This window comes from Paraburkholderia megapolitana (assembly GCF_007556815.1).
Classification (GTDB): Bacteria; Pseudomonadota; Gammaproteobacteria; order Burkholderiales; family Burkholderiaceae; genus Paraburkholderia; species Paraburkholderia megapolitana.
Genome location: NZ_CP041743.1, coordinates 57672 through 288357, shown reverse-complemented (window position 1 = coordinate 288357; position 230686 = coordinate 57672). Strand labels below are relative to the sequence as shown.

At 62.8% G+C, this 230686-nt stretch carries 184 protein-coding genes and 4 pseudogenes (2 of these 188 only partly in view); 106 read left to right on the top strand and 82 right to left on the bottom strand.

Translation table 11 applies throughout. The features are described 5' to 3' along the window. The 4 genes from FNZ07_RS01195 to FNZ07_RS01180 form a co-directional block, all read left to right on the top strand. Positions 1–397 carry the 3' end of an isovaleryl-CoA dehydrogenase gene (locus tag FNZ07_RS01195; RefSeq protein WP_091007306.1) on the top strand. Its footprint begins 785 nt before the window's first position, so 397 of the gene's 1182 nt are visible here — the last part of the coding sequence; the start codon falls outside the window, past its left edge; it ends in the stop codon at positions 395–397. 73 nt (positions 398–470) lie between these two features. Further along, a complete protein-coding gene (locus FNZ07_RS01190; RefSeq protein ID WP_091007303.1) occupies positions 471–2078 on the top strand; it encodes a carboxyl transferase domain-containing protein in 1608 nt (535 codons plus the stop codon). Between the two features lie 37 nt (positions 2079–2115). Then, the gene (locus FNZ07_RS01185; protein ID WP_091007300.1) at positions 2116–2922 is read left to right on the top strand and encodes an enoyl-CoA hydratase/isomerase family protein; all 807 of its coding nucleotides are present in this window, start codon (positions 2116–2118) and stop codon (positions 2920–2922) included. 52 nt (positions 2923–2974) lie between these two features. Beyond that, entirely contained in the window at positions 2975–4993 is a 2019-nt protein-coding gene (locus FNZ07_RS01180; protein ID WP_091007297.1) for an acetyl/propionyl/methylcrotonyl-CoA carboxylase subunit alpha, read from the top strand. A 16-nt stretch (positions 4994–5009) separates the two neighbouring features. Here FNZ07_RS01180 and FNZ07_RS01175 read toward each other — a convergent pair whose 3' ends face one another. Further along, complete coding sequence (locus tag FNZ07_RS01175; protein ID WP_091007294.1) at positions 5010–5801, bottom strand: phosphate/phosphite/phosphonate ABC transporter substrate-binding protein; 792 nt, start codon at positions 5799–5801, stop codon at positions 5010–5012. A gap of 269 nt (positions 5802–6070) precedes the next feature. Between FNZ07_RS01175 and poxB the strand changes: the two genes are divergently transcribed. The 11 genes from poxB (at position 6071) to FNZ07_RS01120 (ending at position 21525) form a co-directional block, all read left to right on the top strand. After that, positions 6071–7792 (top strand): ubiquinone-dependent pyruvate dehydrogenase, encoded by a 1722-nt coding sequence (gene poxB / locus FNZ07_RS01170; RefSeq protein ID WP_091007291.1) that lies wholly within the window; start codon positions 6071–6073, stop codon positions 7790–7792. Positions 7793–7818: 26 nt separating this feature from the next. Then, positions 7819–8169 carry a YtcA family lipoprotein gene (locus tag FNZ07_RS01165; protein ID WP_091007288.1) on the top strand — a complete coding sequence of 117 codons (351 nt, stop codon included), beginning with the start codon at positions 7819–7821 and terminating at the stop codon, positions 8167–8169. Positions 8170–8183: 14 nt separating this feature from the next. After that, entirely contained in the window at positions 8184–9278 is a 1095-nt protein-coding gene (gene mdtN, locus FNZ07_RS01160; protein WP_091008811.1) for a multidrug transporter subunit MdtN, read from the top strand. Next, a complete protein-coding gene (locus tag FNZ07_RS01155) occupies positions 9275–11392 on the top strand; it encodes an FUSC family protein (protein WP_091007285.1) in 2118 nt (705 codons plus the stop codon). Before mdtN ends, FNZ07_RS01155 begins: the two co-directional genes overlap by 4 nt. Then, positions 11392–12885 (top strand): MdtP family multidrug efflux transporter outer membrane subunit, encoded by a 1494-nt coding sequence (locus tag FNZ07_RS01150; protein ID WP_091007281.1) that lies wholly within the window; start codon positions 11392–11394, stop codon positions 12883–12885. Before FNZ07_RS01155 ends, FNZ07_RS01150 begins: the two co-directional genes overlap by 1 nt. Next, positions 12886–14361, top strand: coding sequence for a mechanosensitive ion channel domain-containing protein (locus FNZ07_RS01145; RefSeq protein WP_091007277.1), 1476 nt, complete (start codon positions 12886–12888; stop codon positions 14359–14361). Positions 14362–14535: 174 nt separating this feature from the next. Beyond that, positions 14536–14949 carry a Ros/MucR family transcriptional regulator gene (locus FNZ07_RS01140; protein ID WP_091007274.1) on the top strand — a complete coding sequence of 138 codons (414 nt, stop codon included), beginning with the start codon at positions 14536–14538 and terminating at the stop codon, positions 14947–14949. A 389-nt stretch (positions 14950–15338) separates the two neighbouring features. Continuing rightward, positions 15339–16160, top strand: coding sequence for a helix-turn-helix domain-containing protein (locus FNZ07_RS01135; protein ID WP_144269452.1), 822 nt, complete (start codon positions 15339–15341; stop codon positions 16158–16160). Beyond that, the gene (locus FNZ07_RS01130; RefSeq protein ID WP_091007268.1) at positions 16157–16573 is read left to right on the top strand and encodes a DUF3331 domain-containing protein; all 417 of its coding nucleotides are present in this window, start codon (positions 16157–16159) and stop codon (positions 16571–16573) included. The genes FNZ07_RS01135 and FNZ07_RS01130 overlap by 4 nt, the downstream gene beginning before the upstream one ends. Positions 16574–16705: 132 nt before the next feature. Beyond that, positions 16706–18415 (top strand): helix-turn-helix transcriptional regulator, encoded by a 1710-nt coding sequence (locus FNZ07_RS01125; RefSeq protein WP_091007265.1) that lies wholly within the window; start codon positions 16706–16708, stop codon positions 18413–18415. Then, positions 18412–21525, top strand: coding sequence for an ATP-binding protein (locus FNZ07_RS01120; protein WP_170275647.1), 3114 nt, complete (start codon positions 18412–18414; stop codon positions 21523–21525). Before FNZ07_RS01125 ends, FNZ07_RS01120 begins: the two co-directional genes overlap by 4 nt. On the opposite strand, the gene FNZ07_RS01115 is transcribed toward FNZ07_RS01120, so the two are convergent. Continuing rightward, entirely contained in the window at positions 21522–24578 is a 3057-nt protein-coding gene (locus FNZ07_RS01115; RefSeq protein ID WP_143098014.1) for an AAA family ATPase, read from the bottom strand. The genes FNZ07_RS01120 and FNZ07_RS01115 overlap by 4 nt on opposite strands. Positions 24579–24814: 236 nt before the next feature. Between FNZ07_RS01115 and FNZ07_RS01110 the strand changes: the two genes are divergently transcribed. The 3 genes from FNZ07_RS01110 (at position 24815) to FNZ07_RS01100 (ending at position 27064) form a co-directional block, all read left to right on the top strand. Further along, positions 24815–25615, top strand: coding sequence for an acetoacetate decarboxylase family protein (locus tag FNZ07_RS01110; protein WP_091007258.1), 801 nt, complete (start codon positions 24815–24817; stop codon positions 25613–25615). A gap of 23 nt (positions 25616–25638) precedes the next feature. After that, entirely contained in the window at positions 25639–26013 is a 375-nt protein-coding gene (locus FNZ07_RS01105; protein ID WP_143098013.1) for a tautomerase family protein, read from the top strand. Positions 26014–26467: 454 nt separating this feature from the next. Beyond that, on the top strand, positions 26468–27064 hold the full coding sequence (locus FNZ07_RS01100) for a hypothetical protein (protein WP_143098012.1): 597 nt from the start codon (positions 26468–26470) through the stop codon (positions 27062–27064). Here the strand turns inward: FNZ07_RS01100 and FNZ07_RS01095 are convergent. The 5 genes from FNZ07_RS01095 to FNZ07_RS01075 all read right to left on the bottom strand — a co-directional run bounded on the left by FNZ07_RS01095 (position 27061) and on the right by FNZ07_RS01075 (position 32060). Continuing rightward, complete coding sequence (locus tag FNZ07_RS01095; protein ID WP_091007249.1) at positions 27061–28008, bottom strand: fatty acid desaturase; 948 nt, start codon at positions 28006–28008, stop codon at positions 27061–27063. The two genes, FNZ07_RS01100 and FNZ07_RS01095, sit on opposite strands and share 4 nt — an antisense overlap. 231 nt (positions 28009–28239) lie before the next feature. Beyond that, the gene (locus FNZ07_RS01090; RefSeq protein WP_245811332.1) at positions 28240–29025 is read right to left on the bottom strand and encodes a CDP-diacylglycerol diphosphatase; all 786 of its coding nucleotides are present in this window, start codon (positions 29023–29025) and stop codon (positions 28240–28242) included. Between the two features lie 9 nt (positions 29026–29034). After that, entirely contained in the window at positions 29035–30489 is a 1455-nt protein-coding gene (gene iaaH, locus FNZ07_RS01085) for an indoleacetamide hydrolase (protein WP_091007243.1), read from the bottom strand. Between the two features lie 296 nt (positions 30490–30785). Beyond that, entirely contained in the window at positions 30786–31001 is a 216-nt protein-coding gene (locus FNZ07_RS01080) for an HlyU family transcriptional regulator (protein WP_091007240.1), read from the bottom strand. Between the two features lie 399 nt (positions 31002–31400). After that, on the bottom strand, positions 31401–32060 hold the full coding sequence (locus FNZ07_RS01075; protein WP_091007237.1) for an NADPH-dependent FMN reductase: 660 nt from the start codon (positions 32058–32060) through the stop codon (positions 31401–31403). 528 nt (positions 32061–32588) lie between these two features. Between FNZ07_RS01075 and FNZ07_RS01070 the strand changes: the two genes are divergently transcribed. The 4 genes from FNZ07_RS01070 to FNZ07_RS01055 all read left to right on the top strand — a co-directional run bounded on the left by FNZ07_RS01070 (position 32589) and on the right by FNZ07_RS01055 (position 40948). After that, positions 32589–34280, top strand: coding sequence for a ShlB/FhaC/HecB family hemolysin secretion/activation protein (locus FNZ07_RS01070; RefSeq protein WP_091007234.1), 1692 nt, complete (start codon positions 32589–32591; stop codon positions 34278–34280). 167 nt (positions 34281–34447) lie between these two features. Next, positions 34448–37621: a two-partner secretion domain-containing protein gene (locus FNZ07_RS01065; RefSeq protein WP_091007228.1), complete on the top strand. Its 3174-nt coding sequence runs from the start codon at positions 34448–34450 to the stop codon at positions 37619–37621. A 575-nt stretch (positions 37622–38196) separates the two neighbouring features. Beyond that, a complete protein-coding gene (locus FNZ07_RS01060; RefSeq protein ID WP_091007225.1) occupies positions 38197–39375 on the top strand; it encodes a serine hydrolase domain-containing protein in 1179 nt (392 codons plus the stop codon). Positions 39376–39583: 208 nt separating this feature from the next. Further along, positions 39584–40948 (top strand): reverse transcriptase family protein, encoded by a 1365-nt coding sequence (locus FNZ07_RS01055; protein WP_091007222.1) that lies wholly within the window; start codon positions 39584–39586, stop codon positions 40946–40948. A gap of 118 nt (positions 40949–41066) precedes the next feature. Here the strand turns inward: FNZ07_RS01055 and FNZ07_RS01050 are convergent, their stop codons facing one another. Next, positions 41067–41642 (bottom strand): NnrU family protein, encoded by a 576-nt coding sequence (locus tag FNZ07_RS01050; protein WP_091007220.1) that lies wholly within the window; start codon positions 41640–41642, stop codon positions 41067–41069. A 108-nt stretch (positions 41643–41750) separates the two neighbouring features. Here FNZ07_RS01050 and FNZ07_RS01045 point away from each other — a divergent pair, with 108 nt between their 5' ends. The 5 genes and pseudogenes from FNZ07_RS01045 to FNZ07_RS01025 all read left to right on the top strand — a co-directional run bounded on the left by FNZ07_RS01045 (position 41751) and on the right by FNZ07_RS01025 (position 46895). Beyond that, on the top strand, positions 41751–42440 hold the full coding sequence (locus FNZ07_RS01045) for a TetR/AcrR family transcriptional regulator (RefSeq protein ID WP_211367845.1): 690 nt from the start codon (positions 41751–41753) through the stop codon (positions 42438–42440). A 206-nt stretch (positions 42441–42646) separates the two neighbouring features. Further along, positions 42647–43935, top strand: a pseudogene (locus FNZ07_RS01040) (quaternary amine ABC transporter ATP-binding protein); the annotation flags it as partial. Then, complete coding sequence (choW, locus tag FNZ07_RS01035; protein ID WP_091007211.1) at positions 43928–44830, top strand: choline ABC transporter permease subunit; 903 nt, start codon at positions 43928–43930, stop codon at positions 44828–44830. The pseudogene FNZ07_RS01040 and the gene choW, both read left to right, overlap by 8 nt. A gap of 95 nt (positions 44831–44925) precedes the next feature. Then, positions 44926–45915 (top strand): GlxA family transcriptional regulator, encoded by a 990-nt coding sequence (locus FNZ07_RS01030; protein WP_091007208.1) that lies wholly within the window; start codon positions 44926–44928, stop codon positions 45913–45915. 26 nt (positions 45916–45941) lie between these two features. Next, on the top strand, positions 45942–46895 hold the full coding sequence (locus FNZ07_RS01025; protein ID WP_091007205.1) for a choline ABC transporter substrate-binding protein: 954 nt from the start codon (positions 45942–45944) through the stop codon (positions 46893–46895). Between the two features lie 77 nt (positions 46896–46972). On the opposite strand, the gene FNZ07_RS01020 is transcribed toward FNZ07_RS01025, so the two are convergent. The 4 genes from FNZ07_RS01020 to FNZ07_RS01005 form a co-directional block, all read right to left on the bottom strand. After that, positions 46973–48040 (bottom strand): porin, encoded by a 1068-nt coding sequence (locus tag FNZ07_RS01020; protein ID WP_091007203.1) that lies wholly within the window; start codon positions 48038–48040, stop codon positions 46973–46975. 459 nt (positions 48041–48499) lie between these two features. Then, on the bottom strand, positions 48500–49336 hold the full coding sequence (locus FNZ07_RS01015) for an EamA family transporter (protein WP_091007201.1): 837 nt from the start codon (positions 49334–49336) through the stop codon (positions 48500–48502). A 94-nt stretch (positions 49337–49430) separates the two neighbouring features. Continuing rightward, positions 49431–50063 carry a LysE family translocator gene (locus FNZ07_RS01010; RefSeq protein WP_091007198.1) on the bottom strand — a complete coding sequence of 211 codons (633 nt, stop codon included), beginning with the start codon at positions 50061–50063 and terminating at the stop codon, positions 49431–49433. 39 nt (positions 50064–50102) lie between these two features. Next, the gene (locus FNZ07_RS01005; RefSeq protein WP_091007196.1) at positions 50103–50918 is read right to left on the bottom strand and encodes a DinB family protein; all 816 of its coding nucleotides are present in this window, start codon (positions 50916–50918) and stop codon (positions 50103–50105) included. A 148-nt stretch (positions 50919–51066) separates the two neighbouring features. Here FNZ07_RS01005 and FNZ07_RS01000 point away from each other — a divergent pair, with 148 nt between their 5' ends. From FNZ07_RS01000 to FNZ07_RS00990, 3 genes are all read left to right on the top strand, one after another. Further along, a complete protein-coding gene (locus tag FNZ07_RS01000; RefSeq protein WP_245811331.1) occupies positions 51067–52068 on the top strand; it encodes an AraC family transcriptional regulator in 1002 nt (333 codons plus the stop codon). A 421-nt stretch (positions 52069–52489) separates the two neighbouring features. Continuing rightward, the gene (locus FNZ07_RS00995) at positions 52490–54124 is read left to right on the top strand and encodes an AMP-binding protein (RefSeq protein ID WP_091008803.1); all 1635 of its coding nucleotides are present in this window, start codon (positions 52490–52492) and stop codon (positions 54122–54124) included. Positions 54125–54381: 257 nt separating this feature from the next. Continuing rightward, positions 54382–55962, top strand: coding sequence for a CocE/NonD family hydrolase (locus tag FNZ07_RS00990; protein ID WP_091007194.1), 1581 nt, complete (start codon positions 54382–54384; stop codon positions 55960–55962). Between the two features lie 118 nt (positions 55963–56080). On the opposite strand, the gene FNZ07_RS00985 is transcribed toward FNZ07_RS00990, so the two are convergent. Then, complete coding sequence (locus FNZ07_RS00985) at positions 56081–57424, bottom strand: hypothetical protein (RefSeq protein ID WP_091007193.1); 1344 nt, start codon at positions 57422–57424, stop codon at positions 56081–56083. A gap of 342 nt (positions 57425–57766) precedes the next feature. Between FNZ07_RS00985 and FNZ07_RS00980 the strand changes: the two genes are divergently transcribed. Next, positions 57767–58621 (top strand): oxidoreductase, encoded by an 855-nt coding sequence (locus tag FNZ07_RS00980; RefSeq protein WP_091007191.1) that lies wholly within the window; start codon positions 57767–57769, stop codon positions 58619–58621. A 93-nt stretch (positions 58622–58714) separates the two neighbouring features. On the opposite strand, the gene FNZ07_RS00975 is transcribed toward FNZ07_RS00980, so the two are convergent. The 4 genes from FNZ07_RS00975 to FNZ07_RS00960 all read right to left on the bottom strand — a co-directional run bounded on the left by FNZ07_RS00975 (position 58715) and on the right by FNZ07_RS00960 (position 65860). Continuing rightward, a complete protein-coding gene (locus FNZ07_RS00975; RefSeq protein WP_091007189.1) occupies positions 58715–60208 on the bottom strand; it encodes an efflux transporter outer membrane subunit in 1494 nt (497 codons plus the stop codon). Further along, entirely contained in the window at positions 60201–61388 is a 1188-nt protein-coding gene (locus FNZ07_RS00970; RefSeq protein ID WP_091007187.1) for an efflux RND transporter periplasmic adaptor subunit, read from the bottom strand. Before FNZ07_RS00970 ends, FNZ07_RS00975 begins: the two co-directional genes overlap by 8 nt. Beyond that, entirely contained in the window at positions 61378–64572 is a 3195-nt protein-coding gene (locus FNZ07_RS00965) for an efflux RND transporter permease subunit (protein ID WP_091007184.1), read from the bottom strand. The genes FNZ07_RS00970 and FNZ07_RS00965 overlap by 11 nt, the downstream gene beginning before the upstream one ends. Positions 64573–65026: 454 nt before the next feature. Continuing rightward, a complete protein-coding gene (locus tag FNZ07_RS00960; protein WP_091008800.1) occupies positions 65027–65860 on the bottom strand; it encodes a class I SAM-dependent methyltransferase in 834 nt (277 codons plus the stop codon). A gap of 4 nt (positions 65861–65864) precedes the next feature. On the opposite strand from FNZ07_RS00960, the gene FNZ07_RS00955 reads away from it, so the two are divergent. Further along, positions 65865–66128, top strand: coding sequence for a hypothetical protein (locus FNZ07_RS00955; protein WP_091007182.1), 264 nt, complete (start codon positions 65865–65867; stop codon positions 66126–66128). Positions 66129–66272: 144 nt separating this feature from the next. Here FNZ07_RS00955 and FNZ07_RS00950 read toward each other — a convergent pair whose 3' ends face one another. Further along, positions 66273–67196 (bottom strand): CPBP family intramembrane glutamic endopeptidase, encoded by a 924-nt coding sequence (locus FNZ07_RS00950; RefSeq protein WP_091007180.1) that lies wholly within the window; start codon positions 67194–67196, stop codon positions 66273–66275. Between the two features lie 196 nt (positions 67197–67392). Beyond that, positions 67393–68289: a fructose bisphosphate aldolase gene (locus FNZ07_RS00945; RefSeq protein ID WP_091007178.1), complete on the bottom strand. Its 897-nt coding sequence runs from the start codon at positions 68287–68289 to the stop codon at positions 67393–67395. Between the two features lie 238 nt (positions 68290–68527). On the opposite strand from FNZ07_RS00945, the gene FNZ07_RS00940 reads away from it, so the two are divergent. Next, positions 68528–69151, top strand: a complete 624-nt coding sequence (locus tag FNZ07_RS00940; protein ID WP_091007176.1) for a histidine phosphatase family protein — start codon at positions 68528–68530, stop codon at positions 69149–69151. Between the two features lie 55 nt (positions 69152–69206). On the opposite strand, the gene FNZ07_RS00935 is transcribed toward FNZ07_RS00940, so the two are convergent. The 8 genes from FNZ07_RS00935 to FNZ07_RS00900 all read right to left on the bottom strand — a co-directional run bounded on the left by FNZ07_RS00935 (position 69207) and on the right by FNZ07_RS00900 (position 78275). Beyond that, complete coding sequence (locus FNZ07_RS00935) at positions 69207–70358, bottom strand: CmpA/NrtA family ABC transporter substrate-binding protein (RefSeq protein WP_091007175.1); 1152 nt, start codon at positions 70356–70358, stop codon at positions 69207–69209. A 10-nt stretch (positions 70359–70368) separates the two neighbouring features. After that, positions 70369–70944 (bottom strand): ANTAR domain-containing response regulator, encoded by a 576-nt coding sequence (locus tag FNZ07_RS00930; RefSeq protein WP_091007173.1) that lies wholly within the window; start codon positions 70942–70944, stop codon positions 70369–70371. A gap of 27 nt (positions 70945–70971) precedes the next feature. Beyond that, on the bottom strand, positions 70972–73662 hold the full coding sequence (locus tag FNZ07_RS00925) for a nitrate reductase (protein WP_091007171.1): 2691 nt from the start codon (positions 73660–73662) through the stop codon (positions 70972–70974). A gap of 59 nt (positions 73663–73721) precedes the next feature. Further along, positions 73722–74045, bottom strand: coding sequence for a nitrite reductase small subunit NirD (gene nirD, locus FNZ07_RS00920; protein WP_091008796.1), 324 nt, complete (start codon positions 74043–74045; stop codon positions 73722–73724). A 17-nt stretch (positions 74046–74062) separates the two neighbouring features. Continuing rightward, positions 74063–76495, bottom strand: coding sequence for a nitrite reductase large subunit NirB (nirB, locus tag FNZ07_RS00915; protein WP_091007169.1), 2433 nt, complete (start codon positions 76493–76495; stop codon positions 74063–74065). Positions 76496–76994: 499 nt separating this feature from the next. Further along, a complete protein-coding gene (gene infA, locus FNZ07_RS00910; protein ID WP_091007167.1) occupies positions 76995–77282 on the bottom strand; it encodes a translation initiation factor IF-1 in 288 nt (95 codons plus the stop codon). Positions 77283–77303: 21 nt separating this feature from the next. Continuing rightward, complete coding sequence (locus tag FNZ07_RS00905) at positions 77304–77585, bottom strand: hypothetical protein (RefSeq protein ID WP_091008793.1); 282 nt, start codon at positions 77583–77585, stop codon at positions 77304–77306. A 474-nt stretch (positions 77586–78059) separates the two neighbouring features. After that, complete coding sequence (locus FNZ07_RS00900) at positions 78060–78275, bottom strand: hypothetical protein (protein ID WP_091007165.1); 216 nt, start codon at positions 78273–78275, stop codon at positions 78060–78062. Between the two features lie 204 nt (positions 78276–78479). Between FNZ07_RS00900 and FNZ07_RS00895 the strand changes: the two genes are divergently transcribed. From FNZ07_RS00895 to FNZ07_RS00875, 5 genes are all read left to right on the top strand, one after another. Beyond that, positions 78480–79187, top strand: coding sequence for a helix-turn-helix transcriptional regulator (locus FNZ07_RS00895; RefSeq protein WP_281250528.1), 708 nt, complete (start codon positions 78480–78482; stop codon positions 79185–79187). 71 nt (positions 79188–79258) lie between these two features. Next, entirely contained in the window at positions 79259–79450 is a 192-nt protein-coding gene (locus FNZ07_RS00890) for a DUF1653 domain-containing protein (RefSeq protein ID WP_245811385.1), read from the top strand. A gap of 153 nt (positions 79451–79603) precedes the next feature. Further along, positions 79604–79885, top strand: a complete 282-nt coding sequence (locus tag FNZ07_RS00885; protein WP_091007158.1) for a type II toxin-antitoxin system HigB family toxin — start codon at positions 79604–79606, stop codon at positions 79883–79885. After that, positions 79873–80298 carry a helix-turn-helix domain-containing protein gene (locus FNZ07_RS00880; RefSeq protein WP_091007156.1) on the top strand — a complete coding sequence of 142 codons (426 nt, stop codon included), beginning with the start codon at positions 79873–79875 and terminating at the stop codon, positions 80296–80298. Before FNZ07_RS00885 ends, FNZ07_RS00880 begins: the two co-directional genes overlap by 13 nt. A gap of 283 nt (positions 80299–80581) precedes the next feature. Further along, positions 80582–81046, top strand: a complete 465-nt coding sequence (locus FNZ07_RS00875) for a hypothetical protein (RefSeq protein WP_144269451.1) — start codon at positions 80582–80584, stop codon at positions 81044–81046. Between the two features lie 118 nt (positions 81047–81164). On the opposite strand, the gene FNZ07_RS00870 is transcribed toward FNZ07_RS00875, so the two are convergent. The 3 genes from FNZ07_RS00870 to FNZ07_RS00860 form a co-directional block, all read right to left on the bottom strand. Beyond that, complete coding sequence (locus tag FNZ07_RS00870) at positions 81165–81458, bottom strand: 2Fe-2S iron-sulfur cluster-binding protein (RefSeq protein WP_091007151.1); 294 nt, start codon at positions 81456–81458, stop codon at positions 81165–81167. 7 nt (positions 81459–81465) lie between these two features. Then, positions 81466–82596 (bottom strand): VIT1/CCC1 transporter family protein, encoded by a 1131-nt coding sequence (locus FNZ07_RS00865; protein ID WP_091007149.1) that lies wholly within the window; start codon positions 82594–82596, stop codon positions 81466–81468. 136 nt (positions 82597–82732) lie between these two features. Beyond that, positions 82733–84703 (bottom strand): sigma-54-dependent Fis family transcriptional regulator, encoded by a 1971-nt coding sequence (locus FNZ07_RS00860; protein WP_091007148.1) that lies wholly within the window; start codon positions 84701–84703, stop codon positions 82733–82735. Between the two features lie 359 nt (positions 84704–85062). Here FNZ07_RS00860 and FNZ07_RS00855 point away from each other — a divergent pair, with 359 nt between their 5' ends. After that, on the top strand, positions 85063–85353 hold the full coding sequence (locus FNZ07_RS00855; RefSeq protein WP_091007147.1) for a DUF1488 family protein: 291 nt from the start codon (positions 85063–85065) through the stop codon (positions 85351–85353). An 82-nt stretch (positions 85354–85435) separates the two neighbouring features. Here the strand turns inward: FNZ07_RS00855 and FNZ07_RS00850 are convergent, their stop codons facing one another. The 3 genes from FNZ07_RS00850 to FNZ07_RS00840 form a co-directional block, all read right to left on the bottom strand. Beyond that, a complete protein-coding gene (locus FNZ07_RS00850; protein ID WP_091007145.1) occupies positions 85436–85966 on the bottom strand; it encodes a cytochrome b in 531 nt (176 codons plus the stop codon). Positions 85967–86019: 53 nt separating this feature from the next. Next, positions 86020–87321, bottom strand: coding sequence for an NCS2 family permease (locus tag FNZ07_RS00845; protein WP_091007143.1), 1302 nt, complete (start codon positions 87319–87321; stop codon positions 86020–86022). Between the two features lie 113 nt (positions 87322–87434). Continuing rightward, positions 87435–88484 carry an AraC family transcriptional regulator gene (locus FNZ07_RS00840; protein WP_091007141.1) on the bottom strand — a complete coding sequence of 350 codons (1050 nt, stop codon included), beginning with the start codon at positions 88482–88484 and terminating at the stop codon, positions 87435–87437. A 261-nt stretch (positions 88485–88745) separates the two neighbouring features. Between FNZ07_RS00840 and FNZ07_RS00835 the strand changes: the two genes are divergently transcribed. Together FNZ07_RS00835 and FNZ07_RS00830 are read left to right on the top strand one after the other, a co-directional pair. Next, the gene (locus FNZ07_RS00835; RefSeq protein WP_091007140.1) at positions 88746–89879 is read left to right on the top strand and encodes an acyl-CoA dehydrogenase family protein; all 1134 of its coding nucleotides are present in this window, start codon (positions 88746–88748) and stop codon (positions 89877–89879) included. A 50-nt stretch (positions 89880–89929) separates the two neighbouring features. Continuing rightward, positions 89930–91663, top strand: a complete 1734-nt coding sequence (locus FNZ07_RS00830) for an AMP-binding protein (RefSeq protein ID WP_091007138.1) — start codon at positions 89930–89932, stop codon at positions 91661–91663. A 77-nt stretch (positions 91664–91740) separates the two neighbouring features. Here FNZ07_RS00830 and FNZ07_RS00825 read toward each other — a convergent pair whose 3' ends face one another. The 3 genes from FNZ07_RS00825 to FNZ07_RS00815 form a co-directional block, all read right to left on the bottom strand. Then, positions 91741–92997: an MFS transporter gene (locus FNZ07_RS00825; RefSeq protein ID WP_091007137.1), complete on the bottom strand. Its 1257-nt coding sequence runs from the start codon at positions 92995–92997 to the stop codon at positions 91741–91743. A gap of 52 nt (positions 92998–93049) precedes the next feature. After that, positions 93050–93862, bottom strand: a complete 813-nt coding sequence (locus FNZ07_RS00820) for a siderophore-interacting protein (protein WP_091007136.1) — start codon at positions 93860–93862, stop codon at positions 93050–93052. A 79-nt stretch (positions 93863–93941) separates the two neighbouring features. Continuing rightward, positions 93942–94730 (bottom strand): PadR family transcriptional regulator, encoded by a 789-nt coding sequence (locus FNZ07_RS00815; protein WP_091007134.1) that lies wholly within the window; start codon positions 94728–94730, stop codon positions 93942–93944. 208 nt (positions 94731–94938) lie between these two features. Between FNZ07_RS00815 and FNZ07_RS00810 the strand changes: the two are divergent. Further along, positions 94939–95133, top strand: a pseudogene (locus FNZ07_RS00810) (helix-turn-helix domain-containing protein); the annotation flags it as partial. A gap of 69 nt (positions 95134–95202) precedes the next feature. On the opposite strand, the gene FNZ07_RS00805 reads toward FNZ07_RS00810, so the two are convergent. Continuing rightward, the gene (locus FNZ07_RS00805) at positions 95203–96117 is read right to left on the bottom strand and encodes a glutaminase (protein ID WP_091007133.1); all 915 of its coding nucleotides are present in this window, start codon (positions 96115–96117) and stop codon (positions 95203–95205) included. A 178-nt stretch (positions 96118–96295) separates the two neighbouring features. Here FNZ07_RS00805 and FNZ07_RS00800 point away from each other — a divergent pair, with 178 nt between their 5' ends. Beyond that, positions 96296–97066 carry an AraC family transcriptional regulator gene (locus tag FNZ07_RS00800; protein ID WP_091007131.1) on the top strand — a complete coding sequence of 257 codons (771 nt, stop codon included), beginning with the start codon at positions 96296–96298 and terminating at the stop codon, positions 97064–97066. A gap of 168 nt (positions 97067–97234) precedes the next feature. Here FNZ07_RS00800 and FNZ07_RS00795 read toward each other — a convergent pair whose 3' ends face one another. Continuing rightward, the gene (locus FNZ07_RS00795; RefSeq protein ID WP_091008791.1) at positions 97235–98740 is read right to left on the bottom strand and encodes a DHA2 family efflux MFS transporter permease subunit; all 1506 of its coding nucleotides are present in this window, start codon (positions 98738–98740) and stop codon (positions 97235–97237) included. A gap of 259 nt (positions 98741–98999) precedes the next feature. Between FNZ07_RS00795 and FNZ07_RS00790 the strand changes: the two genes are divergently transcribed. From FNZ07_RS00790 to FNZ07_RS00780, 3 genes are all read left to right on the top strand, one after another. Continuing rightward, positions 99000–99644 carry an alpha/beta hydrolase gene (locus tag FNZ07_RS00790; RefSeq protein WP_091007129.1) on the top strand — a complete coding sequence of 215 codons (645 nt, stop codon included), beginning with the start codon at positions 99000–99002 and terminating at the stop codon, positions 99642–99644. Between the two features lie 224 nt (positions 99645–99868). After that, the gene (mreB, locus tag FNZ07_RS00785) at positions 99869–100939 is read left to right on the top strand and encodes a rod shape-determining protein (RefSeq protein ID WP_091007128.1); all 1071 of its coding nucleotides are present in this window, start codon (positions 99869–99871) and stop codon (positions 100937–100939) included. A 178-nt stretch (positions 100940–101117) separates the two neighbouring features. After that, entirely contained in the window at positions 101118–101930 is an 813-nt protein-coding gene (locus FNZ07_RS00780; protein WP_091007126.1) for an alpha/beta fold hydrolase, read from the top strand. A gap of 42 nt (positions 101931–101972) precedes the next feature. Here FNZ07_RS00780 and FNZ07_RS00775 read toward each other — a convergent pair whose 3' ends face one another. Further along, positions 101973–102374, bottom strand: coding sequence for a hypothetical protein (locus FNZ07_RS00775; RefSeq protein WP_091007124.1), 402 nt, complete (start codon positions 102372–102374; stop codon positions 101973–101975). Between the two features lie 443 nt (positions 102375–102817). Between FNZ07_RS00775 and gltA the strand changes: the two genes are divergently transcribed. From gltA to FNZ07_RS00750, 5 genes are all read left to right on the top strand, one after another. Next, on the top strand, positions 102818–104119 hold the full coding sequence (gene gltA, locus FNZ07_RS00770) for a citrate synthase (protein WP_091007123.1): 1302 nt from the start codon (positions 102818–102820) through the stop codon (positions 104117–104119). Positions 104120–104293: 174 nt separating this feature from the next. After that, positions 104294–106576, top strand: coding sequence for an amylo-alpha-1,6-glucosidase (locus FNZ07_RS00765; protein ID WP_091007121.1), 2283 nt, complete (start codon positions 104294–104296; stop codon positions 106574–106576). Positions 106577–106699: 123 nt separating this feature from the next. Further along, positions 106700–107560, top strand: coding sequence for a MurR/RpiR family transcriptional regulator (locus tag FNZ07_RS00760; protein WP_091007119.1), 861 nt, complete (start codon positions 106700–106702; stop codon positions 107558–107560). Positions 107561–107669: 109 nt separating this feature from the next. Continuing rightward, the gene (locus tag FNZ07_RS00755; protein WP_091007117.1) at positions 107670–108998 is read left to right on the top strand and encodes an aspartate aminotransferase family protein; all 1329 of its coding nucleotides are present in this window, start codon (positions 107670–107672) and stop codon (positions 108996–108998) included. Between the two features lie 21 nt (positions 108999–109019). Beyond that, a complete protein-coding gene (locus FNZ07_RS00750) occupies positions 109020–109574 on the top strand; it encodes a carboxymuconolactone decarboxylase family protein (protein WP_091007115.1) in 555 nt (184 codons plus the stop codon). 10 nt (positions 109575–109584) lie between these two features. Here FNZ07_RS00750 and FNZ07_RS00745 read toward each other — a convergent pair whose 3' ends face one another. Next, positions 109585–110895, bottom strand: coding sequence for a carbohydrate porin (locus FNZ07_RS00745; protein ID WP_091007113.1), 1311 nt, complete (start codon positions 110893–110895; stop codon positions 109585–109587). 127 nt (positions 110896–111022) lie between these two features. Then, positions 111023–112228 (bottom strand): MFS transporter, encoded by a 1206-nt coding sequence (locus tag FNZ07_RS00740; RefSeq protein ID WP_091007110.1) that lies wholly within the window; start codon positions 112226–112228, stop codon positions 111023–111025. Positions 112229–112582: 354 nt separating this feature from the next. Between FNZ07_RS00740 and FNZ07_RS00735 the strand changes: the two genes are divergently transcribed. Then, complete coding sequence (locus tag FNZ07_RS00735) at positions 112583–113551, top strand: substrate-binding domain-containing protein (RefSeq protein ID WP_170275645.1); 969 nt, start codon at positions 112583–112585, stop codon at positions 113549–113551. Between the two features lie 4 nt (positions 113552–113555). Here FNZ07_RS00735 and FNZ07_RS00730 read toward each other — a convergent pair whose 3' ends face one another. Continuing rightward, a complete protein-coding gene (locus FNZ07_RS00730) occupies positions 113556–114485 on the bottom strand; it encodes an alpha/beta hydrolase (protein WP_170275644.1) in 930 nt (309 codons plus the stop codon). A 245-nt stretch (positions 114486–114730) separates the two neighbouring features. On the opposite strand from FNZ07_RS00730, the gene FNZ07_RS00725 reads away from it, so the two are divergent. From FNZ07_RS00725 to FNZ07_RS00715, 3 genes are read left to right on the top strand one after another with little or no spacing between them, the layout of a single operon-like run. Further along, complete coding sequence (locus FNZ07_RS00725) at positions 114731–115279, top strand: alpha/beta hydrolase (protein WP_144269450.1); 549 nt, start codon at positions 114731–114733, stop codon at positions 115277–115279. Beyond that, on the top strand, positions 115246–115635 hold the full coding sequence (locus FNZ07_RS34245) for an alpha/beta hydrolase fold domain-containing protein (protein WP_144269449.1): 390 nt from the start codon (positions 115246–115248) through the stop codon (positions 115633–115635). Before FNZ07_RS00725 ends, FNZ07_RS34245 begins: the two co-directional genes overlap by 34 nt. A gap of 36 nt (positions 115636–115671) precedes the next feature. Further along, a complete protein-coding gene (locus tag FNZ07_RS00715; protein WP_091007100.1) occupies positions 115672–117504 on the top strand; it encodes a glycoside hydrolase family 15 protein in 1833 nt (610 codons plus the stop codon). 146 nt (positions 117505–117650) lie between these two features. On the opposite strand, the pseudogene FNZ07_RS34410 reads toward FNZ07_RS00715, so the two are convergent. Then, positions 117651–117961 (bottom strand): annotated as a pseudogene (locus tag FNZ07_RS34410) (DUF4148 domain-containing protein). 341 nt (positions 117962–118302) lie between these two features. Between FNZ07_RS34410 and FNZ07_RS00705 the strand changes: the two are divergent. The 5 genes from FNZ07_RS00705 (at position 118303) to FNZ07_RS00685 (ending at position 122703) form a co-directional block, all read left to right on the top strand. After that, positions 118303–118728, top strand: coding sequence for an OsmC family protein (locus FNZ07_RS00705; RefSeq protein ID WP_091007096.1), 426 nt, complete (start codon positions 118303–118305; stop codon positions 118726–118728). A 116-nt stretch (positions 118729–118844) separates the two neighbouring features. After that, positions 118845–119690 carry an isocitrate lyase/PEP mutase family protein gene (locus FNZ07_RS00700; RefSeq protein ID WP_091007094.1) on the top strand — a complete coding sequence of 282 codons (846 nt, stop codon included), beginning with the start codon at positions 118845–118847 and terminating at the stop codon, positions 119688–119690. A gap of 111 nt (positions 119691–119801) precedes the next feature. Beyond that, positions 119802–120428: a TetR/AcrR family transcriptional regulator gene (locus FNZ07_RS00695; RefSeq protein WP_091007092.1), complete on the top strand. Its 627-nt coding sequence runs from the start codon at positions 119802–119804 to the stop codon at positions 120426–120428. Positions 120429–120459: 31 nt separating this feature from the next. Next, positions 120460–121950, top strand: a complete 1491-nt coding sequence (locus tag FNZ07_RS00690) for an MFS transporter (RefSeq protein WP_091007090.1) — start codon at positions 120460–120462, stop codon at positions 121948–121950. Between the two features lie 453 nt (positions 121951–122403). Continuing rightward, entirely contained in the window at positions 122404–122703 is a 300-nt protein-coding gene (locus tag FNZ07_RS00685; protein ID WP_091007087.1) for a YodC family protein, read from the top strand. On the opposite strand, the gene FNZ07_RS00680 is transcribed toward FNZ07_RS00685, so the two are convergent. After that, positions 122666–123232: a helix-turn-helix domain-containing protein gene (locus FNZ07_RS00680; RefSeq protein WP_091007082.1), complete on the bottom strand. Its 567-nt coding sequence runs from the start codon at positions 123230–123232 to the stop codon at positions 122666–122668. The two genes, FNZ07_RS00685 and FNZ07_RS00680, sit on opposite strands and share 38 nt — an antisense overlap. Positions 123233–123271: 39 nt before the next feature. Next, positions 123272–123796: a lipocalin-like domain-containing protein gene (locus FNZ07_RS00675; RefSeq protein WP_091007079.1), complete on the bottom strand. Its 525-nt coding sequence runs from the start codon at positions 123794–123796 to the stop codon at positions 123272–123274. Between the two features lie 113 nt (positions 123797–123909). Here FNZ07_RS00675 and FNZ07_RS00670 point away from each other — a divergent pair, with 113 nt between their 5' ends. Next, positions 123910–124803: a LysR substrate-binding domain-containing protein gene (locus tag FNZ07_RS00670; RefSeq protein WP_091007076.1), complete on the top strand. Its 894-nt coding sequence runs from the start codon at positions 123910–123912 to the stop codon at positions 124801–124803. 41 nt (positions 124804–124844) lie between these two features. Here FNZ07_RS00670 and FNZ07_RS00665 read toward each other — a convergent pair whose 3' ends face one another. Next, on the bottom strand, positions 124845–126002 hold the full coding sequence (locus FNZ07_RS00665; protein ID WP_091007075.1) for an epoxide hydrolase family protein: 1158 nt from the start codon (positions 126000–126002) through the stop codon (positions 124845–124847). 38 nt (positions 126003–126040) lie between these two features. After that, a complete protein-coding gene (locus FNZ07_RS00660) occupies positions 126041–126349 on the bottom strand; it encodes a superinfection immunity protein (RefSeq protein WP_091007073.1) in 309 nt (102 codons plus the stop codon). 231 nt (positions 126350–126580) lie between these two features. Here FNZ07_RS00660 and FNZ07_RS00655 point away from each other — a divergent pair, with 231 nt between their 5' ends. Together FNZ07_RS00655 and FNZ07_RS00650 are read left to right on the top strand one after the other, a co-directional pair. Then, positions 126581–128044: a M20 family metallopeptidase gene (locus tag FNZ07_RS00655; protein WP_091007071.1), complete on the top strand. Its 1464-nt coding sequence runs from the start codon at positions 126581–126583 to the stop codon at positions 128042–128044. Between the two features lie 38 nt (positions 128045–128082). After that, positions 128083–129201, top strand: coding sequence for a malate/lactate/ureidoglycolate dehydrogenase (locus FNZ07_RS00650; protein WP_091007069.1), 1119 nt, complete (start codon positions 128083–128085; stop codon positions 129199–129201). A 146-nt stretch (positions 129202–129347) separates the two neighbouring features. Here FNZ07_RS00650 and FNZ07_RS00645 read toward each other — a convergent pair whose 3' ends face one another. The 5 genes from FNZ07_RS00645 to FNZ07_RS00625 all read right to left on the bottom strand — a co-directional run bounded on the left by FNZ07_RS00645 (position 129348) and on the right by FNZ07_RS00625 (position 135147). Then, complete coding sequence (locus FNZ07_RS00645; protein WP_091007067.1) at positions 129348–131531, bottom strand: winged helix-turn-helix domain-containing protein; 2184 nt, start codon at positions 131529–131531, stop codon at positions 129348–129350. A gap of 340 nt (positions 131532–131871) precedes the next feature. Next, complete coding sequence (locus FNZ07_RS00640) at positions 131872–132483, bottom strand: ankyrin repeat domain-containing protein (protein WP_091007065.1); 612 nt, start codon at positions 132481–132483, stop codon at positions 131872–131874. A 105-nt stretch (positions 132484–132588) separates the two neighbouring features. Next, on the bottom strand, positions 132589–134121 hold the full coding sequence (locus FNZ07_RS00635; protein ID WP_091007063.1) for a catalase: 1533 nt from the start codon (positions 134119–134121) through the stop codon (positions 132589–132591). Positions 134122–134425: 304 nt separating this feature from the next. Further along, on the bottom strand, positions 134426–134815 hold the full coding sequence (locus FNZ07_RS00630) for an HrpB1 family type III secretion system apparatus protein (protein ID WP_091007060.1): 390 nt from the start codon (positions 134813–134815) through the stop codon (positions 134426–134428). Between the two features lie 8 nt (positions 134816–134823). Then, positions 134824–135147 carry a hypothetical protein gene (locus tag FNZ07_RS00625; RefSeq protein ID WP_091007058.1) on the bottom strand — a complete coding sequence of 108 codons (324 nt, stop codon included), beginning with the start codon at positions 135145–135147 and terminating at the stop codon, positions 134824–134826. A gap of 315 nt (positions 135148–135462) precedes the next feature. Between FNZ07_RS00625 and FNZ07_RS00620 the strand changes: the two genes are divergently transcribed. From FNZ07_RS00620 to FNZ07_RS00590, 7 genes are all read left to right on the top strand, one after another. Further along, positions 135463–136587 carry a hypothetical protein gene (locus FNZ07_RS00620; protein ID WP_143098010.1) on the top strand — a complete coding sequence of 375 codons (1125 nt, stop codon included), beginning with the start codon at positions 135463–135465 and terminating at the stop codon, positions 136585–136587. Positions 136588–137119: 532 nt separating this feature from the next. Continuing rightward, positions 137120–138163 (top strand): toxin co-regulated pilus biosynthesis Q family protein, encoded by a 1044-nt coding sequence (locus FNZ07_RS34405; RefSeq protein WP_091007054.1) that lies wholly within the window; start codon positions 137120–137122, stop codon positions 138161–138163. Further along, complete coding sequence (gene pilN, locus FNZ07_RS00610) at positions 138163–139917, top strand: PilN family type IVB pilus formation outer membrane protein (protein ID WP_091007052.1); 1755 nt, start codon at positions 138163–138165, stop codon at positions 139915–139917. Before FNZ07_RS34405 ends, pilN begins: the two co-directional genes overlap by 1 nt. A 25-nt stretch (positions 139918–139942) precedes the next feature. Further along, positions 139943–141217 (top strand): type 4b pilus protein PilO2, encoded by a 1275-nt coding sequence (gene pilO2 / locus FNZ07_RS00605; RefSeq protein WP_091007050.1) that lies wholly within the window; start codon positions 139943–139945, stop codon positions 141215–141217. A gap of 608 nt (positions 141218–141825) precedes the next feature. Further along, positions 141826–143655 (top strand): GspE/PulE family protein, encoded by a 1830-nt coding sequence (locus FNZ07_RS00600; RefSeq protein WP_091007045.1) that lies wholly within the window; start codon positions 141826–141828, stop codon positions 143653–143655. Next, the gene (locus tag FNZ07_RS00595; protein WP_091007042.1) at positions 143645–144721 is read left to right on the top strand and encodes a type II secretion system F family protein; all 1077 of its coding nucleotides are present in this window, start codon (positions 143645–143647) and stop codon (positions 144719–144721) included. The genes FNZ07_RS00600 and FNZ07_RS00595 overlap by 11 nt, the downstream gene beginning before the upstream one ends. A gap of 97 nt (positions 144722–144818) precedes the next feature. Beyond that, positions 144819–145388: a type 4 pilus major pilin gene (locus tag FNZ07_RS00590; protein WP_245811327.1), complete on the top strand. Its 570-nt coding sequence runs from the start codon at positions 144819–144821 to the stop codon at positions 145386–145388. 180 nt (positions 145389–145568) lie between these two features. Here the strand turns inward: FNZ07_RS00590 and FNZ07_RS00585 are convergent, their stop codons facing one another. Then, entirely contained in the window at positions 145569–146669 is a 1101-nt protein-coding gene (locus tag FNZ07_RS00585; protein WP_091007040.1) for a type IV pilus twitching motility protein PilT, read from the bottom strand. Between the two features lie 116 nt (positions 146670–146785). On the opposite strand from FNZ07_RS00585, the pseudogene sctC (FNZ07_RS00580) reads away from it, so the two are divergent. The 6 genes and pseudogenes from sctC (FNZ07_RS00580) to pilV all read left to right on the top strand — a co-directional run bounded on the left by sctC (FNZ07_RS00580) (position 146786) and on the right by pilV (position 153995). Next, positions 146786–148563 (top strand): annotated as a pseudogene (gene sctC, locus FNZ07_RS00580) (type III secretion system outer membrane ring subunit SctC). Positions 148564–148580: 17 nt separating this feature from the next. Beyond that, the gene (locus tag FNZ07_RS00575; protein ID WP_245811325.1) at positions 148581–149672 is read left to right on the top strand and encodes an ATP-binding protein; all 1092 of its coding nucleotides are present in this window, start codon (positions 148581–148583) and stop codon (positions 149670–149672) included. Positions 149673–149705: 33 nt separating this feature from the next. Next, positions 149706–150464, top strand: coding sequence for a response regulator transcription factor (locus tag FNZ07_RS00570; protein ID WP_091007036.1), 759 nt, complete (start codon positions 149706–149708; stop codon positions 150462–150464). Between the two features lie 3 nt (positions 150465–150467). After that, positions 150468–151838 (top strand): hypothetical protein, encoded by a 1371-nt coding sequence (locus FNZ07_RS00565; RefSeq protein WP_091007034.1) that lies wholly within the window; start codon positions 150468–150470, stop codon positions 151836–151838. Between the two features lie 43 nt (positions 151839–151881). Further along, positions 151882–152352 (top strand): type IV pilus biogenesis protein PilM, encoded by a 471-nt coding sequence (gene pilM / locus FNZ07_RS00560; RefSeq protein WP_091007031.1) that lies wholly within the window; start codon positions 151882–151884, stop codon positions 152350–152352. Further along, positions 152331–153995, top strand: coding sequence for a shufflon system plasmid conjugative transfer pilus tip adhesin PilV (gene pilV / locus FNZ07_RS00555; protein WP_091007027.1), 1665 nt, complete (start codon positions 152331–152333; stop codon positions 153993–153995). Before pilM ends, pilV begins: the two co-directional genes overlap by 22 nt. A gap of 18 nt (positions 153996–154013) precedes the next feature. Here pilV and FNZ07_RS00550 read toward each other — a convergent pair whose 3' ends face one another. From FNZ07_RS00550 to FNZ07_RS00500, 11 genes are all read right to left on the bottom strand, one after another. Beyond that, positions 154014–154469 carry a CesT family type III secretion system chaperone gene (locus FNZ07_RS00550; protein ID WP_091007024.1) on the bottom strand — a complete coding sequence of 152 codons (456 nt, stop codon included), beginning with the start codon at positions 154467–154469 and terminating at the stop codon, positions 154014–154016. A gap of 112 nt (positions 154470–154581) precedes the next feature. Further along, a complete protein-coding gene (locus tag FNZ07_RS00545; RefSeq protein WP_091007021.1) occupies positions 154582–154791 on the bottom strand; it encodes a hypothetical protein in 210 nt (69 codons plus the stop codon). 123 nt (positions 154792–154914) lie between these two features. Continuing rightward, positions 154915–155196, bottom strand: coding sequence for a type III secretion system protein (locus FNZ07_RS00540; RefSeq protein ID WP_245811318.1), 282 nt, complete (start codon positions 155194–155196; stop codon positions 154915–154917). After that, positions 155193–156203 carry an HrpD5 family protein gene (gene hrpD5 / locus FNZ07_RS00535; RefSeq protein WP_091007017.1) on the bottom strand — a complete coding sequence of 337 codons (1011 nt, stop codon included), beginning with the start codon at positions 156201–156203 and terminating at the stop codon, positions 155193–155195. Before hrpD5 ends, FNZ07_RS00540 begins: the two co-directional genes overlap by 4 nt. 45 nt (positions 156204–156248) lie before the next feature. Next, positions 156249–157406, bottom strand: a complete 1158-nt coding sequence (locus tag FNZ07_RS00530; protein ID WP_091007015.1) for a hypothetical protein — start codon at positions 157404–157406, stop codon at positions 156249–156251. Continuing rightward, positions 157403–157666, bottom strand: a complete 264-nt coding sequence (gene sctS / locus FNZ07_RS00525) for a type III secretion system export apparatus subunit SctS (protein ID WP_091007013.1) — start codon at positions 157664–157666, stop codon at positions 157403–157405. The genes FNZ07_RS00530 and sctS (FNZ07_RS00525) overlap by 4 nt, the downstream gene beginning before the upstream one ends. A gap of 22 nt (positions 157667–157688) precedes the next feature. Next, on the bottom strand, positions 157689–158342 hold the full coding sequence (gene sctR, locus FNZ07_RS00520) for a type III secretion system export apparatus subunit SctR (protein WP_091007011.1): 654 nt from the start codon (positions 158340–158342) through the stop codon (positions 157689–157691). A gap of 3 nt (positions 158343–158345) precedes the next feature. Beyond that, on the bottom strand, positions 158346–159482 hold the full coding sequence (gene sctQ, locus FNZ07_RS00515; protein WP_245811317.1) for a type III secretion system cytoplasmic ring protein SctQ: 1137 nt from the start codon (positions 159480–159482) through the stop codon (positions 158346–158348). 27 nt (positions 159483–159509) lie between these two features. Further along, on the bottom strand, positions 159510–160454 hold the full coding sequence (sctP, locus tag FNZ07_RS00510; protein WP_143098009.1) for a type III secretion system protein SctP: 945 nt from the start codon (positions 160452–160454) through the stop codon (positions 159510–159512). A gap of 16 nt (positions 160455–160470) precedes the next feature. Then, a complete protein-coding gene (gene sctV, locus FNZ07_RS00505; protein WP_091007007.1) occupies positions 160471–162516 on the bottom strand; it encodes a type III secretion system export apparatus subunit SctV in 2046 nt (681 codons plus the stop codon). 5 nt (positions 162517–162521) lie between these two features. After that, positions 162522–163580 (bottom strand): EscU/YscU/HrcU family type III secretion system export apparatus switch protein, encoded by a 1059-nt coding sequence (locus FNZ07_RS00500; RefSeq protein WP_091007005.1) that lies wholly within the window; start codon positions 163578–163580, stop codon positions 162522–162524. A 364-nt stretch (positions 163581–163944) separates the two neighbouring features. On the opposite strand from FNZ07_RS00500, the gene FNZ07_RS00495 reads away from it, so the two are divergent. The 9 genes from FNZ07_RS00495 (at position 163945) to FNZ07_RS00455 (ending at position 170886) form a co-directional block, all read left to right on the top strand. Then, complete coding sequence (locus FNZ07_RS00495) at positions 163945–164523, top strand: HrpB1 family type III secretion system apparatus protein (protein ID WP_091007003.1); 579 nt, start codon at positions 163945–163947, stop codon at positions 164521–164523. Between the two features lie 62 nt (positions 164524–164585). Continuing rightward, entirely contained in the window at positions 164586–164975 is a 390-nt protein-coding gene (locus tag FNZ07_RS00490) for a serine kinase (RefSeq protein WP_091007001.1), read from the top strand. 1 nt (position 164976) lies between these two features. After that, positions 164977–165780: a type III secretion system inner membrane ring lipoprotein SctJ gene (gene sctJ / locus FNZ07_RS00485; RefSeq protein ID WP_091006999.1), complete on the top strand. Its 804-nt coding sequence runs from the start codon at positions 164977–164979 to the stop codon at positions 165778–165780. Between the two features lie 44 nt (positions 165781–165824). Beyond that, positions 165825–166640: a type III secretion protein HrpB4 gene (locus FNZ07_RS00480; RefSeq protein WP_091006998.1), complete on the top strand. Its 816-nt coding sequence runs from the start codon at positions 165825–165827 to the stop codon at positions 166638–166640. Next, the gene (gene sctL, locus FNZ07_RS00475; protein WP_091006996.1) at positions 166634–167635 is read left to right on the top strand and encodes a type III secretion system stator protein SctL; all 1002 of its coding nucleotides are present in this window, start codon (positions 166634–166636) and stop codon (positions 167633–167635) included. The genes FNZ07_RS00480 and sctL (FNZ07_RS00475) overlap by 7 nt, the downstream gene beginning before the upstream one ends. Before the next feature lie 102 nt (positions 167636–167737). After that, positions 167738–169042, top strand: a complete 1305-nt coding sequence (gene sctN / locus FNZ07_RS00470; RefSeq protein WP_245811383.1) for a type III secretion system ATPase SctN — start codon at positions 167738–167740, stop codon at positions 169040–169042. 16 nt (positions 169043–169058) lie between these two features. After that, positions 169059–169544, top strand: coding sequence for a hypothetical protein (locus FNZ07_RS00465; RefSeq protein WP_091006992.1), 486 nt, complete (start codon positions 169059–169061; stop codon positions 169542–169544). Positions 169545–169580: 36 nt separating this feature from the next. After that, positions 169581–170387: a type III secretion system export apparatus subunit SctT gene (gene sctT, locus FNZ07_RS00460; RefSeq protein ID WP_091006989.1), complete on the top strand. Its 807-nt coding sequence runs from the start codon at positions 169581–169583 to the stop codon at positions 170385–170387. An 82-nt stretch (positions 170388–170469) separates the two neighbouring features. After that, a complete protein-coding gene (locus FNZ07_RS00455; protein WP_245811316.1) occupies positions 170470–170886 on the top strand; it encodes an HrpB1 family type III secretion system apparatus protein in 417 nt (138 codons plus the stop codon). A gap of 58 nt (positions 170887–170944) precedes the next feature. Here FNZ07_RS00455 and FNZ07_RS00450 read toward each other — a convergent pair whose 3' ends face one another. Further along, positions 170945–174079 carry a hypothetical protein gene (locus FNZ07_RS00450; protein WP_143098008.1) on the bottom strand — a complete coding sequence of 1045 codons (3135 nt, stop codon included), beginning with the start codon at positions 174077–174079 and terminating at the stop codon, positions 170945–170947. Here FNZ07_RS00450 and FNZ07_RS00445 point away from each other — a divergent pair. Continuing rightward, positions 174029–174919: a hypothetical protein gene (locus tag FNZ07_RS00445; RefSeq protein ID WP_143098007.1), complete on the top strand. Its 891-nt coding sequence runs from the start codon at positions 174029–174031 to the stop codon at positions 174917–174919. The two genes, FNZ07_RS00450 and FNZ07_RS00445, sit on opposite strands and share 51 nt — an antisense overlap. 525 nt (positions 174920–175444) lie before the next feature. On the opposite strand, the gene FNZ07_RS33925 is transcribed toward FNZ07_RS00445, so the two are convergent. The 12 genes from FNZ07_RS33925 to FNZ07_RS00385 all read right to left on the bottom strand — a co-directional run bounded on the left by FNZ07_RS33925 (position 175445) and on the right by FNZ07_RS00385 (position 190155). Further along, positions 175445–176077 carry a hypothetical protein gene (locus tag FNZ07_RS33925; protein WP_245811315.1) on the bottom strand — a complete coding sequence of 211 codons (633 nt, stop codon included), beginning with the start codon at positions 176075–176077 and terminating at the stop codon, positions 175445–175447. 85 nt (positions 176078–176162) lie between these two features. Next, the gene (locus FNZ07_RS00435; RefSeq protein WP_322789490.1) at positions 176163–176660 is read right to left on the bottom strand and encodes a phage tail tip lysozyme; all 498 of its coding nucleotides are present in this window, start codon (positions 176658–176660) and stop codon (positions 176163–176165) included. 822 nt (positions 176661–177482) lie between these two features. Beyond that, complete coding sequence (locus tag FNZ07_RS00430) at positions 177483–178070, bottom strand: hypothetical protein (protein WP_143098006.1); 588 nt, start codon at positions 178068–178070, stop codon at positions 177483–177485. 134 nt (positions 178071–178204) lie between these two features. Beyond that, positions 178205–179059 (bottom strand): methionyl-tRNA formyltransferase, encoded by an 855-nt coding sequence (locus FNZ07_RS00425; protein WP_091006983.1) that lies wholly within the window; start codon positions 179057–179059, stop codon positions 178205–178207. Positions 179060–179360: 301 nt separating this feature from the next. Next, complete coding sequence (locus tag FNZ07_RS00420) at positions 179361–179951, bottom strand: hypothetical protein (RefSeq protein WP_143098005.1); 591 nt, start codon at positions 179949–179951, stop codon at positions 179361–179363. A gap of 195 nt (positions 179952–180146) precedes the next feature. Further along, a complete protein-coding gene (locus FNZ07_RS00415; protein ID WP_091008769.1) occupies positions 180147–180665 on the bottom strand; it encodes an HrpB1 family type III secretion system apparatus protein in 519 nt (172 codons plus the stop codon). Positions 180666–180862: 197 nt separating this feature from the next. Beyond that, positions 180863–181375, bottom strand: a complete 513-nt coding sequence (locus FNZ07_RS00410; protein ID WP_091006979.1) for a lytic transglycosylase domain-containing protein — start codon at positions 181373–181375, stop codon at positions 180863–180865. 39 nt (positions 181376–181414) lie between these two features. Then, the gene (locus tag FNZ07_RS00405) at positions 181415–182839 is read right to left on the bottom strand and encodes a helix-turn-helix transcriptional regulator (RefSeq protein ID WP_091006977.1); all 1425 of its coding nucleotides are present in this window, start codon (positions 182837–182839) and stop codon (positions 181415–181417) included. Positions 182840–183002: 163 nt separating this feature from the next. Then, a complete protein-coding gene (locus FNZ07_RS00400) occupies positions 183003–183719 on the bottom strand; it encodes a hypothetical protein (protein ID WP_091006975.1) in 717 nt (238 codons plus the stop codon). Between the two features lie 400 nt (positions 183720–184119). Continuing rightward, the gene (locus tag FNZ07_RS00395) at positions 184120–185007 is read right to left on the bottom strand and encodes a response regulator transcription factor (protein ID WP_245811313.1); all 888 of its coding nucleotides are present in this window, start codon (positions 185005–185007) and stop codon (positions 184120–184122) included. A gap of 551 nt (positions 185008–185558) precedes the next feature. After that, positions 185559–189971 (bottom strand): DEAD/DEAH box helicase, encoded by a 4413-nt coding sequence (locus FNZ07_RS00390; protein ID WP_091006972.1) that lies wholly within the window; start codon positions 189969–189971, stop codon positions 185559–185561. 49 nt (positions 189972–190020) lie between these two features. Then, entirely contained in the window at positions 190021–190155 is a 135-nt protein-coding gene (locus FNZ07_RS00385) for an entericidin A/B family lipoprotein (RefSeq protein ID WP_091006970.1), read from the bottom strand. Positions 190156–190334: 179 nt separating this feature from the next. Here FNZ07_RS00385 and FNZ07_RS00380 point away from each other — a divergent pair, with 179 nt between their 5' ends. Beyond that, positions 190335–192374: a M3 family metallopeptidase gene (locus tag FNZ07_RS00380; RefSeq protein ID WP_091006968.1), complete on the top strand. Its 2040-nt coding sequence runs from the start codon at positions 190335–190337 to the stop codon at positions 192372–192374. An 86-nt stretch (positions 192375–192460) separates the two neighbouring features. Here FNZ07_RS00380 and FNZ07_RS00375 read toward each other — a convergent pair whose 3' ends face one another. Continuing rightward, positions 192461–193369: a helix-turn-helix transcriptional regulator gene (locus FNZ07_RS00375; RefSeq protein ID WP_091006966.1), complete on the bottom strand. Its 909-nt coding sequence runs from the start codon at positions 193367–193369 to the stop codon at positions 192461–192463. Positions 193370–193669: 300 nt separating this feature from the next. On the opposite strand from FNZ07_RS00375, the gene FNZ07_RS00370 reads away from it, so the two are divergent. From FNZ07_RS00370 to FNZ07_RS00305, 14 genes are all read left to right on the top strand, one after another. Then, positions 193670–194524 (top strand): helix-turn-helix transcriptional regulator, encoded by an 855-nt coding sequence (locus FNZ07_RS00370; RefSeq protein ID WP_091006962.1) that lies wholly within the window; start codon positions 193670–193672, stop codon positions 194522–194524. Positions 194525–194965: 441 nt separating this feature from the next. Beyond that, positions 194966–197167, top strand: coding sequence for a type III secretion system export apparatus subunit SctV (sctV, locus tag FNZ07_RS00365; protein ID WP_091006960.1), 2202 nt, complete (start codon positions 194966–194968; stop codon positions 197165–197167). Beyond that, positions 197164–197442: a type III secretion system export apparatus subunit SctS gene (gene sctS / locus FNZ07_RS00360; protein WP_091006959.1), complete on the top strand. Its 279-nt coding sequence runs from the start codon at positions 197164–197166 to the stop codon at positions 197440–197442. The genes sctV (FNZ07_RS00365) and sctS (FNZ07_RS00360) overlap by 4 nt, the downstream gene beginning before the upstream one ends. Then, on the top strand, positions 197442–199520 hold the full coding sequence (sctC, locus tag FNZ07_RS00355) for a type III secretion system outer membrane ring subunit SctC (protein WP_091006956.1): 2079 nt from the start codon (positions 197442–197444) through the stop codon (positions 199518–199520). The genes sctS (FNZ07_RS00360) and sctC (FNZ07_RS00355) overlap by 1 nt, the downstream gene beginning before the upstream one ends. After that, a complete protein-coding gene (sctD, locus tag FNZ07_RS00350; protein WP_091006955.1) occupies positions 199501–200940 on the top strand; it encodes a type III secretion system inner membrane ring subunit SctD in 1440 nt (479 codons plus the stop codon). Before sctC (FNZ07_RS00355) ends, sctD begins: the two co-directional genes overlap by 20 nt. 175 nt (positions 200941–201115) lie before the next feature. Continuing rightward, positions 201116–201334 carry a hypothetical protein gene (locus FNZ07_RS00345; protein ID WP_091006954.1) on the top strand — a complete coding sequence of 73 codons (219 nt, stop codon included), beginning with the start codon at positions 201116–201118 and terminating at the stop codon, positions 201332–201334. A gap of 171 nt (positions 201335–201505) precedes the next feature. Next, positions 201506–202018, top strand: a complete 513-nt coding sequence (locus tag FNZ07_RS00340; protein ID WP_091006952.1) for a hypothetical protein — start codon at positions 201506–201508, stop codon at positions 202016–202018. Next, positions 202015–202899, top strand: a complete 885-nt coding sequence (gene sctJ, locus FNZ07_RS00335; RefSeq protein ID WP_091006950.1) for a type III secretion system inner membrane ring lipoprotein SctJ — start codon at positions 202015–202017, stop codon at positions 202897–202899. Before FNZ07_RS00340 ends, sctJ (FNZ07_RS00335) begins: the two co-directional genes overlap by 4 nt. Positions 202900–202935: 36 nt before the next feature. Then, entirely contained in the window at positions 202936–203649 is a 714-nt protein-coding gene (locus tag FNZ07_RS00330; protein WP_091006948.1) for a SctK family type III secretion system sorting platform protein, read from the top strand. Continuing rightward, the gene (gene sctL, locus FNZ07_RS00325) at positions 203631–204260 is read left to right on the top strand and encodes a type III secretion system stator protein SctL (protein ID WP_091006946.1); all 630 of its coding nucleotides are present in this window, start codon (positions 203631–203633) and stop codon (positions 204258–204260) included. The genes FNZ07_RS00330 and sctL (FNZ07_RS00325) overlap by 19 nt, the downstream gene beginning before the upstream one ends. After that, the gene (gene sctN / locus FNZ07_RS00320) at positions 204257–205627 is read left to right on the top strand and encodes a type III secretion system ATPase SctN (protein WP_091006944.1); all 1371 of its coding nucleotides are present in this window, start codon (positions 204257–204259) and stop codon (positions 205625–205627) included. Before sctL (FNZ07_RS00325) ends, sctN (FNZ07_RS00320) begins: the two co-directional genes overlap by 4 nt. Continuing rightward, entirely contained in the window at positions 205620–206231 is a 612-nt protein-coding gene (locus tag FNZ07_RS00315; RefSeq protein WP_091006941.1) for a hypothetical protein, read from the top strand. The genes sctN (FNZ07_RS00320) and FNZ07_RS00315 overlap by 8 nt, the downstream gene beginning before the upstream one ends. After that, positions 206225–207028 carry a type III secretion system export apparatus subunit SctT gene (sctT, locus tag FNZ07_RS00310; RefSeq protein ID WP_091006939.1) on the top strand — a complete coding sequence of 268 codons (804 nt, stop codon included), beginning with the start codon at positions 206225–206227 and terminating at the stop codon, positions 207026–207028. The genes FNZ07_RS00315 and sctT (FNZ07_RS00310) overlap by 7 nt, the downstream gene beginning before the upstream one ends. A 12-nt stretch (positions 207029–207040) precedes the next feature. Further along, positions 207041–208072 carry an EscU/YscU/HrcU family type III secretion system export apparatus switch protein gene (locus FNZ07_RS00305; RefSeq protein ID WP_091006937.1) on the top strand — a complete coding sequence of 344 codons (1032 nt, stop codon included), beginning with the start codon at positions 207041–207043 and terminating at the stop codon, positions 208070–208072. 35 nt (positions 208073–208107) lie between these two features. On the opposite strand, the gene FNZ07_RS00300 is transcribed toward FNZ07_RS00305, so the two are convergent. The 4 genes from FNZ07_RS00300 to sctQ (FNZ07_RS00285) all read right to left on the bottom strand — a co-directional run bounded on the left by FNZ07_RS00300 (position 208108) and on the right by sctQ (FNZ07_RS00285) (position 223605). Continuing rightward, positions 208108–220632 (bottom strand): LWXIA domain-containing protein, encoded by a 12525-nt coding sequence (locus tag FNZ07_RS00300; RefSeq protein WP_170275643.1) that lies wholly within the window; start codon positions 220630–220632, stop codon positions 208108–208110. Positions 220633–220899: 267 nt separating this feature from the next. Further along, positions 220900–221736 (bottom strand): lytic transglycosylase domain-containing protein, encoded by an 837-nt coding sequence (locus FNZ07_RS00295; protein WP_091006931.1) that lies wholly within the window; start codon positions 221734–221736, stop codon positions 220900–220902. Further along, a complete protein-coding gene (gene sctR / locus FNZ07_RS00290; protein ID WP_091006929.1) occupies positions 221733–222401 on the bottom strand; it encodes a type III secretion system export apparatus subunit SctR in 669 nt (222 codons plus the stop codon). Before sctR (FNZ07_RS00290) ends, FNZ07_RS00295 begins: the two co-directional genes overlap by 4 nt. Beyond that, the gene (sctQ, locus tag FNZ07_RS00285) at positions 222394–223605 is read right to left on the bottom strand and encodes a type III secretion system cytoplasmic ring protein SctQ (protein WP_091008768.1); all 1212 of its coding nucleotides are present in this window, start codon (positions 223603–223605) and stop codon (positions 222394–222396) included. The genes sctR (FNZ07_RS00290) and sctQ (FNZ07_RS00285) overlap by 8 nt, the downstream gene beginning before the upstream one ends. A gap of 512 nt (positions 223606–224117) precedes the next feature. On the opposite strand from sctQ (FNZ07_RS00285), the gene FNZ07_RS00280 reads away from it, so the two are divergent. The 5 genes from FNZ07_RS00280 to FNZ07_RS00260 form a co-directional block, all read left to right on the top strand. Further along, positions 224118–224459 (top strand): PadR family transcriptional regulator, encoded by a 342-nt coding sequence (locus tag FNZ07_RS00280; RefSeq protein WP_091006928.1) that lies wholly within the window; start codon positions 224118–224120, stop codon positions 224457–224459. After that, positions 224456–225670 (top strand): DUF1700 domain-containing protein, encoded by a 1215-nt coding sequence (locus tag FNZ07_RS00275; RefSeq protein WP_091006926.1) that lies wholly within the window; start codon positions 224456–224458, stop codon positions 225668–225670. The genes FNZ07_RS00280 and FNZ07_RS00275 overlap by 4 nt, the downstream gene beginning before the upstream one ends. A gap of 60 nt (positions 225671–225730) precedes the next feature. Continuing rightward, the gene (locus FNZ07_RS00270) at positions 225731–226528 is read left to right on the top strand and encodes a BPSS1780 family membrane protein (protein ID WP_091006924.1); all 798 of its coding nucleotides are present in this window, start codon (positions 225731–225733) and stop codon (positions 226526–226528) included. A 141-nt stretch (positions 226529–226669) separates the two neighbouring features. Next, positions 226670–227719 (top strand): aldo/keto reductase, encoded by a 1050-nt coding sequence (locus tag FNZ07_RS00265; protein WP_091008765.1) that lies wholly within the window; start codon positions 226670–226672, stop codon positions 227717–227719. 498 nt (positions 227720–228217) lie between these two features. Next, positions 228218–230686, top strand: partial view of a di-heme oxidoreductase family protein gene (locus FNZ07_RS00260; protein WP_245811312.1) — the 5' portion only. 96 nt of this gene lie beyond the right edge of the window; 2469 of the gene's 2565 nt are visible here — the first part of the coding sequence; its start codon is at positions 228218–228220; its stop codon lies off the right edge, out of view.

Below are 230686 nucleotides of genomic sequence, written 5' to 3'. Positions count from 1 at the left end.
GGTGATGGATGCGGTTGTGCCGTACATCCACGACCGCAAGCAGTTCGGCCAGGCGATCGGCGAGTTCCAGCTGATCCAGGGCAAGGTCGCGGATCTCTACACCACCTTGCAGGCGTGCCGCGCCTATCTGTACGCAGTGGGCCGGCAACTCGACACGATCGGCACCGACCACGTGCGTCAGGTGCGCAAGGACTGCGCGGGCGTGATCCTCTATACCGCCGAAAAAGCGACGTGGATGGCCGGCGAGGCGATCCAGATTCTCGGCGGCAACGGCTATATCAACGAATACCCGGTCGGCCGTCTGTGGCGCGATGCGAAGCTGTATGAAATCGGCGCTGGCACGAGCGAAATTCGCCGCATGTTGATCGGTCGCGAACTGTTCGCCGAGACCCTGTAACCGGATTGCTGCGAACCCCAGCGAATCTCAGCTAACGACAAGCACACAGCGCGTAGAACAGGAGTTTCCCGTCATGCCGATCATCGAAACCAGGCTGAACCCGCGCTCGGACGATTTCCGCGCCAATGCTGCCGCGCTCGAAGCGCTGGTCGCGGATCTGCGCGCGAAAGTCGACAAGCTCGCGCTGGGCGGCGGCGCGCCGGCGCGCGACAAGCATGTCTCGCGCGGCAAGCTGTTGCCGCGCGACCGGATCGCCCAGCTACTCGATCCGGGCACGCCGTTTCTCGAGCTGTCGCAGCTTGCGGCGTACGGCATGTACAACGACGACGCGCCTGGCGCGGGTGTGATTACGGGCATCGGCCGCATCGCGGGCCAGGAATGCGTGATCGTCTGTAACGATGCGACCGTGAAGGGCGGCACCTACTACCCGGTCACCGTCAAGAAGCACGTGCGCGCGCAGGAAATCGCAGCGGAAAACCATCTGCCGTGCGTCTACCTCGTCGATTCGGGTGGCGCCAACCTGCCGAACCAGGACGACGTGTTTCCCGATCGCGATCACTTCGGTCGCATCTTCTACAACCAGGCGAATCTTTCCGCAGCGGGCATTCCGCAGATCGCGGTCGTGATGGGCTCGTGCACCGCAGGCGGTGCCTACGTGCCCGCGATGAGCGACGAGTCGATCATCGTGAAGAACCAGGGGACGATTTTTCTGGGCGGCCCGCCGCTCGTGAAAGCGGCCACTGGCGAGGAAGTCAGCGCCGAAGACCTTGGTGGCGGCGACGTGCATACGCGGCTCTCCGGCGTGGTCGATCATCTCGCGCAGAACGATGCGCATGCGCTGGCTATCGCGCGCAGCATCGTCGGTAATCTGAATCGTCGCAAGGATGTGCCGGTCGCGCTGCAACCGGTAGTGCCGCCGCGCTACGATGTGAAGAGCCTCTACGGCGTGATTCCCGTCGATACCCGCAAGCCGTTCGACATCCGCGAGGTAATCGCGCGCATCGTCGACGACTCCGCTTTCGACGAATTCAAGGCCCGCTACGGCACGACGCTCGTTACCGGTTTCGCGCATATCTGGGGGCACCCGGTCGGCATCATCGCGAACAACGGCATCCTGTTTTCCGAGTCGGCGCTCAAGGGCGCGCACTTCATCGAGCTGTGCAGTCAACGCAAGATTCCGCTCGTGTTCCTGCAGAACATTACCGGCTTCATGGTCGGTCGCAAGTACGAGAACGAAGGGATCGCGCGTAACGGTGCAAAGATGGTGACCGCGGTCGCGACGGCGAAAGTACCGAAGTTCACGGTGATCATCGGCGGGTCGTTTGGGGCCGGCAACTACGGCATGTGCGGACGCGCGTATTCGCCGCGCTTCCTGTGGATGTGGCCGAACGCGCGCATTTCGGTAATGGGCGGCGAGCAGGCTGCGTCGGTGCTCGCGACGGTCAAGCGCGATGGCATCGAAGGGAAGGGCGGCACGTGGACCGCGGAGCAGGAAGAAGCCTTCAAGCAACCGATCCGCGAGCAGTACGAGCACCAGGGGCATCCGTACTACGCAAGCGCGCGGCTGTGGGACGACGGCGTGATCGACCCCGCACAGACGCGCGATGTGCTCGGCCTCGGGCTATCCGCGGCGATGAACGCGCCGATCGAAGACACGCGCTTCGGCGTGTTCCGGATGTAAAGCGCAAGACCTGATAGCGCCGAAGGAGCGATCCGACATGCAATACGAAACCCTGAACCTCGCATTCTCAGGTCAAGGCACGAGCCAGGTGGCGACGGTTACGTTGAATCGCCCTGACGTGCGCAACGCGTTTAACGAGGTGATGATCGCGGAGCTGACCGCGGCTTTCACCGCGCTCGATACGAACGACGACGTGCGCGCGGTCGTGCTGGCCGCGAACGGCAAGGCCTTCTGCGCCGGCGCCGACCTGAACTGGATGAAGAAGATGGCCGGTTTCTCGGATGCCGAGAACCGTGCCGATGCGCTGCGCCTTGCAGCGATGTTGTCGGCGATCTATCGCTGCCGCAAACCGGTGATTGCACGTGTGAACGGCGACGTGTACGCGGGCGGCATGGGCCTGATTTCGGCGTGCGATATCGTCGTTGCGGTCGACACCGCGCGCTTCTGTCTGTCCGAAGCGCGCCTCGGCTTGATCCCCGCAACGATCGCGCCGTATGTGATCCGCGCGTTGGGTGAACAGGCATCGCGCCGCTACTTCGCCACCGCCGAACAGTTCGACAGTGCGACTGCACTGCGACTCGGTCTAGTCAGCGAAGCAGTGAGCGAAGCGCAACTCGACACAACCGTGCAGCAGCTTGCCGCAACGCTATGCGCAAACGGTCCTTCCGCGGTGCGCGAATGCAAGGCGCTCGTGCAGGATATCGCGGGCCGCACGCTCGATACCGCGCTGATCGAAGACACCGCGGAACGGATCGCACGTGTGCGTGCCGGCGCCGAAGGTCGCGAAGGCGTGGCATCGTTCCTTGAAAAACGCGCGCCAGCTTGGCGCGGCGACTCCGCATAACGTTCGCACACGCGATGTTCCTACGGCAACCCACCATCGGCGAGACACCTCCATGTTCAACAAGATCCTGATTGCGAACCGGGGCGAGATTGCGTGCCGCGTCGCAGCCACGTGCCGGCGGCTCGGCATTACGAGCGTTGCCGTGTATTCGGACGCGGATGCCGGCGCGAAACACGTCGCCGCCTGCGACGAAGCGGTGCATATCGGCGGCGCCACCGCTGCGGAAAGCTATCTGCGCGCGGAACGCATCGTCGAAGCGGCGCGTGCGAGCGGTGCCCAGGCTGTGCATCCGGGCTACGGCTTCCTGTCGGAAAACGAAGACTTCGCGCGTGCCTGCGAGCAGGCCGGCATCGTCTTCATCGGACCGCCGGTCACAGCGATTGCGGCGATGGGTTCGAAAGCTGCCGCCAAGGCATTGATGCATGCGGCCGCGGTGCCGCTCGTACCGGGTTATCACGGCGACGATCAAGACGCACAGTTGTTGCAGCGCGAAGCCGACGCTATCGGCTACCCGGTGCTGTTGAAGGCAAGTGCGGGCGGCGGCGGTAAGGGCATGCGCGTGGTTGAGCGCAGCGCCGATTTCGCCGCTGCGCTCGCGTCATGCAAGCGTGAAGCGGCCAGCAGCTTCGGCAATGATCGTGTGCTGATCGAAAAGTATCTGACGCGGCCGCGTCACGTCGAGGTGCAGGTGTTCGCGGACCGTCATGGCGGCGCGGTGTATCTGTTCGACCGCGACTGCTCGGTGCAGCGGCGTCACCAGAAAGTGCTGGAAGAAGCGCCCGCGCCCGGGTTGCCGGCGGAGCTGCGCCGTGCAATGGGCGAAGCTGCAGTCGCTGCAGCGCGCGCGGTGAACTACGTCGGCGCAGGGACGGTCGAGTTCATCATGACCGGCGGCGACTTCTACTTCATGGAAATGAACACGCGTCTGCAGGTCGAGCATCCGGTCACCGAAATGGTGACGGGGCTCGACCTCGTGGAGTGGCAATTGCGCGTCGCGGCCGATGAACCGCTGCCGCTTGCCCAGGAACAGCTTGCGTTGACCGGCCACGCCATCGAGGCGCGTATTTACGCCGAACATCCGGCACGCGGCTTCTTGCCGTCCACCGGTACGCTGCGGCATCTGCGGATGCCTGAAGGCGTCGAGTTCATCGTCGGCGAAGGTGGCGAGCGCGCGCCGGTGCGGATCGATAGTGGTGTGCGCGAAGGCGACACGATCACGCCGTATTACGACCCGATGATCGCCAAGCTGATCGTCTGGGGCCCGACGCGCGACGAAGCGCTTGCGCGGATGCATCGCGCGTTGCAAGGCTGCGAGGTGGTCGGGCCGCACACTAACGTTGAATTCCTGCAGCGTATCGTCACGAGCGAACCGTTCTCGACCGGCGATCTCGATACCGGCTTGATCGAGCGTCATCACGATGCGCTGTTCGCTCCGGCGAAGAAGCCGTTCCGCGAAGCGCTGGCGCTTGCCTGCGCAGCGTTGCTCGCACGCGAAGGCGGTGCGGCGCAATCCGCATCGCCGTGGGATGGGTTGTCGCACTGGCGGCTGAACGGCGGCTATACGCAGACGCTGGCATGGCGTGACGTCGACAACGACAGCACATTCGATGCAACGTTCGCACGCGACAGCCTCGGTGCTGGCACGCAAACGCTCGCTCACGCGGGCACGGTTGACGCCTTTACGTGGTGGCGTGGGTCGAATGCACACGAATTCGGCGCGACGCTTGGCGATGCGCGCGTAACAGGACGCGTCTTTGCCGACGGCGACACGTTCCATGTGTTCTGCCGCGGTGCCGCGCTCGCATTCGAATGGCAGAACGTGCTTGCGCATGCTGCGGACGTCGAGCACGGCGAAGGCCGGCTCACCGCGCCGATGCCGGGCAAGGTGATCGCCGTGCTGGTCGAAGCGGGCGCCACCGTCGAGAAGGGCACGCCGCTCATCGTGATGGAAGCGATGAAGATGGAGCACACGATCGGCGCACCGAGCGCCGGCGTCGTCGAGGAAGTGCTGTATGCGGTCGGCGATCAGGTTGCCGACGGAGCGCAGTTGCTGACGCTCAAAGTGGAGTGATGACGCGGGCCGGTATTTACGCGAGGCGCGGATAACCGGCTGCGAATGCTTCGTCTTCGAGTTGCCCGATCCGCGCGTAGTCTGCGAATGTAAGCGCTGTGAAGCGTTTGAGCCGTAGCTGCGCAGCGCGTTGCGGCTGCGCATCGTTTGCCGCGTTCAAGGCGTGCCGTAGGGCGATAACGGTCTCCGGTGCAACCGTATTTGCCGCAATCAACGGCAGCCCCGGCGACGCGGCGCTCCAGCCGATCTGCCGAACCTGCTGCGCCAGCCCGAGCAGCGCGTCGCGCACATACGCCATCGTCACACAATCAATCGCCGCCAGATCCGCGCGATCCTCCGCCAGCGCACGCAGCGAGCCCAGATGCGAGCCCGTGCACACCACCTCGCCAAAAAAACGGCCGTCGCGTGCCAGCGGCGCGACCGCGTACCGCAACACATTCATGCCACTGTTCGAATCGTCCTGATTGAAGGCCGCACGCGCACCGCGGCACGCTTCGAGCGTGGCCAGCGGCGCGCTCGCACGCGTGACGAGTGCACTCGAATAATCGGTGCCGGCGCAGCCGGGCACATCGAACTCCGGTGTTGCGACGAGTTGCACGCGATCCTGCAGGCCATGCATCAACGGATAACCGCAGGTCTGCGCTAGCAGCAGATCATCGCGGTGCCACAGTGCATGCAAGTCGTTGCCGGCATCGATGATGGCGACGTCGGGCGTGACCGCGCGCAGCGCGTCGTCGAGCAACTCGCGCCACAGGGCGGCGAGCGCGGGGGTCACGTTGTACATCGGGAGGGTGGCGATCCAGGTCATGGCCGCGATTGTGGCATATCCGTTTGCCGGTCGCCGGGTGCTGCGCCTAACCGTCGCGACTGCAAGATCGCCGGGCCGTAGAAGCCAGCCCGTAAGGCTTTCACGCATGCATCGCGACGTGCATACCGTGCTAAATCGCTAGTAAGCCGTGCGATTTGAACAGCGTCGATAGATGAGGCGGGGCACTATGACCTCACACACAGCGCATCGCCCTGAGCCTGCGGCCGAATCAGGCTGCGCCATCGCATCCATCCCTCTGGAGGTGCTGCATGACCACTGCAGCTGACTATCTCGTCGCCACGCTCGCGCACGCCGGCGTAAAACGCATTTATGGCGTCGTCGGCGACTCGCTGAATGGCGTCTCCGATTCCCTGCGACGCTCGGGCGAAATCGACTGGATTCACGTTCGACACGAAGAAGGCGCGGCGTTCGCCGCCGGTGCCGAAGCGCATCTGACCGGTCAGCTTGCGGTGTGCGCAGGCAGTTGCGGGCCGGGCAATCTGCATCTGATCAACGGGCTGTTCGATTGCCAGCGCAGCGGTGTGCCGGTGCTGGCGATTGCGGCGCATATCCCGAGCAGCGAGATCGGCATCGACTATTTCCAGGCGACGCACCCCGAAATCCTGTTCAAGGAGTGCAGCCATTACGTCGAACTGGTATCGGATGCCGCACAACTGCCGCAGATCCTGACCCGCGCCATGCGCGTCGCCGTGGCCCGCCGCGGCGTGGCGGTCGTCGTCATGCCCGGCAATGTGGCGTTGTCGCCGTCGGTGGCCGAGGTGCCGCCCTGGGTCGTGCCCACGACACCACCTGTGCTGCGCCCCAGCGAAGATGACATCGCCTGCCTCGCAGGTCTGCTGCACGAGGCATCGAGCGTGACGCTGATGTGCGGCGCGGGCTGCGCCGGTGCGCGCGACCAGGTGCTGGAACTGGCGAAGCGGCTCAAGGCACCGATCGTGCATTCGCTACGCGGCAAGGAGACCATCGAGCACGACAATCCATACGACGTCGGCATGACGGGCATGGTCGGTTTCGCATCGGGCTATGCGGCGATGAAGGCGTGCGACATGTTGCTGCTGCTCGGCACGGACTTTCCGTACCGGCAGTTCTATCCGGACAACGCCAAGATTGCCCAGATCGATGTGCGCCCCGAAGCGCTCGGCAACCGGTGCTCGCTCGATCTCGGTCTGCTCGGTACGGTGAAGGACACGCTCGATGCGCTGCTGCCGCTGCTAAACGAAAAGACCGATGCATCGCATCTGAACCGTGCGCTCGAACACTACGGCAGCGCGCGCAAGGATCTCGATGCGTTGGCCGAAAGCAATCCGTCGAGCACGACGATTCATCCGCAGTATGTGACGCGACTGGTCAGCCAGCTCGCCGCGGACGACGCGATCTTCACCTGCGACGTCGGTACGCCGATCGCGTGGACCGCACGCTACCTCAAGCTGAACGGCAAGCGCAGGCTGATCGGCTCGTTCAATCATGGGTCGATGGCCAACGCGATGTTGCATGCGATCGGCGCGCAGGCGGCGTTTCCGAAGCGTCAGGTCATCTCGATGTCGGGCGACGGCGGCTTTGCGATGATGATGGGCGAATTTCTCACGCTGGTTCAGGCCGGTTTGCCCGTGAAGGTCGTGGTGCTGAACAACGGCACACTTGGTTTCGTCGAAATCGAAATGCGCGCGTCGGGCTTTCTCGACACGGGCACCGAGCTGATCAATCCGAACTTCGCGAACATGGCCGAGGCGATCGATGTGAAGGGCATCCGCGTCGAGCGGCCTCAAGACCTCGAAGCCGGCCTCAAAGCGGCGTTTGCTCATGACGGTCCGGCACTCGTCGACGTCGTCAGTGCGCGTCAGGAATTGATCATGCCACCGAAAACCACTATCGACGAAGCTTGGCATTTCGGCCTCTTCATGATGAAGTCGGTCATGGACGGACGCGGCCGCGAACTGATTGATATTGCCAAAGTGAATCTGACGCGCTGATGCGGGCCAGACATTCCGGTGAGCGTATGCGCTCCACGATCGGGCGGCAATCGCTCAAGAACGCGTGCGCAGCCCGCACAGCGAAAGATTCGCTCACGCGAAGAACGGGATCGACACGCCGCTGTGAAGCCGCAGCAAGCCTGCTGATGTGTGCGCTGCTAACGGCGTGTAGCGGTTCGCCGTCGGTAGGGATTCTCGGTGCGTACTTTCCGGACTGGTTGTTCTGCGTGACCGGGGGCGTGATCCTGACAGCGGTCGTGCACGTGCTGTCGTACCGCCGCGGTTACGGCAGCTGGCTCACGCCCCCAGCGATCGTTTATCCCGCACTGACTGCGCTCTTTTCGATCGTGCTCTGGGCCGTTGGCTTCAATCTGTGACGGACGGTGTGAAGATGAGTTCCAACCTGAGCGCGGCAACCCCGGGCGCCGCGAAACCGGCGAAGCGCCCACGAAGCTGGCCTGCCATCCTGCTGATCGCGTTGACCGTGGTCGCGGCGATTGCGGTGATCTGGCGCGTCGATACTTCGCCGCGCACCGACGATGCCTACGCCTACGCGGACACAATCGGCGTATCGCCGGAAGTGAGCGGCAAGATCGTCAACCTCGCCGTGCACGACAACCAGGCGGTCAAGCAGGGCGATCTGCTGTTCGAGATCGATCCGCGGCCATATCAATACGCATTGATGCGCGCCAAAGCGTCGCTGGTGCAGCTCGATGCACAGATTCCGTTGACGCAGCGTAGCGTGAACGCACAGACGTTCGGTGCGGCGGCGGCGAAGTCAGCGGTCGCGCGTGCCCAGGCGGCGGCGAACCAGGCCAGCGATACGCTCGCGAGAATGGAGCCGCTGATCAAGAAGGGTTACGTCTCCGCCGACGACCTCGATCGCGCGCGAACCTCGCAGCGCTCGGCGCTTGCGGAACTGGCAGCCGCCGAGGCACAGGCTCGCCAGGCACAGGCCGCGGTTAGCGGTGTCGATGCGCTGGTGGCGCAACGCTCGGTGTTGCAGGCCGAGATCGCGTCGGCGCAACTCAATCTCGAGTACGCGATGGTGCGGGCGCCCTTCGATGGACGCGTCGTCGAGTTGCGCACATCGGTCGGGGAGTATGTGTCTGCGCAAAAGCCGGTCTTTACGTTGATCGATACGCGACACTGGTACGTGATAGCGAATTTCCGCGAGAACGAACTCGGCCAGATCCATCCCGGCACGCGAGCGACCGTGTACCTCATGAGCGATACCGGAACCCGCTTTAGCGGCTCGGTCGACTCGGTCGGTTATGGCGTCGATCCGCAGGACGGTGGAGGCACGGCGAACGGTCTGCCGAACATTCAGCGCAGCATCAACTGGGTGCACGTTGCGCAGCGCTTTCCGGTCAAGATCCTGATCGATCGTCCGGACCCGCGGCTGTTCCGGATCGGAACATCGGCGGTGGCGGTGTTGCGCTCCGGCGGACATGACACGGTGGCCACAGTCGGAGCCCAGCCATGAGCACCGTGACGGGCCTGCGGCGCGAACTGACAGCGTTTCCGGGACGCAGCAATGTCACGCTACGCTGCGTACTGGGCAGCGCCATCGTGATTGTCGCGTCGATGACGCTGAGCGTACCCGAGCTGGCGCTGTCGCTGATGGCCGTGTTTTATGTCACGCAGTCCAACGTGGTGTTGACGCGCATGATCGCGTTGGGCCTTGTCATCGGCACGACCTGTGCGATCGCGATTGCGGCCGGACTCTATCGATTGACCTTCGACTATCCGCTGCTACGCCTCGTCGTCGCGAGTGCGATCTTCTTTTGCAGCGTGTATCTGATGCGCGCTGCGACGAAGTTCGGCCTGGTGTTCTTTCTGATCGCGATCATCGTGATCTATGCGCAGAGCTTCGTCGATTTGACCGACAACGCCGAAGCACTGGTGCGCAGTTTGCTATGGGTGTGGTCCGCGGTTAACTATCCGGTGGTCGTCGCGCTCATCATCAATACAATCCTGTTGCCCGCCGAGCCCGAGAAGCAATTGCGCGCGGCGATGCACCGGCAACTCGTCGCGGTGCAGGTGCGCCTATCTGCGCTGGTCGAGCCGACGCATGTCATGCCGGTCGCACTCGATGCAGGCGATCTGCAGCAGGGTGCGACGTCCCTGCAGAAACTCCTGCGCTTCTCCACGATGCGTACGCGCTACAGCGAGGCCGCAGCCGCGGCGATGCTCGCATGCGTAACTACGGTGTCCCGGTTGTACGAGGCGGCGGCCGGATTGCCTGCTACAGCACAACAATCGGATGCCGCGGGTATTGCCGCGATCCGCAGCATACAGAGCGAAGTAGCCGCGCTCGACGCCGCGATTACCGAAGATGTACCGTTACAGCGACCGATCGCTACGCGCAGACATGACGAACCGACGTCGATTCCCGCCGTAGCGGCGATGCAGCGTGCGATCGAAGCGCTAGCGGATGCAACGAGCACCCAGGCCGCGCATGCCGGCACACCACCGCCCGCGCCGCCGGCGTTACTACCGCCGGATGCCTTTTCCAACCCGCGCTACGCCCGCTTCGCGCTCCGCACGCTGCTGTCGGTACTGATCTGCTACGTGTTCTACAACGCGGTGAACTGGCCCGGCATTCACACGATCATGCTGACCTGCCTCGTCGTCGCATTGCCCAGTCTCGGCGCGTCGAGCCGACACGGTCTGCTGCGCCTGAGCGGCGCATTGATTGGCAGCGGTCTCGCGCTATTCATGGTCGCGTTCGTGATTCCGCACCTGGAAAGCGTGACGGGACTCCTGCTGATGAGCTTGCCCGTCATCGCACTCGGAGCGTGGGTGTCGGCGGGTTCCGAGCGGATCAGCTACGCCGGCTTGCAGATGATGTTCACGTTTTCGCTGGCGTTGCTCGAACAGTTCGCACCGCCGTCCGATCTCACCGAAATCCGCGACCGGCTAGTGGGGATACTGCTTGGCGTGGGCGTGGCGACTTTTATCCAGATGTCGGTGTGGCCGGAAGGCGAGGCCGATGCGTTGCGTGCGCAGCTGTCGAAGGTTGTGCGTGCAATCGCGGCGCTCGCGCGCGGCCATGCGCAGGCGGCAGAAGCCGGTGCTAATGGAGCGGTTGCACAGGCCCAGTCGGCATCGACCGCGTGGGCGATGCTCGCGGATTGCGAAGCGACGCTCGCACGGGTCGCGCTCGAACCGGACTGGCGCGAAGGCGAAACGGCCCGCGTCACTCTGCTCGTGCAAACGGTACTCGTGCAGAGCCGCTCGATCTTGCTGGCAAGCGACGCTTTCCACGACGAGACCATGTTCGATGCTGGACGCGTTGGTGCATCCGGAGCCGGCTTGATGCAGGCATGCGGGGCGCTCCAGCGGAGCCTCGGCGATTCGCTCGAACGCTACGCGCAGCAGTTGTCGAGCGAACCACCGCTCGTAACGCCACCAGTACCGCTCGACCTGACGACGTTGACGAGCGTAGTAGCGGACCGGGCTGCCGGTGAACGAAGTGCTGCTTTGCTGGAGTGGGCTACCCGCATCGACGCCGCGCTCGCCGGCTTACCGAAATGGTCGACGGATGAAGTAATGTCGCCGCAGCGTGTCGATTCCACACCGACAGGAATAGCGTGATGCGTGACATTCATGTTCCGCTGCCGCGTTTCGTGCGCCGCTGGCTAATACTGTTGCCGGTCTGTGCATGCGTTACTGCGTGCGCACTGATTCATCACGACCGCCCACCCGCAGCCTTCATCGCGCCGGAACAAATCCGTCTCGCCGACGATATCCATCTCGCGAGCGAAGGCTGGCCTTCCGCGCGCTGGTGGGATCAGTATCGCGACCCGCAACTCGATGCGCTGATCGACCGCGCGCTCGGTCATGCACCGACACTGGCGATTGCGCGCGAGCATGTCTCGCAGGCACACGCCCAGGTCGAGCTGATACGCGCGGGTTCTGGCCTGCAGGCGTCGACGCTTGCCGAAGCGGACCGCGAGCACGTGTCCGGCCACGGTTTCCTCAGTGCGTACTCTTCGCACGATCCCGCCATCGGCGCATACGGGCCGTGGTACTGGACCGGGCTCGTCGGCGTCGATGCGCACTACGACGTCGATCTCTGGGGCAAGCAGCGCGACCTCGTGCGTGCGGCGCTCGGCGAGCAGAACGCACGGCGCGCCGAGGCGGCGCAGGCGGAGCTGGAAGTATCGACGGGTGTCGCGCAGCTTTATTACCAGATCCAGATTGTCTACGTGAGCCTGGGTTTGCTGCAGCAACTGCGCAGCGTCGACGCGCTTGAACTGGATGCCCGAACCGCGCGTCATGAACGAGGTCTTGAGGCACTGACTCAATCGGCAGAAGCACGCGCACAACTGCTCGCACTCGACCAGCAGATCGCATCGGCGCAGGAACAGATCGTTCAGACACGCGAGGCACTGCGCGCACTGGTGGGAGCAGGCCCTAACGATCTACCGGAGATCGCGCCGGTTGCATTGCCGTCGCCGTCGGTAGGTTTGCCTGCAACACTGTCGTTCGAACTGCTCAACCGCAGGCCCGATTTGCAGGCGCTGCGCTGGCTTGCCGCGGCATCGTTCGACCGTGTCGATGCTGCCAAGGCAGCGTTCTATCCGAGCTTCGACATCACGGCGTTTTTCGGCTTCAACGCGCTACGCATGCGGGATCTGTTCACGCGTTCGGGCGAGCAGATTAATTTCATTCCAGGACTCACGTTGCCGATCTTCGACGGCGGTCGTCTGAACGCGGGTTTGCATGGCGCACGTGCCGCCAGCAACACACTGATCGAGCAGTACAACGAGGCGGTGCTCGACGCGGTGCGCGACATCGCACAAACCGGCAGCGAGATCGACGACCTCGACCATCGTGCGCAATTGCAGCGCGAGAGGATCGACGCGATCCGCGTAACCAGCGACAGCACCGAGGCGCAGTATCAACGCGGTCTCGCCGACCGCGCCGCGGCGATGAAGGCAAGGGCGCCCGTCATCGAAGGACAACTCGCGCTACTGCAACTGAATGGCGACGAGATCGAGGCAGAAATTGTCCTGACAAGGGCGTTGGGCGGCGGTTATCGCAGCGACGATTTACCCCCTCTTGCTAAGAGCGGGGAGCACTAGATGGTCCCCCAATCGCTCGCACCGTTGTTGTTGCCGGTCGCCGCGGTTGGACTGAATCTGATCGTGCTGTTGTGGGGCGCACGCATGCGCCACATGCTGCCGCGCACCGTGCTGCGCTGTCTTGCGTTTGCTGCGCTGACGGTTGCGATGTTGCACGCGCAATTTTCGCCGACACAAACGCCCGATCTCGGCGCCTCCGCCGAATACCGCTTTGCGCGCGGCGCGGTGCAGATCGTCTGGTGGTTGCTGGCGGCATCGACGGCGACTGCCGTGCTGCGACTCTATTACGTGATCAACGACCGCACGCGTCAGGAGCGCTTTACGCTCGATGTCGTCGAGACCGTGCTGTACCTCACCGCCGCGGTCGCCATCGTCGCCGATGTGTTCGACATTCCGCTCAAGGGTGTACTTGCCACTTCGGGCGCGCTCGCGATCGTGCTGGGGCTGGCTTTGCAAAGCACGCTCGCCGATCTGTTTTCCGGTTTCGTGATCAATGCGACCACGCCGTACCGGGTGGGCGACCACATCGTGCTCGACGATGGCTCGGAAGGCCAGGTGCGCGAAGTGACATGGCGCGCGACGCATGTGCTCAAAGGCAATCACGATCTGATCGTCGTGCCGAATTCGGCGATCGCGAAGTCGAAAGTCGTCAATGCGAGCGTTCCGGCGGGCGCGCACGCGACGGTGGTGCGTTTTCAGGCGAGCCCGACGGTTCGTCCTTCGTCGGTGGTGTCGGCGCTGCGGCTGGCGGTTGAATCGTGTGTCGGTATCGATGCCGCGCGGCCCGCAAGCGTCGTCACGAAGTCGGTCGGATGGCAGGCCACCGATTACGAAGTGTCGTTCTTCGTCTCGGACGGCCGTAGCACCGACGACACGCTCAACGCGTTCTTCGACGCCGCGCATCGACACCTTGAAGCGCTGTCGCTGTTTCAGTCGTCAACGAACGACGCAGATGCTTCGGGTGAGCGTTCGGTTGGACGTCGTCTGATCGACAGCATCAACATCTTCGGCTTACTGACGTGGGAAGAAAAGGCACAGCTCGCGAGCGCGCTGCGGGTGCGCGAGCTTGCCGCGGGCGAGATGCTGCTGCGAGCCGGCGACGTGCCGACCTCGATCACGCTGGTCGGCTATGGCGTGATCAACGCGGCGACCCGGCACGATGGCGTGTCCGTCGACGTCATGCGCTTCGCGCCCTGCGAATATTTCGGCGAGAGCGGGCCTGTTGCTGGCGTGGCGTCCGGGGCGGACATCTCCGCGCAGACCTACGCGATCGTGTATGAGTTGCCCGGAACCGCGATTGCTGTGTTGCTGAAGCGCCATCCCGAGATGACCCACGTACTCGCGGCCAAGCTCGCGGAGCGCGAACGACGTGGCCACGCGTTGATGGAACTGGGCAAGGACATGCCCGCGACGCCGCACGGTCTCGCCGCATGGATTGCCCGCGGCGTGGAGGCACTGCATGGACTGCATCTCTAACCCAGCGTGCGGATTTGCCCCCGTTCGGGTGATTGACCCGTGTTCGGCGCGCCGCTACCTTGACCTCGTATCCCATCTCAGTGTGAGGCGAGCTTATGGTGTCGCGCGCATCCGCCCGCTGCTTTCGGGCAGCTTACTCGCTGAGTCCAGACCTGTGAGTTCGCGAGACTACCCATGACGGAGCGCGCTCATCTGCTCGAACTGACCGCCGAGATCGTGGCGAGCTTCGTCTCGTGCAATCCGCTGCCGGCCGCCGAGCTACCGGCTTTCATTACCAGCACGCATGCCGCTCTCGCTGCGTTGCGCGACGCGGACGACGAAGCCGGTCTGCAGGCCGGGGCGGCGGTCCCGATCGACGAATCGGTCCACGATGACTATCTGGTATGCCTCGAGGACGGCCGGAAAATGAAGTCGCTGAAACGCCATCTGCAGCATCGCTACGGTTTGACGCCCGAGCAGTACCGGACAAAGTGGGGCTTGCCCGCCGATTACCCGATGGTCGCGCCGGCCTACTCGGCGCTGCGCTCGACCATCGCGAGAAATCATCTGACGGGTGCCATCAAGGCGCGAGGTCCTGGAAAGTCCTGAAGGAAAGCGCGGGCGCTCGCGTGCGACCGCGTCACCCATTCGAGGGATACCGGAGCACGGGCGGTCTCGCGCATGATGCTCATCAATGAAAGCGGCTTGCGGGCAGGGCGCCATGGAGCCAATGGTGTCCGCCGGCTCGCTGCATCCCAGCCGGTCCGGCAGCGCGGCGCATTGACAGGGAGCAACATCGTGTCCAGACAGTCACAGGAGGCAGCGAGCATGAGTATGCGCCGGGGGCTCGTCAGGATACCGGTCGTGGCCTGGGCGCACGCCAGTGCGCGAGCGACAGTTCGATCGTCCGGGCCGAAGAGCGCTGGCGCTGCCCGCCGTTTTCCTCAGTCGATACAGCCGCCGCGGATCGCATTCTCGCCGGCAGTTGGGGCGATGACGTGGCAGAGCCGCACGAAGTATCGAGTGTGGGCGACGAGCGTTTCTATACGGTCGGCATCAGTCTGAGCGCCACCACACTGAAGTTTCAGCACGACGGCAAGATCATCTGCGATGGGCCGGTCATGCCTGGTTCGATCCAGATCACGGCGCCCGGAGAAAGCGTGAAGGCGTTTTACGCATCGCCATGTCGCGTGATGCACCTGTTTATCGCGCCGGCCCTGTTGTCGCGACGCTATGACGAAGCCGGGGGGCAACTCGTACGGCCCGATCTCGCGGGGCAGAGTCCGCGCATCTTTCGTGACGTTGCCGTCGAACGGCTCGCACTCGCGCTGCAGGATGCGAATCCGCTCGCCGATACGTTCGGCCGCATGTACGCGGACAGCGTCTGCGATGCGATCGTTGCCCGCTTGCTGGCACGACGCATGGACGGCATGCCGGCGCGCACGGGTTCGCGCAATGCGGCGCTGCCGACGTGGCGTCTGCGCCGGGCCATCGATTTCATCGAAGCGAATCTCGCCAATCCGATCGGACTCGCCGAAGTGGCGGCCAGCACGGGGCTCACGCGCATGCATTTCGCCGCGCAGTTTCGTTCGACGACCGGCTATTCGCCGCACGCTTACCTGCTGCAACGACGGCTCGAACATGCGCAAAAGCTATTGCGTTCGTCGGAGTTCAGTGTGCTGAACATTGCGCTCAGTTGCGGCTTTAGCTCGCATGCGCATTTCACCGCGGTTTTCAAGCGTGCGATCGGCGAGCCGCCTAACGTGTGGCGCACGCGGATCGCAGCAGCAATGCACATCGACGCGGACGAGGGGCTATGAACGACAGTGTGGATGATCAACGGTGGCTGCAAATACTGGGCTCGCTTAGCCCCATGAGCACCATGTCGTCGCTCGTGGCGTTTAAGGACGTCGAGGCGCGTGGGGCATCGACGCTACCGGAATACCGACGCCGGGATTCGATACCCAATGCTCCGTGCGTCGAAATTCTGGAGCGTCTTTCTCAAACCTCGATCGTGCTCTGCTGGGCCGACGCTACATCTGGGCGGTACGGCGAGCAGACCTGGATTATGCGCACCGCCCGTCATAGGGGCGTGTGCTCACTGAGCGGCGAGTCGTATCAGGCTGGCGATCTGATCTATCGTCCGAACGTTCGACAGCGTGGCGGGGCCCGCCGCTTCCGGTCGATCTCGGTGGCTGCCATCGCGCGACTGGAAGAAGGAAGACCGGTCTAGGCTCTATCACGACCGCGCCATTACCGAAAAATAACCGAATCATCACGCTTCGTAACGGTGCCAGGACTAGTCTGGACGACATCACCCTTCGTTGAGCGATTGCGACGATCTGATGTCCCGACGGAGCCTGGCATGAACGATATCGTTGCGCACGAAAGCTTTTCGAAAGCAGTACGGACGTCGACGACGGCGGCGATGCCGTGTGTTTCGTTCGAGACCGGCGCATTGCGTGCGCCTTTTCCCGCCCATCTTCCGCAGGGCATTTATCCCCGGGAGGCGCCGCAGATTGCACGCACCGGTGCTGTCCGGGTCGATATCGGTCTCGCGAAAATTCGCCGCGACGTCGCGCGGGCCTGGCAGATCCTGATGCGCTTCGATTGCAGCGAGGTGCTCGTCATCGCGAACCAGCTCGAACACCACGCGAGCAGGTTGCCCGTAGCGGCGGGCGAGGCGCTACGCTGCGAGATCGCCGCGCTGCGCGCGGCGGCATTCGTGCTGCAGGACGATGAGTCCGCGGCCCTGGCCGCCGCACTGTCTGCGCGTGGGCCCGGCGCAAACGCAGCGACTGCACATGTCGCGTTGACGGTGTGCCGCAGCGTGTACTGGCGGTGCGGCGATCTGGAGCGTTTCCACGCGGTCGAACGCAGCAGGCTCGATAGTCAGCCAGGGCGGATGCAGGCAATCTCGGCGCTCTTCGATCTCGCGCTGGATGCCGCCGTCGCGCTCGATCAGATGCGCTTCAACGCGGCGCGTTTGCTCGCTACCGATGCGCTCGAAGTCGGTCGTCGCCATATCGGCAAGCACGTTCCCGCCGATGCATTTCCCGCATGCCTGATTGGGCAGGTCCTCTACGAGCAGGGCCAGGTGGACGAAGCGGAAGTGCTGGTCGTCGCGAGGATGGCAAGCATCCGCCAGTGCTGCACGCTCGAAAGCGCACTGCGTGCGCATCGGTTGCTTGCGCAGATCGCCGTCGGCCGCGGGCAAGCCAGCCGGGCACGGGTGATACTCAAGGAAGCCGAGACGCTAGCCGAACAACGCGGCTGGCCGAGACTGCGCGCTGCGAGCCTTGCACAGCAGATCGAGATCGAGGCCGGCAGCGGCCGCGTCGAGCAGGCGGCCCAGTGTCTGCAACGTCTCGCCGAACTCGCCGGCGAAGAGCGGGCGAGCAACCACGTGAGCCTCGAGATTGCGCGTTTCCACACGATCGCCGGCGCGCGCGTCGCACTGGCTCGCTCCCCCTGTACGGTCGATATCGCATCGCTACGGCAGGTTCATCGCGACATGGTCTGGCGCGGCAGTCTCTATGCGGCGGTTCCTGTTGCGTTGTTGCTGGTCGAAGCGCTGCTCGTGACGGAGCAACGCGGCGAAGCGGTCGAAGTACTCGTCGGTCTGCTCAGACTTGCGCCGTCGGTCGGACTGCATCAAACGCTCGTCAATTGCAGTGCTCGTGTCGCCGAACTCATCGACGCGATCGTGCAGCAGCGTATCGTTCCGGTCAGCGACACGCGCGAACTGCTGCCGTATGCGGGCATGCTGCTCGTGCACCGGCAACGCGATGCGAACTTGGCCGACGAACCGCTCATGGCCGAGGCAACCCCGCGCCCGCACACGGGTACGCACACCGGCACAGGACTCAGCGAGCGCGAGCGCCGCATCGTCGAGCTGATGGGAAGCGGGCTGTCCAACAAGCAGATCGCAGGCGAGCTGTGCATCGCGCCCGAAACGGTAAAGTCACACGCGAAACATCTTTATGCCAAGCTGTCGGTCAGAAACCGGACCGAGGCGGTCACACTCGTCACTCGTCTCGGTCTGATCCCGATACCGAGGAGTCTTTCCGCTTGAATTCCGATTTTCGCGTCCCCGACTTTCGCGTCTCCCCATCGCTGCAGTTCCCCGGTTTTCGGCTCGACTTGTCCAATCAATGTCTATGGCAGTTGAACCCGGCGCAGGCGTCGGCCACTCGCATCGACCTGCCGCCCAAAACCTTCGCTGTGCTGCGTCATCTCGTCGAACACGCACAGCGACTGGTGTCGTCCGACGTATTGCTCGAAGCGGTCTGGCCGAATGTTCATGTGCAGCCCGAGGTGCTCAAGGGACACGTCGCGGCGATCCGCCGTGCGTTGGGTGATCACGCTGCGCAACCACGCTATGTCGAAACGCAGCGCGGGCGAGGCTATCGCTTCATTGCACCGGTCGACACGTTTGCAGTCGGGGCCCAGTCAGGTTTCTTCGCGCGCCGGGCCGAACGTTTCGTGGGGCGCACGCTGGAGCTCGATGCATTGCTGGCCGCACACCAGCGGGCCCGGGCCGGCACGCGCCAGATCGTGTTTATCACCGGCGAGGCCGGTATCGGCAAGACGACGCTTATCGACGAGTTTCTCGCAGGAGCACCGCCTGGCGATGCATGGGTGTTGGGCGGCGGCTGTGTCGAAGGTTACGGCGGAACCGAGCCGTATTACCCGGTGCTCGAAGCGCTCGGCCGACTATGCCGCGGTGCAGACGGAAAAGCTGCAATGCAAGCCCTCGTATCGATCGCACCGACCTGGGCTGTGCTGATGCCGGCTCATGTGCCGGTGGCCGTGCGCGAATCGCTGCTCGCGCGTACGCTTGGTGCCGGACGGCAGCGCATGATGCGCGAGATCTGCGATCTGCTGCAAGCGCTGGCGAGAACGCGCCCGCTACTGTTCGTGCTCGACGATCTGCACTGGGCCGATGCTTCGACGATCGACATGTTGTCCGCGCTCGCGCGACTCGACGATCCGCTGCGGTTCATGCTGGTAGTCGCTTACCGTAGCGACGAAGCCGCGTCCATCGAGCACCCGGTGCTGAAGCTCCATCACGCGCTGCTGCGGCGCGGCGCCTGTGAGGCGATCGACCTTGTGCCGCTCAAGTTCGAGTCGATCGGCCACTGGCTCACACATGGTGCGAATCTGAACCCGCTCGACGAGGAACTCGCGGACCTCGTCGCCGGGCGCTCCGGCGGCAATCCGCTTTTCATGCAGGCGATTCTCGAGCATCTGCACGAGCAGGCACTCGTGGAAAAAACGCTGCGCGGCTGGTATCAGTGCGCACCGGCGGCACAACTGCGCGATGCGCTGCCGAATACGATTGCCCAGGTCATCGAGATGCGCATCCGTCGATTGCCACCCGATGCATTACGCGCGCTCGAAACGGCGAGCGTGGCGGGGCTGACGTTCATGTCGGCGACGACTGCGGAAGCGGCCGCGATGACGTTCGAGACATTCGAAAACCTGTGCGACGATCTGGCGCGGCGCGGCCAGTTTATTCGTCGCGGCGGCATTCGTAGCTTGCCCGATGGTACACGCGCGCAGTTGTTCAGTTTTACGCACGCGCTGGTGCGCAGCGTTTTCTATGATCGCCAGGGACAGACACGGCGCTCCGCGTCGCACCGGTCGATCGGCGAGCGTCTCGAGCGTCTGTTTCTCGCGGGGTACCACGACGGGATCGCAGCGGAACTGGGCTGGCATTTCGCCGACGCGCAGCAATGGGACAAGGCGCTCGACTATCTGCGCCTTGCTGCGCAGACCGCGAAGCTGCGCTATGCCTACCGCGAAGCGCTAACGATGCTCGATCAGGGCGATACGTTCATCGAGCACCTGCCGGCGGACTTGCGCCCGGCGCAGCGCATCGAGCTTGCCGAAGCGCGCGCGGCGCTGTATGCCGCCGCCCACGACCCGCAGGCAGTCGATGCCTATCGGACGTTACACGAACAGGCTATCCAGCTTGGCAAGACCGGGGCGCAACTGCGCGCGATGCTCGGTCTTGCGTACGTTCTAGGCTGGAACGATCAGGTTCGTTCGGTGACATGTCTCGACGATGCGCTCACGCTGGCTGCGTCGTTTCCGGATCGACGGGTTGGCGCGGCGACGCAGGTCGAATGCAACGTCAGACGGATCTGGGCGCAAGGCTGGAACGCAGTGGGTGCACAGCAATGCGTGGATGCACTCGCTGCCTTGCGCGAGATCGGCGAGCCCGTGTCCATCGCGAAAGCGCAACTCGAACACTGCATGCTGTTGATGGTGTCGACGCACTACCGCACCGCGCTGAACACCGTGCAGGCGGGTTATCGCGTGCTGTACGACCAGGCGCTGAAGCAGCCGTGTTTCGATATCTCACGCGCGATGTGGATGACGCGTCTGGGCGTTCCATGGGCGCTGATGTCGCTCGGCGACCTGGGCCGCTCGCTCGACGAATTCGACCGAGGTATCCAGATCTTTCACGACAACGCCAACTACTTCGCGGCGCGTACCCTGCAGGTCTATCGCGGCTGGTTGCTGGTTCATACGATGGACTTCGAGATTGTGGTCGATCTTGACCGACAGTTCGCCGAGGCCGCGGATCATTCCGCCTCCGACGTTCACACGCGCGAGCGCGCAGCGTTCCTGCCGCCGCAACAGCGCGTCTGGACGATTCTCGCGGGACTTGCTCATGCAGGGCTCGGCGAGAGTGCGGCCGCGCAGGCGCGCTTCGCAGACGCGGAACAACACATGGAGCGCGAACCGATCATGTTCGACTGGTACTGGCGGCTCGCGCTCGAATGGGGCTGGGCGAATCTCGCTCTCGCGTGTCGCGATCTCGAGGTGGCGCAGCGGCGCGCGCGCCGGCTACTCGAACGCGCGCTCGCTACCGACGAGCGAACCTGGCAGGCGCTTGCATGGGAAACGATGGCGAGCGTGTCGTTGAACGAGGGTGATCTGGAGCGTGCGATGTCGCATCTCGATGCCGCCTTTTCCGCGACCGACGGCTTCGAGACCCCACTCGCAAACTGGCGTTTGCATCGCACGGCGGCGCGGTTGCATGAGGCACGTGGTGACATATCGCGCGCGGAATGTGCGCGGCGACGCTGCGTCGAAGCACGGGGGCAACTGGCTGGCTCGCTCTCGCCGGATGCCGGCTTTGGCCGGCGTCTTGCCGAACAGCCCGCGGACTAGCCGCCGGTCTCCAGTGTCTCGCGCAGACGATGTCCGGCCGGCAAGCTCGCAGCAAGCGCCGTTTTTTTGGTCGCTGCGAGTTCGGCATGATGGGCCGCGTTTTTGGTGTCGCCCACCAGGTTATAGGCATCGCTCGCCGTACCATGAATGCGCCAGTCTGCAAGCGGTGTGTCGAAGTGCTGCGTGGCCGCGAGCGCTGCGTCGATGTAGCGCACGGCGTCCGTTGCTGCGCCAGAGCGTAACGCGACGCGCGCCTGTGTCTCCCACGCCAGACCCTGCCAGGTGCGCTCTTCCGTTTCGGTTGCAAGCTTGACCAGACGCGCGGCGTGCGATGTCGCTTCGTCGAGTGCATCTTCCGCGAGCGCAAGATTCGCGAGTCCCCATTCGAGTGACAGCCGCCAGTACCAGTCGAAGATCACCGGTTCGCTGTCCATGCGCTGCATCACGTCGAGCAGATGAACGCGCGCCGCGCGGGTGTCGCCGAGGCCCAGGTGAGCCAGTCCCTTCAGCAGAATGCCGAGCCGTTGCTCTGCGGGAAGCGTCGAGCGGCGGCCGGTAGTTTCGGAAGAGGTTTCCGCAAGAACCTGCGTGCAGGACGCGAGCATCGCGTCGAAGTCCTGCGCGTGAAATTGCAGCCAGCAGCGATATAGCGTGAGCGTGTCGGCACCGTAGCGATTGCCGTTGACGCCGAACATCGCAATTGCCCGGTCGAACTCCTGCTGCGCGCGCCCGAAGTCGCCGAGATACAGCAACGTCCACGGTACGCCGAGATTGACCATCCACGTGGCGCGCGCCATGTTGAACTCGGGCCGGTTCTCATCGTGATCGACGAGGAACTGGTAGTTCGCGAGGATCGTGTCCTGAGCCATCTGATAGCGGGCGGACACCATCAACACCATGGCGTATTCGCACTGCGACCAGGCGGTCGTGAATGGATCATCGCCGTCGCGTAACGGTTCGAGGGCAGCTTCGCATCGATGGATATCGTCGGCATGCCAGCCGCGCACCCACATCTTCCAGACGTAACAACTGATACGCGTACGCGCCTGTTGCTGCAGATTGGTCTGTTGTTCGCTGAGCGCCAGCGCTTCGTCGATGATCTGGCTGCAACGAAGCTGATCGCGCCAGCTATAGGCGTACGCGAGGCTCAGCAATGCGCGGCTTTGAATATCGATCAGCCCGAGTTTTGCCGCACGCGCCGCCAGTTGCTCGCAGGTCTCTCGCGCGCGCCTGTCGTGCGCCGCGGTGAAGATCGACACGCGCCCTTCGAGAAATTCCACTTCCGCAGCGGCGCGTGCGTTGTCCGGCAGATTGGCGGCCAGCATCATCGCGCGGTCGAGAATGGCGAGCGCATCGTTGTAGGCGAGGCGCTTTTTGGCTGTCTGGATCGCGATGCGCAGATAGGCTAGTGCGCGCGACCATTGCCTCGCTGCCGCGAAATGCTGGGCCAGCTCGGCCGCGATGCCGCTACGTTCTCCGGTAGCGGAGCGTGCTTCGAGTTCTTCCGCAATCCGTAGATGCGAACGCGCGGTGCGCAGCGTGCCCTGACGTTCATAGAAGGTCTGCCGGTACATCGCGTGACGAAATGCGTAGATGCGTGCCGTGGCAATCCGACCGGGCGGCGCAGGTGCCTCGCGACGGATGAAGCTTTCCTGCCGGCACAACGCTTCGCAGGTTTCCTCGACGCATTCCTGGCTTATCTGCGTGACCGGAGCGAGCACAGCCGCGTCGAACTTGAGCCCCGCTACACTCGCGGCCTCGAGGACGCGTTGCTGCTCGGGGGTCAACCGCTGGATGCGATGTTCGATGACCTGGCTCAACGTAAGCGGCACTTCGAGTCGCACTTCCGATGCGGACACATGCAGCTTCCATCCATCGGGTGTGGATTGCGCGATGCCTTGCGCGACCAGATGATCGAGCGTGGCCACCATGAAGAGGGGATTGCCGCCGGAGCGCTCGCATACCAGTTGTGCGAGGTCGTCCTCGCGAGCGTGCTGTGCCTTGCCTTTGAGGTACTCGGCGATCGCGCCTTCGGTTAGCGGTTCGAGCACGATGCCGTGGCAGAGTTTCTGCAAACCGAGATCGCGATTCAACCGGCACAGCGGGTGTTGAACGACTTCCGCATCTTCGGGGCGATAGGTGGCGATGACCATCAACCGCGCGTGATTGCGTTGACGGGCGAGGGCGGAGAGCATGTCGACCGTCGAATAGTCCGACCAGTGCAGATCTTCGAAGACGAGCGCGAGCGGTCTTTGCTCCGACAGCGCGGCGAAGAACTCGCAGATTTCGCGCAACATGCGGCCACTGACGGCGCCGACCAGTTGCCGCTGCAACGCGGCGCGATGTCGCTCCGGCACCGAACCGGGAAGCTGCGCGGCCCAGGTCGGGGCAATCGAAATCAGACTGCGCGTGACGGCCGCGCCGGCGTCGCCGCGCACCAGTTGCGTGAGCGCTTCGAGCACCGGGTAATACGGCTCGGTGCCGCCGTACCCCTCCACGCAGCGCCCGAGCGATGTCAGCACGTCGGCGCGGCCCTCGAGCGATTCGAGGAACTGATTGACGAGCGTGGTCTTGCCGATGCCCGGTTCGCCGGCGACGAACACGACCCGCGACTCGCCTGCACAGGCTTCGTCGAAAAGCGCCTTGAGCTTGTTTAGCTGCGGAGTACGTCCGACGAATGCGCCATGAGCCGGTTTGCCTGCATCGACGGTATTGACAGTATTGACTGGCAGTGGGTTTTGCAGCGGCGCGATGAAGCGATAACCGCGGCCACGATGTGTTTCGATGAACCTGGGGTGCGCTGGATCGTCGCCTAGCGCGGCGCGTATCGACAGCATGTGAGCCTTCAGAACTTCCGGCTGCACAAGCACTTTTTGCCAGAGCGCATCGAGAAATTCGTCGTGCGTGACGAGGCGGCCGGCGTTGTCGACCAGATACTGAAGCATGTCGTAGGCGCGCGGCCGGAGGTTGAGCCGGTGCTCGCCGCCGTCTGGTGTGGATTGCCAGACGCACTGGTTGGCTCGATCAAGCCGGAAGGGCGGAAAATCGCTCACGTTTGTCTCCGACCGCACGACTCGTTCATTCCCTCGACCCTGGTTTTAAATATCCGGCCGATTCTATACCGGCAAAATGCCTGCGAAAACCGTGGATATTCCTGCAGGAGAGGACCTCGACGGGCGAGATTTCCGGTCGATGCTTGCGCCCCCCGATCGGGGGATAGGACGCGCTGACGCCTTCGACAATAATGGTTCGTCGCTCCCTCCCGTCACGCCATCGAGGACGAAACAAAATGCCCAAAGCGTTTTCAGTGCCCATTACACCGCATGGAAAGTCCGCGCTCGCGACGCTGCCGCCGTGGCACTACTCCAGCGATTGCATGGCGATCGAATACTGGGCCGACCCGAAAGCGATCGCTGCGCTCCTTCCGCCTGGGGTGACGGTCGATGAGAAATCGGCGGGGCGCGCGTTCTTCTGGTTTCTCGACTGGCAGTTCACGGGCTCCAACGACGAACTGACCGACCCCGCGCGCTATCAATACCGTGAAGCGTTCGTTCTGGTTGAAGCGATTTTCGATGGCGTGCCGGTCAACTACTGCCCGTACATCTTCGTCGATAACGATGCCGCGATTGCTCGCGGATGGGCGCAGGGGTTTCCGAAGAAACTCGCCAGCGTCTATCAGACGCGGAGCTTCTCCGCGCCGAGTCTGGCCGCTGCGCCGCTTGCCACGGGAAGCCGCTTCGGCGCGAGTGTGTCGGCGCATGGCGAACGGCTGGCCACTGCGCGTATCCAGCTCGAGGAAGCTGTCGCGGACCCTACGACCGTTTTCAATCGGCCGACAACGATGCGCCGTTACTTTCCGCAACTCGCAGCCGGCCTGCAGGAAAAACCACCGGTCGACGAACTCACGATGTCGCTCACCGACAATCTCGCGATCGTCGATGTCTGGGCTGGGTCGGCGGAACTGAAGATTCCCGAGGTGGCCGGCGAGGACATGCATCTGATCGCGCCGCTGCGCGTCGGTCGCGGTTATCGGCTCGGCATGGCGTACTCCGTGACGGATCTGCGCATTCTGAAGAACTACGTCGGGTGATTGTCAGTACGGGAGTCGATCCGATGCCGCTCTATACATTGACGACCGAAGCGGGTGTGTTCAGCAACGAGTCTAGATACAGGCTCGCGGGCGACCTGACGACGCTGCATGCGGAATATGCCGGCGTACCGAAGAACTGGGTGCACGTGGTGTTTCAGGAGTATCCGCCGGGCAATGGGTTCACCGCGGGCGAACCTGCGGCGACCGCTGCATTGACGCTGCTGATCCGCAGCGGCCGCACCGCTGAATATAAACGGGGCCTGCTGCAGCGTCTCTGGACCTTGTTTCAGACTGCAACGGGCGCTGCCGATGACCAGATCGTCATCGGCATCCAGGAGGTGCCGCCCAGCCAGGCGATGGAGATGGGGCAGATCATGCCGGACGTCGTGGGCGAATAGCGCCACCGACGATTACAGCGGTATTCTCGATCACACTTTGTTCGTACGAAGTCGTTTCCCGCATGAACCCATGATCAAATTGATTTGACGCGCTTACAGAAATGCCGGTCCCCGGCTTACGTCTTTTAATATCTCGCACAAATAACCCTATTCGCTGACAGGGTTTCAGACAAGTACCGCCATCGGGTCATAAAAATATATAAAACCCTTGATAATCGTATCGGCGAGACTTGCGACATTATTTTTTAGATGTTGCAAGTAATTCTGAGTGACCGTATTGTTCACGCCGGTGCCTTCGCCGATACTTCTCGTCTGCCATTGTAAAAAGACGCTCCGCAACGGTAGGTACCCAACCAGCCGCGGTTAGTGCACGCGCACCGCGCGCATGCACACAGCCCGCATCCACACCGGGTGGCACCGAACCATAAAGTGAGCGAGACGTCCTGGAGTGCGAGTGAAAAAGCGAACACCATCTTCACCAGTTCAAGCACCGGCGAGCACGACAGACGAGAACAACCTTAAACCCGGCGAGGGCGAGCAGAATTCTACGAGCTGCAATATCGAAGCATTGCAGGCCATCGCGCCGAACGTCATGGTGGAAATCGGCAGAGTGATTTCTCACATAGGGACTGCCGGGTTCTTTCTCGCGACGCAGCAACTGGTCGACAGCACAGTTGCAATCGACGGTATGCACGTATCGGTCTGGAAGGTCGACGCACACGCGCGTCGCTTTATCGATGGCGCGCCGCTGTATGGCTCGGAGCTGGTCGATGCGGGCATCCGCAAAGGCTTGCCCGAAGCGCTGATAACGCAGCTCGTTGATCAGAAGGGCCCGCAATTGATCCGCTTGCAGCCGGAAGCAGGAGGCTCGTCCGATCTATTGCCGCCTGCACACCGATGCCTCATCGCGATGCGACAACCCGATTCGCTGCTGATCGTTCTTCTGCAACGAAACATCGATTCCGACGATTTCTCGCCGAATGAACTCGCGGCGCTCGAGGAACTGTCGCTGGTGCTACTCCCGCTCGTCGAGCAACACGCTTCGCTCTAGTCGGGCAGATCCCCATGCACCGGACTTGCAACCGGTGCGAATGCATAGCGTCGCAACCATTCGTTGTAACCCCGCACGAGAAACCCGCCCGAACGCTCCACATATTGCTGGCGCGACGCTTCATAGACTTGCCGAAGTGCAAACCACGGCACATGCGGCAAGTCGTGGTGCACCAGGTGGTAGTTGTTATTCAAAAACATCAGACGCCAGAACAACCCGGCTTCGTTGATCACCGTGCGATGTTCGTGCGCATCGGCAACCCGGTGTTCCTGGAACGAGCGGATCGACGCAATGGCGAGCGACGGATAACCGACACCGATGATGAAGCACCACGCCGGAATCCCGCACACGCGATCGAGCCACCACGTCAACGCAACGAGTGCGGCACCGTGCGCAAACCATGTCGGCACATCGCGCCAGTCGCCGGAGACAACCTTGCGCACCGCATGCGTCGCGGTCGCCGCAATCGAGAAAGCGGGGCCGAGCAAGAGGCGTCCGACAAACGTATTGCGCGCGGTCAGCAGACCGCGTAGCACCGTACCGGTCTGCTGCCATGCAGGTGCGTCGACGAAATAGCTTTCGGGATCGAGCTGGGGATGCGTCAGCTGCGTATCGTCGTGATGCCGCAAATGCGAGTTGCGATAGATGCCATACGGAAACCACACCGCGAGCGGCGCGAGACCGAACAGACTGTTGAAGACCCGTGAGCGAGTGGGATGACCATGCAACAGCTCGTGCTGCAACGACAGGTACCACGCACTCAACAGCGCGAGCAACACGACCGCCAGCGGCAATCCGAGCGGGCGTGCATGCAGTGCAACCCCAAACCATCCGCCATAGATCACGACGATCAACAACCACGTAGGCCACTCGGTGCGCCAGCTCCATGTGGTGCTGAGACGCGCCAGTGCTTTACGTTGCATATCGTCGAGGTAGATCGCCATCGGCAGGGTCGGTCGGGCCTGGATGCCGGAAGCGCTGCGGCGATGGAACAGGCGGTTCAGGAAGACCCGGACGCAGCAGGCGCCCGGACACGCAACAGGGCCGATGCTATCGGCTCGGGTTGCGCCACAGAACCAATTTGTTGCGCAAAGCTTGTGCGGGAAGCTGCATAGCGCCGGCGTACCGGGCGGCGCTATGCAGCCCGAATCGACGCGCGCCTGGATGGCGGCTGGCTAGTCGCGACTGACGATCCGGCACGCATGATCGAGCAGGCCCTCGGCGGTGCCGGTACCGCCGGTCATATCGAGGTCGCTGTTCAGGACCAGCCAGCCATCGGTGGGCGCGGACGGGCCGGCACCGGTGACGAGGATCGTCTGCAGGGCCATCGCCTGCGGCCCGATTTGATCGCGGGCGACGAGGCGGAAGGGATCGCTGGCATCGGTCAAAGACGTCACGCGCATGATCCGGTAGCGCTTGCCGTCGATCGTGTCCCAACGCCATGTGCCCGGCGCATCGTCGCGATGACGCGCGAGCGCGTCGGTCACATCGGCGCGCATGCAGTCGATATGAAGATGCAACTGGTCCTGCGAACGCCGGTACTCGGAGTTGATCTCGATGCCGATCTGGTCGTCGGCGAGCGGCTGCTTGAGCGATTTTCCAAGCGACGCTTCGACATAGCGCCGCGACGTCCATGCGTCGGCCCAGTACGTCGGCGCGCCGGCTTCGAGAATTTGCGGACTTTCGATGCCCGTCACGCGATCGGTGGGAATCAGCAAATGCTGCGCGCGGCCGGAGATGTCCTTGAGAATTGCGTAGCGGCGTTGCAGGTCGACGCTCGTGCACTGGCCGTAGTTGTGGCTGCCGGCTTCGGCCGCCGGCACGCATTGCAGATAGACGATCTTCCACAGGGCATCGTGATCGACGGCGGCGAGCTTCGCGCAGCCGGCTGCTGCACAGGCGAGCAGGACTGCACAGGTGAAACGTAGCGCCGGGCGCACCGAGATGAGGCGGGAGATCACGCGCATCGTTCAGAGCACTGGCGCAGGCAACTGTCCGAGCACCTGCTCGAGCGCGATGCCGATAGCGAGCAGACGGCGGTCGCTGCCGATCAGACCGTCGATCTCGATGCCGACCGGCAGGCGCTCCTTCGTCATGCCCGCGGCCAGCGAGAGCCCGGGAATACCGGCGGCGCTGGCCGGATCGGTATTGCGCAGGTACGCGCTCATTTCGTCGATCGGTTCGGCGCCGTCGATCGATACCTTCGACGACCCGTTGATCTCGTCGAGCGGCACCGCGGCGAGGCGGGTGGTCGGGAACAGCAGCGCGTCCAGCCGGTGGCTGGCGAAGGTATCCGCGTAGTGCCGCTGGAGCTGCGGACGCCAGACCGTCAGCGCCTCGTAATAATCGCCGCCGAACCGGTCGGCGAGGATCATGTCGTAGGCGATCCGCACGTCCGGACTCGCGATACGGGCGGCGATCGCCTCGACGGTCTGGACCGGCGCACGGTTGGCGACGAGCCACGCCGGTACGTCTTCGCGCGGCTCGTGCAGGGCGATGGCCGTGGCGACGAGCAGATTCAGCTTCAGCAGGTCCGGCATCTCGACCGGCACGAACGTTACTCCGGCCGCTTCGAGCCGCTTGAGCGCGTCGCGCGCGACGTCTTCCACCGATCTCGCGAGCCCTTCCCACAGCGGCGCCGGCAGGCCGATCCGCAGGTGCGCCAGAGCGACGGCGGGCAGCGTGTGGTCGCCGGTGATCACGCCGTCGAGCAGCGCGATATCCGCGACCGTGCGCGCCATCGGGCCGACCGTGTCGCGTGTGTGCGCGATCGGTACGACGGCGTTCGGATCGTGATAGCGGCGCTGTGCCCGGCCGTCGCCGACCGACGGACGAAACCCGGCGGTACCCGTGAGCGCGGCCGGAATCCGCGTCGATCCGCCGGTATCGGTGCCGAGGCCGGCCGGCACGATGCGCGCGGCGATCGCCGCGGCCGTACCGCCCGACGAGCCGCCGGGAATCAGGCTCGGATCGTACGGATTGCGCACGGGCCCGGCGTGCGGCGCGAGGTTCGTGCTGGTAATGCCGAACGCGAGCTCGTGCATGTTGGCCTTGCCGAGCACGATCGCGCCGGCATCGAGCAGGCGCTGCACCGACGGCGCGTTGCTGGCGGGCACGAAGCCTTCCAGCGCCGGTGTGCCCGCCGATGTCGGCAGGCCGAGCGTATTGATGTTGTCCTTCACGACGACGGGCAGTCCGGCGAGCGGCAGTTGCGCGCGCACGTCGGGGGGCAGTGCGTCGATGCGCTGCGCGGCGGCAAGCGCTTCTTCCATTGCCAGAACGGTCAGCGCATTCAGGCGCGCGAGGGCGGCCGCGCGGGCCAGTAGCGTTGCAACGTAATCGGTGGCTTTCAGGCGTCCGGTATGGATCGCCGCGACCGCTTCGGTAGCGGTCAGAGAGAGCTGTTCGTCGACGGTCAATGCCATCTGGCAGGTTCCTGGAATGGCTTCTTCATGAAGCGCGGCGCGAGGGGCATGTGCTTTGGCATGACGCCGTCGGCCGCGACGCCTTTGGCACTCGCGACGCGACCCCGAACGCGCTTCGCCCAGATCGTGCGATCTCCGGCAGCATCCGTCAGCGTGTCAGACATGGTGGGGGAAATGGGCGAAGCGAGGATGGTGCGTATTCTGGCACAACCTGGTTGCGCGCGACGACAACACCGGCGGCGGCCGGTCGTTGCCGCGGCGCCCTGGCGTTTTTCTACCTGTGACCGCAGTAAAGGCTACTGCCGGTTGTCGATCCACATGCGTCCCCAGCGGAACGCATAGGCGAGCGCATGCTCTTCGTCGAAGAAGTAGTCGAGCGCGTCGAACGAGTACGCGCGGCTCTGGTTTGCCACGGCTTTCTCGATGGTGAGATTAGCCGCGAAGAGGCCGTTGGGAAGTCGCTGCGCTACCGGTGCGACTTCATAACCCTTGTAGTGAATGTGTCGATTCATGGTCGTCGCGATGATCGTGCCCGCGTTGCGTAAGAGTACGCATGTCGACGATCGGAAAGTGAACGGGCAGGCACAAGCGTAGGGTGTGCCGTGCGCACGGTGAACCAATCTTTCGTCGCAAGCAAATCAGCGGGAACCGGGAACGGTCTTCACGGACTGCGTGGTAACGCAAGCGAGAAACTGGTGTCGACTATCCGTCGTGGACTGCGAATGGTCTGTTGGCTGGCGCACGCCGCGGGCTTCTTCCGTGCTGATGCTCAAGGTAGAAGCGAAGCGGGTGGAGGCGGGCTGGGAAGGTGAAACGGTGACTGCTGCTTAGTGTCCTGCAATGCGGTTTGCAACGCGGTTTGCAGTGCGCCAGGGCGCGTGGTGCGGCCCTGGCGGAACTGGTCCCGATAGCTAACTGGCCAGCGACAGCACTTTCGCCGTGCGCGACTCCGTCACTGTGTCGGCACCGAGACGCACCGGCTGCCGATGCGCATTGAACGCGAGCGCAAAGTCGGCGGCCTGGCGGCCGACTGTCGCGAGCTGCTCGACGACCTTCGGATCGGAACAGGACTCCACGCTGTCGAAGCGGGTTTCCAGCGTATTGATGCCGGCGCCGAACGGCGTGGGCCAGCCGCGCAGCGCATGCACGATCGAGCGCAGGGAGGTCAGCACCGAACCCGCGGCCTGCCAGCCGTAGGCGGTGACGATGCAGCCCACGGCGCGGCCGTCGAGATACGGACGTTCGTCGGCGCGCAGTTCTTCGAGCGTATCGAGTGCGTTTTTCACGAGACCCGACACGCCGCCGTGATAGCCGGGCGTTGCGATGATGAGGGCGTCGGCGGTGCGCACGGCTTCGATCAGCTCGAGCTGTTCGGCGGTGCGCTGCGGATTTTCGGGGGCGTAGTGCGGCAGGCTATGCAGAAACTCGCCGCCGAACAGACGCGTGCGCGCGCCTGCATCCTCGGCGCCGCGCAGCGCGAAACCGAGCGCTCGCTCGGTCGACGAAGCTGCGCGCGTCGTACCGCCGATGCCAATGACGAGCGGCCGGCGATGATGATCGAAACTGGTCAACGGAATGCTCCTTCGTGAGCGGCTGCCGGCGGCCGCGCAGGTGTTGCGCGCGGCGGGCACGGGCGGTCTCCAACACGGGGACCGCTATTCAAACCGTCATCTTAGTGACCGATGGTAGCAGCGAGAACCGACATATTCTGATAACGATATACGCGAGCAGGGTTATCTCATTGACGCCGTCGGGCACAGCAAACATTCGTGGATAAGCTTATCGGAAAGGATTTGTTGGTCGCATACGGTGTCGTGGCTATGATCGAATCGTCTCCTCCATGACATCTCCTTGACATGGGATTAGGCCCCGGCATCGCTGATGCACGGGGCCTTTTTTTCGCTCGCGACGCGAGCGTGCCCATCGGCATCACGCCACGTAGCTGCCCACCATCTACATGACCGTTCTACGGTTCACCCGACGACCATACGGTGTCGCGTCATTTCAGAGCAGTCCTATTTCCCCAATAAATCAGGCGGATACAGTTGCGCTCACGTTATCTCGCTAGCTTGAGTCCAGCCCATTTACTGTAGTTCGCAGTGCATATATTGAAAAAAACCAGATATCCCGTATGTGCAGCAGGTGTTGCATGGATTCTTGCGGTCGCTTCGGATGCCAATGCGCAAACAGAGCGCCCGAATCACCTCCCGTCTCAGGACACACTTCGCTATCAGGAGCAGCAACTTCAGGGCGTCAAGGAGCAAGCGCTTGCTCCTCCTGAGGTTCTCACGCCAGTCGTACGGCAAAACTCGGAACTTCCTGATTTCCCCATTGAAGCGCCATGTTTCGCCATCGCGGAAGTCGAATGGCGTGGGGCCGAACACTTTCCGTGGTTACCCGGGCGAGTACCAATCGAAGGCACGTGCATGGGCGCGCAGGGTCGCGACATCTTGAGCCAATGGATCGCGCGTCAGCTGATTGCAGACGGCTATATCACGACGCAGGTTTTCTTTCCGGAACAGGACTTTGCAACCGGCCATCTGGTCATCGAGATCGTTCCAGGTCGCGTCGGTACGATCCGCGACGAGGGCGCCAGCATCGGCTGGTCGCGCATGGTTTTTCCCGAGCGGTCTCACGCGCTGCTGAATATCCGCGATCTGGACCAGGCGCTCGAAAACATTCGCAGGTTGCCGGGGCAGGGCGTTACGGCATTCGATCTTGTGCCGGGCACGGACCTCGGCGAATCCGACATCGTCATCCGGCACCCGCAAAACAGGCGACGAGTGCGATTCGTGCTCACCGCGGACAACTCCGGCATCCATGCGACCGGCCGCAACCAGTTGGGCGCGATCGTTGCAATCGATTCACCGCTCCATCTTTACGACCAGCTGATCGCCACCGTCAACAACGACGCCGGGCTTCGCAATCACAGCGCCGGGTCACGTTCGAAGAGCATCGCGTGGAATGTGCCGATCGGGTATGCGTCGTTTTCGCTGGGCTTTAGCGAGTGGTCGTCGAAACAGGCTTTGCCGGTTGTCGGCGCGGACATCCTGTACACCTCGCGAACCCGCCGCTTCGAGGCGGGCGTGACTTATGTCCCCTACCGCACAAGTCACAACAAGGGCTCGCTCCAGTTCAACCTGGTGCGTCGACAGGACCAGGCCTCGCTGGGTGGCGAAGAAATCGGCGTGCAAAAGCGCGATATCACCAGCTATGAGATCCGCGCGAGCCACCTGGAAATGTTCTCGGACGCGTCGTTACATGCCGCGATTGGATTGCGCGGCAGCCTGGCCGGACTGAGTCGCACCCCCGGTTTCGTCTACGGGCAGTCGAACTGGAGCGGTCGCTACCAGATTCTTACTACGAGCACATCACTGAACGTGCCGTTCCGGATCGACTCACGGGCATTCGGCTATCGCGGCACGTTCTTTCTCCAGCACGCACTTCAGCCCACTCCATTCACGGAATACCTGCAGATCGGCGGGCGCTACTCGGTGCGCGGTTCTGACGGCAACCAGTCCCTCGCGGTGCAAAACGGATGGACGTGGCGCAACGAACTCGCAACGGGCCTGTTCGCGGGAAGCGAAACCTATGTCGCGCTCGATGCAGGGCAGGTATCGGGCGATCCCGCAACGGCGCGCGGGCGCACGTTGATCGGCAGCGCGCTTGGCATCCGCGGCAGTTACAGGGGGCTCGGCTATGACGTTTCTGTGGGTATGCCACTGCTGCGGCCGGACACCATCCAGACCGGAACGCCGTCACTGAATGTCCGGATGACTTACCGGTTCTGAGCCCGGCTCGTCGTATCGATGGATGTGCTTCGAGTGGCTACGACCTATTCATTCACTTTAATCAGGGAGGTCATATATAGCGTGATGACACAGATGATTCTGGATGCTCACGTCAGTTGAGGCGGTTGACGCCGAAAGTCCATTTCCACACAAGAATCGGGAAAAATATGAAACTCGTAACCAAACAACAAAGTCCTGGCAACACCGTAATTTCGCATACCAAGTTGATTGCGAAAATGGCGATCGTGATGCCGTTGCTTTCGATTCAGGCGATCCATGCCCAGACCGCCCTGTCGGTCGATCCGGCCGCGGTGAATCAAGCTGCTATCGGCGCTGCTGCGAATGGCGTGCCGATCATCGATATCGTCGCGCCGAACGGCGCCGGCGTATCGCACAACAAGTTCACGGACTATAACGTCGGTGCTGCCGGCCTGATCCTGAACAACAGCAACACGTCCGTGCAAACCCAGCTTGGCGGGTTGGTTAGCGGCAACGCGCAACTCGGCGGCGCGCCCGCCCGAGTGATCCTGAACGAAGTGACGGGCAGCAACGCGTCGAGGCTGGGCGGTACCACGGAGATTGCTGGCCAGGCAGCACACCTGATCGTGGCGAATCCGAACGGCATTACGGCCGATGGCGTCGGGTTCGTCAACGCGACCCGGGCAACACTCGTCGCGGGTCATCCGGTTCTCGGCGAGGATGGGAATGTCTCTTTCAGAACGGACAATGGTCGCCTGCTTGTCGAGGGCAGCGGGATCGACGGCAGTGGGGCTCAAGAGTTGGATCTCATTGCCCGCAGCTTGCAGGTGAACGCGGAGATTCGCGCGATAGGGCTGAATCTCGAGGCGGGTGAAGGTGAGGTGCGGTTCGAGGAAGCCACCCGGTTAGCCAGCTCACTGGTCCGTGATTCGAAGACTCAACGACCGGAAATTGCGATCGACGTGTCGCAACTCGGTAGCCTGCACGCCGATGCGATCCGGTTGGTCGGTTCGTCGGCCGGAGTCGGTGTCAATGTTGTGGGCAAGGTAATTGCGAAAAATTCCCTCATGGTGCCGAGTGAACTCGTCAATCAAGGGACGATTAGTGCTCCATCTTACGCAGTGACTGGCAGTTTCGAGGGGCGGCCTATAATTGGTAGCACCTTCGTCGAAGGCACTGTCGAGAATGCGGGCACTATCGTGGGTGGTCAGGGACCAGACGTGGTAGTGAGGAACATCCGCAACGGAGTTCCGGGTCCGAATTTGAGCGTGCCTTTCAATAGTGCTGGGAGCGAAAGCGTACCGCCGTCCGCCCCGGCATCGCCGGAGCCGGCCGAGAATGTGGCTTCGATTTCGGGCCCGTCCTTCGATAGTGACGCGAGTAAAAGCGTAACGCCGTCGTTCACCGCGGCATCGGCGGAGCCAGCCGAAAATGTGGCTTCGATTTCGGGCCCGTCCGCCGATAGCGACGTAAGCGAAAGCGTAACGCCGTCGCTCACTGCGGCATCGCCGGAACCGACCGAAGAAGTGGCTTCGATTTCGATCGCGCCTTCCGCTCCGGTGCTTCCGATCCAGTCTATCCAGGCGAAGGCCGCGCTGACCGCCGATTCGGCTGCCGCGCGTCGTCCTACCATCAGTGCCTCGGCAAATGGCGTGCCGATCGTGAACATCGTGGCGCCGAACGGCACCGGTCTTTCACACAACAAATTCACGGACTACAACGTCGGCGCGACTGGCCTGATTCTGAATAACAGCAACTGGTCGGCGCAAACCCGACTTGGTGGGGAGATCGGCGCAAACGCGCAACTCGGCAATACTGCGGCCAGGGTGATCCTGAACGAAGTGACGGGCGGCAATGCATCGACGCTGGCCGGCACGACCGAGATCGCTGGTCGTTCGGCGCACCTGATCGTCGCAAACCCGAACGGGATTACAGCGAACGGCGCAGGCTTTATCAACGCGACCCGCGCGACGCTCGTCGCAGGCACGACTGTCCTCGACAAGGATGGCGGCGCTGGGGGCTTCAAGACCGACAATGGCCGGCTCATTGTCGAGGGCAACGGCATCGACGGCCAGGCGGTGAATCAGTTGGATCTCATCGCACGCAACCTGCAGGTGAACGCGGAGGTTCGCGCGGCAACGCTGAACGTCGCGGCGCACAAGGGTACGACGACGCTGGGCAACACGGTAACCACGGTGTCTGACAATGCCGGCGACAATCTGTCGGACCGGCCGGACGTCGCGATCGACGTGTCGAAGCTCGGTAGTCTGCACGCCGATTCGATCCGGCTGCTGGGTTCGTCGGCCGGGGTCGGCGTAAACGTCACCGGCAAGGTCGCGGCCAACTATTCCGTCTCGGTGTCGGGTGGTCTCGTCAATCAGGGGACCGTCACCGGCGACAGAATCGATGCCTCAGGCTCTGTCTCGAATGCGGGGACGATTAGCGGCGGTAGTGTCTCGGTGTCCGGTGGTCTGAATAACGGAGCACAGGGCGTGATTGCCAGCAAGGGCAGAGTCGATGCTTCGGGCTCCATCTCGAATGACGGGAAGATCAACGCCAACGGTATCTCGTTGTCCGGTGGTCTGAAAAACGGCGCACAGGGCGCGATTACCAGCGCGGGCAGGGTCGATGCTTCGGGCTCCATCTCGAATGACGGGAAGATCAACGCCAATGGCGTCTCGTTGTCCGGTGGTCTGAAAAACGGGGCACAGGGCGTGATTGCCAGCACGGGCAGGCTTGATGCCTCCGGTTTCATCTCGAATGACGGGAAGATCAACGCCAACGGCATCTCGTTGTCCGGTGGTCTGAAAAACGGGGCACAGGGCGCGATTACCAGCGCGGGTAGGCTTGATGTCTCGGGTTCCACTTCGAATGACGGGAAGATCAATGCCGACGGTATCTCGTTGTCCGGTGATCTGAATAACGGAGCACAGGGTGTGATCGCCAGCAAGGGTGGGCTCGATGCCTGGGGTTCCGTTTCGAATGCGGGAGCGCTTAACGGCCGTAGTGTCTCGGTGTCCGGTAGTCTGACTAACGCGGCGCAAGGCATCATCACCAGTGAAGGAAAGGTCAACGCCTGGGGGCGCAAAACCAATTCAGGTCGGATCGACGAGTATGTGACATCGGCGCCGCAAGGTGCAGCGTTGGCGCCCACCGTGAGCAACGGTGCAAACCAGAGCGCATCGCCGCAATCGTCCGGGAATGTTGCTCCGGATTATGCGGCCAAGGGCGCTATTCAAGGCACGTCCTCGGCTACGGTAATCGCTGGGGCACAGTCTGGCGTTTCCTACGTTCAGTCGGGGGCACCGAAAGGCGTCACCGTGTCGCTGAGGGGGCGTTCGCTGAGCTACACCGGGTGGTAATCGCGGCTTGACGTGGTGGGCCGCATCCTGAGCGGCCCACCCACGCAATCAGAAACGTGGCGGTATCCATGCAGACTTCTTCGGCGAACCTGGGCCGATGTGTAGCGGAGTGCCGTCACAATCGGGCCGCCGGCGCGAGATGACGCGACCTGGCGGCCACAAATCATGTGGCGAAAGCATCGAACTCGGCGGTGGTGACGGCGCCGGTTTGAGCGTGCATTTTTCCTTCTTCATCGCGCCCGCTAACCCGACCTGATCTATCGACAAAGCGGGCTTGCCGGTGCAGGGTCTAGCTGATCCAGCGACGTGGTGCTCGACAGCATACATCCCGCCGAATGCTCAAAACCGACTAGTGGATGTCTCGACGCGTTGGGCCATAATGACGACCGCATACAGATACAGAGAACACGCTTCGTAGCATGTTCGATTGTGATACTGGTATATAACGCTGGTGCCGCTCGCTATCGCTATCCGTGTGCGGCTATCGCATCAGGCGAGGCGCGATATCCTCCATTGACATTGCTCACCAGGGTGTTGCCAGGTCGTGAGCATTCGAATCCACGACGAAGGAAGCCATGATTTTGCAATCAAAACATGAGACAGGCGCAGGACGCGACGAATCGGCGCTAGCGAACAGACTCGACAGCATCTTCACGACCGCATTGCGAGAGCGGCGAATCGTCGGCGCAGTCGCCGTGGTTGCCTCACACGGCAAGGTGATTTACCGCCGGGCGCACGGTTGGGCCGAACGCGAAACGCAACGGCCGATGCATGAAGATACGTTGTTCCGGCTCGCATCGGTGACGAAGCCGATCGTGACGTTAGCGGTATTGCGCCTCGCTGCCGATGGCAAGCTGCAACTCGACGATCATGTGTCGCGCTGGCTTCCAGACTTCACACCCCGATTGCCCGACGGCAGTCAGCCGCCGCTGACGCTACATCAGTTGCTCACGCACACGGCCGGATTGAGCTATGGCCTGCTTGAAGGTCCGGGTAGCGAATACGATCTGCTTGGCATTTCCGATGGGATTGACCGCGTCGATTTCAGCCTTGAGGAAAACCTGCGACGCGTCGCAGGTGCGTCACTGGTGTTTGCTCCCGGTAGCGCGTGGCGGTACTCGCTCGCACTCGACGTACTAGGCGCCGTGATCGAACGTGTGACCGGCGCCCCGCTCGCGGACGCGATTGCTCAACTCGTTACCGGCCCCCTGGGGATGCACGATACTGGGTTCGTGTCAGACGAGCCCACACGCTTTGCCGTGCCGTACGCGGACGGTGCGCCGGAGCCCGTGAAAATGACGGAGAACGTCTCCGTTCCCTTACCGGAAGGACATGGCGTCGCGGTACGGTTCGCTCCATCGAGGGCGTTCGAACCGACAGCTTATCCGTCGGGCGGAGCCGGTATGTACGGCAGCGCAGACGATGTTTTGCGCGTGCTGGAAGCCGTGCGTGACGGCAAGAGCTTTTTGCCCGATGCGCTTCGCGCCGCGATGTATGTGGACCACACGCCGCCAGGCACCGAGACAAGAGGGCCCGGATGGGGATTCGGCTATGGCGCGGCGGTGCTGAACGATCCGGTGCTCGCCGGATCGCCGCAAAGCGCCGGGACGTTGCAATGGGGCGGCGTGTACGGCCACAGCTGGTTCATCGACGCGACGCGTGGATTGACAGTGCTGTTGCTCACCAACACAGCCTATGAAGGGATGTCGGGCGCATTGACGCTGGAGGTACGGGACGCGGTGTATGGAGATTGAATTGACAACGGCAACCGCGAACCCTATTGTGCTTGCGCGGTGCGGTGAGTCAAGCACACCCCGGGAGCAGGCAACTGATGTTCCTGGACTACGGGGTTACCCCGTGGCTGATTTCCAGTTTGCATTACGTCGCAAGAGCAGTAGTTGCGCGCTGCGCAAGGTTGCTCTCGCAGAACTAGCGCGTTGATTCATCGCTCCGCCTTCACTTATGCAATTAACCCTGCATCAAACCGTCATCGCGATCGCGGAAGCCATGCTGGCGGGAGAGCCCGACAAGGACAGCGCTGCTGCCCGGGTTGCAGCGGTTCTCGGCGCGGAGCTACCGTGGCTGAGACAGGCTGCCGGCGGTGCAATCGATCGGTTCGGCCATCGCTGGGATGACACGCAAGCGGATGAGGTGGCACCCTTCGTCGCCGACCTGCCCGGTTTCGTTTCCGCATGGATGAGTGATGAGCGGCTCACCGTCATCCGCATACTTCGACGCTCGCCCGTTCAGAGGCGCTTGCCGCCACCCCTCGCGCAGATTGAAGTCCCCCAGTTGCCGACAGTCGGCGATCTGGCGGACTGGCTCGAACTGAGCCCCGCCGATCTCGAATGGCTGGCCAATCGCTGGCGAGTCGGCGCCCGCGAAGGTTCGTCGCCCCTGCACCACTATTCGTACCGGGCGTGTGAGAAACGCGACGGTCGATATCGCCTGATCGAGCGTCCCAAGTCTTTGCTGCGCGCGGCACAGCATAAGCTCCTGCATGGCCTGCTCGATCGCGTACCGCCGCATGAAGCAGCACATGGCTTCCGCAAGCGGCGAAACATCGTTTCATTCGCGCTACCTCACGTGGGTCAGCAACTCGTCATCCGGCTTGATCTTGCCGATTTCTTTGTCTCGGTGACAGAGGCGCGGGTCCACTCGATTTTTCGTACGCTTGGCTACACCACTGCGGTAGCGCGTGCGATGACGGCTCTGGTAACCAACCGTGTTCCCAGTGGTCAGTTGGCCGCGCCTGATCTGCGCGGGAAATTCGACTGGCTCGAACAACAGCGGTTTCGCACGCGACATCTGCCGCAAGGCGCTGCGACCTCGCCTGCGCTCGCCAACCTGTGTGCGTTCCGTCTCGATACGCGACTTGCGGCGCTCGCGCGTTCCTTGAACGCGAATTACACACGCTATGCCGACGATCTTGCATTCTCCGGTGGCGCACAACTCCTGAGCGTGGCAGATCGGCTTCCAATCAAGGTGGCGGCGATCGCTATCGAAGAAGGCTTCGCAGTACAACCACGCAAGACGCGTGTGATGCCTCGCGGCGTACGGCAACGGCTCGCAGGGGTCGTGGTGAACCAGCATCCGAATTTTTCACGCGACAGGTTCGACACGCTCAAGGCAACGCTCACCAATTGCGTGAAGCACGGCGTCGCGTCGCAGAATCGATGCGCGCACAGGGACTTTCGCGCGTCGCTTGCGGGGCACATCGCGCACGTGACCATGCTGAACAGTTCGCGTGGGGCAAAACTCAAAGCCATCTTCGATTGCATCGACTGGGACGAGCCGGTGAGTGACGAGCACGGCACTGCGGTTTGATAGCACGACTTGTGCTCGAGCATAGGGCGCTTTCAGCTTTCAGCTTGCGGCACGAGCGGGCTATCCAGCGTGCTCCCAGCCTTGCGCGTACGAGCGAGCGCATCGATGCTCCGCGCATTCACCCGAGCGGAGCCACTCCAATCACATGCACGTGCGCCGACAGCACCGTGTACGCATACAAACCCAACCCCGCCACAACGACGATCACATCGTTGACCGCCGAAGCCGGCACAGACGGCACCGCACGGACGTTAGGGCGCCGGCCGACTGAAATCAGATCCCCCACAGCCCAGACGAGGAACGCACCGAACAGCAACACATCGTTGAGCGTACCGTTGGCGAGCAAATGCGCCGCCGCCCACAGGATCACGGCGAGCAGCATCGGATGGCGTGCAAGGCGTTTTACGCGGCCCGGCACGTAAGCCGCGATCAGCAAAGGAAACACGGGCAGCATGAGCAGCAGCGTCAGGTGCTGTAACGCAACCGGCGGCGCATAGAGCATGACCGGTGTGCGTCGCGCGATGCCATAACCGTAGATAACCGCAGCCAGACTCACGATCGACACCACCGAATACAACCCTCGCCACGGGTTCGCACCCATGCGTGCAACCTGCGCGTCGCGCCAGCGTGGCGCGACGATCGAGATGGAGTGAATTCCAAGGAAGATCACGAGACCCGCAATCAGAATGGGCATAAATCCGACCTTATGTTGACATCGACAACATCCAAATTAGATGACGGTTTTCGGTTGGTCAAGATAAAATTGACAGCGTCAATATATGGGCGGATGACGAGCGCAACGATGAGCAAACACACATCCACTGGCAAGGCCAGGCGGCCGTATCACCACGGAGCATTGCGCGAGGCAATGTTGGAGGCGGCCGAGCGCATCCTCAATCGTGAGGGTATCGAGGGGCTCACGCTGCGCGCCGCGGCGCGCGAAGCTGGTGCTTCTCACGCCGCGCCGAAGAACCACTTCGAGAATCTGACCGGGCTGCTCAGCGATCTGGCCATCGTAGGTTTTCAACGCTTCGAGCGGCGCCTTCTCGATGCGGCGGCCACGGTGGCCGCGTCGGATACAGCGGATACGACCGATGCGCCCAACTCGCGGCTTCCCGCCTTGGGCCGCGCCTACGTTGAGTTTGCGACGCAGTTCCCAGGGCTCTTCATGCTGATGTTTCGCAGCGAGCGGCTCGACCTCGAACGCCCGGGCTTGCGCGAGGCGATGAGCCGCGCGTCGTCGGTGCTGCGCGCTGCCGTGGGGGTGCCGCAGGAGCCGGACGCGATATTGCCCACTTACGGCGCCGCGCAGGTTGTCGCCGCGTGGGCACTGGTCCATGGATTCGCGATGCTGAAGATCGACGGTCGTCTGAACACGATAGGCCACAGTCTGCCGGAGGGCATCGATGCAATGGCGTTGCTCGATGTCATTCTCGATGCGGGCGGTGGTCAACTGACAGCCCCTCAAGCTCTTGTCAGTCAACAGAAATGAAGAGAGGGGGTGACCTGGCGAATCGAAACCCTACGGGTTTTCCTTCATAAACAAGCGCAGCAACGACCCTTCCGCACCCCGATCAGCCCAATCGGACGCCGATCATTCCATAAACGACACGAGCCGTTTGCCATCGTGCGACGCACCATCGGCGCAATCGCTTACGCATCAAGGCACAGCGCCTGCTTCCAAGGTTTGTGCTTTTCTCCCCGTGTCGCATTTCCGCAAGCGTCTGTCGGAATTAGTCGGCTAGTCGGGGTTTTTTCTGGCAACCATGTATGCACACTGTGCGGGCCGGCGCCTGCACCACGAGGAGATGGAGTCAATGAATTCCCCTAAGGTCGTGGTCGAAGGATTATGTAAGGTGTTTGGAGCCAATCCCCGGCTCGCGCTCGACATGCTGGCGGGTGGCTCCACCAAGGACGAGGTGTTTGCCAAGACCGGTCACGTGGTCGGCGTCCACGACGTGTCCTTCGAGGTGCAGGAAGGCGAGATTTTCGTACTGATGGGCCTGTCGGGTTCCGGCAAATCCACGCTGATCCGCCTGATCAACCGGCTCGTCGAGCCGACCGCTGGCAAGGTGCTGATCGACGGTCGCGATGTGGCGGCCGTGCGTCGCTCCGAGCTCACCGCGTTGCGCCGCACCGATATGAGCATGGTGTTCCAGTCGTTTGCGCTGATGCCGCAACGCACGGTGCTGTCGAATGCGGCGTTCGGTCTCGAAGTGGCCGGCATGGGCCGCAAGGTGCGCGAGAAGCGCGCGCTCGAGGTGCTCGAGCAGGTCGGTCTCGCGCCTTTCGCACAGAAGCTACCCGCCGAACTCTCGGGCGGCATGCAGCAACGTGTCGGCCTCGCCCGCGCGCTCGCGGTGAACCCGTCGCTGATGATCATGGACGAAGCGTTCTCCGCACTCGATCCGCTCAAGCGCAAGGAAATGCAGAACGTGCTGCTGGAACTGCAGAAGAACCAGCGTCGCACGATCATGTTCGTATCCCACGATCTCGAAGAAGCGCTGCGCATCGGCAACCGCATCGCGATCATGGAAGGCGGCCGCGTGGTGCAGATCGGTACGCCGCAGGACATCATCGCCAATCCCGCCGACGACTACGTCAAGGCATTTTTCGAAGGCATCGATACGAGCCGCTATCTGACCGCCGGCGACATGATGCAGACCAACGAGGTGCCACTCTTGCGCAACCTCGACGCATCGAGCATCGAGACATCGCTGAACGGCAGCGCCGAATATGCGTTCGTGCTCGATGCTGAGCACCGCATCCGCGGGTTCGTGACGCGTGACGCGATCGGCAACGCGAGCCCGGATCTGCGCAAGGTCGAATGCATTTCGCACGCGGCGTCGCTCGATCACGTCGTGTCTCGCGTCTGCGCGACTACGACTGCTGTGCCGGTCGTCGACGACGACGGCTGCTATTGCGGCTCGGTCGATCGCGCCGTCGTCCTCAAGGTCCTTACGCGCAGTCGAGGTTCCCATGTCTGAGATCATCCCGCTTGGCCGTTGGGTCGACGATTCGGTTCACTACCTGCTCGATCACGACGCCAACACGTTCGATGCGATCGGCAAGGCGATCGAGAGCTTCGCCGCGCTGATCGAACACGGTTTGCAGGCGATTCCAATGTGGGCGCTGATGGCGTTCTTCATCGGCATCGGGCTATGGCGTGTAGGCTGGCGTTTCGCAATCTTCGCAACTTTATCGCTGCTACTGATCTACGCGACGGGCTTCTGGGACGAGACAGTAATCACGCTCGGCCTTACGTTGTCGTCGACGTTGATCAGCCTCGTGTTCGGCATTCCGCTCGGCATCTGGACTGCGAAAAACAAACACGTTGCGATGATCGTGCGGCCCATTCTCGATCTGATGCAGACGATGCCGGCCTTCGTCTACCTGATTCCGGCCGCGATGCTGTTCGGTCTCGGTCGCGTACCGGGCATTCTGTCGACGGTGATCTTCGCGATGCCGCCGGCCGTGCGTCTGACGAGTCTCGGCATTCGTCACGTGAATCGCGAGATCGTCGAAGCGGGCCAGGCGTTCGGCTGCACGCCGTGGCAACTGCTCTACAAGGTGCAGTTTCCGAATGCGCTGCCGTCGATCATGCAGGGCGTGAACCAGACCATCATGATGGCGCTGTCGATGGTGATCATCGCGTCGATGGTCGGCGCGGGTGGTCTTGGGAACGATGTGCTCGCAAGTATCCAGCGGCTCGATATCGGGCTGGGTTTCGAAAGCGGTTTGTCGGTGGTGCTGCTGGCGATCATTCTCGACCGCATCACCGAGAGCTTCGGCCGCACGCCGGGTACCGCGAATGCGCCACGCTTTGCTGGACTGCGTAACGTGATGCGGGTACGTCGCGCGGAACCGGCTACGCAGAGTTAATCGACGTCACAGCGCTCCTTTCCTGGAGCGCTGCTTTTTTATGTTCACGTATCGCGAGAGCCCGTCGTTCTCGCGACAACCACAGCCTGTGCATCATGGAGAGCGACGTGACGTCCGCCACGACTGAATCGCCGTTGTCAGGTCTTGCGCATTTCGGGTTTCTCACGCTGCCGAGTTTTTCGATGATCGCGTTCACGAGCGCGGTCGAAGTACTGCGCATGGCGAACTACGTCGGACGCGCGCAGCACTACCGCTGGTCGATACTCACGCCGGATGGCTCGCCGGTCCGGGCGAGCAACGGTATGGCGATCAAGCCGACCCGCACGATCGAAGAAGCGGGCATGCCGGATGTGCTGATCGTGTGCGGCGGTACGCAGATCCGCAGTGCCGTCGATACGACGATCAAGACGTTGCTCGGCGATGTGGCGAGTCAGGGCGTGCCGCTCGGTGGCATCTGCACCGGTGCGTATGCGCTGATGTCGGCGGGGCTGCTCGACGATTACCGCTGCACCGCGCATTGGGAAGATCTGTCGGCGTTGCACAAGGAATTTCCCCACGTGCATTTCGCCGACGAACTGTTCGTGATTGATCGCGACCGCCTGACCTGCACCGGCGGCACCGCACCGCTCGATCTGATGTTGCATCTGGTCGGCAACCGGCTTGGACAGAATCTCGCGGCGCAGGTGTCGGAGCAGTTCATCCTCGAACGGATTCGCGGCGCAAGCGATCCGCAGCCGATCCCCGTCGATGCGCGCGTCGGCTTCTCGCGCGCGGAACTGATCGAAGTGGTGCGGCTGATGGAAGCCAACATCGAAGAGCCGCTGTCGCTCGAAGAACTGGCGCGCCTCGTGCAGCTTTCGCAGCGGCATCTGCAGCGGATGTTCAAGGTCTACCTGAGCGTATCGCCGACGCATTACTACCTGTCGCTGCGTCTGCGTCGCGCGCGCGACCTGCTGCGCACGACCGACGCATCGATTGCACGCGTGACGGCCGTGTGCGGGTTTCATTCGCCGTGTCATTTCAGCAAGGCGTATCGCGCGCAGTTCGGCCACGCACCTAGTATCGAGCGGCGCCAACCCCACTAGCCATAAAAAACCGTTGAGGAGAAACCATGAAATATTCGCTGATGGCAGCAGCCTGCGTACTGGGTCTGGCCGCCACGACCGCTTATACAACCGCTTATGCAGCCGATCCAGCGGTCTGTCGTGACGTGCGTTTTGCCGACGTTGGATGGACCGATATCGCCGCGACGACCGGGCTTGCGTCGACCGTGTTCCAAGGCCTGGGCTACCACCCGACGAAGACGATCGCGTCGGTACCGATTACATTCGCCGGTATCAAGAGCAAACAGATCGACGTGTTTCTCGGCTACTGGGCGCCGACGATGGACCCGATCATCACACCGTTCGTCAAGGCCGGCACGATCAAGGTACTGCAACCGGCCAACCTGACCGGCGCGAAATATACGCTCGCCGTGCCGGACTATGTCTATAACGGCGGCCTGAAATCGTTTGCCGACATCCAGAAGTACGCGGACAAGCTGAACGGCAAGATCTACGGGATCGAGCCTGGCAACGACGGCAATGCGTTGATCAAGAAGATGATCGACGGCAACCAGTTCGGGCTTGGCAAGTTCAAGATGGTCGAGTCGAGCGAGGCGGGCATGCTGGTCGAAGTGGGCCGCGCGATTCGCGAGAAACAGTGGATAGTGTTCCTCGGCTGGGAACCGCATCCGATGAACGTGACGATGAAGATCGATTATCTGAGCGGCGGTGACGACGTGTTCGGTCCGAACTACGGTGAGGCCAAGGTCTTCACCGCGACGCCGCCCGATTACGCGGCGCGTTGCCCGAACGCGGCGAAACTCGTGTCGAACCTGCACTTCACGACGGCGATCGAGAACCACGTGATGGTGCCGATCATGAACAAGACCGACGCGAACAAGGCGGCAACCGACTGGTTGAAGGCTAACCCGCAGGTGCTGGATCAGTGGCTCGCGGGGGTGACGACGCTGGATGGGAAGGATGGGTTGCCGGCGGTGAAGGCTTATCTGGCTGCACATTGATGGGTGTTGATGATTTGCGGCAGGTGGGGCGCGCGACAGACCGAGTTGTCTGTCGCGCGCCCCGCGCGTTTCTACGACTAGAACCGGTGCTGAACGCCGGCCGTCACCCCGGCCTGGTTATCTGCCGCTGCCGTCAGATCGCGCGACAGGCTGATTTGCTGACCGTGTTTCGCCATCACATAGCCGCCTGTTAGATACAGAAGCGTTTGCTTGGACAATGCGTACTGGCCGCGCAGTGAGAACAAGGTTGGATCGGCGTTGCTGCCGCCTTTGATATCCTGGTGATAGACAGCGCCGACCAGCGTGAGGACCGGCGTGACATCGCAGGATCCACCGAACCAGTAAGTGGCGCTGCGCAACGCGGCCGCGGGCGTGGTGAAGGAGCGCTTATGGTTGCGGTAGCCGGCCATGACCTTGGCCGTGCCGAAGTCGTAGCTCAGACCCGCGTGGATGCCCTGGATGTAGTTAATGCTATCGGCGGGCGTCACGCTGCTGCGGGCGCCGTTCTGGCGGTCGAAGGTGACAACCGTGGCGAACGGTCCTTTGCCGTAGCCCAGCGCGACGTTGTATCTCGAACTGGTCTTCACGCTGCCCGGCACATTGCCGAAGCCATACAGCCCTCCAATCTTGACCCCCGCGAACTCGCCGTCATAACGTACGGCACTGGACGAGCGCGCGAGCAGGCCGTCCCTGCGGCCGCGCGGTGCGGTGGTCGAAATCCCCCACGAGTAGTTCCCCGCATAGCCCATGGGATCGAACGGCAGCATGTAGTCGAAGGTGACCGTGAAGGTGCGGCCGAGTATCCACTGGCCGAAGCGGTTCTTCAGACCGATCGTGGCACGCCGGTCGAAGAGCACATCCTTGCCGACGTCAAAGGCGCCGTTCGCGATGTCGAAGCCGTTTTCAAGCTGGAACACGGCCTTCAGACCACCGCCGAGATCCTCAACACCGCGCAGCCCAAAGCGCGATACGTTCTTGGCACCCGGGACGAAGTGTGCCGTGCCGCTACCTCCGCCGGTATGGTTCAGGTATTCGATGCCCGCGTCGACGATGCCGTACAGCGTCACGCTCGATTGTGCGTGTGCTGTTCCAGCGAGATCGACACACGATACGCCAAGTGCCAACTTTGCAATACGCCACTTCATTGTTTTCTCTCCCTTCGTTTCGTTGCTGCGTTGCTTGCGGTGACCGGTTGCGCAAATTGAAAGCATGAGTCCCCCTGCAGCACGGTGGCCGCATATCGACTGGAATGAACAGGGTTGGTGTACAGGCGCGCCAGCATCGCGTGCTAGCTGCCGTTACTGCGGAAATTTCAACCGCTTCGACTGGTCGAGGCAGCCCGGCAAACCGGCGCCGATCGTAGTCGAATAGACGATCAGTTCGTCCTCCTTCAGAACGGATTTTAAGCTGATTGTAATGTCAATCGATCGTCTGAGTTAGGCTGATTTGTGCGGAGAACTGCAGTGAAATGGATATTCCGGTTCATGGATTTCCCTGGGGCTGGCTAAAAACGCACTGCCCGTCGGACGGTGAGCCGGCGAATACCTGGACACCTGGTGCTTTGCTGGAACGCGTCGGCAGGACCGCCTCGGTCCACGGTGCGATTACGGCTGATAACCGAGACAGAGCGCGCCCAAAGTAACGATCACGCACGCGGTGATGCGACGCACCGTCAAGGTCTCACCGAGAAAAACTCGCCCGATCAATGCGGCGAACACGATGCTGGTCTCGCGGAGTGCCGCGATCGGCCCGACCGGACCGAGCGCGAATGCCGAGACGACCGCGCCATACGCGACGAGCGAAGCGACGCCGCCCGCCAATGCTCTGAGCGTTTCAGGTGCTCTGAGGTTGAGCGTCAGCTTGCCGCGTAACGCGACGAAGGTAATCGGCATCAACACACCGTAGAGCAGAAAAATCCACGCAACGTACGCTTGCGCATTGCCGGTATGACGGACGCCTAGCGCGTCGGTGGTCGTGTAACCGGCGATCATCAGCCCCGTGACGAGCGCCATCACAATCGATTCCGTATGAGCCCGCTGGTTGCCGAGAGAAAGACTCAGGATTCCGCCCGCGACGAGTGCGACGCCGGCTAGCGATAGCGTAGCGGGATGCCTGCCGGTCAACAGGAATGCACCGAGCGTGACCAGCAGCGGCACGCTGCCGCGCACGATCGGATAGACCTGTCCGAGTTCGCCGCGTCGATAGGCTTGAACGAGGAAGAGGCTATAGGCGATCTGCAGACACGACGAGAGGAGCACATAGGGCCAACTGGCGGGAGCGGGGAGCGGGAGTATTGCCGCCACCGGAATCGCTACGGCCGTGGTTGCGAAGCTCATCACAGTGATCGACCAGAGCCGGTCGGCGCCGGTCCGCAGTGCGGCGTTCCAGCTTGCGTGCAGGACGGCTGCGCCGAGCGCGAGTGCGATGACGACCGGACTCATGGGCAGGACCGCGACGTGTGGTTAGATGAGTGGCGACATAGTGCCGCTAAAGACGGACTGAAAGACACGTGCTGCTCCCATTGCAAATATGCAATCAGTTGCTGCTTGCAACCGCTAGTCGCAACGCCAGTCCGGCAAATACGGAGCCAAGCAGAATCTGCGGCAGACGGGTCGGACGCCGGCGTTGGCTCCAATGCCGGCTGAGTGTACTGGCGGACAGGATCACCACGCCGTTGACCACCAGACCGATCAGATTGAGGATCGTCGCAAGGATCAATATCTGCACCGCGACCGAACCATCCTCGGGCCGGACGAACTGCGGAAACAGCGCAAGAACGAACAGCGCCATTTTCGGATTCAGCAGGTTGGTTAATAGCCCCTGGCGGAAGATGGTCGCTAACGAGCGGCGGTCGTGTCCGCTCGCGGGCGATATCGTCACGCTGTGGGAACGGATGGTTTTCCACGCCAGATACAGCAGATAAGCCGCGCCAGCAAAGCGCACGATGTCATACGCAACGGGCACGGCGAGAAACAGCTGGGACAGGCCGAATGCCGCAGCCATCGCGTGGCAGTATGTCCCCACCTGAATGCCCGCCAGCGATGCAAAGCCGGCGGCGCGCCCCTGGCTCACGCTGCGTGAGGCGATCAGCAGCATGTCGGGACCAGGTGTCATGGTCAGCGCGATGCATGCGCCGGCAAAGAGCGCGAGGGTGGACAGGCTAGACATCGTGGTGCTCCTCGAGCGTGCCGATCGAAACGTAACGGCTCATACACTGGCCTTTAGCCGCGACGAACGCGCAGTGGACTGAAGGAGTTCCGCGCAAAGCTCATCGAGTTCGAGGCAATGCGTCCGGTCGTGATCGAGCATTTCGCGCACGAGATCTTCGAGCGTCATCCGTCGCACACCGTCACGTAACCCGCAGCGCTTGAGTTGTGCGGGCTTCAACCTCTTCAGCTCCGCGCACAGATGTTGCCGTGACTGCTCGAATGCCGTCACAGCCTGATTCAGATCCTGACGCATGTAATGCCGCTCGGCGGCCAATGCGGTTCCATCGACCGACTCGAGTAGCGGCAACGATGACGAACGCACGGCGCGAATCCGCGCTGCGAAGACTATATCCAGATCGCGCAGGTGGCAGGCGTGTTCGACCAATGAGAAGCCTGTACCCGCAGGTCGTTGCGACCATTGAGCAGCCGGTACGCGCGACACCGTTTCAGTCAGCTTCGCGGGCATTGCCATAAGCGCGCCGATCACCTCGGCGAAGGGCAGCAGAATCGGTAATGGACTGAAGACGGCGCCATAACTGAACAGCTCGCCGCCGACCCGCCCGCGCGATTGCACGACCTCATGCCCGTAGCGTCGCATCACGTCTGCTGTCATGGCGCCGCAAAACTGTCGGGCCGTCGTATCGTTTTCGATCTCGGGAAATTTCTCGGCGATTTCGTCCTTGACCGCGGCAATCGCCGCGACGCCGGCACGCGATAGCGCCGCGAACTCGATATAACGCTCGGGTGTGTCTATCAGTGTTTCGAGTTGTTGCCCGAGTGCGGTGGTTCTGAATCGATCGAAGCGTGAATGCATGGGAGACTGCGCCAGGTCGTTTTTATAACGTATCAAAACGATACGTTACGAGAGAAATCTCGTCAAGCTCTACCGACCATCCTTGTCGACGCCACAGAAATTGTGCGACGATCCCGCACAACTCCCCCCTGACTACCCCGCCTGGAAATTGGCCAATCCACTCTCCGCGACCGTACCGATCTCTCTCGTCAAGCGCTTCCTGGTAGGCGCCGATCAGGAGGTGGTCGAGCGGCTCGCCGAGCGTTCAGGTATTTCGCGGGCGTTGCTGCACGAACCCGGCGCACGCGTCACGCAGGAACAGTTTTCGACGCTCTACCGGCTACTCGCCAACGAACTCGACGACGAAATGCCCGGTATTTTCAGCCGCCCGTTTCGCAGCGGGACCTTGAAGTATCTGTGCCTGAGTCTGCTCGATGCACCGCGGCTCGAGGTTTCGATGCACCGGTTCAGCCAGTTTCTGCATCTGATCCTCGATGACTTCAAGGTCGAATGCGAGCGTGATGCAGCGCTGGGTCGCGTGACGCTCGTCCCGACCAAGAGCGGGTACATGACCAACGCACTTGGTTGCGAATTGCTGTTGAAGTGTGCGCATGGCGTCGCCTCGTGGTTGATCGGGCAGAAAATCCCGTTGCTCGCCATCGAGTTCAGTTTCCCCAAGCCGCTGTATGTCGGCGACTATCCGTATCTGTTCCCGGGGCCGGTGCGTTTCGACGCGGAGCACACCTGCATGTCCTTCGAGGCAACCTATATGGACATGCCGATCCGGCGCCACAAGGCCGATCTGCAGGATTTTCTGGCCCGCGCACCGGAAGACTGGATCTTCGTGACTTTTGCCGAACAGATGATGTGTCACCGTGTGCGCCACTACATCGCCGGTTGCCTGCCGGAGGTGGTGACCATCGAGGCCACCGCGCAAGCGCTCAATCATTCGGTTCGCACGCTGTGCCGCCGGCTCACCGACGAGGGCACCACGTTCCAGGCGATCAAGAACGAGTTGCGACGCGATATCGCGATTCAACGGCTGACGCGCACCGACGACACGATCGCGGCCATCGCGGACGACATCGGGTTCGACGACTCGACCGCATTTCATCGCGCGTTTCGCAGCTGGACCGGCAGTACACCGCAAGCGTATCGAAAGGTTCAATAGCGCCGCGCGCACGCCACGTACACCCCGTATCTGGCGAGAATGGTCAACCCAACGACCATCTGATCCGTACTTGACGTCACACGTCATGTGCCAAATGAATTTGCCCGTGTGCTGAAGTTGGCAGATTCTGTCAATAAATTGGCAAGAATGGATATAGGGGAAGCGCGCCATCAACCCTAGGATCGGTCTGCTAACAGGCGCGGGTAAGGGATTGAAACCCGCCTCCTGAAATATCGAATCAAACAATGCTGGAGACAGGTCAGAAGCGCCTTCGCGCCCACCGACGACATGCCGTTTGCGCCGAGAGCCAATGGCAGCAGGTCGTATGATCTTGTCGGCCAGCATGGTTGATCATGCATGGCGGATAACCGGCACACCGTTGCCGGTCGGTCTTTATATCGAGGAAAGAAGGGAGCAGCGTTTGAACAGCAGACACTGGGTGGCCAGTTACGGCGATATTCCATCTGAAATCGACGCCGACGCTTATCCGTCGGTCACGCATATGCTGGAAGGCGCGATGCGCAGGTTTGCGGATCTGCCCGCCTTCCGTTCGTTCGGCAACACGCTGACTTACGCCGACATCGACCGGCTGTCGCGCGATTTCGCCGCTTATCTGCAAGGCACGCTAGGCATCAAAAAGGGCGATCGCGTCGCCGTCATGACGCCGAACCTGCTTGCCTTTCCGATCGCGTTTCTCGGCATCATCCGTGCGGGCGCCGTGCAGGTGAATGTCAATCCGCTCTACACGCCGCGAGAACTTGAGCATCAACTCAAGGACGCGGGCGTCGAAACGATCGTCGTCTTCACGGGAAGCACCAGCGTCATCGCCGAGGTCAAGGACAAGGTCGGCCTCAAGACGATCCTGACCGTCGGCCCAGGCGACGGTACTTCGGCCAATCTGCCTGCACCACCTGTGGATGCACGGCTGACTACGACGATCGCGTTCCGCGACGCGCTTGCCGCAGGTGCCGCGTTGCCGTTCAAGCCCGTCGATACAACCGGCAACGATCTGCTGTTCCTCCAGTACACGGGCGGCACGACAGGGCTATCGAAAGGCGCGGCGCTGACGCACCGCAACCTCGTGGCGAATACCGAACAGTTCAAGGTCTTCATGCCCGGTGCAATGCGTCCGGGGCAGGAAGTGATCGTCACCGCGTTGCCGCTGTATCACATCTTCGCGTTGATGGTGAATTTCATCACCTTCTTCTCGATCGGCGCGGACAACTGGCTCGTGGCCAATCCGCGCGATCCGAACGAGCTGATCGGTGCACTGCGCGACTCCAGAATGACCTGCATCATGGGCGTCAACACGTTGTACAACGCACTTGTGATGCATCCTGGCCTGAAGGACATCGACTTCTCCCAGTTGCGTCTGTCGGGCGGCGGTGGAGCCGCGATCATCGCGACTACGTCGGCACGCTGGCAGGAGATCACGGGGAGCTTTATCCGCGAAGGCTATGGGCTGTCGGAAACCAGCCCCGTTCTGTCTTTCAACCCGGTCTTCATCGACGCATTCAACGGCACCGCCGGCTTGCCGCTGCCTTCCACCGATATCAAATTGCTGCGCGCCGACGGCAGCGAGGCCGCGCTCGGCGAGTCGGGAGAAATCTGCGCGAAGGGGCCGCAGGTGATGAGCGGCTACTGGAACCAGCCGGAAGCGAACCGCGCGGCATTCACGGCCGACGGTTACTTCCGCACTGGTGACATCGGCGTATTCGATCCGCAGGGCTTTCTCAAGATCGTGGATCGCGTGAAGGACATGATCATCGTGTCCGGATTCAACGTCTATCCGAACGAGGTCGAGGCGGTCGCTGCCGCGTGCCCAGGTGTAGCGGAGTGTGCGTGCGTCGGCGAGCCGAACGAGAAAACGGGCGAAGCGGTAAGGCTCTTTGTCGTCAGATCTTCCGGTAGCGAATTGACCGGGGAACAGGTCATCGAATATTGCCGCGGCGAACTGGCGGCCTACAAGATCCCCAAGTTCGTTACCTTCGTCGATGCGCTTCCCAAGTCGACAGTCGGCAAGATTTTGCGGCGCGAGCTTCGGCACACAAGCTGATCGCACCGATACCCGGCTAAAGCATAAATATCAAAGCTCTAAAAATCAGACTGGAAAAACCGGCCGATAAAAACTCGAATAAATCGAATAACGCGCAGGACCCAGGCTCAGGGAGGTCGGGGAATGGCTCGAACACCGCATCTTGAATGCGGGCGAGCCGCGTATCCGCATTCATGTCGCATTTGTGCAAGAGACAGACTCTTTAGAAAAAACATAGCCCGTAGCATCGATCAACGATCTGGAACACGGAGCGAGACATGCGTAAATTCACGAGGTATCTGGCAGCCTGGACGGTGGCGCTGATGTTTGCGTCGCCGGTCTGGGCTGCAACTTTTTCGGCAACGTATCAACGCATTGCAAGTTGGGATGGAACGCAGTTAGGGGCGGTTGTGCTGCTTCCGCAGGGGCAGGGTAGCGGTCCGTTTCCGCTGGTGGTCATGCCGGCAAGCTGGGGCGCGCCGAATCTGGAATACGTGGGACGCGGCGCGGAAATGGCCGCTAACGGCTATGTCGTCGTGAGCTATACGTCGCGCGGCTTTTTCGATTCGCAAGGCTCGATCGATATTGCCGGGCCGGACACGGTCAAGGACGTGAGCGCGGTGATCGACTGGGCGCTGGTCAATACGCCAGCGAACCCGAAAGCGATCGGCGTGTCGGGCATCTCGTACGGAGCGGGTCTCGGCCTGCTAGCTGCCGAACGTGATCCGCGAATCAAGGCAGTCGCATCGCTCAGCACCTGGGCCGATCTGCTTGCCGCACTCGATGCCAACCGCACACCGAGCGCGCAGGCCCTCGCTGTTCTGGGCCTGGGCGGCGCGGTGACCGGGCGAGCGGGGCCGCTACTCGCTTCGGTCGATGCCGATCTGCTCGCTGGCAACTACGACGCGATCGTGACCTCGATGACACCGGACAACGCGATACGCAGCCCGGCATCCGACGTATCGAAGCTCAACGCGAACGGCGCCGCGATCCTGGTCGCGAACTCGTTCGACGATGGGCTGTTTCCGCCGGGACAACTGGTGGATCTCTTTCAGAACATCAAGAATCCGAAGCAGATGATGTTCAGCCAGGGCGATCATGCGACCGCGGAAGTGCCCGGTGCGCTCGGTTTGCCCAACGACGTCTATACGGCGGTCGGTCGCTGGTTCGATCGTTATCTGAAGGGTGTGCAGAACGGCGTCGAGAAAGAATCGGTCGTGAAGCTGCGCTCGCAGGATAGCGTCTGGCATGGCTATGCTGATTGGTCCGCGGTGCAGGCGGGGGCGACGCACTACTATCTCGGCGGACCTAGAGGGCTGCTGCTGCCGACCGGGCAACTGGCTTCGTCGGCGAGTACAGGCTGGAATTCGTCGATCTTTACCGCGCTTCCGACGGTGGCGTCGTCAGGCATCGTCGAGGTGTCCGGCTTCCTGCAATCGCTGGGCCAACCGCCGGCCGCATTGATTCCGCTCGTATCGCGTCTCGGTGCGGGTGTCTGGGCAGGACCTAAGCTTGCGACTGCACAACGTCTCGACGGTATGTCGATGCTGCATGTGACGGTAACGCCGAGCCAGGCGAATACGTCGCTCTATGCTTACCTGTACAGCGTCGATGGATACGGTAACGGGCAACTGGTTTCGTACAAACCGTACACGCTGCGTAACGCCACACCGAACCTCGCCGTGCCAATCGATGTCCGTCTCGAAGCGAATAGCTGGAATATTCCGGCAGGCAATCAACTGGTGCTCGTGGTCGGCACTGTCGATTTTCGCTATGCCGGTGTGACTCAGGCTGGCGGCGTCGTGTCGTTTAGTTCGCCGCAGGGCGATCCTTCGACGTTGACGGTGCCGCTGCATTAGTCGTTGTGGGCCGCTCGACCTGTTGAGCGGCCCTTCATAAAACGTTTGAAGTTGGATGACAGGAAAACGGGTGCCCAGCTTCTCAGAAAAATCCGTGACCGAGCACCCCGGTTGCCAGTCAACCCATCAGCGTCAGGTCTTCCAGATGAGGCGGCGCCTTCCTGGCTAGATCCATCAATAAGCGATCGCTCCCACCGCATCGTGCGATGTTGAGGACATTGATGCGGGTGTTGGCGAGAAGCGACTTGATACCGTCATCGCCAATCCTGTCGTTGTAAGGCAGCTCGACTTCCTGCAGTCTGGGGCTAGCCGCGATTTCCTTCGCGTCGCTGGCTGTCAGGTTCGAGGCGGCAGACCGAAATCGTCTGAGGGTCGGATGTTGCAGAACTGCCTGGAGCGAAGCGCCCGAGAGATTGGGAGACTGGCTGGCATCGAGTGATTGCAGCCGGATGCCTCCGAGCTGTTTGAACGCGGTCGTCGACAATTGGCATTGCCACGGTAGCGTTAGTTCGCGCAAAGAGGCAGGCAACTTTGCGATGTCCGATTCCGCGAAAGACTGACCATGATGGAACGTCAAGGCGGTCATCTTGATGTTACGGAGCGGGCTTACGCCATCATGTTGCGTGTCCTTTGCTTCGGTGTCTTCAGCGCTGGACCCAGAAAGGCCGAATTGTTCCAGGACATCGTCCAGACGAGATCCATGCGCCATCGTTACTTCGATCTCCTTCAACCCAGGGAACTGTTTGAGCTGATCCAGAACTTCCTCTGTGGCCGGCATGCGCAGATGGAGCCTGGCCAGGGATTTCGGCAGGCGCGCCAGGTCGGCCTCTCCATACCCCTCCGATTGCAGCACCTTGACTTCACGCAGTTTCGGGAAATTCTCAAGAAGGGGCCAGCCATCCTCGGCTAAGGGACGTTCCAGCACGAGCGACTGAATCGATGCGCGCGCCCACTCCGGGATTGCGTCCAGATCTTTCGAATCGTATCGTCCGTGCGTAAGCGTCAGACTGTGCAGACCTCGTTGCGAGAAACGTGACTGGGGTTCATCGGCCAGAGAGGCCATGTCCTTCCGCAATTTGTCCGGGCTATTGAACGTGAGATCGCGGACCGCGCCGCCCGCCACCTGCGCAAACTGAGAACTGCCGAGCGCAAAATCCGACAGTGTCTTGCGATCAAGGTGATCGGCGATGTTATCCAGTATCTCTCGTGGTAAATCGGGAACGTCGGCAGAAACCTCGGCCTGTGGTGGACGAAGCAACTTGAGCTTATCCAGGGGGAGACGTAACGCCGATGTTGCTGCCCGTGCAATCGGGCTATCCGGCAAGCCACTAAGCTCCGCAGTACGGACTAGCGCCTTGGACAAGCCGGTTTCCTTGACCAGTCTGGCGGCATTCTGAATCTGCTCGGTAGCCATGCCGAGGGTCCACGACGCCACCCCTCGTACACCGTCGTTCTTGACCATGAAAGTAGTTCCTATGTAGTTGCGACGAACAGCGGTGAGCCTACGTTACTGGCGCGCCACCTGTGGCAATTGAGCGAAAGCCTGGAAAGATATGCGAAGTGCTCGAGTCGCTAACGAGACGGACAGTGTGTTATCGCGCCGAACCCGCTTCGTTTGCGAGAATCCGGCAAACCTTCAAGACATTCGGGTATTCCCCGCGGGCCCCCCGCGGCCTACGATATGCGTCTGGCCTCAAGCGGCCATGGCACTCCCGAACGTCAGGCATGTATCGCCAGACGCCCGCCGCCCGACTGATCCGACCCGCGACCCAGCGTCGCCGTCACACGAACAGGAGTCTTCCCCATGATGAACCGAAACAATCCCGTCTGGCTAATCACCGGCTGCTCGACCGGCTTTGGTCGCGAACTCGCCAGACTCGTGCTCGCGCGCGGCTGGCGCGCGGTCGTCACGGCGCGCGACGAATCGAAGGTGCAGGACATTGTCCGCGGGTATGAAGACCAGGCGCTCGTGCTGCCGCTCGACGTGACGAAACGCAAGCAGATCGAGCACGCCGTCGCACAGACAATCTCGCGCTTCGGCCGTATCGACGCGCTCGTCAACAACGCCGGCTACGGCTATCTCGCCGCGATCGAGGAAGGCGAAGACGACGCCGTGCGCGAGATGTTCGAAGCCAACGTATTCGGTCTCGTCGACATGACGAAGGCCGTACTGCCGACGATGCGCGCGCAGAAAAGCGGCATCATCGTCAACGTTTCGTCGATTGGCGGTCTGACGAGTTTCGCCGCGACCGGTTACTACCACGGCACCAAGTACGCGGTGGAAGGTATCTCCGAATCGCTTGCACAGGAAGTGAAGCCGCTCGGTATCGATGTGCTGATCGTCGAACCCAGCGCGTTTCGTACCAACTGGGCAGGACCGTCGATCAAGCAATCCGCGACGCAAATCGCCGATTACAGCGCGACTGCCGGCGAGCGCCGCAAGCAGACCGAGGCGCGTAGCGGCAATCAACCTGGCGATCCGGTGCGTGCCGCGCAGGCGATCATTGACGCAGCGCTCTCCGATACGCCGCCGTTGCGTTTGTTGCTCGGCAAGATGGCGCTCGAGCTGGCACGCAAGAAGCTCGACCTGCTGCGTCAAGATTTCGATACGTGGGAAGCGACGACAGTAGGCGCGGATTTCCCGCAAGGCGAAGCTTAAGAGATGTAAGAAGCGTGAGCCGGGATGCCTGATCGCATAGCGGCGCAACAACGCGAGAACGCCGGCGGGGGCGGAGGTGAGGCGAAGACACCATCAATTCGTCTTCGCTTCGCCTCCGCTGGCGTTTACCAACTCGGGCGCGGCGCTGGAGCTAGCCAGTTCCTCGCTGGACCACCCACCGCCCAGCGCATGAATCAGCTGCACGTTCGCGCTTAACTGGCGCGTCTGCACATCCAGTACGCTTCTTTGCGCGTCGAGCGCAGCGGTCTGCGCCTGCACGACGTCGAGGTACCCGACCGCTCCCTGCTTGTACAGATTCAACGCAAGATCCACCGAATGCTGCGCGGCGTCGGCGGCATCGCGTTGCTGTCCAAGTGCCGTGCCCAGATCTGCAAGCAGCGAAAGATTGTCCTCGATCTGCTGGAACGCCGACAACACGACACCTCTGTATCGTGCGCCGGCTTCGGCGGTCGCTTCTTTCGCCTCCTTCAACTGCGCTTTTCTTAAGCCACCGTCGAAAACATACTGCACAAGCTGCGGACCAACTGCCCACAGAAAATTCGGCGCGGTAAGCAATTGCGCGTACTGCGAACTCTGCACACCGCCCTGTGCGCTCAACGTGATCGAAGGAAAATACGCAGCCCGCGCAACGCCGATCTTTGCGTTGGCCTCCGCGACCCGGCGTTCGGCGGCGGCGATATCGGGCCGGCGTTGCAGTAACGTAGAAGGCACGCCTGTGGGTATCACCGGCAACGGGATCGGTGTGGTCTGCTCGGCGAGCGTGAACTCGGAAGCCGACGCACCGACCAGCACAGCAATTGCATGTTCAATCAGCGCACGCTGCGCGAGGTTCTGCGACAACTGCGATTTCGCCGATGACAACTGTGTCTGCGCACGCGACACATCGAGGCCCGACGAGATGCCACCACCGTGTCGGGTCTGCGTGAGTTGCAGCGCCTGTGCAAAAGCCTTCACGGTTTCAGTCAGCAATTCCGTCTGCTGATCGAGACCGCGAATCCGGATGTAGTTGTCCGCGAGCTGTACCTGCAGGCTCAACTGGACCGACGCGAGGTCGGCCTTCGACGCCTGCGCTTCGTCCTTGCCCGCCGCCACCGAATCGCGCACCCGTCCCCACAGATCGAGGTCGTAATCGACTTCGCCGCCTAACGTGACCGAGTTGTAATCATTCGGACCACCCGAGCGCAGCGGCCGGTTATCCGACTGACGGTCGCGCTGCGGAACGGCACTCGCACTGAGCTTCGGATAGAGCGCCGACGACAGCTGGTCGACGAACGCCTGCGCCTGTTGATAGTGCGAAAGTGCCGCAGCGAGGTCCGTGTTGTTGGCGAGCAGGCGCTGTTCGAGATCGTCGAGTTGCGTATCGCCGTAGATCTTCCACCAGCCGGTGCGACTCAACTGATCGGTGGGTTGTGCGCTGATCCACGGGCCAATGGTCTTGTATTGCGCGGCGACAGGCGAGGGCGGCACCTTGTACTCGGGCGCAAGCGAGCAGGCAGCGAGTGCAAGCGTAAGCGATCCGACGAGCAGGGCCGCTACGCTCGTTGTCGAACGCGGCGGGCTAGCCATTTTTCGCCGCCTTGCTCGTGGCGGCCGCCGCGGCCACCTTTACGCTGTCGCCGTCGATCAGCCCATCAGGCGGCGTATCGATCACGCGATCGGCAGCAGTGAGCCCTGAACCGATCTCGACCGCATCGCCGAAGTCTCGGCTGATCGTGACGGTCTTGAACGCGACATGATTGTTCGCATCGACGGTCGCGACCCTGAGACCGCGCGCGTCGAAGACCAGCGCGCTCGCTGGAATCCGTACGGCATCGGCTTGCACGGGCAGCTTGAATTGCAGGCTCGCGAAGCCGCCCGGCATCAGCTTGCCGTTACTGTTGTCGACCAGCAACTGAACGAGCGTCGTGCCGGAGCTTGCGTTCACGGCATTGGCCGATGCAATCACCCGCGCCGTGAAGTGTTGCCCCGGGTACTCGGGCACGCTCAGCGTAGCCACCGTACCGACCTGAACGATAGGCGCATAATTCTGCGGAACCTGCACATACACGCGCAATTGCTTCACATCGGAGACGGTAAACAACTCCTGCCCTACGCCACCACTGCCGGCGTTGATCAACGCGCCGATGTCGGTGTCGCGCGAGGTCACGGTGCCGTCGAACGGCGCGATGATCCGCTCGAAACCTTTGGTTGCCACCAGTCGTTCGACGTTGGCTTGCGCAGCGGCGACGACCGCCTTTTTCGCGGCGTAGTCGCCGGTACGATCGTCGACATCCTGTTTGGCAACCGAGTCGGTGCCGAGCAGCGCCTGCCAGCGTTTCGCCGTTGTCGCGGCCAGCGCGGCATTGGCCTGAGCAGTGGCGAGATCGGCGCGGGCCTGGATCAGTTGCTGGTCGAGTTCGGGCGACTCGATCACCGCAAGCAACTGGCCGGCCTTCACCTGGCCGCCGATATCGACGTCCCACGATTTCAGATAACCGCTGACTCGCGCGAAGATCGGCGCGCGCGAAAATGCCTCGAGACGCGACGGTAGATCGAGCGTCGAGCCGCTCGATGCAGCTTTCGGCTGGACCAGGTTGACGGTCGGCAGCGTTTGCTCGCTGGTCCAGGCTCTAAGGTCGCGGGCGCCGACCGCGCGCACTGCGACGCCCGATACGACCACGATCACAGCGACCACGATGCCGGTTATGGCAATCAAACGTATCGTGCGTCGCGACACGGGTTGGGCAATAACGGGTTCAGACGGCATGTGAAGGACCTCCCGTAGCAATTGCCGGGGTAGCAGTGGCGCGCCCAGGGCGCGAATGGACGATGCAGAAAATCACCGGAACCAGAAGTAGCGATGCGGTGGTGGCAAAAATCAAACCGCCGATCACGGCGCGGCCAAGCGGTGCATTCTGTTCGCCGCCTTCGCCGAGCGCGAGGGCCATCGGCGCCATACCGATGATCATCGACAGAGCGGTCATGAGCACGGGACGAAAGCGCGTGAAGCCGGCCTCGAGCGCAGCCTGAAAAGCATCGCCGTGAACAGCAAGACGCTCGCGACAGAAGCTGACGACAAGAATCGAATTGGCCGTCGCCACACCCATACACATGATCGCCCCGGTCAGCGCCGGCACCGAGAGCGTGGTGTGGGTAGCGAACAGCATCCAGATGATGCCGGCAAGCGCCGCCGGCAACGCCGTGACAATCACGAACGGATCGGCCCACGACTGGAAGTTGACCACGATGATCAGGTAGATCAGCACGACCGCACCAAGCAGGCCGAATAGCATGCCGCCGAACGCGCTGTTCATCGTCTGTACCTGGCCGAGCAGCGCGATCGACGAACCCTTTGGCAGCACCTGCGCGTTCTGCGCCACGATGCGCTGGATGTCGGAGGCGACCGCGCCCAGATCGCGATCCTGGGTGGTCGCGAAGATTTCTACCATCGGCTGGATGTTGTACTGGCTCACCACTGCGTTGCTGATGGTCCGCTGAACAGTCGCGAGGCCGCCGAGAATTTGCGGCGTACCTTGCGAGCCGGCGGTGATCGGCAGGTTCTGTAGCGACGAGAGCGAATCGAGGCTGTATTGCGGTGTCTGCATCACGATCGGGTAGGACACGCCGTTGTCATTATTCAACCAGAACGTCGGTGCAACCTGACTCGAACCCGCCAGATTCACCACGAGGCTGTTGGTGACATCGCGTTCGGCGATGCCGAGCAACTGCGCGCGGGTTCGGTCGACGTCGACGTTAAAGGTCGGACTGCCTTGCGATTGCTGAATCCGTGCATCGACCACGCCAGGTACCCGGCGAATCTCGCGCAGCACGCGGTTCGCGTAGGTGAAGTTACCTGCCAGGTTGTTGCCGCGAATCTGCAGATCGACCGGTGCGGGAGAACCGAAGTTCAGGATCTGGCTGATGATGTCCGCCGGCGGGAACGAGAACGTGACGCCCGGGAATTCGCGCGGCAGTTTCGCGCGCATTTCGCGGACGTAGTCGGCGGTCGGCCGGTGGTCTTCTTTCAGTGCGATCTGGATGTCGCCGTCCTGCGAGCCGATCGTGCCGGTGTTGTTGTAGGCAAGATTGATCCCGCTGACCGGTAGTCCGACGTTATCGACCACCGTGCCGAGTTCCGATGGTGGGATGATCTGACGGATTGATGCCTCGACATCCGCAAAGATTTCGGCGGTCTTTTCAACGCGCACGCCGACCGGTGCCCGCACATGCAGAAGAATCTGTCCCGCGTCTACCGAGGGAAAGAAGTTGCGCCCAAGAAACGGCACCAGCGCAAACGACAGCAGCACGAAACCAAGGAAGCAACTGACGAACGGCTGGCGATGACGCAGCGCGAGTGCGAGGAAGCCGTGATAGCCGTCGCGGACCTTCTCGAAGCGCGCTTCGAAGCCGCGCTGAAAGCGCGCGAGCGGACCGGGGCGTTTCGTTTCGTGAGTGTCTTCGTTGAGGTTATGCGGATGCAGCAGGAACTTCGCCATCGTCGGGACCAGCGTGCGCGACAGGATGAACGACGACACCATCGCGAAGATCACCGCCTGGGCCATCGGCACGAACAGGAAGCGCGCGACGCCGTTCAGGAAGAACATCGGCACGAACACGATGCAGATGCACAGTAGCGACACGAAGGCCGGTGTGACGATCTGCGCGCCGCCGTCGAGAATGGCAGGCTCGACCGCCTTGCCTTGTTCGAGGTGCCAGTTGATGTTTTCGATCGTGACGGTCGCGTCGTCGACGAGAATCCCGACCGCCAGCGCGAGCCCGCCGAGCGTCATGATGTTGAGCGTTTCGCCGAGCGCCGACAGTGTCGCGATCGAACCGAGAATGGCGAGCGGGATCGAGGTGGCGATGATGACCGTGGAGCGCCAGCTGCCGAGGAACAGCAGGATCATCAGGCTTGTTAGCGCGGCAGCGATCACGCCTTCGCGCGCCACGCCGCTGATAGCTGCCCGCACGAACAGCGACTGGTCGCCGATCGGATCGATCCGCAGGTTATCGGGTAGCGACTGCTTCGCGATCTGCAGGCGGTCCTTGATGCCGGAAATAATCCCGAGCGTGGACGCCGAGCCGTTCTTCAACACGGACATCAGCACCGAGCGGTGACCGTTCACATGGACGATGTTGGTCTGCGGCGGGCTACCGTCCAGCACACTTGCCACATCGCGGATATACACGACGGTGCCGTTGACGGTCTTGATCGGCAGATCGCCGAGCGCCTTGATCGCGGACGGCGCGTTGTTCAGTTGCAGCACGTATTCATGGTCGCCGATCTTCTCCGTGCCGACCGGTGTGATCAGGTTTTGCCCAGCCAGCGCGTTCGCGACGTCCTGCGCGGACAGACCGTGTGCCTGTAGCGCCGCCGGGTCGACATCGATCTGGACCTGGCGTGTCTTGCCGCCGAACGGGTAAGGAATTGCCGCCCCGGCCACGGTGACGAGCTGCGGACGCAACGCGTTCAACCCAAGGTCGCCGAGATTCTGCTCGGAGAGTCCCGCACCCGACAGCGCAAGCTGAATGATCGGCACAGTCGACGCGTTGTAGTTCAGGATCAGCGGCGGCGTGCTGCCGGGCGGTAACTGGCGCAGGATAGTTTGCGACACCGCGGTCACCTGCGCGTTCGCGGTACTGATGTTCACGCCAGGCTGGAAGAAGATCTTGACGATACCGAAGCCGTTCACCGATTCCGCTTCGATGTGCTGGATGTCGTTCACGGTGGTCGTGAGCACGCGTTCGTACGGCGACGTGATCCGGCCGGCCATCTGGTCCGGCGGCAGACCCGTGTATTGCCACACGACGCTGATCACCGGGATGCGGATGTCAGGGAAGATGTCGGTCGGCGTTCCCAATGCGGAAAGAACGCCGATGATCAGAATGAAGATCGCCAGGACCACAAACGTGTACGGTCGGGAAAGGGCGATACGTACCAGGGCGAGCATTGGAATTCCAGAGCTTGGGGTCGATCGAAGCGGTATCCCGCACTGGCTGGCGTGAGGCGTCACTCAAGCGGGTCAGGGTGAGATTGAAGGCGGGGGTGGGTGGCCGTATGAGATCGTTTCCGCTCCGGCAAGCCTGCCCCGGTGTCCGTTTTTGCTACGGACTCCGCATGGTTGTCAGGTTGCCGTCAGTGGTTTCGTACGCAGTTTCAGCCGCACGCAGGTCCGCGCGAATTCTTTCTTGGATCTTACGGTTTCAGCACATCAGAAGCCTTTTGCAATCGTTCTCGACAAGGAAGACAACGGTGCAGTGACGCGAAGCGCGAATGTACACAAACGGCGGAAAGCTTGCAGCGCACCGCGCATCACGAACAGGACGAGTGATGCTAACTCAATCATTTTTTTCGCGCTGGGAGCGCGGCAGGGCGCGAGCGATATGCGATCGAACCTGAGCGCTTCAGACTGTGTGAGGTAAGCCGTGCGGCTTGCGAGCGATGAAATGAAACCACCATACGTCGCCGGTTGGCGTGTCGTCAGTGACAGGCTGGTCGTCGCTGCTTCCAAACACGGCTTCGATGGTGAGACCAAGCGATCTGAGCTGGCGCTGTTGTTCAGCCAACGTCGTATAGACGATCAAGATACCGAAGTCGTGTGCGGCCGCGGTTCTGATCGAATACCCCGGGTAATCGCGATGAAAGCGCACGTGCCGCAGGTAGTTCCAGGTGGCGGGCGGAAAGGTTCTTAGCGTGCGCAGAATCCGCCAGCCGTAACGTAACGGGTTCGGTGTAAAGCGCGGCATCAGCTGCCAGATGTTCTGGCGAAATCCGGGGCCATCGCGGTTATGGCTCGAAAACAGCATCAGGCCGCCGGGCCGCGTGACACGCGACATCTCCCGCAGGATCAACAAGCGGTCTTCGCCGGTCACGCAGTCGATGCCGTTCCAGCTGAACGTCGTGAGCGCGTAATGGTTGGACGGCAGCTTCGACATGTCGCGCGCGTCCATGTGGAACAGCCTCGCAGCAGGGAAGCGAACACGCGACTGCTCGAGCAGCCTGGCTGTGTAGTCGATGCCGGTGTAGTCGGACGATATCTGCATCATCATCGGTATCGTGCGACCCGCACCGATGCCGATGTCGAGCAGCGGTTGATCGCGACACTCCGCGGCGACCCGGGCGAAAGCGGCCTGTTCGCCCGGGTCGGTCCATGTCTTGCTGCGGGTGAACTCACGCAATGCATCGCGTGAGTTCCACGCGCGCCGGTTGATCCGGTCGAGCGGCGGGCGGATGCTCATCGACATGCTCCTCCGTCGGGACCTTGTCGTCTGGCGTGCCGCTTGCGCACGGAACTCGAACTGCAAGTTCATCGACGGCGCGAACCCGATCGTCGAATACGGGACGAGCGAGCGCGGCGACTGTCGGCAACGACAGGACCCGGTTGTCATTCTCGTGCGATGGCTTCGCGAGACTACAGGTTCGTCGAAGTTCGCTCTGGTCTCCTCCACCCATACGGCCGGCGCAGCGGACTGCGGGCCGTATACGACGGGCATGACCGAGATTTAACGCACGCAGCGCAGGCGTATCTGTACGCCTGCGCACATCGTGGATGCGATACGTGTCGGAGATGTTCTGGGGGGTTGTTTCAGATGAGGATTGCGACGCGTGCGAAACGCGTGAATCCTCAAGGTCGCGAATCTTGCGCGGCTTTTAGCCTGTGGTTTGCTGGCGACGTGAAGGTAAGGTGCGCAGAACGACAAGCGCCAGTAGGGCCGTCATGGGAAGCATCAGCAGACTTCCTTCGGGGCCGACGGAACCGCCGCTCAGCCAATCCGGGCCGATCGCATGGGTAGTCAGAAAATGGCCGCCGGCGATGGATCCACCGCTATCCGCGGTACCGAACAAAAAAGACTCGCTCCAGTCCCATGCCGCATGCACGCCGATCACCCACCAGAGCGAACCTGTGCGCCACACGGCAACGCAGGCGACCAGTCCGAACAAGACGGCGAGTATCACGCCTCTGATGCTTTCGCCGTGGTTGCCCAGGTGCGCTGATCCGAACAGCAAGGACGTGAGAATGGCCGCGACAAGCGGATTCGTTCCTGCCGCAAGTTTGAAGAACAGGTAACCGCGACACAACAGTTCTTCGGCGATTGCGACGAGCAGGAAAACCAGGGCCCACAGCGGAGCCGCCAGGATCAGTGAGTGAAAATCGAGCCCGGAGAATTCGATCTTCGCACCGCCAGAGAGCACCAGCGCGGCCATCGTTCCCGACACAAGCACGACGCCCCAGAAAAGTCCCTGTACAAAATGCGCTGCACGACGCGGCGCCCGCAAACCGTAATCGAGCCACGACTTTCTGTCGATCAGACTCAAGATTTTGGTTGCGACTAACACCGCACAAATCAGAACGGTATCGAGGACAATCTGACGGCCCGGCGCAAGTTCACCCCGATGTTGCAAAGGATGATGCAACATGTCCGCGAGATGAACGACGCCCGCCACGAGCGCGACGCAAATAACGATGAACAACAGAGCGGCCCAACCCGCGCGCAAACCATTTCGCCCCACCCAGATGGCCTTGAAACGCGACCATGTGACCAAACGATGCTTTGTGATTGCAGCAGTTTCCATATGCGGCGACCCCGTTGTCGAGTGGGTGAGCGTGCTGTCAGGATTTGCGTTTATCGGGCTTTGGGGTTTTTAGCATTCGCCCAAAGATATCGAGCGCCCCGGTTGTACGACTGAGGTCGCCACTACTCAGACAAGAAAGGCCCGCTTGCCGGGCCCGTCTTGGGGCAATACGCGTTAGATTTTCACTGAGCCTTCATTAAACCTTCACCACCGAAGCCTGATAAATTTCATCGACGGCTTCCGCCAGCGTCGCATCGAACTCGCTGTCGCTCATCGGTTCCCTGAGTTCGTTGATCAAGGCGCGCGAGAAACTGGCGATCATGCCGTGATTGTGCGCAAGGCGCTTGCAGGCATCGGTACGCGTGTAGCCGCCGGACAGCGCGACGACGCGTGCAACGCGCGGGTGTTCGATCAGCGGACGATAGAAATCGGCGTCTTCGGGAATCGTCACCTTGAGCATGACTTGACGGTCAGCCGGCAACGCGTCGAGACCCTTGAGCAACTCCGCCATCAAAATCGCTTCCGCTTCCTTCTTGTCCGGAATGTTGATCGTGACCTCGGGCTCTAGGATCGGCACGAGTCCGTGCGCATCGATTTGCGCGCCCACTTCGAACTGTTGCGCGGCGATTGCGGCGATACCGGCTGGCGAGGCCTTGCCGATCACGGAACGCATCTTGGTACCGAACACGCCGAGCCTGGCCGCGCGGTCGAGCAGCGCATCGAGTCCGGGATTCGGCTTCATCAGACGCACGCCGTCGGCTTCGGCTTCGAGCCCCTTGTCGACCTTGAGAAACGGTACGACACCGCGGTCTTCCCACAGGAAGGAAGGGGCGGGTTTGCCGCGTACCTGTCCGTCCATGGTGGCTTCGAACAGGATGGCGCAGATGATCTTGTCGCCGGTGAAGGCGGGCGCGGTGATGATACGCACGCGCATTTCATGCATCAGCTTGAACATTTCGGCGTCGCCGTTGTAGGCGCTTTCCGGAATGCCGTACTGTTTCAACGCACCTGGCGTCGAGCCGCCGCTCTGATCGAGAGCGGCGATAAAGCCTTGTTTTTCACGAACTTGCGCAAGCATCCTGTCATTGGCCATGAGTATTTCCCTTTTCAAAACCCAACACCGGACAGTAGCACTTCTGATCCGGGCCTTTTACGTTCATGCAACAAGTGTACCGGTATTGTCGGCCGATTCTGCCGAAACGCGGTGATGGGATGGATTGCGGCTTGCACGCGGCATTCACGCTGTCGTCGTAAAATCCACCCCTGCAGGAATCCACCCCGATGTCGCCGCGCCGTTCGTCCGGTGCGACGTCACTTCACGGAGCGCTTCGATGAACGCTGCTGTAGCCGCACCCGACGCACACAATACGCACCCGCCCGAAATCTGGCTGTTCCGCCACGGCGAAACCGAATGGAGCCTGTCCGGCCAGCACACGGGCCGCACCGACATGCCGCTGACCGAGCACGGGCGCGAGCAGGCGCGTGCGCTGATTCCGGTGGTCGCGGCCCAGCCTTTCGATACGGTGCTGTCCAGTCCGCTGTCGCGTGCGATCGAAACCTGCAATCTGGCCGGACTCGGCGCGCAGATGCAGCGCGAACCCGACCTGCGCGAATGGGACTACGGCATCTACGAAGGCCGCACGACCAAAGAGATTCGCGAGAAGCAGCCGGACTGGGCCGTATGGAGTTCGCCGATTCCCGAAGGCGAAAGCGTCGAGCAGATTCAGGCGCGGGCGTTATCGCTGGTTGGGCGTCTTCTGACAATGCATGGACGTATCGCGCTGTTCTCGCACGCGCACTTTCTGCGTGTGCTCGCGGGCTGCTGGATGGGGGACTCGGCTGTGTTGGGAGCACATCTTGTGCTCGATACCGCGTCTGTCAGCGTGCTCGGTTTCGATCACGAAAACCGCGCGATACGTCAATGGAACCTGCGGCCGCCGGTGCTGGCCACCTGAGGCGGTTCTTAACCGGGTGTCCTTGCAAGAAGCGCAATCGCAGCGCGCCCGCCCGCTACGCGTGGATGTCGAAGCTCGTCGTATAGGCGGCATAGGCATCCGCATCGCGCGCATCCCACACACGCCCGTCGAGCATCACAGGCGCCGCACGTTCGTCGGGAGCGGCGATGCCGACGCCTGCCGCCGCTTCGCGGTATAGCGCGGTCTGATTGATCGCCGACGCGATCGCGGCAAAATCGTGACCTCGGTCGATCATGCCCCAGCGCTGATACTGCGTGAGAAACCAGACGCCTTCAGATGGCCGCGGGTAATTCACTGCGCCACCGTCGAAAAAACGCATCGGCAAGCGTCGCTCACCCTGCGGGTTCTCGATCAACCGCGCGGCGATCGTTTCGGCACCGATGCCGACAAACTCGGGCCGCGCGAGCCAGTCCGCAATCTCCCGCCGATGCCCGGCATCGTCGAGCCAGCGGCATGCTTCGAGCATCGTTTGCACGAGCGCACGCGCGGTGTTCGGATAACGCCGCACGAAATCGCGCCGGCATGCGAGCACCTTCTCCGGATGATCCGGCCAGATCTCGCTCGTGTAGAGGTTCGTCGTGCCGAGTTCGCGCGTTTGTGCGAGCGTATTCCATGGCTCGCCGACGCAGAATCCATCGAGCTTTTCTTCGGCGAGCGCGGCGACCATCTGCGGCGGCGGAATCGCGACGCTGTCGACCTCGCGCAACGGATGCACGCCCTGCGCCGCAAGCCAGTAGTACAGCCACATCGCATGCGTGCCGGTTGGAAAGGTATGTGCGAACACGGGCGTGCGGCCAAGCGCCGCGAGCGCCCGTGGCAGCGTGCCGTGTTCGGCGAGCGCGGCGGCGAGGCGGTTCGACAGCGTGATTGCCTGGCCGTTGCGGTTGAGCACCATCAGCACGGCCATGTCCGTCTGCGGACCGCCGACGCCCAGTTCGACGCCATAGACGAGCCCATACAGCGTATGCGCCGCATCGAGATCGCCGGATAGCAGCTTGTCGCGCACTGCGGCCCACGAAGGCTGGCGCTGCAGTTCGAGCGTGAGGCCGTGTGCGTGGCCGAATTCGAGCAGCTTCGCGGCGACGAGCGGGGCGGCATCGGAGAGCGCGACGAAACCGAGCCGCAGATGCGTTTTCTCGAGCCGGCCCGCGGCGGATGCAGGGGCGAGGGGAGTGGATGGGTTCATGGGCGGGGCATCATTGGGGCGACTCGGACGCGGCGACGATCTGCCGCGCGACTTCCGCGAGCTTTATGCCCTGGTTCATCGCGAGTCTGCGCAGTGCGGCGTAGGCGGCGGGTTCGGTGAGCTTCTGGCTATCCATCAGCAGACGTTTCGCGCGATCGATCAGCTTGCGTTCGGCCAGTTCGTTCTCGGCCTGCGCGAGCCGTTGTCGTAGTTGTGCTTCCTGGGCGAAGCGCGCGAGCGCGACTTCGAGTATGGGAGCAAGGCGCTCGGTGGCGAGTCCTTCGACCAGATACGCGGTTACGCCTGCGTTGACCGCATCGCGGATCAACTGCTGGTTCGAATCGTTGCTGAACATCAGCACCGGGCGCGGTGCGGTTTCGTTCATCACGGCAAGCTGTTCGAGCGTGTCGCGCGACGGCGATTCCGTATCGATGATGATCACATCGGGCCGTTCGCTTTCCACCACGCGATGCAGCGCCTGCGGTGTTGCGGTACCGGCCAGCATGTCGTAGCCGAGCCGCGCGAGCGTGTCGCGCAGATCGCCAATAGGCTTGTCGGTATCGGTGACGAGCAGTACGCGGAGCATCGAGGGTGGGTCGTTGTCGGTAAAGAGTTAATGGGCGACGGCGGCTGCGGCACATAGCCGTTTCAGCTCCGGCACGCATGAGCCGCACACTGTGCCGCAGCCGAGTGTCGCCTTCAGTTCGGCCACGTCCGCGCCGCGTGCGATGGCCGCATTGATCTGCGTTTCGCCGACCTGCTTGCAACTGCATATCGTGCGTTCGCGCGGCGCAGTGTTGCCGCGTCGCGCCGCGAATACTGTGAAACGCGGGCCGACCCACGGCTTGCGTTCGCGCAGATCGGCGAGCAATGCGTCGGCGTTTGCGGTATCGCCGGCCATGACGAAGCCGTCGATCATGTTGTCGCGCCATACGACGCGCTTGTCAAGGCCGCGCCGCGCGTCGCGGTATTCGAGCGTGTCGTCGCCGGTGGCGAGGTCGAGCGCCGTGTACAGGCGCTCGAGCCAGCCAGGCGGAGCCGCAAGGTTGGCGGCGCGCAGCACGATCAGATCGTCGGCTTCGACGGCGAGCGCGGCATAGGTGCATTCCGCCAGCAACGGTTGCAGGGCCGCTTGCATCGCGAGCATTTCGCCGCGTCGCACGGCGACCGCGCGCCACGGCAGATCGACCGCTTCGATGCGCACCGCCGAGTGCTTCAGTTCGGGCTGCGCGGACAGCGGATCGACAGCCGGTACGGTCGTTTCGTTGATGCCGCCGCTCGCCAGAAACTGCGCGCTCCAGTGCATCGGCGCGTACACGCTGCCCGATTGCAGTTCGTCGGACAGTTGCAGCGGCAGCACGAGACTGCCGCGCCGGCTCGCGACGCGCACGAGGTCGCCTTCGCGCAGACCACGCCGGGCTGCGTCGCCGCGCGCGATGCTCAACGCGGGCGCGCTTGCATGCGCGAACAGCTTTGCGGTACGTCCGCTGCGGCTCATGCCATGCCATTGGTCGCGCAGACGCCCGGTTAGCAGACGGAACGGATAGCGCGCGTTGACGGGATCGGCGACCGGCAGATAGCGCGTCGCGTGGAAGCGGGCGCGGCCGTCGGCGGTGGCGAACACGGCATCGGTGTAGCGTCGCGCGGCGCCAGTTTGCGCGCCGTCCGGGAACGGCCACTGTTGCGGACCGAGTGCTTCGAGCGTCGCATAGCCGAGCCCGCCGATGTCGAGATCGCGGCCCTTCGTCAACACACGATGCTCGTCGAAGATCGCTTCCGGCGATGCATGCTCGAACAGTTTCACCGGGCTGCCAACCAGCCGTTCGATGCGCTGTGCGACCTGGGCGGCGATCCACCAGTCCGCGCGCGCATCGCCGGCCGGCGCGACGGCTGCGCGCACACGCGAGATGCGCCGCTCCGAATTGGTCACCGTGCCCGACTTCTCGCCCCAGGTGGCGGCGGGCAACACGACGTCGGCATACGGTACCGTGTCGGTCTGCATGAACGCTTCCTGCACGACGACGAATTCGGCAGTGGAGAGCGCTTCGCGTACGCGGGCGATGTCGGGCATCGAATGAACCGGGTTCGTACACGCGATCCAGACCGCCTTGACCTTGCCGCTGCGCACCGCATCGAACAGTTCGACGGCCGGCAGCCCCGGTCGATCCGACAACGTGCGGATGCCCTCAAGACCCCACAGTGCCTCGACTTCGCTGCGATGCGCAGGGTTGCCGATGTCGCGATGGGCGGCGAGCATCGTCGCCATGCCGCCCACTTCGCGACCGCCCATTGCATTCGGCTGACCGGTCAGCGAGAACGGGCCAGCACCGGGACGACCGATCTGGCGCGTCGCGAGATGCAGGTTGATCAGCGCGAGGTTCTTGTCGGTGCCGTGGCTCGACTGGTTCAGACCCATGCAGTACAGCGACAACGCGGCACTGCTTGCACCGAACCATTCGGCTGCCTGCATCAGGTCTTGCTCGGCGATCCCGCATATCTCAGCGGCGACACGCGGCGTGAAATCGCGCACGAGCGTCTTCAGCGCGTCGAAGCCCGAGGTGTGCTCAGCGATGAACTCGCGGTCGATCAACCCTTCCCAGATCAGGTGATGCAGCATGCCGTTGAACAGCGCGACATCGGTGCCGGGCTGGATCGCGAGGTGCAGATCGGCCATCGCGGCGGTGTCGGTGCGGCGCGGATCGACGACGATCCAGCGCACATCGGGGTTGGCCGCCTTCGCTTCTTCGAGCCGCCGGTACAGGACAGGGTGCGCCCAAGCCATGTTGCTGCCGGCGAACAGCACGGTCTGCGCGTGTTCGAGATCTTCGTAGCAGGTGGGCGGGCCGTCGGCGCCGAGCGCCATCTTGTAGGCGACCACCGCGCTCGACATGCAGAGCCGCGAATTGGTATCGATGTTGTTCGTGCCGATCAACCCTTTCGCGAGCTTGTTGAAGACGTAATAGTCTTCGGTGAGCAACTGGCCGGAGACATAGAAGGCGACCGCATCCGGACCGTGCTGCGCGACGATATCGGCGAAGCGCTGCGCGACCGTATCGAGCGCGGTGTCCCACGTGACGGGCACGCGAGCGGCGTCGCGCGTCGTGCGCAGTTCGGGTTGCAGCGCGCGACCGGTGTCGCTCTGCGCCGTCGATGCGAGCGCCATGCCCTTGCTGCACAGCTTGCCGAAATTCGCCGGATGCTCAGGGTCCCCCGCCACGCCGGTGATGCGTCCATCCTCCGCTTCGATCAGCACGCCGCAGCCGACGCCGCAATAGCAGCAGGTGGAGCGGGTGACAGTCTTCATCGGATCTCCGGGCGGATGGGGACGGCGTTCATCGTGTACTCATTGTGCGTTTACGCGGTTCAGGCGAGGCTGACAAACACCGAGCCGTCATCGTCCACGCGCACCGGAAAATGACGCGCACAACCTTCGTCAGGCGCCTTCGCCTCACCCGACGCAAGGTCGATGTTCCATGCATGCAGCGGACACGTGACGCTCTCGCCATGCACGATACCTTGCGACAATGCGCCGCCCTTATGCGGGCAGTAATCGAGCAACGCGAACACGGCGTTCTGCGCGGTGCGGAAAATCGCGACGTTGCCGTCGGCACGCTCGAGCACGCGGCTACCGAGTGGCGGAATGTCGTTCACGTCGCACACGCGCGTCCATGAGTGGGTGACTTGCATATCCATAGAGGCATCCTTCATGCGACGATTTTCAGCGGAATGTATTCCTGCTTCTGCACGCCACCGATACGCGCTTCCCACGGGTCGGGCAACCCTTCGAGCGAATACAGCAGCCGTTCGTGGAGCGCCTTGCGGTTGGCCGCATCGTCGACCACTTTCTGCTTCACGTAGTCGAGCCCGACGCGCGCGATGTAGTGCACGGTGCGATCGAGGTAATACGCTTCCTCGCGATACAGCTGCAGGAACGCGCCGCTGTATTCCTTCACTTCATCGGCGGTCTTGACCTTGACGAGGAACTGCGCGACTTCGGTCTTGATGCCGCCGTTGCCGCCCACATACAGTTCCCAGCCGCTATCCACCGCAATCACGCCGACGTCCTTGATGCCCGCTTCGGCACAGTTGCGCGGACAGCCGGACACTGCGAGCTTGACCTTGTGCGGCGACCACATGTTCGCGAGCATCGTCTCCAGATCGATGCCCATCTGCGTGCTGTTCTGCGTGCCGAAGCGGCAGAATTCGCTGCCGACGCAGGTCTTCACGGTGCGAATCGATTTGCCGTAGGCGTGGCCGGACTTCATGCCGAGGTCCTGCCAGACGTGCGGCAGGTCTTCCTTGCGGATGCCGAGCAGGTCGATGCGCTGGCCGCCCGTCACCTTCACCATTGGCACATGGTATTTGTCCGCGACGTCCGCGATGCGACGCAGTTCCGCGGCGGTGGTGACGCCGCCCTTCATCTGCGGGATCACCGAGAACGTGTTGTCCTTCTGGATGTTCGCGTGCACGCGTTCGTTGACGAAGCGGCTTTGCGGATCGTCGACGGCTTCGCGCGGCCAGGTGGACAGCAGGTAGTAGTTGATCGCGGGCCGGCAGGTCGCGCAACCGTTCGGCGTGCGCCATTCGAGGAAATCGTAGACCGCGCGATGCGTCAGCAGATGATGCTCGCGGATCGCCTTGCGCACTTCGCCGTGATTGCGGTCGGTGCAGCCGCATATCGCTTTGGTCTGCGGCGTTTCCTGGAAGCTGGAGCCGACCGTGCTCATCAGGATCTGCTCGACGAGACCGGTGCACGAGCCGCAGGAGCTCGATGCTTTCGTGTGCTTCTTCACGTCGTCAAGTGTGAAGAGACCCTTTTCGGTGATTGCCTTGACAATGGTGCCCTTGCACACGCCGTTGCAGCCGCAGACTTCGTCGCTGTCGGCCATCGCGGCCGCGCGGCTTTGACCCTGCACGCCCGCGTCGCCGACGCTCGATTCGCCGAACATGATGTGATCGCGCAACTCGCCGAGCTTGCGGCCTTCGCGCAGCAGTTTGAAGTACCACGCGCCGTCGGTGGTGTCGCCATAGAGGCACGCGCCGACCAGTTGATCGTCCTTGATCACGAGTTTCTTGTAGACGCCGCCCGCGGGGTCCGACAGCACGATTTCCTCGGTGTGTTCGCCGCCGTAGAAGTTGCCGGCCGAAAACAGGTCGATGCCGGTGACCTTGAGCTTGGTGGACAGCACCGAGCCTTTATAGCTGCCGATGCCCATCAGCGCGAGATGGTTCGCGCAGACCTTCGCCTGTTCGAACAGCGGTGCCACGAGACCGTACGCGATACCGCGATGGCTTACGCACTCGCCGACGGCGTAGATGCGCGGATCGTAGGTCTGCAGCGCGTCGCTGACGACGATGCCGCGATTGCAATAGAGCCCCGCCGATTCCGCCAGCGTCGTGTTCGGGCGAATGCCGGCGGCCATCACGACGAGATCGGCGGGGAGGCTCTCGCCGTCCTTGAAACTGACGCCGGTCACTTCACCGGCTTCGTTGCCGGTGATCGCGGCGGTTTGCCGGTTCAGCAGAAACTGCAGACCGCGTGCTTCGAGCGAGCGTTGCAGCAGCTTGCCGGCGGTGGCATCGAGCTGACGTTCGAGCAGCGTGTCGGCCAGATGCACGACGGTTACGTCCATGCCGCGCAGCTTCAAGCCGTTGGCCGCTTCGAGACCAAGCAACCCACCGCCGATCACAATGGCCCGACGTTTCACCGTGGCCGCATCGATCATCGATTGCGTGTCGTGAATGTCGCGATAGGTGATCACGCCTTTCAGCGTGTTGCCCGGCACCGGCAGGATGAACGGCACGGAGCCGGTGGCGATCAGCAGGCGGTCGTAGGGGGCTTCGGTGCCGTCGCTGGCGGTGACGGTGCGGCGTACGCGGTCGATGCGCTCGACCGTCTTGCCGACATGCAGACGGATGCCGTGCTCCTCGTACCACGCGAGCGGATTGAGCACGATATCGTTGAAGGTCTGTTCGCCCGCGAGCACCGGCGAAAGCAGGATGCGGTTGTAGTTCGGATGCGGTTCCGCGCCGAACACGGTGATGTCGTAGTGGCCAGGGGCGATCGCCAGCAGCTCCTCGAGCGTGCGGATACCGGCCATGCCGTTGCCGATGACGACGAGTCGGGGTTGAGTCATGATGATCCGTCGTTGGAGCGCTCCGCTACGCGATGCGGCGGATGCGACAAACGTCGAACGTCGTTGCCCGACTAGATTGACCGGACGCGGCAGGTACGTTGCGCGGCGCGGCCAGATTCATGCTGTCTTGCATCGTTGCAAGCGCTGCAACGTATTAAGCAACCTGTATGCCATCTGGCGTTTCGCGGTGATTTCCCGGCGCTGGAGCGGATTATGGCGAGCGATGCTCGCGCATGGCGCACCGCGCCTGTGCGCATGCTGCGGCGCTGCACAGATGTGGCGCAGCGATGAGTTGGGGGGGCGAGCGAGAGGGCGTCGCCGATGCGGCTACCCAGGCGGGACGGTGGAGGGTGTCCCGATACAACGCCTCATCGTCGCTGCACGTCTCACCGGCCGGACTGGGCCGATGCAGACGCGCGACGCGGTTCGCCGATGAACCGGACGACGAGGAACTTCGATGTGATGTCAGCAGCATGCAGCCGCGATGGCTGCAGCCGGGTTAGCGGCGACGCTGTGCTGCTGCGTTCCGGTTGCCGCCAGCACCACCGCCGCCACCGCCGGCGCGCTCGTCCTTGTGGCGGAAATTGATCCGCCCTTTGGTCAGGTCGTAGACCGAGAGTTCGAGCGTGACGCGGTCGCCCGCAAGAATACGGATGTGATTCTTGCGCATGCGTCCGGACGCATAGGCACCTACCACGACGCCGTTGTCGAGCGTGACGCGATAGCGGCTATCCGGAAGTACTTCGTCGACGATACCGTCCAGTTCAAGCAGTTCTTCTTTTGCCATGCATAGCTCCTCGGCGATGAATCAAAGATCGGCGACCGACTGGCCGTCAACACGGCCGTCGATCAGTTGTTCCGCGTGCGCCATGCACGCAAGCCGTGCCTTGCCTGAGGCTTCGAACGGCCAGAGGTAAGGCAGGCGGAATACGCGGCCGTCTGCAGCCGGATTCGCACCGACGCGGCAGATGCGTACCGAAGCCTCGTAGCCCGCATCGGGCCGGCGGCTCGGCTGGCCCTCCGCCGGGCGGCGCGGGTAGATCAGCGGATGAATTTCGTAACCTTTGTAGGTCTTTACAGCTTGAGTCATAAACATGTCCTGTGTAGTACGTTGCCGCAGTTTTCGCGCAGGGCGCGGCCACAGCAGCTCAGCGGCGCCGCGCACGAGGGCGCGCCGCAATGGAAAAAGCCTGGCTCAGGCCCAAACGAGGGCTTGAACGCAGCCGCGAACGCGCGGATTCGATGGAGAAGAAACACGCTGGCATCGCGCGGATGCCGGGCGCATGAAAAGCTGTGCAACTCGCGACGGCGAATGCGTGCAGCGCATTGCCGAAATGACGGGACCGCCGGCAGGCGGCGGTCTCGAGCAGTCGGGGGTGTTGCGGAAATGCCGGTCGGTACAGCCGACTGGTACAGCAATACTGCGGGCTACAACTATCCCGCTATGATGCCCTAAATGCGGCTTTTTGGATAGTGGAATGTTCCGACGCCCCGCTGGACGACCGGAAGATGCGGGCATCCGCTGTGGGCGGAGCCGCCGGTAGACAAGGGTATAGAGCCGGTTTCAACCGGGCTCGACGACCCGCTTTTTCAGTTCCCGGGACGCCGCGAGCGGAATCCGCGCGTCGTCCCAGACGGCGAGCCATTCGACTTCCTTCGCAGTGAAGACCTGTCCGTGATTGCGCAGCGTGTACTGCAGCGAATCGATGATGTGATTGCGAATGATCTCGGGCGTGCGTTCGTCGTCGAGCACGGCACGGAACGCTTCGAGCGTGGCCATCGGGTTGCTCCAGTCCAGTAAAAGGGATGCTCCCGTTATCGCATGTCAAAAAGACCGGTGCAGGCGGACAAAATTCGCGATGGTGTTGCGTGCGACGGTTGGTCTCGCCGCGCTTTCCGTGTGCTTCGCTGTTATGCGAAACGTGCCGGTCGGTGTGGCTACAATGCGGGGCGGGCGTTTTGCCTGTTTAAGAAGACTGAATCCATCCCGGCTGTTTCCGCTCCGCCCAGGCAGCGCGACGCCGATCCACCGAAGGTAGCGATTTCGATGCGCAAGAAAAAAGCCTCTCCTGTGAAGGACCTGCTGCTGACGCGCTATGCGCCGATCGCGGACGCCATCGCCGCGCTTTTTTTTCCTTACGCCGAGGTCGTGATTCACGACCTGCATGACCAGACGGTGCTGTATCTCTCGAACAACCTGTCGAGGCGCGAGATCGGCGACGATTCCGCGCTCGAGGAAATCGGCCGTTCCGCGCGTGAACGCGTTATCGGTCCGTATGAAAAGCTGAACTGGGACGGCCGGCGGATGCGCTGCGTGAGTAACGTCCTGTTCGACGATCTCGGTCAGCCGGCCGGCATGATGTGCATCAACTTCAACATCGCCGTGTTCGAAGACGTGCGCTCGGCGCTCGATATTTTCATCAAGGGTGCCGGTATCGTGGCACAGCCCGATGAACTGTTTCGCGACGACTGGCAGGAGCGCATCAACACGTTTTTGCACGGCTGGTTGCGCGAACGGCAGCTCGGCCTGAACGGTCTCACGCGCGAACATCGACGCGAACTGGTCGAGGCGCTGTATGCGGAAGGCGCGTTTCGCGGCCGCAGCTCGGCGGACTATGTTGCGAGCGTGCTGGGTATGGGGCGCGCGACGGTCTATAAACATCTGAAGCAGATGAAGGAGAGTGCAAGTTGATGTCGCCTGAAAAGCCCGAAGGTATCGATCGCGATACCCGTTTCGCCACCTCCTTTGAGGAACAGAAAACCGTGCGCTACCGGCACTACAAGGGCGGTCTTTATGAACTGGTCTGCGAGGCTACGCTCGAGTCCGACCCGAGCGTGACGATGGTGGTCTACCGCGCGCACAACGGAACGATCTGGACGCGTCCGGCTTCCGTGTTCTTCGAGCAGGTTGAGCACGAGGGGCGGTTGGTTGCGCGGTTTGCGCTGGTCGATTGAATGTCGATTTCTTTTGAGTAGTCCGTTAGGCCGAGGGTACAAGACCCGGTCTTGAAGCCATAGTTGGTCGGCAGTCCGAGGCCGACCGGCAGATCGCTGGTTGAATGTTGTTTGCAATACATCTCAAGTTGAGATACTATCTTTTCCACGTTCATGCGAGTCATCTCCAACAAGACGCTGGTCGATTTTTCGGTGAAGCATCCGGATGCTGGTATTCCACTTCAAATTTGGCGAAAGACCGTTGAGGCTGTTTTTTTCGCGAATTTTGCCGATCTGAAGCGGGCCTTCAATACCGTTGACAAGGTTGGCGACCTCTACGTTTTCAATATTGGCGGCAACAAGTTCAGATTGATTGCTGCCGTGCATTTCAATGTGCAGAAGCTGTATGTGCGGCACGTTTTCACGCACAAGGAGTACGACAAATGGAAGCGCTGAAATTTTCGCGTACCGACATCGAGGAGCTGGCAGAGCACTTCGAAGCGATTTCGCACAAGGTCCCGCTGCGTCCCATCACTTCGGACGAGGAATACGACTTTGCTGTACGTGCACTGAATGCATTGCTCGATGCTGGCGCTGCGGACGAAAATCACAGACTGGCAGCGCTTGCGGATGCGTTGGGTGAGTTCATCGGTGAGTATGACGACGCACACCACCAATTGCCAAACGTTCCAGCCGGAGACATCTTGAAGTATTTGATGCTCGAGAACGATGTCCGCCAGGCCGACTTGCCGGAAATCGGAAGCCAGGGTGTCGTGTCCGAGATTCTTAGCGGAAAGCGAGAGCTCAACGTGAGGCAAATCCGCGCGGTCTCCGAGCGCTTTGGCGTCAATCCGGCCATCTTTCTCTGATCTGACTCTCAGGTCTACTGATGCGGTCGCCGGGAACTTCATCCCGGTACCACTGAAATCTCTGCATGCCGAAATACGCGCATGCCTAGACCCCACTCCCTTACAAAAAAAACGGATTGCATCGTTTGACATGTGCTGCGCGTTGAAATTGCGCGCATCTGTCTATGAGTGCCTTCGTGCGATTTCTGCAATGAAGCGCGCATTTATGCATCTATCCGGAGGTAATGACATGAGCGGAGTATTTGAACGATTGAGTAGAGGGTTCCGGGACGCGAGATTTTCAGTGGGGGCGTTGCTGCTGTGCATGACGGTACTAGGCTCGCCGGCTGCGCACGCGTTGACGCCCACCGAGCAGGATGAAGTTCAGAATTTCACGTTGACGGAAGACTTCGTGCAACGCTTTGGGGCCGCCAACCAGGAGGTTCAGGCAAAAGGTGTCGGTACGCACCCAGGTCAAATCCAGAAACAGACCTCGGGTAAAACGCCCACGCTCGATACGTTCACTGTCGCCATAGAACAGAATTCCGGCGAAATGGATATCTTGAAGCGGCATGGTTTGACGGCACGGCAGGCCGTTCTCGGCACTTTTGTTCTGGGAAGCGCAAGGATGCGCGACATGCAGTTGACCCGCGACCCGGAACTGGCGAAGAAACTAGGTCCCCCGAAGGACGTGAGCCCGGCCAACATGGCGTTTTACGAGGCGCATAAGGACGAGATTCATCAGTTGCTGGCTGTGAAGCCGCATTAAGAAAGGTGCATGGTCTAGCGAGGCCGGGTTGCTCTTGCAGCCTGGAAGTGAGCCGAATACTTCGAACTAGCACAGACGCACATGCCGGACCGATTCTGGATCGACGCACGCACGGTCGTTACTCCCTGGTCGCGTCCGGCACCTCGAGCACCAGATCCGACTGCGCCACCGCCACGCAAGGCAGGATAAAACCTTCCGCTTTTTCCTCGCGCGACACGCCGGGCCATTCGATCAGATAGCGCACCTCGCCGCTTGTCATCCGGCATAGACAGGTCCGGCATGTGCCGTTGCGGCACATGCGCGGCAAACGCAAGTTCGCGAAGCCAGCAGCTTCGAGGACGGTGAGCGAATCGGGTGCTTCGAACGTCTGTCCGAGCGGTTCGACACGCACCGAAAACACGCGCTCGCTCATGAAGTCCTCACGAGATCGACACGCCCAGCAATCGTCCCGCGCCGTACGTGAAGGCCGCGGCGACCAACCCGATCGCGATCTGGCGAAACGCTGAAAATGCAGCGCTGCGTCCGTTGAAAAGCGATGTGAACACACCGACTGCGGCAAGACCGAACGCGCTCAAACCGATGCACTGATAGATCGCGACGACACCGTGCGCCCAGAGGAACGGCATCGCCGGGAAAATCGCCCCGAGCGAAAAGAGGCAAAACGACACGCCCGCCGCCGACCACGGGTTGCCACCCAGTTCTGCCGGATCGATACCCAACTCTTCGCGCGTGAGTGTGTCGAGTGCTTTCTGCTTGTCGCGCATGATCTGGTCGGCAACGCGCCGCGCTTCTTCCGCATCGATGCCCTTCGCCTGATAGATCAGCGTCAGTTCGTTGCGCTCGGCATCGGGTGTGTGTTCGATTTCATCGGCTTCCTTCGCGATCTGCGTACGCGCCAGTTCGCGTGCGTTCGTGACCGACAGCCATTCGCCGAGCGCCATCGAGCATGCACCCGCGATCAATCCGGCGAGTCCGGTCAGCAGGATCGCCTTGTTGCCGGTACCCGCGCCAGCCACGCCCATGATCAGGCAGAAGTTCGACACGAGGCCGTCGTTCGCGCCGAGCACCGCGGCGCGCAGATCGTTGCCCGATGTCACGCCCTTGTGCCACGCCTCTGCGTCCGCGATCTGCGCGCCTACCGACGTGCGTTTTTGCTTGTCCTCGGTGGCGACTGCCTGGACGGCGGTTGCGTGACGATGCTCGTCGGCGGAAAGGTGCGCAGCGTCGGGTTGGTTCGCGTACTTGTCGCGATCCGCGTATTCGGCGGCGGCGAGCGAGGGCAGCACAAACGACGGTCCGAATGTATGGATCAACACACGCATCAGATGGGTCTTCAGGCTGCGCCTATGCGCTCGCACGCGTACGCCGTTCGCGCTCAGCTTGTTGTGCCACACCCGGGCATGCTCGCGCTCGGAGGCGGCGAGCTGGCCGTAGAGTTTGCTGCGAGCCGGGTCTTTTTCGATGCGCGCGAGCGTCTCGTAGAGCGTTGCGCTATCGAGTTCGTCGGCGAGGTTGGTGCGAAAGCGTTTGAGATCGTGTCGGGAAGCCATGTCGGGTCGGCGTACGAGCCTGCATTCGGTACGCTCGAAGCTTACCCTGGCACGTGGATGTCATGACAGGTGGTGCGTTCGCTCATCCGCAGAGAACGGTGCCCACCCGGTGGTCTAGCCATTAACCGCGCGCAGGTCAGTGCGCGTCGCGTCGCCGCAGGAAGCGATAGACCGTATTGCGTGCCAACCCCAGCTCGCGTGCTGCCGCCGATATGTTGCCGCGATGTCGCGCGAGTGTCTGCTCGATCAAGGTGGTTTGCCAGTCTTCCATCCGGTGCGCGGACGTTGTTGGGCGTTGCATCGCAGGGGCATCGACCGTTGCGGATTCCGATGCGGTAACACCGTCGTCGACACCGGCAGCATCGGCAATGCAGTCCTGCAGAAAATCGTCGGGTAGATGTTCGACGTCGATTTGCGCCGCGCCTTCGGCCATGATGCCGGCCGTACGCAACACGTTGGCCAGTTGCCGCAGGTTGCCGGGCCAGCGGCAGCGCGCAAAGCGCTCGAGCACAGCCGCCGACACGCGCAGCGGAATCCGTTCGCTGTCGCGTTGCTGTTCGAGTATCCGGCTGACCAGTGCGGCGAGATCGGTACGCTCGGCAAGCGCAGGCAACGTGACGACGAGCCCGTTGATCCGGTAGTACAGGTCTTCGCGGAACGTGCCCGCTTCGATCATCGCGCGCAGGTTGCGATGGGTCGCACAGACGATCCGCAGATCGACCGGCACCGCCCGTGTGCCACCGAGCGGCACGACTGTGCGCTCCTGCAGCACGCGCATCAACCGGACCTGCTGCGCAGGCGGCATGTCGCCGATCTCGTCGAGAAACAGTGTGCCGCCGTCCGCCTGCACGATCTTGCCCGCGCTGCCGCGTTTTTTCGCGCCCGTGAATGCGCCGTCTTCGTAGCCGAACAGTTCGGCTTCGATCAACGTGTCCGGCAGCGACGCGCAATTCACTGCGACAAACGGCGCGTCGCGACGAGGCGAATCCTGATGGATCGCGCGCGCGAGCCATTCCTTGCCGGTGCCGGTCTTGCCGAGCACCAGAATCGGAATATCGCGTCCGTGCACCTTCTCGACGCGGCGCAGGATCGCGGCAATCTGCGCGTCGCCGGTATCGAGCGCGGCGAGCGTGATGGCATCGGCGGCTTGCGTTGCCGGGCGTGCACCCGATGTGGCAAGCACATCGTGACGCTCGCCGAATTTCGTCAGCGCAGTCGCCATCCGCTCGCGCGGCGCATTGAATTCGCCGCGCGCGACGACCCGCACACCGCTCGGCAGCGTCAGCGTCATGGCTTCGCCGGGTGCGCGTGCCACCTGCTGCAGCAGCGCAGGAAAGCCGAAACCGAACAGCGCTTCGAACGGCTGCCGCAGCATGCCACCGAGCGGCCGTCCCAATTGAAACAGCGCACTACGATTCGCCGACAGAAAGAGCCCATCGGGTGTAAACGCAGCGAGCCCTTCAAACAGCGTACCGATGAATTCAGCACGTGCATGAAAATGAATCCGCACGGCATCGGCGAACTGGTTCGAGAACAGGTGGTTCTCGATCATCTGCGCGGACATCCGTACGAGCGCCAGCGTGTGTTTGTGAAAGCCGCGCGTGTCGCCGCTCACGTCGAGCGCACCGATCGTGTTGCCGAACGGATCGACGATCGGTGCGCACGAGCAGGTGAGGATGTGGTTCGCTTGCAGGAAGTGTTCGCCGGCATGCACGACAGTCGGCTGGCCGTCGACGAGCGCGGTGCCGATCGCATTCGTGCCGCGGTCACTTTCGGCCCACGAAACGCCGGGGCACAGCGCCACGCGGTTGGCCTTTTCGATGAAGTCGCTGTCGCCGAGACTGTGCAGGATCACGCCGTTGCTGTCGGTGAGTACCACCATGCTTTGCGTATCGACGATCTGTGCGTGCAGCGTTTCCATCACCGGTAACGCGTGCGTGTAGAGCGACTGGTTACGCTCGATCACGCCGCGCAGCATGGAACGTGCGAGTGGCTGGAAATCGGGTATTTCGGACGCTCGCAGTCCGACCTGCAGCGAACGCGCATGAGCCTGCGCGATCACGTCGGGCCGACCGGCCGTCGAGGGCGTGGCGGGACGATGGGTCACTGCTTGTCTCCGGTGATATCGGTGGCGTTGCAAGGTGCGTTGCCTTGCGCGGCGAACTGCGTGCACTGCAGCAAATGCCACTGGCGCGGCGCGGCCGAGCAACCATGGTACAGGATCGCAGCGCCTGGAACCCACGCGGGCAGTGCCCCATCTACCCCGCGTTGGAGCGCGACAGCGCGGGCAGGCTCAGTAAAACTTGCAGCGCGCTGGAAGTCGTCTAAAGTGAATAAGATCAGCCGGAGAAAGTGGGCGTTTCCCCCGCAGCCCGGCTAGGCAGCCCGCGCGTGAGATCACAGGGAGGCAGGCTCAATAGAAGCAGGCGCGGCCCCGAGACGGTTGGTCAATCGAAGGTGAATCCCATGCAGATCAATTTCCCGTACGAAACCCCGGCGTATTCGGGGCCCGAGTTGACCCTGGCATTTCCGGCCCTGGTCGACGGCGAGAGGGTGGAATGCATGATCACCGCCGAGGCGCTGGAAGATCACTTCGGGGCGGCGTCGACGCGGCTCGAAGATATGGTCGGCGCATTCGATACGCATCGTGAGCGGATCGAGGCAGCCACCCGCCGTCTGCTGTCGGAAACGCGCGCGCAGTGCCTCGTACTGCGCAGCGGCTACGTCCGGTTCTACAACGCGAACTGGCGCAACTGATTCCTTCCCAACCGTTGCCTCCGCGCGCCGGCTCGATGCCGGCGCGCGGCATTCGCATGACCGAAAGAAAGACCGAAAGCGGTCACAGCATCCGCTGCAGCGTCCGGTCGCGGAATATGACCTGATGCCCGATCGCCGCGAGCGCATGCACGCCGATCACCCAATAGAACGCGTTACCGAGCAGCACGTGCAGCGTCTTGAGGGCGGCACGGGCAGCGGGGTCCGCGCCAACCAGCGTGATGTTCAGATTCAATCCGGCCAGCGTGACCGGATGCCCGCCGGTATTGACCATCAGCATGCCCAGCAGCGGCTGCGCAAAAATGAACACATAGAGCGCGAGATGGACGAGCCGTGCGAGAAACGCGAGCAGCACGTTCGTATTGACCTCCGGCGGCGCGGGGCGCCACAGGCGCCATAGCAGCCGCAGGATCGCGAGCGTGAGCACGAGCGTGCCGGCCCACAGATGCAGCGCGGTCCAGAACACGCGGCTGTCGCTGCCTTTCGGGCCGCGAATCTCGATGGCCAGATAGGCGAGTGCGATCAACAGCACGATCGCCCAGTGAAAGAAAATGGCCGGCCGCGAATAGCGGTCGGCGGACGAACGGGAATGCATATGGGCTGCTCCGGTAACCGGCCTGGGCGTGCGAACAGGGTCTGTAACAGCGGCTATTCCGCGCCGAGATAGAAGAACCGGAACAGGAAGACCGCCGCGATGACCCAGACGACGAGCTTCACTTTGCGCGCCTGTCCGGTCAGCAGTTTGAGCCCCGCGTATGAAATGAAGCCGAACGCGACGCCGTTTGCGATCGAATACGTGAACGGCATCAGCAGTGCGGTGAGCGCGGCCGGCACGACTTCGGTTGCATCGTCCCACGGCAGCTCGGCCATTTCGCGCAGCATCAGGCACGACACGTACAGCAGCGCCGGTGCGGTCGCGTAAGCGGGCACAACGCCCGCGAGCGGCGCGAAGAACAGGCAGGCGAGAAACAGCACGGCTACGGTGATCGCCGTCATGCCGGTACGCCCGCCAGCCTGCACGCCCGAGGCGCTTTCGATATACGCGGTTGTCGACGACGTGCCGAGCAGGGAGCCCGCAAGGATGGCGGTACTGTCGGCGAGCAGCGCCTTGTTCAACCGGTGCATCTTGCCTTCGACCAGCAGCCCCGCGCGGTTCGCGACACCCATCAGCGTACCGGTCGCATCGAACAGCTCGACGAGGAAGAACACGAGGATCACGTTCAGCACACCGGCGGACAGCGCACCGCGGATGTCGAGATGAAACAGCGTCGTGTCGATCGACGGCGGCGCCGAGACGACACCATGAAACTGGTTGCCGCCGAAGAAGAAGCTCAGCACGGTCACGCCGACGATGCCGATCAGGATCGCGCCGCGCACGCGCAGGAAGTCGAGCGTGACGATGGTAAAGAAGCCGATGATCGCGAGCACGACGTGCGGATCGTGCAGGTTACCGAGCGTGACGAGCGTAGCCGGATTGCCGACCACGACGCCAGCCGATTTCAGCGAGATGATCGCGAGAAACAGCCCGATGCCGCCGGTAATCGCAATGCGGATCGAATGCGGAATACCGTTGACGATCACCTCGCGCACGCGAAACAGCGTCACGATGAGAAACAGACATCCCGAGATGAACACCGCGCCGAGCGCCGCCTGCCAGGTGAACCCCATACCCTTGACGACCGTATAGGCGAAGTACGCGTTGAGCCCCATACCAGGCGCGCAGGCGATCGGGTAGTTCGCGTACAACCCCATGATCAACGAGGCGAGCGCCGCGACGAGACAGGTGGCGACGAACACGGCGTCTTTCGGCATGCCCGCATCGCCGAGGATCGACGGATTGACGAAGACGATGTAGGCCATCGTCAGGAAGGTGGTGAGGCCCGCGAGCACTTCCGTGCGCAGGTTCGTGCCCGCTTCGTCGAAGCCGAAATACTGTTTGACGGAGTTCATGAGCCGGATCTCTTGTTATGTGAGGGGATCGAAGGGTGACGTACGGCGGCCGTCTGCATGAGTGCGGCCGGGGCCGGGGTATGCGCAGGCTGAATTGTAATCAGGATCGGGCTTCAGGTGACGGTTTGCCGCGCTCGCGGCGGATGGTGCATTGCGGCGCGTGCTGCGCGGTAGTCAGTCGGCCGCATGCCGGTCCATTTGCGGAACGCGCGATGAAACGCGCTCGGTTCCGCAAAACCGACCGCCTGCGCGATGTCCGCGATCGTCCGGTCGGTGTCCTGCAACTCGGCGATCGCGATATCGCGCCGCAGGTCGTCCTTGATCGACTGGTACGTGTGGCCTTCCTGTTTCAGGCGTCTGCGCATCGTCGCCTCCGCGACGTTCAGCGACGCGGCCATCTGGTCGGCGGCGGGCCATGCAGACATCGCGAGGGCGCGCAGCGTCTTGCGTACCCGCGCGGCGAACGAGCCGGGATTGCGGTACTTGACGACGAAGCTGCCCGGCGCATCGCGCAGGAACGGTTTGACGGAGCGCGTGGTCTGCACAACCGGCAGGCTCATGAAATCGGGCGCGAGATCGACATACGACGCGGGCTGCCCGAACGCCATGTCGTCGCAGAACATCAAGCGGTATTCGTGCGCGGCCGGCGGCTCCGCGCAACGAAAGCGTGCCCGCTGCAGCGGAATGCGCCGTCCCACGAGCCAGCAGACCAGGCCGTAGACCAGAATGAAGTACGTCGCATACGCGAACATCGTGGGCAGCGGGGTGCCTTCGCGATGCGTGAACACCAGGCGCACGCGCGTCGCGTCGGTGTCGATCTCCACGCGCAGATCGTCGAGAATCAGCCGCATGAAGCCGACTGCACGCGAGAGCGCATGCGCGCCATCGCGCGCGCCGAGCGCGGCATGGGTCATCGCGATGAAGCTGCCGCTGCGCATCGGATGCGAATCCTGGCCGAAGAACTCGTCGTCGAGCGCGCGAGCGATGCCGGCCCACAGCGCGCCGTATTGCTCGGGCGAGACACGTCCTTTGGGCGACGCGAGCATCGGCGGCGCGATGCCGGCGGCCTCGATGAGCGGCCCGACGTCGAGGCCGCGGGCGCGGGCGAGCGCCAGGGTTTCCTCGACGAGACTGACGGAGATGGTTCCCTTGTCGCTTTTCATCGGGCATCGTGCTGGTAGGTGAAGGTTGTGCGGCGGGACGAAGGCTGGCAAATTCGCTCAGTTGGCGGGTTGATTTGCATCCTTCGCGCGGATCCCCACGCCGCAATTGCTGCGAGCGCAAATGTGAGTATGGTAAATGCGCTCATCCAGAATGATCGGCCCCGGCATCGAACCTGTCCAGCAGGTTGCCTACACTGGGCCGGGGCGCGCTTTGTCGCCACGCCGATAAAGCGCCATGAACACGCACGAAAGGTGGACGCAATGAACGATTTCTATACCGAAGATCAACGGATGATCCGCGACGCAGCGCGCGATTTCTCAACCGGGCGGCTCGCGCCGAACGCGGCGCAGTGGGATCGTGAGAGCCGGCTGCCGCCGGAAGTCGTGACCGAAATGGGCGCGCTCGGGCTGCTCGGCATGATCGTGCCGTCGGAGTGGGATGGCTCGTACACCGACTACATTGCCTATGCGCTCGCGCTCGAAGAGGTGGCTGCCGGCTGCGCCTCCTGTGCGACGCTGATGAGCGTGCACAACTCGGTCGGCTGCGGGCCGATCCTGAGCTTCGGCACTGAGGACCAGAAACAGCGCTATCTGCGCGACCTTGCGACCGGCCGCAAGCTCGGCGCGTTCTGTCTGACCGAGCCGCACGCGGGTTCCGAAGCCAGCAACCTGCGCACGCGCGCGACGCTGCGCGATGGCAAGTGGGTGCTGGATGGCAGCAAGCAGTTCGTCACGAACGGTTCGCGCGCCGACCTCGCGATCGTCTTCGCGGTCACCGATCCGGAGCTGGGCAAACGCGGTCTGTCGGCCTTCATCGTGCCCACCGATACACCGGGCTTCAACGTCGGGTCACCCGAAAAAAAGCTCGGCATCCGCGCGTCGGATACCTGCCCGATCTCGTTCGATCAGTGCGCGGTACCCGAAGCGAATCTGCTCGGCGCGCGCGGCGACGGCCTGCGCATCGCGCTGTCGAATCTCGAAGGCGGCCGGATCGGTATCGCGGCCCAGGCGGTCGGCATCGCGCGCGCGGCATTCGAAGCGGCACGCGCGTATGCGAACGAGCGCGTGCAGTTCGGCAAGGCCATCAAGGAACATCAGTCCATCGCCAATCTGCTCGCTGACATGACGACACAGTTGAACGCCGCGCGGCTGCTCGTGCATCACGCGGCGCGTCTGCGCAGTGCGGGGCTGCCGTGTCTGTCCGAGGCATCGCAGGCAAAACTGTTTGCATCGGAAATGGCCGAAGAGGTCTGCTCGAACGCGATCCAGATTCACGGCGGCTACGGTTATCTGCAGGACTACGCGGTCGAGCGCCACTACCGCGATGCCCGCATTACGCAGATCTACGAAGGCACCAGCGAAGTACAGAGAATGGTGATCGCGCGTCAGATTTGAGCGCAGAATAATCCGCCAGAGAGCGCAACCGCGCCAGTGAGGAGACAATCATGAACGGGACGACCACCGCCACCGCCGCGCAGGCTTTTCTCGACGCGCGCGATCTGCTGTTGCGACATCGCAGCGACTACACGAGCGCGTACCGCGAATTCGCGTGGCCGGTGCTCGGCGAATTCAACTGGGCACTCGACTATTTCGACGTGATCGCGCGTGGCAACGACAACCCGGCGTTGTGGATCGTCGACGATCCGGCCAGTCCCGGGCTCAAGCTCTCGTTTGCACAGATGTCGGAGCGCTCGGCGCGTATGGCGAACTTTCTGCGCGGGCTCGGCGTGCGTCGCGGCGACCGCCTGCTGCTGATGCTGCCCAATCGCGTCGAACTGTGGGACGTGATGCTCGCCGCGATGAAGCTCGGTGCGATCGTGTTGCCGGCTACGACCCAGTTGTCGGCGGACGATGTGCGCGATCGCGTGCAGATCGGCGGCGCGGATTACGTTGTCGTGGATAGTGCGGAACTCAGCAAATTCGATGCGCTCGATGCGAACCTCAAGCGCATTTCGGTCGGCACGCCGCGTGCGGGCTGGACCGATTTGGCCGCCGCCTACGATGCGCCCGCGTCGTTCGTTGCCGACGCGCCGACCCGCGCGAGCGATCCGATGCTGCTGTACTTCACGTCCGGCACGACCTCGAAGCCGAAGCTCGTCGAGCATACGCATGAGAGCTATCCGGTCGGCCATCTGTCGACGATGTACTGGATCGGCCTGCAACCTGGCGACATCCACTGGAACATCAGTTCGCCGGGCTGGGCCAAGCACGCATGGAGCTGCTTCTTCGCGCCGTGGAATGCGCAGGCCTGCGTGTTCGTCTTCAACTACGCGCGCTTCGTGCCGAAGGACACGCTCGACGTACTGGTGAATTTCCGCGTGACCACGCTGTGCGCACCGCCGACCGTCTGGCGCATGCTCGTGCAGGAGCCGCTGGCGTCGTATGCGGTGCAGTTGCGTGAGATCGTCGGGGCAGGCGAGCCGCTGAATCCGGAGGTGATCGAGCGCGTGCGTCACGCCTGGAACGTGACGATACGCGATGGTTTCGGCCAGACTGAAACGACCTGCCAGATCGGCAATTCGCCGGGCCAGCCGGTCGTGCCGGGATCGATGGGGCGGCCGTTGCCCGGTTATACGATCGAACTCGTCGATGCCGACGACCAACCGGCTACTGAAGGCGAGATCGCGCTGTCGCTTGCACACCGTCCGGTCGCCTTGATGACCGGCTATGCAAACAACCCGGACGCAACGGCGCACGCAATGCGCAACGGCTATTACCACACGTCGGATGTCGCGCTGCGTCGCGAGGATGGCTACTACGTGTACGTCGGTCGCGCCGACGATGTGTTCAAGTCGTCCGACTACCGGCTAAGCCCGTTCGAACTCGAAAGCGTGCTGATCGAACACGAAGCGATCGCCGAGGCGGCAGTTGTGCCGAGCGCCGACCCGCTGCGTCTGTCGGTGCCGAAAGCGTTTGTCACCGTGCGTCATGGGTTCGAAGCGGGACCCGAACTCGCGCGCAGCGTGTTTGCGTTCTCGCGAGAAAAGCTGTCGCCGTACAAGCGGATTCGCCGGTTGCAATTCAGCGAGCTGCCGAAAACTATCTCCGGCAAGATCCGTCGTGTCGAATTGCGGTGCCGCGAACTGGAGCGCGAAGCGGAGCCGGCGCGATTGCCGGGCGAGTATTGGGAAGAGGATTTCCCGGATATCTCGGCGCGCCGCGAAGGCGACGCGTCGTGAGATCAACGCTGTGCTGAACGAGGCCGGTGCCGCGCACCGGCCGACATACCGTTCAGCATGCTGCGTCAATGACGCGATTACATCTCGCTCATTGCTTCACCGCCCACCGGCGGCCGCGAGGCCGGATGGTCCCCCGCTGAAGTAACACGGCCAACCCACACGATCGCGCACACTGCGATCGCCACCGCGACCCAACCGACGACGCCATAGCCTTCGATCTGTCCGGCAGGACCTATCGACAGCATCAGCCCGCCGATCCATGCGCCGCAACCCATACCGAGTGCCTGCAACGCGCTGTTCGCGCTAAGGAATGCCCCGCGCTGTTGCGGTTGCGGCACGGTTGTCAGCAGCGCCTGCATCGGCACGAAGCGTCCGGACATCGCCACCATGAAGATCGGGAAGAACACCAGCATCACGGCAAGCGATACGTCGGGCAGATGCGTCACGAACAGGACCGGCAGCATCGACAGCAGCACGACGATGCGAAACACCCGATGCTTGCCGTAGCGGTCCGACAGTTTGCCCACCGCGCGCGACGTGAAGAACGTTGCCGCGCCGCCCGCCATGTACAGCCACGACAACTGAGCCGGTGCGATGCCGTGGTTGGCCACGAGCGTTGGCGAGATGAACGGGATCACCAGCATGTGCGACACCATGACCATGAAGGTCAGCGCGAACGCGTTCAGGTGCCGCCGGTTGGCAAACAGCCGGTACAGCTCAGGCAGGACCTGCGAGAGCGGTGCGGGCCGCTGCGACAGATGCTGGTCGAGCGACGGCAAGATGCGCGAGCAACCGAACCAGACCAGCACCGACAGCACGACCAGCAGCACGAACGGCGCTGCCCAGCTGAAATGCGCACCGAGTATCACACCGGCCGGCACGCCGGCAATCGCCGCGATGGAGAATGCGGTCATGATCGTGCCGCTTGCCGCACCGCGCCGCGCGACCGGAATCAGGTCGCCTACGATCGCCATGATGATCGAGCCGAGGATGCCGCCGGTCAGACCCGCGAACGCGCGTGCAGCGAGCAGCAACGGATAGCTGCTGGCAAACGCGCACGCGAGGTTCGACACGGCAAACAACGCGTACACGGTGAGCAGCAGCTTGCGCCGGTCGAAGCGGTCGATGTAGGTGGCGGCGAACAGACCCGACAGGCCCGAACACCAGGAATAAGCCGAGACGGCCGCGGCAAACGCGGCCGGCGTGATGTGGAACGCGTGCATGATCTGCGGTCCGAGCGGCATCATCACCATGAAGTCCATGATGACGGTGAACTGCGTCAGCGCGAGCAGCCAGAGCAACTGGCGTTCGCGCGGTGCACTCAATGAGTACATGAATGGTCCTTGCGGCCGAGCGGGCCGCGGTAAAGAGAGAGAATGCGTGGCATCAGTCGTCGAGGTTTTCGTGGACGGCCTGCGCACCTTGTTTCCAGTAGCTGGCAGCGCGGATACGCGACTTGTCTACGCCACGCTCCGTGCACAGGTGGTAGCGCACCGCGCGCATGGTCGCCGACTCGCCGGCCGCCCATACGTAACCCACGCCTTCGGGCAGGTAGGTGTCGCGTACCGCTTGCAGCAAGGCATCGCCGCGGTACGGCGAGTCGCTGCGATAGCGCCAGACGATATGCAGGTTCGCCGCCGTCTCGAACTCGATGCGCGCCGACGGATCGGCGACTTCGACCACGGCCGCGACACGGGTGTTCGCAGGCAGTTCTTCGAGGCGCCGCGCGATGGCGGGCAACGCTGTGTCGTCGCCGATCAGCAGATGCCAGTCGAAGCCGCTCGGGATCACCAGCGAACCGCGCGGGCCGCCTATGCCCAGGTACTGGCCGACCTGCGCCTTCGCAGCCCATTCGGCAGCCGGGCCGGCTTCGTGCAGCGCGAACTCGAGATCGAGTTCGCGTGCTTCGCGGTCGAAGCGCCGCGGCGTGAAGTCGCGTGCCACCGGCCGGGTCCCTTCGGCGAATACCGGGCCGTTCGGACCGGCCGTGGGCAGCGCCGGTTTGTCTTCGCCGGGAGCGGGGAAAAAGACCTTCACGTGATCGTCGAATGATGCGGAGGCAAAGTCGTGCAGATCGTCGCCGGTCAAGGTGACGCGCAACATATGCGGTGTGATGGAGTCGATGCGTGCGACGCGCAGCAGACGGAACTTCAGCGGATGGCGCACGCGGACGACTGTCAGATCGGTTTGCTCTTGCATGGTGTTCCTGTTTCTGAATATCGGAGGGCGGCAGGCGTGCCCGCGCGGCTCGCGAGCGCGTGGTGCCCGAGGCGCCCGGTTAGGGATTGCTGCCGTCCTGTTTGCCGTCGCTCTGCTTGCCGCCGTCTTCGATTTCCTGCGTCGCCCGTTGCAGGATCGCAGCGATGCGACGCTGTTCGGCGGCAGGCACGTTGTCGAGACTGAACAGCAGGGTTTTCAGCGCACGGCGAGCCTGGATCAGTTCCGGCACCCAGCCGCCTTCGGCGGCGTCGGACGGGTCTTCGCCAGCAAACGCGCGCCGTACCGAATCCATCTTGCGGGCGATGTGCGAGAGCTTCGCCAGCATCATGTCGGCGCGTTCGCGGTTCACGGCGAGGTGCGCGCCGCCCGGCTCGGCGAGCGCATAGCGCTTGCGGTTGCCTTCCACTTCGACGGTAACGAAGCCTACTTCTTCGAGGTACGTCAGCGACGGATAGACCATGCCCGGGCTCGGGCTATAGAAGCCGTTCGAACGCGCTTCGAGCGCCTTGATCAGTTCGTAGCCGTGGCTGGGTTCTTTATCGAGCAGCGCCAGCAATAGCAGTTGCAGATCGGCAGAGGTGAAGGTCCGACCGCGCGGAAAACCGTCGCCGTCGCCGAAACCGCCGCGGCCGCCAAAACCACCGGGAAAGCCGCCGTCACCGGTGCCGCCACCGAAGGCGCCGCCACGACCGCCACCGCCTCCACCACCGCCGCGATGACGGCCAATGGCGTGCCACAGCGCGTGGAGGGGGTCCCGGAAACGCTCGGGGAAGCTCAGGCCGTCGCGGTCGGACGCGTGGCGGCGGGAATGGTGTGAATGATGGGTGTGATGTGAGTTACGGTGCATCGCGACACTCCTGATGTGTCATAAGATGTGTCGTAAGATATATATCTTAAGAGTGTTTGTCAAATTTCTTTTTGGGGTTGGGGGATGGTAGGCACAATGGCCGGCGACGGTTGGAGCGGTCTGGTTTAAGTGAAATTGGCAGACGCATACGGCGCATGCGCCGCGTTCGACAGGTCAATGCCGAAACGGTGGAGATGGAGTAAGACACATGGATATTTGCCCGCTACACACCGAGGAAGATTACGAGGCCGCGCTCGCAGTGGTATCGGAACTCGTCGACGCCGATCCGGAACCCGGTACGCCCGATGGCGATCGTCTCGAGATCCTGTCGATCCTGGTGGAGCGCTATGAAGATGCGCACTTCCCGTTGCCGGGCTTGAACCCGATCGAGGCGATCAGGTTTTGAATGTAGCGGGCGGGGTCAGGCGCAAGCTGCGATGCAAGCCGCTTCCGCAGCGCGCCACGAAGCCGCTCAAAAAATCGACTGCCCCGTATGCGTAGTCAGCCACTCGAGCGCCAGCGTCCCCGCCAGCGAATTCCCATTGCTATCGAGCCCCGGCGACCACACGCACACGGCCATCTCACCCGGCAGCACCGCGACGATACCGCCGCCCACGCCGCTTTTCGCCGGCAGCCCCACCCGAAAGACGAAATCGCCGGCGGCATCGTAAGTACCGCAGGTCAACATCAGCGCGGAGAGCCGCTTCGTCGAACTACTGTCGAGAATCCGTTCGCCGGTTGCTGGCACGACACCGCCGTTGCATAGAAACAGCGCCGCACGCGCAAGCTCGACGCAGCTCATCGAAATCGCGCACTGCCGGCAATAAGCATCGACGACCACTTCGGCCGGCATCTCGAGATTGCCGAAGCTCGCGATGAAATGCGCCATCGCGCGATTGCGGTGCGCGTTCGCCAGTTCCGATTGCGCGACACGCAGGTCGTAGTCGACGGTACGCTCGCCGGTGAGTCTTCGCATGAATTCCACCAGCGCGGTTTCGGCGCTCACGAAGCGCCGGCACAGTACATCAGTGACCACCAGCGCGCCTGCATTGATGAACGGATTGCGCGGCTTGCCCTGTTCCGTTTCGAGCTGGACGAGCGAGTTGAACGCGGTGCCCGACGGCTCGCGGCCGACCCGCGACCACAACTCGTCATCGATCAGTTGAAACGCCAGCGTGCATGCGAACAGCTTCGAAATACTCTGGACCGAAAAGCGCTCGTCGGCGTCGCCGATGCGATGGACGTCGCCCGCGGCGGTGACGACTGCCATGCCGAAGCGGTCGGCGGGTATCTTCGCCAGCTCGGGAATGTAGTCGGCAACGCGGCCAGTACCGAGGTAGGGCTGGATATCGCGGTGAATCTGTTCGAGGATCGCGGGATAGTTCATGGAGGAGGCTGGTTGAGCGCAGGGCAAAGCGCCATACACGGCACGCAGCCGCGATTGTAATGGCCCGTGATGGCTGTCGGCGAGTGCGCCGCCGCTACTGCACTGCACCGTGCACAGAGATGGGGCGTCGTGCTAGTCTGATTCGATTTGAATACCCGTAGGGCAAAACGAAAGCCTCATGGAAGTAACCGATCCGGATGGCACCGATTGCGCGGCGTTCGTCGTCGCGCAACACACGGAGACACTCGACGAACCCTGGCACGCGTCCCGTCGCCTGCAGCTGCTGCATGCGTGCGATGGCGTGCTGACCGTGCGCACGGAGAACGGCCTGTGGGTGATCCCGCCGCAGCACGCGCTATGGATCGCTCCGGGGCTGCTGTTCCGGCTGTCGTCGTCGCGGCCGCTTGCGTGGCACACGCTATATGTAGACACGGACGACTGGCCGTCGCTGCCGGACGCGTTGCCGGGCCGTGTCGTGGCGATCGACCGGCTTGCCGATGCGCTGCTGCGCGCCGCGGCCAGGTTCGGTGCTGACTATGCGACCGACGGACCCGACGCGCGGTTGATGCGCGTGCTGCTCGATCGTCTTCCGCAGCTTGCCGCGGTGCCGCTCGCGTTGGCGTATCCGCGCGATCCGCGCATCCAGCGCATCGCCGGGGTGCTGACCACCCATCCCGCCGATCCCACCGTACTCGACGACCATGCGCTCGCGGCCGGCGTCACCGCGCGCACGGCGGCGCGTCTCTTCGTCAAGGAAACCGGCCAGACCTTCGGACAGTGGCGCCAGCAGCTACGGTTGCTGGTTGCACTCGAACGACTCGACACCGGTGCGAGCGTGACGGAGGTCGCACTCGAAGTCGGTTACAGCGACGTGTCGTCGTTCATCGCCGTATTCAAAGATTTACTTGGCGAGACGCCGGCGCGTTACTTCCGGCAGGACGGGCGCTGAAGTTTCAACCGATGCATTCGCGCCCGCTGCGCTCAACGCTCAATGATCGTCCTTATGCATTCGCGCCCGCTGCGTTCAACGCTCAATGATCGTCCTTATGCATTCGCGCCCGCTGCGTTCAACGCTCAATGATCGTCCTTATGCATCCGCGCCCGCTGCGTTCAACCCTCAATGCGCGCCTGCCGCATCCGCTCCGCCACCACCCTTCGCCGGCCGCGTAATCCAGATCAGCGGAATGATCAGCAGAAAAATGATCGCCGACACATAGAAAATATCGTTGAGCCCCATCATCGCCGCCTGGGTGTTCACGGTGAAATCGAACAGCGCATGCGATGACTGCGTGTTCAGTTGCAGCAGCGATTGCGTCGACGCGATCTGCTGGTTGAAGAGCGGATTGTCGACGCTGGCCTGCTCGGTAAGCCGCACATGATGCAGCACCGTACGATTGTTCCAGGCATTGCCCGCCAGGGATGTACCGACCGCGCCGCAAAACACCCGCACGAAATTCGATAGCCCTGCGGCCGCCGGAATGCGATGCGGCGGCTGGCCCGACAGAATGATCGCGGTGAGCGGCACGAAGAACATCGCCATCGGGATGCCTTGCAGCAAGGTGGGCAGCACGAGATGCCATGTGTCGATCTCGATCAGGTACTTCGAGCGCATGTAGAACACGATCGCAAAGCCGATAAACGCGAAGGTCGCGATGATGCGCGCGTCGGAGCGCGGCAGCACACGTCCCATGATCGGCGCGAGGATCACCGCGAACACGCCGAGCGGCGCGGTGACGAGCCCGGCATCGACGGAACGATAGTTGAGGTACTCCTGCATCCATTGCGGCAGCAGCACGAAGTTGCCGAAGAACACGCCATAGGCAATCGAAATCGCCACGGTGCCGCCCAGAAAATTACGCTGCCCGAAGAGCCGTATATCGACGATCGGGTTTTCGGCGGTCAGCTCCCACACGAGGAAGAACGCGAAGCTGATCACCGCCGACAAACCGAGAATGACGATGGTCGGCGAATTGAACCAGTCGAGGTCCTTGCCTTTGTCGAGCATGATCTGCAGCGAGGCAACCCACGCGATGAGCAGCCCGAGGCCGACGACGTCGATCGGCAGGCGCTTGGTCTGCGTTTCGCGGTGGCGGTAGATGCTCCACGTCACGCCCGCGGCAAAGATGCCGACCGGAATGTTGACGAAGAAGATCCACGCCCAGCTGTAGCTGTCGGTGATCCAGCCGCCAAGCAAAGGCCCGGCAATCGGCCCGACGGTCGCGGTCATTGCCCATAAGGCGAGCGCGGTCGACGACTTGTGCTTCGGATATGAGCCGAGCAGGATTGCCTGCGACAGCGGAATCAACGGGCCGGCCACCGCGCCTTGCAGCACGCGCGCGAGCAGCAGGATCGGCAGGGTTGGCGCGATGCCGCACAGCCACGACGCAACCACGAACGCGAGGATCGCGCCGACGAACAGCTTGATCTGGCCGATGCGCTGTGTGAGCCATCCAGTGAGTGGGATGGAAACGGCGTTGGCCGCCGCGAATACGGTGATGACCCACGTGCCCTGATCGACCGACGCACCGAGATTGCCCGAGATGGTCGGGATCGCGACGTTGGCGATCGACGAATCGAGCACGGTCATGAAGGTCGCGAGCGCGACCGCGATGGTCGCGAGCACCAGTTGTCCACCCTGGAGCGGTGGTGGCGAGGCGGGTGCGGCGGCGGCGGGCTGACTCAAACGGAACTCCGGGCTTGGAACTATAAGGGCTGTAAGGCGTTGAAAAGGATACCTGCATTCGCCGGAACGCGGCGTCGAACTCAACAGGGGCGGGGCAATTCAGGGTATACAAGCTGCCGCAAAACATAGTGGTGAAGTATCCTCGCGGCTGTGCGCGGCGGGGTTCGCGTTGCGCGAACTTGATCGATGGGATTCGGCGATGGCGTGGGAGCAATTCGAACATGGCTGGCGGCTTGCACCGGCGAACCTGCCTGCGCAGTCGCTGGTGGTGCTGCTGCACGGCGTGGGCAGCAACGCGCGCGACCTGACGCCGCTCGCCGATTTCTGGCACGGCGCGTTGCCCGATACGGCGTTCGTGTCGCTGGACGGCAGCGAGCCGTTCGACGGTGGTTTCGGCGGGCGTCAGTGGTTCAGCCTGCGGGAGATCGACGCGGCGAATCGCGTGGAGCGTGTCGCGGATGCCTACCCGGCGCTGCTCCGCGTGCTGACCGCCGAACTCGCGCATTGGCGCGTTGCTTACGAAAAGCTTGCGCTGGTTGGTTTTTCGCAGGGCTCAATTATGTCGTTGCATCATGTCGCGTCCAATCCGGATGGCGCGGCCGCAGTGGTCGCCTATTCGGGGCGTCTGTCGTCGCCGGTCGGCGTACACAGTGGCACGGCTGTCACACTGATTCACGGCACCGACGACGAAGTCATTCCGGTTCGCGAACTCGAACACGCGGCTAGCGCGCTCGAGGATGCGGGCTACACGGTCGATGCGTACGCGCTGCCGGGCGTCGGCCACACCATTTCCGCCGACGGCGCGGCGCTCGGACGCGATGCGCTGGTGAAGGCGCTGGGTTAAGGGGATTCAGGGGATTCAGGTAGTCGTCATACCGGCTCGCACAGGCGCCTAAAGTTTCTCGCCGGTGCTGCCGTTAGAAGTTATCAACACGAAGCGCAAGAACAGCACGAAAACAGCACCCGACACGCGGGCCTGGACCAGGCCGGACAGTCGTCAACGCGCAGCCGGGGCCGATTATTCGCGCCGCCGCAGACAACGGGCGGCCACACACGCAGAGCCACGCTATGGCCCAACCGACGTCGCACCCGCCGCTGTTCAGTCGCCTGTTCCGTCAGAACGTGGCGGTCGACCTCGGCACGGCGAATACGCTGATCTATACCGACGACGGCGGCATCGTGCTCAACCAGCCGTCCGTCGTCTGTTTCCAGAAGCAGGGCGAAGCGCGCCGCGATCATGTCACGGCCGGCGGTACGCCGATCGTGGCCGCTGTCGGCAACGAGGCGAAGCAGATGCTCGGCCGCGCGCCCGGCAATCTCGAAGCGGTCCGGCCGATGCGACACGGCGTCATCGCCGACTTTCCCGCCGCCGAACACATGATCCGGCAGTTCGTGGCGATGGCTCGCCCGCGCCAGCTGTTCGGCCGTCGCGCGACGTTCACGATCTGCGTGCCGGCGGGCGCGACCCAGGTCGAACGCCGCGCGATCAAGGAAGCAGCGGTATCGGCGGGGGCGTGGAAGGTGAGCCTGATCGGCGAGTCGCTGGCGTCGGCGGTCGGTGCGGGATTGCCGGTGGCGTCGGCGACTGGATCGATGGTGGTCGATATCGGCGGCGGCACCACCGAGGTCGGTGTGATCGCGCTGGGCGGCGCCGTGTACAGCGGGTCGATCCGCGTCGGCGGCGACCAGTTCGACCAGGCGATCGTCAACCATGTGCGCAGCGTGTACGGCGTGCTGCTCGGGGAGCAGACAGCCGAATACGTGAAGAAAACCATCGGCTCGGCGTTGCGCGACGTACCGCTCGAGCGCATGAACGCGACCGGGCGCAGCGTCGAAGACGGCCTGCCGCGCACGGTCCAGCTAAGCAATCATGACATCGCAGAGGCAATCGTCGCGCCGCTGCGGCAGGTGATCGGCGCGGTGAAAACCGGGCTCGAAAGCGCACCGCCCGAACTGATCACCGATATCGCCGGAAGCGGCATCGTGCTGACCGGCGGCGGCGCGCTGCTCGGCCATCTGGACCGCTGCCTGAGCGAGCAGCTCGGCGTCGCCGTGCGCGTGGCCGACGAACCGCTGACCTGCGCTGTCCGCGGAGCAGGCGCGGCGCTCGGCATGGTGGACGCGTTCGCGTTCGATTGAGCGGGCGCTGCGCTACCAGGATCAGGCGATTGCCGGCGCGGGCCGGCAGCATGGTCCGATAAGTGGCCTATGTGACAATAGGCGCTCTTTTCGTTGCCGGCGTCGGCCGCCCGTGTCCGTGAATCAGCCTGTTCCCGCTTCCTCACCATCGTTCGTTTCCCTGCAGAACCGCCTGCGCATGCCTTATGTCGAGGCCGGCGAGGGAGAACTGCTGCTCTTCGTGCACGGCTCGCTGTGCGACTACCGCTACTGGCAACCGCAGCTCGCGGGTCTCTCCGCGCGTTATCGCTGTGTCGCCGTGAGCCTCACGCACTACTGGCCGGTCACCGATACGCCCACCGACCTTCCATTCAGCTGGAGCGATCACGCGGGCGAGCTGGCCGAATTTATCGAACGATTCGGTGCCGGGCCGGCGCATGTGGTCGGTCATTCGCGCGGTGGCTGTGTGGCGTTTCATTTCGCGAGGCGTCATTCGCAGTGGCTGCGCACACTGACGCTGGCCGATCCGGGCGGTCCACTGCAGATCGCGGGACGCACGCCGGCGAAGCTCCCTGAAACAGCCAATGCGCTGCGCGCAAGGGCTGCACAGTTGATCGAAACGGGCGAGGTGGATGCGGGATTGCAGCTGTTCGTCGACTCGGTGAGCCGGCCGGGTTTCTGGGCGAAGAGCACGACGGCGTTCCGCACGATGGCGACAGACAATGCCCATACGCTCGCACGACAGTTTCGCGATCCGTTGCCGGCCTACACACCGGAGGATGCTGCCGAAATACGCTGCCCGCTGTTGCTGATCGATGGAGAGAAGAGTCCCGACATGTTTCGCCGCACGGCTACGGCGCTGGCAACATGGTGTCCGGATGCGCGCCGCGAGACCGTACGCGGCGCATCGCACGGCATGAATCTGGCACATCCGGCCGCATTCAACCGCTACATCGACACGTTCATTCGCGAGGTGGGTAGCGCGCCCGCCGTCACTGCCGCCGACCGCTAAACCCGGTGGCAGTGCTGGCTGGCGCACACACGTTTCAACGCTTCAACCCTTGCGATGCGCGTCGACGTCGAGCACCTGCTCGGCGGCCTGGCCGACAAGGCCGTTGTAATACAGATGCACACCGATCGCGAGCGAGTCGTTACGGATTTCCTGGAACGCTCTCCACGCCTTCACCGGGTCTTTGAACAGCAGGTAGTGCGCTTCCTGTGCGACGAGGTGCGCGACCTGATGCAGCCCGTGGCCATGCAACGCTGCGACAAGCGAGTCGAGACTGCGGTGCGTGCGTGCATCGGTGCGCGGATACAGCATATGCAGTACCGCAACCTTTTTTGGCGCCAGTGCCGCCGATAGCGCGACAACGATATCCTGATGGCTGAGCGCGGTGACGATGCTTTCGTCTTCCTGTTCGCTTTCCGGGAATAATGTTTCGACGGTGAGATTCATCGGGTCCATCCTGTTTTTTCAGCTGATGTTTCGACTTGAGCTTCGACTCGAATTCCGGTTTGAGTGTCAGCCCGGATTTCACTTGATACTGGCTGGTAAAAAAAGCCCGCCGCAGAACGGCGGGCTGAAACGACAATGTGCTTGCGAGGGGAAGCAAAACACGACTTCAGTATGTCAGAGCGGACGCGCCTGTGCAGGCTGCGGCCGGCAAAACACTGTTGCACGCAGTGTGCAGGTTTCATTTTCCCGACATGTCGGGGACATCTTTGACAACGAGTGTTGCGTCGGGCGAGATGGTTTGTTGTGCGCGATCGATCCAATAACCGGACGCGCGCGCCGTAGAATGCATTGCCAACGCGGGTCGGTCCCGGCCCGCATGCGCCGTGACCATCGATGTAACCGACCGGTGCGACACAATCGGTGCAACAAATAAAGGAACGCAGATGAACGATTCGACGACACACGCAACGCTCACGTTTTCCGATGGTAGCGAAGCCATCGATCTGCCGATCTACAAGGGCACGCTCGGCCCGGACGTGATCGACATCCGCAAACTGTACGGCCAGACCGGCAAGTTCACGTACGACCCGGGCTTCATGTCGACGGCGTCGTGCAACTCTGCGATTACGTATATCGATGGGGACAAGGGCGAACTGCTGTACCGCGGCTACCCGATCGATAACCTCGCGCAGAACGCGGATTTTCTCGAAACCTGCTTCCTGCTGCTGACGGGCGAACTGCCGAACCAGCAGCAGAAGGATGAATTCGTCGAGACCGTCACGAAGCACACGATGGTGCACGAACAGATGCACATCTTCTTCCGCGGCTTCCGGCGCGATGCACATCCGATGGCGATTCTCGTTGCCGCGGTCGGTGCGTTGTCGGCGTTCTATCACGACTCGCTCGACATCAATAACCCGCGGCATCGCGAGATTTCGGCAACACGCATGATTGCCAAGCTGCCGACGCTCGTCGCAATGGCCTACAAGTACAGCATCGGTCAGCCGTTCGTGTATCCGCAGAACGATTTGTCGTACAGCGCGAACTTCATGCAGATGATGTTCTCGACGCCCGCTGAAGAGTACAAGGTCAACGACGTGCTGGTGCGCGCGCTCGACCGCATCCTGATCCTGCATGCGGACCACGAGCAGAACGCGTCGACGTCGACGGTGCGACTGGCGGGCTCGTCGGGTGCGAATCCGTTTGCCTGTATCGCGGCAGGAATTGCATGCCTGTGGGGTCCGGCACACGGCGGCGCAAACGAAGCGGCGCTGAACATGCTCGAAGAAATCGGTTCGGTCGACAAGATCCCCGAGTTCATCAAGCAGGTGAAGGACAAGAACTCGGGCGTGAAACTGATGGGCTTCGGCCACCGCGTGTACAAGAACTACGATCCGCGCGCGAAGCTGATGCGCGAGACCTGCTACGAAGTGCTGGAAGAACTGGGCCTGCACGACGACCCGCTCTTCAAGCTCGCGATGGCGCTGGAAAAGATCGCGCTCGAAGATGACTATTTCGTGTCGCGCAAGCTGTATCCGAACGTCGACTTCTACTCGGGCATCGTGCAACGCGCGCTCGGTATCCCGACGTCGATGTTTACCTGCATCTTCGCGATGGCGCGTACTGTCGGCTGGATTGCGCAATGGAACGAGATGATCGCCGATCCGGAACAGAAGATCGGCCGTCCGCGTCAGTTGTTCGTCGGCGAAACGTCGCGCGAAGCGAAGCCGATCGCGCAGCGCTAGGAGCTTGCCCGCACGAGGCGAGTAGGTGGCCTCGTGTGACTGTAGTGGTTCGACTGCCGCGCTTTTGCGCGGCAGTTTCGTTTACGGCATCTCGCGCGCATACGGAACGAAACTCCTCGGCTGGCCTCATACCCTCTACAATCGCAACAAGGCCAACAGCACAGGAGCAAGCTGATGCAGGATCCAGAAGCACTCGGCGGACTGACACACACGGGCGGTGCAACACCGGCCGCACCTGACGCATTCATCGCACCCGAAAACCAGAACACCGCGAGCCCGGCACAGTACGTGCTGAAATCCGGCGACACCTTCATCGTCAACGATGCATTGGGCGACATCACCGGTCGCGACGACGGATTGTTCGTCAACGACACGCGCGTGCTGTCGCAATTGCGGCTCACTTTCGGCGGCCGCGCACCGTCGCTGTTGTCGGGCAGTGTTAGCAGCGACAACGCGGCCTTCACCGCGCACCTGACCAACCGGCCGCTGCCGCCGCTCGGCGGCGACATTACGCCGGAAGGTGTGATTCACGTCGAGCGTGTGCGCGTGCTGTCGGGCACGGTGCTCAACGAAGCGATCGAACTCACCAACTACGGCACGAGCGATGCGGTCGTGCCGTTGTCTATTTCTTTCGCCAGCGACTTCCGCGACATGTTCGAAGTGCGCGGCCTGAAGCGCGACAAGCACGGCACGCTCGAGCCGGCGCGTGTCGAGAACGAAGACGTGCTGATCAACTACATCGGGCTCGACGATGTCGAGCGGCGCGTGCAGATCGCCTTTTCGCCGAAGCCCGACAACCTGCTTGCCGGACGTGCCGATTACACGGTAAGCCTGCCTGCGCAAGCGTGCGTGTCGATCTACCTGTCGGTGTCGGTACAGGTCAAGGCGTTGACGCAAGCGCAGGCTGACGCGCCGAGCGCGGGTGTCCAGCAGCCGCTGCACTACCTGAGCGGCGCGCATCTGTCGCAGATCGATGCGGCGCGCCCGCGTGTGGGCCGTGCTGCGGTGCGCGCCGGCCTCGTCGATGCGCACCTGGTGATGCGCGAGCGCCGCCGCGCGTCTGCGCACATCCGTTCGAGCAATCCGTTGTTCAACGCGTGGATCGACCGTTCGCTGGCCGACATCGGCCTGCTGACCACCGATCTCCCCTCCGGCCCGTATCCGTATGCCGGTATCCCGTGGTTCTCGACGCCGTTCGGCCGCGATGCGGTCATTACGTCGATGCAAACACTCTGGCTGCAGCCTTCGCTCGCGGCCGGCGTGCTGCGCTTTCAGGCCGAACACCAGGCGCGCGAGAACTCGGCGTTCCGCGACGCGGCGGTCGGCAAGATCATCCACGAGATGCGCAAGAGCGAGATGGCGGCAACCGGCGAGGTGCCGTTCGCGCAGTACTACGGCGGTGTCGACACGACACCGCTGTTTATCGGGCTGGCCGGCGCCTATGCGGAACGCACCGGCGATCTCGCACTGATCGACGAACTGTGGCCCGCGCTCGATCGCGCAGCCGGCTGGGTGAAGGGCGTGTGCGACAAGAACCGTTACGGGCTGCTCGACTATCAGCGCGAATCGGATGGTGGACTCGCGAACCAGGGTTGGAAAGACAGCCACGATTCCGTGTTCCACGCGGACGGTCGTTTCCCCGATGGACCGATCGCACTGGTCGAAGTGCAGGCGTACGCGAGCGCCGCGTTCGACACGATGGCGCATTTCTCGACGCTGCGCGGCCTGACCAGCGATGCCGCCGACTACGCTCAACGCGCGAAGGCAATTCGTGCGTGCGTCGAGGACAAGTACTGGATGGAGGACGCGGGCTTCTACGGCATTGCGCTCGACGGTCATGGCGAGCTGTGCCGCGTGCTTGCATCGAATGCGGGGCACCTGCTGGCGTTCGGCTTGCCCGAGCGCAGCCGCGGCGAAGCGGTGGCGCGTGCGCTCGAGTCGACGCTGTTCCATACGGGCTGGGGCGTGCGTACGCTCGCCGCGGGGCAACCGCGCTTCAATCCGATGGCGTATCACAACGGTTCGGTCTGGCCGCACGACAACGCGCTGTGTGCTCGCGGCGCGGCGCGCTACGGCGGCAAGGCGACCGCGGTGCGTCTATTGCAGGCGCTGTTTCAGGCCGCGGTGAATTTCGACATGCGCCTGCCCGAGCTGTTCTGCGGTTTCCCGCGTCGTCGTGGCGAACCGCCTACGGCATACCCGGTCGCCTGCTTGCCGCAAGCGTGGGCGGCTGGCTCGCCGTTCATGATGCTCGAAGCATGCCTCGGCGTGACGATTGACGCCGCGCGGCGCGAAGTCCGCATCGAACAGCCGATGCTGCCGGACGGTATCGACTGGCTCGAAGTCGGCGATCTGCGGGTGGGCGACGCGACGGTCACGATCACGTTCCGGCGCGTGGCGGGGAAGGTGGTGGCGTCGGCGGAGCAGGGGGATGTGCGGGTCGTGGCGTTGTTGTAAGCGGGCGGTCTGCTGCAGCGAGAACGTCTGCTGGATGCCACGCGAAAGCCCGTGCCGGGTGCACAAACCCGCACGGGCGCCGGTGGTAACATTTGTTGTCAACCACCATCGCCGGTACACCGCATGCCAGACAGTTTCGACGAGCTTGCCGCCCTGATCCGCACACGTTTTGCCGAACTGAGTCCGCAGTTTCAGATGGGTGCGGCATTCCTGCTCGATCATCCGGATGAAGTCGCGGTGTCGTCGATGCGCAAGGTGGCCGAGCGGGCGCAGGTGCAGCCTGCATCGCTCGTGCGGTTGTCGCAGCAACTTGGTTTTCCGGGCTGGAACGAGTTGCGCGAGTTGTTCGTCGCGCGTGTACGTACGCGGCCTGAGCGCCTCACGAGCAAGGCGCGTTCGCTCGTCAAGACCACCGCGAAAGACGCGCTCGCACACGATCTGCTCATCGCCCAGCAGCACAATCTCGAACTGACGGCCGCGCACAACGCGCGCACGACTGTCGAAGCGGCGCGTCTGCTGCGGCGCGCATCGCACGTGCATGTGGCCGGTTTTCGTTCGTGCTATTCGGTTGCATTCGGACTGGTATATGGATACCGGCTGTTTCGTTCGTCGGTGTCGCTGCTCAATGGCGAAGCGGGCACGCTCGAATTGCAATTGCACGGTATCCAGCGCGACAGCGCGACCGTCGTCGTCAGTTTCGCGCCTTATTCCGCCGAAGCGGCACGCGTGGCCGAGGCTGCGCGGGAGAAGGGCAGCCGGTTGATCGCGATCACCGACAGCGCGGTGTCGCCGATTGCACTGCATGCCGACAAGGTGTTGATCTTTTCACACGACAGTCCGTCGTTTTTCCCTTCGCTAGTCGCAGCGACCGCGATTGCCGAATCGCTGGTTGCGCATCTGCTGGCGCTCGAAGGCGCGCGCGGTGTCGAGCAGATCGAAAAAGCCGAGCACGCGTTTCATTCGAAGGGCGCTTACCTCTCCTGAAGCTATTCGCGCGGATTGATCCGCAGTGGATAGCGGCACCTCATTTGACAACAAACGTTGTGCAAATGTATAAATGCGCATCGTGTGGTGATTCAAGATGAGGAGTGCCATGTCCACCGTATTTCACCGTATGCCGAAGAAGACGCTGCCGGTCGCCGTGACCGGCGACGGCATCGAGATCGTCGATGCTACCGGCAAGCGTTATATCGACGCATGCGGCGGTGCCGCCGTGTCGTGCCTTGGGCACAGCAACGCGCGCGTGATCGAGGCGATCAGGCGGCAATCGCAGCAATTGCCGTACGCGCACACATCGTTCTTCACGACCGAACCGGCCGAAGCGTTGGCGGACCGCCTGGTCGCCGCGGCACCGCAAGGGCTCGAGCATGTGTACTTCGTATCCGGCGGTTCGGAGGCGATCGAAGCGGCGTTGAAACTCGCGCGTCAGTACTTCGTCGAGACGGGCCAGCCGCAGCGACGACATTTCATCGCGCGTCGGCAGAGCTATCACGGCAACACGCTCGGGGCACTCGCAATAGGCGGCAACGCGTGGCGGCGTGAGCCGTTTCTGCCGCTGCTGATCGAGACGCATCATGTGAGTCCCTGCTACGCGTACCGTGAACAGCTCGCAGACGAAACCGACGCAGCCTATGCCCAGCGCCTCGCGGACGAGCTCGAACAGAAGATCCTCGCACTCGGCCCCGACACGGTGGCCGCTTTCGTCGCGGAGACCGTGGTCGGCGCGACGGCCGGCGCGGTGCCGCCTGTGCGCGACTATTTCCGCAAGATCCGCGCAGTGTGCGACCGCTACGGCGTGCTGCTGATCCTCGACGAAATCATGTCGGGCATGGGGCGCACCGGCCATCTCTATGCGTGCGACGAAGACGGTGTCGCGCCCGATCTGCTGACCATCGCAAAGGGGCTCGGCGCCGGTTATCAACCGATCGGAGCAACGCTCGTGAGCGCGAAGATCTACGACGCGATTGTCGGCGGCAGCGGGTTCTTCCAGCATGGCCACACATATATCGGTCACGCAACCGCGTGTGCGGCGGCGCTCGAAGTGCAGAACGTGATCGCCGAAGACAACCTGCTCGCGAACGTGCAGGCGCGCGGCGAGCAATTGCGCGCGCAACTACGTGCGCATTATGCGCAGCATCCGCATATCGGCGACGTGCGTGGCCGCGGGCTGTTCGTCGGTATCGAACTGGTGCGGGACCGGACGACGAAAACACCGTTCGATCCGGCGCTGAAACTGCATGCGGCGGTCCGCAACGAGTCGTTCAATCGCGGGCTGATGGTTTATCCGATGGGCGGCACCGTGGACGGCAAGATCGGCGATCATGTGCTGCTTGCACCGCCGTTCATCTGTACGGCGAGCGATATCGACAGAATCGTCGAGCGCCTGACCGATGCGATCGATGCGGCGCTGCCGTCGTCCTGAACCTCCCTCACGAGCCTCGCTATGACCGATCGTCTTCCGCACTTCGATGCCGCCGCCGCAACGCCAGAACAGAAAGCCGTGCTCGACGAAATCCTGTCCGGGCCGCGCGGCAATCTGAACGGCCCGTTTCTCGGCTGGATTCACAGCCCTGAACTTGCACAGCATGCGCAACGCCTTGGCGCATTCTGCAGGTATCAAACGGGGTTGCCGTTACGCCTGTCGGAACTCGCGATCCTCGTGACAGCCGCGCGCTGGCAAGCGCAGGCCGAGTGGTACATCCACTATCCGATCGCGCTGCAGGCCGGTGTGCGGGAAGAGGATGCACAGGCGTTGCTGCGGGGGAAGCGTCCCGCGTTCACGGATGCCGACGATGCGCTGATCTACGCATTCGCCAGCGAGCTCTATGACGCGAAGCGCGTGTCCGATGCGACCTATGCGCAAACGGTCGAGCGCTTCGGTCACACGGTGACGATCAATCTGGTCGCGCTGCTCGGCTATTACGCGCTGGTGGCGATGACGCTGAATGTGTTCGATATGCGTGCGCAAGGGCAGGCGACCCTGCCGTTTGCGGAGTAGCGTTGGCGGCTTAGAACTCCAGCGTCACCGAGCTGAGTATGCTGAGCGCCGCTTTACGCTGCGGCGCAACCGTCGGCGTGCTCGAGTAAAGAAACGCGTTGTTCCAGTAGATACCGCGTTTGACCAGGTACGCGTAGCTCACCGATGCGGTCGTGATGCCTCGTGTTGCGCCGATGCCTGCTGAATCGGCAAAATCGACGAAGTCGCTACTAATGAAGTTCCGACCCACCGAAAGCGAAAGCAGGTCGAACGGTCTCGATGCAAAGGTCCCAATTTTGTAGAGAGTCAATCCAACGTCGGACGAGAAAACGTTGACCAGTTGAGAGCCGTAATCGGCCTTGATGTTGACGTACCACCCCTGAAACGGCAGGCCGGGATTGGGCTGCGTAAGTTGATAGTCGAGAATCCCGTAGAACCCATAGTTGCGATTGGTATAGCTTCCGGAGAGATAAGGCTGGGTATGAATCGAATTCACAGTCGGGAATCCCGATGTGTTGTAAATCGCGCCGGCACGGAACCACACCTTGTTCTGCCCGGGAGCCGGATTTACCTTGTAGCCCACTTCGTCGATAAAGGCTGGCCGGCCGCCCCTGACGTAGGGGTTAAGTCCGGACCGGTTGTTGTTCCATTCGTATAGTGGATCGACGGGATCGGCACTCCGCGTGACGCCGAAGTGATTGTAGAAATGTTTGTCGCCAAAGTATGTCGTGATATCCAGGGCCGGGGTTGGCAGCCAGCCCTGAATGCCTGTCGCAAACGGTAGCGTGCTGCTCGGACCCAAAATCGCAGCTCCCGCAATGTCGCCGATATTGGTTCCATAAAAAATGGAAGCAGCGTAATAAAAGCCAGCTTGAACGATTACATTATTGTCGTAAAAGGGAAGATAAACGGAAAGCTGGTTGGCCGAAAAACCAGTCTGTCCATTACCACGAAACGAGTTGTAGTTGAATACCGGTTTGAACGTGAACTGCGAGCCTTGATTGAGACCAAGCCTGCCGAGATCGTAGGTAAACATCGGCAAGAACGTGCTGTTGTAGGTAGGCTTTTGCCCCGAGTAAAGCTGTTGAGGCGTTCCGCCGTCGCCTCTCAAGTTGTAGGTCACGAGGCCGGCAAGAGAAACGGAAATCCCGATCCCATTTGCAGCCAGCGCCTTGCGCAAACCACCCAGTTCCGGGTCTACCGTTTGACACGGAGACGGAATGGGATCGACGCCGCCGCGAGGAACAAACTGGTCATACTGCTGACAGTCCTGTGCCGCTTGCGCCGCGGCGTCATTCGAATTAGCCAGCGAAAAAAGCATCAGTGCGAGCGTAGGCACCATGCGAGCGCATGTAAATTTATTCAAGTCTCCCCCCATCTATTCTGGAAATTAACGCCGATTCAAGAGGCATTCACTTCATGTATTCGCGAATGATTCGTTCGCGATGAAACTGGTATTCGAACTCGCGTTAAGCCGCGGCACGGCGCCACGACGATGCGAGTACAGGTAGCGACAGCAAGGCGAGTACGGCCATAGCCAGATAGGCTTTTGCCGGCCCAAGCTGCCATAGCCATCCAGAGCCTGCGATCACCGCCGCTAGCGTTGCGCCGAGCAAAACGGCATACAGTCCTTGCGCACTGGGGACCAGGATGTCCTCGACCCGGCTGGCGATCATCAGGACCGGCGCGAGAAGTGCGCCCGCGACGAGGAAGCACTGCAGAATCTGTGCAAAAACGAGCATCGGCAGAGCCGGAGAGGTTGCCATGATTGCCCAGCGCAAGGCGCTAAACAGGGCGCCAATCACCATCATGATGCGCGGGTCGCGCTTTCCGAGTAGCTTCGCCCCGAACGTGAAAATAACTATTTCGGACGACACGGAAATCGCATTGAGAATGCCGATCGTGCTTTCGTGAATTCCCGCGCTTTTCCATTGAATCGATCCGAAGCCGGTGATGACACCGCTGCTACCCATCAAGAGCGAAGCAGTGATCAGGACGGACATCAACGTCCGGTCGCGGAAGATCTCACACCAGCTGCCACTGCCATGCGACGATTCGTGGACGAGCGTGCTATCGCGTGGCAGCAACGGCAGAATCGCCAGTGGGAACAGCAGCAGGACAGCGATTGCCCACGGAAGCGATTTGATGCCCAGCTTTTCGATGACCCAGCCCGCCAGGCCGCTCGAGGCAATCACGGCAATGGAACCCCAGACACGCAGCCGGCCAAAATCCAGCTTGCGACTGCGCACGGTCAGAATCGCATACGCGTCCATGAGCACCGGTATCTGATCCCAGATGATCGAGAAGACAAGGAACAGCGCGAGCCGGCTCCAGTGCGTCGTCGCTTGAGGGAAAAATACGAGAACGACCGCGGCGCTAAATACCGTCAGCGCAATGCCATTACGAACCCGGCCGTGCCGCCCGCACCACGCGGCGAACGGTGCGACGGTCAGGATGCGCAGGATCAATGGGATCGAAATCAACGTGCCGATCTCGGTCGCTGAAGAGCCTGCATCCTTGAGCCATACGGGCATCCAGGCGAAGAAGCCGAAATGGAAGTACAGCGCCAGATAGAGCAGCGAAACACCTGTTGCGAGCTGTCTTCCCGCTATCCGCTTACCGGGGAGCTGGGTCGTGTGTGCCATCTGTTGCGGTTCCGGAATGGTGGCCGCCATGATTGTCTCCTGCGTCGTGTTTGTACTGCAAATGACATCGATAACATAGTCTATCGAGATACATTGAAATTGGCTCTACGGGTTTGCCCTTGTGACGTAAATTCGTGCCGGTCTAGCGTCAATATGGGGGTGATTCGGTGTCATGTGCCGGATTGACGGCGCATCGAGACGTCATTTGGTCCGACAATACCGGGGTGCTATGATATCGGGACCATGACGTCGGGCAGGCAGGCCAGCAGCACGCCAGCTGTCTTATCCCCTCACCAGATTCGAAGCGATATCTCCTCTATGTCGAAACGCAAGTACGTTTTGGCCGCCCCTAAAGTCAGCGATGTGGCCCATCAACGGCCAACCATGGAAATGGTTGCCGAGCTGGCCGGCGTGTCGAAAATCACCGTGTCCCGCGCGCTGCGGGATAGCGCTCTGGTTCGTCCCGAGGTTCGCGAACGGATCGTCGAAGTTGCGCGTGAAATTGGCTACCGCCTCAATACGACGGCACGCAGTCTGCGCACACAGCGCACCCACACGATCGCGGTCGTGATCGAGAAGCTTGTCGACGGTGACCGGCCGGCCACCGACCCGATCCTGCTGCTGGTATTGGGTAGCCTGCTTGAATCATTGGCGGCGATCGACCACGTCATGCTGGTCACGACCAGCGACCTCTTTCTGGCATCGAACAACGTGTCCGCCGATGGCGTCATCATGCTGGGCCAGGGCGAGCGCGGCGGACGTGCCGCCGAAGTGGCCGCGTGCGGACTGCCTACCGTGATATGGGGGCATGCCGGCGACACGGGGCTCGCGGTGGTGGGCAGCGACAACCGGAAAGGGGGCGAACTGGCTGCGAGTCATCTGCTGGAGATCGGGCGCCAGCGCTTTGTCTTTCTGGGCAATCCAAAGCATCCAGAAGTGGCGAGCCGTCTCGATGGGGTCCGGGGCGTGCTCGCGGAGAGTTCGGCGATGCTCGTCAAGGCGTCTGCATGTGATTTTTCGCGTCCAGCGGGCCAGCGTGTGGTGGCGGATCTGCTCGACGACGGCGTGCAATTCGATGCGGTCATCGCGGCGAGCGACCAGATCGCTGCCGGCGCGTGTGACGCGTTGTCCGCGCGTGGAGTTGCGATCCCTGGCGATGTCGCGGTTGTCGGCTACGACGACAGCTCGATTGCCTTGAGCAATATTCCACCGCTTACTTCCATCCGGCAGGATTGGGCGCTTGCCGGACGCGCGCTCGTCGAAGTTGTGTTGAGCCTCATCAACAATCGCGAGTCCGAGGTGCCGGGGCCGCTGCCGGTCGAACTGGCCGTGCGAGCCTCGACGATCGGGTAGCGGGCTACTTCAGATGCGTGGCAAAAAAGCGCGCAAGCAGCTCAAACACCTCGCGCGACTCCGGTAACCCGGTATCGACGTGATGCGTGTGCCACAGGCCGTCGAATACAACCAGCTCCGCAGGCACGCCCGCCATATGCAACCGACGATGCATCGTGAACACCGAGCTCGCCGCAAAGTCGCGCGTACCGGTGACGAGCAGGCTCGGAGGAAAGTGTTCGAATACGGCCCGACGCTCGCCGGGAGTAACTAGCGGGTCGCCAGGATGCGTGCCTGCGAGGTAGGGCAGTACAGGGCGGGGCACAGAGACGCCCTGCGCCGCCATGCCGTTCAGCCAGGGGGCGACGGCCATTGAGTCACCGTCCAGATCCAGGCCGGCTCCATGCAGCATGGCCACCGCGCCGGGTAGGGGCGTGCCGTCCGCAATGAGTCGTGCGATGACCTGGGCGCTCAGCATCGCGCCGGCCGAACTACCGTAAAGGGCGATGCGGGTCGCAGGTCGATCCGCCAGAAGAGCTCGATAGCACGCGACAACATCATCCGTTGCGGCAGGAAACAGGTGCTCGGGCGCCAGTCGATAGTCCACTGCGATAACCGTGCAGCCGGATACGGCAGCGACGGGTATGGCTTCCACCAAAGCGCCATCGCCGCTGCCCCACATAAACGCGCCGCCATGCAGGCAGATCAGGCGATGCCCGTTATCGGGTTGCCCGAGAGGCGATACGACATCGACAGGCACACCGTTCAGCACCTGTCGTTCCACGCTGGTGGGGAAGAGCTGTTTTGCGAGTTCGACGCGAGCGTGATTGATCGTGTCGTAGTGCGCGCGAGTCGACTCAATGTCGCCCGGTGGCGCGACGATTCCGGCCACATTCGCTGCAAAGTGCGATTGCGCTTCCTGACTGACCCAGCTGGCTAGTGCCGGCGGTTGCATGCTTTTATCCTCGGGTATGGCGTATGACATCGATATCAATTCTCTCGCTGGATGTTCGATAAATTTGCGTGCAGGCATCAGACCATGCTTTGCCTAGTTTGACAATAGCGGGAAACAGGGAGTTTATCGACGCATCATTGCAACGGTGAGCCTTCAGTCTGGCCTTGACTTCTTAAAATGACATCGATACCATTTCGTGCAACATATCGATCGGGTTCACTTCTAAAAATGGACAAGGAGACGGAATGCCCCTAGATCCCGACCTGGCAGCGTTGCTCGATGCGACGCCGCCCGTACCGCTAACGCCAGAAGTCATACCCCAGGTTCGTGCCTGGATGCGTGCGCTGGGAGATACCTTTCCGCGTCCCGATGGCGTAGCGACGCAAGACTTTCACGCTGGGGACGTCCCGGTTCGTCTTTATCGCCCGGACAACGCGTTGAGCAACCGGCTGCTCGTCTTTATCCACGGTGGCGGCTGGTTTCAGGGCGACCTCGATACGCACGATGCGATGTGCGCGTGGATCTCGAAGAAATCGGGCTACCCGCTGCTGGCGGTCGGTTACCGGCTCGCGCCGGAGCATCGCTTCCCAGCTGGACTGGATGATTGCGACACGGCCTTTTCCTGGGCAGTAAGTCATGCGCGCGAGCTCGGATGCGACCCGGCGTCGATCGCACTGGGCGGAGAGAGCGCAGGAGCCAACCTGGCCGCGGCAGTGGTTTTGCGCCGCGCGGCGAGAAACGAGTCGCAGCCGCTGTTTCAATGCCTGATCTATCCCCCACCGACATGCGTCTGACTTCACCTTTGATACGTGAGGCGAAGTGGCCGGACATTACGCTCGAGAGCGCACAGTTCATGTGTGCCCAGTACGGCCTCGGAACCGCAGACATCGCTAATCCGGATGTTTCTCCCGTGCTGGCGGAATCACATCGGTCGCTCGCGCCCGCGATCGTACTGACAGCGGAATACGATTCCCTGCGCGACGATGGCGAAGCCTATGCGCTGAAGCTGGCGGCCGCGGGCGTCGAAACCCTGGTGCAACGATTGTCCGGTTTGCCTCACGGGTTCCTGTTCTTCAATCACGATATTCCGGCTATTTCCAACGCATTCAGTGTCGTCGGCAAGATATTGCGCCGTTACGCGGGACTGTGATCGTTCGCGCCTCCCGAGCTACAAACAAAAATTTTCATGGCTAACCTCATCGAAGACTACGCCCTCGTCGGCGACGGCCATACCGCAGCGCTGATCTCGCGCGACGGTTCGGTCGACTGGCTCTGCTGGCCTCGTTTCGACTCCGGCGCATGTTTTGCCGCGCTCGTCGGTACGCCCGAACACGGCCGCTGGCTACTCGCGCCGGCCGAAGATGCAAACGTGACAGCGACGACGCGACGCTACCGTGGCGACACGCTGATTCTCGAAACCGACTACGAAAGTGCCGACGGCGCGGTCACGGTGATCGACTTCATGCCGCCCGATAACGGATGGTCGGAGCTCGTGCGGATTGTCGTGGGCAGGCGCGGCGCGATGAAGATGCGCACGGAACTCGTATTGCGCTTCGACTACGGCTGCTCGATCCCGTGGGTGACACAGCTGTCGCGCGAGGCCGGCATGAAGGCGACTGCGGGTCCCGATACCGTGGTGTTGCGCACACCGGTGCTGCTGTCCGGCGAAAACCTGCGCGCGACAGTCGCGGAGTTCACGGTCCACGCGGATGAACGCGTGCCGTTCGCGCTCGCTTACTCCGCGTCGCATCTGCGTGTGCCGCCTGCGCGCGATCCGCTGTCGTTACTCGCGCTCACCGAGAACTACTGGCTCGAATGGTCGGCGCGCTGCCAGGTGCAGGGCCGCTACGCATCCGCGGTACGACGTTCGCTGATCACGTTGAAGGCGCTCACCTACGAACCGACCGGCGGGATCGTCGCCGCGCCGACCACGTCGCTGCCCGAACACATCGGCGGCACGCGCAACTGGGACTACCGCTATTGCTGGCTGCGCGACGCGACGATCACGCTGCTCGCGCTCATGCGCGGCGGCCACTACGACGAGGCGCGCGCGTGGCGCAGCTGGCTCGGTCGTGTCATGGCCGGCTCGCCCGAGCAGATCCAGATCATGTACGGCATAGCCGGCGAGCGCCGCTTGCCCGAGATCGAACTCGACTGGTTGCCTGGCTATGAGGAATCGAAGCCGGTGCGGGTCGGCAATGGAGCCGCGAACCAGCTGCAACTCGACGTGTTCGGCGAGGTGATGGGTGCGCTCCACGTTGCGCGCGTCGGCGGTCTGCAGGCCGACGACACGGTGTGGTCGGTTGAGTGCTCGCTACTCGCACACCTCGAAACGATCTGGCGCGAACCGGATGAGGGGATCTGGGAGACGCGCGGCGGGCGCCGGCATTTCACGTTCTCGAAGGTGATGGCGTGGGTCGCGTTCGACTGCGCGCTGAAATCCGCGGAGAAATTCGGCTTGCCTGGACCGCTCGAACGCTGGCGCGCGCTGCGCGACGGGATTCACGCGGATGTGTGCGAGAAGGGCTGGAGTCCGGCCAAGCAGGCGTTTACGCAGAGCTATGGCAGCGACGAACTCGACGCGAGCATCCTGATGTTGCCGATTGTCGGCTTTCTGCCGCCGTCGGACCCGCGCATCGCGAGCACCGTCGCGGCGGTCGAGCGCGAGCTGCTGCACGATGGCCTCGTGCTGCGCTACCGCACGACCGAATACGACGACGGGCTACCGCCTGGAGAAGGCACGTTCCTCGCGTGTAGCTTCTGGCTTGTCGACAATCTCGCGTTGCTCGGTCGCATCGACGATGCGCATCGGTTGTTCCGGCGCCTGCTGGCGCTGTCGAACGATCTCGGCTTGCTGGCGGAGGAATACGATCCGGTCGCGGGCCGGCTCGTCGGTAATTTTCCGCAGGCGTTTTCGCATGTGGCGCTCGTTCACACTGCGATGAACCTGATGCATCACGAGGACCAGATGGTCCGCGCGGCGGGGCACCCTGTGCAGGCCGAAACTGCCGCGGGGTGATTGCGGCGGGTTTATGTGCCGACGCCTTTACGCCGGCGCAGATGTGACGAGGGGATGCAACGTGTTCTGTTGCATCCCCTCGTTCATATGCATGTCGCTGGCTGCTGCTACAGGCGCGGCTTACTACCCGCGCTTATTGTCCACGCTCACTGGCCACGATACGTCGCAAAGATCCCTTGATCAGGCGCCGTACGCACGCCCCATTGCGACCGGCTCACCGCCACGCTGCCAACTGCCGCGTCCCTTGCGGCGCGACCGAGGCAACCGTCTGAACGTTCGCGGCGTTACGCGGATAGACCGGATCGGGCTGGCTCAGCAGACCTGCCTGTTGTGCCGATACGAGTTCGGCGCGAACCTGCGCGCGCGTGACCGTGCTGTCGGATTGCTGCGCGAACGACACAGCGGGCACTGCGAGCGCAGCGGCGACGAGAAGAGCTGCAGGAATAAACGATTTCATGGTGACCTCCGACGATCGATTGTTGATCAGACCGGGGCGAATGACGTTGCGCCGTTGCCAGATCTGTTGCGGCGAGTGTATTTGGTAAGGCAAGCCGCAAAAAGCGGAGATCCGGATATAGATTCTTGCGTGAATTGCATCAATGGCCGATTCGCCCGGCAGTGCCGCAGTCACAACGCTGCATTAAGAACGGCCTATGATGAAGTTCGGTCCACGCCCGCGCCCTGTTGTGCGCAGCGTCACGCGATCGATGCCGGTCCGCGCAATCAGGGCGTGGCCGCTGCGGCAGGCATCGAGACAACGCGTCGCCGTGCAGGCACGGTTCCTACTGGAGAAGCGAGATGAAGCGCAAGGCATCGGCGGTCTGGCAAGGCGGCCTGCAGGACGGCAAGGGAGCGATTTCCACCGACAGCGGCGTCCTCAAGGACACCCAGTATTCGTTTGCGACACGTTTCGAAAACGGCATCGGCACGAACCCCGAGGAACTGATCGCAGCGGCCCATGCAGGGTGCTTTTCGATGGCGCTGTCGGCGGAACTCGGCCAGGCCGGTATCAAGCCCGAGCGCATCGGCACGACCGCGACGCTCACGCTCGATAAAGTCGACGGCGGCTTTGCGATTACCGCGGTGCACCTCGACGTCGCGGTGAAGATTCCGGGTGGCGACCAGGCCGCGTTCGAGAAGGCGACCGCCAGTGCGAAGGCCAATTGCCCGGTATCGAAAGTACTGAAAGCGACCATTACGATGGACGCGAAACTCGAGACCTGACGCGGCGTTGTGCGTCGCAGGCGGGCAGGGTGCTCGCCTGTTTTCAGTGGCGGCGGTGTGCGCGAGAGCCGCGTGGTGCCGCCAGCGCAACCAACCCCCTCGATCACGGACTCCAGATGAAATCGCAGGCAGAAAAGGCGCAGGACTTCGCGGCCGCTCATCAGGCCGCGGGCGCATTCGTCATTCCGAACCCATGGGACATCGGCAGCGCGCGACTACTCGCGCTTGCCGGCTTCAAGGCGCTCGCAACCAGCAGCGCCGGCTACGCATTTTCACGCGGCTTGCCGGACAACGCGGTCGGCCGCGACCAGATGATGGTGCATCTGGCCGAGATCGTCGCGGCCACCGACTTGCCGGTCAGCGCGGATCTCGAGAACGGTTTCGGCGACCGCCCCGAAGATGCCGCCGAAACGATTCGTCGCGCGGCAGCCGCGGGCGTAGTGGGCGGATCGATCGAAGACTCGACCGGCCGTCCCGATGACCCGCTGTACGCGCACGATCTCGCGGTCGAGCGCGTGCGCGCGGCCGTCGAAGCGGCACGCAGTCTGCCGTTTCCGTTCACGCTGACGGCGCGCGCCGAAAACTATCTGGTCGGCCGACCCAATCTCGACGACACGATTCGCCGTTTGCACGCGTATCAGGAAGCCGGTGCCGACGTGCTGTACGCGCCGGGACTGAAGACGCGTGACGACATCGCGGCAGTCACGGCGGCACTCAAGCGGCCGGTCAACGTGCTGATGGGACTGCAAGGCGGCCTTTTCAGCGTGGACGAACTGGCAGCACTTGGCGTAAAGCGGGTCAGCGTGGGCGGCTCGCTAGCCCGTGCGGCGCTCGGCGCGTTCTTGCGCGCCGCACACGAGATACGCGACCACGGCACGTTCGGTTATTCGGCCGAAGCGGCGAATAACCAGCAGGTCAACGAGCTATTTGCGACCGCGGCGGGTACCTGGCCGGCGCCTTAGCGGCCTGACAGCGCGGCCTGACAGAACCCAACCAACGCGATGGCCTACTGATAGCAGGGTTGATCACCGTTTGGCTTGAATTCTTGAACAGGCAGTCATAAACTTCCGTCCATGAATCAAGCCACCACCCCGAAAAAGCCGTCCGACGTCTGCGTGCGCGGCCGTCCGCGCGAGTTCGATACGGACAGCGTGCTGACCGAAGCGAGTCACACGTTCTGGCGTCACGGCTATCACGCGACCTCGATCGACGATCTCTGCAAGGCTACCGGCGTGCTGCGCGGCAGCCTGTACGGTGTGTTCGGCGACAAGCGCGGCATCATGCTCGCCGCGCTCGATCACTACGCGGACGGTTCGATTGCGCGCCTGTGCGAGCGGCTCAATGCCAGCCTGCCGCCGGACGAAGCATTGCGCAACGCCTTGCTGCACCACACGCGGATTGCGTCTTCGCTGACGGGGCTGCGCAGCTGCTTCATCACCAATGCCACGCTGGAGATGCCGCTCGAAGATGCGGAGGTGCGCGAACGCATCGAATCGATCCAGCGACGCATCGCGACGCTACTCGCGGGGGCTGTGATCCGCGGCCAGGCGAGCGGTGTGTTCAATTCGCGGCTCGATGAAAAAGCGGTGGCCGATTTTCTGTTGTGCATGACCCAGGGGTTGCGCGTCCTCGGCAAAGTTAAAAGCGATGAGCGCGAGCTCGAAGCGATCGTGGACATTGCGATGCGCGCGCTCGTCTGAATTTTTTTCACTAATTCTTGAACGGATAGTCATGAATAGCGAATGCATCAAATCGGCGCCGAATGGTGTTGCCGTGCGCGGGACGGGTGGGCGACGCGCCGCGCCCGCCGAACTGAGCAAGGTCGCGCTCGGCGTGCTGTTCATCGGTGCGTTCCTCGCGCCGCTCGATTACTTCATCGTCAATCTCGCGCTGCCGGCAATTCACACCGGCCTCGGCGCCACCGATGCCCAGCTGCAACTGATCGTCTCCGCGTACGCGTCTGCGTATGCCGTGCTGCTGATCACCGGCGGCCGGCTTGGCGATATTTTCGGCCGGCGCAAGGTCTTTCTCGCCGGGATGGCCGGCTTCGTGATTTCGTCGGCGATGTGCGGCTTCGCGACGAGCGGCCACATGCTGGTGCTCGCACGCATCGTGCAGGGCATTGCGGCCGCGGTGATGGCGCCGCAGGTCCTGGCGACCATCCGCGCCGTCGTACCGGCACACCGGCAAACGAAGGTGATGAGCATCTACGGTTTCGTGTTCGGTCTGTCGTCGATCGTCGGGCAGCTTGGGGGCGGCGCGCTGATCACCTATCGGCCGTTCGGTCTCGACTGGCGGATCATTTTTCTGCTCAACGTGCCGGTCGGTATCCTGGCGTTCATCGGTACGTGGAAGTTCGTGCCCGAGAATCGTCCGGCCACGAAGACCGGTGTCGACCTGAAGGGCGTCGCGTTGCTGTCGCTGTTGCTGCTGCTGGTCATCTATCCGATGACGCATGGCCGTGAAGCCGGTTGGCCCGCTTGGACCTTCGTGATGTTCGCACTCGCGGTGCCGGCGTTCGCATGGTTCGTCGCGACGGAAAAGCGCGTCGAGCGAGCCGGCGGTCATCCGCTCGTCGATCTGCTGCTGTTCCGCAATCCGGCGTTTTCTCTGGGGCTCGTGCTCGCGTTCCTGTTCTATTGCAACAGCGCGTTCTTCCTGACCTATGGCATCTATCTGCAGACAGGTCTGCACTGGACACCGCTCGCCTCCGGCATCGCCATCATGCCGTTCGCGATCGGCTTCCTGATCGGACCGCTGACCTCGCCCGCGGTGGTGCGGCGTATCGGCAGTCATGTGCTGACGCTCGGCTTCACGATGCTGGCCAGCGGTTTCGCCGTGACAGGATGGGCCGCGACGCATGCCGAAACGCCCGACCTGTTGTTCTATGCTGGTCTGGTGTGCGCGGGTATCGGCCACGGCTTGCTGTTGCCGTCGATCGTGCGCATCGTGCTCACCGAAGTCGAGCCTGCCAAGGCCGGGCTCGCATCGGGTGTCGTGTCGTCGACGTTGCAGATCGGTTCGGCGTTCGGTACTGCGGCGATCAGCGGTGCGTTCTTCGGTGTGCTCGCCGGCCGCTCGACACCGGAAAGCTACGCGCATGCATTCCAGTCGAGCCTCGCGATCAACGCCGTGTTGATGGCGATCTGCATCGGGCTGAGTACGCTGCTCGTGCACCATCAGCGCATCGCGTTGCAACGGAGCGCGGCGGTTGCGGGGTGAATGACGCATAGGTCGCAGCGGCATTGCGGCGGAGCATTAAGGGTAAGTACCAAATAATGCTATTGATCTGAAAAAGCTGTTTGATCGGGATTTACACGATATTGGCATAAACGAGGAATATGATCGGCATGTTTTACGCTGGCGAGAGACGGTGAAAAGTAAATTGTGCCGCGCTCGAATCGAGGAACCAAGGCATTCTCCGACCAGCCGGTCAGCCTTTATGGGAAACGATTCCAGCGAAAGGATGCAAGACCCGGAGTGCGCCGTTTCAAACTTCCCGATCATGAAAACGATATTAATGAAAAGCGCTTGCCGGGCAGAAATATGGTTTGTTAATCTTCGGCAATCTTTAAAAATCCATGCCGGTCGAACGTCTTCGGCAAAGGTGATTTAAACGACCAGGCGCGCTTCGTATAACGCGCTTGACGCAACGCTCCAGTAACGGGGACTTCAATGCTTACCGCTGCTCCTGACGCATTCGACGCATCGCTCGCCTTCAAGGTGGGCGACGTCGTCACGCTCAAAACCGGCGGCCCGCGCATGACGGTGACCTACGCGGGTGCGGTCGCGCCTGCGCCGGGCGAATGGTTGATCTGCCAGTGGTTCGATGCGCACGGAGAATTGCGTCAGGAAATGTTCGAATGCGATCGCGTGCAGCTCGAACCGCGTTCGATTCCCGCTGCGGCTGCCAGGGTCGCGGCGGCGAGACATGGTGCTACAGGAGCCGAGGGCTACCTGTCCAGACTACGGTAGTTTCCGCGGCACTACCGTTCGCCCAGCAATGCACCTGGTTCGATCGGTAGTACGCTGCATCCCCGGCTCGCAGGACGAGGGTTTCGCTTTCCAGCGAAAGCGTCAGTTCGCCGGCGGTCACGAACAGGGATTCTTCTAACGCATGAGTGGTGACGGCGGGCTGTTGCGAGCCCGCCGGCATGCGCACGAGGATGCTCTGCAATTGCCCATGCGGTAGCGGCGCCGTCAGATGCGCGAACGAGCAGGCCGAACCCTCCAGCCCGAAGCATTGCCGCTGCTGCGAGCGCGATACGCAGATGTCCGCGGCATCGATGAAGTACTGCATCGGCATATCCAGCGCTTCGGCGATTTTCGCGAGCGATCTCACTGAGGGCGTCGTCAAGTCGCGTTCGACCTGGGACAGGAACGAGGTCGACATGCCCGCGGCCGTCGCGGTTTGCTCCAGCGTGTGATTGATGATTCTTCGACGCGTGCGAATCCGGGCGCCGAGGCCAGGCGCCAGCAGGGCAGGAGCGAGCGGTACATTCATAACGGTGGCGATGCATTGAGTGATTGGAGATGAAGCGCTTCAGTTCAGATGACGCCAGACGGAGATGGGAACATCGCCGTTGGCGCGCGCCGGAACGCGATAACTCAATTCGCCATCCTTCAATTCATAAATGCGGACCTGTTCGGTGCCTTCCCAGTTCGGATAAGAGGCCTTGTGGATATGAAAGGTCAGTGCCTTGCGCGATCGGTCGTCACTGAGCATGCCGAAATGCGAACTGAGGCCGAGCGCGGCGGCTCTGTACTCGTCGGGTGTCGCCGTGTCCCTGTCGCCGGACGCGAATGGCTTGCGTTCGCTGTTGAAGATCTGCAGCGAATAGTGCCCCTGCGCATCGATGAAGAGCATGCCTCTCGGCATCGGGCCGTAGTCGTGCGTGCGTGTACCGTCGGTATGCTGCACGTCGGCGCTGACTAGTGTCCAGGTGCCGACAAGGGGAAGATCGACCGTATTCATCTCCGCGTGGGCAGGGGCCGTCGCGAGCATGAGCGATGCCAGCGACACCATGGCAGCAGTGCAACCGATCCAGAAAAATGCGCGTTTATTCATGGTGAGGAATCCCGTAAATGATCTGAGCGTCATGCCACGCCCTGAAAATTACGGCAGGTGGACAAATAATAAAATACAATTATTCCGTTCATATACATCGGAATAACTGAACAATGGCCCATACCAATCTGGACATGGATGTCCTGCGGACTGTCGTCATCGCTCATCGGCTCGGTAGCTTCAACAAGGCCGCGGAATACATCGGGCGATCGCAATCGGCGGTGAGCCAGCAGATTCACAAGCTGGAGGAACAGGTCGGGGTGCCGCTGTTCGTCAAGCAGGGACGCGGGCTGGCGCTGACCGAAGCGGGCGACGTCATGCTGGCGTACGCGCGGCGCATGCTCGATCTGAACGATGAGGTCGTAGCGACGATCCGCGGGCGCGCCGTGGCCGGCCGCGTACGTTTTGGTTTGCCGCCGGACTTTGCGGAAGCCTGGCTACCGGCTGCGCTGGGGCGTTTCAAGAGGGCTCATCCGTCGGTGCTGATCGACGTCGTGGTGGACGCAAACCGGCGCCTGCTCGAGCGTCTCGACGAAGAGGAACTGGACCTTGTCCTGGCACTCGGCAACGATAGTCGCAAGGACGCCGAGGTCGTGGCTGCGTTGCCGTTTGTCTGGATCGGTCCTGCCGCGTCGACGCCGGTCTGGGAGCCCGGCGAGCCGATTCCGATTGTTGCCTTCGAGGCGCCCTGTTTCTTCCGCAAGCGTGCGCTCGATTCGCTGGACCAGGCGGGAATCGCGTGGCGCATCGCCTTTACCAGCCCGAGCCTGCACGGCTTATGGGCAGCCATCGAAGCCGGTCTGGGCGTGACCGTGCGCACGCCGCTGGGCTTGCCGGATCGATTGCGCGTGTGGAATGAGGCGAGCGGTTTACCGCCCATCGTGAGCGGGCCGCTCAGGGCCTGTCTGCATACGCGACACCGCACGCTGGAGCCGGCGCTGGCAAAGTTCAAGGCTGTGGTGCTGGAGACGATGGCCGAGCAACTGGGCGATGCGCTGGCGGCGTGACGCGACGCGACGCGACGTACCGAGCCGTTATCGATACAACGTTACCGCTGACGCAGCCCCCTGAAGAACCGTCGGATTTCCTCCGCGAGCAACGCCGGCTGCTCCAGCGCAGCGAAGTGACCGCCGCGCGGCATGTCGCTCCACTGCGCGATATCGAACACACGCCTGACCCAGGACTGTGGCGGCCGGCTGATCTCCTTCGGAAAACGCGCGAAGCCGAGTGGCGGCTTCACGCGCTCGCCGGCGGCGAAGCGCAGCGGCTGCAGACGGTTTTCCCAATAGAAGCGCATCGACGAACTGATCGTTTGCGTGTGCCAGTACAGCGACAGGTTGGTCAGCAGTTCGTCCTTCGAAAACACGCGCTCGATGTCGCCGTCGCAATCGCTCCATGAACGGAATTTCTCGACGATCCATGCGGCGAGACCGGTCGGCGAATCGTTGAGCGCATAGGCCGCGGTCTGCGGCTTCGTGGCGTGCACATGCGAGTAGCCGGCTTCGAGTGCGGCCCACGCGTTCTTTGCGTCGAGGAATGCGCGTTCGTCATCGGTGAGCGGCGGCGCGGATGCATCGAGCGACGGTTCGTACGATCCTGGCAGGTAGTTCAGATGCACACCGTCGACCTGCTGCGGATGCCGACGCGCAAGCTCCGCCGACACAAACGCACCGAAGTCGCCGCCCTGCGCGCCGAAGTGCGCATACCCGAGGCAGCGCATCAATTCGGCCCACATATCGGCGGTTTGCGCGGCTGCGACACCTGGCTCGGCAGGCCGCTCCGAAAAACCGAAACCCGGTAGCGACGGCACGACGACATCGAACGCATCGGCGGGGTCGCCCCCTGTCGATGCGGGATCGCACAACAGGTCGATCAACGGCAGGAACTCGATGAACGATCCGGGCCAGCCGTGCGTGAGGATGAGCGGGTACGGCTGCGGACCATTGCCGCGCCGGTGCACATAGTGAATGCGCAGCCCGTTGATGCGCGCGGTGAACTGCGGCTGCTGGTTCAAGCGTTGCTCGGCGGCGCGCCAGTCGAAGGTGGTTGCCCAGTAGTGAACCAGTTCGCGTAGCCACGCGATATCGGTGCCGAGCGCCCACGCATCGCCCGCATACTGGTCCGGCCAGCGCGTGTGACGCAGGCGCTGGGCGAGTGCATCGAGTTCGGAATCGGGAATCGAAATCTGGAACGGCGTGGCTTGCATCGGTGGGTCTCCGCGGTCGCATGCGTGTTCTTGGACATTCATTTCGGCGGCCGTGAGCGCGACACCCGCGTCTGCACATGATCGAGCAACGACTTCGAAAACGCGCGCATGCTCACGACGCGCCGCGTCTTCACGATATCGCCCGCTAGATTGACCGGCGGATTCGGCTGCCACGCCCAGTAGAGCGCGAGCAGCCAGCCTAGCACGGTCCATCCGACGCATGCGTTGAAGAGCGCAATCGTCAGCACGTCGTGGCGCTGCCGCCGGTCGGCGAGGATCGACGGCAGGAAGTACAGCGCGAGTGCGCAGACTGCCAGGACGATCTGAACGATGAGGGTACTGCCCATGTACGCGCTCCGGCGGGTGGTTCGATAGCAAGATTGTCGCGCGATTGGGCGGCGATTGTCGAATCGCTGTCGGTGGGTTTCGTTCCGCTTTCGCGCTGCGATGCGTGCGCTATACCGACGTTCGATGCGGCGGGTTAGCGCTCCGTTATGCACAGCGGTGCGCCGTGGTGTCTTTAACGCGAGCGGTCAACGGGACTATCATGTTCGTTTTGAACGCACCGGACCGCCCCCATGATTTCCGACGACACCACCCAGCAGAACCGCCAGGTCGATCACGATGCGCTGCGCGCGTTCGTCGACCGTAAATGGAACGACGAGATCGTGCCGGCGCTGACCGACTACATCGCCGTGCCCGCGAAGAGCCCCGCATTCGATCCCGACTGGGCACGCCACGGTTTCCTCGAACGCGTCGTCACCGATGCGGCCACGTGGGCCGAACAGCAACCGGTGCGCGGACTGAAGCTCGAAGTGGTGCGCCTGCCGGGTCGCACGCCGGTGATCTTCTTCGAAACGCCGGCCACGCGCTCGGGCAGCACCGACACGATCGTGCTGTACGGCCACCTCGACAAGCAACCTGAGTTTTCCGGCTGGCGCAACGACCTCGGCCCGTGGACGCCGAAGTTCGAAGACGGCAAGCTCTATGGCCGCGGCGGTGCCGACGATGGTTACGCGATCTACGCGAGCCTGACTGCGCTCGCCGCGCTCGACGCGCAGGGCATCGAGCGGCCGCGCTGCGTCGGGCTGATCGAAACCTGCGAAGAATCGGGTAGTTACGATCTGCTGCCGTATGTCGATGCGTTGCGCGAACGGCTTGGCAAGGTCGGGCTCGTCGTGTGTCTCGATTCCGGCGCGGGCAATTACGATCAGCTGTGGCTGACCACCTCGCTGCGCGGTCTCGTCGCCGGCGATCTCGAAGTCGCGGTGCTCGACGAAGGTATTCATTCGGGCGGCTACGGCGGCGTTGCGCCGTCGAGCTTCCGCATCATGCGGCAACTGTTCGAGCGTCTCGAAGATGCGTCGAACGGCAACCTGCTGCCGAAGGGTTTTCACTGCGCAATTCCGCCGCAGCGTCTGCTTGAAGCCGAAGCGACCGCGCAGATTCTCGGCGACAGCGTGTGGAAGAGCGTGCCGTGGGCGTGTGGCCAGGATGGCCGCCCCGTGTTGCCCACTACCACCGATCCGCAAGAGGCATTGATCAATTCCACATGGCGTCCGTCGCTGTCGGTGACCGGTGCAGCCGGTCTGCCCGCGCTGGCCGACGCGGGCAATGTGCTGCGTCCGCGCACCGCGTTCAAACTGTCGCTGCGGTTGCCGCCGCTCGTCGACGCGGCGAAGGCGGTTGCCGAACTGAAGGCGCTGCTCGAATTCGATCCGCCGTATAACGCGAAAGTGACGTTCAAGGCCGACGCCGGTGCGGCGACCGGCTGGAGCGCGCCAGACGTGGCGCCGTGGCTTGCGAGCGCGCTCAACGACGCATCGCGCGAGCATTACGGCGCGGACGTCGCCTACATGGGCCAGGGCGGCACGATTCCGTTGATGAACGTGCTCAAGGAAGGATTCCCGCAATCGCAGTTCATGGTGTGCGGCGTGCTCGGTCCGAAGTCGAACGCGCATGGGCCGAACGAATTCCTGCATGTGCCGTACGGCAGGAAGCTGACCGCCACCGTTGCCGAAGTGATCGCTGCGGCGCAGTGATGGCCGCCGGATCCCGCTGACTTCACCCACTGCGCCGAATGAACCCAACCGACGATACCCGCACCGCCTCCGCCATTCCTCCTGCTCCCGCGTTACGCATTCCCGTCGATCGTCTGCACGCAATCGTGCGCGCGATCTGGGAGCAGGCGGGCAGCGCGCCGCGCGAAGCCGAACTGGTCGCCGACCATCTGCTGGCCGCGAATCTGAGCGGTCACGATTCGCACGGCGTCGGCATGATTCCGCGCTACGTCGAGTCGTTGCGCGGTGGGCAGCTGAAACTGAACCTGCACGCACAGGTTGTGCGCGACGCGGGCGCGGTGCTGACGCTCGACGGTGTGAAGGGCTTTGGCCAGGTCGTTGCCTACGAAGCGATGGAGCGCGGTATCGAACGCGCACAGAAACTCGGCGTATGCGCGGTCGCGCTGCGCGGCGCGCATCACATCGGTCGCATCGGGCATTGGGCCGAGCAGTGCGCGCGGGCAGGGCTCGTGTCGTTCCATTTCGTCAACGTCGCGGGCGACCCGCTTGTCGCGCCGTTCGGCGGTGCCGATCGGCGCATCGGTACGAATCCGTTTTGCGCGGCGTTTCCGCGCGCAGGGCGGCCGCCGCTCGTGCTCGATTTCGCGACCAGCACGGTCGCCTTCGGCAAGGCGCGCGTTGCGTACAACATGGGCAAGCAGGTGCCGGCCGGCGCGTTGATCGATCATCAGGGACACGCAACGCGCGAACCCAAAGTCATGCTCGAGGCGCCGTTCGGATCGCTGACGCCGTTTGGCGGCCACAAGGGTTTTGGTCTTGCGGCGATGTGCGAAATTTTCGCCGGCGCGCTGAGCGGCGGTTACACCACGCATGCCGATACGGTGGATCACAGCCGCGCGATCATCAACTGCATGCTGTCGGTGATCATCGACCCCGCGGCATTCGATGCACCGAACGCCGAGGCCGAAGCGGATGCGTTTGTCGAGTGGGTGAAGGCATCGCCGCTAGCCGATGGTGTCGAGCGGATTCTCGCGCCGGGCGAACCGGAACGCGCGACGCGCGCAGAGCGCGAAGCGCACGGTGTGCCCGTCGATCCGGCCACGTGGCAGCAGATCTGCGCGGCGGCTGCGGCGGTGGGTGTGCCGGCGCAGCAGGTGGAGGCGTGGTCGTTCGATTGAGAGCCCATTGACCATTGACGCTCATTGATAGGGCCAATCTGGCGTGCGTGACTCCTGGATTCGCAGCGTCGAACGGGCGACTGCCTGCGATCGTGCGCCGGGAGACGGGGTCCTCGACCATGGCCCATCAGGGCGCGGTGCCCAACTCAAGCGTCGCGACGTACCCGGCGTGACTCTTCCGCTTCGCTTGCCCGCGCGGTGCGGTCGTCGCGTGTCGGCTCGCCGGTGACAGGTCCGCTGTCGCCCGCCTTCGCCAGAGACGCGACGAGGCCGGTCAGTGCGTGCTGCCGGTAAGCGCTATCGGCACATGCGTTGGCGAGGTCATACGCTTCCTGCCATGCCGCGGAGATCTCGTCGAGCGGCGCATGCGCAAGCGGCAATGCGCGTGCAAGCGTGATGCGCAAACGCATTTCGTCGCGCATGCGGCGGGTTGCGCTCGCATCGACGCGCGCGAGCGCCGCGCGGATTGCACGCAGATATTCCTGGGGAAGCGTGAGTGCGCGCCACAGCGGTTCCGAGCCGTCGAGCAGCGCAATCGCGATCTCGAAGCGGTCGTTGCTCACGGCCCAGTCGAGCGCGGCACGCAGATCGCCGAGGTCGTTGCGATCGACCGCGTCGCCAGGCACGCGCGCGCGCCGCGAACTGCTTGCGGCGAGCCGCGGCACGAGCGTCTGCGCATGCGCCGCGGCCGCACATTCGAGTTCGCCGTGCTGCCACAGGATATTGCGCGCCAGCTGACGCACCGGGCCGCGCAGACAGAATGTCGTTTCGCCGTCGCCCTCGATGCGCTCGATGAGTCCTGCATCGAGCAGCGTATCGATCTGCGTATCAGTCTGCACATCGGGCGCCGGATCGCTCGATGTTTCGCTCACGGCACGAGGCTGCCCCACAGTCTGCAAGGCAGCGAATTCCACGAGTAGCCGCGTCGCCGAGGCGCGCGTGAACTCACCCGGAAAAGCGCCGAGGCGTCTGAACTGCGTGCGCGCCGCGTCATCGAGTGCGGCCATCTGCAGATCGAGTACCGCGGCGAGCGGTGTCGAGCGCAGCAGCAACAGGTTTGCACCGACCGTGCGCTGCGCCATCAGGCGATCGAGATCGTGTGCAAACGAATGCACCGCGGGATCGAACGGCGTGTGGGCGGGAATGCGCCGTGCGATCGCTGCGGCGGCGAGTTCGAGCGCAAGCGGCACACCATCGAGGCGACGCGCGATCAACGCGGCGGCGGCCAGCGTGTCCGGTGCGAGGTGACCCGCGTCGAACAGGGCGAGCGGGTCCGCATCGGCCCTGCCACGCATCGAGGCCGTGCGACCCGGCGTGTCGGCTATGACGGAAGGTAAAACCGCCGAGAGCGCAGCAGGCAGCGCCGTGAGCAACACGGTAAGCCGTGCGAACAGCAGCCGCAGTGAGTCGAGTTCCGGCGCTTCGCTCGCATTGAGCCGCGTGTGTCTGGGGATGCGCAGCGGTCCAAGCGGCACGACGTGTTCGCCGGCAATGGACAGCGGCGCGTTCGCCGTGGCGATCACGCGCAGGTTCGGCGCTGCCTCGACGAGCGTCGTGAGCAGATAGCCGGCCGGTTTGCGCAGCGTCTCGCAGCAATCGACGATCAGCAGCAGGCGCCGGTCGCCGATCGCCGACAGCAGGCGCTCGTGGGTCGTCGCACCGATTTCGGCCGGCACGCGCAGTGCTATCGCGAGCGTATCGGCGAGACTGTCCGCCTGCAGTTGCGGTGTGAACGCGACCGCGACCATGCCGTCGGGCACGTGTGCCGCAAGCCGCCGCGCGACTTCGTACGCGAGCCGGCGTTTGCCGAGACCGGCTTCGCCCGCGAGCGTCACGACACGCGCAAGCGACACGAGCCCGAGCAGTTCCGACAGTTCCGCATGACGACCGATGAACGGCGTGGTGCGAACGGGCATGCGCAGCATGAGCGGCAGTGGGGGCGGTTTCGGCGTGGCGACACTTACATTGGTAACCGGATTCGCGCGAACGGCGGGGCCGGCATCGTCGAGAAACTGCAAGGTGCCGGCGAAGCGATATCCGTAACCAGGCACGGTGACAATCAGATCGCGGTCCGCACCCAGCGCGCGGCGCAGTGCCGACACCTGGGCCTGCACGGTGTTCGTGTCGACCGCGCCGCGCGACCATGCGCGCCGCGCGAGTTCGGCCAACGGAACCGAACGCCCCCTGGCTTCGGCGAGTGCGAGCAGCAGTTCGAGCGCACGGCCGCTCATGTCGACGCGCGCTTCGTCGGCGACGAGGCGCACAGGGTTCTGCAATAGCCGGTAGCGGCCGAACGCGATTACCGGCCCTGTCGGTCGCGGTAGCGACATCAAGGGTCTCCAGCCATGGGTTGGGCGGGCCAGGGTGGCGGCCCTCGCGGCGCGCGACAGGTGCGCAAACGCCGCGTTGCGACGAATGTGAATGAAGCCGGCGAACCGGTTTCCAGATAATGAGTAGCCGCAAGCTTATTGCCTCGCGGCCGGATGAGCAAGGAGGGTGTATTCAGTGAGGACGATGATGTGCCAAAACGAATTTCAGGCGGCTCGTCGAGATCTCTGCGCGGGTAAGTGCGCAGACATCGTGAGCCCTGTCATGGCGGACAGCGCAGCGTTTGCTGCGACGCAACTGCTGCAGATGCGGAATGGTTTTTTTTAAATCTGCTTGTCGCAATCAGCGGGTCGCGCCGACCTTTCTCAATGCATTAGCAGCAGCGCGGTTGCCCTGGGCTTCGGCCATCTGCAATGCGGTGCCGCCATGCGCGTCGGTGTGATCCGGATTCGCGCCGCGCGATACCAGTTGGGGCAGCAGCGTAAGGCGTCCGAACAGCGCCGCAAACGACAACGCTGTCTCGCCTGCGTTGTTGGTCTGATCGATAGCGCAATGCGTGTTCATCAAGCTTCGTGCGATCGGCAGTTCGCCTTTGAAGAGTGCGCCCATCAGCGCGGTGTTGCCGTGTTTGTCGCCGAGACACGGGTTCGCGCCGGCCTGCATCAGGAAGTCGAGCGCGGCCGGTTGATCGTCGTATGCGGAGAGAATCAGGGCGGTGTAGCCGGCGTCGGTCGTGCTGTCGATCGGGTAGCCGGCCTCGAGCAGCGCCTTCAGGATATCGATCCTGCCAAGACGCGCCGCGGCGAACCATTCGTCGTCGTACTGGTGAGGATTCGATATCGCTGCGCCTTGAGGCGGCGCGACGAGTTCCGGTGTCGAACGGCAGCCGGCCGCGAAAGCGATACACGCGACGGCGCCGGCCGCCGCGAGTTTCAGTCGGGTGTGGTGGTGCATGGCAACGCTCTCTTGCAGAGTGCCGCGGGCCGGCGCTGTCGAACAACGCCGACCCGCGAGTACAACAATCCAACAACCTTTGCGACGATCGCCGCGAGCAACGCGTCAGTCGTTCAGCTTCGCGGCCTGCGCAGCGACGCGCGAGACGTCGGCGTGCGTTGCGCCCGCAAGACGCGTCCCATAGTCCACATCCGCCTTGTAGAAGTACGAGAGCATCGTGTACTTGTTGGTCTCGTTCGTCACATGGTTCAGATCCGCGGACAACGCCGTGACCAGATCACCCTTGTCCTGCGCGGACAGCGACCGGTAGTACTCGCCGGCCTGGCGGAAATTCAGCGTCTTGTGGATCGCCTGTTGCTGCGTCGTGCCGGCCAGCGGTGTCTGCGTGTATTTGTATTGCGGGTCCTGTGCGAGCTCGGCAATGCCCGATGGTTCATAGTTGACCTCACCCTTACGATCGCCGAAGTTCATCAGGCCGTCCTGATTGTTGTTCGTGACGCTCGCGAGCGGACGGTTGATCGGCAGTTCGTTGTAGTTCGTGCCGATCCGGTAGATCTGCGTATCCGCATACGAGAAGAGCCGTCCCTGCAACATGCGGTCTTCCGACGGCTCGATGCCCGGCACCATGCGCGACGGTGCGAATGCCGATTCCTCGGTGGTCTGGAAGTAGTTGTCCGGCACGCGATTCAGCGTCAGCGTGCCGATCTTGCGCTCGGGTACCGTCGACCAGATCTTCGTATCGTCGAGCGCGTCATAGTCGAACTGCGCGAGCTCTTCGGGCTTCAGCACCTGGATGGTCAGATCCCACTTCGGATCGTCGCCGTTCTTCAATGCCGTATACAAATCGTTCGACATCAGATTCCAGTCTTTGCCGATTGACGTCGGAATGTCCTGAGGCCGGATTCCGTGAATGCCTTGTACGCTTTTCCAATGGAATTTCACGTAGTGAACTTCGCCTTTTGCATTCACGAATTTGAACGCGTGAACGCCAAAGCCATCCATGTGGCGGTACGAATCGGGCATGCCCTGAACGGTGTACAGATGGGTCAGCATGCTGGTCGCTTCAGGCGTATGCGCGAAGAAATCGAAAGCGAGGTTCGCATCCTGCACGCCGGTTACGGCGCTCGGTTTGTTCGCGTGAACGAAGTCGGGGAATTTGATTGCATCGCGGATGAAGAAGATCGGCCAGTTGATGCCGACCAGATCCCAGTTGCCTTGCTGCGTATAAAACTTGGTCGCGAAGCCACGCGGATCGCGTGCCTGTTCCGGCGACCCGCGATAGCCCATCACCGTGGAAAAGCGCACGAACACCGGTGTGTGCGTACCCGGCGTGAAGAGTTGCGCCTTGGTCAGATCGGAGATGTCGGCATCGGCGACGAACTCGCCGAAGGCACCGGTGCCGCGCGCGTGCACGACACGTTCGGGAATGCGTTCGCGATCGAAACGCTGCAGTTTTTCGATCAGTTGCGAGTCTTGTAGTACGACTGGGCCAGCGGGCCCGGCGGTCTGCGAATTCTGGTTGTCGCCGACTGGCGAACCGTTGTCGCGTGTGAGGTCGGCTGCAAACGAAGTCGATGCGAACGCAACGATGAGTGCTGCGGGAAGATACTTGAGTGGGTGCCTGGCGGATGTCGCCATGATCGTCTCCTGCTGATTGTGGGGGGGCGGATGACCCAGCAGATCGTATTGAACGCAATGCCCGCTTACCAATCGGATTTAGACATTGTCGGGATAGCGACTTTTAATCGGCGGTAGCGGATAAGACGGGCAATGGCACCGTGCATTCAGGTGGCATATTGGAGAAATGAAAGCGACGAATTTTGTATCTATTTTTGCGTCGCGTCATCGATTGCGATGGACGATCGAGATGCGATGTGACAGGCGTGAGGCAAGCTAATCGCGTATCGCGGCGCGCTGGATAGCGCGACTAGCCGACCATGGTTCAGCGATAAAACGGGTGAATGTCATCCGCTTCGGAACGATCGAGCAGATTGCGCATGGCTTTGCGTATGTTCGCATCCGGGTGATCCACACACGATTCCGCATAGCCATACCAACTGGGGTCGTTCATCTGCCGCAGACACAGCGCTTTCAGTTCGGGGCACTGATCATCGGGCAAGCCGTTGACGAGTTGCCACGCCTCGGTAGTGAAGCCGCGCTGAATCGCGATCATCACCGGAAAAACCAGCTTGTTGCGCGTCTCCGGATAAGCGTCGTTGAGTTCCTGAAGGAGCGCTTCCGCTTCGTCGAGCCGGTTTTCGATGATGTGGTCGGCGACAACCTGGCCCATCGATGCCGCATCGGTTGCGTGGTGCGTTTCGGCGATATTCATTTCGTCGCTCAGCCGTTTTCGCTGTTGCCGTCGTTACCCTTGAGCTCGTCCACTCCGCCTTTCAGGAGGTTGAGCCCCGCACTGCCCGCAAGTGCTTCGGGTGTCAGCGACATGCCGCTCGTCACGGTCGTAAATGCGCCTTTACCGACATCGAGCGCACCCTTTCCCATCTCTTTGGGGTTCAGTGTCAATGCGCCTTTTGCGAGCTCGCCGACGCCCCCCAAAGCTTTGCCGGCGCCTTTGACAATGCCAGCCACGTCGTCGCCGATCCCTTTAACCGTACTCGTAACGGCATGTTCGAGGGCTCCACCTATTTTTCCGATGATGCTCATTTCGTTTTCCTCTTGATCCAGGTGAGAGGTCATTTCCCGACAAAGGCGCGGGAAGCGTGAGTGGGAATCCGCCAGGCGCCGATCCCGTATTCAAGGTAGCCGCGATGCTCCGGTAAGGTGCATTACATTGCGAAAGCAGACGCTGAAATACGAAGCGCCGCTTCCGCTAGCGAATTCATCGTAGTGGTCGCGTCTTCGCGCAGCGCGTCGTGGTTTCGCGTCGAGTCGTATGCGCGCAGATTTCCCGCCGTACATTGGAACGTACCAGGTGCATCGTGCGGACACCTCGATACCTACTGACGGATGGGAGCGATCATGACGGGCCTAAGCATTCAGAATAACTACGCGGTCAATCCGTTCGGTTCGGTGAACGGCGGCAGTTCGGGCGGCGGGTTGAACACGCAGCAGATCGAACAGATCATCGAGGAACTGCTCGCGGCGTGTCAGAGCCTGCTGCCCGGATCGGACAGCGATGGCATTTCGCCGACGCAAGGGGCGGGGTCCAGCAGCGCTCCGTCGAACTTCAATACGTCGCCGGCTAACTCGATCGATCCGTCGTCGGGCAACAGTCCGGCCGGCGGTCTGAACATGCAGCAGATCGAGCAGATCATCCAGGAGCTGATCGCGGCGTTTCAGAACGTATTGCCGGGATCGGACGATAACAGCATGTCGTCTCCACAAGGCGGTGGTGGTGGAGGGGGCGGTGGATCCCCATCGTTCAATGCCATGCCGCAGCCGCAGCCGGGTGGAGCACCCGGTGGAGCCCCATCGGGCGGCAACAACGCGCCGCCGCCCGCGTCGAACCCACCAGGCGGCTCGCCCGGTGGATCTCCATCCGGCTCAAGCAACCCGCCGCCGCCGGCATCGAACCCGCCAGTCGGCTCGTCCAGCTCCGCAGCATCAGGGGTGACCAACAATGCCGGCGGCGTTCCGCAGGCCGGCGCGGTCGACGGCGTCAGTCCGGCATCGACGCAAACGATGAACACCGGCACCGGCAACGACAAGACCTTCAACGTGACCAACGATACGAACCGCACCGAGTCGTTCACCTACTCCGTGCAGGGCGCGAACAAGGCGACGATGACGCTCGCACCCGGTCAGACCGGAACGTTCACGGCGGGCTCGGGCGATATCGGCGTGCGCATTTCGCCGTCGGATGCGAACGGCAATACGAAACCGAACGAAGTGCTCTATGAGGACGGCGGTGCCGGCAGCGGACAGGCGGCGGGCGCCGGGAATCCCGACATCAGCAAGGTGGATGGCAACAAGGATTTTGGCGGCAACGCGGAGAACATGACGGTCACGTTGTCCGATGGCCGCACGGCTGGCGACGGAGACGCGATTCATGCGTACCAGTATCCGACCGACGATGCGGCTTCGATGGGACTCGCGGGCGATACCAGCAAGACGGCGAACATCGTGATGTCCGATGCGACGTAGTAAATCGTCGTGCGGCCTTACCTGCGGTTACTTCTGTTCGTCTATTCGATTTATCGACCAGAGGCAAGCGATGCTCACTGAGTCTCAAAGTATGGTTTCAGCATACTTCTATGACTAATATTTGTCCGCCGCGCTCGTAAACCATTAATATTTTTATTAAAGAATCTTCCTGACTTGTCGTAAACTCGGCGAAGATGCCAACCTGGCCTCTGGCTTAAGCTTTCAATATGTCAGGTGGCAGGAGTCCGTGTTGCGGAATGAATATTTACGCGCCTCACCTCGGGGTGGCAAGTGAATTTCCGCGCCATCGACGCCTGTCAGCAGGGCATCGGATGAAGCCGGATGGGGCGTGGAAATTCATCAATATTCATTTCGCATAATGGCTTCATTGCGAAATGGAGTCGGCGCAGTTCCGCGTGACGGGGCGCGTCAAGAACATACATGAGAGAGCGCATGGCGATTGGGCGGCCAGGGATACCTGTGCACGCGGAACTCGCACGACGATGAAAGCAATAGAGAAGGCGAAGACGGTATGCGAAAGCTAACGGCAGGTGTGTGGGTGGGGCTCTCTTTCTGTTGTGGCTGGACCGCGAGCGTTGATGCGGTTGCGTCGGACTCGCAGGTGATTGTCGAGGGCAGCCGCTATTCGGGGGGCGACACGGTCAAGGCGGGCGGTCATGGCGTACCGCTGTTGCGTGCGCTTGAGCGGATCGTGCCGTCCAGTTACGGTGTCAATGTGCCAAACGCCGGCGCGTGGGCCGATGTGCCGGTGAGCTGGCACGGCGGCGAATCGTTCGTGACGGCGCTGGGCGAAATACTCGCGGGCAATCCTTCGCTGCAGGCACACGTCGACACCGATCGTCATCTGGTCACCGTGAGCGCGGTTGCACCGATGCCTGGGCAGACGCTGCCCGCGGCTCAAACGCTCGCCACGGCCAGTGCGGCGCCGCTGCCGGTGCCGCCGCGTGTGGATAGCACGAGCAACGTGGCATCGCGCTCCAGCGATTCTGCTGCTGCACTCGTTGCGATTCCAGTTGCGCACCCTGTCGCAACCAGCACATCGACAAGCCCGGTTTATATGGCTGCACTCGCACCGGCACCGCGCGCACGGCAATTGCCGGTTGCGACTCCCGCGCCGGCGCCGATGCGCATCCTCGCATCCGCGCCTTCGCCTTCAACTTCGCCTACGCCGCAAGCGATGCCGCTGAACGTCGCTGTGTCGAATTCGACGGTGGGCATGGCACCTACGATCGCTCCCGCCGCTACGCAAGTCATCGTCCCCGCCAGCATGCCCGCACAGAACACGGCCGATACAGGCCTCATGGTGTGGGACCTGCGGCCATCCGACGGCTCGGTACGCAACGCACTCGCGCGCTGGGCACGCGAGGCAGGGTGGCAGTTCATCTGGGCGGTGCCGACCGACTTCTCGATCGATGCGGCCGCGACCATCCAGGGCACCTTCGAACAGGCATTGAATTCAGTCGTCGATGCGCTGAGTCATTCGGAAGTACCGATCCAGGCAATCTTGTACAAGGGTAATCACGTTCTGCGGGTTACCGCGAAGGGAGCAGGTTGATGCGCGTACTCCGCCAGGTTGCCGTTATCGGCGTATCGCTTTGCGTGCTGGCCGGGTGTACCGGTCTACTTCAGAACGTCCAGCATGACACGCAGGCGGATATGAAGCGCCAGCAGGGTTTGCTCGACGGCGTTAATCGCGGCGATAACCGCGAGCACGACACCGACGCGGTCGTCACGAGCGACGGGTTGTGGCTGTCAGGCAATACGCTCAAGCTCGCCTCGTCGACCACGCTGCCGGGTGTATTCAACGAACCGGCCAGCTTTGACGGTACCGTCGATTCGTTGCGCGCGTTCGCCGACCGCATCACGCGCATGACGAACATCCCGGCGAAGGTCGCACCGGGGACCGAGAGTGCGGTGATGCAAGCCATCCAGGGCGGTTCGTCGACAGGAGCTGCAACGAGCGCGACCTATCCGGGCTTGCCGCCGTTACCAGCCGGGATGATGCAGGGGTCGTCGACGGGCGGCGCTCGCGGTGCAGCGATGGCACCGGATCTGTCGGCGGTCCATATCGTCTACCCGCATGGCGATTTGCGCGGTCTGCTCGATGCGGCCAGTGCGCGCTTCGGTGTGTTCTGGAAGTACGCGAACGGCTCGATCGAATTCTTCTATACCGAAACGCGCGTGTTTCAGGTGTCGGCGATTCCGGGCGATTCGAAGCTCGATGCGAATGTGGTCAGCAGCTCGAGCAGCAGCGGATCGAGCGGAGGCGGTGGAGGTGGCGGTGGCGGAAGCGGTAGTGCAAGCGGTGGCAGCAGCGGCAGCAGCGGCGGGTCCGGCTCGACGCCGTCAGTCTCATCCGACAACACGGCCAATACCACGATGAAAGCACAGCTGTCGGTGTACACCGGCCTGAATGCGACGATCAAGACGATGCTGTCGCCGGCCGGTTCCGTCGTCACGTCTCCGGGCACCGGCTCGATCACGGTGACCGATACACCGGACGTGCTCGCCCGGGTGGGCGAGTTCATGGACCAGCAGAACCGCGTGCTGTCCCGGCAGATACTCGTCAACGTCACGGTGCTATCAGTCACGCTGTCTGCCGGCGACAGCTACGGCATCAACTGGAGCGCGGTTTATCAGGCGCTCGGCACGAGGTTCACGTTCGGCAACAATCTGTTCCAGGGGCTGACCACCAACCCGGTCTCACAAGCGAACTCGGAGCTGTCGGCCTCGGTTCTCACGCCGAACAGCCGCGCGAACGCGACCACCGCGATGATCACTGCTTTGTCCGGTCAGGGCACGGTGCGGCGCAAGACGTCAGCGTCGGTGACGACGCTCAACGACCAGCCGGTGCCTGTGCAGGTTGCCACCATGACAACCTATCTGGCATCGGTATCGACCACCAACACCGCGAATGTCGGCAGCCAGACCTCGCTCACGCCGGGTAGCGTGACGACCGGCTTCAACCTGACGCTACTGCCGCACATCCTCGACGACGGCACGGTGATGATGCAGTTCTACACCAACATTTCGACGCTGGAGCTGTTGCAGAACGCCAGCAGCGGCGTCGGCGCGAACCAGCAGACGATCCAGTTGCCGACCATCGACACGCGCAATTTCTTGCAGCGTGTGTCAATGAAGTCGGGCCAGACACTGGTGATCGGCGGCTACGAAGGCGTGGTCGACAACGGAAGCCAGAACGGCACGCTCACGCCCTCGAACTACCTGTTCGGTGGCGGCTATAACGCACAGCGTTCGCGCGAGGTGATCGTGATCCTGATCACGCCGGTCACGACGAACGGCGCCTGAGCCGGCACGGAGCGATACCTCCATCATGGCGACGCAAATCATCCAGATCGACCGCTATCGCTTTGTCTGCGGTCTGTTCTGGCAATCGTTATCGCGGCGGCACGAACTGCGCACCGAAGCGATCGAACTCGCGACCCGGCTGAACTTCGATGCGATGGTGCTGCGCATCGATCGCAGCTTCGCGGGCGCCGGTTTTGCGAGCACGCGCGAAGGCGCGCAGTTCGGTTTGCCGTCGCTTGGCGCAATGGTGTCGAAAGCGATCGCGACAGAAGGCGCGTTCTACGAAGGTCGTCAGCAACCGGCACCGAACTGGCTTGGCGCATTCAGTCTGCCGGACGGACGCTGGGCCTATTTCGCGGTACGTGACGGTGCGTTTCTGCCGAACGGCGACTGGATCGGCACGAGCGATGAAGTCTTCGAGCGCCTGCATGGCGACTACAGTCTTGGCGGCTGGAACGTCGTAATCGGCGACCCGAGCATCGAGTCGCAAGGCTTCCACAATTTCTATCCGCGCCGCATCGAGGACATGATTCCGCGACGCGGCGGCAAGCCGCGTCTGCCGGGCTGGCTCAATCTCGTACCGGTATCGCACAAGGTGCAGCGGCGCAGGCTCGCGCTTGTCGCCGGCACTGGTGTGCTGATCATCGGGCTGCTGTACGCGGGGCTGCTGTATCGCGCGTACCGGCAGAACATCGAACGCGAACGTGCCTTCGACTTCGCGCGTCAGCAGTTGCTGCTGCATCCATCGACCGCGCTCAGCAAACCGCCACCCGTGCACCCGTGGGCGAGTGCTCCGCTGCCGTCGACATTTACGCGCTACTGCCTCGATCACTTCGAGATGGTCGGCCCCGGTGGCTGGCAACTCGACAATTACACCTGCAATTCGGGCAGCGTTTCATATAGCTGGTCGCGCAGCGATTCGAACGTGGCGATCCTGCTCGCGGCCGAACCGCGTGCGGTAACCGATGTCAACGGCGACCATGCGTCGCTTGTCACACCGTTCTCGTTGCCGGCCGCGGGAGACGAATCGATTGTCGGCGTGCACGGCGTGCGGGTTCGTCTGCTGTCCGCGTTCCAGTTGCTGGGCGTTCCGCTGCGTTTCGCGCTGCAGCGGCCGATGGCCAACGGACAAGTAGCGGCCGATGTGCCGCCGTGGCAGGCATGGCGGTTTTCCGCGCAGCTCGGCGAACTGTCTCCGCGCAACGTGATGAGTTATCTGGACGAGCCTGGTGTGCGGCTGGACACGCTGTCGTACCGGCCGGGGCAATGGACTGTTGAAGGAGTGGTATATGAACAATAACGACCGTTCGCTCCGTAACTGGGCGCTCGTCTGCTGTCTCGCGTGGCCGGCGTTCGCCAGTGCGCAGACCGCGCCCGCACCGACCACGAGCAAGCCAGCGAACCCGCGTGCCGCATCGGGAGCGGTGGCTGCCGGGACAACCTCCGCGGCGCCTGCGGCAGTCGATACCGCACCGTCGCCGGCCGCGCTCGCGGCCGCGCAGGAACTGATGGGCCTGCAGGAGGACACCGTCATCCTGAACGCACAACTGAAGAAACTCGACGTGCAGACCCAGGTCGCCGAGCGCCAGGAAGCGCTCAGCAAAATGGGCCGCGCAGTCACGAACGACGAAGTGGCCGTGATCGCGACCCAGGGTCTGGGCCATACGATGATGGCGACGCTCAACGTGAACAACAGTAGCGAGGTCGACGTGCATGCCGGCGACACGTTGTCGAACGGAATGCGCGTCGTGTCGATCCGTCCCGGCATCGTGGTGATCGACAGTCACGGTATGCGCAATACGCTGACGGTCTCGTCCTCAGGGACGCAGTCGAATATGGTCGCAACGGGGGGATGCGTAATGGCATGTCACCGATTCCGACCATCCCCATGCCAGGGAGATAAGCATCATGGCTACTCCGCTGTATTCCTCCGGTTCTTCGAAGAAACACGTCGTCTCACCGGGAACATCTGCCACGTCGGCTTCGCCGTCACCATCGCCGTCGTCGGTCGTGACGCCGCTGTTGTCGCCGGCTGTGGCGAAGGTGCAGAAACCGGACGGCAGCGAGTTGCTCAAGCCGCCGGTTTCGACTGCCCCGGCGCCCGAAGATCTGCTGGCTCAGTTGCCGGTTGCGCTACCCGAGCAGAACCTCGTGGAGACCACGTTGCAGGTGCCGGTGCAACCGCGCGCAGAAGCAGTGCCGCGACCCGCCGCGCGACCGTTGTCGGATGCCGGCGAATATGCGGCGAGTGCCGAAGAGCGCAAGTTCCTCTGCCTGCTCGACGACGGCACACTGCTAGTGGCGGAAGGGCACGACATGAATCCGTTCGTGCTGTCGTATTGCGCGCGGCTCGAACGGCTCAACTATCGCTACTCGACGCGGCTCGCCAGTCTGGATATCGTGCGACGCTCGTACCAGGGTCGGCGCCGCGACGGCACCGGCGAACGCGTCGATCACACGCAGATGCAGGTGGTCGCCAAGAACCTGATTTCCCGCGCCTGCACCGAGCGTGCATCCGACATCCACATTCGCGTGAACCGCTTCAGTACGGAGATCCTGTTCCGGATTCACAACGAACTGATCCGCATCAGCGAACAGACACGCGAGTACGGCGAACGACTGCTCGCCACGCTGTATTCGGCGATGGCCAGCGTATCGGACAACACCTACAAGCCGAACGAGCGCCAGGACGCGAGCATCGGCGATCGCGACAAACTGCCTGAGCGACTGTTCGGCGTGCGGATTGCTACAGCGCCGACCAGCGTCGGCAGTGTGATGGTGATGCGGCTGCTCTACAACGACGCAGGCGAAACCATTGCGCTCGAAGATCTCGGCTTTACCGCGCGGCAGTCGGAGATGATCGAACTGCTCAAGCAGCAGCCGCACGGCATGAACATCATCAGCGGGCCGACTGGTTCGGGCAAATCGACGACATTGCAACGCGTGCTCGCAAGCCTGATTCGCGACATGGCCGGATCGATCCACGTGATCACGGTGGAAGACCCGGTCGAATATCCGATCACGGGTGCGGTGCAGACGCCGGTCGTCAATGCGAACAGCGAAGAGGCCCGTTCCACCGCATTCGCGGCGGCGATCGCCAACGCGATGCGGCTCGATCCCGACACCATCATGATCGGCGAAATGCGCGATCGCGCTTCGGCACAGAGCGCGTTGCGCGCATCGATGACGGGCCACCAGGTGTGGACCACCGTGCACGCCAACAGCGCGATTGCGATTGCAGACCGGTTGACCGATCTAGGCTTGCCGCTGTCGATGGTGACCGATGAAACGTTGGTTACCGGCCTCATCAGCCAGCGTCTCGTCAAGCTGCTGTGTCAACACTGTGCGCAGCCGTTCGCCGACGTGATGCATACGCTCGATCCGGCGCTGGTCGGGCGCGTGAAGCGTGCGGTCGGCGCGCGCTTCGATCAGGTGCGGGTGGCGGGTCCTGGTTGTCCGCATTGCGGTCACGGCACGGTGGGCCGGACCGTCGTTGCAGAGGTGATCCGCACCGACACGACGTTTAGCGAACTGCTGCGCGAAGGTCGCAAGAACGCCGCGCACGAATACTGGCTCCGTGAAATGGGTGGTCAGACCGTTGCGCAGCACGCGGTCGAGAAGGTCGCGGCAGGGCTCGTCGATCCACGTATGGCCGAACGCGTGGTTGGACCGCTGCCACCGGCATCGGACGCCGAGCGTGGGCTCTTTGTCGCAGGCGGGGAAGGCCATGGCGGTTGATGTTTATCGGACCTGGGCGCGCCTGCAGTTCACGACCCAGGTGCGGCTGCGGCTCTATCGCAAGATTGCCAAGATGATCAGCAACGGTTTGCCGCTGCTCAAGGTGCTCGAGGAACTCGAATTTCGCGCGTCGCACGAAGGCCGCAAGCCGAACGAACCCGATGCCGTGACGCTCACCGACTGGCGACGTGTGGTGCAGAACGGCGGCATGTTGTCGGAAGCAATGGAGTGGTGGGTGCCGCACACCGAACAGATGATCGTGATGGCCGGCGAACAGTCGGGTCGCCTTGAGGTCGCGTTGCAGATGGTGTCCGGCGTCGTGATGTCGGGACGCAAGATTCGCTTTGCGATTGTCGGCGGGCTGATCTATCCGACCGTGATTTTCGTCATGACGCTCGGCTACCTGTTTCTGTTCGGCAAGCTGGTGATTCCACGTTTCGCGTCGATCGTCAGTCCGGACCGCTGGCATGGCGTCGCGCATTCGCTCTACACGATGTCGCGTTTCGTGCAGAGCGGGATGATCTATTGCGTGATTGCGGTGGCGCTGGCGTTGGTCGCGTTGTTCTATTCGATGCCGCGCTGGGCCGGCAATGTGCGCGTCGTGCTCGATCGGTTTCCGCCGTATTCGGTGTACCGGTTAGTCGTTGGTTGCGGGTTTCTGGTGGCGTTTTCTTCGTTGCAGGCCGCGGGCTTCACCGTCGAGAAATCGCTGACCCGGCTTGCGGACAACGCGAAACCGTGGTTGCGTCAGCGCATCGACGACGTGCTGTTTGGCGTCAAGTCAGGGTTGAACGTCGGCGAAGCGATGAAGACCACGGGTTACGGTTTTCCGTCGGAAGAGATTGTCGACGACCTGTGTGTGTATGCGGAATACAAAGGGTTTGCGGAAGCCCTGCAGTCGCTCGCAGACGAATGGATGCAGGAAGGCGTCACGATCATCGAGGCGCAGATGCGTGTGGTGAACGGCGTGGCGATCATCACGCTGGCACTGGTTTTGTCATGGCTGATTACCGGCTTCTTCGGGATTCAGCAGGAAATTGCCGCCATGTCTCGCTCGATGCATTGAGCGCGGTAATCAATCGTCATGCAGCGTTGCTGCATGGAAGCCGGACGGGCGGGGCACCCGCCGGCAGCGGTTATTTGTGTTTATCGAGGAGAGCACCATGCAACAAACAATGAAACTGGCTTCCAGGCTCGGCATACGTGCCGCTCGTGTGTCGCGGCAAGGACAGCGGGGGGCGTCGCTGCTGGAGGCGATTGCGTACCTGGGTATTGCGGCGATTGTTGTGATTGGGGCGGTGGCGCTGCTGAATGGGGCGTTTACCAGTGCGGGGTCGAATGCGGTTGCGGAGCAGGTTAACGCGATTCAGACAGGGGTGAAGAAGCTGTATATGACGCAGGGGGCCGGTTATACCGGTGTCAGCAACGCAATTCTTTCGCAGGCGGGCGTATTTCCTGGTGACCTTGCAGTTACCGCCGGGACTGGCGCTGCTACGGATAGCTGGGGAGGCGCGGTGACGGTTGCCGTGTCCGGCACTAGCCCGTCCCAGTTCACGATCGCATTTGCGAATGTCCCGAAGGCTGTGTGCATCAGTGCTGTAACTGCCGGCGGAAGCTGGGCGGCGATCGGGACGAACACCACTGCATCGATACTCCCCCTTCCGCCCAGCCTTACGGACGCGGAAACGGCTTGCCCTGGTGACGGCAACACCATCACATGGACTTCGAACTAACCGCTCGCTGAGTCCACTATGAACGCATCGTCAAGTATCGCCGCGACGTTCCGTGTTATCCGGAACGGCTCATTGCATCAGCAACATCATTGCTGCTGTGAGGAAACACGCGGCTTGTTACTTGACGATGCAGATGCTGCGCGCGTTAGCGCGCAGCACTCGCCGCGTAGCACACACTACTCACCGCGGCACGATCGCCTGCAACATGTCATGCAGTTCCATCCGGTTGTAGGTCGTCCGCATCACATCACGCGCCGTACAGATGTTCTTCGCAACCAGACTTGCCAGATGCTCGTTGAGCAACCGCGACATGTTGTCGTGCTTGCGCTTCAACAGGTCGCCGATCAACGGCACCTTGGTCGGATCGACGAGCATCGGACTGATCTGCTGGTTGTTATTGAACAGCAGCTCGCTGGCGAGCACGAAGTTCTCGCCGTCCTGAGTGGGCACGAGACACTGACAGACCACCCCGATCAACGAATTAGCGAGCGACGTGGCATAGCGCTCACGATGCTCGGGCGGAAAGAACGACAACAGCCGCGTGAGCGTACCAACCGCGCTACCGGTGTGCATCGTAGCAAGCACCAGGTGACCGGACTCACTGGCCTGCAAAGCAGTCTCAGCAGTATCCGGATCGCGGATCTCACCCACCATGATCACATCGGCCTTCTGCCGCAGCGCCTCACGCAAACCCGCCGTAAAGCTCGGCGCATCGGTCGGCACTTCGCGTTGCGACACGATCGACGTATGGCTTTCGAGTTCGTATTCGATCGGTTCCTCGATCGTGACGATATGACCGTTGCGTGTGTGGTTAATGTAATCGAGCATCGACGCAATCGTTGTCGTCTTGCCCGAGCCAGTCGGACCGGTGACCAGCACCAGACCCTTCGGACTCTCGATCATCGTGCGCACGTAAGCGGGCAGACCAAGCTTGTCGAGCGCGAGCGGTTGCAACGGCAGCCGACGAATCGAGATCACCAGTTTGCGACCGCCGTACGTGCGATAGATATTGCAGCGCAGCCGGCAACGCGTCAGCACGAACGGACGATCGATCGCACCGTGCTGCAAGAAATTTTCCCAATCGGACTCGATCGATTCGAGCGTGGGCACCATTTCCTCGAGCAGTACCGGCTCTTCGCCGACCGCGAGCCAGCCGCGCGGCGTCTTGATCATGATCGGCCGGTCCTGCTCGATGTGAATGTCGGTGAAGACCTGGCGCAGATCGATCAGGTCGAGAATCTCGCGGGTGAGATCGCGCCGGTCGTGATGGGGGATGTTCATGGTCGTGGTCTGCCGAATGAGGACGGATGGGAAATTCTCACATGAAATCGCCTTCGACGTACCGAACCGATCGCCCAGTACCAGCAATTAACCGGATCAGGCAAGCAATGGCAATGATGAAGTGGAGCAGAACGCTGAATACCGCCGCGATGTGCGCTGCGCTCGCACTCGCCACGATTGCGCCCACCGTACACGCGGCGCCGCTCCGGTTGCGCTCGTCGGTGGTCGATTATGCCGCCGACGGCAAGGACATCAAGGATGTGCTGCGCGATTTCGGCGCGAGCCAGGGGATCGCGACGAATATCGCCCCCGGCGTCACCGGCACGGTGAGCGGCAAATTTCATCTGTCGCCGCGCAAGTTCCTCGACACGCTTGCTGCATCGTTCGGTTTCGCGTGGTACTTCGACGGCCAGGTGCTCGATGTGGTCGCATCATCCGATCTGCAAAGCTCGCTGATCAAGCTCGATAACGCTAGTACCCAGTCGTTGCGCGAGACGCTCGACAAGATGCAGGTGTCCGACGACCGTTTTCCGATCAACTACGACTCCACTCAGGGTACGGCGATCGTCAGCGGGCCGCCGCGCTATGTGCAGCTCGTCACGCAGATCGCCGCGCGAGTCGACGCCAATGCGTCGCGTCGCAGCGGCACGATGGTGCGCGTGTTCCCGCTGTATCACGGCTGGGCACAGGATCGCACCGTGATGATCGAAGGCGACAAGGTGAAGCTTGAGGGCGTGGCGACCGTGCTCAACAATCTTTACCATCCCGACTCGGGCAAGGACAAAGACAAGGGCAAGAGTGGCGAGGGCCGTAGCAGCGGGCAGTCGTCGGGTGTGACGCGCAATGAACCGGTGACCGATGTGAACGGCCAGACCTACAACGGTCCGTACATTCCACCGCCGCTGCCGTCGGGCGGGGCCAGCAAGGGCATGCTCTCGGGGCTGACCGGCGAACCGTCGCCGCAGCTCCAGGCGGTCATCGGCAGCTCGCCGCCGCCGTTGCCCTCAGAGGTGGCTTCGCCAGGTAGCGACGGTTCATTGCCGGTGATCGTCGCTGACCAGCGCACCAACTCGGTCGTGATCCGCGATACCGGCGACCACATGGCGCAATACGACACGCTGATCCAGCGCCTCGACATCAAGCCGCAGCTCATCGAAATCGAAGCGCACATCATCGAGATCGACGATAACGCGCTGAGCGAACTCGGCGTCGACTGGACCGCGCACAACAGTCACATCGACATTCAGACCGGATCGGGCGCGAATACGCAGAACAGCTACAACGGCAACCTGACACAAAGCTTCGGCAACACCACGTTGCAGGGCAACGTTACGGCGCTGGCGTCGCCGGCCGGGCTTTCGATGGCCGCGGTACTTGGCGATGCCGGTCGCTATCTGATGGCACGCGTCTCGGCGTTGCAACAGACCAACCTCGCGAAGATCGACGCGAGCCCGAAGGTCGTGACCTTGAACAACATCGAAGCGGTCATGGACAACAAGACGAAATTCTTCGTCCAGGTGTCGGGCTACACGTCGGGCGACTTGTACAGCATCTCGACGGGGTATCGCTGCGCGTCCTGCCGATGGTCGTCGAGGAAGACGGTCAGACCCGCATCAAGCTCGACGTCGCGATTGAAGACGGCGAGCTGACCGGCGTGAACGTGGGGACGCTGCCCGTGATCCAGACCAGCAATATCACGACGCAGGCGTTCATCAACGAAGGCCAGGCGCTGCTGATCGCCGGTTATCACAAGAACGAGGACACGTTCGGCAGATCCGGCGTGCCGCTCCTGTCGAAGATTCCGCTGCTCGGCGCATTGTTCCGCACGGATAACACGAACAAGCAGCACATGGAGCAGTTGTTCCTGTTGTCGCCGCGTGTCATCACGCCATAGTAACGAGGTCACCGAGCGTGGACGACGAGACCCGACAATCCGCAGAGCAGACCCGGCGCATGCGCGCCGTGCTGGACGGCATGCCGTGCGGCGTGGTCGCGCTCGATAGCAGCGGTGTGGTGCTCGACGCGAGCGAACGCGCGGCTAAGCTGCTGAACATGTCGTTGCCCGCGGGCGGCGACTTCGCGACCATGCTGGGCGACCAGTTCGCGACTTCCGAAGTGCTGCGCCGCGAAGACTTCGAGCGTGGCTTCGATCTGCACGTCGAAGACACCACGCTCTGGATTCAGGCGAATGTCAGCGCGAACGATGCGGTCGGCATGGTCGTCACGGTGACCGACGTGTCGGAGTTCAGCCGCTCGATCGACGAACGGGCCATGTCGCTGCGGTTCCTGTTGCACGACCTGCGTTCGCCGCTCAATTCGATCAACGCGTTGACGCAGCTCGATTCGAGCGACCCCGAAGCGTTCGAACGTTGCGGCGGCATGCAGCAGATCACGCAACTCGCGCAGTACGTATTGGCGCTGGGCGAGCAGTACATTTTTAGTTCGGTGACCGAGCATCTGCATGCTCGCGACTTCAAGCGTTTCGATCTGCGGACCACGGTACGGCAGATCATTTCGCAACTCGAAGTCACCGCGACGTACTACGGCGTGCCGCTGCAGTTGTGGTTGCCGAACGGGTCGCCGGCATGGGTGAACGGCATGCGCAACTTCGTCGCGCGCGCGATCCAGAACGTGATCGACAACGCGGTGCGCGCATCGCAGCGCGGCGATGCGGTTACGGTTTCGCTGCGCTATCGGGAACGCCTTGTCGAAGTGACGGTTACGGACCGCGCGGGCGGCCTGCCGGGTCTGCGTGAAGCAGGCGGGCGGTTGACCACTTTCGAAGCGGTCGGCAAGAAGAGCGCAACGGGCTTCGGTCTCGGCCTGAAGCTTGCTGTGCAGATCGTCGAGTTGCATGCCGGCACGCTGTACGCGGAACTGAACGAGGAGGGCGGCACGACGTTCGTGCTGCAACTGCCTTGTCTGAATTCGAATTCGGTACGCTCGTCGGGCGGATCGTCGCTGGTCGATGCGGATCGGGCACTGCATGCGTCGCGCAAGTGACGCGTGCATGCCAATCATGAATGAGGTTCGACGATGAAACTAATGTCAGGCAGACCGGTGCGCGTGCTGCTGGTCGAGGACGATCCGGCGCATCACGCGTTGATGCTTTCGTGGCTGAAAACCGAGGGTTACCAGGTCAATGCGTTTCATAACGGTCTCGAAGCGCAGCAGCATCTGACCGACAACTGGGCCGATCTCGCGATTCTGGACTGGGATATTCCGGGTGTGTCGGGCGACAAGCTGTTGCAGAAGATTCGTGGCCGTTCGCAGTCGACGATGCCGGTGCTGTTCCAGACCGTGCATTCCGCGGAGTCGGACATCGTGCGGATCCTCGATGCCGGTGCGGACGATTATCTCGTCAAGCCGTTCGATCGCGAAGTGTTGCTGGCGCGTGTGCGCGCGCTGCTGCGCCGCTTCGGTTCGTCTAACGTGCAGGGCCGCAAGATGATGATCGAAGACAGCGTGCTCGACCAGCAGGCGCGTTCGCTCGTGACGCCGGGCGGCGAGGCGCATCGTCTTGGCACCAAGGAGTTCGACATTCTCTGGCATCTCGCGTCGCATCTCGGTGCGGTGGTGCTACGGCAGGATTTGATGAGCGTTGTATGGGGTTGGGATGCGGCGGTGCAGAGCCGTTCGGTCGATATGTATGTGAGCCGGGTGCGGAATAACTTGAAGTCGGCCGGTGTCGACTGGACGGTGCAGTCGGTGTACGCGACCGGCTACCGGCTCACGCTGCGGCCCGATAGCAGCCCCACGGATGCTCCACCCGACTCGCTTGCTGCACGGAAATAACTCATGTCGATCCGAATTCTCCTGCGTTGTTCGATGCTGGCTGGCGTACTCGCTGTCGCGATGGGCAGCGTTGGCGTGCTGGGTGCGCCTGGCGTCAACTGGCAAGGCAATCGCTTCGTGTACGACACCAATGGCAGCAGTCTTGTCGATACGTTGAATGCGTTCTCTACCGGACAGAATGTGCCGATTCGTATGAGCGGCAACATTCAGGGCACCGTGCACGGGCACTTCGTCATGCCGCCGCGGCAGTTTCTCGACACCATTTGCGCGCGATTCGATCTGGACTGGTATTACGACGGCACGGCGATCCAGATCTCGCCTATTAGCGACGAACAGACGCTCGCGATTCGCTTGAACTACCTGACGCCAGATGCATTGGCCGCGGGGCTCGCGAAGTCGGGTGTGACCGATGCGCGATTTCCGTTGCAATTCGATCCGGTACATCACACGGTAGTCGTCAAAGGACCCGCTGCTTATATCGCGCAGTTGAGCAGCGCAGCGGGGCGTCTTGAACTCGACGCGCAAGCCCGCACCCGAACAACAGTGAAGGTAGTACGTCTCCAGTCGGCGCTTGCTGCGGATCAGGTTCGCTCGATCGGTGGGCACGATGTCATCGTGCAGGGCGTGGCGACGTTATTGCAGCAACGCTTCATGCATGGCCGACTCGGCACGGATGCGAATCAGAATGCGGTGCAGCCGGTTGAGTTCGCCGCAGCGTTACCGATCGTCGAAGCGGATGCTTCGACTAACTCTGTGCTGATCCGCGACAAGCCGGAACGGATCGACGGCGATGCGGTGCTGGTTGCCGATCTCGACACACGGCCGAAACTGGTGTCGGTTGAAGCATGGGTGGTCGATGTCAATCGCGATGCGCTGGCCGAGCTTGGCACTACGTTGCCGCTTGCTGCAACGAGCGGCGATGCCGGCGCAGGCAGCAGTGACACGCTAGGCTTCGCAACCGCCGCCGATGGCGGACACGATCTCGTCGTACAGCTACACGCACTTGAACAGGCACAGCGTGCGCATACAGAAGTGTCGCGCACGATGCTCACGCTCGACGGAACGCCCGCTGTGATCGATCGGCACGAAGCACGGCTCGCGCTACGCGAAGGGGACGTGCCCGATGGTGCGGACAATCTCTGGCTATCGGTCAAGCCGACACTCGATGCTGAAGCGGCGTTTCAACGTGTTGCGTTGCGTGTCGATCTTGGTCTCTCGAGTACGAAGGCAGGAGATACGCCCGCACACGAACAGATCGTGGCCGCGAATCTCGCGCCGGGAGAGTGCCTGGTGATTGCCGCGCCGTCGCCGGGTCAAGCTGATCCGAACGCGCCGCAGCGTCTCGTACTGTTGATTCCACACATCGCGGCCTGACACACGTCGTATCGGGATATCACAAGCTTGAGGAGCATGCAGTATGTGGGCACTCTGGATCGCCGTTGTCGCTGCGGCGCTGATTTCCTTCTATGCGCTATTGCCGAATTCCAATGTGAATGCGGTGCCGCCCGATATGCCGGCTGCGCTGGCAGGCGACATGGCGTCTTACCGCGAGCAGCTCGACAACTACGTGTACAACCACCACACGGCAGCCGGCGCGGTACCTCAGAGCGCCTTTGCTCACACCGGTAACTGGAACTACACATCGACGCGCTGGCAAAACTACGTCAACAACGGAATCGTCGTTGTCTATCCGGCAGCGGGTGGACCACCGTTGCCCGCCGGTTTTCTGGGTGCGTTGCTTCAGCAGGCTGGATATTCCGTGGAAGCCGGATCTGTTCTAGATAAACAGATCGTCAATCCGCAGAATACCGGCGGCAACGTCATGTTGCCGACCGGCATGCCTCCTCTCACTGACGGAACGCCAGTATGGATCGCACAAGTATTCTGAAGCGTCGCCAGATCAGGCGTCTACCTGGCCGCCAGCGCGGCGTGACCTTGGTCGAAGCGCTGGCGGCGTTGTTTATCGGCGCGCTGATGATTGTCGGTGTGAGCATGATGATCAACACGTCGCTGAACGACACGCGCGACCAGGAGGTTGCGCAATATCAGCGGCAGATTGCTACTGCTGTGAATGATGCGATCAAGCTGAACTACGCGACGCTGCTGACGGCCGTTCCGGTCGGCGGAGCCACCACCGCGTGGACAGTCACCGATATGGTCGCTAACAAGTACATCCCCGCAAGTTACGGCACCACGACTAACGCCTTCCAGCAATCCGTCTGCCTGCTATTTCAGCAGCCGGCCAGCGGGCAGATCGACGCGTTACTCGTCAGCACGGGCGGCACCGCGATTCCTGTCGCCGAACTTGGTTATATTGCTGCGAACGCAGGCGTTGGCGGTGGGTTGATCGATACCAAAACGCCAGTCGCTGCCGTGGGTGCTTATGGTGGCTGGAATGCGCCGGCCAGTTCGTGGGACAAGGCGCCCTGCACGCTTACGGCGGGGCACCTTGCCAATCAGCTGTTCATGATGGGGCCGGGCAATCAATCGACTGACTTCCTGTATCGCAACGCTGTACCAGGACGCCCCGATCTGAATGTGATGAATGTGCCGATTGGTTTGACCTACGCAAAGGCTGGGGATGCCTGCACTAATCCTGCGATCACGACGGCGACCTTCTTCGCCGCGGATACGAGCAATCACTTGCTGTCATGCATCGGTGGACTGTGGACACCAATGCCCTGGCGCGAAGCCGTCCCGGACGTCGCGACTTTAGCCGGCATGGCGGGCCAGGTACCTGGCGAGACTCGAGTAACGATGGACACCCAGTTGCCTTACACGTGGACAGGGACCAAGTGGGTGCCATCCGCAGTCGACAACAATGGTGCGGTCAATTTTCCGACGTTCGTTACAGAGGGACAGCCATGTGGGTTAAGTCTTGACGGTAAAGCTCAACCGGATGTAACAAACCCCGTGCAACTCGGCGTTAAGTCAGACGGCGAGGTGCTCTCATGCCAACAGGTTAGCGGGGCATATGTCTGGACCAGCACAGCCTCCATGACTTCCGGCACGGCGGATAACGGTTGCCAGATCATCTATCCGTCGCAGAACAATGCGGCGGTAGATTACACGGGTTGTGCTGCACCCGATGCCACCCAGAACCAATGGGACACGGTGTCGCTGACAAAGAATAACTTTGTCTATCGCGATGTGACGCTTGTGCGCACCGGCACGATCAACGTGACTTCGTACGCGCACATGAATCACGCGCAGTGTGACCATACGAACTGGCTGGCGCAGTTGACGCAATATCTCGACATCATGGATACCGGCCACACTACGTCGTATTCGCATTCGGAAATGCAGTCGCCCAATATCCTTGACGGGTCCGCGGGCGTCACCGTGACGTTGAACAAGGTGCTTCAGCCCGGTACATACTCGGTCAGAATCATGACGAACTGGGGCGTATTCACGGGCGACGGCACGGGCGGGGCAGCATGGTACTCGAACTATTGCCCCGCTGGATCGGGTACGACGATCATCATCAATACGCCGCTGATGAGCGGATGGAGTATCAGCCCGGTGTATTGAGCATGAGTACGATCTACCTCAAGCCCGCAACCACAAATAATTCCCCGAAACGATCCCCTCGAACATCTCGTCCGAGGACTCGATGATATTGGTCTGCCAGTACCGCCCATGCTCGGCATAGTGCGCAAACAGTTCGGCGAGGTACTCGCCGGTAAGGTCATCGGTAAGCGGCACATGCACGAGCAGCACGATGCTGCCCGTATCGGCATCGAGACATAACTGCGCCTGATCCTGCGCATAGATCAGCAGGTTGGCTTCGAGCATCAACCTGAACACGACCAGCGTCCGCCCAGGCGAAATCGCGCCGTAGTGAAAATTCACGTACAGCGAGCCCGGGTCGTTTTCGTAATTCTCGAGCCGGACTTCGAAGCCTTCGATCTCGATCGTCTTCGTTTCGAGTACGTAGTCCGCATCCGGCAGGTCTACCACCTGGCAGATGTCGCGGACCAGTTCCTCGTATCGTTCCCGGCTCATGAATGCAGTTGCTGTGACTGAAAGACAAAAGAAAAAAGGCTACGGAACCGGATACCGCCCAACGCTTTCCAGTCCCGCAACCCCCAGGTACCGCGTCGCAAACTTCTTGCGCTTACTGCCCCTTCGCGGCATCGGCGACGTTTTTTGCGCCGTTGTTGCCCACCGAAGCGATCGCGCTCGTCATCTGCTGTTGCATGTTGATCTGCATGCTCGCCATCGTCATTGCGTTGTTCTGGTTGGCCATGTTCTGCATCTCGGCCACCGAGTCCTGGTTGCCCTGCGTTGCCTGATTTACACCGGATGACTGGATCCCGCTGCTCATGATGATTCTCCAGATTAAAGATGAAGTTAACCAAAACCGCTGCCAAGGTTGAAGGTCACGACTGCCACTGCAACAAACCCGGAGCGCGACAGCCGGACCTGATGATCCGGCGCTCCGCGAACCTCACACCATCACGCCGCGCTCGTTGTGACGTTCGTGAAGCGTGAGGACGATGCGCTGCGCCGCGATCATGCCGCGGTACAGCTTTTGCAGCTCGAGCCGCTCGTGGTCGCTTTTCGCGGCCTGCGTCGCCGAACTGATCCGTCGGGCCGTCTCTTCGAACGCCCCGACAATCCGTGCGACGCGCTGCTGACTATCCGGCGCGTTGAGCGTCGCATCGAGGGTATTGAGGTCTTGCGCAACAGGGAGCAATGCGTCGTACATGTCGGTTCCTTTTGAGTTCATTCGCTTTCTTTACCGTTGCTGGTGGTATCCAGCAGATGCTTGGTGCCGTCCGGTGTTTCGATGTAGTGCACGCTACCCACCGAGACAACCTCGGCATACCGGATATCCGGAACCGGTGAGCGCGTTTCCTTCACATCGACGTCGAGCCGTTTGACGTTCTCATCCAGATCCGGCTTGACGTTGGCGAGCAGTTGCTGAAACTTCTTGAGCGACTGCACGTTTCCGGTTACGCGAAACACACCGTTGCCCTTGTACTCGACCCGTGCGCCCGCATTGCCGAGCGACTGCTGGATGTTGTCGATGTCCTGCTGCGCGACGTCGTACTCACGCAGTGTCTTGCCACGTGCAAGGGTGTCCATGATCCTGCGCGCCGTGTCGCTGCCGTCCGCATTGGTGACGATGCCGCTCACGACGACGTTGGTGCCGCGCGGCGCGGCCGTCAGTTCTTTCAGCCCGGCGCGATGCAGCGCTTCGGTCATCTGCTTCGACAGTTCGGTTGCATCGAAGCGGACTGTCGCGGCTTCGGTGGGCTGCGCGCCTGCCATCATCACGCCGGCCGTCAACAAGCCGCCAATCAGTGCCGTGCAGGCCAGTGCGACGCCGGCGGTGCGCAGCGCTTTGGTACGCGATGCCGCGGACAACGTCTCGGGCTGCGCATCTGCCGCTTCCGCTGCCACCGTTTCTTCTTCCGGTAAGTCGGGCTCGGCGGTTTTCCACAATCCTGCGAGCAGATCCAGATCGCGCGGCCAGTGCGCATCGTCGGGGCCGACGCAGAACACCACGTCGCCATATGGCACCGCGATGAAATCCGCGATCAGGACTTCTTCTGCGCCGTCGAGCCGTACCCGTGTGACCCCGTCTTCACCGAGCGTCAACGCGAGCGTGTCGACCTGCCAGTCGCTGATGCAGATGTCCGCATCGGCGCCGGCGCTCAGAAGGTAGGTGCCGACCGTCAAGCGGATTTGCGCGCCGGCGTGCGTGCCGGTTAGTACTCTCAGCGCTTTCATGCTCGTTAGTCCCGTTAGGCGTTACCTGGATTCGATGACTTCAGTTTATGAGCCGACAGCAGGGGGCGCGGGCGCAACGCGAAGTTCCGGCGGATTATCCGAACCGGTCGGCACGCCGTGTGACGCCACCAGCGTGGGCATGGTGGCCTTCGCATCGATCATGATCTGCCGGATCGACATCATGCTTTGATCTTCCATCGGGTACTCGACGCCGAAGATTTGCCGCGTGCGCGACATATCGTAGGTGTGACTGAGCAAGCCAACCGATGCGGACGTTTTGGCCGCTGCTGGGCCGTTCACGACCCGCGAGTTGAAGTTGAACGTCGCGGCCGAGATCTGCGCCTGCAGTCGTCCTGGTGCGCGCCGCATCGCGGCCGGGGAGGTTGCAATGAGCACCGCTAGCGGCGCGAGCGCAAAACCGTGGTCCAGCTGCGCGAAAAGGCGCAATGCGACCTTGGCAAAGGTTTGCAGCAGCACGCGGTTTCTTTCGGCGGGCGGCGCGTCCTTCAGCTTTGCGCCGAGCACCTGAAAGTTCTCCATGACTTTCACGGCCGTGCTGACCTTTTTGCGCGTAACGGCAAACTTTGCGGCGCCGTTTTCGCCCTTGCCCTCGCGTTTCTGTTGCTGCCCCTGCTGTTGCTGGGGCTGGCCGTCGCTGTTCTGCCGCTGCTCCCGGCCCTGATGTTGTTGCTGTTGCTGCTGCGGGTCGGAGTCTTTCTGCTGCTCCTTGCCCGACTGCTGTTGCTGCTGCCGTTCCTTGTCCTTTTCTTTCTCGCGTTCGCGTTCTCTTTCCTTCTGAGGCAACTGGTCGTGCTCGCGCGGATGGTCCTTCTCGAGATGTTCCTTGTCGACCTCTTTTTCGTGGTCGGGATCCTTGATTTCCTTACCGAGCGCCTTGTCGCGTTCGCGCAGACGGGCTTGCTTGCCCCCTGGAGTTCCGCGCTGTGGCGTCGTGCCGAACGGCGCCATGCGCTTTTGTGCAGCCGCACTCATCGCCCGCTTGTTACGGCTTTCCGCAATCTTGATGCCTTTCCAGTGTGCAACTGCCTCCTTCTGGCCCAGCATTCTCTGGGCTCTAACCTTCATGTTTCGAAACTTCCGCACCTTGAACAACTGGTTCGTATGGGCACCGAACTCCTGCTGCTCCTGGTGATGCGCGGCTTGCGGCTGCTGCGACTGGCTGTCGACGCGCCGGCTACTCATGACGGCACCGCCAGAACGACAATTTCGTTAGCGAAACGCAGCACCGCCGAGGCGCCCCACGTTCCCATGATCAACACGGTCGCCACCACGGCGACCAGTTTCACCGCATACGAGATGCTCTGATCCTGCATCGAGGTGATCGCCTGGATGAACGAGATCGCGAGGCCGGAGACGGCCGCGACGATCACGACCGGCAGCGAGATCGACAGGCAGAGCAGCAGGCCCTGGGTGGTGATGCGAACCAGCGTGTCGGTTTCCATCGCGTGTCCGTTTAGCGGTGATTTAGCGGTAAGTGAGCACGAGGCCGTGTATCAACGTCGACCAGCCGTTCATCACGACGAACAGCAGCAGCTTGAACGGAATCGCCACGTTGGTCGGCTGCACCTGGTTCAGGCCCATCGCCATCAGCACATTGGCAATCACGATGTCCACGACGACGAAAGCGATGTAGAGCAGGAAGCCGATCTTGAACGCGTCGGTCATCTCGGTCAGCGTGAAGGCCGGTGCAAGGACGATCAGGTCGTCGTCGTGCAGTTTCGCGGCCATGTCCTTCGGCCAGATCGCCGCGGCGGAGCGCACGAAGAAGCGTTTTTCGCGTTCATGCGCATGGGCCTTGAGGAACGCGCGAAACGGTTCCTTGCCGGCATCGAACGCATCGAGCATCAGCGCCGAAGAATCCCCCTGGCGGTGCGGCATGTTCTGCATGTTCTGCATCGCCTGCATGCCGATCGGCGCCATGATGTAGGCGGTGACGAGAATCGCGATGCCGTTGAGCACCATGTTCGGCGGCACCTGTTGCACGCCGAGCGCGTTGCGCAGCAGCCCGAGCACGACGACGATCTTGGCGTACGACGTGGCCACCATCGCGACGAACGGGATCAGGCTGATTACGACAACCGCAATCAGTAGTCCCGTGAGGTCGTTGAACTGAACCATGATCTACGACAGCTGGACGACGCGCACGCCGAGATGATCGCCGACGGTGACGAGTTCGCCGAAGCCGATCGTCTGGCCGTAGGTCACGAGGCGGATGCGGGTGTCGTGCAAGGCGGTCGGCAGTTCGAGCACGTAGCCGGCGCGCAGCGCGGACAACTGGGCGACCGGCAGCGACACGGTATCGATTTCAAGCTTCAACGGCAGATCGAGATGGTCGATCTCGACGAGCGTATCGCTCGATTCCGTCAGGGGCGTGTTGAAGCGCGTGTCGTGGCTCATGGTGGGGTTTCCGGTCAGGGTAAGTACGTTGTCGGCTACGTCGGCCATCGCGTGCAGTTGTCGGGTGCCGTGATGGCCCCACACAATCGGCAACCTCACCGAGGCAGTCTCTTTCAGGAAAAACGCGCGCACTGCATCGGGCAGCGCGCGCAGGATGATGTCGCCAGGTTGCAGCGAGTCGAGCGTCGTGAGGCTGATCGACTTTTCGCCGAGCAGCAGCCGGCCGCGCACTTCGATTTCGCTGATGTGCGTCGCGAGCGGCATGCAGTGGTCGCCGAGCCGCCGCTCGAACGCGTCGAGCCAGCCGTCGTCGATGTGATCGAGCACGGCGTCGTAGCGTGTGTCGCCGATGCAGAACGAGATCGCGCAGCATTCGACGGGCCGTTCCACCGGCTCGGTGTTGCGTTCGAGCGAAATCACTTCGACGCCTTGCATGCCGAGTTGCGCGAAGCCCTTCAGCAGCGGTTCGAGCAGGATCGCGGACACCGTCGCACGCAGATTCGTGTCGGTCTGCGCATCGTCCTGCTCTGGGTCATCGGCGCGCAGTACGCTCGCGAGACCGGCCGGTTGCGTCAGATCGATCAGTACCGTTGCGGTGCGTGCGCCCCAGCGCAGACGCAGCGTTGCCGTACGCGCGGGATCGAGCGGATTGCGGTTGCCCGCGCTCCAGTCGGTCATGCCGAGCGTATGGAACAGCAGCGCGCCGAACCGTTCGTCGACTGCCAGCCGGTGCTGACGCGCAGTGCTGCGCATGACTGCCGGCAGCAGGCCGAAGTCGAGTGCGACCGGGGTCCGGCTGCCCACCTGCGTGGCAGTATCGGAGGCAGCGGTATCGGCTAGTCGCGAATCGGTATGGACCATGGTGTTGTTGTGTTTTTGGCGCGCTGTTTATGCAACGATGATGTCGATTTTCCGGCGGTTCTCTTCGTGAAGACCGGGTAGCGCTTCAAGCCGCTCCCGTAGTGCATCTGCATGTTGCAAGACTAATTGCTGGGAGGCCGGGGCTGCGGTGATGAAGCGAAGCGTCAGGTCGAAATGCGAAAGCATCAGGCTCAACTGGCAGTCGGGCAGCACATCGGGGTCGAGCGGCAAGGTGATATGCCAGGGATTGCACGAATGCACGGCCGGGTTGGCGCAGAAATCCGCGACGCTCGAGACGATCGAGTCGACCAGTGGGTTGGCTTGTTGCGCGTTGTTTAGCGCGCCGATGGCGTATGTGCCGGTGGTCGCTTCGACGCGGGCGTGCGCGGGTTGCGGCGGTGTGGTCGGAATTTCGCCGGGTATGGGCAGGGCAGCCGTCGGTGTGAATTGCGGAGATGGCGATGCGGTGTTGTTCGTTGCTGAGGCGACGGGAGTCGAGACCGCCGCCGCGCATGAAGCATTCGAAGCGCGGAACAATGCCGACGCGAGGGCCGCGGTCGACCCCGTGCCTGCAGGTTTCGCGACTACCCCGTTGGACTGCGGATGACGACCGCCGTCGCTATCGCTGTTGCCGCCGCTGCCACCGTTACCATCGCCACCGTTGGCGTCCTTCTGACTCCCGCCGTTCTGTTTCTGCTCCCCTTCGGCGAGGGTGAGCAGCGGCATCGGGAGATCGAGTTCGCTATGCGCGCCGGACGGACTATCCGACGCGGATTCGGTGTCGTGCGTCTGCGCAGATTCCAGCACCGGCTCCTGCGTATCGATCGCTTCGCCGTCTTGCAGAACCGCATCGCGGTGTGCATTGAAGAGCGCAGCCATCCGCCGCATGTGCGGCGTACCGCTGTGCAACGGTTCATGTTCCGGCGCCGGCCCGGCAATCACATGCGCGCGATGCGTTCCTGAAGTGTGCACGGTCTACCCTCCGGGCCTAGTTCATCAGCCGGCCGATCGGCTGCAGGTCGATATGCGCACCGAGTTCCTGGTACGAATACACCGGCAGCCAGCCAAGACGCGCTTCGATCATCCGCTTCACATAGCGGCGAATATCCATCGATGCAATCAGCGCCAGCGGCCCGCGCGGCGACTCGCCGACCAGCTGGACCAGGTTGTCGACGAGATGACCGATCTCGTCAGGCGGCAGAGCGAGGAAGTTGCCGGTCGGCGTTTGCTTGATCGACTGGCGGATATGCTGCTCGACCTGCACGTCGACGAGCACAGCGGGCAGATCGCGCGGCCCGCCGGTTGCGCGGTAGGCGATCATCTTGCCGAGGTCGACACGGATGTACTCCGTGAGCATCAGCATGTCTTTCTCTTTCGGACCCCACGTAATCAGGCTTTCCGTGATGCTGCGGATATTGCGGATCGGTACCTGCTCTTCGAGCAACCGGCGCAGGACGTCGGCCATCTTCTGCAGCGGTAGTGCCTTTTGCACTTCGGCTACGAGCCCCGGATAGTCGGTCTCCAGCTGGTCGAGCATCCATTGCGTTTCCTGGATGCCGAGGAACAGATGCGCGCTGCCGCGTAACAGCGAGATGGTGTGCTGCGCGATGACGACTTCGGCCTTGCGCGGCGTGTTGTCGACGACTTCGGCGACTGCGGCTGTTTCGGCAGGCACGGCTGAGCCATCCTCTTCCGCGACCATGGCCGTGGCCGCAGCCGTTGCAGCCGGCGCGAGCAGTTCCGCCGCGGCGGCGCTGAGGTTCGCGCGCGCATGTGGCACGTCGAAGATCACGACTTCGTAGGTATCGTCGGGCAGGGTTTCATCGGCCCACATCATGATGCCGGGGAAGGGCAGGCCGACTTCGGCCTGCAGCTTCGCGCGCTGGGTATCGAACGCTTTGTCGAGCGCGTCGCCGGACAGGCGCGCGCTCAGATCCTTCGACATGCGCACGCCGATCGGGCAGGTGAACTGCGGTGCCCGCGAGAGGATGGACGGCGCTTCGCCTTTCGCGCCGGCGCGTTGCAGCGACACGACCGGTTTGCCCGAACTGCCGCCCTTGCGGCCCGACTTCTTTTGCAGACGGTAGCCGACGAATGCGAGCAGGAACGACAGCAGCAGGAACAGCGGCGCCGGAAATCCGGGCACCGCGGCGAAACCGAGCAGCATCAGGGCGGCGAAGTAGAGCGCGCGCGAGCTGCTGCCGAACTGGCGGGTGATGTCGTCGCCAAGCGAACGCTCTTCGTCGCCGTGCGAGTCGTCGCCGACCCGCGTGATCATCACGCCGGCTGCCACCGAGATCAGCAGCGACGGGATCTGCGACACCATTGCATCGCCGATCGACAGCACCGAGAACCGGTTGGCCGCATCGCCCGCCGTCATGCCGTGGTACGCCACGCCTACCGCGATGCCGGCCACGATGTTGATCATCGTGATCATCAGCCCCGCGATCGCATCGCCTTTGACGAACTTCATCGCGCCGTCCATGCCGCCGTGCAACTGGCTTTCCATCGCGAGCATCGCGCGCTTCTTGCGCGCTTCGTCGGCGGTCAGGATGTTGGCGCGCAGATCGGCGTCGATACTCATCTGCTTGCCCGGCATCGCGTCCAGCGTGAAGCGCGCGCCGACTTCCGCAACCCGCTCGGAACCTTTCGCGATCACGATGAACTGCACCACGGCGATGATCATGAACACCACGAGCCCGACCACGAGGTTGCCGCCCACCACCAGCTCGCCGAAGCTTTCGATGATGTCGCCGGCATCCGCGTGCAGCAGGATCGACTTGGTCGAGGCGATGTTCAGCGACAGGCGGAACAACGTCGTGAACAGCAGCATCGACGGGAACGACGACAGCGACGTGATGCTGCCGATATACATCGTCACCATCAGCAGCGTCACGCTGATCGTGATGTTGATCGACAGCAGGATGTCGATGACGATGGTCGGCAGCGGCAGGATCATCAGCGAGATGATCGCGACCAGCAGAAGCGCGATACCGGCTTCGCCAAATCCGGGAATCTTGAAGTTCTTGAACATGTGGACTACTCCGTGAGCGCGACTTTGGTGCCGATACCGCTGACCCAGCGAAGAATCGCTGCGACGACTTCGAACAACTCTTCGGGAATCGGCTGGTTTTCCGGGATTTTGTGCAACTGGCGCGCGACCGGCGGGTTGGCGACGATCGGAATGCCCATGGCGGCGGCTCGACGGCGCAGCAGCAGCGCATCGCCGTCGAGCCCCTTGGCGATCACCACCGGCAGCGGGAATTCGCTCGGGTCGTAACGCAGCGCGACTGCGTAGTGAACCGGGTTGACGACCACCACGTTGGCCCGCTTCAGGCCGCCCGTCGGGCCTTCGTTCGCGAACTGGTGCGCGAGCTTCTTGCGCTCGCCCTTGACCTCCTGGTTGCCCTCGCTGTCCTTGAATTCGCGCTTGACCTCGTCCTTGCTCATCTTGTGTTTCTTGATGAACATCATGGCCTGCAGTTTGTAATCCACCGCCGCGATGACGATGAAAACGCCGAGCGCCGTGGCGAACACCTTCATCACGACCGACCACAACACGTGGATCAGTTGCGCGAGCGGCTGGTCCAGCGCGCTCGCGACGACCGGCATGACCGAGACGATGGTCGTCTTCATCACGGCGAGGATCAGGACGCCTTTCACGGTCATCTTCGCCAGATCGAGCATCGAGTTCGCCGAGAAGATCTTTTGCAGCCCGGCGGCGGGATTGACCGCATCGAACTTCGGAGCCATCGCTTCGAAGGAAAACTGCAGGCCGGTTTGCGGCACCAACGCGAGGATCGCTGCGAACAGGCCGATCGCGGCGACGCCGCACACCATGCCGAGCGTATGGCCCGCCATGTCGGCGAATGCGACATAGAGCGCATCGAGCGATCTAGGCCCGCTCATGAAATCGAGTGCAGTTTTGATCACCGCGCGAAACGAATCGACCATGTAGTGCTGACCCGCCTGCAGCACGAGCAGCATGCTGCCGAGCGCTGCGACTTCGACGACGTCGGTGCTCTTCGCGACCTCGCCTTTTTCGCGCGCCTTGCGCAGCTTCTGCTCACTGGGTTCTTCGGTTTTATCGTCGGCCATCTTTCTCTACGCACCGTGGTGAGTTGCTGCTCGGCTTGTTGCTCAGGGCGGCAGCCGGGTGAGGCGCCGCCGTAGACATACGTTATCTGTTCGGGTCTTCGCAACGGCGGCCCGATGCGAAGACCGGGCGGGGCGTGCGAAGCGATGCGCCGCAGTGGGGCAGCTATCAGGAAGACACATGGAAATATCCCGTAACGACGCCCCGGCAACCCCGTTCGCGGGTTGCTTCGCATATCGGTGTGCGACTTCGTGCCCGACGCCCGGCGCGAAGCTGTCGCCACGTAATGTCTCGATCATGGTCGGCAGAAATATGTCGGGCAGAAGAGGGGCTTTCCGCAATCTTTGATTTTCTTGGGGAAAAGGAATGAGTGATCAGAGGGAACACGCGACATGCGCGCCGGCGGTGCTAGGCTGCCTCGCCGATCTGGTCGGTGCGGCGTTTGGCGGGTCCGATGGACCGGCGACGAAGGTCGACGTGGACGACATCGAGCAACTGGTCGAGGCCCTGCATGTGCTGCGGCCCACGTGTGTGGAATTCGCATTCTTCGACGGCTGGCTGTTCATGCTCCGCAAGGAGTGGGCCGAAGCGGAATCGGTATATCGCGGCCTGATCGAGCGTTCGGTATGCATGCCGGCTAGCCGCGGCATGCTGCTTCAATGCATGAAGGCGACCCATACGTTCGGCTGGCAGGACGAAGCGCGCAAGGTCATCGAGGAATGCGGCAACGACGACGTGACGCGCCTCGCCAAGACGCTGATCGCCAACGACGATCTGCAGCACGCCTACGCCGCGGCGCGTCGCACGGGGCAGTTCGTGACGCCCGAGTCGACCCGCGAACTGGAACAGGAAAAAGAAAAGGCCGCGCAGGAGCCACAGCCCAGCGTGGCGCGCACGCTGACAGCCGACGACATGCTGATGTCGATGCAGTACATCCGCATCTAGTCCTGCCTCTGGTCGTAGCGGTACCCAGGCGTTTCGATCTTCGTAGGAGAGCCGACGTGGACATGGCGATGATTGCGCAGTTTCAGCAGCAGATCGCATCGACATCGTCGAGTACCGGCGTCGATGCTTCGGTTTCGCCGCAACAGGCGGACCGGTTCCAGGCGTTGATGAACGAGGGTGTGCCGACGCCGCCGGTGCAGAGCGTGCCCGAGCACCCGGACCACAACATCGTGGCGAAGGCCGTCGCGGAACAGGCGACCTACTACCAGCAGGCGCCGAACGACGTGATGTATCTGACGCAGCACATGAGTTCGCTGTCGATGGAACGCATGGCCGCCGCGAACATGACGGTGCAGCTCGAAATTGCCAGCCTCAATGCCGATCTGCAGGTGAAGATGGCTGCCGTCTCGTCGTCGAAAGACGCCGTTCAGACTCTGATGAAGAACCAATAACATGACCCCTCTCTCACGCACTGTTGCGCGCGGATGCAAGCTGCTGACCTGCGCAGCCCTCGTTTTCATGCTGAGCGCCTGCCACAAGGAGCTGTATGGCCAGTTGAACGAGCGCGACTGTAATGAGATCGTCGCCGCGCTGGTCCAGTACGGCGTCGATGCCGAGAAGAGCACACCCGACGGCGGCAAGACGTGGTCGGTCAGCGTCGAGGAAAAGCAGCTCGTGCGCGCGATGGAAATTCTGCGGGCACGCGGTATTCCGTCGAAGAAATTCGACGACCTGGGCGGGCTCTTCAAGAAAGACGGCCTCGTCTCCACGCCGACCGAAGAACGCGTGCGGTTTATCTATGGTCTGTCGCAGGAACTCGACGATACGTTGACGAAAATCGACGGGGTGGTCGAAGCGCGCGTGCAGATCGTGCTGCCGAACAACGATCCGCTCGCGGAATTGGCCCGTCCTTCGTCGGCTTCGGTATTCATCAAATACCGGTCGGACGCGAACGTCGAAACGCTCACGCCCGCGATCAAGAATCTCGTCGTACATAGCATCGAAGGGCTGACCTACGACCAGGTCAGCGTGATCTCGGTGCCTGCCGATCCTCTCACGGTGCCGACGGCGTATGTGCAGAGCGGGGGCGGCACGCTCGGTTATGTGGCGCTCGCGTTCGGTGTCGTCCTGATCGGGCTGGCTGGCGCGTTCCTGCGCTGGCGCGACAGGTTCGCGGGACTGATGCAGGGCCAGCTGTCGGGCGTGCTGGCAAAACGTGGCGCGCGTGCGCCGAAGGCATCCAAAACAGCGGCCTGAGCGGCGGCCTGAAATTCGACCTCTGAGCGTGTACCGGGAGTGAGATGAGCGATGCTCAGACTATCGACGACAGCGTATTTGCCGACGACTTCAGCGCGGCGATCGACGCGGCGGAGCAGTTCACGCAGGCTGCGTCGGATGCTCCGCAAGCAGCCGATGTAGCGGACGCGTCAGACCCGTCCGAAGCATCGGACCCAGCGCCGTCCGAACCCGCCGTCGATCCAGCGGTGAAGCTTTCGCGCACCATCGCAGCAAACCTGGCCGAATACCACCAGCGCCGCCGCACGCTGTTCGAGTGGATGCATCCGGCCCGCATCGCCTCGTTTGCGTATGCAGCCTGTTTGCCCGGGCTCGACGCTCGCCGCGGCGCGCAACTGGCCGAAGCCTTTCTCGACAGCGTCGGATTCACACCCGCGCCGCTACCCGCGTTCGGCGATGCGAGCGTCGCGCTGATGCGCCTGCCGCTCGCGGACTGCCTGAAGGTATTGCGCATGCGCGTACTGGTCGAGCACGTCTACGAGCTGCGCCTGTGGATCGACCGGCCGCGCCGCGTGCTGCTCGACGAATGGCTCGGTCCGCATCTGACACGCATGCTGCTCGCGCAACGCGGCGGCCTGACTGCGGGCCAGCCGCTGCGCGGCGAACCCAGCGCGGATTCGCTTGCGCTGCAAGGGTTCCGCCTGTTCGAGCGCGACTGCCGCTGGAGCGCCGACCATCCCATGATGCTGCTGCAGTTCGCATTGCCGGACGAGACTGCGCCCGCGCGTCTACCGGACACACCCGGCCATGCGAAAGTGAGCAAAACCAGCCTCACGCTGGTTTCTCAACTAGCCGACTTTTTCCCGACACGATCATGGTGATCTGGTTACGCAACCCGGATGCGCTGAGGGATGGCATGGACCACGGTGTCGGCATTACCGACGACGTGGTGCGCGCCGAACACTTTGGAGCGCTGGTCGAGATCGACAGCGCATATGAAGATCTGAACCGGCGCTGCGCGGCGGTGTTAGAAGAAGCACGCACGCAGGCCCAGGCCATTCTCGATGCGGCGCAGGCGCAAGCCGACGAACTGGTTGCGCAGGCGCAGGCGACCTATGAGGGTTCGGCCAGAATGGGCTACGAAGCGGGCTGGGAGCAAGGTCTCGCCGACTGGCACGAACGCAGCCTGCGCATGCTGGCCGACATGCCTTCGATCGGGCAGCGGCAGCGCGACCGGCTCGCGCAACTGGTGGCGCTCGCGGTCGAACAGATCGTCGCGACGGCCGATCCGATTGCGCTGTTCAGACAGGCCGCGTCGACGGTCGAGTGCATCGTTGCCGACGGCAGCCCGGTCAAGGTGCGCGTCCATCCGCACGATCTCGCGGCAGCGACTGCGGCGTTCGGCGCGGTGGCACGCGAGTGGCGCGAGGTTGGGCGCGTGGTGAATCTGCAGGTCAGCTCCGACGCGCAGCTGGAGCGCGGCTACTGCATCTGCGAGACCGATCTCGGTGCGGTCGACGCGAGCTTGCCGCAGCAACTGGCCGCGATTCGCGACGCGCTGTCGCGTGCGATCGACGGCTTGCCGCCCGATGAAGACGAACCCGAACCCGCTATGCAGAACGAAGACGACATCGAGCAGCTGGAGCGGGGCGGGGACCAGGATTTCGTCGCCGCGCAGGATACCACTGAGGACGAGTACGCCCGTACGGCGAGCCATACCGAGCCGCTCGCTGCGCAGCAGAGCGAAGCCGGCAATCCGGCAGACCCCGAAGAACAGAACTTCTTTGCCGACGCCGTTGCCGCCGTCGAACATACGCACGCTCCCACCGCCGACATCGGCGCCGAATTCGAAACCGCAGAGCGCGATGTCGCTTGACGCCGTACTGCCACGCTTGCCCAGGGACACTTCCACATGAAGACTTTCGACACCGACGATCAACCCGACACGGGGCTCGCCAGCGATGACCGCTTCGATTTCATGGCCAATGCGATCGAACGCGAGCTGCGCGCACGGGTGCGGCCGACGGCCGCCGGCAAGGTTCAGGAAGTGATCGGTACGCTGCTGAAAGTCAGCGGACTCGACGCGACGCTCGGTGAGTTGTGCGAGCTGCGTTCTCCACAAGGACAGTTGCTGCAAAGCGCCGAAGTAGTCGGCTTCTCGCGCGATATCGCGTTGCTGTCGCCGTTCGGCCGGCTCGGCAGCATCTCGCGCGAAACCCGTGTGGTCGGTCTGAAGCGTCCACTCGCGATCCGCATCGGCGATGGGTTGCTGGGACGTGTGATCGACAGTCTCGGGCAACCTATCGACGGTAAGGGCGAACTCGATTGCCACGAATTCCAGCCGGTTTTCGCGGACCCGCCGTCGCCGATGAGCCGCCCGGTGATCGACCGGCCGATGCCGACCGGCGTGCGTGCGGTGGACGGCATGATGACGCTCGCCGAAGGCCAGCGGATGGGTATCTTCGCACCGGCCGGCGCGGGGAAGAGCACGTTGATGGGGATGTTCGCGCGCGGTGCGCAATGCGACATCAACGTGATTGCGCTGATCGGCGAACGCGGCCGCGAAGTGCGCGAATTCGTCGAACACATTCTCGGCCCGGAAGGCATGGCGCGCTCGGTGGTGGTGTGCGCGACTTCCGATCGTTCGTCGATCGAGCGCGCGAAAGCCGCTTACGCAGCGACCGCGGTGGCCGAATACTTCCGCGATCGCGGCCTGCGTGTGCTGCTGATGATGGACTCGCTCACGCGCTTCGCCCGCGCGCAGCGCGAGATCGGTCTGGCAATGGGCGAACCGCCGACCCGCCGCGGTTTCCCACCGTCGATCTTCGCCGAACTGCCGCGTCTGCTCGAGCGCGCGGGTCTCGGCGTGCGCGGCTCGATTACCGCGCTCTACACCGTTCTTGCCGAAGACGAATCGGGTGGCGATCCGATCGCGGAGGAAGTGCGCGGGATTCTCGACGGCCACATGATCCTGTCGCGCGAAATCGCCGCGCAGAACCGCTATCCAGCCATCGACGTGCTGGGCAGCCTGTCGCGCGTGATGACCCAGGTCGTGCCGCGCGAACACGTTGCATCGGCCGGTCATATTCGACGGTTGATGGCGCGGCACAAGGAAGTCGAACTGTTGCTGCAGGTCGGCGAATACCAAAGCGGCAGCGATCCGCTCGCCGACGAAGCGATTCGCAAGATCGAGGTGATCCGTGCGTTCCTTGCGCAAGAGACCGACGAACTCGTCGACCCGGCCGTCACGGTCGACTTCCTGCATCAGATCGTTCAGGCGTAAGGAGGCGCAACACATCGTGAAGGATCGCCGGGTCGTCTCGCTCGAACGGGTGCTGTCGCGTCGCAAGACGCTCGACCGCAAGCTGAACGACGCGTTGCTCGCGTTGCGCGGCGAGCGTCAGGCGCTTGAGGGCGCTGTCGCCGAATGCCGCAACGCTGCCGATCAGCAAGCCGAGGTGGTTGCAGAGCAGGACCGCAAGCTCGACGAGATGATGGGCCAGGCGTTCAGCCCCGATGCGTACTTGCGCCTGCGCGAACATCAGCTCGCGATGGGTGAGCGTCACGCGCAGTTGCAGAACGAAACGGCGCGCGCCGTTGCGCAGGTCGAAAGCAAGCAGGCGGAAATCGACCAGAGCCGCGCGAAGATCGTGCAGAACCGCGCGCGCATCGATATCTACGGCGAACGGCGCGACAAGTTGTGTCTCGCCATCAACACGGCCATCGAAGACGCCCAGGACGAGGAAGCCTCCGAGAGCAGGCGACCAGGACCGCGACCGTTTTGACGCGACGCACGTCCTCCCATTACTGAAGAAACCATCATGAGCAGCCTGAGTTACGAAGCGATCGAGTCGAGCCATCAACTGGTTCGCTACATGATGACGCTTGCTCTATGCAGCGAGCGTCTGATCGTGCTGATGATCATCTTCCCGCCTACCAGCGACAGCGTCGTGCAGGGCCGTCTGCGCACCGCACTCTCGTTGTTGTGGGGCAGCTTCGTCGCTTATGGCCAGCACGGCACGCTCGATCAGCAGAGCGGGTTGTTTCTCGTCGGCGTCGGCCTGAAGGAAGCGTTGATCGGCGTGGGCCTCGGCTTTGCGGCGTCGACGGTGTTCTGGGCCGCGGAGAGTGTCGGCACCTACGTCGACGATCTGACCGGCTTCAACAATATCCAGATGTCCAACCCGAGCTCGGGACAGCAGACCTCGTTGACCTCGACGCTGCTCAGTCAGTTCGCGATCGCGGCGTTCTGGGTGCTGGGCGGCATGATGTCGCTGCTCGGCGCGGTGTACGAATCGTATCAATGGTGGCCACTCGAAAATCTCGCGCCGGTGGGCGGTCGAATCATCGAAGCCTTCGTGATGCACAAGACCGATTCCCTGATGGAAACGGTTGCCAAGCTGGCAACCCCGCTCATGCTGTTGCTGTTGTTGATCGATATCGGTTTCGGCTTTACCGGCAAGGTGTCGTCGAAGCTGAACCTGACGTCGCTAGGGCAGCCGGTCAAGGGCGCGCTGACAGTGCTGATGCTGGCGCTGCTGGCCAGCGTCTTCATCGACGAGGTGCGCGGCCAGCTTTCGCTTAGCAACATCACCGCGGAATCGCGCGCGATCGCGCATGGCAATTGAGCAAACCGTACGTTGCAGGGAGCGATTTTGTGTAACCCACGGGGTAGCGATGAAATGGATGACCAATAAGCGGAACCGCGGCTTGAACCGTGGTCCACACGACAAAGACGAACTCGTCGAAGGCATGCTCGGCGTGTTGTGGGCCGGCGCGCAACTCGATCTGCCCGGCGATCTGCGGGTGCTGGAAGATCTGCTCGATGCGATCGGCGTGATGCAGCCGGAGGTGGAGGAAGACCGCGTCGCGCTTGCGTGGTGGCATGTGCGTGCGCGGGCGTGGGCGGATGCACTGGCCGAGTTGCGTCGCACCGAGCGTGGCGGTGCGCTGTCGTCGCTTGGAACGGCGTTGATGGCGGTGTGCCTGTTTGCGCTGAAAGACCCGACGTGGCGGACTTATGCGTATGCGGCGGCGTATCAGTCGGACAATGCGCTTGCGACGAAGACGGCGCTTGCGTTGCTGGCCGCGCCGGAGATCGAGCCGTTTGGGGGCGATGTGGAGTGAAAACGCGTGAGCGCCGGTGCTGTCACGCGCCGGCCTCGATTGACGCTGAAGGCATGCCCTAGGCGGGAAACACGGAGATGGCGCGGCTGCTCTCGGACGACGCCGTTTTCTGCCACCGCAGAAAGAAGTCGATACCCATGTCTTCCGACGTTTTACCCTTGCTCCGCACCGCCATATTCTTGGCGGTCCAGCATGCGCGGTACGACAGGATCGAGTTCATCGCCTTTCGTGTTTCGGCCGCGGTAGCCATATCGCCTTGCAGCACGGCCAGTGCTTCGACACCGCGAAGGCCGTCGATCAGGCCGCTTATCCGCGGGTTCATTTCGTATTTGATATTGAACTGGAAGCTCGAATTCGAGCCGGCCGCGCGGAGATCGCTTTCGAATTGCGCGAGGACGCCGGCAGCGACGGTACGCCGCTCGAATGTGTCGACCTCTTCGGTCTTTTCTCGCGGGAGTACATCCAGACAGCGCAGCAACCAGTCCTCGCGATTCGTTTCGATCTCGGCCAGCAGATCCTTGGGCGTTCCGTAGCTGCGGTCCACGCTGCCGCCGGTCAGGTCGCCGATCGGGAATCGTGTCGCGCCATTCTTCTCGAAGTTCGATGCCAATTCGCGCGACACTTCCACGAGGTTGCCGGTGAGATTGATGTGTGCCTCGCCGGTTCCCTTGCCGTCGGCGCCGATCTTGCCGATTGGCTGCTGAAACGGCGTGCCCATTACGCCTGCACTTGCCGATGCATTGGCGCGTTGACGGGTCTGGCTACTCTGGTCGTATACGGCCTGGTGAGGGTAGCCGGTTTGCTCGGTTCCGCGCTCGGTGGTTCTCTCCGCCTTCAAGGAAAGTGGCGTTACGGTAGCGCCCACCGAAAAGTGGTGTCCTGGCGTGCGAAGACGGGCGATCGCACCGGCTTCCATGGTGAACTGATTCGTTTGTGCTTTCCTTTCTCCCGACGCGACGAGCGCATCAGGACACATCGCGAAGATCGCCTCCAGCGGGTCGGCGAATGGCGCACCGTCGTCGGCCACCTTCTCGTCCCAGGCGAGCATGACGTCCAGCAGATTGAGCGTGTCGTCGATCGCCTCCTGCTCCTTGCGCGCACCTTTCTCGTCCTTGCCACGCAGAATCCTGAAGGTCGTGGACGTGGTGACGGGGCGTGCCATTTCGAATTTGACCGTACCGGAAGGCGCGGTCAAGGTTGCGATGCCGACCTCGAGCCTGTGTCCGAGGGTGACTTTTGCATCGCGCACGGTAGAGTCGATCGTACCGACCTGGATTTCCGAAGCGAACGTCGGGCTTTTGATCTGTATGTAGGATTCTGCACGTTTGGCATGAACGCCTATCGACGCGGTCATCGGAAACTTGGGCACGGCCGGCAGGATCGGGATGCCACCGCCGAGCGTACCGCCGCTCGTCAGCGTGATTTGATCGCGCAGGCGCAATGTTTCGAGCATCGGCCGGAAGAATTCCTTGACGTCGCCCTTCGAATGGACGCCGCGCATTTTCGCGAGACGAACCTTGTCTTCGATTTTCGCGCCGCTGTCGGAGTCCGTCGCAAAGTCCTCGCGGAGTGCCGTGATGGACGATGCCATCGCGGCCTTTGTCGCATCGGGGCTGGAGCCTAGCGTCTGCTCGAGCGTTTTCAGCAGATCGACGATCGATACGCGTTCGTTCTCAAAGAGCGCTTCGATTGCTGGCGGCAACGCGACAACGTGGTTCGGATTGGGCTTGGTCAACCTGCGCGGGCCGGACGCCGGCCTGGGCGGGACGAGCAGGGCGTAGACGGCCTGGCGTATGCGGGTCTTTTCGTTCGGCCCGAGCTGGGCATCGTATATGCGTTTCGTGTGCCTGAAATCCGGCGGGCTCATCGGGCTAGCCAGACGACTGACTAGCGACGGGCTGCGCTGCTCATGGCCTACGTAATCACTCAGTGCAATGAGGGTCGCGCTGAGCAGGCGCTCCTGTTCGCCTCCGGCGGCGCCGGCGGAGCTCTGGGCCGGGGTTGCCGCGGTCCCTGCGCGTTGCGCTGGCTGGGTTGACTGTGCCGACAGTTCGCCGAAATGTTTTCTCGCGTCTTTGCCGAGTTGCTCGAACGTGGTCATGATGCTCGCCTCGGCACGCGTCTTGGTCGTCTCCATGCCTTGCGCTTCCATCTGCCTCTGGGCGAATTTCACCGCTCTCGGATGGAACGGCGAGGCGAGTTTTGCCGGATGCGCCGTGCGCGGCAACCAGCTCGAATAGGCCGGGCGAGTGTCTTCGAGATGTTCGATCGAATCGGTCACCTTCAACAGATTCTGGTTGTTGAGGTCGTAGTCCGATCCTTTCGCATTCGACAGGAATCCGTTGCGGACCGCGTTGAACGCAGCTCTCTCCCTAAGCGGAAGTCCATCGACATCGAATACCGTTTGCTCCTTGCTATTGCGCACCGCACGTGAAGCGACGTTCATCGCCTTGCCCAACCACGTCTTGACATCGTCGGTTGCGCTCTTTTGAGTCTCATGCGCAATCCAGTACGCCTGGACGGCCTCCACCTGCGCTCGCTCAAGTCCGTCGCTCAACGGCGCGGTCGATGCGAGATTGAGCACCTCGGTGCCGCGCGGTATGTGCGCCATGAACTCCAGCAGATTCTCCATCTGGGCGCTCGGGGCGGTGTAGCCGATCTCGCTTCCGTCGTTTTCTGGCGGCCTGATCCAATGGTTGAGCGGATGCGCGGTCAAATCATCAAGGAGTTGGCCGGCGTCCTTCAGATTGCCACCCGTTGCTACGGCTAGCGCGCGGGAAATCATTTCCACTGCTGCGGCGCGAGGCAACATTCGCTCTGCAGTCGTATCGTCTGGCGGCAATGCTTCGGCGACTTTCTGAAGCCTGGCGACGAGGTCTCTGCCATCTGTACCCGCGAGGCTCGCAGCATCGAAACCGGGTGCGGTGGAGGCGATCGTATGGGTGCCGAGTATGCTCAGTTGCTGCTCGAGTTCACGATTCCAGTCCAGTTGAGTCTGAGTGGTTTTTTGCTTGTTGCTAACGGATGCTCCTGGACCTTTGAGCTTGTCGCTCGCCGCTTTTAGCTTGCCTTGCAATTGACCCAGCCGGCCGATTTCTTCATCGAGGTAAGGGATGAATTCCGTCCGCGCGCGCTGCGCGTCATGAGCTTCCTCCTGACGGGTCTTGAGTATCCGGCCTGCCGAGTTTTTCAAGGCGTCTCGTGCGATTCTTTCCTGCGCGGCTTTTGCGTTCGCGCCGGGAGGGATCTGCAGTGTGGTCTGAACCTCTGCGAGCTGATTCTCCAGCTGTTCCAGTTCTTCCACGAGCGCAACCGTTTCGTCGTTCAGCTTTTGCGCGTCGGCGAGGTTCTTCGTACTCGATTGATACTTCCTGTCGATCTGTGTCTTGAGCGTCGTCAGGTGATCGACGATCCCGGCGGCATGTTCGTCTTCGTGACCCAACGCGTTGCGCACATGAGTGATCTGTGTGTCGACGAACTTGATCTTCTGGTGAACGAGATCCGTCGAGAGAACCTGCGCGCCGACATCGAGCAACGAGCTAACGGACGCGCTTGCCCGCAGATCTGCCGCCGCTTTCGTGAGCTGGTTGTGCGCTTCCTTGAGCGATTGCTCTTTTGCCTTTACGAGTTCCGCTGCCGTGCTCGACGACGCCGGTGCGGACGCCTCGCGCTTCGCGCTTTCGAGCTCGCCCTCGGCCTGCTGCACATTCCTCGCTGCCTGCTCGTAGATCTGACGATGTGTGTCGAGCTGTTCAAGCATGCGGACCTGGCGGGCCCGGGTTTCCGTGGCGCTACTGCTCCGGTCGCCCGTGGTTTGCGTTGCCGTCCCGGAAGTCGCCTTGTAGGCGGGATCGCTAGCCATCAACTGGCGTATCGTCTTGGGCTTCACGGCGTGACCGAGGCCTGGAATCGCAGCCAGCGCACGCATCCCGAGCGAGCGCTGTGGTCTCTTGTTGATTTCCGGCAGTACCGCCAGAGATGTATCGAGTGTCGCTTCGACTCGATCGGCGATCTCATCTGCCTGAGTCAATAAACCGGAATCCGGAACGGGACCGATGGTCGACTCCGTAGACGGCTCTGTGATGAATGCAGGATTCGGCGTGTCGCTTGAGCGGGTTTTGCCGGTTCCCAGTATCCGGCTTCCCACCGTCATCGGGCGCCCCCGAAAGTTCGCGCGTATTGCCTTGAGCTTGCCGGGTGCCGGCCGCATGAATTCGCCGGCCGACTTGAGGCCATCGATCAGCGTGTTCTGTTTTGCTTCGACCGGCGGCGTACGGGTACTTTCGTTGTTCGCGATAGCACCTTCAGTTTGCGTGACCTGTGGACGCATGTCCCGCAGTTCGATCGCATCGTCGGATGCGGTGCGGCGAGGAGGGCGGACAGTCGATGACATGGCGCGAATCGTAGTGAGGAGATGCTCGTGCTAGCCGGTAGCAGCGAAGTGCTGAACCTGTAAGTGCATCTTTTAATCCGCGTGTGACACCAGTATGTGTTTGTGACGCTCTGTTACCTTCCGGACAATGATTTGATCTGCGTCTGCGTGATCGTTCCCGTCGTCTTACGAAGCACCATCCGCGCCGGTATCGAGCGGACTGCGCTGCGCGAGCAACACATCGCGCAGAAAGTCCTGGTTGATGGCGTGCCACTCCGGCGAGCGCACCGATACTTCATGCGGATTCTTCTTGCCCTGCGCCTTGCGGATAACGAGCACGGTCAGCGTCAGCGCGTGCGCTTCGAGACCATTTTCGACGGTGGCGCGCGTCGCTGCCGCGGTGTGGGTCAGCCGTTTCGCGCAGGCTGTGCGGATCGTGTGCAGCAAAGGCGAGCGGAAATTCAGGCGCCAGATATCGAACGACAGCTCCGCGAGTATCGCCGCGTTCCTGTACGTCTGTTGCCTTTCGAATGCCTGTGCGAGAGCGGCGGCCATGCGTGCGAGCCGCACGTGTTCGACGTGCGTCGTGTGGGTGCGGTGCACGCCGTGCCACAGCCGTATCGATTCGGCGACGCGTGCCGCGCGTAGCCAGCTGTGACTGGCTGCATGCTCGACGAGCTGCCTGACGACGAGATGGCAGAGCAGGTCGCATTGTGCTTCGTGATCCAGGCGCTCAGGTGCGGTCATATTGTTGTGTTCGGCAGGCATCGGGTTGCGCCGCGTCGAGATCGTAAGGGTGGGCTGGAACGGCATGGCCACGATTAAACTTGCAGCCGCACGGCAAGCGGGCGAGACGCGCTCGCTACGACACGCGCCGGATGAGTACCCGGTGCGTGTCGCCGGATCAACCCTGGACTAGCGAAAGATCGGCCAGACGCGAGGCGAGTTCTGGATCGCTCGGTTTTTCGAACGACGTCATGAACGCCGAGGTTGCGTCTTGCGCGTTGCTGGTGCCCTTGACCGCCGAGATCGCACCCGATTGCGTCGTTTGCAGCTCCTGCTTCAGGTAGCCATAGTTCGCTGCTTCACTCGACGGATCGAGACCGTTCTGCTTCGCATATGCTTCCAGACCTTCCTTGCGCGAACCGCCCCATTGCGCGATGCCGTAGCCGTTGGCGTTGTCGTCGGCGTTGTTGCCGGTTGGCGCACCGATCTGCCCGCCCTGGTTGATGCCCGAATTCATCCCGCCGCTTTCGTGCCACAGGTTCGCGACAATGCCTTGAGCCTGCGGCTTCGTGAGGCCGAAGTCGCTCATCAGGTTGTTGACGTACTGGTCCGCGACCTGTTGGCCTTGCGACTGCGAAAGAGCGGTGGTCTGCGGCGCGGTGCTGAGGCCGAACATGGTCGGCCCTGAGCTCGAACCTGAGCTGCCATTGGCCGGAGGCGGTGGGTTGTTCGTTGTTTGCGTGCTGCTGCCGGCAGGGGGCGCACCGTTGTTGCCGCTGTTGTTGCCACCGCTGTTGACCGGAGGTGGGTTGCTGGGGGCGGCGGCGCGTTGCTGGTTACCGGAGGTGCGTTGCCGCTTACCGGAGGTGCGCCGTTCGTTGCAGGCGATTGGCTGTTCGCCAACGGAGGCGCATTGCCCCCGCTACCCACCGGCGGCGCGGAACTGTAGTCCTGAGGGAAAGGGTTGCTGCTGCCGCCCGGCGACGATCCACTGCCCACCGGTGGCGCACCGCCTCCCGAGTCGTCGCCGTCCGAATTTTGCAGTACCTGCTGGAGCATCTGAAGCAATTCTTCGATGATCTGCAGGATTTGCTGTTCGTTCATGCCGGTGCCGGAGTTATTGCCGTTCAGTCCGTTAACTCCGCCCGATTCACCCGAAATATCCGACGAGCCGTAACCGTAGCTATTGCTGTTGCTCAGATAGTCCATCGGGTTGGTCGAGTAGCCTTGCACTGCAGCGCTTGACATGACTTTCTCCGTGTATGACCGGCGTTGAGAAGTGTGCGGCCATGCACCCGATGTGCCGCTCGTTCAATCAATATAGAATTCGCGCGCCTGGCGTTCGACGTCGGCCAGGAAGTTGTGTCCAGCGGTGCGAAGCGGATTTCGCGGCATGCGAGCGAAGTGCAACGTTCGAGCGGTACATCGCGCTGCACTTCGGCTTCGAGAAAACCTGCGCTTGCACACGGCCATCAACCATTCACCGTTTACCGGCTTGCTACCGGGTGAGGACGTTTCCGCCGAGTGCCTGTTGCAGATCGTAGCCCGCATGGTCGCTGATCTGGCCGCCGCCGTTTGCGTAGGCTGTCTGTTGCAGTTGCGCGCCGATCTTGGCGCCGTCCGTCTGACTCACCTTGCCGGACGAGACCGCATGGGCGAGGATTTCCGAGGCTGCGTTGCCGTCGCCTTTGGAGAGCGCATTCTGGAAGTTCTCGAAATCGACGGGATCGCTGTTCTTGAAATTTGTCATCCCGGTCTGCGCGTCGCCTTGTTGCAACGCCGAGCCGATCTGCGTCAGGTTGTTTCCGCCGGGCAGAGGTTGGGCATTAGGCTGCTGGGCGCCGCCGTTACCTGCCGACGGTGCGCTATTGGCCGGCGGAGCGCCCGTACCACCTGTGCCGCCCGTACTACCCGAGCCACCGGAACCGCCCTGCTGTGCCTGCAGCAACGCCTCGATTTCGTTGAGGAGCTGCTTGATGATGTTCATTTGTTCACTGCTGCTGAGCCCACCCAGAGAATTGCCACCGATCGAATTGGCTGACGACAGGTTCAATGGGGTGGGGCTGTTAGAAACCGCTGCGACCATGATGAGCTCCAGTAGTAGGAAGTGCCTGGGTGAGGACCGAAGGAGATCGGTACGGTCAGTCTAGGTTTACAGCGGCTTACGGTACGTCGTGGAAGCGAACATCGCGGTCGAAACACGAAACCTTTAGCGCAATGTCAAGGCCCCATCTGCGCTCGAATTGCCATCGGCAGCGGGCTCCATTCGATCAATGCAATGAAACCGTCGCGTGCCGCGATCACGATCGAGCGGCGATACTCGTGCACAACTTCGCCTGGTTGATAACGGTGTGCTTCCGTCCAGCCTTCGGCACGCTTGACCGAGACCTTCGTGTCGCGCAGCGGCGCGAAGCATTCGAACAGTCCGCACGCGCGCACGACGCGCATCACGTCGGCAACCGGTTGATTGAAGTCGAGCGTGCGGCGCTCGTCGTCGAGACGCGGCCAGTAGCTGCCCGGCGCTTGCGGCCGGCGTTCGTCCCACAGACGATGAAAGTCGATTGCCACACGCGCGGCAAGCCGCTGTATAGCCATACGCAGTTTCAGTTGCAGCGTTTCATGGCATTCGTCGGCGGCCATCGGGAAGTGTTCGGCATCGAGGATGTCGCCGGTATCGAATTCCGCCGCGATGCGATGACAGGTCACGCCCCATTCCGGACGCTGCTCAAGCAGGGCCTGTAGCAGCGGGTACGGACCGCGCCCCTCGGGCAACGGCGATGGGTGGAAATTGATTGCGTGCGCAAGGTCGTGGGTCCAGTCGGGAATTTTCCACTTATAGCCGGCTACGACGAGCGCATCGCAGCGCAGCTCACGTAGCATGGACAGATCGTCTTCGCGGATGCGCGAGAGTTTGATCGGCACGCGGTGCAGCTCCGCGCGCGCAGCGGTCTCGACGTTGAAGTCGGTCTGGTTGTCGACCGGCATGGTGAACATCGCCACCGGCTCCCAACCCGACTGCACGAAAGTGTCGAACGCGGTGTTATAGCGATCGAAGCCGGCGTAAGCGAAACGCATGGTTGGTCCTGATAGAAAGGTGCGAACACGAGGAGGGGTGACCGGTCTGCGCCCGAGTAGTCTCTTTGAGGCCGGCAACCAGTCAGTGCGGATAGTCGCGACGGGTAGTCATGTCGTCGTTACCCACGCATGCTTAGTCGTGAGCGTACCGCCGCTGGTGGCGGACGGGGGGCAGGTGGCTAGAATTTTTGTTGATGAGCGCGAACCGGGGTGGTTCGCGCTCACGTGCCGTCGGCCTGTACCTGCGTGGCGTTTCAATCTTACCGGCGACTTCACATGCTTCACCGGCAGGACCCAGGCGTTATCCGCCGCTCGCCGCTTTTGCCGTGTTAGCGGCTCCTTTGTTCCCTATCGAAGCGACCGCGGACGTTTGCTCTTCGGACTGGTTGGCGGCTGCACCGGCCTTGGTTTTAGCGTTGGCGATGTCCGCTTCCGTAGTGAGCTGTGCAGAATCTGCCTTTCCTTGCAGATAGTCCTTTCCGGTGGACATTAGCTGGCCAAATGGGCTACTCGACCCGAACAGACCCGCAGCTTTACCCCCAACGGCCATTGCGCCGTTCGCCATGTTGCTGGCGAAATTTCCACCACCCCTCGAGCTGTCGCCGATCTCTCTCGAACTAGACGGGCTCTCTCCAGACCAGCTATTGCTTCGCTTCAAGCTTCCGGAGCCGCCCGCGTCTGGGCGAAAATCGGCGAGGCTGTTACTGCGTCGTAACGAGCCTACGGAGCTGGGGACGGCGCCCGCCAGTTTTTCGACCCCGGACGCCAGACCGCCGATAATGCCAGTCGGAGAACTCGGCTCGGAATTGCTGCCGGTCGATGCGGGTTTTAGGTCCTTGGCTGTTTCAAGGAGCTTACCAAGGACGGCCTGTGCACCGGTCTTGATTGCCATTCCACCCATAGTGAATCTCCCAAAGCCGGCGAAAACTCGCCCATGAAAAAGAAGGCACTTCTTCCAAACCTGTCGAACTGCCTCTACATGAAGAAACTCTACGTCAATGCGTGAAGCGATCCGGTACAGATGCGAAGTGCGGGTCCATTTTGCGAAGCACGCTGTCGGCTTTCGGATCCAGAACCGACCGCAACCTCAAGCCCGCATCCAGCTCGCCTGCATGAGCATCATCGCTTCCGCCGACGTCGCCGGCCGTGCCGACGCAGTCGCCGGCTCAGCTGCCACCGGCTCTGCCGACGCAGACTCCGCCGCATGCACGCTGCCGCCGCCACTCATCTTCGCCGCCCGCTCCAGCAACTTGCTACCGATACTCGCCGCCTCGCGATGTTCGCGCTGCTCCGCCGCCGTGCGCGCATAGCTCTGCCAGAGCGGGTCCTGCATCCCGAACAGGCACACCGCCATCAGTGCCGCATGCAGTGCCGTGCGCTTCGCGTCCTGATCGTCGTCTTCGAGCACACGCAATGCGTCGATCCAGGACTGACGGCGCAGATGGCGCCATGCAACCACGGTGCCGGCGCCGGTCCAGCGCGGTCGCAGCACGCGGATCGCGTCGAGCAGATCTTCGAAGTCGGATAGATCGTCGAGTTGCGACGCGGTCCACAGCACCTTGGTGAGGCCGCCCGCCACGTCGTCCCTGCATCCTGTGTCATTCACGATTTCGTCACCTGTGTGGGAGTTGCATATAAAGACCGTGACATCTCGCTCCATCCGTTCAGCCGCGTCTTCCTCGGCCCATGCTGTCAGTAAGGCCGACAGGATCAGTGTGTCGCATCTGCTGACGGTCCGATTTAGCCGATGCGAACGAAACGACTGCGGAGCGAAGGGGTTTCGTCATCCTGCGGGGAACGCGCTTACGACGGATCGTCGTTCGGTTCCACCCGCAGGAAACGCGCGACAAGCATCTCGATCGAATGCGCGTAGCGGTCGCGCTCGGCTGGTGTTTCCGAGTGGTACGCGCCGATCGCGGTCCATGTGTTGCCATACTTGACGGTCATGCGATGCAGGTACCAGGCGGCGATAAAGACGTTCTTGCACGGCACGATCAGGTCGTTCACCGAGATGCCGTAGCGCGATAGCGCCGGCAAATGGATGGAGTTGATCTGCATCATCCCGTAGTCGGTCGAACCGTTGGCGTTGTGATGGATCGCGCGCGCGTTGGCGTGCGATTCCTGCCACGCGATTGCGCGCAGGACCAATGGACTCACGTGCTGGTATTGCGCCGCAGCGGTGAAGCAATCGGTCTGCGTCTGCACCTGCGCTTGCGCCTGTGCCTGTGCCTGTGCCTGTGCCTGTGCAACGAGCGGACACAGGCCGAGTGAGACAAGTGCTGCCAGCAGGTAAGCGATGCGGCGTGAAATCTGCATGATGTCGTGCCCGAAGCAAAGATGACGGGTAGCGAACGATCAGCGGCCCATGGTTTGCGAAGGGGCTTCGTTAAAGACGCTGCGATAGCCGTTGATCAGCGTCGAGCGATGCTGCACGCCCCATTTCTTCGCGACGTCGAGCACGCGTGCGACCGGTGCATCGTCGTCGAGCAGTTCGTCGCGAATGCGCTCCATGCGTTGACGACGGATCAACTCGCTCGGCGAAAGACCCAGGTGCTTGCGGAACGCGCCTTGCATCGCGCGTTCGGTCACGCCGATCTGCGACGCGACTTCGCGTACCGACAGGTCCTTCTGATCGAGGTGATCCATCAGGTAGCGATAGGCACGGCGATACTTCGCGGGCAGACGGGCACTGACGTCATCGGCGCGCGGCGTGCTGCGCGACTGCGCGGCTTCCGGTGCGGCCGCGGGCAGCGATACGCTGTCGGCGCGCACGTGCTGGATCGAGGCGAGCGCATAGCGGCCGTAGAGCGTCGCGAACTCCTGGGTGCGCATCTGTTGTTGCATGATCTTGGCGCGGCAGTACAGATAGTCGAGATACCAGCGCGCGTTCTGGCTGCCGTGCAGCGCCGCGGCGCCGGATTGTTCGAGCAGTTCTTCGGCTGCTGCCGTTGCATGAGCGGCGATCGCGCCGAGCGCCATCTCGAGGCACAGGCTGCGGTGGTAATCGGCAAGCCCCGCCTTGCGGCTCCAGCTCGCATACGTCTTCAGCGCGGCGCGCTCTTGCGTATGACCGGCAGCAAACGACTTCAGATGACCCAGATAAGCGAGGCGCTCGTCGAGCAGCGGCATCGACATACCGGCTGCGAGCAGGGCAGGTGCGCCGAGCGCGGTCTGCGAGCCGGTGACCACCGAGCGCCAGTAGATGTGGTCGCCCAGCGGTTCGGTGTCGTGCAGTTCGTGCTGGGCGAGCAGGTCGCGGCGCAGCATCTCGACGAGGTAGGCCCAACGCGTGTCCGGATGAGCTGCCGCGAGCGGGGCAAGCTCGGCGAGCCGGTCGCAGGCAGCTTGCACGCAGCCCAGATGAAACAGTACGAGCGTGGCGCCGATGAGGCTGTCGAGTTGCTGCGCAGGCGTCGCACAACGTTCTTCGGCGACGCGGCGGAAGCAGGTCAGCGCAACGTGGAACTGGTTGCGAAAGCATGCTTGCCAGCCCGCGTTGCGTACCGAGACGACGCGCATGGCGTCGCGCGAGTGGCGCACGGCCTTTTGCGTCTTGCGATAGGTTTCCTCGGCTTCCTCGTGGCGTCCGAGGGCGAGTTCGAGGTCGGCGTGGATCTGCAGGGCGGTGTATTCGTCATGCGCATGATCGCTGTCTGCGAGGCTCGCGGCCAGGTGGACCGCTTCATTGAGCTGGCCGTCGAGTACGCGGGCGGCGAGGGCGGCGGGTACGCCGTCGCAGGAGAGGACCGAGGAAGCTGCAAAGTAGACTGTCGAGAACATGGTGTCGCTCCTGACTCAAAAGGCACTCGTGAGAGCTGGTAGCAGCGAAGTGCTGAACCTGTGAGTGCATCTTTTCATCGGGGCGCGACGTTGACGCGCATTTGTGATGGTCTGTTACCTTCGGCCGGATAGGCCCTTGCGGTTGGGCTAACGAGGCGGAGGATCAATAATCGAACATGGTATTGGGCCGAGTATTGGCGGGGATTGCCGTGGCTACGTGTGCAAGGAGCGCACTCTTGTCGGGTCGATTGGCCGATTCAATCGCGATGTTAAGCATGGCGGCCATCTCGACGTGATGCTCTTCGGGTAAGTTCACCACGATGGCCGCGACACTATTGACGGCCTGCTGCGCTTGCCCGTAGACCGCAGGTAGCTTGATCTGTTTGATCAGCGCATGTAACGGTTCGATCTGCAGGTCAGAGGGGTTCAGGTGCCCGGTGATATTGCATAGTTCGTCGAAGGCACCCGCCTGCAGGTTGTTGCTCAGCGAGCCGATTCGATCGGCAAATGCATTCACTAACCGTGCTTTGTACTTGGGGGGCAACGAACCGTCTGGAAAATTGAATGCGCTTGCCGCGTCCAGGAATGCCGCGGACGGATCTCTACCAGTTGCCGGCGATCCGATCTGGGAAACGCTCTGTTCCAGCGCCCGGCAGAATTCGTCCTGATGAGCAGCTTTGGCGGGAATGTCGGGCAGGCGTCTGATGAACACGGCCGTACCAAGCATTTCTTCCCGTGTCGCTACTTTCACGCGCTGCTCTACGTTCCGCTCCAGGGCATGCCGGAATACGTCCAGATGAGCGGCTCTGTTGGGGCCGTCGGGCAGGCCGTCGATGAACGCTGCCGTATCAAGCGCCTCTTCGCATGTCGCTACTTTCACGTGCTGCTCAATGGACCTCGTCAGATCCAGGATCGGGGATCTTGCGGGCGCTGTCGCGACCGGGCGCCTGATCCCTTGAGCCCGGTTATTAACCGGAAGAGAGCCCAGCGCCCCACGTGGCGCTAATGGGCGCGCGTTGGGAGAGGCGGGTCCATTACCTTGTCCTTGTCTCCCAGTGCCGACCCGGACTTCACCATCGTGCGTATAGGTGGCCGGTGCAACCGGTCGCATTGATGGAGCGTTCGAGCGCGTCATGTCCAGATTCCCAGGAGTTAAGCAATATTTCTATCTGGACTCCATTATGCGAAGGGACATGAGGCGGTTACGCTAGCCAGCCGAACTAACGTACATTTGCACGAAGTGACGGCCGGCGGGCCCGGGCGGACTGTAGAGCCGCGCGTTACGGACGCGCGTCGCACGCAGCGACGCTCGCCACCGGATGAATCTCCGCGTGCTGCACGACGACGCGCCGTGCGAGCGCTTCGACAGATTCGCGCAAACCTGCATTTGCATCGAGCGGCGCCACGATCGGTGTCTGCGCGTACGCGAGGCTCGGTGCAACCGCTGCGGCCACTTTCGCCACTTCGGCCGACGGCACATCGACCCGTTCGATCCGGTAACCGTGCGCGTACATCGTGCGCAGATGGACGCCATGCGCACCGTTCAGGCTGAGCTTTTTGCGCAGCTTGTAGATGTGCTGCTCGAGCGTGCGTCCGACGATATCTTCCGAACTGCTCCACACTGCACCGGCAATCTGCCGGCGGCTCACGTATTCGCCGGGGCGTGAAAACAGCAGCCATGCAATCGCGAATTCGCGCGACGTGAGACGGATCGAATCGCCTTCGATCTGCACCGTGCATGAGCCGCGGTCGAGCCGGTAGGCGCCACATTCGAGATCGTCGTCGCGAGGCGTACCGGGAGCAGTTTGAAAGCGTCGCAGCGCGAGATGCACACGCAACACGAGTTCGCGCGAGTCGATCGGCGCGAGCACGACGTCGTCGGCGCCCGCGTCCAGCGTATCGGTGATGCTTGCGCGGTCGTGGACCGCGCCGACCACGATTAGCGGTGCGCGGCGGTCCGCGTAGCACGTGCGTCGTGCAAGGACGGGACGCAACGGGCTCACACCGGTTTCGGCATCGACGAGTATCGCAGTGAAGTCTTCCCGATAGACGGCACGCGCGAGCGCCACGTCGTCCGCGAACCGGCTGCATACCGCACCATCGGCCTCGAAACACCGGCAGATCAACCTGAACAGACTCGTGTTCCGGGTCATGACTGCAAGCTTCATTATTTTCCTCCGGGTGGTCCCTGTCGGATGCGGACCTTGACGCGAAGCGAACTGCGAACCTATGCCAGTTCGTTGCGAGTGATCCGACAGTAGAGCGCCAGATGTTTCAGGTATGTAACGGTTTGTTTCAGCGGACCTGGTTGTGGGCGCAACGGGAGTATGCGCAATCGCATAGGAACCGCCGGGGTTCGTGCGTAGTGGATCGTTGGCGCGGATTTGGGGGCGATTTCTCCGCGCTATGCGAATGCGGTAGTTTTCTCGAACCCTGCGAAACTTACGGTCAGTTCGACCGATAGCGATTGAAAGCCTTTGCCGGCGCGCGTCTTCGTTATTCCTTACACGCGTGTAAGCACAATTTAAGTTTCGGTGTGCATTAGTTGTCGGACAGGCGAATATTTAATCGCGGTTACTCAGCACGCAACCTCAGCGCAACAACTTCGTGGCAAGTAACCGCCGCAAGTGCTTGTGGTCGCAACCATCGGTGGGTCGGCGCGCGCCTCGACGCCGGTGCAATCGAGGCATGCGGCGCGCATAGCAATGCCTCCAATGCCTCAGTAACGTCGCGTCAACATCGTACGCATCTCGCTCTTCGCGGCGCTGTCCGGATCGTGCAGCCAGATGAATTCGGCGCCGACCAAAGTCGCGACCGGCACGCCGTCGCGAAACAGCACCCGGTTGCCGGCGACGGCCGGCACCTTGTCGCCGGGCAGCATCGTGCCGAGCAGATTCAATGGATCGGTCGCGGCGACACACACGTAGAGTCCGTCGTTCGCGTGATGGCGCATCTCGCGCAGCAGTGGAATCGCTTCGGGCAACGCGAACTGTTCGCCCGACGGGCCGTTGACGAAGCGGCCGCCGCGCACCTGGCCGCGTGCTTCGAGCCGTTGCAACACACGCAGCAGATCGCGCCACGGCGGCAACCAGTCCGCTTCGCGTTCGAGTAGCCGCCAGAACACGACGCCGTAGCGGCGCAGCAGCGCCATCGCGATGTGTTCGAGCACGTCGGGCGCGATCCGCGGAGTGCGAGGGTTCGTCGTTGCCGCAGCGGTGGTGTCTGCTGTTGCGTCCGCGTTTGCGGTTGAGTCGGTCACGGGCCGTCGCAGCAGCGCCCAGCGTCCCGCGTCGTCCATTCCGCCAATCAGCGCGCCGACCCGGCCGCGCCGGCTGCCGTAGTACGCATTGCGTTTGGCCACCGGCTTGAGCAGCGCCCGCAATCCCGCGAAGCTGTCCGAGTTCACGAGGCCGGCTGCGACCAGTTCGCCGAGCGCGTTTTCGAGTTCGATGCGCAGCCCGTGCACGTCGGCCAGCAGTTCGTCGAAGAACATCGCGCCGTGTCGTGCCAGCGCATCGTGCACGTGCTGCGCGCGCGGCGAGAGATCGGCGGGTTTCGACTGGTCGAGCAGTGCGCTCCACACGGTCACTTCGCGGCGTGGCAAGAGCACGATCGGCGTGCTGCGCACCGGCCCGGCGGTCGCACGCGCGCGTTCGGTGAGCCGCGTCCAGACGATCTTGCCGGAGCGGCACAGTTCGTCGAGCGAGGTGATCGAATAGTCCTTCAGACGCGCGGGCAGGATGTCGTCTTCCCACGCGCCCGCCGCTGCCTGAAAGCCTTCGAGCTGGTCGAGTATCGCGGCGAGCGCGTCGCGGCCTTCGCCGCGTGTGGACGGGCTCACGTGCTGCCATTCGAACAGGAAGCGCATGAAGTCGTGTCGTTCGACCGGTTCGATTTCGCGCCGCAGCCGGCGCACCGTGTAGCGATGAATGCGTGCCAGCAGATGGCGCTCGCACCATTCTTCTTCGCGTGTGTCGGGTGTGAAGCGGCCACGCATCACGTAGCCTTCCGATTCGAGGCGCGTCAGCGCGAGCGCGACCACGGATGCAGGCAGCGCCAACGGTCGCGCGATGGCGGGCACGGTGAGCGGACCGAAGCCAGTGAGCCTCGCGCGCACGACGTCGACGATCGCATCGTCTTCGGTCCACGGGTCGGTGTAGCCTTTCGGCGGCTCGATAACGGGCTCGATGAGCGCGACCGGGTAGATCGCCCGCAAACACGCGAGGCGTTCGGCCGCGACCCAGAGCGTGTCCTGCTGCGCGATCTGCATGCGCGTCGCGCGGCCCGCTTTTGCCAGCGCGTCGAGCCATTGCGGCCAGCCGTCGTTGCGCTGCGCTTCGGCATCGGCTTCTGCGTCTGTTATGCAGGCTAGACCGGTCAGCGCTTCGTGCATTTCATCGGCATCGCGTGCTTGCGGCCATGCCTCGTCGCATACGCTTGCGATCGCATCGGCATCGAGTGCGCCGAGATCGTCGGCTGATTCCGGATCGGTCCAGCGGCGGTTCAGTACCGCTTGCGTGCGGCGTTCCTCTATCGGTGCGTCGTCGAGGAACGCATACGGCTTCGCGCTGAGAATCTCCGCGGCGAGCGGCGACGGCGCGGGCAGTTCGCGTGTGACGAGCGCGACTTCGCCGCGCTCGATACGGTGCAGCAGACGCAGCCAGCCGTCGGTATCCATCGCTTCGTGCAGGCAGTCGTCGATGGTTTGATCGACGAGCGGATGAACCGGCAACTCGCGCTCGCCGACGATGTTCTCGAGGCACGCCACCTGATCCGGAAACACCGTCGCAAGCAGATCTTCGCTACGCATACGCTGCAGCTGCGGTGCCGTTTTGCGGCCGCCGGTGTAGCGCGGCAGCGCGAGCGCGGTCGTGGCATTCCAGCGCCAGCGCACGCCGAAGAGCGGTGCGTCGAGCAGCGCCTGAATCAGGATGTGTTGCGCGGTATTCGAATGCAGATAGCGCCACACTTCGTCGAGGGCGAAGCTGTGACTGCCGGTCAGCGAGAGGATGATCGCGTCTTCGGTGGCCGCGGCCTGCAGTTCGAAGTTGAACGTGCGGCAAAAGCGCTTGCGCAGCGCGAGACCCCACGCGCGATTGAGCCGGCTGCCGAACGGCGCGTGAATGACAAGCTGTGTGCCGCCCGACTCGTCGAAGAAGCGCTCTATCACGAGCGTGTTCTGCGTCGGCAACACGGTGAGGGCGGCGCGGGCACGGGCGAGGTATTCGACGATCTGGCGGGCGGCGGGTTCGGACAGGCTTAGCTCGTCTGTGAGCCAGGCGATCGCGCGATTGAGGTTATTCGCAGTGCCCTCGTCTCCGTCGCTGCCGAGTAGCATATCGATCTGCGCACGCAGCCGCGCAACGCCGAACGACAGTTCGTCGCTGCGACCCGGTGCTTCACCAAGCCAGAACGGAATATTCGGCGGCTGTCCTTCCGCATCGACGACGCGCACCCGGCCGGTCTCGACGCGCAGGATCCGGTACGACGCGTTGCCGAGTTGGAACACGTCGCCGGCGAGACTTTCCACCGCGAAGTCTTCGTTGACCGTGCCGATGTTCACGCCCTGCGGTTCGAGCAGCACCGCGTAGTCGGCGTTCTCAGGTATCGTGCCGCCCGATGTTACGGCAACCAGCTTGCCGCCGCGCCGCCCGCGCAGCGTGCCGTTCACGGCGTCGCGATGCAGATAGGCGGCACGCGGCCCATGGCGGCCCGTATACCCTTCGGCGAGCATGCGCAGCACGGTATCGTACTGCTCGCGCGCGAGGTCCGCATACGGCGCGGCGTTGCGAATGAGATCGAATAGCGCATCCTCACGCCACTCGTCATTCGACACTTCGGCGACGATCTGCTGCGCGAGCACATCGAGCGGCGCGCGCGGAATCTGCAAGGCGTCGAGTTCGCCGCGCCGCACGCAATCGAGCAGCGCCGCACATTCGAGCAGATCGTCGCGCGAGTTAGGAAAGAGTCGCCCTTTCGGCATCCCGCCGACCTGGTGCCCCGAGCGCCCGACGCGTTGCAGAAACGGCGCGATGGCGCGCGGCGAACCAAGCTGGCAGACGAGATCGACGTCGCCGATATCGATGCCGAGCTCCAGCGAAGCCGTCGCGATCAACACGCGCAACTCGCCGCGTTTCAAACGTTGTTCTGCGTCGAAGCGCAGCTCTTTGGCGAGGCTGCCGTGATGGGCAGCTACCGCATCCTTGCCGAGACGTTCGGTCAGATACCGCGCGGCACGTTCGGCCATGCGCCGCGTGTTGACGAAGACGAGCGTCGTGCGATGCTGCGCCACGAGTTCGGCGAGCCGGTCGTAGACGCGCTCCCATACCTCGTTGGCCATCACCGCTTCGAGCGGGACCGGCGGCAGTTCGAGTGCGAGATCGCGTTTGCGCGCATGACCGACGTCGACGATGGCGCAATCGGGCGTCGCGTCGCTGTCGAGACTCGCGCCGCCGACCAGAAACCGCGCTACGAGGCCGATCGGTTTTTGCGTGGCCGACAGGCCGATGCGCGGCAGGCGCCGGCCGCACAGCGCATCGAGCCGTTCGAGACTGAGCGCGAGATGGCTACCGCGTTTGGTGCCCGCAATCGCGTGGATTTCATCGACGATCACCGTGCGCGTGCTCGCGAGCATACGACGCCCCGACGCGGAACCGAGCAGCACGTAGAGCGATTCGGGCGTCGTCACGAGGATGTGCGGTGCGCGTTTGCGCAGAGCGGTGCGCTCCTGCTGCGATGTGTCGCCGGTGCGCACGGCGGTGCGGATGTCGAGTGCCGGTAGCCCACGTTGCGCGAGTTCGGCGGCGATGCCTTCGAGCGGCATCTGCAGGTTCAAACGGATGTCGTTCGATAGCGCCTTGAGCGGCGACACATACACCACCAGCGTTTCGTCGGGCAACGTGCCGCCGTGCGCGAGACCGTCGCGGACCAGCTCGTCGAGTGCCGACAGAAACGCGGTCAACGTCTTGCCGGAACCCGTAGGTGCCGCGACCAGCGTCGAGCGGCCGCTGCGGATCGACGGCCACGCCGCGACCTGCGCATCGGTCGGCGCCGCGAACGTCTTGAGAAACCAGCCAGCGACCGCCGGATGAAAATCGGCGAGTACGCTGGCTGGAGGCAGCGCGGAAGTCATGGTTCGGTTCTACTTGAGGCAGTACTGCGGGGCATGCGGGTCCGATCGGTTACTTGGCCTTGTCCGCCGCGTTGGAAATAGCCTGGCCGCCGCTGGAGAGATCCTGCCCGGCACCGGCAATCGTGTTGCAGGCCGCGAGGCCGGCGCCCAGAACGAGAAGAATGGCGATCATCGTGCGCGTCATGATTTTTCTCCGATTAGGTGTGGTTAGGTGCAGGTAAAGGCACCGGATCACATTTTATGGCCGATCCGCTCAACGCGGGTAAAGCACCATCGACCCAGCTACATCGCTGCCAGTGTGCGTGACCGCCGTGCCTTATCATGTGCGTTCCCTCCACCCTGACGCCCACAAGGCAGATCGAGATGACCGAGCACAGCAACCCGCTGTTACAGGACTGGCAAACACCTTACCAGTTGCCGCCGTTCGCGCAGATCAAGCCCGAACATTTTGCCCCGGCTTTTGCCACGTTGTTCGCCGAACATCTGGCCGAGATCGATGCGCTGGCTGCACAGCCGGACGCACCTACCTTCGAGAACACCGTGGCTGCGTTCGACGCCGCGGGCACGCGACTCGAGCTCATCAGTCTTGTTTTCATGAACCTCTGCTGGTCCGATTCGCCGCCCGCGTTGCAGGCGGTGGAGCGCGAAATGGCGCCGCTGCTGGCCGCGCACGAGAGCAAGGTTGCGATGCATGCGGCGTTCTTTGCAAGACTCGATGCGGTTCATAACCAGGCAGAACAACTCGAACTGAACGAAGAGCAGCAGCGCCTGCTGCAACGTTTGCATACCGATTTCGTGCGCACCGGAGCCACACTGCAAGGCGCGCCACGCGCACGTTTTGCGGTCGTTGCGGAGCGACTCGCCGATCTCTACACACAGTTCGCGCAGAACGTGCTGGCCGACGAATCGAGCTACCAGTTACCGCTGAAAACAGAAGCCGATCTGGCAGGTCTACCCGATTTTCTGCGCGCGGCTGCGCGCAACGCCGCTCAGGAACGCGGTGTGGATGGTTACGTGATTACGTTGTCGCGCTCGCTGGTCGTGCCGTTTCTCACACGCTCGACGCGCCGCGATCTGCGCGAGACCGCGTGGCGCGCATGGACGAGCCGCGGCGAAACGGCGGGGCGCGACAACCGGCCGCTCGCCCGCGAAATCCTGATGTTGCGTCAGGAGCAGGCGCGCCTGCTCGGCTACGACAGCTTTGCCGATTACGCGCTCGCTGACCGCATGGCAGGCAAGCCCGCAGCCGTGTACGACCTGCTCAGCCAGGTATGGGAGCCCGCGAAGGCGAGCGCCGAACAGGAGCGGCAGGCGCTGGTTGCACAAGCCGCGGCACTGGGCGAGCCGACCGATATCGAACCGTGGGACTGGTATTTTCTCGCCGAAAAAGTGCGCGTTGCGCGCTACGCGCTCGATGACGCAGAAGTAAAACCGTACTTCAGCCTGGAAGCGATGATCGGTGCGATGTTCGATTGCGCGAACCGTTTGTTCGGGGTGCGTTTTGTCGAGCAGACTGGCGTCCCGCTGTATCACCCGGATGTGCGTCTCTGGGAAGTGCACCGCGGCGACGAGCAGGTGGGCGTGTTCCTCGCCGATAACTTTGCGCGACCCAACAAGAAGGGTGGCGCGTGGATGAGCGTTTATCGCAAGCAGAAGCGCAACGGCGGCACGGCGACACCGATCGTGGTGAACAACAACAACTTCGCACGCGGCGGCGACGGTCCGACGCTGCTCAGCTTCGACGACGTGCGCACGTTGTTCCACGAATTCGGCCACGGCCTGCATGGATTGCTCTCCAGCGTGAGCTACAGCCGTCTGTCGGGCACCTGGGTGCCGCGAGACTATGTGGAGCTGCCGTCGCAATTGATGGAGAACTGGGCCACGGTGCCCGACGTACTGGCGAGGCATGCACGCCACGTGACGACAGGCGAGCCGATTCCCGCGGCGTTGATCGAGCGCATCCGTGCATCGCAAACCTTTAATCTGGGCTTCGATACGGTTGCCTATACGTCGTCGGCGCTGATCGACATGGCGCTGCATGCGCACGACGACCCGGCCGCGCTCGACATCGCGAGTTTCGAGGCGCAGGAACGCGAGCGTCTGCAAGTGCCGCGCGAAGTGGGTCTGCGTCATCGCCTGCCGCACTTCAGTCATATTTTTAGCGGCGACAGTTACGCGGCCGGCTACTACGTCTACATGTGGGCGGAAGTGCTGGAGGCAGAGGCGTTCGATGCGTTCGAGGAAGCCGGCGACGCATTCGATCCGGTACTCGCCGACAAACTGCAACGCTATATCTACAGCGCCGGCGACAGTCGCGAACAGCGTGCCGCATTCCGCGCGTTTCGCGGCCGCGATCCGCAAGCGGCGCCGATGTTGCGCAAACGTGGTTTGCCGGCGGGCTGATGATGGTGTGCAACGCCGGTTGCGCAATGCGCCGGCGCTAGAAGAGAAGTGGGGCACGCCGCATGTGCGTGCCCCTGGCCCAGGCGTCAGATCAGTTCCAGCTTCGACGTCAGATAGGTCAGCTCGATCCGGTTCGACACGCCGAACCGTTTGCGCAGTTTGCGCAGGTGATAGTCGACGTTGTGTGGGCTCGTGTCGAGCCGCTTGCCGATTTCCTTGTCGGACGCACCCTCGGCGATACCGGTCAGCAGCCTTTGCTCGAACGCGGTGAGACCGTTGACCGAATGCTCGCGCGCGGTGGCGATCAGTTTCGGCGAGCTGAACTTGTGTACCGACAATCCGATCGATAACGCCTGTTCGATCGTGGTCGGTGTGATCCAGTCGCGGTTCAGGCGTGGCGCCGTAAAGCTCATGAAAGCATGCAGACGCGTGCCCGGAATCCCCATCGAATACATGATGCCGCTGCACATGCCGTCGCTGCGCATGGTTTGCAGGAAGTCGTCGAGCGCTTCGCGGTCGGCGGCCGAGACCGTATCGCGATCGCCATGCTGTTGCCGCAATTTGCGCAGGTCCCACACCATCGGCACATTGCACATGCGCGCGCCGAACGTGCGCGGGTCGACGTCGAAGTAACGGCGCTCGACGTACTCGCCACGATAATTGGCGGGCGCGAACGTATCGTGTACGAACAGGCGTTGCACACACTCATGCGTGTACTCGAGCGCGAAGTAGGCGAACGTCGAAAAACCGGTTAGACGCACGAGACTCGCCACGATGCGGGCGCGTTCCGCTTCGCTCTGCGCGCTCGCTAGCATCTCGGCGACGCCGAGCCGCGGGGCATCTTTCTGTTCGATGAAAACCTGTTTCGCGTCGTTGAAGCGCACGACAGGAATCTGACGCGTATGCGTCACGTCGTCGTGCACAGAAAACGTATTCGACGTGTCGTCGAATATTTGATCAGCAGGCGGGCTTTCGCACAAAGCGAAGTCGGGCATGGAGATGGTCCTTGACTCAACATCGCAGGATTTCGCGCGGACGGTCGATGGCAGCGGGGTGTTGAACCGGGCCCTCACGCGCGAATACGCAACGACAAAAAAGATGCAATTGGAGAAATTGCGAAGAAACATTCGAGCGGTTGGCGGTGTACATATCGCGGATCGCTCAAGTAACATATCGTAATATCAAAACGTGAGCCGATTCAAGCGGACTCGCGAAGAAAAAAAGAAAAAACACACTAATCGACCAGAGCATATCGGGGCTCAAGAAGAATCGCCTGGCAGAACAAAGGACCCCTGATGACCCTGTGTGAAGGCACGCCTGTACTCGACTGGTTTTCGCACACCGATGTGCTCGCACATCGCGTCCGACCCCCATCCCACGTTTTGGACGAAGCCGTGCCGGCACGCGGGGATGCTGCTGTTCTTACCGCATGGCGCGACAACGTCGGCAAATCCGACCTGTTCGAGTTCGACCTCGACGAGTGCCGCGCGCAGATGCGGCGCGCGGGCTTCAGTACGCTCAACTACGGCGCGTACGAAATGATTGGCCAGCGTCTGCTGCACGCGCATCTGCTGCGCGATCTCGTACCGGTGTCGTCGGTCCAGCCGTACTTCGAAGGCGGGTGGCACGAAGCCGATCCGCGCTTCGCGAGTGTGCTGCAAAGTGGTTTTCCGGTGGCGTGGCGACTCGACTGCATCGAGGAGGAGGCACAGCGAAGCGGCGATCGCCGCACGCGTGCGCTTGCCGCATCGTTGCGCGCGCATGCAATGAATAGCGGCGTGATCTTCAGCCTGTCGGCCCCGCAGCTCGAACTGCGCGTCGGCGTCGGGCTCACGTCGGAGATGCACGACTCCGACTGGATCGACGACCGCGTGACGGGCGCGGCGCTCGCGGTAAGCCTGAGCGTGCATCGTTTCGTACAGCCGTTTCTCGAGGCACGCGTGCGCGCGCGTCGCGCGATCACGCTCGAACACGAACAGGAGGCAGTGCTCGAAAGGTTGGTGCAAGGTTTGTCCGACCAGGAGATTGCGGATGCGTTGAACCTGTCGTTGCACAAGGTCAGTTATCACATCCACAGACTCGAACGAACGTTTAACGTGCACAACCGTGCGCAGCTTGCTTATCTGGCTGCGCGACGCGTGCGCGCTTGAGATTTTGTGAGGCATGACGTCATGCGGTGCGTTTCGTAGTAGCGCGTGTCGTTGCCCGCTAAAGCGCGTGAATTGCTACGAGGCATCCGTCTTCATCTGTTGTAAGGCACCGCTACACTCGATCGAAGTTGGATAACCCGCAATACCCGCTTCATTGCGTGCGGCACGAGCCCGGCGTAAGCGGGCTGTGTGTCGCTGCGCGGACTCAAACAGTTGTGAGCGCAAACATATTGCATGGGATGGGAGTAAGTGCCTTAGCCGTCGACCTGAGTTCACGCTTTAGTGCTGGCTCGGGTCTGAGGCGGTGCGCGAACTTTGGCTCATAGCTAAAGCGACAGCTTTGCATCAGATGAGAGTAACGCGCTAAAACGCTAAAGCGCGAACACTGGTCGACAGCTAAAGCCGCCAACTACGTTTGAAATAGGGAGACGGTACTCAACGATGGCTGATCTGAAGGCGCTTCCGCGCGACTGGCGGCGGATGTTCTTTGCCGGCGCCAGCGTGTCCGGTGCCCGACGCACTGCTTCGCCGCGCGCCGACCTGTTTCTCGCGGCGTTCATCGTTGCGGTCGTCGCGCTGTTCATCCTGCCACTGCCGCAGGCGGCGCTCGACGGGATGATTTCGCTGAATCTCGCGGTGAGCATCGTGCTGCTCACGGTGTCGACGTACGTGCCGTCCGCGGTGAGCTTCTCGTCGTTTCCGGCTCTGCTGCTGTTCACCACGCTGTTCCGCCTCGCACTGAACATTGCCTCGTGCAAGCTGATCCTGCTGCACGCGAATGCGGGCCATGTGATCGATGCGTTTGGCCGGCTGGTGGTCGGCAACAACGTTGTAGTGGGCGGTGTCGTCTTTCTGGTGATCGCGGTCGTGCAGTTCATCGTGATCGCAAAGGGCTCGGAACGGGTCGCGGAAGTCGGTGCGCGCTTTTCGCTAGACGCGATGCCGGGCAAGCAGATGAGCATCGACGCCGATCTACGCGCGGGCATCATCAGCGCGGACGAAGCACGCGAGCGGCGCGAGAAGCTCGAGCAGGAGTCGCAACTGCACGGCGCGATGGACGGCGCGATGAAGTTCGTCAAGGGCGATGCCATTGCCGGCCTGTTGATTGCGTTTATCAACATCGTCGCGGGCATCGCGGTCGGCACGCTGATGCACGACATGAGCATCAGCGAGGCGCTACAGCGTTACGCCATTCTGACGGTCGGCGACGGCATGGCCTCGCAGATTCCGTCGCTGCTGGTATCGATCGCGGCCGGCATCGTCACGACGCGCGTCGCGACGCGCGATGCACGCCAGCGCCAGTTGGGTGAACAACTGGGCGAACAGCTCGGTGCTCACCCACGCGCGCTGCTGATCGCCGCATTCGTGCTGGCCGGATTTCTCGTGGTGCCAGGTTTTCCGATCTGGTCGTTCGCGCTGATCGCCGCGGCGCTTGCGACGGTAGCGGTGCTGCAAATGAAGCGCCGCACGGTCGCGCCGTCGTTCAACCTGATCAATGTTACGGGTCGTGTGGACGGCGTGCAGGGCGAAGGGCAGGCAGCGCGCGTTGCACACGTGGCCGGCGTCACGTCGCTGATCGCGGTGACGCTCGCGGAGGATCTGCGCAGCGCACTGAATCTCGCGCAGTTGCAGGCCGCGCTGTCGAGCGCGAAGGCGCGTGTCGACGCGGACATCGGCACGGTATTTCCGCGCATCACGCTAAACGACGATGAACACGCGCCCGAGGGTACGTACCGCGTGTATCTGCAGGACGTGCTCGCCGCCCACGGTGCGCTGAAGCCGGGCTGGTTGCTGTGGGACGGCGTGTCGCCGCTGCCCGAGCAGGCCGAGCGTCAGCCGGCCGAGGCGTTCGGACCGTTTGCGACTGCACTATGGATGAAAGCGGACACGGCAGGGCAGACGGAAGGCCGGCATCTGACGAGCGAAGCGGCGCTGGGCGCGCACATCGAGCAGATCGTGCGGCAACACGCGGACGAACTGATTGGCATTCAGGAAACCCAGGCGCTCGTGCATCTGGCGCGGCGCGAGCACCCGGAACTGGTCGGCGAGCTGACCCGGCTCGTACCGCTGCAACGGGTGACCGAAGTGCTGCGGCGCCTGCTTGCCGAACAGGTGCCGATCCGCAACCTGCGGGTGATTTTCGAAAGCCTGATCACGTGGGCGCCGAACGAGCCCGACGATGTGATCGCGCTGGTAGAGCTGGTGCGCATCGACCTGCGCCGGATGATTACCGACCGCCACGCGGGTGCGGCGCGGCAACTGCGCGTCGTGCTGTTCGAACAGAACCTGCAGGAACGCATCGAGAACGCGGTGATGCGCACGAAGCAGGGCAATTTTCTGGCGCTGCCGAGCAGCGTCAAGCAGGACATCTGCGAACAGGTTCGGGCCGTCGTCAGCGCGGCGGGCGCGGCGCCCGGTCCGCACGGCAATGCGCGACTCGCCGTGATGATCGCGCTCGGCGCGCGCCGCTATACGAAGTCGATCCTGCAGCCGGTGATGCCCGATCTGCCGGTGCTGTCGTACCAGGAGATCGAAGAGGACGTGCAGTTGCACACGGTGGGCTGGGTGAAGAATCCGCCGGACGACGGCACAGTGGGCGCCGGGGCGAACGTGCGCAATGCAAAAGCGGATGCAACGTCATGACGAGCTCGACGATTCTCGATCTGACACAGCAGGCGTTGTTACTGGTGTTGCTGCTGTCGCTGCCGATCGTGCTGATCGCGACGGCGACCGGGCTCATTGTGGCGATCCTGCAGGCAGTGACGCAGGTGCAGGACTCGAACATCGGCATCGCCGTGCGGCTGATTGCCGTGATGGTCGCGCTGGTGATGTTGTCCGGTTGGCTGGGGGGCGAGGTGCTGCGCTTCGCGCAGCAGGCGCTGACTCGATTATTCGTTTCTTCGACAGGTGTGCTTTGATGCGTCGACGCGCAGTGACGTTCCAGTTCGACCGACGACGGGCCCAGCTCGCCGCCACGATGTTTTTCGCCGCCGCACTGGTGTCGGCGTCGCTCTTCACGCCGATGGCGCAGTCTGCGCGCGCGGCCGAATTGCGCTGGCGCAACCGGCCGTTCACGATCGTGGCGAACGACCGCAAGATTGCGGACTTTATCCGCGAACTCGCGTCGTCGCAGGGGATCACGGCGGTGATCGATCCGAAGGTGGACGGCACGATCAGCGGCCGCTTCTCGGGCACGCCGCAACAAACGCTCGACACCGTGTGCTCGACCTACGGCCTTACCTGGTACTACGACGGCTCGTTCCTGTACATCGATCCTGCGGATCAATCGCAAAGCCAGGTGATTCCGATTCCGCCTAACTCGGCGGCCGAGATCAGCCGTGCGCTGGAGACGATGCAGATCACCGACAAGCGCTTCTCGCTCGTCATCAACGACCGTTCGAACAGCATCTACGTGTCCGGCCCGCACCGCTATATCGAACTGGTACGGCAGGCCGTGAGTTCGGTCGGCAATCCGGCCGCCAACGGTCAGCTCGCGGACGTCCGTGCATTCCGGCTGAAATACGGCTGGGCATCCGACTTCACGGTGAACCGCTCGGGCAAGGAAGTGGTGATTCCCGGTGTCGCCACGATGCTCAAGCGTCTGTACGGCAAAGACAACGCGCGCAACAACTACACGCCGGTCAACGCGACGCTCGGCGCAGCGGCGCGGCAGATGAAGCTCGGCTCGGGCGTGTCGATTTCCGTGCCGCGCATCGAATTCCCCGACATTGCCGGCGGCCCGTCGGGCAACAGCGGCTATGGTGCGTCGGGTAATTCGTCGGATACGCCGCCGCTGCCGTTTTCGGGTGGCTCGGGCGGTGGCGACACGCTGCCGCAGATCGAAGCCGATCCGGCGATCAACGCGGTGCTCGTGCGCGACCTGCCGGAGAACATGTACCGCTATCAGTCGTTGATCAACGAACTGGATGTGCGGCCGCGCATCGTCGAGATCAACGTGACGATCATCGACATCGACGACACATCGCTCGACAGCCTGGGTATCGACTGGCGTCTGCATACGCCGCATGGCGACGTGCAGATCGGCAACGGCCAGAATCCGCTGAACGGCAACACGCAGTACGGCAATACCGGGAACCCGCCGCTCACGTTCGGCGTCGGCACGACCGAGCAGGGCCAGACCGGCACGTTTGCGCCGACCGGCATCGCGCTGACTGCGTCGATCGGCGGCTCGCTGCGCGACTATCTGCTGACGCGCGTGAATGCCCTCGCGCAGACCGGCAAGGCCGAACTGCATTCGAAGCCGAAGGTACTCGCACTCGATAACACCGAGGCGATTCTCGAGAATCTCACGCAGTTCTACGTGCAGGTGCAGGGCTTCCAGGATTCGTCGCTGTACAGCGTGACGACCGGAACCAGCATCAAGGTCACGCCGATGATCGTCGACGACGAAGGCGCGGCCAACGCCACGCACGCCGCGGACGCGGACCCCGAGAGCGTGATGATGTCGATCGACATCCAGGATGGCAACGTCGTGCAGGGTCAGACGGTGTCGAACATCCCGGTCATCCAGCAGCGCAACATCGTCACCAAGACGATGATCGACGAAGGCCGCAGCCTGCTGATCGCCGGCTTCAACGACGACCAGGTGCAGCTCAACAAGAGCGGCGTGCCGTGGCTGTCCGACATCCCGTTGATCGGCAACCTGTTCAGGTACACCGACAAGACCGGCTCGCACATGGAGCGCTTCTATCTGCTCACACCGCGGGTCGTCGAAACCGCGTCGATGTATGCGCCGGATGGCTCGCCGATCAATCCGTCGGCCGGTGCCGCGGCCGATCCGAACAGTCTCTCGATGTACCGACCGCCCGACAACGATATTGCTGTGCCGCTGACGCCGAAGCCGCAAGCGGGCTCGCGCTTCGGGCCGCCTGCGGTCGCGCCTTCGGCAGCTTCGCAAACCACGGCGCAGCCCGCTGTGCAGCCGGCCGCGGCAACGCAAACCGGAACCCTCGCTCATGGCTACGAGCACCCTTGATCCGCACACGGCGCTGAACGGCGGCGCGGCGGCCCAGCTGCGCGAGACGGCCGTGTCGCCGTGGAACCTGTGTTTCCTGAGCGGTCCGATGTACGGCCGCACGATGTCGCTGGCGCGCGGCCCGAACTGGGTTGGCACCGCCGCCGACTGCGAGGTGATCCTGCCGGACCGCGAGATCGCTGCAAAACAGGTCTGTCTGCAGGTCGGCGCACTCGCGGTGACGGTACAGAATTTTGGCGAAGCCGGCAGCGCGCCGGTGCTCTTTAACGACGAAGCGCTGGGCGCGGGGCGCCGTTCGCTGACGCCAAGCGACGTCGTGACGGTCGGCTCGATCCGGCTCGGCATCGCCCGCAATGCGCAGGCCGTTGCAGCATTGCCTGCCGAGAGCGAGAAGCCGGCGGCGGATCGCGATTCCGCATGGTCGGGCTGGCTCGCCGATGCCATGCGCCGGGTCGGTAGCCGGCGTTTCGTGATCGTGCTCGCGGCGCTGTGGGTCGGTGTGCTGTTGGGTGCACTCGGTTATGGGCTCGTCGCGTGGTCGGGCAGTTTGCCGTGGCAGCACGAATCGCCGCTGGCGCGCGTGCACCGGCTGCAGCAGGCGCTGCGCGTGTATCCGGAACTGAGCGTCACGCCGCGCGACGACGGTGCAATCGTCGGTGGCTATGTGAAAGATGCCGCCGAGCGCGACAAGGTCGCGCAGATCGTGGCCGGCGTCGACGACGCGGCGCTGGGCACCGTGTACGTGGTGAACGATCTGCTCGCGACCGCGCAGACCTATTTCAGCGACACGCCGCTCACCGTGTCGTATCTCGGGCACGGCAAGATCGAACTGACCGGCGATGCGCCGCATGCGCAGATCGCGCAGCGCATCCAGAACTACATGAAGGACGCGCGACCGGCGCTCGAAGTCGTCGATCATGTGCATTACGGCGAACCGGGCGCCGTGGCGGCACGCGCGGGGATGCTCGGTGGCACGGCAGGTATTCCGGAGATCGTCACGGTGTTTGCGGGCGACGGCGACCAGCGCTACGTCGAAACCGCCGACGGCAGCCGCTATTTCGAAGGATCGCGGATGAAGGAAGGACCGACCGTCGTGTCGATTGGTTCGGACGAAGTGGTCTTCGATAGCGAGGGACGCCGGATCACGATGCCACTGGGTGGCAGTTCGGCGGGTGCGCCCGTGAGTGCGTCGGATGCACCATCGGCATCGGCGCCGATGGTGGCGCGCGGCGCGGCGGCCGGTGTTGCGCTGCCGGTGTCCGGTGCGGCAACCGCGGACACGGCGGCATCGGCGGGTGTGGCAGTAGCGGCGGTAGCAGGCTCGGCGATAAACGCAGCGAACCCCGCAATGGCGAGCGGTCTCGCCGCGGCCGCCAGTGGCGCGGTGGCGGCAAGTCGCGCGCCGTCACAGAAGCAGTAGCAGTAGCAGGTGACACGACAGTATTCGCGCGCCGCGCATCAGGCACTGCGCGCAACCGGACCGTAAGCCGCTGCATTCGCCATCAGCGAGTGCGACGGCAGGCGGAGCGGGAAGCGGCATGGCGCCGTGAACCCCGCGGTGTTGAAACGTTACTCAACGAACGAAGGAGCAGCACATGACAGCCCCAACTTCTCCGAACAATGGCTCAACCAACACGGGCGACGTTCAGAACCAGGCGAACCAGTTGATCCAGGCTCAGGAGCAACTGACGGCAATCCAGTTCCAGGTGCAAAGCTCGACGAGCACGTTCCAGACGACCGGCGCAGTAACGGCGGCCGCAGGAACAGCCGCGTCGCAGGCGGCGGACCATATCGGTTCGGCTGGCCGCTCCTGACACCGGGCGCTAGCCGCCCGTCTGTCGCAGCCGTGCAATACCGCGGCGCCGATGGTTCGCATCGGCGGCGGGGTTGCGCACGTGCGCAGCGGTCGGCTGCCCCGGGGTCGTAGTGAACCGGCAGCAAGAGCAGCAGTAAAGCAGCAGTAAAGCAGACAAGGAGGACAGATCATGACTGTCTCAGGTGTCGCACCGCCGTCGGCGGCCGCGCTCGCGAGTACCCAGTCCGCCGCGCAGACCATGCAGACGGGCGGGGTGCAGCATGATGCCCAGGTCCGGCAGTTCGACGGCTTGATGCAGCCGGCCAGCCAGGCGCAGACGGCCCCGGCTGCTGCGCCTGCCGCGCAGGTTGCAGCAACGGCGCAAACGCAGCCCACGCAGCCCGTCGAACCCGCATCCACGGACGTGCGCATGACGCCCGTCGAGGCGAACCATTCATCGCTCGTCGAGCGATTGCGCAGTTTCACCAGCGACCTCGACACGCGCTACTCGAGTCTGCAGAAGCACCAGACCGAGATGCTGACGTCGATGACGCAGAACGGCAACGACCCGTTGATGTCGATGGCGCAGGCGATGGACTTTCAGTGGAGTGCGACGACGACGATCTCCGAATACCAGTTGAGCCTTGCGGTCGCCCAGGCGACCAACGGTCTCACGCACTCGATTCTGAAGAACCAGGAATGACGGCTCATCGATCGATCCGCTGGCGCAGTCATGCGGCGCGCGTTGCACTCGTCGGTGCGCTCGTGCTGCTGGCCGGCTGCCAGCAGGAGTTGTACTCGGGCCTGAGCGAAGCCGAGGCGAACCAGATGCTCGGCGTGCTGACCGATGCCGGCATTTCTGCGACCAAGGACAACGACGCACGCGACGCCTCGGACCGCCAGTCGTGGCTCGTCGAAGTCCCCGACGACGACATGCATTCCGCGCTGACGGTGCTGCACGCGAACGGTCTGCCGCGCCCGCATTACGCGAGCATCGGCGAGCTGTTCCAGAAGCAGGGGCTGGTGTCGACACCCGCCGAAGAGCGCATGCGCTATCTGTACGGCGTATCGCAGGATCTGTCGCGCACGCTGCAGGACATCGAAGGCGTCGTGGTGGCTCGCGTGCAGGTGGTGATTCCGGAGAACGATCCGCTCGCGGACAAGATCAGGCCGTCGTCGGCGGCGGTCTACATCCGCTACCGGCCCGGCGTCGATCTGCGCGCCATGGCGCCGATGGTGAAAGACCTCGTTGCACACAGCATCGAAGGGCTGCAGTACGACAACGTGTCGCTGTTCCTGCAACCGGCGTCGGAGAAAGCGGTACCCGTCAACGGTATCGGCAATGCGTTGAACGACATCGTGCATTTGCGCACGCCGCTCGGCTGGCTGGTCGGCGCGCTGGTTCTGCTGACGTTTGCGGTGATCGCGCTGTCGGCGGCGCGGCGCGGGATGTTCGGCGCGGGCCTTGCCGGTTTGCTCGGCAGCGCTCGCAGCAATGGCGGAGCAGGCGGTGGAGGAAGCGGTGCAACGGGCAACGGTGCACGCGCCGTGCGGGTCGTCGACAGTGCGCGCGACGGCGCGTAACGTGCTGTCGCGGTATCGAGCGGGGCACGTGCCGCAATGACGCCGGCCGACCGCTCACCGCCGGCACCGTGGATGCAGGCCCTCGAGCTGCCTGCAGCGCCACGCCGTGCCGCGTTCTACCGGATGGTGTGCGAGTTCAACCTGCGTCCGGACACTTACCTGCACGTCACGCGTGTGCCTGCCGCGTGGCCCGCTGCGTACCAGGAACTGGCGCGCTTCGGCGAGGCCGGGCGCAGGCTGATCGCACGCCATCTGCTCGACGAGCACGGCGTGGTGGGTGCCGACTTCGACGCTGCGACACCGCCCGCGCGGCTCGCGCTGCTACCGGGTGCGGCACTCGAACAGCTCGCATCGTTCGCAGGCTTGCTGCTGCACCGGAACTGGCTGCGCGAGGCACTGCATGGGCGGCGCGTGCGCACCGAGGTCGCGGCGAAGTTCGGTGCCGCTGCGCTCGAACTCGCGCTCGAACGCGCGCCGGAATTCGGCGTACTGGGCGAAACGCTCGAGCCGTGGCGCAACGAACCCGCCGCACTGCCGGCATTGATCCGGGCGCGCGGCGGTCGCCTGCTGGCGGATTTCATTGCGGTAGCCGGTGTACCGGTGGAGCGTCGTGCGCGACTGAAATTCAATCGCGCGATCGACGACGAAGCACCTTATCTGCTCAATCATGCGCAGCGCGACCAGTTGGGCGAGCTGCTGTTTCTGTTCCTGATTCCCGAGAGGTTTGCGGCATGGGACTGGCTTTTCTGATTACGAGCGACAACCTGCAGCTGCTGTCCGAGCGCAAGGTTCTGAAGGAGCGCGAATACGCGACGCTGCTCGACGCATCCGCGGTGATTGCGACTGCGCGCGAGGAAGCCGAGCGCATCGTGGCGGCTGCGCAGCGCGAATTCGACGCGCGCCACGCGGCCGGCTACGAGGAAGGACTGCGTCGCGCGCAGCACGAATACGCGACGCAGACCTATAGCCAGGCGTTGTCCGCGGCGAAGACCATGGAGTCGATGAAGGACTCGATGGCGGAGATCGTCGTCAAGGCGGTGCGCGCGATCGTCGGCGAGATGGGCACGCAGCGGCTCTATGAGGCCGCACTCGCGCGCATCATGCCGCTCGTGCGCGACGAGCCGTTCCTGATCGTGCATGTCGCGCCGGGCCGCCGCGAGGAAATGGAGCAGGCACTCGCCAGCGCGTTCGCCGGGCAGATGCGTGCGCAGAAAATCCGCGTTGTCGAGGACGCGAAACTCGAAGCGCGCGCCTGTACTGTCGAAACGCCGTCGGGCCGTATCGATGCAAGTCTCGACCTGCAGATCGACGCGCTGCGCCAGGCCATCCGTCGCGAGCCGCTGAAGGGAGCGGCGCGATGAGCACGTATGCGGATGCGCCTGCGGGCGCCGACGACGAGCCGCTCGTCGACAGCGGGCGTCTGGTCGGCGATCTCGATGCGGGGCTCGCGTTCTTCTCTCCGGTGTCGGTGCAGGGGCGCGTCAATCACGCGGTCGGGCAGATCCTCAACGCGACGGGTATTCGCGCGCGGCTCGGCGAGATCTGCGAGCTGCGCACGCCCAACCAGCCGACGCTGCTCGCGGAAGTGGTCGGCTTTTCGCGCCAGACGACACTGCTGACACCGCTCGGCGACGTGGCCGGGTTGTCGCCGGAAACGACGGTCGTGCCGTCCGGGCGCGAACACGTGTTCCCAGTCGGGGAGGGCCTGTTCGGCCGTGTACTCGACGGGCTCGGTCAGCCGCTCGATGGACGCGGCCCGGTGAGCGGCGCCACGTGGGTGTCGACCCAGCAGTCGCCACCCAATCCCCTTGCGCGACGCATGATCGACACACCGTTCGCGACCGGCGTGCAGGTGATCGACGGGTTGATGACGCTAGGCGAAGGGCAGCGTGTCGGCATCTTCGCGCCATCGGGGGTCGGCAAGAGCACGCTGCTCGGCATGATTGCGCGTGGCGCGCAGGCCGATGTCAACGTGATCGCCCTGGTCGGCGAGCGCGGCCGCGAAGTGCGCGAGTTCATCGAGCATTCTCTATCGCCCGAAGTGCGCGCACGCTCGATTCTCGTTGTGTCGACCTCGGACCGACCCGCCATGGAGCGGGTCAAATCGGCGCTCGTCGCGACCGCGATCGCCGAACATTTCCGCGATGCGGGGCAACGTGTACTGCTGCTCGTCGATTCGCTGACACGTTTTGCGCGTGCCCAGCGCGAGGTGGGTCTGGCAAGCGGCGAGCCGCCGACGCGGCGCAGCTTCCCACCCTCGACGTTCGCGGTGCTGCCGCGTCTGCTGGAACGCGCGGGGCAGGGCGAGCGCGGCTCGATTACCGCGTTGTACACGGTGCTGGTTGAAGGCGATGAAGAGTCCGATCCGATCGCCGAGGAAGTCCGCTCGATTCTCGACGGCCATATCGTGCTGTCGCGCAAGATCGCGCTGGCGAATCGCTATCCGGCGATCGACGTGCTCGCGAGCCTGTCGCGCGTGATGCCGCTCGTCACGAACGCGGTGCACCAGCGCGCGGCCGGGCGACTGCGCGAACTGCTCGCGAAATACCAGGAGATCGAGTTACTCGTGCAGATCGGCGAGTATCGCGAAGGCAGCGACCGCCTCGGCGATCTCGCGCTGCGTGCGCGCGACGCGCTCGGTGCGTTCTGCACGCAACTGGCCACCGAGAACGTGTCGTTCGATGCGACGCTCGCGCGCCTCACACGCCTCGCGAACGACCATGTCTGAGATCGAAGAGATGCTCGCCCGCTTGCGTCGCGTGCGCGCGTTACGCTCCCAGCTCGCCCGGGTCGCGGCCGCGCGCCAGCAGGGCATCGCTGCCGAAAGCCGCCGTGCGCTCGACAACGCACGTCAGCATCTCGACCACCAGGTCGCGGCGAAGGCGGCGATCCAGCAACGCCTCGCGGCGGTCGCGGAGGATGCACCGAGCCGCTCGGCGAGGGGACTGCAGGAAGCCGCGGTGGATACCCGCACGGTGAACCTGCGAATCGGCACAGCGAACGAGTCGATGGTGCGTGCGAACATGACACACAGCGGCCACGAAGCGGAGCTTGCGCAGCGGCAGCGCGCGGTGCGGCGCGCGAAAGCGGCCGAGGACAAACTCGAGAAAGTGGGCGAAACGACGCAGCGCGCGCTGAGTGCACGCAACGAACGCGCCGCCGACGAAGTATCGGATGCCTATGCGGTGCGCCGCTTCGCACCGGCGGATGCGGATGCGTTACAGGGATTCTCGCCGTTCCCCATACAGACCACCGAAGCGACCCAGCCCGACCCTGCCGACCCGGACACCGATCCTGACGCCAACGTTTTTCGTCCCGACTCCCGATGCTAGATCAGGCGCAGAATTTTTCTGCCATCGCGGCGGGCGCGAAGCCGCTGCTATTCGTCATGCCGCGTCTGTTGCCGGTGATGCTGATCATGCCGGTCTTCAACGAGGAGATCGTGACGGGGCTCGTGCGCAACGGACTCGCGGTGGTAATCGCAGCGTTCGTGGCGCCGGCAATCGACCCCGCACAGATCGCCGATCTGCCGTTTCTGGTCTGGTGCCTGCTGGCGGCGAAGGAAGCGCTGATCGGTATCATGCTGGCCGGCGCGATGAGCGCGGTGCTGTTCGCTATCCAGGGGGTCGGCTACCTGATCGACTTTCAGACCGGCAGCGGCAACGCGGCGTTCTTCGACCCGATGGGTGGGCATGAGGGCGGCCCGACCTCGGGCTTCCTGAACTTTGTCGCCCTCGCGCTGTTCGTGACGGCGGGCGGTCTGCAGATGGTCGTGCAGGTGTTCGCCCAGTCGTACACCTGGTGGCCGGTCGGCACACTGCTGCCGAATTTCTCCGAAGTGTTGTCGACGTTTATCCTGCGCCAGACCGACGCCGTGTTTGTATGGATGGTGAAGCTCTCGGCGCCGGTCGTGATCGTGCTCGTGCTGGTCGACGCCGGTATCGGACTGGTTGGGCGCGCGGTACCGCAACTGAACATCTTCACGTTCTCGCAGCCGCTCAAGAGCGCGCTCGCGATGCTGATGATGGTGCTGTTTCTGCCGCTCGTGTACGCGTCGCTGCAGGATCTGTTGAGTCCCGACAGCGGGATGATCGCGTTGCTGCGCGCGCTGCTGCAGCACGGTCACTGAAGGCACCTCGCGATGGCGGAAAAGAGCCAGAAACCGACCGCGAAACGGCTGCGCGATGCACGCCAGAAAGGTGACGTTCCCAAGAGTGCCGACACCATTTCGACGGCGATATTCGTCGGCGTGTGTGTGGCGCTTGCGGCCGGTCTCGCGCAAATTTTCGCGCACGTTCAGGCGCTGTTCCGGCTCGTGTTCGAGGCGGTGGGCACGCCGGACCCGGGCCCGCGCATCGCGACGCTGGTCGACACGGCCGCGCACATGTGGATGCTGCCGTCGCTCGTGTTTATCGGGATCGGCCTCGCGGTTGGCGTGCTGGCCGGCTTCGTCCAGGTGGGCGGCGTGATGGCGTGGAGCCGGCTCGTACCGTCGCTTGGACGCATCAATCCGGCTGAAGGGCTCAAGAACCTGTGGTCGACGCGCAACCTCGTCAACCTCGCGAAGATGCTGCTGAAGACGGTCCTGCTTGGGGCGACGCTCGGCTGGTTGATCTATGCGTCGCTGGACCCGGCCGTGCAGTCCGGTTTTACGCAACCGCTGTCGATTCTCGCGCTCATCGTGCATCTGCTGCTGATGTTGTTCGGCTGGGCCGCGCTCGTATTTATCGTGATGGCGCTGATCGACATCGTGCATCAGCGCTTCGAGTTCAGTCAGAAGATGAAGATGTCGATCGAGGAGGTGCGGCGGGAATATAAGGAGAGCGAGGGGGATCCGCATGTGCAGTCGCGGCGACGGATGATTGCGATGGAAATGCAGCTCGCCACCTTGAGCGACCGGATCGGCTATACGTCGGTGGTGGTGTATTCGTCGCGCGTCGCGGTCGCGTTGTTTTATGGCGGCCCGGGTACCTTGCCGTGGGTGCTCGCGCGCGGCGAAGGCGAGGTGGCGCAGCGGATCGTCAAACTCGCGCAAACCGGATTGCGCCCGACGCTGGCGAACACCGGGCTCGCCGAAGCGTTGTATGAAGCGACGCCCGAGAACGCCACGATCGGGCAGCGCCACTTCGAAGAAGTGGCGCGGTTGCTGAAGTGGGCAATGGGCGCGGTGTAGAGCGGCCCGGGGCGCGTAGCCCGGGCCCACGCCCCTCAGCCGATGATGATCTTCTGCTCGGGATAGATCAGCGCCGGATCCTTCCTGATCTGCGGATTGAGTTGCAGGATTTCGTCGAATGCCAGCACTTCCTGTGTATCGGTCGGCGTTTTCGTTTGCTCGGCCGCGGAAAGGTGCGCCGCATCCAGCAACGACGGACGGTGACTTTCGGCGATGCTCCACAACGAATCGCCGTTTTTCACCGTATACGTCTGCGGCGGATTCGACGGCGCTGGGGTAGGTGTCGAGTGAGGCGCAGGAGTGGGCGTGGGCGTCGTCATCGATGGCGTTGGCGTCGGGGTGGGAGGCAATGGCAGCGTGTTGGGCAGACCCGTGGGTTGTCCAGCGGGATGTGCCGGGTTAGGCCCCGTGCCGCTCGGGCTCGAGCCGTTGCTGGACAGGTAGCTCGAAATCGTCGTGCCGAGGAAAATGCCGACCGGCAGCAACAGGAGCGTCGTCTGATAGCGGTCCATCCACTTCGTTGCGTTCGGCAAGTCCGTGTGCAGGCGCCCTGCGACGAGAATCGACGACGAGGCAAAGCCCGCGGCCGCGAGTACGGGGTGTCCGCTGGCTTCGGCGGCTGCGCTCGTGGTGCCTGCTGCCGCAGTCACCCAGTCGCTGGTCCGGCTGGTAAAGCGCAGAAAACGGCTGCGATTCTCGGCATTGATGCCGCGTGCGCCGCCGAGGTACACGAGACCCGTATAAGTCCCGGACAGCGACGCACCGATTGCCGTCAACGCCGACGACAGCTCAGGGTGCGAGACAAACGACGACACGTTCAGTGCAATCGTGCCGGTGTAACCGACCACAGCGACGCCGCGGCCGAACAGTCCAATCGAATGGTTAGGGCTGCCGTGGTGCAACTGCTTGAGCGAACTGCCACCCACCACGCCTTGCATCTGCGCGAGCAGATCTGCGGCGATGACCCGCGTGCGCGCCGAGGCTTCGCTGAATGTGAGCGAGCCGGTTTCGACATCGGCGCGCAGGTTCGCGGCATTGAATTTGCCTTCCCACGCGATCTGCGAAAGTTGCTTTTTCCGTGCAGCGTCGAAGCCGTTCGCCTTCAGTTGCGAACTTAACCCGCGCTCCAGCCGGTCCACCACGGTGTCGAACACGTCGGGGTCGCCGCTCTTCAGACTGGCGATGGCCCCCTGATGCAAGGCCTGGAACACGCGCGCCGCACGGGTGCCGACGAACGTCGAGGAGGTGAAATGACGCAGACCTTCGCCGCTCAGCAGGCGCCCACCGTTGAATAGCTTGTCGGCGAACGCGAGCGTCCCCGTACCGGCGACTCCACCGACGAGCGCACCCGACTGCTTTCGACCGCGCGAACTCCTGACCGCAGGTTGCACGCCCAGCGCCGTCAGTTCGGCTGCTGCCTGGTCTTTGACAGGAATGGGGTCCGCGCCGAGTTGCGACGCAATCTTGCGGTTCGTGGCGCTCGTCTTGCTGTCGTCGTTGCGCAGTGCCGGGTCGGCAACGATGTTCTCCCAGTGCGCGTACGGATCGACGGATCCGCTCGACTGGGTGATGGTCGGCGTCGCGTTGACCTGGGCGCCGATGTCGGTCATCCAGCGCTTCGCCACGTCGCGTGCCAGTTCTTCCGTGCGATTGCGCGGCGGATTGGTGCTGTCGTTCCAGGCCGGCGACGCATACTCGATCGTCGCCTTGCGCGCGCGATTCAGGAACGCGGTCGTATTGCCCTCGTAAAGACGTGTGCGCAACGCGCCGAGTTGCTCTCCCGTCATGCCGGCGTTACGCCCGATCCGCTCGACTTCGTTGAACAGCAACTGGTGCTGGTTGACGAGCCGCTGCGGGCTCACCCTGTCGAATACGCGTGTCAGCGCGTCGGCACCGTGCAGTCGTGCGATCTGGGGGTCGTCGGGATCGCGATGATCGACGATCCATTGTGCGAGTGTGGTCGTCAGATCCTGATTGCCGATAAAGTCCGCACCGTGCGTGCCGTACGACAGGCCGACGTGGACCCAGTCCAGCGCGGGGCGATCGAGCATCGCGTCCAGCAGTCGCGCGTGTCCTGCACCCGGTACGGACTCCAGCACGGAGTCCCAGCCGGGGAGGGTCACCATCACCTGTGGTGCGGGACTGTCGGGATGGTCGTTCGCCCATCGTTCGAGCGTGCCGGCCGTACGCACATAGGTGTCGTAGCGGTTGTTGGTGCCGGCGACGAAGCGATGATCGTCCTTCGACACGAGCGCGCGCGACGGGCCGACTTCCAGGCGGATCGCGAAGCCCGTTTTCGACGCTTCGTCGAGCCATTTGTGCAGATGTTGTAGATCGTCGAGTGCGAGCTGCGGCTTGCCCGGATCAGCTGCCTTGATGATCCCTTGTTGCGCGTCGAACGTAGCGGTGCTCGGGTCGCCGAGGGCTTTCACCTGGCGCAGGAACTCGGGATCCTGCTGCTTGCCGAGCGCCGCGGCGAGCGAATAGGGGTCGACCACCAGCGTCACGACCGGCATCGCGCCGCCGTGTCGCTCGATCTGCGCGGTCATCAGGCTGGGATCGTCGCGCAAGGTGAAGGCGCGCGACATCGGCACGACGCGATCCTGCAATTCCGGCTTCGCGCGAACGTAGCTTTGCGTCATCCGCTTGTCTACGACCTGCGCGACGCTGTAACGGCGTGAGAGCGTGCGGTTCGGGATCGGTGCATTACGCGACGGTGTGCTCGAGACTTCGCGTGCCACCCAGAGCTTGCCACCGAGATCCTTCGACAGGACCGCGTCGACCATCATCGCCTGTGGATCGCCGGCGAACTCGAGCTGGTAGACGTTCGATCTGCCGCTGTGCTCATTGAGCACCTCGACGTGGCCGATGGTGGGAAGCCACTCTTGCAGATCTGCTTTACCGTAACGCTGGATCGACTCGGTCTCGGTGGTGGAGGGCAGCGACGGTTGGTAAGGCTCGATTGTCAGCGGCTCGGGTATGGCGTCGGGGCCGAACTTCCGTTGCACGTGCTGGGTCAGTTTGTCGGCCAGCAGGCTCGCCTGCTCGTAGTGTTCCGTGGCAGTGTCCACGATGTCCTTCGACGCCGTAGACCCATTGCTGCTGACTTTCTGCAACCATTCGTCGGCCGCGTCTTTTTGCGCGATTGCCGTGGCGAGTTGGGTTGAGTCTACGTGTCTGGAGAACTCGCCCGGCTTGAGCTGCGTGAGCAGAAAGTGCACGTTCGCGCCGTGAGGACCGTCGCCCACCGGCATTGCATCGGGCGGCCGACCGGGCTCGTTGGGATCGCGCACCTGATTGCGGGTGGAGAACCAGCGCGCCTTGCCGTCGCGCATCGCGATGATGCCGAGCGGATCCTGGTGAAGCACGTCGACGAGCGGCTTGTCGGTGTTGTACACGAAGATATGGTGCGTGTCGTCGAGTGCGTTCATATCGATCAGGCGGAACAGATGCATCGTGTTCTGGCCGCTGTAATCGATCGCGCTCAGTGGCTCACCCGGCGCTGGCAACAGGTGGAGTTCTACGAGCGGATTCCCGCTGTCCGGTTCCTTCGTGTTGTGCTCGCCCGGTAGTTTCGCAAGCCCCTTGCTCGCGATCTCGCTGGCCCGTCCTATCCCCACCTGCGCAACATCGCCGGCCTTGCGGCGCGGTCGTCCCGCAGCCTTGGCCACGCTGCTGTCTTCGGCGGCCGGAAAACCTCCGACGCGCGACACGTCATCGATGCTGAGCTTGCTCACGAAAAATCTGACACCGCGCTTGCCTGCTGGCCCGTAAGAAATCCCGGCCTTGCGGCGGCGAAATACGCTTTGCAGATCGTTCGATGTGATCTCCGTATCCGCCTGCGAAGTTATTTCGTGGTACTTCCACGTACCGTCGGGCTGACGTACCGCGTAGCCGAGCACCTCGCCGGTTTTGACGTCTACCGCGTAGACGGACTGATTCGTCCCGGCAGTTGCCGCTGCGCGCTGCGGACGCTTGAACGACGGTGCGTTGTCGAGTGCATCGATATGCTTGACGATCGACGAGTCGATCCTGGCGTTCGAGGGTTCCACTGCCCACGACTGCTCGCCATTCGCCGTCGCGATCTTCGACGCACCGCCGAACCGCGCGAGCTCTTCAGCAGGTACAGGCGACACGTAGAAGTCGTAGTCAGCGCGCGCCGTGCGACCGGCCGCATTGTCGCTCTCCAGAGCCTTCCGCAGCGACGGCGGCATGGCTTCGCCGGGCAACGGCTGTGGGTCGCCCAGTTCACTGTACCGATCGGTTGCGAGCGTGGCGATGAATTTGGGCTGCGGATGGGCGGCACCCACGGTGGGCGCTGCGTCGTGCATCTTCACGAGAATGTACGCGCCGGGGCCTGCCTTGGTTGCGAGTGAGCGCAGCTTGGCTGTCTGCGTGCCGTCGATACGGCGCAGTGTGCGCAGACCGTGGCTGTCGAGCTGGTTTGCGGCGCGTTCCTGCCCCGGTGTGACGGCCGGTACGGGCGTCCCGGACGCGAGCGTATGCGACGTGTCGTCGTCCAGACCCGCGGCGGGGTTGACCTGGTGAGTCATCGGCCACAATGGTCCGTGCTCGCCGAAGCCGACTGCGCGCAAGCCGTTGCCGTCTACGGCCTCGTAGCCTTGCGGTCCTCCGGACGCGTCGCTGGCGATCAACTGCAACGACGTGGCGCCGGTTGCGGGATCCGTGATTTGCGCGACGTACATGTCGGCGCCAGCCGGTTTGACGATCTTGCCACCGGGCATATCGAAGTAGAGCTTCGACGCCGTGTTATAGCCCAGCTCGGAGAGCCGGTGCATCGGCACGGCCGGACCGTTGCGTACGGCATCGAGGTTCGCTTCGAGCAGTGCGGCGAAGCGCTCGTGCGGCTGCAGCGATACAAATGACGATACGTCGGGCAGCGCTTGAGTGGAGACGAACGTGTAGTCGGGCGGTGCTTCCTGTTGTCGCGTCTCGAAAGCCTGCGCGAGCGCATCCTCGCCGACGGTCGAGCGCGCGAGCCGTGCCTGGGCAAGCGCGATGTAGTGGTCGATCTTCCGCAGGGTCGATTCTTCCGGCGGCGTGTCGGGGACGATTTTTTCGACGTCGGCGATGTCGAAGGTCCCGTCGGCACGAACCAGGAATTGCAGGTCCTTGATCTCGACCTGCTGGTCGACGAGCCAGTTCTTCGTCGCGGTGAGACTCTCGATGCTGCGCTCGTTGAGCAGCGTTGTGTCGAAGACCGACGTATGCGTCCGTATCCCGATGTCCCCGGCTTTCATGAATTCCCGGTCTGCGGAACGATACGAATCCATCACGAGGGCATCGAGTCCGAAGATCTGCGTCACACCGTCGATCTTCGCGAAATGCGGCGCGCCGAGTGCTTCGAGCTGACGCGTCGTCGCGATCATGTCGGCCGGGACGTCTCGCTCGAAATGGACACCCTCGCCGGGCATCGTCGGGATGTCGCGATAGATGATCAGTGTCTTGTTGCCGAACTGGATCGCCGTTTTGAATACCCCCATGCCGCGCAGCGAGCCGAGATGATCCTCGGGCACGATGGGCCTGTGCGAACCGTCTTCGCCGACGACATGGAACGTGCCGCTTGCCGCATCGAATTCGATCGGACCTTCGAAATTGCCGTGCATCGACTGGGGCGTGAAGATCTCCCATTCGGTCGGGGCATCCGGACGCGTCGCGAACACATGCACACCGGTGACGCTCGCGACGTCCTGCGCGAGCGCGCGCGTGGTCTCGCTCGGGTCGGTGAACGGTAGCGCGATGGATGCGCCCGGGTGAATGCCGCGCTCGTCGGCGAAGCTGTCCTGCAGCACGAACCGATGCACGCCCAGCTCAGGCAGTTCGTCGGCGGACTCGTGCCACGACACGTCGCGAAACGGCGAACGATCTATCGCGTCGTCGAGATTGCGCTCTACCGCGTCCGGATCGAGTACGTGACGCAACGATCCGTCGTTCTCTGGCAGGTCCGTGAATGCACTGGCCGGTGCATTCTGCGCAACGCTCGCGTCATCGCCTACCTGCGCACTGAAGCGGAAATAACCGGCTTCCGGATCGAACTGCCCGATGTCGACGCCCGGTGCGGCGAGATCGATGCCCGTGTCCGGTCCGGTCATGAACATCGCGCGCGGGTTGGTCAAACCGCCATCGACGAACGCTTGCAGCGTCGCTTCAATCACTGCATGCGGATCGGGTTCATCGAGAAATCCGCTCGGCCGATCGAGGCTCACCGTGCCGCCCGGACGCGTCACGCGAGCAACCTCGCCAAGCACGCCGGGCCGGTCTTTCAACGCGCTGGCGAAATCCGGTTCGAGCGCCACGGACTCGAACGTGTTGTCGCCGAGGCGCGAAAAATTGAAATGCGGATCGCTGAGCGGCAGGTTGCGCACTTGCGGCGTCGGTGGCTGCTGGGGTGCCTCCGACGTTTGGGTCGTTTGCGTCGTTTGTGCCGCAGCCGCATCGTTCCCGGCGCGGTATGTCGTATCTGGACCGGCACCCGGGTGCGTAGCGCCGCGCGCCCACGCCGGATCGCCATAGAACGCTTTCATCGGCACGCCGGTGCCGGTGCGTTCGGCCGTGAGCAGCCTCGTAATCTCGACCGTTGCCGTGCCGTCATGCCCCACCATCAGAATGTCCGGCGGTGCCCACACCGTCGTGCGCCGTCCGTTCGCCTCCGCGAGGCGCTGCGCCAGCGACTGCGCGAACACCTGAGCGTCCGGTGCTTCATATTGCGTGCCGGCCGTCCGTAATGGATCGCTCTTGTTCGAACCCGCATAGCAGGAGTACAGCGTGACCTCCTGCCCGTCGGCGAGACGCGGGGCGACTTGCGCGGCGACTTCGTCGACGCTGATCGGCTGGCCGTCGGGACCCTGCATTGTTTCGGGCGAGATGCCGTGACCGAAGATGACGTGATGACCGGGTGGCGACATCACGCCGTTGCTGCCGACTTCATGCAGCACGTCGGCAGGCGGCACCAGCAGCGTGTCTGCCGGTCGCAGGAAGTCGGGGTGCTGGCTTGCCTTGAGGCCGGTTACATCGTGAAAACCGACTTGCACGATGGGTTTGCGGCCGTTGGCGAGAGTCGAGACGACGCCGGTGCGGTCGCCCAGCAGATCGCGGCGCGTATACGCACTGCTGCCTTTTTGATGGGTCTTCTGCGTTCGCGGCTCCTCGTTTTCGGCTTCGATCTGTTCCCGTTCTGCCGCTGTGGTGATGCCATCGGGTTCGAAGACGAACGGTTCCAGCGCGTTGTGCGGATCGACGGCAGGGCCTTGTGCGTCCTGTGGATTGTCGGCGGGCGTAGGGGAGGCGAGCCGGTTCTGGCCGGGCTCGCCCTCAACGGGAAGCGGGGCGGGCGGACGCGTATCGCCTGCCGTCTCGCCACCATCGTCGAGCGCCTGCCGCACCGGTGTCACGCGTTGCAGCGACTGCGGGTCGGCCCTCGTCCAGCCGTCGGCGTCGGTTGCGCCACGTCGCCCGTAGACAGGCGCGCGCATCAGATCGGCGAATTCCTGCAACAACGCCGGGTCGGCGCCGCTGCCCGGACCGTCGAGTGCGATGGCGCGACCGCCTGCATAGGTACTTTGCTTCGGCGCGTTGAAGGCCGCGGCCATTTCTTGCGCGGTGGCAGGCGTGCCGCTCTCCGGCGTGAGGATTTTGCCGCCGCCGGTCAGCACGTTCCACAGATAAACGCCGAGTGGAGCACGCGCCTGCTGCTGCGAGCGCGGGGTAACGCTGTCCCAGGTCTGATCGACGGCACGCGGGGCGATGCTGCTCCAGTCGATCGGATGATCGTCCTGGCCAATGACCTTCAGTCCTGGCATGAAGCGAACCACGCGCGCTCCGTTCAACACCGAAGTATCGGGTACGCCATCCCTGCCGTAGGCATGGGGCTCGATCTCGATGCGAGTCGTAAAACCGCTCTCGCGTGATGTACGGAATGCGACAAATCCAGTTGCCCCGTACACGTCGACGCCCAGAACGCTGGCAAGGAGCTGTGCCAGCGGACTCGCGCGCATGCCCGCACCGCACGAATACAGGATCACGGGAGATTCGCCGTCCCAGCCGGCGGCGCGGATGCGTGCCGCCATATCTTCCGCGCCGAAAGCGGCGCCGGTCGAATCGGCAAACGCGTCGGTCCATGCGTGCGCATACACCGCGAAATGACCGGGCGGCACCGGCAATACCGGCCGCTCGCCATTGGGCAACCGGTTCTCCGGCTGGCGCGGATTGTCCGAGTAAACCGTGAGGTCCGCCTCGCGGCGCGGGTACGCGGCCCACTGCGTTTCCTGATGTCCCTGCAACTCGTTGATCGCGTCGATACGGCGGCCGTTTTCCCCGCGGATCAACGGTTTGCCAGGCTCGAAATTGCGTGGGTAGAGGACCCGCAGTTCGTGGTCGAACGCAGGGTTCATCTCGAGATTCAGTCGCTTTCCGACTCCGCTGTCGCTGAGCACGTAGCGGCCGACAATCGCCTCTGGGCTTGCAGAGCCATCCGGTTCAAGTGCATGGGTATCGACCAGCGCGACGCCGTAGCGCCCGTCAAGCGCACCTTTCAGGCCGACCAGATCCACGTCGTAAAGATTCGTATAGCGCGTTACCTTCAAGGTCGGTGCATCGTCTGCGATGGTATCGGGTGCGCTTGCGCCTTTCTGCGCAGCGGGCTCCTCATTGGCCGGCACAGCTTCGTCTGCGACTTTCTGCGCCGCGCGCGCCGCATCGTTCTTCGCCGCCTCCATATCTTCTAGCAGGTTGCCCGGCCTGGTCGCCGGCAAACCGTGTTTTTCCGGCTCGAGCACGCCGTCGCGTGCTTCGTCGCGCAGCGCGTAGATGTAGTACTCGACACCGTCGAGCCCACTGCCGCCCGCGATCGCTGAGTCGACCACCATTTGCAGCAGCGGTGCGTCATCGGCGACTTCCGGCGGTATCGCCCACGAGGCCCGTTGCGGACCTGCGGGCGCGGCCGCGGTTGCGGGCAAAGGTTCCTCATCCGGCACCGCGCCCGCAGTGGCCGCTGCGCGTACCACGCTCTCGGGAGGCGCGTCGTCCGTAGCGCCGGGGAGGTTGCCGTCATCGGTTGCCAGATCGGCGAGCGGGCCACGTTGCTGCTGCGCGGCTTGCCGGTTCGCCTCGACATCGAAGGAGTCGTCTCCCGTCGCCTTCTTGCCATCCAGCGAGAGATCGTCGCCGTCGTCGGTACTGCGCGGATCGCCGAAGTCGTCGGCTGCGCGCTGCTGGTTTGCGATGACGTTTGAGCCGAACGGTTCAGCCGATTCGAGTTCCGCACTCAGATCGAGATTCGAAAACGGCGCCTGCGGTACCACGGCGGGTTGCTCGGGCCCGCCGAACATCTTGCTGATCGGGGCTTCCGCGATTGGCAAGCTGGCACCGAACTGCACCGCGCCAAGGCCGAAACTGAACAACGCCTGGCCGCGCTCGGAGGCCGACATCGAATCCCAGTTCTTCAGCAATGAAATGCCCTGCTCGCCGCTGAGGTCGATCCCCGAGCCGGCACCGATAAAACCCGTTACTTTGGACGCCGTTCCACTCAGGTCCGCTACGCTTTGGAACGCATTCGCATCGTTGACGAAACTCGCGTCGTTGCCGAGCGACGTCGACGCCGCGTCCAGCGAACGCAACAGCCCCGCGCTATCGGTCAGCATCTTGCTCGCAGCGCCGAAACCGCCGCTGACCACACCGGCGCCCGTGCCGATCAGGCTGATCCAGTCGCCTCGCGCCTGCGCATTGCCGAAGCCTGTGGATTGTCCGTGAGCGCTCAGGTTATTCAGATCGCTGATCGACGTGTACGCGCCGAACCCCATGGCGCTGCCGGTCACGGCCCACGCCGCAATGGCCAGAGGGCTCCCGACGCCGCTCACGACCAGCACCACTCCGGCAGCCGTAGCCAGGATGCCGACACCGAACTCGAGCACCGTCTCGACACGCTGCCAGCCGGTTGTGATGTGTGCGGCCACCGGTTGATACTGCACGGCCCCCTTGGCCGACGGACTCATGCTCAGATTGTCGGGCACATACAACGTGCCGCCATCGGACAGGGCATTGTTGTGCTGGTAGTCGCTCAGGTCGTTGTATTCCCAGCCGCGGTCGTCGATATAGGTGAATTTGCTCGGGTCGTCCTTGTTCTGCACCTTGAACAGCGCGCTTGGACTGGCGCCCGAATCCTGCGACACATAGTAGGTCGGTACCAGCGTCACAACTGGATGATCGCCACCATACTTCTGGATTTCGCTGGTCACCGTGTTGATCATCGAGGTGGCCGCCTGGTTCTGCTTGTACAGCGAGGCGCTATTGATCGGCCCATTGCCGTCGGGGGCCGGTGCGTTGTCGATGATCATCTGTTCGAGCATGCCCATCGACGGGTTGTCGTTCGCATCGGTTGGCACGTTGGCCGGATCGTCGGGCTGCATGGCGAGCCCGGTGCCGATGAAATTGGTGAGCTGATTCGAACCAGCGGTGAATTGATGCGCCTTGTTGTCGTAGTTCGCCTTGAAGTCATTGAAGTACGGCTGCAGCGTTTGTGCCGGCTTCATCGACTGGAACAGGTTGTAGCTCGCATTGGCATACACGCTGTTCTGCGCCTTCTGCGCCTTGCTCAGGCCCTGCGTGAGCATCATCTGGAAATCGATCGCGAAGTTGCTCTGATAACGCGGACTGGTTTCCATCTGGTTGAGCAACGCCTGCGACAGTTTCGGGTCGAAGCCACCGCCGACCGTCTGGCGAATGCTGTCGAAACCGTAGCTCGTGCTGTTGCCGCGCAGCATGTTGATCATCGACTGCGCGTTGCTTTTCGGATCGAGCAGCCACGCTGCGACGCTGTTTTCCAGGTGCAGGGGTTTGCCGTCCGCAGTCGGCTGCTGGTCGGCAAGTCCCACCGCCTGGCTCAGGCCCTTGTAGAACTCCACACCCTGCTGAAGGGCGGGCGTCCCGGTGTTCGATTCCGTCCAGTTGTCGTTGAAATCGTGCTCGACACTGTTGAGCATCACGCCCGCGAATTCAGGCGGCGCATTCGTCAGAATGCCTTGCATCCATTTGCCGATCTTGTCGGCGTTCATCGTGTTGTCGTTGCGTGCGCGCACGCTGTCGGGGTCGTTCGCGGTCCGGTCCGGCGTCGCGATCAATGGGGCGATCTGCGACTGGATGAACTGATCGTTGAAGTGCGGGGCGCCGACCTGATTCCACATCGCCTCGCGTTCGCTGGTCGAGAACGTCGCGTCCATGTTGGCGTTCAGTACCGCAAGCGCGGCGCTCGCATTGTGGCTCGGGTCTTTCATCAACGCGTTGACTGTGTCCTGCGTGTATTGCAGGCGCACGGTCGGCGCTACGGCCATCAGTGTCTGTATCAGGGCGTAGTGGGGGCTTTTCTTGTCAGCGTTGGTTATCGCGTACTGGAATATGCCCTGGTTGAACTGTGACTGCTGCGCCTTCGTCATATGCTTCGGATCGACATCGACCCCTGTCAGCTTGACGAACGCTTCCGCCAGCGGATTTTGCTGCGCGAGCGTTTGCTCCTGCTTCGAGAGGCCCGGCGCATTCGGATCGACGGTCTGTCCGGTTTCCTGTAGCAGCGCGAAGGTGACCGGATCGGTCTGTGCGAGCTGTTTCATCTGCGGCGAGAGCGTCGGGTCGTCGGGATTGACGTTGGCAACGTCGCGCTGCAACTGGCTTTGCGCAGCAACCGTAGCGATCATGCTGGGCTGCGTGCCGCCATTGCCGTCGTCAGTCGGGCTCGCGAACCAGTCGTGCTGATGCGCAGCCGTGACGAGCGCAGTCGCCTGCGTTTGCTCGTCGGGTGTCACATAGGTCAGCGCCTTGTCGTTGCCGGCCATCACCTGGTCGTATTGCGATTGCGCCTGTCCCAGTTCGTCGTCTACGTCGCGTTCCTCGGCGCGCCGGATAGGTCCTGGTTCGTGTAGCCATGCAGCGTAGTCGGCTTTCGCGTCGTTCAGTCGCAAGGTTGCGGCCTGCACATTGAATTCATGCAGCAGCGCGGCATGCAGACCGTCGGACGCTTTCTGCTCCGTCGGCGTTATCGTGGCGCTGGAACCGGCCGTCGGGTCCTGCTGTACCGCTTCGGCGAATTGAAAGGCCTGTTCATTGGTGGCGCGTTGCGTGGGCGTCTCGGGCGCGACAGTCTGCTGCGCGTTCGTCACGACGTAGTTGAGCATCTGATCGTTCGGCGCCAGCGCCTGCAGGTCCGCGCTCGCCGTTGCCAGCGCTTTCTTTGCGTCGCCGCCGCCGTCGATCGTGATGCGCATCTGGTTCTCGGCTGCGGCCTGCACGGCACCCCAGGCAAGGCCCGCTTTCTGGACCTGAGCGTCGATGTCGGACTGTTTCGCACCCTTGTCCTGCATTTGCCGCAGCGTCGTCATGGCCTGCTCGGCCTGCTGCAACAACGCCGCGGTCTCGGCTTTGGCCGCCGCAAGCGCCTGTTGCTGTGCAGTTGGGGCCGGTGCCGGCGTGGGAGCTGCGGCAGCCGGTTTGTTCTGATTCGAAGGCTGCGGTTCGTATACCCGGCCACCGCCGTCAATTGCCATTATCGTCATCGTCGTCTTCTCCACGAGCCTGCGCTGCATGGCAGCGGCGCAATCAATCTGCACGGTGCAACAAGAAATTCTGCCTCCGGGCACTGTCTGCACGACGCGCACATCCCGTAGTGGTCGTGCAGGTGTGCTGCGGTTCGTGCCGTGCTTCTACGATCTGGCCGGCTGGATCGCCGGCGCTCTGGCCCGGATTCGCGATCGGGCCTATTTCAGCTGTCAATGACCGTCGGCCCGCGCGCCGTTTGCGGTGGCGTTAGCGATGCGCCGGATCTATCGTGCGTCGAGGCACCGCACGCACAGCGAGCGGATCTGCGCAGCGCTCAAGCCATGACATACCGTCACCAGTGGATGGGCGTGGCACGACGGCGCCACGTGTCTGAGATCGCTGACCGGTCGGGCGAATGGCCGCGCGGCGTTCGACGACAACGGCGCGCTGTCGGCCGGGTTCGCCGCGGCGGCCGGGGTTACAAGCTTCGTGCCCTGCGGGGCAGCGCTGTCGCGGATCACGGGGATCGGCTGGATGGCGCCCTGCAGCGCGTCGAGCCGTGCATTCGTCACGACCTTGCGCACGTAGCCGGCCAAAAAGCCCGTGGTGAAGTTGCCGCTGTAATAGCAGGACAGTGCGGCCCGCAGCGCGGTCTGCTGATCGATCGGCGCATGGCTGGAGCGTGCGAAGCATTCGGCGAGAATAGCGGCGCCTGCATGCAGGTTACGGCACGGTTCAAACAACGTTGCGGCGTTCTCGCCGTACTTGCCGAAATTGCGATTGTTGACCTGGGCAAGACCGACGCTGTAACTGAAGCCATGTGCTTCGAGTTCGCGCACCGTCGCGAGCGCTTCGGCAAGCGAGGCCGGTTGCCGCTCGAGATGCGCGCCGACCACGCCGATCGCGAACGGGTTGAAGCCCGATTCGGTGCGCACCAATGCCGACAGGGTGTAGGGGTCGACATTCGGCGCGCAATCGTGCGCGAGTAGCAGGAAGCCGCCACGCGGCGACGTTTCGCGTGCGCGTGCGCCTTGCGTCACGCTACCTGCGACGAGACAGCCTGCGAGCAACAACAGCGTGAGCCGTTGCAACCACCGCAGCCGGCCCGCCGCCCGTCTCATCCCGTCACCCGATACGACAGCACCAGCCCATGCACGAGCAACGACCAGCCATCGAGTGCGACAAACAGCAACAGCTTGAAGGGCACCGAGATCGTCGTTGGCGAGAGCATCTGCATGCCGAGCGCAAGCAGTACGTTCGCCACCAGCAGATCGACGACGATAAACACGATGTAGATCACAAAGCCGATCTGAAACGCCTTCGTCAACTCGGCAAGTGTGAAGCTCGGCACGAGTACCAGCAGGTCGTCGTCCTTCAGTTCGTCGGCGCGGTTTTTCGGCCACACGCTCGTCGCGGTCTTCACGAAGAATTCGCGGTCGCGCAGCCGCGTGTGCGCGACGAGGAAGTCCTTGATCGGCGGCAGCGCGGCATCGCTGAGTGCACCGATGTCCGCGGTCGAAAGCTGGCTCGACGGATTGAAGTTGTGCTGTTGTAGCGCGTCGCGGATGTTCATGCCGACCGGCGCCATGATGAATAACGAGAGGATCAGCGCAATGCCGTTGAGCACCATGTTCGGCGGCACCTGCTGGATGCCGAGTGCCGAGCGCAACAGGCCGAGCACGACCACGAGCTTCGTATAGCTCGTCACCATGAGCGCCGCGAACGGCGCCACGCCGAGCGCGACGATGACCGCGATCAGCGAGACCGGATTCGGCAGATTACCCATCCTGGCGCTCGCGAGGCGTGTGCTGCGCGGGTGGCGTGAGCGCGGTCACGCGCACGCCGAGCTTCTGGCCGACAGCGATCAGGTGCCCGGTGCCGATCAGCATCCCGTTCGCGACGATGTTGATCACGCTCTGGTTAATGCCCTGCTGCAGCTCGATCACGCCGCCCGGCTGGAGCGCGCTCAACTCGCCGAGCGGCATCGAGCACGGTGGCAACTGAAACGTGAGATCGACCGCGAGCCCGTCGAACTGGCGGGACGCGACAGGCGACGCGCCGTCCGCGTCGGTAGATTGCGCGCGCTGCGCGTCCGGCGATTGCGTGGGTTCCAACGGCATCTCCCTGATTCGTTCGACGATGAGCCGGTTGCCCGCCGGGCGGCCGACGATTTCCCATGCGGGAGCGGCGGGTATCCGCGCCGCGCATAGCAGGCTCTGGTTCTGCATGCGCCAGTGTTCGATGGCGATGATGTCGCCGGCGACCACGTCAGCCACCTCGTGCGCAGTCAGGCTGGTACGACCGAGTTCGAACGCGAGCGGGATCGGCAGCGCGGCGAACGTGGCCGCGGTTACGCGGCGTGCGTCCGGGTCTTGCGGATGCGGCGGCGGGGCCGCGAAAAACACGCCAAGCGCATCGGGCGCATCGAATTGCAGCGCGCCGTGGCAGCGCCACGGGCTGTCCACGCGGCGCAGTTCGAAGTACAGCACCGCGGCCGCGGCGCGCCACGCGGCACGGGTGTCGGCGCCGGTAGCGGCCGGCGGCAGAAGTTCGACGCGTTGCCGCGTCAGCGTTTGCAGCGTCGCAGTGAGCGGTGTGCACAGATCGGCGAGCAGCGCAGCGCGCAGGATCGCAGGCACCGTGGGGTCGGCGGCATCGCCGAGCCATTCCACCTCCGCCGACGGATCGATCCACAGCGTGCCATACGCGGGACCGATGACGAAACGGTAAGCATGGGCATCGACGACAGGCTCGGCATCGACGCGCCACACCACCTGGTACGCCACGGTTCCGAGCGTCAGCGGTACCGGGTTGCGTGAGGCGTACGCATGCGTGAGGCCGCGTGCAGCGGCCGGGGACAGCCGCGCCAGGTCGGGTGAGGTATCGAGCGCGGCCGGCGCAGGTGCAACTGGCGATGCAGGGGCACGAGTAGCTGCCGCGTCGCGAGCCGTGGCCCCGGTCGCGGTTTCGTCGGGCTTCACCTGATCCATCGGGTTGTCGACGTCGGCTCGCAGGAAAGACAGAGGCAGCGCATGCACGGCGGGATCAAGTGGAATCGCAGTTTCGCCTGTTCGGGAAAAGGCCGCCCCACAGCCGGATAGCGGGGACGCAGTCTGATGATTGTATTGACGCGCATCGGCCCGCGCAGGGCGAGGAATCGTAGTTGTCGGGCAGGCGAAGCGGTGCGGCAGGGCTAAGGCTACGAGGCGCCGTCCGTCAGGAGCCGCATGGCACCGGCAGGGCGTTACGCCAGGACCATGGCCCGCGGCCTGTGCGCGCTGGCGGGTGGCCGATGCGGTGGGCGTCGGTCCGCTCCGGGATTGCCGTTTCGTTCCCCGCTTTGTCCCTTGCTTTGTCCTACTACCCGTGCGTGCATAAAAAGGTACCTTGCATAAAACAGTAGCTGTTGCTACAGTACGAACATGACGCCGCGGGCCTTACTGCATTCGGTCATTGTGCATAGCAAGGTACTGGGCGGTGCACATTAGTGTAATGGAAATGAATGAAAACCCAGCTCAAGAAAGGAACGCTCGACATGTGCGTGCTTGCCGTCCTCGCCCGTGGTGACAGCTACGCGTACGAGCTCGTGTCGACGCTCTCCGAAACCATGGAAATCAGCGAAGGCACGATCTACCCGCTGATGCGCCGGCTGCAGGCCGAAGCGTGGGTATCGACGTATTTCGTCGAATCCAGCTCGGGGCCGCCGCGCAAGTACTACTCGCTGACGTCGGTGGGACGCAAGAGCCTGACCGAGATGGAAGAGGAGTGGCGCAGTTTTGTCGATGAAGTCAACGGTGTACTCGGATTGCCGGGTGTGCCAACGGGAACAGGGGAAACGCAATGACGCAGGACGAATTCATCCAGAAGCTACGGCACGAACTGGGGAATTTTCCGAAGCAGGCCGTCGACGAAATCATCGCCGACTACCGCGAGTACTTCAGCGACGCGCTCGCCGCGGGCCGCAGCGAAGCCGAAGTCGTCGCCGCGCTCGGCGACCCGGTCAAGCTCGCTCGCGAACTGAAGGCGCAGGCCACGTTCCGGCAATGGGAAACGCGCCGTTCGTTCGGCAACCTGGTCCGCGTGGTGATGTCGATTGCCGGTCTCGGGCTGCTGCAACTGCTGCTGCTCATCCCGTTCATGTTGTATCTGTTCATCCTGACGATCGGCTACGTGGCATCGGCCGGGTTGATGGTGGCGGGGCTGGTGACGGTGGTGGCGCTCGGTAGCCATCATCTGTTCGGCTGGCCGTCGTTCGATTCGCTCCCGTTCAGCTTCAGTAGTGGCAGCTCGCATGCGAGCCAGCCGGCGGGCAGCGTGAGCGTCGAAAAGAACGCCGCTCAGCAGGCGAAGGGCAAGGACAGCAAGGACAGCGACGACGAGGATGACGACGATGCCGATAACTCCAATGACTCGAAAACCGATGCTCATCTTTTTATAAGCAATCTCAAGGATTTCAAGGTCGTCGGTGACCGCTTCGTGTTGCAGGTCCACTCGGGTGCACGAATTTCGGTGGTCACGCGCGTGGGTCCGCTCGAACTGAAAAACGACGACGGCAAGCTCAAGGTCAACTCGGTCGGCGGTGCCAGTAGCCTGTTCACCGTAGAGCCGAACGGGGCGTGGTCGATCGCACGCGCAGACGTCATCGCCCTCAATATGAAGAACGACGAGGATGACGAGCGCGTGTCGGTTGCACGCGTCGGGAGCGATCCGAAGTCATTCGCGTGGAGCCTTTCGGATGGCGACGACCATGTGTCCTTCGTAGAGGGCGGGTCCGACGGAAAAGCGCACCTGTCCCTGAAGAGCGGTTCGGATTCGGTCGTGATCGACAACGATCGCGTCGCGATCAAGAGCGACGACGACAACGTCATCATCGTCGGCCCGCACGGCTCCGGCATCGGCGCGATGGTTTACGGGTTCGCGATGCTGGTTGCCGGTGTCGTCGGACTATGGCTGTGCATGTGGTTGACGCGCATCACGTGGCGGGGTCTGGTCCGCTACGTACGCCGTCAGCTCGACCTCATTACGGCGCGACTCGACGAAGGGCAATCCACCTAAGCGAGCCGCGCATCACTCAACGATGTCTGTATCCCCCTTGCGATGAAAAAGGAAACGGTCATGAACACGCATTCCACAAGCAGCACGGTCAACGCAGTACGTCCCCAACGTTCCGCCGGGTTCGCCTTCTCCGGCAGCCGCGGTGTCCATCCGTCGCGCATCGTCGACTGGCTCGCAGAAGGATTCGGCCTCGTTCGCGCACGGCCGTTGCTGTGGGTCGCGGCGATCCTCGGTTGCGCCGATCTCGCGACACTGCTCGAACTCGTACCGCCGCTGCGCCTGCTCGCAGCGCTCGTCGTGCCGGTAATCGTTGCGGCACTGGTGTTGATGCAGGAGCGTTCGCACAATGCACGCCCCTGGTCGATCGGCGAAACGCTCACAGCGGTCAACGGGCATCGCAGCGCGCTCTTCACGATCGGGCTGTGCGGCATGGTCGTGGTCGGTCTCGGACATCTGATCTCGGTGGCCGCATTCCACACGACGGTCGCGACTTCGGTAGCGGCGAACGGCGTGCACAACCTGTCGATTGCCTACGGTGCGAATTACGGTGCAGCGAACATGCTCGAGTTGCTCGTGACCGTGCCGACGCTCGTCATCGCTGCCGCAGTGGTCTGGTTTGCACCGGCCCTCGTCGTGTTGCGCAACCTGTCGCCCTGGAACGCGATGACCGAAAGCCTGCATGCCGTGCTGCGCAACTGGCGCGTCGCAGCGGTCTACCTGCTCGCGATTGCGGCCGAAGTCCTGCTCGCGCCCGTCGTGCCGCCGCTCGTGCGTGGCGTGGTCGTGACGCCGCTGGTTGCCGCGCTGGTTGTGTTGACGATGTACGGCAGCTACCGCGACATCTTCGCCGGCCGTTGATCGGGTTGCACTGACGAGCACGGGCTGGCGGATTGTCGGACTGTCGGCTTGCCCGGTTCGCGGAAGGATTCTCATCGCTGCGCTATGCTGAACCCCGGTTTTCTTCGACTCTTCGACTCTTCGACGAAAGGGGCTCTGGCAATGCGATACAACCAGCTTGGCCGTACAGGCGTATTCGTTTCGGAACTGTGCCTCGGCACCATGACGTTCGGCGGTGGCGAGGGCATCTATCAGCACATTGGCAAGTTGCAGCAGGACGAGGCGGAACAGCTCGTCGGTCGGTCGCTCGATGCGGGCATCAATTTCATCGATACCGCCGACGTCTACGCGCAAGGTCTATCCGAGCAGATTACCGGGCAGGCCCTGAAGAACCTGAAGGTGCCGCGCGATCGCGTGGTGGTCGCGACCAAGGTGTTCGGCCCGACGGGAGATGCTCCGAATACGCGCGGAGCGTCGCGCTATCACATCATCGACGGCGTGAAGGCGAGTTTGAAGCGCCTGCAACTCGATCATGTGGATCTGTACCAGATCCACGGCTTCGATCCCGCGACACCGATCGAAGAAACGGTACGCGCACTCGACACACTCGTGCAGCAAGGCCACGTGCGCTACGTCGGCGTGTCGAACTGGGCCGCGTGGCAGATCGTGAAGGCGCTCGGGGTGGCGGAACGACACGGTCTTGCGCGCTTCGAAACGTTGCAGGCGTATTACACGCTCGCAGGTCGCGATCTCGAACGCGAACTGGTGCCGATGTTGCGTAGCGAAGGTCTTGGCTTGATGGTGTGGAGTCCGCTGGCAGGCGGCTTGTTGAGCGGCAAGTACGGTCGCGAGCAGCAGGGCGAGGCGGGTAGCCGCCGCACGACGTTCGATTTTCCGCCGGTCCAGCGCGAACGCGCCTACGACTGTATCGACGCGATGCGTGTCATCGCCGATGCGAAGCAGGTGTCGGTCGCACAGATCGCGCTTGCGTGGCTGCTGCATCAGCGCGTGGTGACGACGGTGATTGTCGGGGCGAAGAAAGTCGAGCAGCTCGACGACAACATCGCGGCAACCCAGGTCGAACTGAGCGCCGACGACCTCGCGAAACTCGATGCAGTCAGCACGCTACCCGCCGAGTATCCTGGCTGGATGCTCGCGCGCCAGGGCGACGCGCGGCGTGAACAGCTCGCAAAGGCACGACATCCGGATTGACGCGACAGAACGCCTGGCTTTCGCAAGGACGTGAGACGGTGCGAATTCCTGGATTCGCAACCGTCATGTCGGGACAAGCTCACGCGTTAATCGCGTGAGCTTGTCAAAGCACGATTGTGCTTTCAGTGTTGCCCCAGTTCAGCCACTAACACGCACTTCACATTCGTTTGTGAGGAACGTGAGCGCATAAATATGCGTAATCGCACAATAGCGACGCTTCTAAAATACGGTGCCGCTTAGAGACATTGTAAAAGACCATCAAAAATCAGCATAAGCCTTTCCGAGATCGATCAGCATATAAAAACCAATCGATTTATCCAGCGGGCATGGCGATATCCGACAAAACCTGGAGAATCGGTCGAGTATTTCCTATTACACAGGAAGTGGCCGTTAATCATCAAGCGCCACGATCGCCCTTTACTAAAAAATTGATTCGCCTCATTAAATAAAAATCCCAATATCTGGATGCTCAATATTAACGAATCCAAGGAGCGCATCTTGAAGCGAAATTTTCTCGACCGTCTACCGCCATTCCGTCTAACCGCTAGTGCCTTAACGCTGCTCGCGGGCGCTGCGTTGCTGACTGCGTGCGGCGGCGAATCCAGTTCTGACAGTGCCGGTTCCAGCAGCGAAAGTGCGCGGTCAGTTGTGTCCGCATCTGCCCATGAGCAGCCGGAAAATGCCGATCCGGTATCCGATCCGTCTGCAGAAAAACCTGCGGCATTCGTCCAGACGCCGGTCGTGTCGCCATCGACGGGATCAGCGACACCACTCCCCCTGCTCACAACCTCGCCGTTGCCGTTCCCACGTGACGGCGCAGGTCTCGTGCCGTTGTGGCCCGCCTCGCAAGAGCCGATCGAATCGACCCAGTTCACGTTGCCGGACGGTACGCTCGTGACCCGCTTCGGTCTGGTCGGCCGCAACCGCCACGCGCGCGAGCGCGGCGAGACGTGGAACGAAATCGGCTATGGACCGAACGATACGGTCGATGCCAAAGGCAATCCCGTAGACAAGGGACCAGGCCACTATCTGGACTTCGTGAAGAACTACTTCAAGAACCGCACGTGGGGCGTCGAGATCATCGACAACAGCCACGTTGCCGGCGTGCTCCGTCCGACCTTGCGCATCAACAACTACTTCCAGGAAGCGCAGCGGGCGGGCGGCCGGTCATTCTTCCATCGCTTCGACAGCGCCAACGTCACGGGTTTCGGCTGGATGTCGCCAGGGAAGCTAAAAGATCAATCGCTGTATGGCGTCGACGCCGCTAACTGCCCGGTCGTACCGAAACCGCCCAATGGGGCGCTACTCCACCCCGACACCGTGCTCAACGATGGTTGCAGCGCAACAGTGGATGGCTTTCCTGGCCACGACGCGCTCAGCTACGACGCCAACGGCGTGCTTGCGCCCAGCAAGAGCGTTGCTGGCGCTACGCAGTTCTACGACTATGCGGTGACGAACGGCGTGACCGGCGTGCCTGTCGCCGGCCGGAATGTCCCGGGGCGCCCGCTGAAAATCGGCGATACCGTCGAAGTCACGCAGGCCTTCTTTTCAACACCGGAAGCGATGCTCGCCGTGGGCGACGACGGGGCCTATCACTACTACACCACCGAACTAACCTACGTGGTCGGAACGGGCCTGCGCCCATGGTATGGCGTGCAGCCGCGGCTGAACAATGCACCCCTGCCGGACGAGACATTGCAGGGCGGCACCGGCTCGGTGTCGTACGACTACAGCGACGGCAGCGCGTTTATCTTCCAGCAGCAGCAAAACGATATCGGTATGCAGGACATGCAGCGCTTTGTCGAAGGACGACGGCTGCTCCATAGCAACATGACGAGCGGCGAACACAACGAACCGGGCAACGATCGCGATACCGCGGTCGTAGGTCTGCAGGGGCCGAGTTTCAACCAGTCCTCGTGCTTTTCCTGTCACGTCAACAACGGGCGTAGTCCGGCGCCGGCGCTGCTGAACCAGCGTCTGGACCAGATGGCCGTCCGTGCCGCGATGATCGATGCCCAGGGGCAGCAGTTACCCGATCCGTACTACGGCGTGACGGTGCAGATGAACGGCAACGGTGCCAACGGCAAGCCGGTGGACCTCGGTCACAGCGTACGTGTCGCGGGCTTCGATACGCACACTGTGTATCTGGCCGACGGGACGCCGGTCGAACTGCGCAAGCCCAGGTTGTCTTTCGACGGCCCGGTACCGCAAGTCGTTTCGCTGCGCGCGGCCCAACCGATTATCGGCATGGGTTTGCTCGAAGCCATTCCCGAAGCCGACATACTGGCGCGCGTGCGAACCACACCCGACGAGGACGGCGTGAAAGGCCAGGCGAACTTCGTGTTCGATCCGGATAGCGGTGTCGTGCGCCTCGGCCGTTTCGGCTGGAAGGCGGGCAAGTTCAGCCTGCGTCATCAAGCTGCTTCAGCGCTGCTCGAGGACATGTCGGTTACCACGACGGTCTATCCGAGCCGCGTCTGTCTGACTGGACCTGCTACATGCAAATCCGCGCCGGCCGACAAAGGCCTCGTCGACGCGGACCTGCTGTCGATCTCGCGTTACCTCGCGCTCGTCGCGGTGCCGGCGCAGCGCAGCATCAAGAGCGGCTTTCCGAAGGGCGTATCGCCGTTGCCGTATCTCGACGTCGATCCGGTCAAGGTCGCGGCCGGTGCCGCTGTTTTCCAGACGTTGCGCTGCGCCAGTTGTCACGTCGCGCAGATGAAGACGGGCGCGGGCGACGAGTTCCAGGAATTGCGCGACCAGACGATCAAGCCCTACACCGATCTGCTGCTGCACGACATGGGTCCGGGTCTCGCCGACAACTACGCCGAGGGTCTCGCGAGCGGGAACATGTGGCGCACCCCGCCGCTTTGGGGCATCGGTTACACGGAGCGGGTGATGGGCAGCGCGGGCACGGTCGGTTATCTGCACGACGGACGTGCCCGCACGCTAACGGAGGCTGTGATG

Coding starts and splice junctions, on each gene's coding strand:
- FNZ07_RS01190 (WP_091007303.1), top strand. CDS start 471: ATGCCGATCATCGAAACCAGGCTGAACCCGCGCTCGGACGATTTCCGC.
- FNZ07_RS01185 (WP_091007300.1), top strand. CDS start 2,116: ATGCAATACGAAACCCTGAACCTCGCATTCTCAGGTCAAGGCACGAGC.
- FNZ07_RS01180 (WP_091007297.1), top strand. CDS start 2,975: ATGTTCAACAAGATCCTGATTGCGAACCGGGGCGAGATTGCGTGCCGC.
- FNZ07_RS01175 (WP_091007294.1), bottom strand. CDS start 5,801: ATGACCTGGATCGCCACCCTCCCGATGTACAACGTGACCCCCGCGCTC.
- poxB (WP_091007291.1), top strand. CDS start 6,071: ATGACCACTGCAGCTGACTATCTCGTCGCCACGCTCGCGCACGCCGGC.
- FNZ07_RS01165 (WP_091007288.1), top strand. CDS start 7,819: ATGCGCTCCACGATCGGGCGGCAATCGCTCAAGAACGCGTGCGCAGCC.
- mdtN (WP_091008811.1), top strand. CDS start 8,184: ATGAGTTCCAACCTGAGCGCGGCAACCCCGGGCGCCGCGAAACCGGCG.
- FNZ07_RS01155 (WP_091007285.1), top strand. CDS start 9,275: ATGAGCACCGTGACGGGCCTGCGGCGCGAACTGACAGCGTTTCCGGGA.
- FNZ07_RS01150 (WP_091007281.1), top strand. CDS start 11,392: ATGCGTGACATTCATGTTCCGCTGCCGCGTTTCGTGCGCCGCTGGCTA.
- FNZ07_RS01145 (WP_091007277.1), top strand. CDS start 12,886: ATGGTCCCCCAATCGCTCGCACCGTTGTTGTTGCCGGTCGCCGCGGTT.
- FNZ07_RS01140 (WP_091007274.1), top strand. CDS start 14,536: ATGACGGAGCGCGCTCATCTGCTCGAACTGACCGCCGAGATCGTGGCG.
- FNZ07_RS01130 (WP_091007268.1), top strand. CDS start 16,157: ATGAACGACAGTGTGGATGATCAACGGTGGCTGCAAATACTGGGCTCG.
- FNZ07_RS01125 (WP_091007265.1), top strand. CDS start 16,706: ATGAACGATATCGTTGCGCACGAAAGCTTTTCGAAAGCAGTACGGACG.
- FNZ07_RS01110 (WP_091007258.1), top strand. CDS start 24,815: ATGCCCAAAGCGTTTTCAGTGCCCATTACACCGCATGGAAAGTCCGCG.
- FNZ07_RS01105 (WP_143098013.1), top strand. CDS start 25,639: ATGCCGCTCTATACATTGACGACCGAAGCGGGTGTGTTCAGCAACGAG.
- FNZ07_RS01095 (WP_091007249.1), bottom strand. CDS start 28,008: ATGGCGATCTACCTCGACGATATGCAACGTAAAGCACTGGCGCGTCTC.
- iaaH (WP_091007243.1), bottom strand. CDS start 30,489: ATGGCATTGACCGTCGACGAACAGCTCTCTCTGACCGCTACCGAAGCG.
- FNZ07_RS01080 (WP_091007240.1), bottom strand. CDS start 31,001: ATGAATCGACACATTCACTACAAGGGTTATGAAGTCGCACCGGTAGCG.
- FNZ07_RS01065 (WP_091007228.1), top strand. CDS start 34,448: ATGAAACTCGTAACCAAACAACAAAGTCCTGGCAACACCGTAATTTCG.
- FNZ07_RS01060 (WP_091007225.1), top strand. CDS start 38,197: ATGATTTTGCAATCAAAACATGAGACAGGCGCAGGACGCGACGAATCG.
- FNZ07_RS01055 (WP_091007222.1), top strand. CDS start 39,584: ATGCAATTAACCCTGCATCAAACCGTCATCGCGATCGCGGAAGCCATG.
- FNZ07_RS01050 (WP_091007220.1), bottom strand. CDS start 41,642: ATGCCCATTCTGATTGCGGGTCTCGTGATCTTCCTTGGAATTCACTCC.
- FNZ07_RS01045 (WP_211367845.1), top strand. CDS start 41,751: ATGAGCAAACACACATCCACTGGCAAGGCCAGGCGGCCGTATCACCAC.
- choW (WP_091007211.1), top strand. CDS start 43,928: ATGTCTGAGATCATCCCGCTTGGCCGTTGGGTCGACGATTCGGTTCAC.
- FNZ07_RS01030 (WP_091007208.1), top strand. CDS start 44,926: ATGGAGAGCGACGTGACGTCCGCCACGACTGAATCGCCGTTGTCAGGT.
- FNZ07_RS01025 (WP_091007205.1), top strand. CDS start 45,942: ATGAAATATTCGCTGATGGCAGCAGCCTGCGTACTGGGTCTGGCCGCC.
- FNZ07_RS01020 (WP_091007203.1), bottom strand. CDS start 48,040: ATGAAGTGGCGTATTGCAAAGTTGGCACTTGGCGTATCGTGTGTCGAT.
- FNZ07_RS01015 (WP_091007201.1), bottom strand. CDS start 49,336: ATGAGTCCGGTCGTCATCGCACTCGCGCTCGGCGCAGCCGTCCTGCAC.
- FNZ07_RS01010 (WP_091007198.1), bottom strand. CDS start 50,063: ATGTCTAGCCTGTCCACCCTCGCGCTCTTTGCCGGCGCATGCATCGCG.
- FNZ07_RS01005 (WP_091007196.1), bottom strand. CDS start 50,918: ATGCATTCACGCTTCGATCGATTCAGAACCACCGCACTCGGGCAACAA.
- FNZ07_RS00990 (WP_091007194.1), top strand. CDS start 54,382: ATGCGTAAATTCACGAGGTATCTGGCAGCCTGGACGGTGGCGCTGATG.
- FNZ07_RS00985 (WP_091007193.1), bottom strand. CDS start 57,424: ATGGTCAAGAACGACGGTGTACGAGGGGTGGCGTCGTGGACCCTCGGC.
- FNZ07_RS00980 (WP_091007191.1), top strand. CDS start 57,767: ATGATGAACCGAAACAATCCCGTCTGGCTAATCACCGGCTGCTCGACC.
- FNZ07_RS00975 (WP_091007189.1), bottom strand. CDS start 60,208: ATGGCTAGCCCGCCGCGTTCGACAACGAGCGTAGCGGCCCTGCTCGTC.
- FNZ07_RS00970 (WP_091007187.1), bottom strand. CDS start 61,388: ATGCCGTCTGAACCCGTTATTGCCCAACCCGTGTCGCGACGCACGATA.
- FNZ07_RS00965 (WP_091007184.1), bottom strand. CDS start 64,572: ATGCTCGCCCTGGTACGTATCGCCCTTTCCCGACCGTACACGTTTGTG.
- FNZ07_RS00960 (WP_091008800.1), bottom strand. CDS start 65,860: ATGAGCATCCGCCCGCCGCTCGACCGGATCAACCGGCGCGCGTGGAAC.
- FNZ07_RS00955 (WP_091007182.1), top strand. CDS start 65,865: ATGCTCCTCCGTCGGGACCTTGTCGTCTGGCGTGCCGCTTGCGCACGG.
- FNZ07_RS00950 (WP_091007180.1), bottom strand. CDS start 67,196: ATGGAAACTGCTGCAATCACAAAGCATCGTTTGGTCACATGGTCGCGT.
- FNZ07_RS00945 (WP_091007178.1), bottom strand. CDS start 68,289: ATGGCCAATGACAGGATGCTTGCGCAAGTTCGTGAAAAACAAGGCTTT.
- FNZ07_RS00940 (WP_091007176.1), top strand. CDS start 68,528: ATGAACGCTGCTGTAGCCGCACCCGACGCACACAATACGCACCCGCCC.
- FNZ07_RS00935 (WP_091007175.1), bottom strand. CDS start 70,358: ATGAACCCATCCACTCCCCTCGCCCCTGCATCCGCCGCGGGCCGGCTC.
- FNZ07_RS00930 (WP_091007173.1), bottom strand. CDS start 70,944: ATGCTCCGCGTACTGCTCGTCACCGATACCGACAAGCCTATTGGCGAT.
- FNZ07_RS00925 (WP_091007171.1), bottom strand. CDS start 73,662: ATGAAGACTGTCACCCGCTCCACCTGCTGCTATTGCGGCGTCGGCTGC.
- nirD (WP_091008796.1), bottom strand. CDS start 74,045: ATGCAAGTCACCCACTCATGGACGCGCGTGTGCGACGTGAACGACATT.
- nirB (WP_091007169.1), bottom strand. CDS start 76,495: ATGACTCAACCCCGACTCGTCGTCATCGGCAACGGCATGGCCGGTATC.
- infA (WP_091007167.1), bottom strand. CDS start 77,282: ATGGCAAAAGAAGAACTGCTTGAACTGGACGGTATCGTCGACGAAGTA.
- FNZ07_RS00905 (WP_091008793.1), bottom strand. CDS start 77,585: ATGACTCAAGCTGTAAAGACCTACAAAGGTTACGAAATTCATCCGCTG.
- FNZ07_RS00900 (WP_091007165.1), bottom strand. CDS start 78,275: ATGGCCACGCTCGAAGCGTTCCGTGCCGTGCTCGACGACGAACGCACG.
- FNZ07_RS00885 (WP_091007158.1), top strand. CDS start 79,604: ATGCGAGTCATCTCCAACAAGACGCTGGTCGATTTTTCGGTGAAGCAT.
- FNZ07_RS00880 (WP_091007156.1), top strand. CDS start 79,873: ATGGAAGCGCTGAAATTTTCGCGTACCGACATCGAGGAGCTGGCAGAG.
- FNZ07_RS00870 (WP_091007151.1), bottom strand. CDS start 81,458: ATGAGCGAGCGCGTGTTTTCGGTGCGTGTCGAACCGCTCGGACAGACG.
- FNZ07_RS00865 (WP_091007149.1), bottom strand. CDS start 82,596: ATGGCTTCCCGACACGATCTCAAACGCTTTCGCACCAACCTCGCCGAC.
- FNZ07_RS00855 (WP_091007147.1), top strand. CDS start 85,063: ATGCAGATCAATTTCCCGTACGAAACCCCGGCGTATTCGGGGCCCGAG.
- FNZ07_RS00850 (WP_091007145.1), bottom strand. CDS start 85,966: ATGCATTCCCGTTCGTCCGCCGACCGCTATTCGCGGCCGGCCATTTTC.
- FNZ07_RS00845 (WP_091007143.1), bottom strand. CDS start 87,321: ATGAACTCCGTCAAACAGTATTTCGGCTTCGACGAAGCGGGCACGAAC.
- FNZ07_RS00840 (WP_091007141.1), bottom strand. CDS start 88,484: ATGAAAAGCGACAAGGGAACCATCTCCGTCAGTCTCGTCGAGGAAACC.
- FNZ07_RS00835 (WP_091007140.1), top strand. CDS start 88,746: ATGAACGATTTCTATACCGAAGATCAACGGATGATCCGCGACGCAGCG.
- FNZ07_RS00830 (WP_091007138.1), top strand. CDS start 89,930: ATGAACGGGACGACCACCGCCACCGCCGCGCAGGCTTTTCTCGACGCG.
- FNZ07_RS00825 (WP_091007137.1), bottom strand. CDS start 92,997: ATGTACTCATTGAGTGCACCGCGCGAACGCCAGTTGCTCTGGCTGCTC.
- FNZ07_RS00820 (WP_091007136.1), bottom strand. CDS start 93,862: ATGCAAGAGCAAACCGATCTGACAGTCGTCCGCGTGCGCCATCCGCTG.
- FNZ07_RS00815 (WP_091007134.1), bottom strand. CDS start 94,730: ATGCACCGTAACTCACATCACACCCATCATTCACACCATTCCCGCCGC.
- FNZ07_RS00805 (WP_091007133.1), bottom strand. CDS start 96,117: ATGAACTATCCCGCGATCCTCGAACAGATTCACCGCGATATCCAGCCC.
- FNZ07_RS00800 (WP_091007131.1), top strand. CDS start 96,296: ATGGAAGTAACCGATCCGGATGGCACCGATTGCGCGGCGTTCGTCGTC.
- FNZ07_RS00790 (WP_091007129.1), top strand. CDS start 99,000: ATGGCGTGGGAGCAATTCGAACATGGCTGGCGGCTTGCACCGGCGAAC.
- mreB (WP_091007128.1), top strand. CDS start 99,869: ATGGCCCAACCGACGTCGCACCCGCCGCTGTTCAGTCGCCTGTTCCGT.
- FNZ07_RS00780 (WP_091007126.1), top strand. CDS start 101,118: ATGCCTTATGTCGAGGCCGGCGAGGGAGAACTGCTGCTCTTCGTGCAC.
- FNZ07_RS00775 (WP_091007124.1), bottom strand. CDS start 102,374: ATGAATCTCACCGTCGAAACATTATTCCCGGAAAGCGAACAGGAAGAC.
- gltA (WP_091007123.1), top strand. CDS start 102,818: ATGAACGATTCGACGACACACGCAACGCTCACGTTTTCCGATGGTAGC.
- FNZ07_RS00765 (WP_091007121.1), top strand. CDS start 104,294: ATGCAGGATCCAGAAGCACTCGGCGGACTGACACACACGGGCGGTGCA.
- FNZ07_RS00760 (WP_091007119.1), top strand. CDS start 106,700: ATGCCAGACAGTTTCGACGAGCTTGCCGCCCTGATCCGCACACGTTTT.
- FNZ07_RS00755 (WP_091007117.1), top strand. CDS start 107,670: ATGTCCACCGTATTTCACCGTATGCCGAAGAAGACGCTGCCGGTCGCC.
- FNZ07_RS00750 (WP_091007115.1), top strand. CDS start 109,020: ATGACCGATCGTCTTCCGCACTTCGATGCCGCCGCCGCAACGCCAGAA.
- FNZ07_RS00745 (WP_091007113.1), bottom strand. CDS start 110,895: ATGGTGCCTACGCTCGCACTGATGCTTTTTTCGCTGGCTAATTCGAAT.
- FNZ07_RS00740 (WP_091007110.1), bottom strand. CDS start 112,228: ATGGCGGCCACCATTCCGGAACCGCAACAGATGGCACACACGACCCAG.
- FNZ07_RS00735 (WP_170275645.1), top strand. CDS start 112,583: ATGGAAATGGTTGCCGAGCTGGCCGGCGTGTCGAAAATCACCGTGTCC.
- FNZ07_RS00730 (WP_170275644.1), bottom strand. CDS start 114,485: ATGCAACCGCCGGCACTAGCCAGCTGGGTCAGTCAGGAAGCGCAATCG.
- FNZ07_RS00725 (WP_144269450.1), top strand. CDS start 114,731: ATGCCCCTAGATCCCGACCTGGCAGCGTTGCTCGATGCGACGCCGCCC.
- FNZ07_RS34245 (WP_144269449.1), top strand. CDS start 115,246: ATGCCTGATCTATCCCCCACCGACATGCGTCTGACTTCACCTTTGATA.
- FNZ07_RS00715 (WP_091007100.1), top strand. CDS start 115,672: ATGGCTAACCTCATCGAAGACTACGCCCTCGTCGGCGACGGCCATACC.
- FNZ07_RS00705 (WP_091007096.1), top strand. CDS start 118,303: ATGAAGCGCAAGGCATCGGCGGTCTGGCAAGGCGGCCTGCAGGACGGC.
- FNZ07_RS00700 (WP_091007094.1), top strand. CDS start 118,845: ATGAAATCGCAGGCAGAAAAGGCGCAGGACTTCGCGGCCGCTCATCAG.
- FNZ07_RS00695 (WP_091007092.1), top strand. CDS start 119,802: ATGAATCAAGCCACCACCCCGAAAAAGCCGTCCGACGTCTGCGTGCGC.
- FNZ07_RS00690 (WP_091007090.1), top strand. CDS start 120,460: ATGAATAGCGAATGCATCAAATCGGCGCCGAATGGTGTTGCCGTGCGC.
- FNZ07_RS00685 (WP_091007087.1), top strand. CDS start 122,404: ATGCTTACCGCTGCTCCTGACGCATTCGACGCATCGCTCGCCTTCAAG.
- FNZ07_RS00680 (WP_091007082.1), bottom strand. CDS start 123,232: ATGAATGTACCGCTCGCTCCTGCCCTGCTGGCGCCTGGCCTCGGCGCC.
- FNZ07_RS00675 (WP_091007079.1), bottom strand. CDS start 123,796: ATGAATAAACGCGCATTTTTCTGGATCGGTTGCACTGCTGCCATGGTG.
- FNZ07_RS00670 (WP_091007076.1), top strand. CDS start 123,910: ATGGCCCATACCAATCTGGACATGGATGTCCTGCGGACTGTCGTCATC.
- FNZ07_RS00665 (WP_091007075.1), bottom strand. CDS start 126,002: ATGCAAGCCACGCCGTTCCAGATTTCGATTCCCGATTCCGAACTCGAT.
- FNZ07_RS00660 (WP_091007073.1), bottom strand. CDS start 126,349: ATGGGCAGTACCCTCATCGTTCAGATCGTCCTGGCAGTCTGCGCACTC.
- FNZ07_RS00655 (WP_091007071.1), top strand. CDS start 126,581: ATGATTTCCGACGACACCACCCAGCAGAACCGCCAGGTCGATCACGAT.
- FNZ07_RS00650 (WP_091007069.1), top strand. CDS start 128,083: ATGAACCCAACCGACGATACCCGCACCGCCTCCGCCATTCCTCCTGCT.
- FNZ07_RS00645 (WP_091007067.1), bottom strand. CDS start 131,531: ATGTCGCTACCGCGACCGACAGGGCCGGTAATCGCGTTCGGCCGCTAC.
- FNZ07_RS00640 (WP_091007065.1), bottom strand. CDS start 132,483: ATGCACCACCACACCCGACTGAAACTCGCGGCGGCCGGCGCCGTCGCG.
- FNZ07_RS00635 (WP_091007063.1), bottom strand. CDS start 134,121: ATGGCGACATCCGCCAGGCACCCACTCAAGTATCTTCCCGCAGCACTC.
- FNZ07_RS00630 (WP_091007060.1), bottom strand. CDS start 134,815: ATGAATATCGCCGAAACGCACCACGCAACCGATGCGGCATCGATGGGC.
- FNZ07_RS00625 (WP_091007058.1), bottom strand. CDS start 135,147: ATGAGCATCATCGGAAAAATAGGTGGAGCCCTCGAACATGCCGTTACG.
- FNZ07_RS00620 (WP_143098010.1), top strand. CDS start 135,463: ATGACGGGCCTAAGCATTCAGAATAACTACGCGGTCAATCCGTTCGGT.
- FNZ07_RS34405 (WP_091007054.1), top strand. CDS start 137,120: ATGCGAAAGCTAACGGCAGGTGTGTGGGTGGGGCTCTCTTTCTGTTGT.
- pilN (WP_091007052.1), top strand. CDS start 138,163: ATGCGCGTACTCCGCCAGGTTGCCGTTATCGGCGTATCGCTTTGCGTG.
- pilO2 (WP_091007050.1), top strand. CDS start 139,943: ATGGCGACGCAAATCATCCAGATCGACCGCTATCGCTTTGTCTGCGGT.
- FNZ07_RS00600 (WP_091007045.1), top strand. CDS start 141,826: ATGGCTACTCCGCTGTATTCCTCCGGTTCTTCGAAGAAACACGTCGTC.
- FNZ07_RS00595 (WP_091007042.1), top strand. CDS start 143,645: ATGGCGGTTGATGTTTATCGGACCTGGGCGCGCCTGCAGTTCACGACC.
- FNZ07_RS00590 (WP_245811327.1), top strand. CDS start 144,819: ATGCAACAAACAATGAAACTGGCTTCCAGGCTCGGCATACGTGCCGCT.
- FNZ07_RS00585 (WP_091007040.1), bottom strand. CDS start 146,669: ATGAACATCCCCCATCACGACCGGCGCGATCTCACCCGCGAGATTCTC.
- FNZ07_RS00570 (WP_091007036.1), top strand. CDS start 149,706: ATGAAACTAATGTCAGGCAGACCGGTGCGCGTGCTGCTGGTCGAGGAC.
- FNZ07_RS00565 (WP_091007034.1), top strand. CDS start 150,468: ATGTCGATCCGAATTCTCCTGCGTTGTTCGATGCTGGCTGGCGTACTC.
- pilM (WP_091007031.1), top strand. CDS start 151,882: ATGTGGGCACTCTGGATCGCCGTTGTCGCTGCGGCGCTGATTTCCTTC.
- pilV (WP_091007027.1), top strand. CDS start 152,331: ATGGATCGCACAAGTATTCTGAAGCGTCGCCAGATCAGGCGTCTACCT.
- FNZ07_RS00550 (WP_091007024.1), bottom strand. CDS start 154,469: ATGAGCCGGGAACGATACGAGGAACTGGTCCGCGACATCTGCCAGGTG.
- FNZ07_RS00545 (WP_091007021.1), bottom strand. CDS start 154,791: ATGAGCAGCGGGATCCAGTCATCCGGTGTAAATCAGGCAACGCAGGGC.
- FNZ07_RS00540 (WP_245811318.1), bottom strand. CDS start 155,196: ATGAACTCAAAAGGAACCGACATGTACGACGCATTGCTCCCTGTTGCG.
- hrpD5 (WP_091007017.1), bottom strand. CDS start 156,203: ATGAAAGCGCTGAGAGTACTAACCGGCACGCACGCCGGCGCGCAAATC.
- FNZ07_RS00530 (WP_091007015.1), bottom strand. CDS start 157,406: ATGAGTAGCCGGCGCGTCGACAGCCAGTCGCAGCAGCCGCAAGCCGCG.
- sctS (WP_091007013.1), bottom strand. CDS start 157,666: ATGGAAACCGACACGCTGGTTCGCATCACCACCCAGGGCCTGCTGCTC.
- sctR (WP_091007011.1), bottom strand. CDS start 158,342: ATGGTTCAGTTCAACGACCTCACGGGACTACTGATTGCGGTTGTCGTA.
- sctQ (WP_245811317.1), bottom strand. CDS start 159,482: ATGGTCCATACCGATTCGCGACTAGCCGATACCGCTGCCTCCGATACT.
- sctV (WP_091007007.1), bottom strand. CDS start 162,516: ATGTTCAAGAACTTCAAGATTCCCGGATTTGGCGAAGCCGGTATCGCG.
- FNZ07_RS00500 (WP_091007005.1), bottom strand. CDS start 163,580: ATGGCCGACGATAAAACCGAAGAACCCAGTGAGCAGAAGCTGCGCAAG.
- FNZ07_RS00495 (WP_091007003.1), top strand. CDS start 163,945: ATGAGTGATCAGAGGGAACACGCGACATGCGCGCCGGCGGTGCTAGGC.
- FNZ07_RS00490 (WP_091007001.1), top strand. CDS start 164,586: ATGGCGATGATTGCGCAGTTTCAGCAGCAGATCGCATCGACATCGTCG.
- sctJ (WP_091006999.1), top strand. CDS start 164,977: ATGACCCCTCTCTCACGCACTGTTGCGCGCGGATGCAAGCTGCTGACC.
- FNZ07_RS00480 (WP_091006998.1), top strand. CDS start 165,825: ATGAGCGATGCTCAGACTATCGACGACAGCGTATTTGCCGACGACTTC.
- sctL (WP_091006996.1), top strand. CDS start 166,634: ATGGTGATCTGGTTACGCAACCCGGATGCGCTGAGGGATGGCATGGAC.
- sctN (WP_245811383.1), top strand. CDS start 167,738: ATGGCCAATGCGATCGAACGCGAGCTGCGCGCACGGGTGCGGCCGACG.
- sctT (WP_091006989.1), top strand. CDS start 169,581: ATGAGCAGCCTGAGTTACGAAGCGATCGAGTCGAGCCATCAACTGGTT.
- FNZ07_RS00445 (WP_143098007.1), top strand. CDS start 174,029: ATGAGCTTCCTCCTGACGGGTCTTGAGTATCCGGCCTGCCGAGTTTTT.
- FNZ07_RS00435 (WP_322789490.1), bottom strand. CDS start 176,660: ATGTTCGGCCTCAGCACCGCGCCGCAGACCACCGCTCTTTCGCAGTCG.
- FNZ07_RS00430 (WP_143098006.1), bottom strand. CDS start 178,070: ATGGTCGCAGCGGTTTCTAACAGCCCCACCCCATTGAACCTGTCGTCA.
- FNZ07_RS00425 (WP_091006983.1), bottom strand. CDS start 179,059: ATGCGTTTCGCTTACGCCGGCTTCGATCGCTATAACACCGCGTTCGAC.
- FNZ07_RS00420 (WP_143098005.1), bottom strand. CDS start 179,951: ATGGCAATCAAGACCGGTGCACAGGCCGTCCTTGGTAAGCTCCTTGAA.
- FNZ07_RS00410 (WP_091006979.1), bottom strand. CDS start 181,375: ATGCAGATTTCACGCCGCATCGCTTACCTGCTGGCAGCACTTGTCTCA.
- FNZ07_RS00405 (WP_091006977.1), bottom strand. CDS start 182,839: ATGTTCTCGACAGTCTACTTTGCAGCTTCCTCGGTCCTCTCCTGCGAC.
- FNZ07_RS00395 (WP_245811313.1), bottom strand. CDS start 185,007: ATGAAGCTTGCAGTCATGACCCGGAACACGAGTCTGTTCAGGTTGATC.
- FNZ07_RS00390 (WP_091006972.1), bottom strand. CDS start 189,971: ATGACTTCCGCGCTGCCTCCAGCCAGCGTACTCGCCGATTTTCATCCG.
- FNZ07_RS00385 (WP_091006970.1), bottom strand. CDS start 190,155: ATGACGCGCACGATGATCGCCATTCTTCTCGTTCTGGGCGCCGGCCTC.
- FNZ07_RS00380 (WP_091006968.1), top strand. CDS start 190,335: ATGACCGAGCACAGCAACCCGCTGTTACAGGACTGGCAAACACCTTAC.
- FNZ07_RS00375 (WP_091006966.1), bottom strand. CDS start 193,369: ATGCCCGACTTCGCTTTGTGCGAAAGCCCGCCTGCTGATCAAATATTC.
- FNZ07_RS00370 (WP_091006962.1), top strand. CDS start 193,670: ATGACCCTGTGTGAAGGCACGCCTGTACTCGACTGGTTTTCGCACACC.
- sctV (WP_091006960.1), top strand. CDS start 194,966: ATGGCTGATCTGAAGGCGCTTCCGCGCGACTGGCGGCGGATGTTCTTT.
- sctS (WP_091006959.1), top strand. CDS start 197,164: ATGACGAGCTCGACGATTCTCGATCTGACACAGCAGGCGTTGTTACTG.
- sctC (WP_091006956.1), top strand. CDS start 197,442: ATGCGTCGACGCGCAGTGACGTTCCAGTTCGACCGACGACGGGCCCAG.
- sctD (WP_091006955.1), top strand. CDS start 199,501: ATGGCTACGAGCACCCTTGATCCGCACACGGCGCTGAACGGCGGCGCG.
- FNZ07_RS00345 (WP_091006954.1), top strand. CDS start 201,116: ATGACAGCCCCAACTTCTCCGAACAATGGCTCAACCAACACGGGCGAC.
- FNZ07_RS00340 (WP_091006952.1), top strand. CDS start 201,506: ATGACTGTCTCAGGTGTCGCACCGCCGTCGGCGGCCGCGCTCGCGAGT.
- sctJ (WP_091006950.1), top strand. CDS start 202,015: ATGACGGCTCATCGATCGATCCGCTGGCGCAGTCATGCGGCGCGCGTT.
- FNZ07_RS00330 (WP_091006948.1), top strand. CDS start 202,936: ATGACGCCGGCCGACCGCTCACCGCCGGCACCGTGGATGCAGGCCCTC.
- sctL (WP_091006946.1), top strand. CDS start 203,631: ATGGGACTGGCTTTTCTGATTACGAGCGACAACCTGCAGCTGCTGTCC.
- sctN (WP_091006944.1), top strand. CDS start 204,257: ATGAGCACGTATGCGGATGCGCCTGCGGGCGCCGACGACGAGCCGCTC.
- FNZ07_RS00315 (WP_091006941.1), top strand. CDS start 205,620: ATGTCTGAGATCGAAGAGATGCTCGCCCGCTTGCGTCGCGTGCGCGCG.
- sctT (WP_091006939.1), top strand. CDS start 206,225: ATGCTAGATCAGGCGCAGAATTTTTCTGCCATCGCGGCGGGCGCGAAG.
- FNZ07_RS00305 (WP_091006937.1), top strand. CDS start 207,041: ATGGCGGAAAAGAGCCAGAAACCGACCGCGAAACGGCTGCGCGATGCA.
- FNZ07_RS00300 (WP_170275643.1), bottom strand. CDS start 220,632: ATGACGATAATGGCAATTGACGGCGGTGGCCGGGTATACGAACCGCAG.
- FNZ07_RS00295 (WP_091006931.1), bottom strand. CDS start 221,736: ATGAGACGGGCGGCGGGCCGGCTGCGGTGGTTGCAACGGCTCACGCTG.
- sctR (WP_091006929.1), bottom strand. CDS start 222,401: ATGGGTAATCTGCCGAATCCGGTCTCGCTGATCGCGGTCATCGTCGCG.
- sctQ (WP_091008768.1), bottom strand. CDS start 223,605: ATGGATCAGGTGAAGCCCGACGAAACCGCGACCGGGGCCACGGCTCGC.
- FNZ07_RS00280 (WP_091006928.1), top strand. CDS start 224,118: ATGAAAACCCAGCTCAAGAAAGGAACGCTCGACATGTGCGTGCTTGCC.
- FNZ07_RS00275 (WP_091006926.1), top strand. CDS start 224,456: ATGACGCAGGACGAATTCATCCAGAAGCTACGGCACGAACTGGGGAAT.
- FNZ07_RS00270 (WP_091006924.1), top strand. CDS start 225,731: ATGAACACGCATTCCACAAGCAGCACGGTCAACGCAGTACGTCCCCAA.
- FNZ07_RS00265 (WP_091008765.1), top strand. CDS start 226,670: ATGCGATACAACCAGCTTGGCCGTACAGGCGTATTCGTTTCGGAACTG.